The sequence below is a fragment of the Mesorhizobium sp. RCAM 06353 genome, assembly GCF_059683585.1.
This window is the reverse complement of sequence record NZ_CM185031.1, coordinates 570,308-800,993: the sequence shown is the minus strand read 5'-3', so window position 1 is coordinate 800,993 and position 230,686 is coordinate 570,308. Positions and strand designations below refer to the sequence as shown.

Below are 230,686 nucleotides of genomic sequence, written 5' to 3'. Positions count from 1 at the left end.
GAATATCAGCCATCAGCTCGAGCCGGTCTTGTTCTGCGCCCGCCGCAGCATTGCGAGCCGTGCCACCTCGAGATAGCCGCGGTCGCGGGCCGCATCGCGCCCGTAGGACAGGCTGCCCGGCCGGATGCGGCGCAGCGCCAGCGCTTCGTCCAGCATGTCGAGAGCAAGGCCCGCCTCGCGCGCCCTGGCGATCCAGTCGATCATTTCGCCACGGCCGCCCGGCGGATCGACGATGGGTCCAACCGTCCCGGCGACCTCGCGGCGGATCATCATCGTGGTCCGCGACCAGCCGGGCACGGCCGCGGCCTCGGGCATGTCGGGCCGGTCGTTGCGGAAATTCCGCCAGTGACAGAAAACCCCCGATGTCGCGGGACATCTCTCGAGATGCGCCAGCTGTTTCTCGATCTTGCTCGGCAGCCAGAGGTCGTCCGCATCGAGCGTCGCGATGAGCGGTGTCGACAGCGCCGCAATGCCCCTGGTCGTGGCGCTGCCAGGCCCGGCATTTGCCTGGCTGAGCAAGCGCACCGGCAGTTCCGTTCCGCCGATCGCTGAGGCCAGATCGTCTGTCGAACCATCGTCGACGATGATCACCAGCTCAGGCCGCACCGTCTGGGCGGCGACCGATAGCAGCGTCTCGGCGATGGTGCCGCTGGCGTTGAAGGCCGGGATGACGACGCCGTAGTTCCACATGCTACGTGAAACGCCAATTGGCGAGTTCCTTGACATCGAAGATGCCTTCGATCCCGCACAGTGAAGGGTCGGCCTTGCGCCGTTTCATCGATTTGTGGATGGCCCGCATGAACTCCCTAAGGGATGTGTCGGCCTGCTTCGTCATGTTGCCGGGGTGACGTCTGTAGTAAAGCGCAACGGTATCCGGCATGACGAATTTTGGGCCGCTTTCAAAGGTGCGCAGCAGGTAATCGGTGTCTTCGGCCTGGCTGAAGGCCTCGTCGAAGCCACCGATCCGGTCGACGAGCTTGCGCGAGAAAATCGCCGCCGACAGATGAATTCCCCGCACGGTCATGAAATGGCTGTCAGGCCCGGGTTCCAGCCTGTCGTCGTCGATGCCGTCGACCAGCATCATGAGGGAATAGGTGAGCTCGAGACCGGGGTCGGCCTGAAAGCAGGCGACATCGGCCTTGAATCGTCCGGCAGGCGAGACATCGTCCGAATCGAGGAACGACACGAGCTCCGTTTCCGGTTTGAGCAGCCTGAGACCGGCATTGCGGGTTCGGGTCACGCCCATATTCTCTTGCCGGAACAGGCGGATGCAGGGGTTCTCGGCCATCATCGAACGCACCGCCTCCGCCGACCCGTCGGTCGAGCCGTCGTCGACGACGATGATGTCGAGATCGGCGGCATCGCGCTGCCGCAGCAGTGAGCGCAAAGCCGAAACGACATAGCGTTCGCGGTTGTAGACGGGCATGATCACGCTCAGCTTCACGAAACAACTCGTGTTAGAAAATCCGCAACAGTGCCGGCAATCTCCTCGGGACGTGTTCCCAAGGACAGGCGGTAGCTTGGCAGCAGGCGGGTGAGATCGCCGAAGAAACGGAAGCCGCTTTCACGTTCCCCCGGCATCTGCATGATGCCCGACGGTGCCAGTGCTATCATGGCGTCTCGACGCGACACCGGCACGACCGTACTCGTCTCGCCACCGCCGATATGTGGCACCACCAGCGCAACGATGTCCAGCTCTGCTGGCACCGGCCGTGGCGCGATGTCGGCAATGTGAAACGTGTGCTTGCCTTGCCAGTTCAAGGGGCTGTCGATCCTCAGCCGCTGCTTCAGGCCCAGCCGCGCGAAACCTTGCGGGTCCTGCTTCAGCGTGGAAAACAGAGGCCGCGCGGTCACGCCGGCGCCGAGATCGATCAGCACATAGTCATCGCCGACGCTGTCCAGCCCGTTGAGCAGGCCGGCGGCGACGGTGCCGGATTTGCCGGCGCCGCCTGCACCCGCCAGCAGCACGCCCTTGCCTTTGGCCCCGAGCGTGCCGGCATGGGTCAGCCGCATGCCGCGCGCCGCATACTCCCAGTGCAGGAAGGCCCGCAGCGGGGCTGTCGGCTCCCAGGGCGGAAAGGCATCGGGCGAGGTCATCAGCTGGACGCCGACGCGGCGTTGCGGATCGTAGACCTGCCAGAAGTCCAGATCGTGAAAATAGTGGCCACGCAGCTCCGCTTCGGCGAGCCGTTCGGCAAAGCCGTATTCGGTGAAATGCGCGTCGCCCCACCGTGCCGGCTCAGGGATGCCGTCAATGCCGGGATGAACGGTGAAGATGCGGCATGTCGATGGCTCCGCCTGGTCATCCTCGGCCTCCACGAAGGCGTTGCCAAGCGCCTCCGCAAGCACACCGGTACCGACATGCGCGGTCAGCTCCAGCCGGGGCAGGCGGACCGTCCGCGTGGCCGGATAATGTGTGGCTTCAGCAGCGGTGATGAGATACCGGGCATAATCCGGCAAGGTTTCGAGCGTGACGCGCGGCATCCTGCGCCCCTATCTCTGACGCAGCCGGCTCGTCAGGATGCCTGCTTGACCGCCGGCCAGCCGAGGGGTTCCTCGACCTCGTGGATGGGATCCACGATGATCAGGTCGGCGAGGTCGTCGTGAATACTCACCTTGAGCGGCTCGTTCGTGGCGGCAAGCTCGGCAGCCAAATCGCCCGGCAGCGGTTGCGACGCTGCTTCCGAGCGCACCAGCAACCCCAGTTCGAGCAATTGCGAGATGAAGTGTGCGAGTTCAGCGGCGCCCAGTGTCGAACCGCCGGCGGTGAGCCCGGTCAGGGCCTGGGCATCGACCCCCGACGAGAGCGCCTGCCAGACCCTGCTGCCGGAATCGGAGAAGCCGAAATACTTGCCGTTCGCGAGGTTCAGCACCACGGCTTCGCCGTCGAAGGATTCGAAGACGATGTCCCTGCTCGCAACCGCATAGGCGTTGCTATCACGCATCATTATTGCCCCGCTTTGCAAATCCCGTCCCTCCAGCAGGATCGCTTCCACCGACAACGCCTGTAAACGCTCGGTTCTTCGTTGGCAAGGCAAGCGGTGCCGGCAAGACGTCGGCCATTTTTGGGGATCAGCTGGATCGCGAACCGTTCACGCTTCGATTTCGAGAGCCGACAACGGCTTCGAGCAACAGGCGAGGATGAAGCCGTCGTCGATTTCGTGATCGAGGATGCCGCCATTGTGGCTCATCTCGACCGCGCCGGAGACTTTCTTCACCTTGCAGGTCCCGCACAGGCCGAACTCGCAGGCCGCCGGGATCCGCACGCCCGAAGAGCGCGCGGTCTGCAGCACGGTCTGGCCGGCAACGCACTCGGCGTCGACGTTCGAAAGCGCGAAGCGGATCGGTGTTTTGGCTTCGACCGGAACGGCGTCACCGTCTCCAGCCGGCAATGCGAACGGTGCCGGGATTTCCTCCACCGCGGGCGCGGCAAAGCTCTCCTGGTGGTATTTCGTCATATCGAAGCCGGCGGCGTCCAGCATGCCGCGCACGGCGCGCATGAAGGGATCCGGACCGCAGCAGAAGATCTCGCGTTCGCGGAAATCGGGCGCCAGCAGCGGCAACCGGATGGCGTCGATGCGACCCATATGGCCGTACCAGCCCTCGCGGCTTGATCGCTCCTCGATCATGAAGCCGAGCGACAGGCCCGGCATATGGCCGCCGAGCAGCTCAAGTTCCTTGCGGAAGATGATCTCTTCGGCGCGCCGTGCGCAGTTGACGAAGCCGACATCGGTCCATGGCGCGCAGTCGTTCAGCCAGCGCAGCATCGACATCATCGGCGTCACGCCGGAACCGGCCGAAATGAACAGATATTTGGCCGCCGGGTGGCTGTGCAGCGAAAAGTCGCCCGCCGGCCCATAGGCCTTGACGTGCGAGCCGGGCTTCAGATGATCGAACATCCAGCGCGTGCCGATGCTGCCGGCCTGCGCCTTCACCGTCACGGCGATCGAGAATGGTCGCGACGGCGAGGACGACAGCGTATAGGTGCGCATCAGCGGCCCGTCCGACGTCGGCAGTTCCAGCGTCACGAACTGGCCCGGCTTGTAGCGGAACCAGGTCTGGTTGTCGGAGCGGAAGGTGAAGGTCTTGACGTCAGGCGCCTCGTCGCTGACGCCGATCACTTCCAGCACCTGCAGCCTGTCGTTCCAGGGCGCCATCTGGTCGAGATGGCGATAGAGGCCAAGATCAGTCATCGCGTTCATCCCTCAACCTCTCAGGCGACACTGCGCAGAGCCGGCCTGCCGTCTCCAGCAAGGCGCGGGCCGATGAAGCGCGCGTACCAGTCGACGAACTGGATCACGCCGCCCTCATGGAGTTCGGAATAGGGGCCGGGTTCATAGGCCGGCGACAGGATGCCGAAGGCGTTTTCCTCGACGATGCGGCGGTCCTGGTCGTTGGTCTCGGTCCAGACATGGGTGAGTTCGGCAAGATCGTAATCAACGCCCTCGACCGCATCCTTGTGAACCAGCCATTTGGTCGTCACTGCCGTTTCCGTGGCGCTGATCGGCAGCACGCGGAAGGTGACGGCATGGTCGATGAGGATATGGTTCCAGGTCGTCGGATAGTGATAGTGCATCAAGGTGCCGATACGGTCGGCGGAGACTGTGTCGGAGAGGTTCTTCTTCACCGCCCGCTTGCCGGTCATGGTGTAGCTGACGGCATCGCGCAGCAGCGGCGCGCGGGTGGCGCGGTATTGCCCGGCCGGGTCGATACGGAACTTGCTCGGCAGGCCGGCTGCCTCGCATTTCGCCCAATGCGCCAGCATCTCCGGGTCGCTGTCGGCGCCTTGCACACCGGTCACTGTCGGGGCTTCCGGGAAGGTCTTGCACAGCTCCGGATGATTGCCGGCGCAATGGTAGCACTCGCGGTTGTTTTCCCAGACCAGCTTCCAGTTGCCCTTTTCGACGATGGTGCTTTCGAAGGCTATCTTCGCTTCGCTGAGCCGGTGCGGCTTGAGATAGGGCTCGATCATCGCCCGCATCGGTGCGAAGTCGGCGGGCTCCTTGGCCAGGCAGATAAAGATATAGCCGGCCACGCTTTCGCAGGCGACCGGCTTCAGGCTGAACTGGCTCTTGTCGAAACCATCTGCCATCTGGCGGGCAAACAGCAGCCTTCCGTCCAGCTCATAGGTCCACTGGTGATAGGGACAGACCAGTTTGGCGGCCATGCCCTTGTCGGTGTTGCAGACGCGGCTGCCGCGATGGCGGCAGGAATTGTGAAAGGCGTTGATCTTGCCTTGCTGGTCGCGCACCAGCACGACCGGATAGTCGCCGATCTGTACGGTGATGAAGCTGCCGGGCTTCGGCAGTTCGCAATCATGGCCGATGAACAGCCAGTCGCGATACCAGATCAGCTCCATGTCCAGTTTGAAGAAATCGGGATCCGTGTAGAAGGGCTGCTCGAGCGAGAAGCCGTCCCTGCGGCTGTTCAAGAGCCTCAGCATGTCGTTGCGCGTATCCATGTCCTGTCCTCATACTTCAAGGACTGAACTGGTGGTGATTGAGGAAGGATTAGGCGCAGACCGGCGAAAGCCGACATGCGCCATCCGCCTCTTGACCGCCCACCGCGATCAGTCGAGTTCTAGAAATCTCGGGCTGGTTTCCGGGCTCTGGAGTGTCCTTGCGGACGATCGCGACACCTTCCCAGGCTTTCGCCCAGTGGTCTCCCGTTGCGACTTGAACTCCACCACCGTTGCGGGGGCAGCGCCGGATTCTGACCGGCTTCCCAATTCTCCGCTCCATCGTCACGAAGCGGCACCTGAGATGACGTGATCTAATCACGACAGCGCTTGCGACATCGGCATGAAAGCGACATCGCATCCATGTGGCGCGACACGCATGCACAATGATCGGGTCAAGAACCGCGGTCGCAAAATCGTCGCGGTGACGGCTGTACCGGCTATCAAAATCGATCCGGAACGGGGGAAAAAAGGTTAACGGTTTCGAAAAGTGACTATTAGCAGATTCTAAAATCGAACCGAACGGTTCGTTTCTGTTGACGGTGCGTGCAGGACGGTGTGAACGCTGAGCCTCCGATACAGTTGGTGATCGCAGCGCTGGTTTTGACTAACGGTTTGATATCAAAACGAAAAATGTTCGCCAAAGAGGGCCCTGGTACAATTTCAAGTGGTGGATACTTGGTCCACACGGAACAACTTCGTGATTGGAAACGGCCAGCTGGCTTTCCCACATCGGGGCTGTCCGAACGACGCGATTTTAATCCCAAGACACGCCGCTAGACGGACGGAAAAAATACTGGAGTACCCAAAATGAAAAAGATTGTTCTCACTGCCGCCGCCCTTCTGGCCATTTCCGGCAGCGCCTTCGCTGGTAGCGACCACTATGGTTCGAATGCCCCTGCAGCCACCGCTGCTGTCGACAGCTCATACACCGCTTCGGTCAAGAAGTCGGAACCGGCTGCTCAGACGCCTGTCCAGGGCGCCGACCGCAACCTCTTCGGCAACAACTAACAGCCGATCCCCAGCAGGCGGCGGGCTTGGTTCGCCGCCCTGGCGACACTTGAAGAATTCAGGAGACTTGAAATGAAGAAGATCATCCTTGCTGCCGCCGCCGTTCTGGCGATCTCCGGCAGCGCTTTCGCCGGCAGCGACAATTACGGCTCCAACGGCGCCAACCAGCCCGCCGCGACTTCGGTTGACAACTCGCGCACGGCTTCGATCCGTGAAAGCGGCTCGCCAGTCTACAAGCTGCTCAATTCGTCGGGCGACGCACAGAAGTCCGCGCCTCAGGGCAGCGACCGGAACCTCTTCGGCAACCACTAACAGCCGAAGCCAATTCCAAAAAGAGCGGCGGGCCATGCCCGCCGCTCTTTTTTGCGCCGTCGAGACGGGTTCTGTCTTAAGCCGCTTTTGCTTCCGGCTTCTGGAGTGCGAAGGAATGTCCGTCCGTGTCGAAGATATGCAGGTCTTCGCCATTGGCGCTCAGCCGCAACGTCGAGCCGCGCTTGACCTCGACGTTGCCAGGCAGCTTGGTCACCAGCGGCAGGTCGGCGCGGCCGATGTCGACATAGACCAGCTGAACCTCGCCGAGTTGCTCGACATAGTCGACTGTTCCCTCGAACAGATAATCCGCGCCGGTGGCGATGATCAGGTCCTCCGGCCGCACGCCGAAGCTTACCGCCGCACCCTTCGCCGAGGCAGGCGTGGCAATCGGCACCGTAGCCTTGCGCCCGCCGACATGGCTGACGACGGTCGGGTTGCCGGTCTTGTCGATTGTCGCCGGCAGGATGTTCATGGCTGGCGAGCCGATGAACTGGGCGACGAACAGATTGCCGGGCTTCTTGTAGAGATCCATCGGCGTACCGACTTGCTCGATATGGCCGTCCTTCAACACCACGATGCGGTCGGCGAGCGTCATCGCCTCGACCTGGTCGTGGGTGACGTAGATCATGGTTGTGTTGGGCATCGATTCCTTGAGCTTGGCGATCTCGATACGCGTGGCGACACGCAGCGCGGCATCAAGGTTCGACAGCGGCTCGTCGAACAGGAACACTTTCGGATTGCGCACGATGGCGCGGCCGATGGCGACGCGCTGACGCTGCCCGCCCGACATCGCCTTGGGCAGCCGGTCGAGATATTTGGTCAGCTGCAGGATTTCGGCGGCCTGCTTCACGCGCCGGTCGATCTCGGCCTTGTTCTCCTTGCCGATCTTCATCGAGAACGCCATGTTGTCGTAGACGGTCATGTGCGGATAGAGCGCGTAGGACTGGAACACCATGGCGATACCGCGCTTGGACGGCGGCACGTCATTGACCACTTCACCGTCGATCTTCAACTCGCCCGACGTGATTTCCTCGAGCCCGGCGATGGAGCGCAGCAAGGTCGACTTGCCGCAGCCCGACGGACCGACGAAGACGATGAATTCGCCCGATTTGATATCGAGGTCGATGCCATGGAGAATGTTGAGATTGCCGTAGGACTTCTTCACTTGTCTCAGATTGACATCGGCCATTGGTTTCCTCCCAGTGATTTCCTCAAAGATTTCCGTCGATGCGCCCGAACCAGGCGCCGTAGCCGCCAAGCCCGACCGAACCGGGGCTCGCCTGCCCGGAAAACCCGTGTCCCGGCAAAGGTTGCAGTGATCGGCTGCCAAGGTCAACCTTGGCCGGTTTGGCGCCGAGGTTGAAGACGCAGACGACCTGCTCGTTGCCCGCCCGGCGCGTGAAGGCGACGGTGTCGCCCTCGCTTTCGATGAAGGTGATATCGCCCTTGGCCAGTGCCGGATGGGCACGGCGGAAGGTGAGGAAGCGCCGATAGTGCTCGAGCAGCGAAGCCTGATCGCCCTGCTGGACATTGACCGCTTGCGCCAGATGCTTGGCCGGCACCGGCAGCCAGGGCTTTGCCTGGGAGAAGCCGCCATTCTTGGCGCTGCCATCCCACACCATGGGCGTGCGGCAGCCGTCGCGGCCCTTGAATTCCGGCCAGAAGCGGATGCCATACGGATCCTGCAAATCCTCGAAGCGCAGATCCGCCTCGCCAAGCCCGAGCTCTTCGCCCTGGTAGAGGCAGACCGAGCCGCGCAGCGACATCAGCAATGCCGAGATGACCTTGAGATAGGCGATCGGGTCGGCTTCGCTGGCGGCCCAGCGCGAGGCCGGGCGCATCACGTCATGGTTGGAAAAAGCCCAGCAAGACCAGCCGTCGCTGGCGACCCTGCCGAAGGCTTCCAGCACCGAGCGGACCTTGCCCGCGCTGATCTTTTCCGGCGCCAGGAAGTCGAAGGAATAGCACATGTGCACGCGCTTGCCGCCGGCGGTATAGGCCGCCACGACCTCCAGACCGCGCTGCGAATCGCCGACCTCGCCGACAGCGGCGGTTGCCGGATATTCGTCGAGCAGGGCGCGGAAGCGTTCGAGGAAGCCGAGGTTTTCCGGTCGGCTCTTGTCGTAGATATGGTCCTGGTAGTTGTAGGGATTGACCGCCGGCGCGGTCTGGTCGTTGCGCTCTTCCGGCGGCAGCGGCGGATTGTTCTCCAGGCCCTGGCTATGGAAGTAGAAATTGATCGTGTCGAGGCGGAAGCCGTCGACGCCGCGTTCCAGCCAGAAGCGGGTGACGTCGAGCAGCGCGTCCTGGACTTCGCGGTTGTGGAAGTTGAGATCGGGCTGCTCGGCCAGGAAATTGTGCAGATAATATTGCTGGCGGCTGGTGTCCCACTGCCAGGCCGACCCGCCGAAGATCGACAGCCAGTTGTTGGGCGGCGTGCCGTCGGGCCTGGCGTCCGCCCAGACATACCAGTCCGCCTTGGGATTGGTGCGGCTCGCCCGGCTCTCCTTGAACCATGGATGGCTGTCTGCCGTGTGCGACAGCACTTCGTCGATCATCACCTTGAGACCCAGCCGATGCGCCTCCGCCGTCAGCGCGTCGAAATCGGCCAGCGTGCCGAACATCGGGTCGACGTCGCAATAGTCCGAGACGTCGTAGCCGAAATCCTTCATCGGCGACTTGAAGAAGGGCGAGATCCAGATGGCGTCGGCGCCAAGCGAGGCGATGTAGGGCAACCGCCCGATAATGCCCTTGAGGTCGCCGATGCCGTCGCCATTCGAATCCTGATAGCTGCGCGGATAGATCTGATAGATCACCGCGCCTCGCCACCAGTCGCGGTCGACGGCGAGGTCAGGGTTCGAACTGGCCTTCAAAGCGGATTGCATCGTCTCAGCCTCCTTTCACCGAACCGGCAAGCAGTCCGCGGACGAAATAGCGCTGCAGCGAGAAGAACACGATCAGCGGCACGATGATGGTCACGAAGGCCGATGTCGTCAGGATCTCCCAATCGCCGCCGCGCGAGCCAAGCAGTGCGTTGAGCTTGGCCGTCAGCACGATCTGGTCTGCTTCCGTACCAAGGAAAACCATCGCCACCAAGAGATCGTTCCATACCCACAGGAACTGGAAGATGGCAAACGACGCCAGCACCGGGAAAGACAGCGGCAGCACGATCTTGACGAAGATCTCGAAATCGCTGGCGCCGTCGATGCGCGCCGATTCCATGATTTCGCGTGGCAGGCCGGCGATGTAGCTCCTGAGCAGGTAGATGGCGAAGGGCAGGCCGAAGCCGGTATGCGCCAGCCAGATGCCGAGATAGGTCTTCGACGGTACGCCGAAGAAAGTGCCGACGCCGTTGTAGAGCTTCAACAGCGGGATCAGCGACATCTGCAGCGGCACCACCAGGAGGCCGATAATGACCGCGATCAGCAGCGCGCGACCGGGAAAACGCATCCAGGCCAGTGCGTAGGCGGCAAAGGCAGCGATCAGGATCGGGATGACGGTCGCCGGAATGGTGACGGTCAGTGAGTTCATGAACGAGCGGCCGATGCCTTCGGAAAACAGCACGGTCTTGTAATTGTCGGTGGTGAATTTCGGCGGTGCCGACGAGGCATAGTAGACGCGCTGGCCGCGATCGCCTTCGAACGCCTTGGGCGATGCCATGACGAAGCTGCCATCGGCATTGAGCAGCAAGGTGACGCCGTCGCCGAGATCGGCTGTCGTGCCGGCGGGATATTGCGTCGGTGCCGCCGACTTGACGCCGAAGGCGCTGATGCTGCGCTTGGCGACGTCGCCGAAGATGTTGCCCTCGAGGACGAACTTGCCGTCCTTCTGGACTTGCGTCGAGGCGGCGGGCAGGCGGCCGGCTTCGGTCTGGGTGGAGCTGGAGAAGGAGTTCCACCAGCCTGAGGCGATGATCTGGTCCTTGACGCGCAGCGAGGAGACCAGGATGCCCAGCGTCGGAATGGTCCAGATCGTAACGAAGACCAGCACCGCAATGTGGACGCCGAAGCGGCTGGCAAAGGAGTTTCCGGTGGCGACGGCCATCTCAATGCCCTCCCGTTTCTTTATTGGCCTGGCGGATGTTCCAGACCATGATCGGAATGACCGCGATCATGATGATAATGGCGATTGTGGCGCCGCGGCCGAAATCACCGCCGCCGCGGAACATCCAGTCGAACATCAGATTGGCCAGCACCTGGCTGTTCCACTGGCCGTTGGTCATGGTCAGCACGATGTCGAACACTTTGAGCACCAGGATGGTGATCGTGGTCCAGACGACGGCGATGGTGCCCCAGATCTGCGGCACCATGATCTTCCAGAAGATCTGGAACGGGTTGGCGCCGTCGATCACGGCGGCTTCCAGCGTCTCTTCGGGAATACCGCGCAGCGCCGAGGACAGGATGACCATGGCAAAGCCGGTCTGGATCCAGATCAGGATGATCATCAGGAAGAAATTGTTCCAGAATGGCAACGATATCCAGACCTGCGGCTGGCCGCCGAAATGCTGGATGATGGCGTTGAGGATGCCGATCTGCGTCTGGCCGTCGCCGCGATACTCGTAGATGAATTTCCAGATCACGCTGGCGCCGACGAAGGAGATGGCCAGTGGCAGGAAGATCAGGCTCTTGGCGATCGTGCCCCACCAGATCTTGTCGGTGAGCACGGCGATGATCAGGCCAAGGAAGGTGCAGGCGGCGGGCACGACAGCCAGCCACAGCACGTTGTTGAGGATCGAGTTGCGGAACTCACGGTCGCCCAAGGCCCATTGATAGTTGGCCAGGCCGACGAAGTTGACGCCGCCGCGATCGAGGAAGGACAGCCGCAGCGTCTCGACCACGGGGTAGATGAGATAAATGGTCAGGATGATCATCGCAGGACCGACGAACAGCCAGGGCCGGACCAGGCCTTGCCGGCGCAGATTGTCGATGGCGGCAGCGCCGGCGACACCGCGCGATGGGAATATCAGGTCGACCAGCTTGTTGGCGCCCCAGAAATAGGCGACGCAGCCGCCGACGCCGACGATGATGACAAATATGGCCGAGAAAATCTGAGACGCCATGCATTCCTCCCCTGCGCATGATCGGGCGAGGCTGAAGTGACCTCGGGACCAGGCGCCGATTCAGTTGTTTGGAGCGCAATCGGCCGCGAAAAATATTTCACATGCGGATTGCGCTTCACGTCGATGCGCTCATGACGAAAAGTTGCGGCGCGGGCCGCCGTGGGATCCGGGCCGGTAAGGCCCGGATCCATGCGAGAACTGTGCTCGTCCCGAATTCGGCCAGCCGCCTACTTGATGGCGTCCCAGCTCTTCTGGATGTCGGTGGCGACATCCTGCGCGGACTTGCCGCCGACCAGGTCGATCATGCCGGTCCAGAACGCGCCGGCGCCGATCTTGCCCGGCATCAGGTCGGAACCGTCGAAGCGGAACGTCGAGGCATTGGCCAGGATTTCGCCCTGTTTGCGCAGCGCGTCACTGGCATAGGCATCCTTGTTGACCGACTTGAGCGGCGTCACGAAGCCGCCCTGGGCCATCCAGATCTCATGGGCGAGCGGCATCTTCAGGAATTCGATGAACGCGCGGGCACCCTTGCTATCCTTCGTTATCATGGCCAGCGTTCCGGCGCCCAGCACCGGCGTACCGAGTTCAGGCTTGGAGGCATAGGGCGGGAAATAGAAGAAGTCCGCATCCTGGCCAACCTTGGTGCCTTCCGGGAAGAAGGTCGGGATGAACGATGCCTGATGGTGCAGGTAGCATTTCGGCGGCACCGAGAAGAGGCCCTTCGGGCTGTCGCGGAAATCGGTCGCCGCGACCGCCTTGGCGCCGCCATCGACCATCTTGTCGTCGGTCGCGATCTTGCCGAAGATGTCGATGGCGTTGACCACTGCCGGATCGTTGAACGGAATCTCGTTCTTCACCCATTTGTCGTAGACTTCCGGCGGCTGCGTGCGCAGCATCAGGTCCTCGACCCAGTCGGTCGCCGGCCAGCCGGTGGCGCCACCCGAACCGAGCCCGATACACCATGGCGTGCCGCCATCGGCGATGATCTTCTTCTCGAGGTCGGCGAGTTCTTCCTGCGTCTTCGGAACAGTGTAGCCGGCTTCCTTGAAGTTATCCGGCGAGTACCAGACCAGCGATTTCACGTCGGCCTTGTAGGGGAAGGCGAAGAAGCCCGGCTTGCCGTCCTTGTCCTTGAAAGTGCCGAGGTCGACCCAGGACTGGCCTGCGCCGTAGTTGTCCTTGACCCATTTGGCGGTATCGTCGCCGAGCGGCGTCAACAGGCCCTTCGACGCCAGGTCCTGGATCAGGCCCGGCTGTGGCAGCACGGCGATGTTGGGCGGGCTGCCGGCCTGGGTGTCGATGACGATCTGCTGTTCGTAATTCTCCGACGAGGAGTATTTGATCTCGGCGCCGGTCGCTTCCTGGAAATATTCAAGAACCGTGCGGATCAGACCCTCGTCCTCGCCGCGCCATGGCCCGAAGATGGTCAGGGTCTCGCCCTTGAGATCGACTTTTTTGAGCTCTTCGTAATTTGCCCAGTTGAAGCGCTTGTCTTCACCCGGCTTGAACTTCAGTTCGGCATGCGCGGGCGCGTTCAGGGCGAACGTGGCAAACGCTGCACCCAGCAAAAGCATTTTCTTCATCGGTATTCCCTCCCAGTGGGTCACATACACCGGACGGAACCTCCATTCCGCCCGCCGACGCTGCAGGACTGTGACTCAGTCGCAAGGGAACCGCAACCTTTCGAAGAGTCTTCCAAAGCGCTTTGGCTTTTCCGATCACGCCATTGATTCACTCGAGAGTCAAGAGGGGGCAGCGGCTAATCGATTTAAGCTCGAGCATTTATAGGCAAAAAAGTGCGCCGCAACATGCTTTTGTCGCGGTGCAACAGTATTTTTTGTTTCAAACTCGCGCAAACCGCGCTTATGCTTGGTACTGGTATGACCACGCCCCTGTGGCGCTTGGGTCGATTCAACTTAAAAGCGCTTTGAGGGAATGGAGGCCTTTTGTGAACCTCAAGCAGCTCGCGCATATGCTGGCGCTTTCGCAGACCACGGTAAGCCGGGCGCTAAATGGCTATCCGGAGGTCAACGAGGAAACGCGCCGGCGCGTCATGGATGCCGCCAAGCGTCATGGCTATCGCCCCAATCCGAGCGCGCGGCGGCTGGCGACCGGCAAATCCGGCATGATCGGCTATGTCCTGCCGACGGGTGCGGCCGTCGACATCGATCCGCATTTCGTCGAGTTCCTGTCCGGCCTGGGCGACTATGCCCGCTCGCACGAGCTAGACCTGGTGCTGTCGCCGGCCGATGCCGACGACCAGGAGACGACCTACCGGCGCATCGTCGCCAACCGGCAGGTCGACGCCGTCTATATCTCTTCGCCGATGCCGCAGGACAGTCGGGTGGCGCTGGTCAGCACGCTCGGCATTCCCTTCCTCGTCCATGGCCGCAGCGAAGGCTTCGGTTTCGACTATCCCTATCTCGACATCGACAATGAGGGCGCCTTCCACGAGGCGGCGCGACTGCTGGTCCAACTCGGCCACCGGCGGCTGGCGCTGATCAATGGCGACGACCGCGAAACCTTCGCCATCCACCGCGAGCGCGGCGTGCGCCGGGCACTCGCGGCAAGCGGGCTGACCCTTGGCGAACGCCATGTCTGCTCCGTGGTCATGACCGAGGAGAACGGCTATCGCGCCACCAGGCGTCTGCTGGAGGAGAGCGACGCGCCGACGGCGATCGCCTGCTCCAGCCTGATCATGGCGCTGGGCGTCGTGCGCGCGGTGCGCGACCTTGGCCTCACCATTCCAGGCGACGTCTCGCTGATCGCCCATGACGACGTCTTTCCCTGGTTGAAGCCGGAGAATTTTTCCGTGCCGTTGTCGACGACACGCTCATCGATCCGTCTCGCCGGCGCCCGCGTCGCCGAACGGCTGGCAGCGCGGATTTCCGGCCTGGAAGAGGGCGCCCGCGGCGAAGTCTGGCCGGTCGACCTGGTGGTGCGGGGATCGGTCGCCGGCGCGCCGGCCTGAAGCGTGCTGATAGTGCGAGACTATTGCTTCGCCGCCTCTGCCGCCTTGAGGTCCAGCAGCCCATAGCCGAAATCATTGTCGCGCCCCTTGGGACCGAGATCCTTCGCCGTTGCCGCCAGCGCTTTCTCGATGTCGTCGGCCGAGCGGTGGGGGGCGGCATGGATGAGATTGGCGATGGCGCCGCTGACGATCGCCGCGGCAAACGAGGTCCCGGTAACGACGTCCGAGCCGGCGCCGCTCGGCGCCACCATCTCGACGCCGGGCGCCGAGATGAAGACATAGGCGCCACGATTGGCCTGCGGCATCAGCCCGTCCTTGGCGTCGGTCGCGGTCACCGCGATGACGCCGTCGAAAGCGGCCGGGTAGCCATAGGGCGCCTTCGGACCGTTATTGCCGGCGGCGGCCACCAGCACAATGCCGAGCGCGCGGGCATTGCGGCAGGCGGCGCCGAGCAAATCGTTCTTCGGCCCGACGAAGCTCATATTGATGATGCTGACATTCTGCTCTGCCGCCCAGTCGAGCGCCGACAGGATGACATCCATGGTCGACTTGCCGCCCTCGAAGGCGCGGGCGTGGTAGATTCTGGCGCCCGGCGCCATGCCTTCCAGCGCGCCGACGCCGGCGATCAGCCCGTCGATCGAAGTGCCATGGTCGCGCTTTTCGATAGGCACGTCCGGCATGGCGTCGAACTGCGCGGCGATGACGCCGGCCAGCGCCGGGTTGGTGTCGTCGATGCCGGTATCGATGACGGCGACACGAACGTTTTCGCCGCTGGCCTGTTTGGAGTCGAGCGCGATGCGGTCGAAGGCATAGTTGACGATGCCGGCGGCCTGCTGCAGCGAATAGATGTGGTTGGGCTCGCGCCGCTGCGTGCGGCCATCGGCGGCAAGCTGCGCCAGCACGACGCCGACGGGACGGCCATCGGGAATACCGAAGCGCACCAGCGTGGTGCCGAGCAGCCGGGACTGGCGCTGCGAGCGGACTTCGAGGCCGAAGGAGGCGGCGATCTGCTGCACGGCGCCGGCATCGCCATCAACGGTCACCAGCACCTCGTCGGGCACGAAATCGCCGGTCACGGCGCGCGGCGGCTGAACGGCGATGAGATCGGTCGGCGAGACGATCGGGCCGCCGGCCGGTGGGCCGGCCTGATTGTTGCCAGGCGGCGGCGCCGGTTCTGGCCGTGGTGTCGGCACCGGTGCCGGGGGCGCGACCGGATTGGGGAACAGGTCGACGATCAGGGCGGGAAGAACGACGGCGCCGGCCTCGGCTGCACCCGACCCGCCCTTGGTGTCGCCGCCGACCTTGGCGCAATCGGCTGCCGTGGCATTGGCCCCGTTTGTGCAATCGACTTTCGTCCGGTCGCTATTGGCGGCGTTGCTCTGCGCCGACGCGGGCATGGCGGCGATTGTCATCGCCGCCGCAAGGATCGCCGCAAATCGAAGGGCCGCCTCAGCCGCCATCAACCGGTTTCCTTCCCTCGATCACAGTCTCCGCGAAAGGCTGGGCGGCAATAAGGCCGAGCTGCTTCGTATAGTCGGCCGCGTTGGCGGCGGGGATGGCAAGCCGGAACACGCCGTCAGCGGTCGGTCCACCGATGATCTTCAGCCCGTTGCTGCCGAGGAATGCCGAAACATCCGACATCTTCGCATCCGGTTTGAACTTGACCAGCGCGAACGGCAGTTTCGCCAGATCGTCTTCCGCGCCGGCGATCTCGAAATCCTTGCCCTTGCCGCCGGGCTGCACCAGGGACTGCACCGCGATCAGCGCCAGCAGGACCGCGGCCGCTGCCCAGGCGACGCCGACCGGTACCGCCATGAAGCGGCCCCAGGCCTGCGCCAGCCAGGACGAGCCTGCGGGCTTGCGCGCAGGTCCGGCCTCGGCGTCGAACGCCCTAGCGAAACGGCTGAGCGCATCGGCGGGAGGGCGGATCGCTTCATTGGCGGCCGATGTGCCGGAGAATTCGGCCTCGGCCTCGCCAAGGGCTGCCATTGCCGCCGGATCGGTCGCCAGCCATTCCTCGACGGCTTCGAGGTCGGAGCCTTCCAGCGAGCCGTTCAGATAGAACGGCAGCAGCGTTTCCATTTCGTCGCGGCGCGACATCTTTTCAGCGGCGCTCATGGCCACCCCCTGTCGTAACCGGCGGCCTTGAGGGCCTCGCCGAGTTTCTTGCGGGCGTAGAACATCCTGGTCTTGACGGTCGCGACCGGGATGCCGAGCACCTCGCCGATCTCCGTCACCGATTGTCCGTGATAATAGGCAAGGTCGATCACCGTGCGGTGCTCTTCGGGCAAGGCGTCGATGAAGCGGCGCAAGGCGCCGGCCTTGTCCTCTTTCATCGTGACGACCTCCGGCGTGTCGGCGCCGTCGGGCACCGCGGCGGCGGCCTCGTCGTCGATCCAGTCTTCCTTTTTCTTGCGCAGCAGCGACAGCGCCTTGAACCGGGCGATGCCGAGCAGCCATGTCGAGACTTCGGAGCGTCCCTCGAAGCCCGGCGCCTGTCGCCACAGCTCGAGGAAAACTTCGTTCGCGATATCGTCAGCCATCATTTCCGATCCCGTCTGGCGCGCCACGAAGCGGTAGACCCGCGCGTGGTGACGCATGAACAGGAGCCGAACGGCGGCACGGTCGCCCTTCGCGACCCGGTCGACAAGCGCGCGATCGGTCTCCGTCGCTGCCGTCATGGCCGGTCGAGCCGCCTGGCTCCTGTCTGCTCTGTCGCTGATCGGTCCAAAAAGGTTCATCCTCCGCCAAGGAATTTGCGGAGGCTAACCGAAGAAAGGGGCGGTTGCCAGAGCTGAGCCTTTTTCCTTCTCCCCTTGTGGGAGAAGGTGGATCGGCGCGCCGAGACGGATGAGCAACTGTGTTTTCAGGCTTTGTCTGGATACCAGGGTTGGTTGTGTCGAAGCATTGCGCTGAGGATGGTCATAATCTTTCGGGCCACGGCGACGAGGGCGACCTTTGGTTGCTTGCCGTTTGCAATGAGACGCTGGTGGAAGGCTCTGAGTACGGGATTTGAGCGGCTGGCGGTGAGCGCTGCCATGTAAACCACCCTGCGCAGAGCATGGCGGCCGCCCCAGATGACGCGGCGACCTTTGAAGGTGCCGGTGTCGAAGTCGTAGGGCGCCAGACCGGTAAGCGCTGCAATCTCGCGTCGCGAGGCCTGCCCGATCTCCGGCGCCAGCGCCAGTATGGTATGGCTGAGGACTGGACCGGCACCGTGGAAGGACTGGATCAGGCGATCCTTGGCCGCGAGCGCCGGCTGGCTGGCGACGAGTTGGGCCATACGCTTGGCGAGCAGCGCGATATCGAGTTCGATACGACGCAGCCGCTGGGTGAAGATGCGCTTCACCATCGGCTCGCGTAGCTGCTCGAGTTGATTGGCGAGGCTGACCTTATCGTCGCTAAGCTGCCTGCGGGCCACGACCAGATCGGCCAGTTGCTCCGCAATTGGGTCGCAACGCACCGGCCGGGTCGGCAGTTCGGCGGTGTAGCGCGCAATCAGCAAGGCATCGATGCGATCATTCTTGGCCAATCGGCCAAGGGCGCGGGCATAGTGGCGCAATTTGTGCGGATTGACGTTCCTGGCCGGCAGGTCCGCGCTGCGCAGTGCCTTGGCCACGCCGCGCTCATAGCCGCCGCTCGGCTCCATGCCGATGGCGCGTACGGTGCGACCCCGCAGCCATCGGACCAGCTTGGCCCATCCATCCTTGTCGTTGTCGAAACGCGCTTGTTCCTGCGTTTGAAACACCGCCACGTCGAGCCAGCCTTTGGCAACATCGATGCCTATGTCCTGAACCGTTTGGGCTACCATCTCCTCGGTCCCTTCCTTGTGTGCGGGGGCTTGCCCCTTGCAACTGTTCGGGTTCACAAAAGAAGGCGGTCGGGCCTCAGCTCATCCACGGTTTAGGCCACCTGAGGGGCGACGGGCTCTCGACCGCCGCCACGGATCAGGCAAGCACCTGGTCCGTGGCACCCTCAACAATGCACGATTCCAAACACACAAGGGGTGCTCCAGCGGAGTGAGACGATGGCGTTCCCTGGAACACCCCTCATCCGTCGCCTTCGGCGACACCTTCTCCCAAAGGGGAGAAAGGGGGAGCTAAATCAAAAACGGCTTCGCCTTCATCGTCGCCGGCACCGGCACACCCAGCCGGCTCAATACAGTCGGCGCCAGCTGCAACTGGTCGAGCAGCACCTCGCCCTCGGGGCCTTTGCCGGACCCGAAATAGTAGAGCGCGAAATCCTGCATCTCGTCGTCGTGGCCGCCATGGTGGCCGCGATCGGTCTGGCCATGATCGGCGGCGACCATCACCTCGTAGCCGGCATCAATCCAGCCCGGCAGGAAGGCCGCCAGCATACCGTCCATCGCATAGACGGCATGGTCCATCTCGTGGCAGTCGTGGCCGAAGCGGTGGCCCATCGAATCCAGCGTGCAGGTGTGCAGGATGCCGTAGTCGATGCCGTGGCGTTTCGTCAGCATGGTCAGCGTCGCGAACAGATCGACATCGCTCGGCGTCATCTGGTTGCGCGCGTTATAGCCGGTCATGGTGTGGAAGCGGCCATGCGTGATCGGCCCGCCAGGCTCGTCATATTCCATGTCCTCGACCAGATCGAACGGATAGGACCGGAAGAATTCCGACCAGTAGGAATGCGTCACCGCGCCGGTCTTGCCGCCGGCTTTGCTGACTTCGGAGAAGATGTCTGGCTGCCCGACGCGAAAGCGGTTCTCATTGGAAAGGATGCCATGCACCTGTGGCGACACGCCAGTGTGGATGGAAGCATAACAGCAGGCCGAGGTCGACGGCAGCACCGACCGCATCTTCCAGACCTTCGCCTCGCCCGATTGCACCCAGCCTTCGAGATTGCCCATCAGCCGGCGCCAGTTGCGATAGGGCACGCCATCGAGGATGATCAGCAGAAGCTTGGATTTGAGCGCCATGGGCTGCTCCATGATGTCTAGCAGTTGAAACGGGAACGCCGCGTGCCGTTTCGGGCACACGGCGTTCTTACACGTGAATCAGGCGGGCACGTGAATCACACAGGCAGGGTTCGGCTAAGCGTTGAGCCAGCACTCGGCCAGCGCGTAGCCATCCATCATTTCGCCGATCGGGCTCTTGGCAAAACCGCCGATCTTGTTGGTGGCGGCGGCATCGATGAACTGGTTGAAGAACGGCACGATCAGGCCGCCCTCGTCGCGCATCAGCACAGCCATGTCGTGGTAGATCGCCTTGCGCTTGGCCTGGTCGAGTTCGCCGCGCGCCGCAAGCAGCATCTTGTCGAATTCCGGACGCTTGAAGCGCGTGTCGTTCCAGTCGGCGGTCGAGACGTAACCGGTGGAGTACATCTGGTCCTGCGTGGCGCGACCACCCCAGTAGGAGAGCGAGAAGGGCTTTTTGTTCCAGACTTCCGACCAGTAGCCGTCGCCCGGTTCGCGCTTGATCTCGATCTTGATGCCGGCCTTGGCGGCGCTCTGCTGGTAGAGCTGGGCGGCGTCGACCGCGCCGGGGAAGGCAACGTCGGAGGTGCGCAGCAGGATGGAGCCGCTGTGGCCCGACTTCTTGTAGAGAGCCGCAGCTTTGTCCGCATCGAATTTGCGCTGCTCGATGTCGGTCGAAAACAGCGGGTAGGCTTCGTTGATCGGGAAGTCGTTGCCGACCGAGCCATAACCACGCAGGATCTTCTCCAGCATCTCCTCGCGGTCCATGGCGAGTTTCAGCGCCATGCGCAGGTCGTTGTTGTCGAACGGCGCGGTGTCGCAGAACATGTTGAACGGGTAGTAGCCCTTGCCCGACACGTTCTCGATGGTGACGCCGGGGATGCGCTTGACCAGGTCGACGACCTTCGGCTCGACGCGGTTGATCATGTGCACCTGGCCGCCTTGAAGTGCTGCCAGCCGCGCCGTCGCGTCATTGATGACGACGATTTCGACCTGGTCGGCATGGCCGAGCTTGTCGCCCTGCCAATAATTGGCGAAGCGCTCGCCGCCATGGCGCACGCCCGGCTGGTTGACGGTGACCTTGTAGGGGCCGGCACTGATGCCGGCATTGGGGTTGTCCTTGCCGCCATTCGGCTGGATGACGAGGTGGTAGTCGGCCATCAGATAGGGGAAATCGGCGTCGGCATCGCCGAGCGTGACGATGACTTCTTTGCCGCTCGCCTTGACGGCCTTGATGTTCTTGAGGATGCCGAGCGCACCGGATTTGGACTTTTCGTCGGCGTGGCGCTCGATGGTGGCGGCGATGTCTTCGGCGGCAACAGTCTTGCCATTGTGGAACTCGATGCCATCGCGCACCTTGATCGTCCAGGTCTTGGCGTCCTTGGACGCGCCGATCTCCTGCGCGATCATATTGGTCAGGCTGTTGTCGGGCATCAGTCGGACCAGATATTCGCCCCACTGCTTGCCGAAGCTGTAGGTGACCTGGCTAAGGTTCAGCGCAGGGTCGAGGCTGTTGGTCGACTCGCCGCCCTGCAGGCCGGCCTTGATGACGCCGCCCTTGACCGGCGTCTGTGCGAAGGCTTTCCCGGCCAGCGTCGTTGCCAGCGCCGCCGACACACCCAGTGCCGCCGTGCGGCCAAGGAAGTCGCGGCGCGACATCCGGCCCTGGCCGGCGAGATCAGCGAGATGGTCGAGTTCAGTCTTCATGTCCTACCCCTTGTTGAAAACAACATCACGAGCGGCGCCCGTCCAGAAGGACGTGTGGCGCTTTCGTGTTGCATCTGGATGACGGCAGCCGCCCCAGGCTAACGGCTCGGGTTATTCCTTCGTCTGACGCAATTCCGGACGGTTCAGACCTTTCCTGGAATTACTTCAGTTCCCCGCGCTGGCCATGCGCCGTCCCTTGATCGCCTTTTCCAGCCAGCCGATCTCCATCTCCGGGACCGATGACAAGAGAAGGTCGGTGTAGTCATCGAAGGGGGGCGTCAGCACCTTGCTTTTCGCGCCATAGCGCACGACCTCGCCGCGATACATCACCGCAATCGAATCGGCGATCGATTTCACAGTCGCCAGATCGTGGGTGATGAACAGATAGGCGACATTCTCCTCCTTCTGCAGCTCAAGCAGCAGCTTCAGGATGCCGTGCGCCACCAGGGGGTCAAGCGCCGAGGTCACCTCGTCGCAAATAATCAGCTTGGGTTTTGCCGCGAGCGAGCGGGCGATGCAGACGCGCTGTTTCTGGCCGCCTGAAAGCTCGGCCGGATAGCGGTCGGAAAAGCCCTTGCCCATCTCGATCTTGTCGAGCAGTTCGGCGACGCGTTTGTCGCGCTCCTTGCCGCGTATGCCAAAATAGAATTCGAGCGGCCGGCCGATGATGGTGCCGACGGTCTGGCGTGGGTTCATCGCCACGTCGGCCATCTGGTAGATCATCTGCAACTGCCGCAGATCTTCTTTCGGCCGGTCGGCAAGCTTGTTGGCCAGCGGACGGCCGTCAAAGGTGACAGTGCCTTCTTCCGGCGGCAGCAAACCGGTGATGGCGCGCGCCAGCGTCGATTTGCCGGAGCCGGACTCGCCGACGACGGCCAGCGTCTGACCCGGATAAATGTCGACCGAGACGTTCTTCAGCACCTTGATATGGCTGCGGCCATAGGCGGCGGTGACGTTCTTGACCGACAGGAACGGCGTCGTGCCGGGCTTTTGCTCCGCATGCTCGATCTCGTGCACCGAGACAAGCGCGTTGGTGTACTCCTGGCGCGGTTCCTTGATGATCTGGCGCGTGCCGCCCCATTCGACCAGCCGGCCATGGCGCAGCACCATGATCTCGTCCGAGACCTGGGCGACGACGGCAAGATCGTGGGTGATGTAGAGCGCCGCCACATGGGTGTCGCGGATGGCGTCCTTGATCGCCGCCAGCACGTCGATCTGCGTCGTCACGTCGAGCGCTGTCGTCGGTTCGTCGAAGACGATCAGGTCCGGTTCGGAGCACAGCGCCATCGCCGTCATCACGCGCTGCAGCTGGCCGCCCGAGACCTGATGCGGGAAGCGTTCGCCGATGGTTTCGGGATTTGGCAGGCTGAGCTTCTTGAACAGCGCGACGGCGCGTTTCTCGGCCTCTGCCCGTGTCGCCGTGCCGTGCAGCAACGTGGCTTCCACCACCTGATCCATCAGCCTGTGCGCCGGGTTGAAGGCGGCGGCTGCCGATTGCGCGACGTAACAGACCTCGCGGCCGCGCAGCTTGCGAAAGCCCTCTTTGCCGCCCTTCAGAATGTCGCGACCGTTGAGGATCACCTCACCGCCCGTGATGCGCACGCCGCCGCGGCCATAACCCATCGACGACAGGCCGATGGTCGACTTGCCGGCGCCGGATTCGCCGATCAGGCCGAGCACTTTGCCCTTTTCCAGCGTCAGCGAGACGTCGTGCACCAGCACGATGTTCTTCGGCGCCTCGCCGGGCGGATAGACGGTAGCCTCGATGCGCAGATTGCGGATGTCGAGCAGCACGCCGGGTTTCGCTTTGGTATCAGCCATCACCCGCGTCCTCCCTTGAGGCTTGTCGTACGGTTGAGCACCCAGTCGGCGACCAGATTGACCGAAATCGCCAGCATGGCGATCGCCGCCGCCGGGATGAGTGCCGCGCCGATGCCGAAGACGATGCCATCCTTGTTTTCCTTGACCATGCCGCCCCAGTCGGCATCCGGAGGCTGCACGCCAAGGCCGAGGAAGGACAGTGTCGACAGGAACAGAACCGCGTAGATGAAGCGCAGCCCGAGTTCCGAGACCAGCGGCGACAGCGCATTGGGCAGGATCTCGCGGAAGATGATCCAGGCGCTGCCTTCGCCGCGTAGCTTTGCGGCTTCAACGTAATCCATGACGTTGATGTCGACGGCGACCGCGCGCGACAGACGGTAGACGCGCGTCGAGTCGAGAATGCCCATCACCAGGATCAGCGTCACCAGGTTGGTCGGCAGCACGGAGAGGACGACCAGGCCCATGATCAGCGTCGGGATCGACATCAAGAGATCGACCAGGCGCGACAGGATCGTGTCGAACCAGCCGCCGAACACCGCCGCCGAGAACCCCAGTATGGCGCCGAGCGAGAACGACAGCGCGGTGGCCAGCACCGCGATGAACAGAGTGATGCGGGCGCCGTAGATCATCCGCGACAGCAGATCGCGGCCGAGATTGTCGGTGCCCAGCCAATGCGCCGCCGACATCGGCTCCCAGACATCGCCGACGATCTCGGCATTGTCATGCGGTGAGATCCAGGGCGCGAAGATCGCCGCCAGCACGAACAGTGCCGTCAGGATTATGCCGATCAGCGCCGGGATGGGGATGCGTTTGATATCGAGCATGCCCGCCCCCTATTTCGGATGTCGAAGACGCGGATTGGCGATGATCGCCGCTATATCCGCGATGATGTTGAGACTGATGTAAACGGCGGCGAAGATCAGGCCGACGGCCTGCACCACCGGCACGTCGCGCTTGGTCACGTGATCGACGAGATATTGCCCCATGCCGGGATAGACGAAGATCACCTCGACCACGACGACGCCGACGATCAGATAGGCGAGGTTGAGCATCACCACATTGATGATTGGCGCAATGGCATTGGGGAAGGCGTGCTTGCGGATGACGTTAAACGCCGACAGGCCTTTCAGTTCCGCCGTCTCGACATAGGCCGACTGCATGACATTGAGGATCGCCGCGCGCGTCATGCGCATCATGTGGGCCAGCACCACCAGCGTCAGTGCCGTCGCCGGCAGCGCGATCGCCTGCATCCGCTCACCGAACGGCATGCCGTCATAGACAGTCGAGATGCCGGGAAAGATCTGCCACTTCACGGCGAAGAAATAGACCAGCACATAGCCGATGAAGAATTCCGGAAAGGAGGTCGAGGCGAGCGCCAGTCCGGAGATCAGCTTGTCGACCCAGCCATTGCGGTAACGCACCGCGATCAGGCCGAGGATGATCGCCAGCGGCACCGCCACGATTGCCGCCCAGAAGGCGAGGAACAGTGTGTTCCACAGCCGGCCCTTGATCGAGGTCGCGATGTCCTGGCCGCTCGACATGGCCGTGCCGAGGTCGCCGGTCAGCACGCCGCCGAGCCAGTGGAAATACCTGACATAGGCCGGATCATTGAGCCCGAGCTGCTCGCGCAGATTGGCGAGTGACTCCGGCGTCGCCGATTGTCCGAGAATGGCTTGCGCGACGTCGCCGGGCAGAATCTGGGTGCCGGCGAAGATCAGGACCGAAATGGCCAACAGAAGCAGGATGCCCAGCGCAATGCGCTGGGCGATTAGTTTCAGGATGGGTGAGGACATCTCTGCAAAGCCGGACTCAGGCCTGCAGCCAGCACTTCGCCAGGGCGTAACCGTTCATCAGTTCCTGATGCGGATCATCCACCCAGCCGTCGACCTTCGCGCCGGTCGCGTCGATGAACTGGTTGAACATCGGCAGGATCAGGCCGCCTTCGTCGCGCACCAGAACAGCCATGTCGTGGTACATCTGCTTGCGCTTGGCATCGTCGAGCTCGGCGCGCGCCGCCAGCACCATCTTGTCGAAGTCCGGGCGCTTGAAACGCGTGTCGTTCCAGTCGGCGGTCGACAGATAGGCGGTCGAATACATCTGGTCCTGCGTCGAGCGGCCGCCCCAGTAGGAAGCGCAGAAGGGCTGCTTGTTCCAGACCTCGTTCCAGTAACCGTCGCCGGGCTCGCGCTTGAGCTCGATCTTGATTCCGGCCTTGGCCGCGCTCTGCTGGAAGAGCTGCGAGGCATCGACCGCGCCCGGGAAGGCGACGTCCGAGGTCCGCAGCAGTACGGTGCCGTCGTGACCCGACTTCTTGTAGTGGAACTTGGCCTTGTCGGGATCGAACTTGCGCTGCTCGATCTCGGTGAACAGCGGATAGGATGCGTTGATCGGGAAGTCGTTGCCGAGCGAGCCATAGCCACGCAGCACCTTGGTCAGCATCTCCTCGCGATCTATCGCGAGCTTCAGCGCCATTCTGAGATCGTTGTTGTCGAACGGCGCCGTGTTGCAATGCATGATGAACACGTAATGGCCCGGACCCGCATGGTTGCGGATGGTCACGCCCGGCACGCGCTTGATCAGGTCGACGATCTTCGGCTCGACGCGGTTGATCATGTTGACCTGGCCGCCCTGCAGCGCCGCCGTGCGCGCCGTGGCGTCGTTGATGACGATGACTTCGATCTGGTCGGCATGACCCATCTTGTCGCCCTGCCAGTAGTTGGCGAAACGCTCGCCGCCATGGCGCACGCCGGGCTCGTTGGTCTTGACCACATACGGGCCGGCCGAGATGCCGGCGTCGGGCTTGTCCTTGCCGCCGTTCGGCTGGACGATCAGGTGATAGTCGCTGAGCAAATAGGGAAGGTCGGCGTTGGCCTCCTTCAGCGTCAGCACCACTTCCTTGCCGTTGGCCTTGATGGTCTCGATGCCCTTCATGTAGCCGAGCGCACCGGATTTCGACTTCTCGTCGGAATGGCGCTCGAGCGTGGCGGCAACGTCCTCGGCGGTCACGGTCTTGCCGTTGTGGAATTCGACGCCGTCGCGGATTTTCAGCGTCCAGACCTTGGCGTCCTTGGACGAGCCGATCTCCTCGGCGATGCGGTTCTCAAGCTTGCCCTCGGGCGACAGCTCGACGATCATTTCACCCCAGCACTTGCCGAAGGCGAACGGCACCTGCGTCATCATCAGCGCCGGATCGAGGCTGTTGGTGGATTCACCGCCGACCAGGCCGGCTTTGATGGTGCCGCCCTTGACCGGGCCTGCCGCGCGCGCCGCACTTGAAAGCAGCGAATTGGCGAAGGGTGCGGCAATGCCGAGCGCAGCCGCCCGGCCGAGAAAATCGCGACGGCTCAGCTTGCCCGCTGCAACACGCCGGCTAAGGAATTCGAGTTCATTAGACATTTTGAGTTCCTCACTCTGTTGGTTCGACTCTGCGGTCGATTTCTTTGTTAATTCTCCCTGAATAATGAGGGTAAGCTAATGCCGTAAGCAAGACCGAATGCGACATGCCGTGGCGTAAATCGTACGTCGCATTTGGACCAACGGCTTCAGCGTTCAGACCAGCGCGCGTGGAATCTTTTCCTCGAAAGTGCGTTCGAAGACGATTTTTTCGCCCTCATAGGCCTCGATTCTGGCGCTGACGATAAAGTTTTGCGCGTCCGATCGCATCTCGGCCCATGTCTCGGTGCGCACCGACCATCCATTTCGCGACAGCGTCTGCGTCCAGTGTGTTTTTCCCGAAGCGGACAATGGATTGTCAGGATGGATCGTCCAGGTCTCGCGGGCGATGCTGCCGTTGACCAGGCCGTGCTCGAGATCGCGCACCGCGCCGAAATCGTCCGCTATGGAAAGCGTGACGATTCCCGTTTTTTCGTCGCGATCGACATGGCGTTCGGAATTGGCGGGCCGAACCGTCTCGGTCGCCCAGGGCGTGGCGCCTTCCGGCTCGGCGAACGTCGTTTCGTTGCCTGCAGCCAGCGGGCGCAGCGGCAAGGCCAGTGTCGCTGCCGACAAGGTCAGTTGCACCGGCTCCGGCGAGGGCCAGATGGCCGGCCAATAGGCGTTTGACACGGCGATGCGCAGGTGATGGCCAGCCGGCACGCGGTAGGCGCACTGATCAAGCACCACGCGCGCCGACACGGTTTCATCAGGCACCAGCGCTTGCGGGAATTCGTGCGAGTCGCGGTGCGTCAGGTTGAGCACGCCATAGGAGATCAGCTCCGAAGCGCCGTCGGGATGCACGTCGCACAGGCGAACAGCGATGTTGGCCTGCGGGCGATCGGAAGAGAACGTGACCTGAACTTCCGGTGCACCGAGAATGTCGATCGTCTCGGCGAGTTCAGGCTGGTCGAAACACACCGACAGCGCATCGTCGGGACGCTGGTCGCCCGGCAGTTCCGGGCCAAAGGTGAACGGGAAATACTCGCCGCCGGCAAGGCCGCAGGTCTGCGGCGAGGCGACGATGGCCGGTTTGCTCCCCTTGGGGAGCAGATCGATCGCCTGGACCTTGATGGCGGGCGACGGCCATTGTTGCTCTGCCACCCAGCGGCCAGGCCGCTCCGGGTGCCAGCGGGCCGGGCGTACGCTGTCCATTACATAGGCGCGGTAGGCCGGATCGTCCTCGACGCCGGTCTCCTTGCCCTTCAGCCAACGGTCCCACCAGCGCAGCGCCTCCTGCAGGAAGCCGATGGCCGGTTGAGGTCCGGCATAATGCGGATATTTGTGGATCCAGGGGCCGACGATGCCCTTCACGGGCGCCTCGATGTTGGTGACCAGGTGCGAGATCGTGTTGCGGTAGCCGTCATGCCAGCCGCCGATCGACAGCACGGCGGCCTTCACCGCGGAAAAATCCTCGCAGATCGAGCCGCGTTTCCAGTAGGCATCACGGTGCTGGTGGCTGAGCCAGAGCGGCAAAAGGAAGGACTGGTTCTCCAGCCGGGTCAGCCACAGATCGCGCCAGTGGTTGTCGCCGGCGATCAGGGGGTCCGGCGGCCGCGACGAATAGGACAGCATCGTCGACGCCCAGCCGAAATTCTCGATCAGCAGGCAGCCGCCCTTGTAGTGGATGTCGTCGGCATAGCGGTCGACAGTCGAACACAGGCTGATCACCGCCTTCAACTCCGGCGGCTGCTTGGCCGCCACCTGCAGGCAATTGAAGCCGCCCCAGGAAATGCCCATCATGCCGACATTGCCGTTGCACCAGGGCTGGCTTGCCGCCCAGGCGATGACGTCGCAGGCGTCCTGCAATTCCTGCTCGGAATATTCGTCGTCCATCAGCCCTTCGGAATCGCCATTGCCGCGCATGTCCACGCGGATCGAGGCGTAGCCGTGGCCGGCGAAATACGGATGCGTCAGCTGATCGCGAAAAATGGTGCCGTCGCGCTTGCGGTAGGGCAGATGCTCGAGGATGACAGGCACCGGATCGTCGCCGGCATCCTCCGGCATCCACACCCGCGCCGACAGCCGGCAGCCATCCGGCATGACGATGCCCATATCAGGGAATTCGACGACCTTGCGGGGAAATTTGGTGATGGTTTTCATGGCAGGCATAACGCCCCGCGGCGCCGCAACTTTCAATCGCCATTCGCGACTGGAGCAGCGAATTATGCGACCTGTACCGCTACCGCAATTCGTCCAGCAGTTCGGGATGCTTTTCCAGCAGCGTCATCAATTGGATGGTCGGGCCACTCGGCTCAATCAGGCCCCTTTCATATTTGTCGAAAGCATTCTCGCCGACCTTGAATAGGGATCCTGCCTCGCGCTGTGACAGTTTGAGCTTTGTGCGCATACGGCGGATGGTTGCCGGAGCGGGAACGCCGTCGATCTTTTCCTTGAGGGCGCGAAGAGCAGCGTCGACAGCAATCATGTCGTCTCCAACATGCACCCCCTCGTCCCCGGAGGCCGGATAATAACCCGGAAGGTCGACAATCATGCTCTCGCCCTTATAGGTCACGGTGAATGGACGCGCCCCGCGCGTCAGGGTTTCCCCGGTTTCGGGGGAAATCATCGTCTCACTTCCTTCTCTTTTCGCCATGTCATTTCTCCTTGAACGACATGACCGTGAACTCGGTCACGACATCCGCCTGGAATTTTACATAGAGAAGCACGTCGCGCGCCGGCACGTGGTAGACATCCTGCCAGACCCGATGATCTGCGAAAGTCGTCATCGACTTCACAAACATCTTGCGTGTCATGCTGCCGATCACCTCGACAATGCCGGCGCGATCGAAACCAAGGCCGAGAGCGTCGCGCAACGCGGATGTTGTGATCGCCAGCGTGTCCACAGACCCCAACGCCGTCTTGATCGCGTCAAGATCGTAGGTGGGCTTGCGTTTCTCCATTTCTCAATATGCCACCATAAAGGTGGCAATTCAAGAAGGTCGATCGCAGGGGGCCGCAGGCTAGTTCAGCGGAATGTCGTTCTCGGCCTTGCTCGCCTGGTAGGCGCCGGACAGCTCGTCGTAGCGGGCCGAGATCCTGCCGATCCGTGTCTCCAGCCGTTGGCGTTCGGCCTCGGGCAGCGCCCGCACCAGCCTGCGGATGGAAAAGCTCTTCCAATAGGCGTTCTCGGCATTGTAGCCGCCGGGATCGAGGGTGAAGACCTCTTTCAGGATTTTCAGATCGTGCGGGATGGCGAAACTGTCGCGCGAATCCTCGTGGCTGAATAGATAGTAGAAATTGTCGAAGCCGGTCCAGGTGATCGCCGACAGGCAGAGCGAGCAGGGCTCGTGCGTGGCGATGAAGATGGCGTCCTTGGTGTCGACACGCTCGGCCCTGGGCATTTCGTAGAAACGCTTCAGGCAGTGCACTTCGCCATGCCAGAGCGGGTTTTCGATCTCGTTGTTGGTTTCGGCCAGCACCAGCGAGCGATCGTCCTTGCGCAGGATCGCCGCGCCGAACAGCTTGTTGCCGTGGGCGACGCCATCCGCCGTCTTCGGCACGATGTCGTGCTCGATGACGTCGAGCAGGCGGTCGATCAGAGAAATGTCGGTCATTGGAAAAGGGAATCCTTCAGGGAAGGTGGATCTCGTAGGCGTGCGAGAAGTGGAATTCTTCGAGGTTGGAGCCGTCGCCGCCACGGTCGACGATCAGGAAATCCTGAGCCTCGCCGAGCGGCGTCAGCACGCCATGCCAGAGATTGCGGGAATAGTTGATGCCTTGTCCGGGCGCGGTGATGAACGCATGCGGTTCGCCCGGCCCCTCATCACCGTCGTGGCAGACGACGACCAGGAATGGGCGCGGCGACAGCGGAATGAAAGCTTGGCTGCCGAAGGGGTGACGCTCGACCATGGTCAGTTTGAGCGGCAGTTCGTAAGGCGTACCGCGCACCATCGAGATCAGCACGCGGGCGTTCGGCCCTGCTGCTTCGGCGGTGGCGAGGTCGTGGTAGCGTTCGGCGCGCCCACCATTGATCGGGTAGTGGTTGTCGCCGCCCATGTCGATGACGTCGCCGAAAGCGGCAAAGGCCTCACGGGTTAGCGGCCGCGCGACGATTCGGGTCACGGCGCCCGCCTTGCAATGCCGGCACTGCCAAGCTTGGCGTGGCGGTTGACGTCCTTGTAGAGCAGATAGCGGAATTTTCCCGGGCCGCCGGCATAGCAGGCCTGCGGGCAGAAGGCGCGCAGCCACATATAGTCGCCGGCCTCGACCTCGACCCAGTCCTGGTTGAGGCGATAGACCCCCTTGCCCTCCAGCACATAGAGCCCATGCTCCATGACATGGGTCTCGGCGAAAGGAATGACGGCACCTGGCTCGAGCGTGACGATGGTTATGTGCATGTCGTGGCGCAAATCGGCCGGATCGACGAACCGTGTCGTCGCCCAGCGGCCCTCGGTGCCGGGCATCGGTGTCGGCGCGATCTCCTGTTCGTTGGTGAAGAAGGCCTCCGGCGTGTCGAGACCATCGACCGCCTCGTAAGCCTTGCGAATCCAATGGAAGCGGACTGCGGCCTTGCTTTCGTTGTGAACGGTCCAACCGCTGGCCGGCGGCAGGAAGGCAAAGCCGCCAGGCCGCAAGACATGCTTCTTGCCGGCGAGCAGAACCGTCAGTTCGCCTTCGACCACGAACAAGGCGCCCTCGGCGCCGGCATCGGGTTCCGGCCGCTCGCTGCCGCCGCCGGGCGCGACCTCGACGATGTATTGCGAGAATGTCTCGGCGAAGCCGGACAGCGGCCGCGACAGGATCCAGACCCGGGTCTTGTCCCAGAACGGCAAGGCACTGGTGACGATGTCCTGCATCACGCCCCTGGGGATGACGGCATAGGCCTCGGTGAAGACGGCGCGGCCGGTCAAAAGCTCGCTCTGGCCGGAATGGCCGCCATGCGGCGCATAATAGGTTCGCTCGGGCATCCTGATCGTATCCATGGGTTCAAACCTATTGCGGTAGCATGTCTTTGAGGCGGAGCAGCGCGATGCGCTCGACCTGTTTGCAGGCGGTCTCGAATTCAACGCCACGGCCGTTGCCGATGCGCGCCTCGAATTCGGCGAGGATCTCCTCCTTGGTCTTGCCCTTCACCGCGATGATGAAGGGGAAGCCGAAGGTGGTGACGTAGGCGGCGTTGAGCTTGGAGAACAGTTCGCGTTCCTTGTCGGTCAGCGCGTCGAGGCCGGCGGAGGCCTGTTCCCTTGTCGATTCCGCCGTCAGCCGCCTGGCCTTGGCCAGCTTGCCGGCAAGATCGGGATGGGCGTTGAGGACGCCCAGCCGCTCGGTCTCGCTGGCGGCGCGGAAAATGCGGCAGAGCGCATTGTGCAGGCCGCCTGCCGTGTCGTGTGCCGGGCCGAGTTCCAGCTCGTAGGCTCGCTCGGCGATCCAGGGCGAATGTTCGAACACGCCGCCGAAGGTGTGGACGAAGGTTTCGAATTCCATCTTCGACGGGCGCAGCGCCGCCGGCTTGTAGGGATGGTTCTCTTGCCAGTGCCTGGCGATGTCGATGCGCCGCGCCAGCCAGACCTTGTCGTGCGATCTGACATAGTCGACGAAGCGTTTCAGCGCTGCCACCCGGCCGGGACGACCGACAAGCCGGCAATGCAGGCCGATATTCATCATGCGCGGCCGGCCTGCCTGGCCCTCGGCATAGAGCGTGTCGAAACTGTCCTTGAGATAGGCGAAGAACTGGTCGCCCGAGTTGAAGCCTTGTGGCGTGGCGAAGCGCATGTCGTTGGCGTCGAGCGTATAGGGGATGATGAGCTGCGTGCCGCCACTGTGCTCGAACCAGTAGGGCAGTTCGTCATCATAGGTGTCGGAGACGTAGTCGAAGCCGCCTTCTTCGGCCACCAGCCGCACCGTGTTGACCGAGGTGCGGCCCGTATACCAGCCGGTCGGGCGCTGGCCGGTCACCTCGTAATGCAGCTTGATCGCTGCTTCAAGGTCACGGCGTTCATCTTCCGGGGCATGGTCGCGGTAATCGATCCACCGCAGCCCATGCGAGGCGATTTCCCAACCGGCATCCTGCATGGCCGCGACCTGGTCGGGTGAACGTGCAAGTGCTGAGGCAACGCCGTAGCAGGTCACCGGCACCTCGGCCTCGCTGAACAGGCGCAGCAGCCGCCAGAAGCCGGTCCGCGCGCCATATTCGTAGATCGATTCCATGTTCCAGTGGCGCTGACCCACCCAGGGTGCCGCGCCGACGATCTCGGACAGGAAAGCTTCCGAAGCCTTGTCGCCGTGAAGGACGCAATTCTCGCCGCCTTCTTCGTAATTGACGACGAACTGCACAGCGACATGCGCACCGCCAGGCCATTTCGGGTCCGGCGGGTTGGCTCCATAGCCGCGCATGTCTCTGATGTAACGCATTGTCCCTCCGGCCGGGCATCGCCCGAACTATGATCAGGATATCGAAAGGGTGCTTCTCGCATTCCCCCGAAAATTTTTGAAAGTGTTTTTGTCGCACTCCGCTCGACCGGGACTTATGCATCGCCTTTAATTGGCGCACAATTCATCACTAGTGTTCGATTGTACCAGCCAGTTCGTTCATACTGGAAAGGGAGGCGGCCAATGGCAGAAACGTCGAAAGCCGATGGCGGGCGCCTGACGACCCACGTGCTGGACACGGCGACCGGCAAGCCGGCGGCTGGATTGTCGATCGCGCTTTATCACCTTGAGGGCGACGCCCGGACACATCTGAAGACCGTCGTCACCAATGCCGACGGCCGTTGCGACGCACCATTGCTCGCCGGAGCGGAATTTCGCACCGGGCAATACGAACTGGTGTTCGCGGCCGGCGACTATCTGCGTGGCCAGGGCACAAAGCTGCCCGAGCCGGCCTTCCTCGACAGCGTGCCGATCCGCTTCGGCATGGCGGAAGCGGTGCACTATCATGTACCATTGCTGATCTCGCCCTACGGCTATTCGACCTACAGGGGGAGCTGAGGCATGGCCAAGATTTCCATCCGCAACGAGATCCGCTTCATCCTGAATGGCAGGGATGTCGTGCTGTCGTCGGTGGCGCCGGACGCGACCCTGCTCGACTGGCTGCGGCTCGACCGTTCGCTGCGCGGCACGAAGGAAGGCTGCGCCGAGGGCGATTGCGGCGCCTGCACCGTGCTGGTCGGCAAGCTTTCCGCTGGCGGCTTGGTCTATGAAAGCGTCAATGCCTGCATCCGCTTCCTCGGTTCGCTCGACGGCACTCATGTCGTGACCGTCGAGCATCTGCGGGGCGAGCCTGGCCAGTTGCACCCTGTGCAGCAGGCGATGGTCGATTTCCACGGCTCGCAATGCGGCTTCTGCACGCCGGGCTTCGTCATGTCGCTCTATGGCCTGTGGATGAAGTCGCCGGACCCATCGAACGCGGCGATCGAAAAGGCATTGCAAGGCAATCTCTGCCGCTGCACCGGCTACGAGGCGATCATGCGCGCCGCGCATGCCATCTCCAGCTACGGCAAGGTGGCGAAGGATCCGCTGGCGGTGGAGCGCAAGGCGATCACGGCCAGGCTAGAAGCCTTGCGGGACGGCGCACGGATCGAGATCGGTTCGGGCAAGGCGCGGCTGATCGTGCCGGCCAATGTCGACGATTTCGCCGCCGTGCTCGACAAGGAACCCGGCGCCACCATCGTTGCCGGTTCGACCGATGTCGGCCTGTGGGTGACCAAGCACATGCGCGACATCTCGCCGGTGGTCTTCATCGGCAATCTCGACGGGCTGTGCACCATCTCGGAAGACAAGGGCGTCATCTCGATCGGCGCCGGCGTCACCTACACCGAAGCCTTCTCGACGCTCGCCAAACGCATCCCGGCGCTGGGCCCGCTGTTCGACCGCATCGGCGGCGAACAGGTGCGCAACATGGGCACGATCGGCGGCAACATCGCCAACGGCTCGCCGATCGGCGACACGCCGCCGCCCTTGATCGCGCTCGGCGCGCGCCTGACGCTGCGCAAGGGCAAGAAGCGGCGCACGATCCCGCTGGAAACCTTCTTCATCGCCTATGGGAAGCAGGACCGGCAGCCGGGCGAGTTCGTCGAGGCAGTCCACGTCCCTATCCCGGCCAAGGACGCAAAGTTTGCCGTCTACAAAATTACCAAGCGCCGCGACGAGGACATCACCGCCGCACTCGGCGCCTTCTTCCTGACACTTGCCAAGGACGGCACGGTCGCCGACGCACGCATCGCCTATGGCGGCATGGCGGCGACGCCGAAACGGGCGTCATCTGTCGAAAAGGCACTGCTCGGCAAACCCTGGACCGAAGAGACGGTCGACACGGCGATGGCCGAATACGCCAGGGATTTCACCCCGCTCACCGACATGCGGGCGTCAGCCGAATACCGGGCTCTGGCGGCCAAGAACCTGTTGCTGCGCTTCTTCGTCGAAACCACCGGCACAAGGGCGCCCTTCCAGGTGTCCCGCAACGAGGCGGCATGATGAACAAGCACGCCACATCAGATACCAAGGCCGAGAAGGTCGTCGGCGGTGTCGCCACCGATCAGCGGCATGATTCCGCCCACAAGCATGTCAGCGGCAGCGCCGTCTACATCGACGACATGCCCGAACCCGCCGGCACGCTGCATGGCTGCCTCGGGCTCTCGGCCGCCGCGCATGCCACCATCACCCGCATGGACCTTTCGGCGGTGCGCGCCGCTCCCGGAGTCGTCGATGTGCTCACGGCAAAGGATGTGCCGGGTGAGAACGACATTTCGCCGACCGGTCGGCATGATGAGCCGGTGCTCGCCGACGGCAAGGTCGAGTTCTTCGGCCAGCCGGTCTTCTGCGTTATCGCCGAAACCCGCGAGCAGGCGCGCCGCGCCACCAGGCTGGCCAAGGTCGAGTACAAGCAATTGCCCTTCGTCACCGACATTGGCGAACTCGATCCAAGGAAGGATAAGCTCGTTACGCCGCCGCTTACCTTGAAGCGCGGCGACGCTGCGGCGGCAATCAAGGCGGCGCCGCGCCAGTTGAAGGGAAAGATGCGCGTCGGCGGCCAGGAGCATTTCTATCTTGAAGGCCATATTGCCATGGCCATTCCCGGCGAGGATCAGGACGTCACCATCTATTCCTCGACCCAGCATCCGAGCGAAGTCCAGCACATGGTGAGCCATGCGCTCGGCGTACCCAGCAATGCGATCACCGTGGAGATCCGCCGCATGGGTGGCGGGTTTGGCGGCAAGGAAACGCAAGGCAACCAGTTTGCCGCACTCGCCGCCATCGCCGCCAAAAGGCACCATCGCGCCGTCAAGATCCGGCCCGACCGCGACGACGACATGATCGTCACCGGCAAGCGCCACGATTTCCTCGTCGACTACGAAGTCGGCTTCGACGACGAGGGCAATATTCTCGGTGTCGACTTCATGTTCGCCGCGCGTTGCGGCTTTTCGTCGGACCTGTCAGGCCCGGTGACGGACCGCGCCCTGTTCCATTGCGACAACACCTATTTCTGGCCCGCCGTGCATGCGCAATCGGCGCCGCTCTACACCAACACCGTGTCGAACACGGCCTTCCGTGGCTTCGGCGGCCCGCAAGGCATGATTGGCGCCGAACGCGTCATCGACGAGGTTGCGTTCGCGGTCGGCAAGGATCCGCTCGAGATCCGCAAGAAGAATTTCTACGGCACCAGCGACCGCAACATCACGCCCTACCACCAGACGGTCGAGGACAACATCATCCAGCGCATCGTCGCCGAACTCGAGGAAAGCGCCAGCTATGCGCGGCGGCGGCGCGAAATATCGGCCTTCAACGCCAACAGCCGTTTCATCAAGCGCGGCCTGGCGCTGACGCCCGTCAAGTTCGGCATTTCCTTCACCGCCACCCACTACAACCAGGCCGGCGCGCTTGTGCATGTCTACACCGATGGTTCGGTGCATCTGAACCATGGCGGCACCGAGATGGGGCAGGGGCTTTACCTCAAAGTCGCGCAGGTGGTGGCGGAAGAATTCCAGATCGACCTCGACCAGGTGAAGATCACCGCGACCACCACCGGCAAGGTGCCCAACACCTCGGCCACAGCGGCATCGTCCGGTTCCGACCTCAACGGCATGGCCGCACAGAACGGCGCTCGCCAGATCAAGGACCGGCTGACCGATTTCGCCGCCGAGAAATACCAGGTGCCGCGCGATCAGGTGCTGTTCTTGCCCAACCGGGTGCGCATCGGCAACCAGGAGATCGCCTTCGCAGATCTCGTCAAGCAGGCCTACATGGGGCGCATTCAGCTCTCGGCGGCGGGTTTCTACAAGACGCCGAAAATCCACTGGAACCGCGACAAGGGCGAAGGCCGCCCCTTCTACTATTTCGCCTATGGCGCCTCCTGCTCGGAAGTCTCGGTCGACACGCTGACCGGCGAATATGTGGTCGAGCGCACCGACATCCTGCACGAGACCGGCCGTTCGCTGAACCGCGCCATCGACCTCGGCCAGATCGAGGGCGGCTTCATCCAGGGCATGGGCTGGCTGACGACCGAGGAACTGTGGTGGGACGACAAGGGACGGCTGCGCACCCACGCGCCGTCGACCTACAAGATCCCGCTGGCCTCCGATCGGCCGAAGATCTTCAACGTCACTTTGGCCGATTGGTCAGAAGCCGGAGAGCCGACGATCCATCGCTCCAAGGCGGTCGGCGAGCCGCCTTTCCCGCTCGGCATGTCCGTGCTGCATGCGCTGTCGGACGCGGTGGCAAGCGTGGTCGACCACAGGATCTGTCCGCGCCTTGACGCGCCGGCAACGCCGGAGCGCGTGCTGATGGCGATCGAGCGGCTGAAGAGAGAGGTCAAGGCAGGCGCCTGAACCTGGCGAACGTGCAAATTCAGGGCAAAAAGCCTATATTTCCCATTAGGGAATCTAAAAATGAACTCGAAAGTGCAAAGCCTGAAAGCTTTTCTCGCCAGCGCCGGCCGGGTCGCCCTGGTCGAGGTGGCCGGCACCAAGGGCTCGACGCCTCGCGAGAAGGGCGCGTTGATGCTCGTCTCACGGGAGGCGATTTTCGGCACGATTGGCGGCGGTCAGCTCGAATACATGGCCATAGACAAAGCCAGGCAGATGCTTTTCTCCCCCCTTGCGGGGGCGATGGCCGCAAAGCGGCCAGAGGGGGTCCTCTCAGAAGGCACCGCAAGGGCGTCGCGCACTGCCGCAACGACCCCACCCGACGGCTTCGCCGCCACCCTCCCCTCGAGGGGGAGGGGAACCCGCATCGAGGTCGATGAAGTCTGCGCCACGCTCGATGTGCCGCTCGGGCCGGAGATCGGCCAATGCTGCGGCGGGCGCGTCGAAGTCTTGATCCGCTTGGTTGATGCCGCGATTGCAGCCGAACTGGTTGCCACGGCGGAAGCTGAAGAGGCGCATCTGCCGCATGTCTACATCTTCGGCGGCGGCCATGTCGGCCAGGCGCTGGCGTCAACGATTGCGCTGCTTCCGGTGCACGGCGTCGTCATCGAGACCCGGGCCGAGGCACTGGAAGGCATGCCGGAAACCGTCGAGACGCGGCTGACGCCGATGCCCGAGGCCGAGGTGCGCAGCGCTCCCGCCGGCACCGCTTTCGCCATCCTCACCCATGACCATGCGCTGGATTTCCTGATCGTCACCGAAGCGCTGAAACGCGACGATGCCGCCTATGTCGGCATGATCGGCTCGAAGACCAAGAAAGCCACCTTCAGGAACTGGTTCCTGAAATCAGGAGACGGCACGGAAGCGGAATTTGCCCGCCTCGTCTCGCCGATCGGCGGCGATGCCGTCAAGGACAAGCGCCCGCCGGTGATTGCCGCACTTGCGGCAGCCGAGATCATGACGGCGCTGGTGGTTCACAACGCGGCGTCAAATGGCGACCATCAGGTCCAGCAGCACAAGGTGATGGCCGGATAGCCAAGACTGCCCGTCGGCCTGTCTGTTTTTCAATCGCAGGAAAGATGCATTTGCGGTATCCCCCGGCATTGCGGCATGAGGTGAGGATACATGAACGTTCTGAAAATCGCGGCTTTTTCGGATGGCAACACCGGCGGCAACCCTGCCGGGGTACTGATCGGCGATGTCTTGCCCGATGCGGCCGAAATGCAGCGTCTGGCGGCGGAGGTCGGCTTCTCTGAAACCGCCTTTGCCGCACCGGATGGCGACAACTGGCGGGTGCGCTATTTCTCGCCGGAATCCGAAGTACCTTTCTGCGGTCACGCCACCATCGCCTTGGGAACTGCCCTCGTCCGGCAGTTCGGCGATGGAATTTTCCCGCTGAAACTCAACCAGGCCAGCATCACCGTCGAAGGGTTCCGTGACGGCGCGACCGTTGCCGCCGCCTTGCAGTCGCCGCCGACACGCAGCACGCCTGCTCCTCCGCAGCTGATCGCCGAGGCGCTGGCGCTGTTTGGCTATGCCGCGACCGATCTCGATCCGGCCATTCCGCCGGCGCTGATCCATGGCGGCGCTGATCACCTGTTGCTGGCCCTCAAATCGCGCGAGGCACTGGCCGCCATGCGCTACGAGCTGAAAGCCGGGCAAGTGCTGATGCGGCGCGAAGGGCTGGTCACGATCCTGCTCGCTTATGCCGAAACGCCACGATTGTTCCACACGCGCAATCCCTTTGCCTCCGGCGGCGTCTATGAGGATTCGGCGACGGGTGCTTCGACGGCCGCCTTCGCCGGCTATCTGCATGACATTGGCTGGCCGCATGGCGGCGCGATCGATGTCGTGCAGGGCGAGGACATGGGTATGCGTTCGCGCCTGCACGCCGATATTGCGCCCGAGATCGGCAGCTCGATCAGGGTTTCGGGCACTGCCCGAATGATGAACGAAGCATAGAAGCTGCCAGCCTCAGGCCGGCCGTTTCAAGCCGAGGTGGTCGCGCAGCGTTCGGCCTTCGTAGTCCCGGCGGAACAGGCCGCGCCGCTGCAGCTCAGGCACAACCAGCGTCGCAAAGGCATCGAGCTCGCCGGGGAAGTAAGACGGCATGACATTGAAGCCGTCGGCAGCACCGCCTTCGAACCGCGCCTGCAACTCGTCGGCGACCTGCGCCGCCGTACCGACGATGCGCCAATGGCCGCGCGCGCCTGCAAAATGGCGGGCAAGCTGGCGGATGGAAAGGCCGTCGCGGCGCGATTGCTCGACGACCAGCGCCTGCCGGCTTTTCATCCCCTCGCTCTCCGGCAGTTCGGGCAGTGGCCCGTCGATCGGATAGCGTCCGAGATCGGAGATGCTGAGATAGCTGGACAGCAGCGCCACACCGACATCGTCGGGGATCAGCGCCTGCAACTCCTCATGCTTCTCTCGGGCTTCAGCCTCCGTTTTCGCCACCACGGGCGCGACGCCGGGCATGATCTTGATGTCGTCCGGTTCACGTCCATAGGCGGCCATGCGCCCCTTGAGGTCGTCGTAAAAGGCCTTCGCTTCCTCGAACGTTTGCGCCGCCGTGAACACCACGTCGGCAGTGCGGGCGGCAAGGTCACGGCCGACATCCGAGGCACCAGCCTGCACCATGACAGGCGCACCTTGGGGCGAGCGCGGCAGATCGAGCGGGTCGTGCACCGAAAAGCTTTGGCCGTCATGGCCGGGAGCCTTGCCGTGCCAAAGGCCGGTGACCACTTCGGCGAATTCGCGTGCCCGTTCATAGCGGTCGGCATGGGGCTTGAGCCCGGTCGCGCCGAAATTTGCGGCCTCGATGGGGCTGGCCGAGGTGACCAGGTTCCAGCCGCCCCGGCCGCCGCTCAGATGGTCGAGCGACAGGAAGGTCCGCGCAAGGCCATAGGGCTCGTTGTAGCTTGTCGACGCGGTCGAGACGAGGCCGATGCGGCTGGTCTGCACCGCCAGCGCCGACAGCAGGCTGATCGGCTCGAAGCCGATCGAACGCGATGTCTGGCTGGCGATGCCGACATTGGCCTCGCGCAGGCCGGCGGCGTCCTCGCAGAAGATCATGTCGAACTTCGCCGCTTCCGCCGTGCGCGCCAGCTGGATGTAATGGTCGATGTCGATGCCGGCGATCACATGCGCCTTGGGGTGGCGCCAGGCGGCGATGTGATGGCCGGTCGCCCAAAGGAAGGCGCCGAGCTTCATCTGGCGCGCGCTCATTCTGCGCCTCCGGTACCAAGCCCAAGATGTGCGCGCAGCGTTGCGCCTTGCTGACTCTGGCCGGCGATGCCATGGCGCCTGAGCTCTGGCAAAACGCGGTCGATGAAACTCTGAAGTCCCGGGACATCAGCTGGCAAAACAAAATTGAAGCCGTCACAGCCGCTCGATTCCAACAAGGCTTGGAGGCTGTCGACGCCCGGTTCGGATGTCGGGACCATCGTTGCCAGTACCTTCACTGTCTCCGGTTTGCGGCCGATAGCGGCGGCTCGGCGCTTCAGGTCGCCAACGGCAACTTTCAAGGCCTCAGACGGCTGTCCCTCGATCAGGACAACGTCAGCGGCGCCGCTTGCGAGATCGATATCTGCCTCTGCCGGGCCGGACATGATTAGCACCGGCCTGTCCTGCGGCGAGCGCGCGACATTGAGCGGCCCGCGCACCGAAAAGAATTCGCCGATGTGGTTCAGCGCGTGCATCTTGTCCGGATCGTGGAAGCGGCCCGCTGCCTTGTCGAACAGCAGCGCGTCGCGCTCCCAGCCAATCCACAACGCCCGTACGATGTTGATGAACTCCTTGGCGCGGCGGCGGAAATCATCATCGGAAAAACCTTCGGGCCGGCTGAAGTTTCCGGCTTCGTGCGGGTTCTGCCGCAGCGTGGCGTTCCATCCGACGCGGCCATGGCTGATGATGTCGAGCGAAGCAAACCGGCGCGCCAGATTGTAAGGCTGATGCGCGAGCGTAGAGGCGCTGGCGACGAGGCCGATCCTGTCGGTCACCGTCGCGAGAGCGGCTAGCAGCGTTGTCGCTTCAAACGGGCTGCTTGATGGCTTATCGGCGGAGTCGGAAATGATGACCATGTCCACGCCCGCCGCTTCCGCCTTGCGCACGAAGCTGCTGACCTGGCCGAAGTCCAGCACGGTCTCTCCGGTGGCGGCAGCGATGTTGAGCGAAATGGCGAGATGCATCGCACCAACCTAAGTTCGCCGCTGCGCAAGGCAAGCCCGGCGAATGGACCAGAAGGCCGGCACTTGCCGGCCAGTCCCGGTTGCCGCCGGCCCTACTTGCCGGCCAGAAGATCCTTGATTAGCCGCTGGCAGCGCTCGGCCATGAAGTCGAGCAGCAGCCGTACCTTGGGGTCCTGCAACTTCTTGTGCGGATAGACGGCGGCGAACTGCACCGGCGTCGGTGGCGTGTTGGCAAGGATCACCTGCAACCGCCGGTCGCGGATGAACGGCTCGACCTCGAAGCGCGGCTTGTTGATGATGCCGCGCCCGGACAGCGCCCAGCCGGTCAGCACGTCGCCATCGTCGGTGTCGTAGGGCCCGTGCACTTCGAATTTCTGCGGGCCGGTGGGGGTCTGCAGCGTCCAGACATATTCGCGCGCACCGGAATAGCGCAACATCAGGCAGTCATGCTTCTTGCCGATCAGTTCCTGCGGCTCCATCGGTTCGCCGCGCGCTTCCAGATATTTCGGCGCAGCCACCAGCACGCGCTCGCATTCCATGATTCCGCGCATCCTGAGGCTGGAATCCTCGATGATGCCGAGCTTGAAGGCGACGTCGATACCTTCCTTCATGATATCGATATTGTGGTCCGAGAGCCTGAGCCGCACCTCGATATCTGGATACTTGTCGTGGAAATCGGGAATGCCCGAAGCCACCAGCCGGCGCCCGAGGCCAAGCGGTGCGGTCACTTTGATAGTACCGCGCGGCTGGCCGGATAATGCCGAGACCGCGGCTTCCGCTTCGGTGATCGCCTCCAGCACCTGCTTGGCGCCGGAGTAGAACACTGTGCCATGCTCGGTCGGCATCAATTGCCGAGTGGTGCGGTTGAACAGCCGCACACCAAGGTGCTTCTCCAGCTCCTTGATGCGGTTGGAGGCCACCGCCGGCGAAATGCGCATGTCGCGGCCGGCCGCCGACAGATTGCCGAGTTCGACGACGCGGACGAAGACGGCGATGTTGTCGAGATAGGCCATACGGAGCACCTTCGCCGGTTTGCAGCGAACAACCTAGTATTTTCCATTTTTTTTGAAAGTCATCGTACACCTCGCCTCTTTCCGTTTGCGTGCGACACCGTAAAGTCGCGTCATCGGCAGGGACGATTTCAAATGATGGATTTCGCGATTTTCTGGGACTGGCTGAGCTTTGCCGTGCGCTGGCTGCATGTCATCACCGGCATCGCCTGGATCGGCTCGTCCTTCTATTTCGTCGCGCTCGATCTCGGCTTGCGACAGCGTCCCGGCATGCCGGTCGGCGCCTTCGGCGAGGAGTGGCAGGTGCATGGCGGCGGCTTCTACCACATCCAGAAATATCTGGTGGCGCCCGCCGAGATGCCCGAGCACCTGACCTGGTTCAAATGGGAATCCTACGCCACCTGGCTGTCCGGCTTCGCCATGCTGTGCGTGGTCTACTATGCCGGCGCCGATCTGTTCCTGATCGATCCCAACGTGCTGCCAATGTCGGTGCCGGTCGGCATCCTTTTGTCGATGGCGACGATCGGTGTCGGCTGGGTGGTCTATGATCTACTGTGCCGCTCGCCGCTTGGCAAAAGCGACACCGGCCTGATGCTGGTGCTCTATGGCGTGCTGGTGTTCATCGCCTGGGGTTTGACGCACCTGTTCACCGGCCGCGCCGCCTTCCTGCATCTGGGCGCCATTACGGCCACGATCATGTCGGCCAATGTCTTCATGGTCATCATTCCCAACCAGAAGATTGTCGTGGCCGATCTCATCGCCGGCCGCAAGCCCGATCCGAAATACGGCAAGATCGCCAAGCAGCGCTCGCTTCACAACAATTATCTGACGCTGCCGGTGCTGTTCCTGATGCTGTCGAACCACTATCCCCTGGCGTTCGGCACGCAGTTCAACTGGGTCATCGCCTCGCTGGTGTTCATCATCGGCGTGCTGATCCGGCACTATTTCAACACCGTGCACAAGCGCGCCGGAAACCCGCACTGGACCTGGCTTGGCGCCCTTGTCCTGTTCATCATCATCATCTGGCTGTCGACCGTGCCCAAGGTGCTGACCGGTGAGCCCAAGGCGTCCGCCTCGGCGGACATCTATATCGCCTCCGCCCATTTCCCGGCCGTGCGCGACACCGTGCTCGGCCGCTGCTCCATGTGCCACGCGGCAGAGCCGGTCTATGAAGGAATCTATCACGCACCCAAGGGCGTGATGTTGGACAGCGACGCGGCAATCGCCAACCACGCCCGTGAAATCTATCTGCAGGCCGGCCGCAGCCACGCCATGCCGCCAGCCAACGTCAGCCAAATCACCGACAAGGAGCGGGCGCTGCTGGTGGCCTGGTTCGAAGGCGCAGGGAAATAGCATGACCTCGACACTTCTGCGCGGCCGCACACTGTCCTTCGTGCGCTGGCCGCAAACCATCGACGACCACTCCGCCTGGCGCTACGAGGAGGATGGCGGCCTGCTGATCAGCGATGGCAGGATCGTTGCATCGGGCGCTTATAGCGATGTCGAGAAACAGGCCGGTGAGGGGACAAAAAAATCGATCACCGGCCGCATCTGCTGCTGCCGGGCTTCATCGATACCCACGTGCATTTCCCGCAGATGCAGATCATCGCTTCCTACGGCGCCGAACTGCTCGACTGGCTGAACACCTACACTTTTCCGGAAGAGACGAAGTTCGCCAACGCGCAGCATGGCCGCCGCATCGCGCGGCTCTTCCTCGACGAGATGGTGCGGCACGGCACCACCACGGTCACCGCCTACTGCTCCGTGCACAAGGCCTCGGCCGAAGCCTTTTTCGCCGAGTCGCATGACCGCAACATGCTCAACATCGCCGGCAAGGTGATGATGGACCGCAATGCGCCTGATGGCGTGCTCGACACGCCGCAATCCGGCTATGACGACACCAAGGCGCTGATTGCGGAGTGGCACGGCAAGGGCCGCCAGCATTACGCCATCACGCCGCGCTTCGCCATTACCTCCTCGCCGGAGCAGATGGAGATGGCCGGCGCGCTCTGCCGCGAACATCCCGACCTGCACATGCAGACGCATCTTTCGGAAAACCACGCCGAGATCGCCTTCACGCAACAGCTTTACCCGTGGTCGCGCGACTATACCGACGTCTATGAGCATTACGGGTTGCTGGGAAAAAAGAGCCTGTTCGGCCACTGCATCCATCTGTCGGAACGCGAGGCGGATGCGCTTTCGGACTCAGGCTCCGTGGCGGTGTTCTGCCCGACCTCGAACCTGTTCCTCGGCTCCGGCCTGTTCGACTACCAGCGCTTTCGCCGCCGCGACAAGCCGCTCAGGATCGCCGCCGCCACCGATGTCGGCGGTGGCACCAACTATTCGATGCTGCGCACCATGGATGAGGGCTACAAGGTGATCGCGCTGAACGGCGAGAAACTGAACCCTTTCCAGTCCTTCTGGCAGATCACGCGCGGCAATGCCGAGGCGCTGTCGGTGGCCGACAAGATCGGTACGCTGGAGCAAGGCACCGACGCCGACATCGTCGTGCTCGACGCCAGGACGACGCCGGCGATGCGGCTCAGGATGGAAACGGCGCAGACGCTGGCGCAGGAATTGTTTCTGCTCCAGACGCTTGGCGACGACCGCGCGGTGCGCGAGGTCTACGTCGCGGGGCGGGCGGCGAAGACGGACATGGCGAATTAGAACGCCAGCTGCGTTCATTGCTTGACCCGGCGGCAGCCATCGGTCAAAGCGTGCGGCGAAGTTGACAGGGGAACGACATGGCCGTTGCTGACGACATCGCTCTGATCAAGAGACAGGAAGAAACTCTTGTCTTTCCCGCCTTCGACGAGGCCGTCGCCTTCAAGATCGGTTCCGCCATCCGCGATCGCGCATTGGCTGAAAACATGCCTGTTATCGTCGATATCAGGCTGTGGGACCGGCCGCTGTTTTACGCCGCAATGCCGGGTTCGAACGCCTCCAATCCCGACTGGGCGCGGCGCAAGATCAATGTCGTCAGGCGGTTCCTCAGAAGCACCTATCGCATGGTGCTGGAACAGCAGCGCCCCGACCGCACTTTCAAGATCGGTGAGGGACTGGACATCTCGGACTATGTGCTCGCCGGCGGCGGCTTTCCGGTCACCGTCAAAGGTGCCGGCGTCATCGGTGTGATCGCCGTTTCCGGGCTGCCGGAACGTGAGGATCATGGCGTCGTGGTTGATGCACTCTGCGATCATCTGAGCATCGACAAGCGCGGGCTGGCGCTGTCGTCGGAAGCCGAATGACCGTGCTAGATCCCAAATCCTTCCTCATCTCCATCTTCGACGCCGCCGTGGCCGCCGCCGATCCGCAGCGGACCATCCGAGACCACCTGCCGGCCAGGCCTAAAGGCCGCACCATCGTCATCGGTGCGGGCAAGGGCTCGGCGCAGATGGCGGCAGCCTTCGAGAAGGTCTGGGACGGTCCGATCGAAGGGCTGGTCGTCACCCGCTACGGCTATGGCGCCAAATGCGAGCGCATCGAGATCATCGAGGCGGCGCATCCGGTGCCGGACGCCGCCGGGTTGGAAGCCTCGCGGCGCCTGCTGGCAAAAGTCCAGGGGCTGACGGCGGACGATCTGGTGGTGGCGTTGATTTCCGGTGGCGGCTCGGCGCTGCTGCCATCGCCCGCCGGTAGCCTGACGCTGGCCGACGAAATCGCCGTCAACGAGGCGCTGCTCGCCTCCGGCGCGCCGATCGCGGCGATGAACACCATCCGCAAGCATCTTTCCACCATCAAAGGTGGCCGGCTGGCCGCCGCCGCCTGGCCGGCCAAGGTGGTGTCGCTGGTTGTCTCAGACATTCCTGACGACAATCCGGCCCTTGTCGCCTCAGGGCCAACGGTTCCCGATACCGGCAGCCGCGGAGACGCGCTGGCGTCCATTGCAGCCTACGGCATGAAACTACCAGCCTCGGTGATGGCGCATATCAATTCGCCGGCCGCCGATGCGCCAGATCCCGACGATCAGCGCTTTTCGCGCAATGAGGTGCATCTGATCGCCTCGGCAGGCGTGTCGCTGGAAGCAGCAGCGGCGGAAGCGAAGAGGCAGGGGATCGAGGCCGTCATCCTCTCCGATGCCATCGAGGGTGAAGCGCGCGAGGTCGGCGGCGTCCATGCCGCAATCGCGCGCGAAGTCGCCACGCGCAACCGGCCGTTTCAAAAGCCGGTGCTGGTCCTGTCCGGCGGCGAAACCACCGTGACGCTGCGGGCAAAAGGCAAGGGCGGCCGCAATTCGGAATTCCTGCTCGCCTTCGCCATCGGCATCAACGGCGTACAAGGCATTCACGCTCTGGCTGCCGATACGGACGGCATCGACGGTTCGGAAAACAACGCCGGCGCTTTTGCCGATGGCTCGACCGTGTCGCGCATGCGCGCGGCGGGTGTGGATGCCAAGGCGATGCTGGCCGGCAACAATGCCTGGACGGCCTTTGATGCCGTTGGCGATCTGTTTGTGCCGGGTCCGACCGGGACGAATGTCAACGACCTCAGGGCGATTCTGATCCGCTAGGCAAACAACTCACACTGCCATCAGTCGCTTCACCTCTCTCATATCCTGCAAAAACCGCTCGCGTTCGGCTTCCTTGTCTGCGGGCTCATGGATGCGCAGGATGAAGGAGGGGTGGATGGTGATGAAGACGCGCAGTCCATCCTCGCGCTCGATCACCTGGCCGCGCATTTTCGTCACCGGGATCGCCTTGCCCAGCAAAGACAAGGCAGCCGTTGCGCCGAGCGCCACCGCAAGGTCCGGCTTGATCAACGCGAATTCCCTGTCGATCCACCAGCGGCAGGCCTGCACCTCGCCGGCATTCGGTTTGGAATGGATGCGGCGCTTGCCGCGCGGCTCGAATTTGAAGTGTTTCACCGCGTTGGTGACGTAGACCTTCTGCCGGTCGACGCCCGCGTCATCGAGGATGGCATCGAACACCTTGCCGGCCGGGCCGACGAAAGGTTTGCCGGCGAGGTCCTCCTGATCTCCAGGCTGTTCGCCGACGAAAATCACCTTGGCGTTATCAGGTCCTTCGCCGAACACGGTCTGCGTCGCATCGCGCCAAAGCGGGCAGCGGCGGCAGCCTTTCGCAGCTTCGCGCAACTCGGAAATGGTGCCTGCTTCGTCGTCTTCCGGTGCTTCGGTTAGCTCACGTTTCGGCCAATGCTTGGCCTGCACCTTGGCGTGGTGCGGCGCTGGCGTCGTCGGCATCTTCGCAATCATCTCCTTGGCGGCTTTGTCCGCTCCTGCGATCAGGTCTGGAATGAGCGAGGCCTCGGGAAGGTTCCGCCAATATTTCTTCGGCATCTCCTTTTGCATGGCCTTCACCTTCAGTCGTGCCGGGTTGAAAATGTTCTCGAAATAGGTGCGCCACAGCGCCTCGGTGTCGTCTTGATCAGGTGCATCGCCCTTGGCGGCACCCGGTCCGATCGCCAGTCTTTCGCCGTCCCAGTCGGCCGAAGCGTAAGGCGTCAGGATCGTCCAGCGCATGCCGGTGAAGCGCCTGACGAAGAAATCCGCGTTGCGCTCGACGATGAAATGATCGGGCTCGAACCAGGCGACGTAGCGCTCCTCGTCGCCGTCGCCTATCTTCCGGAAGCGCACGAAAGCATGCATCTTGTGGCTGTCGCGCCGCACCGCTTTTTCCATCGCCTCGAGCAGCCTGGTGTCGGGATCCGACGCGATCGCCAGCAGCTTGGGCTCGGCGCGTAGTCGCCACAGCAACCGGTAGAGAAAGGCGAACCTGCCGGGGTCGGAATGGCAGAAGGCGGTTTCAGCGTGCTCGATAAACTCGCGCGGCACCACGAGTTGCGCCCCCGCAGGCACGGCTGGCAAATCCCCAGGCAGTTGGCCGGAGCCGGCCGCGACATGCCAGCTGATGTCTTCGGGCTTGATCTCGTTCAACGCCAGCCGCCGTGCCGCGTCGCGCCAGCCCGAAAAGTCGGTCTCGCTGTCGAGCCGAACGCTGTATCGGGCAAGGTCGAGCTCGGCCGGCTGCATGGTCAAAACAGCGACAGTTGTTCGCAGGAGCGCACGATCTTGTCGCGCAGACCCTCCTTGTCGGTGAGCGCGCCCGGCGACCAGCCTTCAGCGATGATGAACGGCCTGAGCCTGGCGATCGACTGGCAAATCCGCCCGACATCTTCGAGCCGCATACGCCGGTGGCGGCGTGTCTCCAGGATTTTCGTCACCACCTTGGTGCCGAGACCAGGCACGCGCAGCAGCGATTCGCGGTCGGCGCGGTTGATGTCGACCGGAAACTGTCCCCTGTTGCGCAGCGCCCAGGCCAGCTTCGGGTCGATGGCAAGGTCGAGCATGCCGTCGCTGCTGCCGGCCAGGATCTCCGGCTGCGAGAAGCCGTAAAACCGCATCAGCCAGTCGGCTTGGTAAAGCCGGTGTTCGCGCATCAGCGGCGGCTTCTGCAGCGGCAGGGATGACGACGAGTCGGGGATCGGGCTGAAGGCGGAGTAGTAGACGCGCCGCAGATGATAGCTGCCATAGAGCCGGGCGCTGGTGTGCAATATGCCGTCGTCGGATGTCTTGTCCGCGCCGACGATCATCTGTGTCGACTGACCACCCGGCGCAAAGCGCTCGCGTTTTTTGGTCCTCAGCGTCGGCTCGGCTTTTTCTTCCATCTTCTGACGCAGCCTGGCCATGGAAAGGCGGATCGTTTCGGGCTTCTTTTGCGGCGCCAATTTCTTGACGCCCTCGTCGGTCGGCAGCTCGACATTGATCGACAGGCGGTCGGCGTAGAGCCCGGCCTTTTCGACCAGTTCCGCCGAACTTTCCGGAATGGTTTTCAGATGGATATAACCGGAGAACTTTTCTTCCAGCCGCAGCCGCCGCGCCACCTCGACCATCTCGCCCATGGTCTCGTCGGGTGAGCGGATGACGCCTGAAGACAGGAACAAGCCTTCGATGTAGTTGCGGCGGTAGAAATCCATGGTCAGCTTCACCACCTCGTCGATGCTGAAGCGGGCACGCTTCACATTCGAGGACGAGCGGTTGATGCAATAGCTGCAATCATAGATGCAGAAATTGGTGAGCAGTATTTTCAAGAGCGAAATGCAGCGGCCGTCCGGTGCATAGGAATGGCAGATGCCCATGCCTTCGGTGGAGCCGATGCCGCCGGATTTCAGTGAATCCTTTTTCGCTGAGCCTGACGAGGCGCAGGAAGCGTCATATTTGGCGGCGTCGGACAGGATTGCCAGCTTTTCACGGACGGTTAGAATGGTCATCCGTTCATGGTATGTTCTGTAGTGCTAGTTTGCTACCTCATTTGATGCAGGCGGCTAAAAAGTGATCGCCGCCCAGCATCAAGTCGTCACACCTCGTGCAGATAGAGATGATAGTCCAGTTCGCTGACCGTGCGTGCCACACGCAGATATTCGGACTGTTTGATCGCCACGAAGGTGCGGTGCAGGTCCTCGCCAAGCGCGCCTTTCAGGAAGCTTGACGCCTTGGCCGCTTCGATTGCCGCGCGCCAATCGGCCGGCATCGTCGTCCGCGTGACCGCAGCCTCATAGCCATTGCCGGTCGTTTCAGGGCCAGGATCGAGGCCTTCGTCGAGGCCCTTGATGATGCCGGCCAGCACCGTCGCGGCGATCAGATAGGGATTGGCGTCGACGCCGGACGGACGATGCTCGATGCGCCGGTTCTTGGCGTCGCCGGCCGGCACGCGCAGCGCCACCGAACGGTTGTTGACGCCCCAGGTCGGGGCCACCGGCGCATAGGATTGCGAGACGAAGCGTCGCCAGGAATTGGCGTGCGGCGCAAACACCAGCATCGATTCCGCCATCGTCTGGATCAGGCCGCCGAGCCCTTGAAGCAGTGGCAGTGACCAGCTCTCGCCACCGGCCTCGGCAAAGACGTTGCGACCGGCTCTGTCCTGCAGCGAGACGTGGAAATGCATGCCCGAGCCGGCATATTTCTCGATCGGCTTGGCCATGAAGCAGGCGGTCACGCCATGGCGGCGCGCCTGTGCCCGCACCAGCCGCTTCAGCATGACGAGGTCGTCGGCCGCCCGCATCACATCCTTGCGGTAGTTCAGCGTCAATTCGTACTGGCCGGGCGCGTATTCGGAAATCACCGTCTCGGCCGGAATGCCTTGCGCCTTGGCTGCGGCGTAGATGTCGGAGAATAGCGGTTCCATGCCGTGCAGATGGTCGACGGAATAGACCTCTGTCTTGCCCGAGACACGGCCATCGAGCACGGCACGCGCCGGCTGCACCTTGCCCTCGGCATCGCGCTCGTTGGCCAGCAGGAAAAATTCCAGCTCGAAGGCGCCGGCCGGGTAAAGACCCTTGGCCGCGAGGATATCGACCTGCCGGGCCAGCGCCAGCCGCGGATCCGACGACATCGGCTGGCCATCGAGATGGTACATCGCCATCAGCACCTGGCCGCGCGGCGGGTTGGTGCCATAGAGCGGCACCAGCGTGCCGGGGATCGGCCATGCCCTGAGATCGCCGTCGCCGGTCGTCCAGATCAGCCCGGTCTCGTGCACATCCTCGCCGGTGATGTCGAGGCCGAGGATCGAGATCGGCATATGCCGGCCACCCTCGAAAATGCTTTTCAGCTCATGCCGGCGCACGATCTTGCCGCGGCCGACGCCATTGGCGTCGGTCAGCACGATATCGAAGGCTTCGATCTCGGGATGGGCGTCGAGAAAGGCTTGCGCTTCGGTGGGCGAGGACCCCGAAGGTGAGGTCACGATGGCATTGTCCATGGCCGCTTGTCTCATGCCGCAAGCTTTGCCGCAACCGCGGCGAAGGCGCTGATCAGCCGGTTGACCTGCGCACCTGACGTCGCCGGCGAGATCAGCATCATATTGTGGAAGGGCGCGATCAGCACGCCGCGATTGACCAGCGCGACATGGATGGCGGCTTCCAGTTCCGGCGCATGCGCGGTCTCGGCTTCCGCGCCGTTGCGCAACGGGCCGGGCGCGCAGATGAACTCGACTCGGGCGCCGACGCGGGCGACATGCCAGGGCAGGCGGTAGCGGTCGATCACGCCGGTCAGTCCGGCATCCAGACGCCGTGCCAGATGGTCCATGCGGTCATAATTCTCCGCCGTCATCACCTCTTCCAGCGTGGCGCGCATGGTGGCGAATTGCAGCGGGTTGGCCGACAGCGTCGTGCCCATGCCGGAATAGCCGGGCTCCTTGGTCCTGTTGTAGTCGGCATAGCGCGAGGCGACTTCATCGCTCATGCCCCACACGCTCGCCGGCACGCCACCGGCGATCGGCTTGCCCAGCACGAACAAGTCCGGATCGAGCCCATATTTCCTGGTGTAGCCGCCGGGGCCGGTCGAGATCGTGTGCGTCTCGTCGATCAGGAGAAGCGTGCCGGTCTCGCGCGTCAGTCTGCGCAGCGCGTCGTGGAAGCCCGGGTCGGCCAGCACCATGCAGGAATTGGTCAGCACCGGCTCCGCGATGACGCAGGCCACATCCTTGTCCTTGAGCGCTGCTTCCACCGCCGGGATGTCGTTGAACTCGATCACCTTGGCCGTGCGGGTCAGGTCGCGGAATTCGCCCGCCAGTCCCGGCCGGTTGACGGGCTTGCCGTCGATCAGCCGCACCATCGTTTCGTCGACGGAGCCGTGATAGCAGCCGTTGAAGACCAGGATTTTTTCCCTGCCTGTGACGGCGCGGGCGACGCGCAGCGCGAAGCGGTTGGCGTCGGTCGCCGTCGTCGCGATCTGCCAGAACGGCAGGCCGAAGCGCTGCTGCAGCAACGGCCCGATGGCAAGTGCGTCTTCCGAAGGCAGCATATAGGTCAGGCCGCGTCCGGCCTGGCGGCGGATGGCGCGCGCCACCGGCGGCGGCGAATGGCCGAACATCGAGCCGGTGTCGCCGAGGCAGAAATCGTCGAGCCGGTTGCCGTCGATATCGGTGATCGCAGCGCCCTTGGCGCTGTCCACCAGGATCGGAAACGGCGTCGGCCAGTCGTTCATCCAGTGCATCGGCACGCCGCCGAAGAAGCCGGGCAGGCCGTTGCCGACCTTGGCTTGCGATTTTGGCCGTGCTGAGCGGAAGGCCGCCCCTTCGGTCTCGCGCAATTGCGCGATGCGGTCACGACCGATGCCGCCGATGGTCTTTGAACTGTCGCTGCTGTGCATGGAAACCCCTCTCGTGCGTACCTCTTACCCAATCCATGTCCGCAACCGCAATTGGCCGCGCGTCAGCCCTGCATTGGCTCAGCCTTTGGCGGCGGTGCTTGACCGTGCTGGCGAAGTCAGCGCCAATATGAGCGGGAATTGAGGTGGGGGGACAAAAATGCGGACAATCATCTGTGCGGCAATGCTGTTGTCGTCGGCCAGCACGGCCTTCGCCTCAGGCGGCATCTGGTGCAACGTCGACGACACGGCGGTGACATTCGACGTCGGCGCCGGCGTCACCACAGGCATGGGCGGTCCGACCTTCAACTTTCGCGGCGATCTCGAAATCAAGGCGAGGCCGGTTGGCGATGGATTGCGCAAGACGGTGTTCGAGGATTCCAACCTGACCCAATACTGGCTGGACGGCAAGGAACTGCGGCTGAACATCTACCGCGAATACGAGGCGGCAAACACCTTCAATTCAGTCGAACTGACGATCCTGACCAAGGCCAGCGACGAAGGCGTCTATGATGGGGACTACACGCTTGCCGTCTATGACAATGCCGCCGACACGGACAAGGACGGCAAGCCGGCAGAGTTGAAGGGCAAGGTGTCCTGCGGCGCCGAGTAGACCGATATTTTGAAACTACGCCGTGATGTCGATGACACCGCAGTCACCAGCGGCACTGCCGAAGGCGATACGGCGTTCTTCCTTGTCCCACATCATCGAGGTGATGGCGCCCTTGCCCTGTCGGCGCAGCAGCACTTCCTTGGCGTCGGCGAAGCGCGCGGCGATCACCATGCCGTCGTCATAACCGATCGCGACGACATCCTGGCTTGGGTGGCAAGCGACGCAGGTCACCATCGTATTACCGCGCGTGCCGAGTTCCAGCGGTGCCTTGCCCATCGGGCCGTCCTTGCCCGAGAATGGCCAGACGATCGCGGCCGGCGCGCCGGAACTCGCCAGCCATTTGCCTTTGACGCTCCATGACAGGCTTTTGACCTTGCCGGGATAGCCGGTCATGCGCATGTGCTTGCCGTCGGCCAGTTTCCAGCCATGCAGCGCGTTTTCCTGCATGGTGGTGACGAGGAAGGCGCCATCCGGCGAAAAGGTGATGCCGGTATGGGCGCCGGCCCATTCGAGCTCCACCGGCTTGCCCTCGGCAGCCGGGAAATGCAGCGTCGCGCCATTGTAGCGGGCGACACCGAAGCGCATGCCCTTGGGCGAAAACGCCAGCCCCTCGACCGAGCGCGGATGGACAAATTCCCTTGTCTTTCCATCGGCGAAGCGCACGAAGGCGGTCTTGCCCGTGGCATAGGCGATGGCGCCCTGCGGCCCGGCGGCCACGCTGGTGATCCATTTCTTGCCGGCGCTCGCCGTTTCAGTGGCTTCGCCGCCCGTTTTGACCGCAAACACCTTGCCGTCCTCGCCGCCGGTGATCAGCCGGTCGTTGGCCGCATCATGGAAGGCCGCGAGCAACCCGTCATTGGCCTGAACCGTCTTGTGGCCATTGTCGAGCCGATGGATGGCGCCATCGGCCAGCGCAAAATGCGGCACGTCGCCGAGGAAGACGGCGGCAACGCAATGGCCTTCGAGGTCTAGGGGGGCGACTGTGGGCATCAGAACCGTTCCAGTGAAATTCGTAGCCATCCCCAGGAGGCAGCCAGCGCGGCCAGGTGTGGCGCCAACCTTCTCCCCTTGTGGGAGAAGGTGGATCGGCGCGTAGCGCCGAGACGGATGAGGGGTGTGTGACGGATCGCCGTCTTTGCCAAGCTGGAACACCCCTCATCCGACCTCGCTTCGCGAGGCCACCTTCTCCCACAAGGGGAGAAGGAAAGAAGGGCAGCGCTAGCGTTATAAGGCTGGGAAATCAAGCCGCCTGGCAGGCGTCAAAACTCTTCTTCAGGCGTTCGGCGTCGAGCTCGCGGCCGATGAACACCAGCCGGCTCTCATGTTTTTCGCCGTCCTTCCAGGCACGCTGGTGGTCGCCCTCGATGATCATGTGCACGCCCTGGATGACATAGCGCTCGTCATCGCCCTTGAGCGCAATAATGCCTTTCAGCCGCAGGATGTTGGGCCCTTCCATCTGGGTGATCTTCTCGATCCACGGGAAGAATTTCTTCGGATCCATCTCGCCGCCGCGCAGCGACACCGACTGCACCGTCACATCATGGATATCGGAAGGGTGCGCGTGATGGTGATGATCGTGCCCGTCATGGTCATGGTGATCGTGGCCATCATGGTCGTGGCCGTCATGATCGTGGTCATGATGATGATGGTCGTCATGCGCCTCGAGGAAATGCGGATCGTTTTCCAGTGCCCGCGACAGGTCGAAGGCGCCGCGGTCGAGCACTTCCGACAGCGCAACACCGGCGCGCGTCGTGCGGTGGATCCTGGCCGCCGGGTTGATGGCGCGGATCGTCGCCTCGACCTTGGCCAGCTCTTCGGGGGTGACCAGATCGGTCTTGTTGAGCACGACGACGTCGGCGAAGGCGATCTGGTCCTCGGCTTCCTTGGAATCCTTGAGCCTGAGCGGCAGGTGCTTGGCGTCGACCAGCGCCACCACCGCATCGAGCTTGGTCTTGGAGCGCACGTCGTCGTCCATGAAGAAGGTCTGCGCCACCGGCACCGGATCGGCGAGACCGGTGGTCTCGACCACGATGGCGTCGAAACGGCCGGGCCGGCGCATCAGGCCTTCGACGACGCGGATCAGGTCGCCACGCACCGTGCAGCAGACGCAGCCATTGTTCATCTCGTAGATTTCCTCGTCGGATTCCACGATCAGGTCGTTGTCGATGCCGATTTCGCCGAATTCATTGACGATGACCGCGTAACGCTTGCCGTGGTTTTCCGACAGGATGCGGTTGAGCAGCGTCGTCTTGCCGGCGCCGAGATAGCCGGTGAGAACGGTTACGGGGATCTGCGTCTGTGCATCGCTCATGGTTGCCTCGAAAATGACCGGGCCGTGAAAATCCAGGCCGCGAAAAGGGATTGTCGGCTCCATATAGGATGTGTGCGGGGCTTTTGCACGGGGCAAACAGATGGTCCAAAGCGGTCGGTTTGGCTTGTCTATGGTTATTGTCGGCGGGAAGGGTCGCCTCTTCGGCGACGAAACGATAAAGAGGGTGTGTTCTCCGGGGCTGCCGATCGTCAGACCGCGCCTGCGTCGCGGTTGCTGTGAATCCGGTGCTTCCGAAACTCGTTTGTCATCTAACTGAAATAAACATCTGGCATCACCACGGCCGACACCGCAATGCTTGCCGGCAAAGCTGTTTGGAGCGCCGGAATCTTTTCGATCGTCGATTGCCAACCGGCCGGCTGCGTCTATGCTGCACGCACCGGTACGGCCGAAGAGGGATGACCATGGCCAAGGCGGACAAGACTGCAACAATGAGCCGGCTGCATTCAGCGGCAAGGCTGGCAAGAACCGCACTAGCGGCTCGGCTTCTGGCGCACGGCTTCTATGCCGGCCAGGACCAGATCATGCTGGCGCTCGACCGGGATGACGGCCAGACGCCCGGCAATCTTGCCGGCCGCCTCGGCGTGCGCCCGCCGACCATCACCAAGACCATCAACCGGCTGCAGGCGCAGGGTTTTCTGGAAAAACGCGCCTCGTCGGCCGACGCCCGTCAAGCTCATATTTTCCTTACCGACACTGGCCGCGATATCATCCACGCCATCGAGAAATCGGTGAAGAAGACCGAAAAGCAGGCGCTGAAGGGCCTCGACAAGAAGGACCAGAAGGCGCTGTTCAAACTGCTGGCCCGCATCGAGGCCAACCTCTCCAACGAGGAACTGGTGCTGATCGACGACGACGCCGAGTCGGACGACTGATCGCAACGATCAGGCTGCTGCCGGAGCCGAGTCCCGGATCAGCGAGGACCAGCGTCCGGGCGTCATGCCGAATGCTTTCTTGAACTGCCTGTTGAAGTGACTCTGGTCGGTGAAGCCGGCCTCGACCGCAATCTGCGCCAGCGGTTCGCCGGCGGTGATCATCCGCCGCGCACGCTGAAGCCGGCGCATTACCAGGAAACGATGCGGGCTCGTCGAGAAGGCGGCGCGGAAATGCCGCGACAAGGCGTAGCGGTCGAGCCCAGTGATGGCTTCCAGCTCGCCGGAGCGCACGGGGCGCATTGCGTTCTCCGTGAGATAGTCGCGCGCCAGCGCGGCCGCCCGCCACGCCGTCCTGGCCATCGGCTTTGCCGGCTGGCCGGCATGCCGCGTGAGGCTTTGCATCAGCTGCGCCAGGAAATCGTCGACGAACAGTTCATCGAGTTCCTGCTGCAGCGGCCCCAGCGCTGAAAGCAGCGTAGTGCAGAAAGCGTCGTCCCTAACCACGGCATCCCTGACGAAGGGCAGGGATGCGCCGCCAAGGCAGTCGAGCATCAGCGAGGGTTCGAGATAGAGCATCCTGTAGCGCAACCCGTCCTCGGTGCCTGCGCCGCCATCATGCAATTCGTCGGGATGCAGCACGATGATCTGGCCGGGCAGGCTTAGCCGCGTCGCGCCGCGATAGCGAAAGGTCTGCACGCCCTGCAGCGTCACCCCGATCGCGTAGGTGTCATGACGGTGCAGATCGAAGGCGCTGCCGTGGAACCGTGCCTCGATCCGCTCCATGCCCGCAGGATCGGGAGCCGAGATGATGCAGTTTTCAGCTGCATCGGCGCACAAACGTCCAAGACCCTCGAAGGCCTGGCTGCCTACATCGTGCGACATCGTCTCCTTCAGCCTCGCAATCGGGGCCTAACTTCGAATGGTCCATTTTCTCATGTTCGATACGAAATTTGCAATCGTGCTCAGGGAAGATCTGCCGGGCTGGCAGAAGCTCAACGTCACCGCCTTCCTGACCAGCGGCATCGTCGCGCAGTTTCCCGACATCATCGGCGAGCCCTATCGCGACCGTTCCGGCAATCTCTACAACCCGCTGTCGATACAGCCGGTCATCGTGCTCTCGGCCGACCAGGCGACGCTCGCCACGATCCACCGGCGCGCGCTGGAGCGCGGCGTGACGACCTCACTCTATGTCGAGGAGATGTTTTCCACCGGCTTCGACGCCGCCAATCGCGCCGTCTTTGCCGAGTTCGCGCCGGAAGACGCCAAGGTGGTCGGCATCGCGCTGCGTGCCGAGAAGAAGCTGGTGGACAAGATCACCAAAGGCGCCCGCATGCACGCATAGGGATACTCAGTCGGCAGGCTGCCCCCGGTCGAGGTGGGCGGCATACAGTGCCGCCAACAACGCGAGCGCCGCCGATATCAGCATCATGACGAACAGCGAAGGGATCGACCCTGCCAGGAACAGGCCGGCGACGGAGGCTATGAGTGCTCCGCCGCCGATCCGCATCGCGGCGGTCAGTCCTGCGGCGGTGCCAACCAGATCCGGTCGCACCGACAAGGCGCCGCTGTTGGCGGCAGGCATGGTCAATCCATTGCCGACGCCGATGACCAGGCAAGGTCCAAAGAAGGCCAGGACGTGAGTGATGCCAAAGCTTGTCAGCACCAGACCGGCCAGCAGGCCGGCGCAGGTCAGCAGGCGCGCAAAAACAAGTATGGCGCCGAGCGAGGTCTTCGAGGCGTAACGCCCGGCCAGATAGCTTCCGAGAATGAAGCCGGTAGGGACCAGTCCCATGTAAAGGCCGAGCTTCGCGCTTGACCCGCCGAGCGCGTCACCGACAACCAATGGGGCTCCGCCCAGGAACACGTAAAGCACTCCCATCGAGGCGGCCATGCACAGTGCGTAGGCCCAAAACCGCGCCGAACTCAGGAGCAGCCTGTAGGAGGCAGCGTAATTCCCATGCGCTCTCGACAATGGGGTTCTTCTGATCGCGCGCGCGGATAGGGCGTAGGCGGCCATACCGAGGATCGCGAAGACAACGAAGCTCGATCGCCATCCGAACAGTTCGTCCAGTGACCCGCCAAACAGGGGGCCGACCATGGGCGCGAGCGCCCACCCCATGGCGAGATAACCAAATTTGCTGGCGGTTTGGCGCTCGTCCGATGTCTCCTTGAGGATGACCAGAGCGACGGAATAGCAGGGGCCGATGCACGCCTGCATCGCTCGAAACAGCAGGAAAATGCCGATATTGGGAGCCAGAGCGCAGCCAATGGACGCGATGATGAAGGTCGAGAGAGATATCAAGACCACCGGCCTGCGCCCAAATCGGTCCGATAGTGCGCCTCCAATGGCCTCGATGATGGCAGTGATGATCGCAAAGCCGGCAACCGACAGATTGACCATTGCGAAATCAGCCTGGAACGTCGCGGCAATATTCGGCAGCGACGGCAAGATCATGTTCACCGGCAACACCGCAAGAGCCGAAAGTAGGATAAGGGTAATCAGTCGGGGTGGAGCAGCGGGTTCGGAGACTATCGCTCTCCCGGATAAGTCTGTGCCCGGACTCCGAATGGGGGTATCGCTCGTCATGATCTCGCTCGCCGTGTCGGTGGGATTGAAGTCTGACGAGGCCGCCCAAGTTCCGGGCATAAAAAAAGGCCCCGTCAGGAGCCTGCTTACCGCGCATGGGTGCTTCCGCCGGATGGTTACACCATCCTGCCCATGCGCTCCCTTACGACGATCAAAGCCATTGCGATCATGGCGTCAGAGCTAGGCGGAAAGCCGCATGTCGTCAAGGCAGCATGCTTTCGACGTCGATCGACAACAGAGACAGCCCATGTAGCCAGTCCTCACGCCTGGCCCGAGCGGGGGCAGCGGTTAGGGCCATCACTTGCGAGACGAGGGCTGGCTAAGCCTGCCGACGCGTCTTGCTGTGCCAGACGCTTTTGGCTTGCCGGCAAGCGACAATTCCCGCAAAGGTGGGCTCCAGCCCAGCTTTTCCCCGGCCTGCAAGTGAATGCTTCCCAAAAATATCTAGAAAGCGCGACGCCGCCGGTGGCGATCCTGTGCATGCTTTCCACCTATGTCTGCTTCACCTTCCTCGACACCTCAAGCAAATATCTTGTCCTTGCCGGCGTTTCCGCGCTGATCGTCGCCTGGGTGCGCTTTGCCGTGCATGTCGTTCTGGTCGGCACCCTCCTGCGCGGCTGGCGCGATCCGATGCGGTTTCGCCCGGTCAACCTGCCGGCGCATGTGCTGCGTGGTGTGTTCCTGTTCGGCTCGACCATGTGCAACATCCTGGCGCTGCGGTCCCTGCAGCTGGCCGAGACGACGTCGATCTATTTCTTCGGCCCGATGGTGATCACCGCGCTTGCCGGCCCGCTGCTCGGCGAATGGGCCGGCTGGCGGCGATGGCTGGCTATCCTGGCCGCCTTCGCCGGGGTCCTCATCATCACGAGGCCAGGTGTCGGCGTCTTCGGCATCGGCCATCTCTTCGCACTCGGCTCGATGCTGTCGAACTGCTTCTATGTCATCATGACGCGCCGCATGTCGTCGACCGAGACACCGGAAAGCCTGATCCTGTTTTCGGCGCTGGCGCCAACGGTGCTGCTTCTGCCCATGCTGCCGTTTTCCTTCTCGTTGCCGCATGATGGCTGGCACTGGTTCGTTTTGCTCATGCTTGGCGTCTTCGGCGGTGTCGGCCACTGGCTGCTGGTCCAGGCCTATCGGCTGGCGACAACCACGGCATTGGCGCCCTATCCCTATTCGCAGATGGTGTGGATGATCATTTCCGGCTGGATCGTCTTCAACCAGTTCCCCGATCGCTGGACGCTGGTCGGCGCCGCCATCATCGTCGCCAGCGGCCTCTACATCGTCCATCGCGAGCGCCGGCTTCGGCTGCAGAGCCGCGCGGCCTCCGATGTCGAGGCCGAGGCGCTGGCAAAAAAACTTTGATTTGCCCCCGATCGGTGGCATAACGCCGCCTTTAAACAGTTTAGGTCGGAATTCAGGTCGTTCGGGGAGCGCAAAGCGCTGGCACAAAAAATCAAGCTTTCGACGATCGCCGATGCACTCGGCGTGTCCACGGCCACTGTGTCGCTGGCGCTGCGCGACAGCCCGCTGGTTGCGGGCTCGACGCGCGACCGCATCAAGGAACATGCGCGCGCCATCGGCTACATCTACAACCGCCGCGCCGCCAGCCTGCGCACCTCGCGCTCGGGCATTGTCGGCGTCGTCGTCCACGACATCATGAACCCGTTCTTCGCCGAGATACTGCGTTCGATCGAGAGCGAGCTCGACCGCAGCCGGCAGACCTTCATCCTGTCCAACCACTACGATCAGCTCGAAAAGCAGCGCACCTTCATCGATACGCTGCTGCAGCTCGGCGCCGACGGCGTCATCATGTCGCCGGCCATCGGCACGCCGGCTTCCGACATCCTGATGGCCGAGGAGAATGGCCTGCCGGCCGTGCTGATCGCCCGCACCGTCGAGGGCGCCGACGTGCCGGTGTTTCGCGGCGATGATTCTTATGGAACAGGCCTCGCCACCAACCATCTGATCTCGCTTGGCCACAAGCGCATCGCCATGATCGGCGGCACCGACCAGACCTCGACCGGCCGCGACCGCTACCAGGGCTATGTCAACGCCATGGAAGCGGCCGGGCTTGAAGTCAGGCCGTCCTGGCGCATCGCCGGCCCGCGCACCAAGCAGGCCGGCTTCGAGGCCGCCGGGCAGTTCCTGGCGCTGAAGGACAGACCGACGGCGGCCTGCTGCTGGAACGATCTTGTCGCCATCGGCCTGATGAACGGCATTGCCCGTGCCGGCCTGGTGCCGGGCATTGACATCTCCGTCACCGGCTATGACGATCTGGAGGAGGCGGCGATCGCCACGCCGGCGCTGACCACCGTCTGGAACGGCCAGCGCGAGGTCGGCCGCCGCGCTGCCAGCGCGCTGCTCGACAAGCTCAACGGGCAGACGGTGCGGCCCTCGCAGGAATTGATCAAGCCGGAACTGCATGTGCGCCAGTCGACCGGCAAGCCGGTGGAGCGTGCATGACCAACGCCGAACAGCTGCAAGCCGTCGCCATTCTGGTGCCGGCGGACTTCAGCGACCATGCCGTCAGGCGGATCGACCGTACTTTCAACCAGGTCAGGATCGAACGCGCCGATCCCATTCTGGTCACCGACGAGATGCGCCGCACGGTGCGCGGCATTGCCTCCTTTGCCGGCATCAGCGCCGCGATGATGGATGCCTTGCCCAATCTCGAACTCATCGCCTCCTTCGGCGTCGGCTATGACTCGGTCGATGTCGGCCATGCGGCAGCGAAAAACATCATGGTCACCAACACGCCCGACGTGCTGACCGAGGAGGTCGCCGACACCGCGATCGGGCTGCTGATCAACACGATCCGTGACCTGCCGCGCGCCGAGACATGGCTGCGTGACGGCAGCTGGCTGCGCAAGGGCAACTATCCGTTGAGCCGGCTGACCTTGCGCGCGCGCCGCGTCGGGATTTTCGGCATGGGCCGCATCGGGCAGGCCATTGCTCGCCGGCTTGAGGCGTTCGGCCTGCCGGTCGCCTACCACAACCGGCGCCGTGTCGAAGGCCTTTCCTACCAGTACCACCCGACGCTGAAGAGCCTTGCCGAAGCGGTCGATACGCTGATTTCGGTGGCGCCTGGCGGTGCCTCGACGCAGAAGGCGGTCAATGCCGAGATCCTGTCGGCGCTCGGCGCCAACGGCGTCTTCGTCAACATCGGCCGCGGCAGCACGGTCGACGAGGCAGCGCTGGCGGCAGCGCTTGCCGACGGCACCATCGCCGCCGCCGGGCTCGATGTCTTCGCCGACGAACCGAACGTGCCCAAGGCGCTGCTCGATGCGCCCAACACCTCTCTGTTGCCGCATGTCGGCTCGGCCTCGGAGCACACGCGCCGCGCCATGGCCGATCTGTGTGTAGACAATCTGGTGTCATGGTTCACAGACCGCCGACCGCTTACGCCGGTGCCGGAGACGGTGCATGTGAAGGCGCGTGGCTGATCGGCAGTTGCCACATTTATTAACGCCAGCTTAACCCTTTGAAATCATTCTCCATCCTGCCCCGCTTGCATGGATGAAGAATGATGAAAGTGCTTTCCGCGTTGATCGCCGCCGCCGCCCTGTTTGGTGGCGTTCAACTGTTTCATGACGGCAATGGCGAAAGCGTCGCCAATGAAGCCGCGCCGTCCAACACCTACAGGCTGGTCGCCAATGGCGAGGCAGCCTGCGCGGTCAGCCGCGGGGCCGAACTTTCGGATGGCTTGTCCCTGCTTACCGTTGCTCCGACATGCCGTCGTCTGCTGCCCGGTATAGAACGGGCAAAGTTTTGGCGTGACCAGAATGACGGAACCGTCGCCTTCAGCGCCAACGGCATCGATCCGATTGTCACCTTCAGCGTCGCCGACGGAGATGGCTACGAGTCCTACGCCCCGGCCACGCCCTTGCTGTCACTGGCGAGCGATCGGAAGACTGACGACTGACTATTCCGCGGCAGCCCGCGAGCCAGCCTTTGCCGCCGCATGCAGGCGCACCGCACCCCCGAAGGCGCGGAAAATCTTGGCCGAATTGCTGTCCGATTTGACCCAGTATTCCGGATGCCACTGGACGCCGACGGCAAAGGCACGAGCGCCCTTGACCGAAACCGCTTCGACCGTGCCGTCCGTGGCAACTGCCTCGATCTCGAGCTTCGACCCCAGCCGGTCGATCGCCTGGCGATGCAAGGAATTGACCTTGATGTCACCGGCGCCGAACACGCCGGCCAGGCAACTGCCTGGCTTGATCGAAATGGTCTGGTGGATGGCGAAGCGTTCGTCCTGTTCGTCGCTCACCGGAGCGCGGTGGTCGAGCGAACCCTCGCGCTCCTGGATCTCGGTGCCCAGCGTGCCGCCGAGCGCGACGTTCAGCTCCTGGATACCACGGCAAATGGCGAGCAGCGGCACGCCGCGCTCGATCGCCCGGCGGATCAACGGCAGCGTGGTGGCGTCACGCGCCGGGTCGTAGGGGCCGTTGGCTTCGCTGGCATCACCACCATAGAGCGAGGGATGCACGTTGGATTTCGAGCCGGTGACCATGACGCCGTCGACCGAGGACAGAAGTTCGTCGAAGTCGAGCCTGTCGCCGAACGATGGCACCAGCAGCGGGAACACGCCGGCGCCGGTAATCGCTGCTTCCAGATATTGCTGTGGGGCGGCATGCCAAGTGTAGTTGTCGAACTGACGGACGTCGGTCGATATGGCGACGAGCGGTTGGTGCATTTTGGGTCTGTTTTCCATCGGGCAAGGGATGTCCTGCCTTCAAAATAGGCGATCTCCGGGCATTTTTCCATGCCAAGTTTCAGCGTGTCGCATGGGCCACGAAATCCCCTGTTAGACTATAGTTGCAAGGTCGCATGGCTTGGTTACCAAATCCGGCCGCCGTGCTGGACTAGACCTGTTGCCCGTGTATTGTTTCGGTCAACCGATGCGGGGAGCCGAGGATTTCCCGAAAATCGGTCTGTTGATCCAAAAGGGAGGAATTGCATGGATCGTCGTTCATTCATTCGCAAGGCCGGCGTGACCGGCGTCGGTGCCGCCGCCGCGGCGGCAACGCTCGCCGCTCCGGCAATCGCCCAGTCCAACCCCAAGGTGACATGGCGGCTGGCGTCGTCCTTCCCGAAATCGCTCGACACCATCTATGGCGGTGCCGAAGTGTTCTCCAAGATGCTGTCGGAAGCCACCGACGGCAATTTCCAGATCCAGGTGTTTGCCGCCGGCGAACTCGTGCCCGGCTTGCAGGCCGCGGACGCCACCACGGCCGGCACGGTCGAGGCCTGCCATACGGTGGCATATTATTACTGGGGCAAGGACCCGACCTGGGCGCTGGGTGCCGCGGTTCCCTTTTCGCTCAACGCGCGCGGCATGAATGCCTGGCATTACCATGGCGGCGGCATTGATCTGTTCAACGAGTTTCTTGCGACGCAAGGCCTTTTCGGCCTGCCGGGTGGCAATACCGGCGTGCAGATGGGCGGCTGGTTCCGCAAGGAGATCAACACGGTCGCCGATCTCTCGGGCCTCAAGATGCGCATTGGCGGCTTTGCCGGCAAGGTGGTGCAGAAGCTCGGCGTCGTGCCGCAGCAGATCGCCGGCGGCGACATTTATCCGGCGCTGGAAAAAGGCACGATCGACGCCGCCGAATGGGTCGGCCCCTATGACGACGAGAAGCTCGGCTTCTACAAGGTCGCGCCCTACTACTACTATCCCGGCTGGTGGGAAGGCGGCCCGACCGTCCATTTGATGTTCAACAAGGCGAAATACGACGAGCTTTCGCCGGCTTACAAATCGCTGTTGCGCACCGCCGCGCAGGCCGCCGATGCCAATATGCTGCAGAAATACGATTATCTGAATCCCGCGGCGGTGAAGCGGCTGGTCGCCGGTGGCGCCAAACTGCGTCCGTTCAGCCAGGACATCATGGCCGCCTGCTTCGAGAAGGCCAACGAAGTCTATGCCGAGATGGAAGCCTCCAACGCGCCGTTCAAGAAGATCTGGGAATCGATCAAGGGCTTCCGCAAGGAGCACTATCTCTGGGCACAGGTGGCCGAGTACAATTACGACACCTTCATGATGGTCCAGCAGCGCAACGGCAAGCTGTAAAAACCATCTCATCGCATTCGTTGAAAGACCCCGGGCGACACGCCTGGGGTCTTTCTTTTTCAGGTCGGCGAGGAACCGACCTCGACCAGAATTCCGCCCGGCGCAGCGCAATAGAAGGTCGTTGAGTTGAAGCCGCCGCGTGTCAGGTCCTCGACCTTGCCCGGCGCGAAGCCTGCCGCAGTCAGTTCGGCCTGTTTGGAGTGCACCAGGTCTGGTTCGCCGACGAAGAAGCCGACATGGGTAAGCGGCGGGTTCTCCCTTTCCTGGCATCATCAGGTTGAGGGCAAAGCCATCGGCTCCGCGCAGGATCGCGAAGGCTTGTCTGCCGCGCATGGCGACGAGTTCGAAGCCGAAATGGCTGGTGAAGAAGCCGGCAAGAGCCGCGACTTCTGATGTGATGAGGTTGAGGTGGTTCAGTTTCATGGTCTTTTGTCCTGTCACGGTTGAAACGCGGACAGGCTTGGCTGCAGACCGAGAACCGGCGGGACCGTGGCATCAGGAAATCCGGACATGACCCAACCGGCCCGCGGGCTTTCGCCTCGCTTGCCGGCCGCGGATTCTCCCGCACGTTCATGCAGCGAACAGGCATCCGCTGAGCATGATCCCGAAAAGTGGCGTCCGGTTTTCACGGACAAACGGCTTCCGTTTGTCCAGAGACCATGCTCGAAAAAAATAAAACGGAAGAGACCGGACTACCGAACCGGCCATGTCTTTTTCGGCGCCGGCTGAATAGCCGATCGCCGGCGTGGCAGCAAGCGGTCCCCTGCGCGGCTGGCTTTGACTCAGGCCCGGCCTGGCACCACCAGCACCTTGACCTCGCCGGGCGCCGGCGGATTGGCGATGACGTCAGCCGCCTCTTCGAGCGGCACCTGCCTGGAGATCAGCCGGTCGATCTCGATCGTGCCCGACGCGATAAGTTCGGCGGCGCGGCGATGCGTGTAGGGATTGAGGAACGAGCCAACCACCTTCAATTCCCTAAACAACAGGTCGAAGGGCTCGAATTCCGCCTTCACACCTTGCGGCGTCACGCCGACGATGACGACCGTGCCGCCGGCCCTTGCCAGCCGCATCGACTGCTCGACGGTCTCGCGCACGCCGGCGCATTCGAACACCACGTCGGCGCCGCCCGGCATCAAGCCCGCCGGTCCGGCGATGGCATCGATGACATCGCCAGCGGTGGGATCGACCGTCACGGTCGCGCCGAGCGCCTCTGCAAGCGTGCGTCGCGAAGCCTGCCTGGTCGACAGGATGATGGTGGTGGCGCCGGCTAGCCGCGCCAGCTGTACGGTAAGCAGGCCGATCACGCCGCCGCCCAGCACGACCACCGAGCTGCCCGGCCTGATTTCGGCAAGGTCGACGCCATGCAGGCAGCAGCCAAGCGGCTCGCAGAATGCACCATGCGTCGGCGGCAAGCCGGCAGGCAGGATGAAGGCCTGCTTCTGCGGCAGCACGACATACTCGGCAAAACCGCCATCGCGGTGGATGCCGACGGCGTTGAGATTGCGGCAGAGATTGACCCGGCCGGCATGGCAATGCGGGCATCGCCCGCAGGCGATGTTGGGATCGCCGGTGACACGGTCGCCGACGGCAAAGCCGGAAACGGCGTCGCCAACCGCCTCGATGATGCCGGAAAATTCATGTCCGGGCGTCACCGGTGGCCGGCACGGAAATTCGCCGTGGAAAAGATGCCGGTCGGTGCCGCAGACGCCGCAGGCCTCGATGCGCACCAGAATCTCGTCCGGGCCGGGGATGGGTTGGTCGACTTCACGCAACGCGATGCTGCCCACTGCTTCCAGCCGCACTGCTTTCATGGCGTTGCCCCCATCAGTTGAAGCTCGGCGGCTGCGAAAGGTCCGGCGTCGGTGTCGCCGGCTTGGCCGGCGGCGCATCGCCGAAACTCGGCGGTTGCGACAGGTCCGGCGTGCCGGGCGCTGCCGGTGCGGCACCGCCATTGGCAGGAGCTGTGCCACCAGCCGGCGGAGTACCCAGCGGCGATAGGCCTGGCACTTCCGGCACCTTGTAGTCGATCGTGCCCGGATCGGTCACTGTGCCCTTATAGCGCATCACCATTTGCGGGAAGGTGATGGTCAGTCCGATCATCACCACCTGGATCAGGACGAAGGGCACCGCGCCCCAATAGATCTGCCCGGTCGTCACCGGCGCGATCTGCTTGCCCGTAAGGCGGTCGAGATAGGGCACGCGGGCGGCCACCGAACGCAGGTAGAACAGCGCGAAGCCGAAGGGCGGGTGCATGAAGCTGGTCTGCATGTTGACGCCGAGCAGCACGCCGAACCAGATCAGGTCGATGCCGAGCTTGTCGGCTGCCGGCGCCAGCAGTGGCACGATGATGAAGGCCAGTTCGAAGAAGTCGAGGAAAAAGGCCAGGAAGAAGACGAGGATGTTGACGCCGATCAGGAAGCCGACTTCGCCGCCCGGCAGCGAGGTCAGCAAATGCTCGACCCAGATCTGGCCGTTGACGCCGTAGAAGGTGAGCGAGAACACGCGTGCGCCGATCAGGATGAAAAGCACGAAGGACGACAGCCGCGTCGTCGAGGCCAGCGCCTGCTTGATCACGTCCAGCGACAGTCGGCCTTTTGCCGCGGCCATTGCCAGTGCGCCGACCGCGCCCATGGCGCCGCCTTCCGTTGGCGTGGCGATGCCGAGGAAGATGGTGCCCAGCACCAGGAAGATCAGCGCCAGCGGCGGGATCAGCACGATGACGACCTGCTGCGCCAGCCGCGACATCATGTGGATGTTCAGCCTTCTGTCGGCGATCGCGACGACATAGATCAGGATCACACCGACGCAGGCGCCGAGAATGTCGGCATTGTCGCCATGCGCCGGTGCCAGGTAGCGGTACGCGGCATAGGAGATGGCCACCGACACCGCCAGCGCCACCAGCAGCGAAATCACGCCATGGCCGAGCGTGCGCGCTTCGAGCGGCAGCGCCGGCACCATTTTCGGCCGGAAGATCGAGACGATGAGAATGTAAAGCGCATAGAGACCGGTCAGGACCAGGCCCGGGATCAACGCGCCGGCATACATGTCGCCGACCGAGCGGCCGAGCTGGTCGGCGAGCACGATCAGCACCAGCGAAGGCGGGATGATCTGGGCGAGCGTACCGGAGGCGGCAATGACGCCGGACGCCAGCCGGCGGTCATAGCCGTAGCGCAGCATGATCGGCAGCGAGATCAGCCCCATGGCGATCACGGACGCCGCCACCACGCCGGTGGTAGCGGCCAACAATGCGCCGACGAAGATCACCGCATAGGCGAGGCCGCCACGGATTGGCCCGAACAGCTGGCCGATCGTGTCGAGCAGGTCCTCGGCCATGCCCGATCGTTCGAGCACGATGCCCATGAAGGTGAAGAACGGAATGGCCAGCAGCGTGTCGTTCGACATCACCCGGCTGCCGTAGAAATTGTCCGGAAGCGCATAGAGCAGCGGCCAGGCGAGGTTGATCGCACCGCCCGAATAGGGCGTCAAAAGCACGCCGATGAAGAAGAACATCAATCCGTTCGCGGCCAGCGAGAAGGCGACGGGATAGCCGATCAGCATGAACAGGATCAACGAGGCGAACATGATCGGCGCCATGTTTTGGGCGATGAATTCCATCACGAGCGCACCTCGTCTGCGAGCGCTTTGGCTTCGAGTTCAGCCTGTTCGTGCACGGAAATAAAGGGATTGGGATCGTCCATGAGGCCCCGCATGATGGCGATCTTCTTGATGATTTCGGAGATCCCCTGCAGTGCCAGCAGGAAAAACCCGACCAGCAGGATGGCCTTGGCCGGCCAGACGATCAGCCCGCCGGAATTGTTGGACATCTCGCCGCTGCGAATCGACAGCGACACATAGGGGACGAAATAGATGACCATCAGCGTCACGAACGGCATCAGGAAGAGGATATGGCCGAGAAGGTCGATCCAGTGCTGCACGCGGCGTGAAAACATACCGTAGACGATGTCGATGCGGATATGCTCGTTCTGCTTCAGCGTGTAGGCGGCCGCCAGCATGAAGGCGGCGCCGAACAGGTACCATTGCAGCTCCAGCCACGCGTTTGACGAAATATCGAAGATCTTGCGGATGATGGCATTGGCGGCGCTCACCAAGATCGCCAGCAGGATCAGCCAGGACACCGATTTGCCGATGAATTCGTTGAGGCGGTCGATACCCCGCGACAGAGCGAGCGGCCCTTCCATGCAGTCCTCCCTTGTACCGGAGGCGCGCAGGCTCCCCCTGCCGTCACGCCTCGTGGCCCAACGGTATGCCGCGCGTGGCTGGACGGGTCAACAAGGATGGAGGCAGCAAAACGGCATTGGATGAAGGGCGAGGCCGGAGACTGGCGGTCTGCCCCGGCGTCATGCAACCAAAGTCTGATCGGCTCAGACGACCTTGCCGGTGTCGCGGCCGGCGCCGATCAGGATCAGCATGGCCACCAGGAACAGGTACATCCAGGCATCGCGCCATTCGACCGGGAAATAGCCGGCCCACAGTGATTCGGCCATGCCGAAGGCGGCCGCGCCCAGGGCCGCCCGTGGTGGCGAGAGATAGCCGCCGACCGCCGTCACGAACAGGATCTTCAGACCGTAGACGAGGCCGGAACCAAAGCTGACATTGCCATAGTAGAGGCTGGCCATGACACCGGCCAGGGCGGCGCAGAAGCCACCGAGCAGCACGGCATGCCGGAACACGCGGCGCACATCGACGCCGCACAGCGCTGCGGCTCGTGGGTCGTCGGAGACAGCGCGCCAGGACCGGCCGAAGTTTGAGCGGGCAAACCCCCGGGTGGCGAGTGCGACTGCCGCCAGCACCACCGCGCAGTCGAGCACCTGGATCAGTGTCAGCGTCGCTTTGAAGCCGGCGCCTTCAGCGAAGACGATGGGCTGGGCAAGCATTGGCGGCAGCCACAGATCATGGGTATCGGCCGCGATGCGGCTTGATTCCGACAGGACGATCAGGATGCCCAGCGTCGTCACCACGATGGCATTGGGCGTGCGGTCGGCCAACGGTTCGAAGACGCTGCGCGACAGGACATGGCTGATCAGCGCGGCATAGAGCAATGCCGCGACGACGCCGAACAGCACCGATGCCAACAGCGTCAGCCACAGCACCTGGTAGCCGAAGGCGACGCTGAGGATCATGACCTGGCCGCAGAAGGCGAACAGCGCGCCATAGGCGAGGTTGGTGCGGTGCAGGATGCCGTTGGTCAGCACGTAGCCGAAGGCGAGCAACGCATAGAGCGCGCCCGAATGCAGCCCGTTCAGCATCTGCTGGAAGAAGTAGAGCATGCAAAACCCCAGGAGCATGTCGATCAAAACAGTGCGGCGGCTTTGGGACAACGACATGCGCAAGACAAAGGCTGCGGTGACCGCGCCCATGTGAAGGTTTGCATTGCTGAATCTAACTTGTCAAATGCGATTTATCGGTTAGATTTCTGGTATGACGGTATCCTGGACCCCACACCGCTTCACCGGCGGTATGCTTGCGCTCGACACGGCCAACACCGTCGTGCTGCGCGGCGATCCGGAGAAGACATTCGACCGCTTCGATGATCCGGCCGAGATTGCCCGCTTCGCTGATGCGGCCACCGGCTTTCGCGCCGCCGAGCTTGGCGACAGGCGGCTGGCGGTATCCTCGCCCACGGCAATCGCGCCCGTCGTGCTGTCGATCCGCGAGACGACCGACCGGCTGTTTCGCGGCGCGGTGTCGAAGGGCGCGGTCGCCACCGCTGACCTGCCAGACTTCCTGCGCGCCTGCGCCGAGGGCCTGGCCGACAGCCGGACCGAGATCGGTGCGGCGGGAAGGCCGTTCGGCGATCCCCTGACACCGATTGCCTTCGAGGCGGCGCTGGCGGTTTCGGCCCTGTCGCTGCTGCGCGACGACACCGTCGCGCGGCTCAGGATCTGCCCCAACTGCACCTGGCTGTTCGTCGACAGGAGCCGTAATTCCAGCCGCCTTTGGTGCGACATGGCGGTGTGCGGCAACCGTCAGAAGGCAAGTCGTCACTATCGCCGCCGCCGCTTGGCGGCCAATGAGGTCAAAGATGCTTAAGAGGTTTTCCCGTTCGATCGTTGTCGGCGCTGCATTGATTGCTGCCGCTGCGCTCGGCGCCTGCCGCGACACCGGCAAGGAAAGCGAAGGCAGGCTGTTCGAAATCTCCGGCAAGATATTCGTCTTCAACTACCGTCTCGCCAGGGCAACCTATGTCGTGACATTGCGGCCCCTGCAGCCGATGGGAGCGGGCCAGGTCGCGGTCGCCAGCTTCCAGGATCCCGCCGGCGGCGCGCCGCTGGTGGTCGAGCAGAAGGTCTGGCCGAAGCTCGACAAGGTGACCCTGGAAAGCCCGGCGCTGACCTGCGTCGTCAAGAACAAGCCTTATGCGATCGCCATCAGCATCAAGGGCTCCGACGGTGCGGTCCTGCAGAAGATCGACACCACATTGATGTCGACGGAGGATCAGTCGGTGTTGCCCGACCGGCCGCTGGTCATCGACCAGCTCTACACGGCCAATCCCGACCTGGTCGGCCATCCCGACGGCAAGCTGCCGGATGAGCCGAAGCCGGATTGCTCGAAAGCCATCTAGGCGCAGCGGCAACTGTTGAAATTTTCGTGCGTCGGGCAACGTCCGCGGGTCGGTTTCGTACCGGTTCGGGATGGCGGCGGACTGTTCGTTTCGCGTTGCCTGGCACCTGCGATTTTGTTTGACCTGCCTTGCAAGGGGAGAAAGGATGCGTCATCCGACTCCGACGTTGGCTGCCTGCCCCCGCGCGGCCTCCGCAGAGGAAATGCCTGATGACGCTGCATGATGTCGCGCTCGACGACAAGTTCAACCTTGGAAAGGAGCGCATCTTCCTGTCCGGCGCGCAGGCGGTCATCCGCATGCTCCTGATGCAGCGCGAGCGCGACCGGCGCGCTGGCCTGAACACGGCCGGTTTCGTCTCCGGCTATCGCGGCTCGCCGCTCGGCGGCCTCGACATGCAGCTGTGGAAGGCGAAGAAGCAGCTTGCCGGGGCCGACATCGTCTTCCAGCCCGGCCTCAACGAGGAGCTTGCCGCCACCGCCTGCTGGGGATCGCAGCAGACGGAATTGCTGGGCGAGGGTACCCATGATGGTGTCTTTTCGGTCTGGTACGGCAAGGGTCCGGGCGTCGATCGTTCAGGCGACGTGTTCCGCCACGCCAATCTCGCCGGCTCGTCGAAGCATGGCGGTGTGCTCGCCCTGATGGGTGACGACCATATGGCCGAATCCTCGACCAATGCGCATGCCACCGAATTCCTGTTCGTCGACACCATGGTGCCGATCCTCAACCCGGCCGGCGTCCAGGAGATCATCGACTACGGCCTCTACGGCTTTGCCATGTCGCGTTTCGCCGGCACCTGGGCGGCGATCAAATGCGTCAAGGACAACATCGAATCGACGGCGTCGGTCGATGCCTCGCTCGAACGGCTCAACATCGTTGTGCCGGAGTTCGACATGCCGCCGGGCGGCCTCAACATCCGCCACGAGATCGACATGCTGGGCCAGGAGGAGCGGCTGCATGAGTACAAGCGTGCCGCGGCCTCCGCCTTCATCCATGCCAACGGGCTGAACCACATCGTCTATTCGGGCGGCCGCAGCCCGAAGCTCGGCATCATCACGCTGGGCAAGAGCTATCTCGATGTCCGCCAGGCGCTGGAGGATATCGGCATCGACGAGGCGGCCGCCAACCGCATCGGCGTGCGGCTGTTCAAGGTCGGTTGCCCCTGGCCGCTCGACCTGCATCACATCGCCGACTTTGCCCGCGGCCTCGACACCATCGTCGTCGTCGAAGAGAAGCGCTCTCTAATCGAGGTGCAGCTGCGCGAAAGCCTCTACGGCACCGCCACGCAGCCGGTCATCGTCGGCAAGAAGGATGAGCGCGGCGATTGGCTGTTTCCAGCCAAGGGCGCGCTCGACCCCAACGAGATCGCTATTGCCCTTGGCGAAAGGATCGTCAAAACCATCGGCCCGTCAGAGGAGATTTCGGCGCGGGTGGGCAAGCTGCGCCAGTTCCAGGCGATGCTGGCGGATGCCACCGACATCGGTTCGCGTACGCCCTTCTTCTGTTCGGGTTGCCCGCACAATTCCTCGACCAAGGTGCCGGATGGCTCGATCGCCGCCGCTGGCATTGGCTGCCATTTCATGGCGCTTTGGATGGACCGCAACACGCTGGGCTTCACAGCCATGGGCGGCGAAGGCGCGCAATGGGTCGGCCAGGCGCCCTTCTCGAAGCGCGATCACATCTTCCAGAATCTGGGTGACGGCACCTACAACCATTCCGGCACGCTGGCGATCCGCTTCGCCCTGTCGAGTGATGCCAACATCACCTACAAGATCCTCTACAACGACGCCGTGGCGATGACCGGCGGCCAGCCGCATGAGGGCGGCCTGACGGTGGACATGATCGCCAGGCAGGTGCGGGCCGAGGGCGTCGACCGCATCGCCATCGTCACCGACGAACCGGACAAATATGCCGGCAAGGCCGAATTCCCGGCCGGCGCCACCATCCACCACCGCGACGACCTCGATCTCGTCCAGCGCGAGCTGCGCGACGTCAAGGGCGTCTCGGTCCTGCTCTACGACCAGACCTGTGCCGCCGAAAAACGTCGGCGCCGCAAGCGCGGCACCTTTCCCGATCCCGACAAGCGCGTCTTCATCAACGAACTGGTCTGCGAAGGCTGTGGCGATTGCGGCGTGCAGTCGAACTGTGTCTCCATCCAGCCGGTCGAGACCGAATTCGGCCGCAAGCGCAAGATCGACCAGTCGAGCTGCAACAAGGATTTCTCCTGCGTCAACGGCTTCTGCCCGTCCTTCGTCACCGTGCACGGCGCCAAGATCCGCAAGGCTGAAGGCCTGGCCGGCAAGACCGATCCGCTCGACGGCGTGCCGACGCCTGCCGAATTCCCGCTGGGCGAGCAAGGCTGGGCGGCGATCATCGATGGTGTCGGCGGCACTGGCGTCGTCACCGTCGGCGCCGTGCTCGGCATGGCGGCCCATCTCGAGGACAAGGGCTGCGGCATGATCGATATGGCCGGCCTTGCCCAGAAGGGCGGCTCGGTGTTCACCCATGTGCGCATTGCCCGCACGCCGGACGACATCCATGCCATCCGTGTTTCGGCGGGGAAGGCCGATCTCGTGCTTGGCTGCGACCTCGTCGTCTCGGGTGCCAAGAAGGTACTGACGGCAGTGCGCGAGGGCCACACCATCTTCCTCGCCAACACCGCCGAGATCATGCCCGGCGAGTTTGCCCGGTCGGCGGATTTCTCGTTGCCGATCGAACGCCTGAAGAAAGCGATCCGCACCGCCGCCGGCGACGACAAGGCGCATTTCTTCGACGCCACCCGCACCGCCACCGCGCTATTCGGCAATTCGCTCGGCGCCAACATGTTCATGCTCGGCTTTGCGTTCCAGCATGGCGGTCTGCCGTTGTCGGCGGAAGCCGTTGAAAAAGCTATCGAATTGAACGGCGAAGCGGTGGCGATGAACATCGCCGCCTTCCGTTGGGGCCGCCGTGCGGCGCACCAGCCGGATTTCGTGCGCGGCCTCGTCGCCCAGCCGGGCAAGGCGGGACAAACCGCCCCGGTCGCGCAGACGCTGGACGAAATCATTGCCCGCCGTGTCGTCTTCCTGACCGCTTACCAGAACGCCGCCTACGGCAAGCGCTATGCCGACCGGCTGGCGCTGCTGCGTGCCGCGGAAGCCAAGGCCGTGCCCGGCTCGACCGCCGTGACCGAGGCGGCGGCCAGGAACCTGTTCAAGCTGATGGCGATCAAGGACGAATACGAGGTGGCGCGGCTCTACACCGACGGCTCCTTTGCCGCCGAGCTGGGCAAGCAGTTCCAGAGCTACGAAAAACTCGAATTCCATCTCGCGCCGCCGATCATGGGACGTCGCGGCAATGACGGAAGCCCCCGGAAATCGAGCTTCGGGCCTTGGATGATGAAGGGTTTTCGCCTGCTGGCGGCGCTGAAGGGCCTGCGTGGCACCGCTTTCGACCTGTTCGGCTACACCGCCGAACGGCGCATGGAACGGCAGCTTTTGGCACAATATGAGGCGGATCTTGAACTCGTCGCCAAGTCGCTGGCGCCTGATAAGGCTGATGCGGCGGTCGCTCTCGTCTCGGTCCCCGCGCTCATCCGTGGTTATGGCCATGTCCGGCAGGCCAGTGCTGAAAAGGCCGCGGGGGAGCGCTCCCGATTGCTCCAGCGCCTCGCAAACGCACCGGCGGGGCCGGCACTTCAGGCCGCCGAGTGAAGGCCTTGTTTACCTGAAGCTTGATTTCCCGGCCGGTCCTGCCTTCGCGCGCCTTCGGCAACCGAGCCGAAACCACTGTTCTAAGCCTTTCTTAAGGCGGATGTGGGATGACGAGGCCTAGCGTTGGGCCGACGACATGGGCAGAACAAAGACCGAAAACATCCCGGCGGATGTTTACATCCAGTTTGTGCGGTCGTTGTTCGACAACGCCCACATGCTGGTGATTGGCGGCGTCTGCTACTGGATCCTCGGATTCATGATCTACTTCCGCACGCACAATCCATTGTTCCTGGCCTTCTCCTTTACTCTGCTGTCCATCAGCCTTTTCCGCTACTTCGGCATTCGTGACTTCCGAAAAGCGGGCGGTGTAATAAGCAATGTCCAAGAGGCGCAACGGTGGGAGCGCAACTACATCCTCAAGGGCAGCCTGCAGGGCCTCGGGTTGGGCGCGCTGTGCTTCATATCGATCTATGTTTATCCCGACCCCTTTGCCGAACTGGCCGCGACGTCGCTGGCCATCGCAACTTTGGTGACGGTTGTTGGCCGGAACTACGGGTCTCCGCTCATGGTGCGGATTTTTTCCGTGACCTTCATCGGCCCGGCAGCACTTGCACTCTTGCTGCGCATGGATGTCCCTTCGGTCGTCCTGGGCTTGATGATCATCCCGCTGACGTTCATCACGATCAACAGTGCCGACCACGTCCGCGACGTGCTTTTCTCGGCGGTCATTGGCCACAAGGAAGCGAGGAAGCTGGCGCACAGGTTCGATCGCGCCCTCAACACCATGTCGCACGGCCTTGTCATGCTCGGCCCCAACGGTCGCGTAGCGGTCGCCAATGCCGAAGCCGCCCATCTGATGTCGCTCAAGTCCGGGGATGCGTTGCTCGGACGATCGATCCACGGTCTTTTGATGCGTGGTGTCGCCGGCGGCATGCTGGCGCCGAAGGATTGCCGCTATATCGAGGCCCAGCTGACACGCGCCCTGCGCGAGGGCCGCGACCGCAAGGTGCTCGTTTCCCTCGCCAACGGCCAGCACTATGAATTCTCAGCCCGTGAAGGCAGCCAGGAACTGGGGGTCATCACCTTCGAGGACGTGACGGCGCGTGTCGAGGCGGAAGACAAGATCCGCTTCATGGCTCGCTACGACAATCTCACCGGCCTGCCCAATCGCGCCTATTTCCATGAACTCGTCGGCGAGGCGATGGCGTCCGGAGACCGCGACCGTCTCTGCGGTCTGGCCGTGCTCGACCTCGATGATTTCAAGAGCGTCAACGACACGCTCGGGCATCCGATCGGCGACGGGTTGATCTACGCGGTTGCCGAGCGTCTTGCCGGCGTTGCAGGGCAAGGCATCACTGTCAGCCGTTTCGGCGGCGACGAATTCATGGTCTTCTTCGACCGCATCGAGGATGAAAGCCATCTGACCACGCAGATCGACGAGATCTTTGCAGCATTGCAGGGCGAGGTGGACGTCGCCGGCCATGGGCTGCGCATCCAGGCCAGCGGCGGCGCGGTATTGGCACGGGTCAAGGACAGCGATGTCGACGCCATGATCGTCAAGGCGGATCTGGCGCTTTACAAGGCCAAGGAGCTTGGCAAGAACGGCTGGCGGCTGTTCGAGGCGGCAATGGACGCGGCGTTCCGCAACCGCCAGCTGATGAAGGCGGATCTGCGCAGCGCGGTGGAAAGCAAGAGCCTGCGGGTCGTCTATCAGCCTATCGTGTCGATGAGCACCATGCGCATCGCCAGCTGCGAGGCGCTGTGCCGCTGGGATCATCCCGATCTCGGGCCGATTTCGCCCGGCATCTTCATTCCGCTCGCCGAGGAAATGGGCATCATTTCCGAGATCAGCACCTTCGTGTTGCAGGCAGCCTGCACCGAATGCGCCAAATGGCCGGATCAGACCAGTGTCTCGGTCAACCTCTCAGCCAAGGATTTCCGCAACCGCGACGTCATCCAGAAGGTTCGCGACGCGCTGGCCAGTTCCGGTCTCGCCGCCGGCAGGCTGGAAATCGAGGTCACTGAAACCGCGCTGCTCGACGACAAGTCGCTGACGCGGCAGTACATCGAGGAGCTGAAGCAGATTGGCGTTCGCATCGCGCTTGACGATTTCGGCACCGGCTATTCGAGCCTGAGCTATCTGCACAAGCTGCCGCTCGACAAGATCAAGATCGACCGCTCGTTCCTGATAGATGTCACCCAGAACCCGCGTTCGCTGGAACTGCTCAAGGGCATCGTCAAGCTGTCGCGGCCACTGGGACTTTCCGTGACCGTCGAAGGCGTCGAGACCTTCGAGCAGCTCAAGATACTGGCCTTGCAGGTCAAGCCCGATCTCGTGCAAGGCTTCCTGTTCGGCGCCGCGCTCAGTGCATCGGGTATCGAAACGATGTCGAATGTCACCTGGCCATTCGCCGCTGACCTGCGTCCCACCGGCAAACGGACAGCCCAACTGGTGCCGTGATTTCAAGTACCGCCAGGCGCGGGCGCCAAGATCATCCTCAGCCCAGTGTGGCCTCGCTCACCCACCTGTTTGTTGATGGAGGTGCCATGTCCCGGAGGCTATGATCCCCATCCTTCTCCGGCGCATTGCTCACCAGGGACATTCTCAGATGGGCGCTTCGCCGTTAAGGTTAATAGAAGGTAAATCAACAACCTCTAAGTTTCTGCTTGTGTCTCATTTTGACTCGAATAGCCTATCCGCAGGCGGAATTTCGAGGACAGATAATGGATGCTGCAAGGGCTGCAACGAATGCGTCTGGCGTGGTCAGGGCAGCCGGGGATTCTGTGCTGAACCGATCGATGATGCAGCTTCTGGAGCATGTCGATTATCGCCTCATTACCGGAGGCGAGGATTTGGAGGCGATTTACCGGCTTCGTTACAAATCCTATCTGCGCTCAGGCATGTGCGGCCCAATCGCCAGCGGAATGTTCGAGGATCGCTGGGATAATCTACCCAATTCCTACCGGTTCGGTGTCTATTTCTACGGCGAATTGGTCAGCACGATCCGCTTCCACTACATTTCCGCCGAGCACCCGAATTCGCCCTCCGTCGATGCCTATCCGGAAATATTGCTCGAGCGACTTGCCCGCGGAGAAACCTTTATCGACGGAACCCGGTTTGCAACCGATCCCGACAGCGCGCCGGCGCCCGGAGTGCTGCCGTTCCTGACACTCAGGCTTGCTATGGTGGCCTCGCTCTATTTTGGCCAGAACTCGGTGCTGACGCCGGTCAAGGTCGAGCATTCCAATTTTTATTCTCGTTATTTCAATGCCGTGCAGAGGACCGAGGCTAAGGAATTTCCGGGCGTTCTTACCCGGATCGCCCTTTTCGAAATCCCTGCCGGCGAAAATATGCGCCGGACACTCGAACGGTTCCCGTTCTTCAGGTCGACGCCGACGGAGCAGCGGCTGATGTTTGCCAACCCGGCCATCAACCGGCTGACGCCCTTGTCCATCGTGCCGACAGCGAAATATTATCGCGCCGCCGCGTAGCGCCCCTATTTTTGCAAGGCGTCTGGAGCCTTCCGGCCAGATCCGCGTTCTGATGACGGCGGCGCGCCGCCGCTCAGTCTGTGTCATCCCAGCGGATCTGCCAGAAGGACCCCCGACATGCATATTTCCCAGCTCGCGCTGACGCCGCTTATCTCGCTGATCGCCGGCGTGCTGATCCTCATCATGCCACGGCTGCTGAACTACATCGTCGCGCTCTATCTGATCGTCGTTGGACTGCTGGGACTTTTCCCCCACCTCGCGGGCTGAGGGAACTCTCAGCCGGCGAAGAAGCGCAGCGCCGCGGCGACGATCGCCTCCGGCGCGTCTTCCTGCATCAGATGGCCGGAGCCCGGAATAAGCGTCAGGCCGCAATTCGGCAGCATGGCCGCGAGCTTTTGGCCGCTTTGCGGCGGTATCCAGCGGTCTTCCTCGCCCCACAGCAGCGCGACGGGGCAGCGGAATTCGCCGTAGAGCCGTTCGACCTCGTCGGTGAAGCGCTGATCCATCTGGGCGATCTGCCGGTAGAAAGCCGGCTGGCCAACGGGTCCGGTCCATGGCGTGACATAGGGTTCCAGATCGCTGTCCGACAAAGGGCTGGCGGCGGCGCCCGAGACATACGCTTTCAGGATCGCAACCTGTATGTAGTCCGGCATGCCGGCGAAGGCGGCCTCATGCTTACGGACGTGCTGGACAAAGGGCGAGCCCCACGGCCGCACCGCCACCGGGTCAATCAATAGCAACTTGTCATAGTCGCAGCCGTCGATCAGATGCGCGCGCAACGCCGTGGCGCCGCCGAAATCATGGGCGATTATCTTGGGCCGGTCGAGTTTCCAGAAGGCCAGCATCGCCGCCAGCGCCTTGTTCTGGATGCCCAGCGAAACGTCCTGGCCTTCCCGTTTGCCGGATCGCCCATATCCGGGAAGATCGTAAAAATACAGCGTGTGGTCGCGCGCCAGTTCCGGTACGACGCGATGCCAGACATGCGAGGAGAACGGCGTACCGTGCACGAGCACGATCGGCCGGCCTGAGCCGGCGGTTCCCCACGCGATGGTCGTGCCGTTCCAGTCAAATGTCTGTGTGGGTATGATCATGGCGATTCACCAAGCGGCTGTTCGTCCAGAGACGATAATCCCCCGCGATGTCGTCCAGAACCGCCAAATTCTCACAGCAGCTTCAACGGAACTCACGCAGATGCCGGGTGATCGCACCGCCAACAGGCCGGGATCGGCCGGCAGTTTCAATTTTCCCTTGAGGCAGTTGTCGGCCCCAATGCGGCAATAGCGCCATTGCTCTCGGCCCGGCTTTTCGGTATGTGCCTGACAGATGTCTTCGAAGGGGTATTCCTATGGCTGATCACTCGCCGACCGGTCCTGTCGAACTAGGCGCGAAGATGGACTATGCCGAGCATGACCGCACCTATGCGGGCTTTCTCGCGCTGGCCAAATACGGATCGCTTTTCTGCGGCGCGTTGCTCATCGCGATGGCCTTCGGCTTCTTTGCGGCCGGTTTCTTCTCGGCGCTTATCCTGTTCGTCCTGATACTGGCCGTCGGCGCCTTCATTCTGCGATAGACCTTCCAAAACCCCGTTGCCATTGACGGTGCCGGATATTCCGGCCGACACTTTGCGCAAACAGGTTCCAGCCGAAAGGATCATGCGGTGGGACAGACGGTTTTCATCCCTCGTGAGCTTGATGCGAACGAGCCGCGCGTCGCGGCCTCGCCCGATACGGTCAAGCGGCTGGCGGGGCTGGGCCTCGACGTGATTGTCGAAACCGGCGCCGGCACAAGGTCGCGCATCCCGGACGAAGAGTTCGCCAAGGCAGGTGCTGCCATCGGCAAGGCGTCCGATGTCGCCAGGGCCGATGTCGTGCTGAAGGTACGCCGGCCAACGGAAGCCGAGCTGAAGAGCTACAAATCCGGCGCGGCGGTGATCGCCATCATGGATCCCTACGGCAACGACGCCGCAGTAGCGGCTCTGGCCAAAGCCGGGGTCACTGCGTTCTCGATGGAATTCATGCCGCGCATCACCCGCGCGCAATCGATGGACGTGCTGTCCAGCCAGGCCAATCTTGCCGGCTATCAGGCGGTTATCGACGGCGCTTCGGAATATGATCGCGCGCTGCCGATGATGATGACGGCGGCGGGCACGGTGCCGGCGGCGAAGGTCTTCATCATGGGTGTCGGCGTTGCCGGCCTGCAGGCGATCGCCACGGCGCGTCGCCTTGGCGCGGTTGTCACCGCCACCGACGTGCGCCCCGCCGCCAAGGAACAGGTAGCCTCGCTCGGCGCAAAATTCCTGGCCGTAGAGGACGACGAGTTCAAGGCCGCCGAGACAGCCGGCGGCTATGCCAAGGAAATGTCGAAGGAATACCAGGCCAAGCAGGCGGCACTGACCGCCGAGCACATCGCCAAGCAGGACATCGTCATCACCACGGCGCTGATCCCCGGCCGGCCGGCGCCGAAGCTGGTATCTGCCGCCATGGTCGCTTCGATGAAGCCGGGTTCGGTGCTCGTCGACCTCGCGGTTGAACGCGGCGGTAATGTCGAAGGCGCCGAAGCGGGCAAGGTCGTCACCACGGCCAACAACGTCAAGATCGTCGGCCACCTCAATGTGCCCGGCCGCGTCGCCGCATCCGCCTCGCTGCTCTACGCGAAGAACCTGTTCGCTTTCCTCGAAACGCTGGTCGACAAGACCACCAAGACGCTCGCCATCAACCGCGATGATGATCTGGTCAAGGCGACGATGCTGACTGATGGCGGCAAGATCGTTCATCCGGCCTTCGCCAAGGCCGACCAGCAGCCGCATGTCGAACCGGCCGCGATCCCGGCCACGACCATGGTTGCTGATGCCTCTACTGCACCCAAGAAAGCTGCGACCAAGAAAACAGCCGCATCCAAGTCGCCCGCGTCCAAGTCGAAAGGCACAGCGTGATGGATCAGACCCTGCAGAAAGCCCTCGATCAGCTCGACCAGGCAAGCGCTGCCGTCAGGCTTGCGGTGCAGAACCTGGCCAACGCTCCAGGTGGTGCCGATGCGGCGGGTGACGCCGCGCACGCACTCTCCGGCGGCGCCATCGATCCTTTCGTCTTCCGTTTCGCCATCTTCATCCTGGCGATCTTCGTCGGCTACTACGTCGTCTGGTCGGTGACGCCGGCACTGCACACCCCGCTGATGGCGGTTACCAACGCCATCTCCTCGGTCATCGTCGTCGGCGCGCTGCTCGCGGTCGGTATCGCGGCTTCCGGTGTCGCCGCAGGCTTCGGCTTCGTGGCGTTGATGCTGGTCTCGGTCAACATTTTTGGTGGCTTCCTGGTCACCCAGCGCATGCTGGCGATGTACAAGAAGAAGGACAAGTAGAGCGCCATGAACGCCAACTTCGCGTCCTTCCTCTATCTGGTCTCCGGCGTCCTGTTCATCATGGCGCTGCGCGGCCTGTCGCATCCGACCACCAGCCGCCAGGGCAATATGTACGGCATGATCGGCATGGGCATCGCCATCGCCACCACGCTGGCGCTGGCGATCCCGTCTGTCCCGTCGGCCGGCCGCTACGGCCTGATCGTGCTTGGCCTCGCCATTGGCGGTAGCGTCGGTGCGGTCACCGCGCGCCGCATCGCCATGACCTCGATGCCGCAACTGGTTGCTGCCTTCCACAGCCTCGTCGGCCTCGCCGCCGTGATGGTGGCGGCCGCGGCCATCTACGCGCCGGAAAGTTTTGGTATCGGCACGGCGGGCGACATCCATGCCCAGGCGCTGATCGAGATGAGCCTTGGCGTCGCCATCGGCGCCATCACCTTCACCGGCTCGGTCATTGCCTTCTTGAAGCTCGACGGCCGCATGTCCGGCAAGCCGATCATGATCGGCGGCCGCCACGTCATCAACGCCGCCCTTGGTATCGCGCTCATCGTGCTGATCGTGCTGCTGGTCGGCACGGAATCGAAGCTGGTGTTCTGGCTGATCGTCGCCGCCTCGCTGGTGCTCGGCATCCTCTTGATCATCCCGATCGGCGGCGCCGACATGCCGGTCGTCGTCTCGATGCTCAACTCCTACTCGGGCTGGGCAGCGGCTGCCCTCGGCTTCACGCTCGGCAATCTGGCGCTGATCATCACCGGCGCGCTGGTCGGCTCATCCGGCGCGATCCTGTCCTACATCATGTGCAAGGGCATGAACCGCAGCTTTATCTCGGTCATCCTCGGCGGCTTTGGCGGTGAGACCGCTGCTGCGGCCGACGACGGCATCGAGCGCACGGTCAAGCAGGGCTCGGCCGACGATGCCGCCTACCTGATGATGAACGCGCAGAAGGTCATCATCGTGCCGGGGTACGGCATGGCGGTTGCCCAGGCGCAGCACGCGCTGCGCGAAATGGCCGACAAGCTCAAGGCCAACGGCGTCGACGTCAAATACGCCATCCACCCGGTCGCCGGCCGCATGCCCGGCCACATGAACGTGCTGCTGGCCGAAGCCAACGTGCCCTATGACGAAGTGTTCGAGCTCGAGGACATTAACTCCGAATTCGCGCAGGCCGATGTCGCCTATGTCATCGGTGCCAACGACGTCACCAACCCTTCGGCCCGCGACGACAAGTCCTCGCCGATCTACGGCATGCCGATCCTCGACGTCGACAAGGCCCGCACCTGCCTGTTCGTCAAGCGCTCGCTCGGCTCCGGCTACGCCGGCATCGACAACACGCTGTTCTACAAGGACGGCACCATGATGCTGCTCGGCGATGCCAAGAAGATGACAGAGGAAATCGTCAAGGCCATGGATCACTGATCCGGCCGCAACTCTCGCAAAAAAAGCCCGGCTTCGCGCCGGGCTTTTCTTTTAGAGCAATTCCAGGAAAAGTGTGTGCGGTTTTCCGTCCGGAATTGCGTCAAAACAAAGAGTTAGAGCAGTTCGCCGTTTCCGTGAAACGGTGAAATGATCTAGCGGTGTAGTCAGTGTCAGCGGGTGGTCAGGAACACCGCTTCCTCTTCGTCGCGCTGCCTGCCGCCGAGAGCTGCCGCGGCACTGGCGATGAAGGCACCGATGACCAGCGACAAGGCACCGAGCAAGGCAAAGGTCGCGCTGCCCTTTCTGGCGGTGTCGGCGGCCTGCTTGGCCTTGATCTTGGCGTCCTCGACCTTGGCCACCAGTGCATCGACACGCGCCTTGGCGTCGGCCTCGGACAGGCCGGTGCGGGCGGCAACCAGTTGCGAGAGATACGTCTTGTCGTCGGCTGAAATCTCGCCTGCCGCGGCACTGGCGACCAGGATGCGTGAGGCCTGCCCAACCGCTGCGGCATCACTGTCCGGATTGGCCGCTGCGAGCTTGCTCGGATCAGCCGGACGGAACAGTGAATCCGCCAGATAGGAGGTCGCATTGTCGGCCGATGCGCCGCCGGCATTTGCGGAGGCTCCGGCCGACGCACCCATGGCGGCGCCCGACGCTACGGTGGAGACAGCCTGCACGCCTGTACCAAGCGCTGCGGAAAGCGCTGAACCGAGGACGCCGACGACGAGCAGTGTAGCCAACGCCCAGGCAAGGAAGCCATGAGCGGTGTCACGGAAATACACCTCGTCAGTGTGGATGCCGACCCATTTGGTGCGCAGGCGTCCGGCAAGGTAGCCGCCGACGCCGGAGGACAGCCATTGCACGATGATCAGCCAGATGGCGGTGGACACTGCGAAGGTGGTGATCGTCGCGCCGGACCCTGACCATGGGGAAACCATGCTGAGCCCAAGCCCTGAGCCGAGCAGCATCAGGATAAAGGTCAGGGTAGAGGCCGCGAAAGCGCCGGCGATGATCGGCCCCCAGCTGACGGCTGTGGCGGATGATTCTTCTGAAGCGGACAGGTCGATAGCCGATACGGTGGACTGCATCAACGCCCCCTACCGTACGAAAAGCATGATGAGGATGATGATCGGAATCGGAATACCGAGCAACCAGAGCAAAATGCCACGTCCCATGAAAGGCCTCCTGTGAGAAATTGTGATCGATGTTGTCACAATGTCGTCGGAGGACTTCCGTTCCGGCGCGTTTTGAAATGATTTTGTTTGCCGGCGATGGAACAATTGGAGCGCCGCTTCGCGCCAATGTCTCAAGCGATCATGTTGTTGTGATTTGACCCATAGGTCGAGTCGGGCAAAAGCGGAAGTCCGGGCGTCGTCCCTGCCTGTTTGACTCACAAGTCTCGCTGGATCCGACCCGTCAGCCCTGCGAATTTTCTTCGAAGTGCCTTGCCGAGTAGGAAGACAAATGACTCCAAGGAAATTCCAGAAGAAGCAGAAAGCAAGAGCTCGGTGGATTTCGGTCCCAGCCGGCGGTTCGCGCTCAGCAATTTTCGCCGGCCTGGTCTTGCTCTCTGGTCTGTTCACAGGAGCCTTGACCCCGGCGGCTACAGCCGGTCCGACGATTGGTGCGACATCGGTCAGTCCAGTTGCTGAAGACCTCGCGCATTCCCCGGTGGGCTTTGAAGCCGTTCGCGTTCCCAATGGCGGCGAACCGCCATTGGCCGCCGGCATCTGGTACCCGACTTCAGCCGAGCCGCGCGATGTGCCGCTGGAATTCTTCAAGCAGCGCGTCGCGCCGTCCGGCCCGGTAAAAGGCCGTGCGCTGCCGCTCATCGTGATCTCGCATGGCGGCGGCGGATCCTATGCCGGTCATTATGATACGGCGATCGCCTTGGCGAAAGCCGGGTTCATCGTCGCCGCCGTCAGCCATGCCGGCGATACCTACGACGACCAGAGCAAGGTGTTGATGCTGTGGCGCCGGCCCGCCCAGCTGAGCCGGCTGATAGATTTCATGCTGACGGACTGGCAGGGGCATGCCGACATCGATCCGCAGCGCATCGGCGCCTTCGGATTCTCGAATGGGGGCTTCGCCGTACTCGTCGAGGCTGGTGGCATCCCCGATCTCGGCAGGATCGACCCATACTGCGCGGCAAATCCGCAGCACGATCTTTGCACCACGCTGGCGAAAGCGGGGGTTCATTCCGTTGCGCAAGCGGCCCAGCCACCTCCGGATGCCTGGAAGCCTGATCGGCGAATCCGCGCCATCGCAGCCGCCGCGCCCGCGTTCGGCTTCACCTTCGACCGCGCCGACCTCGCTTCGGTTCAAATCCCGGTGCTCCTGTGGCGCGCCGCCGCCGACCGGCATCAACCCGACCCCTGGTATGAAGAACACCTTCGTTCGGCGCTGCCCCGACCGCCGGAATATCATGTCGAGTCTCTGGCGGGCCACTATGCGTTCCTGCCGCCTTGCAGCACTCGCCTGCGCGCTATCGCGCCCATGGCTTGCGTTGACGCAGCCGGCTTCGACCGGGCAGCGTTTCATCAGCGCCTCAACGCCGCCCTGGCAGGCTTCTTCAGTTCAGCGCTGCGGTCTCAAAGCGCGTCGCGTTGAAACGGTTTCAGCCGTCGCGCTTTAAGCTCTTGTGCATCTCGTTTGCCCAAAACCGCTGCGCAGTTTTGGCCGGCCGGCATCAAATATCCAGATTGGCCACCGACAGCGCATTGTCCTGGATGAATTCGCGCCGTGGCTCGACCTCGTCGCCCATCAGCCGCGAGAACAGGCTGTCGGCGTCGGTCGCATCGTTGACCTTGACCTGCAGCAGCGACCGCACATTCGGGTCGAGCGTGGTTTCCCACAGCTGTTCGGCATTCATCTCGCCGAGACCCTTGTAGCGCTGCATGGTCAGCCCCTTGCGGCCGGTCGCAAAGACGGCGTTGAGCAGCGCCAGCGGCCCCGAAACGACTTCGGACACATCCTTGCGGCGCAACACCGGCGGCGTCCCGTAGACCTCGCTGAGGCGCTGTGCGTAGCGGTCGAGCTGGCGGGCGTCGGCCGAATTGATCAGCCCCATGTCGAGATGGGCGTATTCCTTGACGCTGCGCACGGTGCGCTCGAAGATATAACCGCCGCTGCCGTCATTCGAGGTCGACATGCGGCCGGTCCAGCCGCGCTCGGTGTCCTCGGCGATGATGTCGAGCCGTTGCGCAATCCGCTCCGCCATCGCGTTGGCGCTGCCAAGATCGTTGAAGACATCGGGGTTGAGCCCGCCGGCGATCGCCGCTTGCTCGACCACGCCTCTGTTGTAGCGCGTGTGCAGGCCGTTGATGAGCTGGCGCACAGCCAGCGCGTCTTCGACGGCGCCGCGCAGATCCTGTCCGATCCGCACTTCGCCCGAACCCAGCGTAAGCGAGGCTTCCTCCAACCCGGAATCGATCAGGAACTCCTCGAAGGCGCTTTCATTCTTGATGTATTGCGAGCTCTTGCCACGCGTCACTTTGTAGAGCGGCGGCTGGGCGATGTAGAGATGGCCGCGCTCGATCAGCTCCGGCATCTGCCGGAAGAAGAAGGTGAGCAGCAGGGTCCTGATGTGGGCGCCGTCGACGTCGGCGTCGGTCATCAGGATGATCTTGTGGTAGCGCAGCTTGTCGGCGTTGAATTCGTCCTTGCCGATCGAGGTGCCGAGCGCGGTGATCAGCGTGCCGATCATGTCGGAGCCGAGCATGCGGTCGAAGCGCGCCCGCTCGACATTGAGGATCTTGCCGCGCAGCGGCAAAATGGCCTGGTTCTGCCGCGAACGCCCGCCCTTGGCCGAGCCGCCGGCCGAGTCACCCTCGACGATGAAGATTTCCGATTTCGCCGGATCGCGCTCCTGGCAGTCGGCCAGCTTGCCGGGCAGCGAGGTAACGCCGAGCGAACTCTTGCGGGTGATGTCGCGCGCCTTGCGCGCCGCTTCACGCGCCGCCGCGGCCTGGATCACCTTGTCGATGACCACCTTGCCCTCGGTTGGGTGTTCTTCCAGCCATGTGCCGAGCGCCTCGTTGACCAGCCCCTCGACCACCGGACGCACTTCCGACGAAACCAGCTTGTCCTTGGTCTGCGAGGAGAATTTCGGGTCGGGAACCTTGACCGACAGCACGGCCGTCAGGCCTTCGCGGCAATCGTCGCCGATCAGCGAGACCTTTTCCTTCTTGGTCAGGCCTGAGGACTCGCCATAGCCGGTGATCTGGCGCGTCAGCGCGCCACGGAAACCGGCCAGATGGGTGCCGCCATCGCGCTGCGGGATGTTGTTGGTGAAGGCCAGCACGTTCTCGTGGTAGCTGTCGTTCCACCACATCGCCACTTCGACGGTGATGCCGTCGCGCTCGGCCTTGATGGCGATCGGCTTCTCGATCAGCGGTTTCTTGACCCGGTCGAGATATTTGACGAACTCTTCGAGGCCGCCATCATAGTGCAGCTCATGCCGCACGATGTCGGCGTGGCGGGCGTCGGTCAGAATGATACGGACGCCGGAATTGAGGAAGGCGAGCTCGCGCAGCCGGTGCTCCAGCGTGCCGAAGTCGAACTCGACCATGGTGAAGGTTTCGGATGACGGGAAGAAGGTGATCTGACTGCCGCTGCGGCCCTCATAGGTGCCTGGCTGCTTGTCCTGTTCGTAGCTGCCCGTCGCCTTCAACGGCGCATCGGCATTGCCGTGCGTGAAGCTCATCTCGAAGATCTGGCCGTTGCGGCGAATCTTGAGCTTCAGCCATGCCGAAAGGGCGTTGACCACCGAGACGCCGACGCCATGCAGACCGCCCGACACCTTGTAGGAGTTCTGGTCGAATTTGCCGCCGGCATGCAGCTGCGTCATAATCACTTCGGCCGCCGAAATGCCTTCGCCGGTGTGGATATCGGTCGGAATGCCACGGCCATTATCGATCACCGTCACCGAACCATCGGGGTTGAGCGTCACGGTGACGAGGTCGGCGTGACCGGCCAAGGCCTCGTCGATGGCGTTGTCGACCACCTCATAGACCATGTGATGCAGGCCCGAACCGTCGTCGGTGTCACCGATATACATGCCGGGGCGTTTGCGGACAGCGTCCAACCCCTTCAAAACCTTGATGGAATCGGCGCCGTATTCGGCTTCGGCGCCGTTGGTGTTCTCGGTCTGGTCGCTCATGAAAACCTGTTGTCTAGATGCCGTTTGTACAGCGCGAAAAATCGGCCCCGAATCGCGCGTCTGATATAGTACAGATATAGGCGCTAAAGGCGGTTTTTCCAAGGTTTGCGGGCATTTCCGGCCCAAATCCCGGGCCGGCAGCCGGCTATTTTTTCCGGCCGTTGAATTTGGCGAGAAGGCCGCGCAAATATTTGATCGTGGATTTGTCCCGGGGCGCCAGCCGGCCCGTGCGGTCGAGCTCCAGCGTCAGGTTCAGCGCCTTGGTCAGCACCGCCTTCGGATCCTTGGCCACATAGGCATAGTTGATGTAGGCCTGCACCAGATCGAATTGCCAGATCGCATTGTTCGGATCGAACTGGGCCAGTTTCTGGCGGATGCCGAGGCTGGCTTCGAAGGCCTTCTTGGAGCCCTCGAAATGGCGCTGCTTGGTCTCCAGCATGCCGATTTCCGACAGGGTGATAGACAGGTCCCGTTGCCAGTCGGAATTGGCGGGGTCGAGCTTCGCCAGCCGGTCGGCGATGGCAAGACTATCCTGGTAGTTTTGCAGTGCGTCGCCGACATTGCCCTGGGCATCAAGCACACCGGCAACCTTTTCCAGACAGACCGACAGGTCGCGCTGCCAGTCGGTGTTGCCGGGGTCAGCAGCGGCAAGCTCACGCGTCACGGCCAGCGCTTGCTGATAGGAGGCCAGGGCTGCCGGCCAGTTCTCCTGATCGTTGAGCGCGTTGCCGATCTTGGCGTAGCTGATCGACAGGTCGCGCTTCAAATCGGTGTCGTTGGGGTCACGGCGCACCAGGTCGTCGGCGATCTTCTGGCTTTTGGTGTAGGCCACGAGCGCACCGGCAGGGTCGCCGCGCAGGCGCAGGACGTCACCGATCCTGTCATGGCTGACTGAGACAGCGCGCTGACGCTCCGGGTCATCGGGTTTGTTTTCGGCTAGCACCAGCCGAATCCTCAGGCTCTCTTCAAAGGCCGTCTGGGCGCCATCCAACTGGCCAGCGGTACGGGCAAGGTCGCCGATCTCCTCATAGGTTATGGTCAGGTCGCGCAGCCGATAGGCGCTGTTCGGCTCGCCATCGGCCAATTTCTGCTTGATCGACAGGCTTTGCTGATAGGCCTGCGCCGCCGCAGCCACGTCGCCTTGCGTCGCCAGCACGTTGCCGATCTTGTCATTGGCCATGGCAAGATCACCGAGCCAGTCCTTCTTGTCCGGCATGCCTGCGGTCAGATCCTCCAGCATGCCCCTGGCCGCCTCATAGTTTTCCAGGGAGGTCGGCAGGTCGCCTTGCGCCATCTCAGTGTTGGCGAGCTTGATATGGCTGATGGCGAGATCGCGCTTGACGCTGGGATCGGTTTCCTGACGCGACCGCTGCTCGAGATTGGCCAACAGGGCGGTAAAGGCGCGGCCGGCCGCCTCGACATTACCGACCGTCGTATAGAGAATACCAAGTTCCTCCAGCGTGCGGCTCTGGCGGTCGGCCTGTTCCAGGTTGAGCGAGGTCTGCCCGGCCTCGCCATACAGCGCCAGCACGGTTTCATAGCCCTTGATGGCCGCCGCATAGTTGAGGTCGGCGCGCGCAGCGCCTGCCGACAGGAACAGCGTTGCGGCCTGCGACAGCGTGCGGTCGACGAAATTGACCTTCAGCGCCTTGCGCGACACCTCGTCGATATCGGCCGCTTCCGCAAGTTTCGCCTGTGCCGCGCCGAAGGCGCCCAGGGCGAGCTGCTCCTCGGCCTGGCGGCGCAGTTCAGTCACACGTGGATCGTCGGCAGCCAGCGTCTTCATCTCGGCGCGCACCTTGACGAAGGCTTCCGCCGCCTCACGCAGCCTTGTATTCAGGCTATCTGCTGAAAGATGGCTGGTGTCGGAACTGATCAACGCGCCATAGAGCGGCGCCAGTGGCATGTCGGCGTCGCTGGCGATCTGCTCGACCTTGCCGCGCATTTCCGGCGTCACATCGGCCATGGCGAGCAACAGCCGTTCGCGCTCCGGCAATTGCTCCTTGGCGGCAGCGGCAAAGAACAGTTTCGGCAGGCCGCTCTCGACATAGGGCAGTTGCTTGCCGCGGGAGAGGTCATAAACCTCCTGCTGCACCAAGGTCAGAACCGAGCGGATTTCCAGCCCGTCGGTTCCGAGATATTTGGTCAGCGCCGTCGTGAAAGGCGAGTTCTGGCCGGTGCCGTCAGCCGCCGTCTCGCCAGGTGCGGCCGAGAAAGCGAACAGGATGTTTTCCGCGCGCCCAATGCGGCCAAGGCCTGGCTTGACCTTATCGGCGACAGCCTTGGCCAGCGACGTCGCGCCGCGCCCTTGGCCACCACTCCCCGAGAACGGATCGCTGCGGCAGGCGTCGAGCACGATCAGCCCGACCTTGGCGGTGGCGGCCACCGCAGCGCGCACCTCTTCCAGCGGCAGGCTGGTCTTGTCCAGCGCACCAAGTGAGGAGGCGTCGGCATCGACCGGCAGCAGCCGGTTGTCACCTGAGATTTCGATGCCATGGCCGGAGAAATAGACCAGCGCCACGTCGGCGCCCTTGGCATCTTCGCGAAAATCGTCGAGCGCGCGCCGCATGCGCCGCAGATCCCGGTTGGTTTCGAGCACAACCTCGAAGCCAAGCTTCTTCAGCGCCGCTTCCATCGCCTCGCCGTCATGGATGGGATTGGCGAGTGGCCGCACCAGCCGGTAGTCGTCCTCCGCCATGACCAATGCCACGCGCCGTTCCGCCGCCGCCGTGGCGGTGGTCGCAATCATCAGCAGCAAGGCAAACAGCAAGCGCAAGTCGAACCGCCCCCGCTCAGTTCATTTGTCGACCATTCCACCTCTTTATGGCACGAGCAAGCCGGGGACTCGGCTAAAAACCGGCTCCTTCAGGCAGCGCGCATCGGTTTCAACGCCTGGCTCCAGCGCAACAGCTCGTCCAGCATGGTCCTAGCGCCGCCGGTCACCTGTTCGCTGGCGCTGAAGGCGCCGTTCTCGTCGAGCAGTTTCTGGTACATCGGCAGCGCGACGCCTTCCGAGATCGGCATGACACCCACCGCGGTCAGCAGCGGCTTCAGTGCCTGCGCCGCGCGCAGGCCGCCGGAGACACCGCCATAGCTGAAAATGGCGGCCGGCTTGTACTTCCATTCGCGTGCGAGATAGTCGATCGCGTTGACGATCGCGGGTGCAGCGAAATAGTTGTATTCCGGTGCGACGAAGACGAAGGCGTCGGCGGCGTCGATCGCTTTCGACCAGGCCTTGGTGTGGTCGTTCTGGTAGTTGCCAAGCCTTGGATGATGCGGCTCGTCCAGAACCGGCAGGTGGAACGCGGCGATGTCGGTCAGCACCGGCTCGAATTTTCCATGCTCGCGCGCGAATATCTCCAGCCACTCGGCAAAAACCGGACCGGCGCGGCCGGGCCGCGTGCTGCCGATGATGATGTTCAACTGGTGCTTCAAGGCCGGCTCCTTTGTCAGGCGGTATCTGTTGGTGACTGTCACTACGGCAGAGCGTCCCGGCGGACAAGGCAGGACGCCTGGCGGAGCGGTCACGATCGGATGAACAGACGGTCTGTCTTCGTGTGTTCTGCTGTCGTGGTTCGGTCTGCCGTTCGGCCACATGGACGTCCGGGGTGCCAGCCACTACATTGATGCAACAGCGGAGCACTTCATGGACATTCAGCCCGCCCCCTTTGTTCCTCCCGCACCGAAGCCGCGCACGACGCCGCCTTCGACGCTGGAGATGATCCGCATCGTCTACCGCAATCCGCTCGAACTATGGGGTGAGCATACCTATAACGAGCCGTGGATTTCTGCGAATGGCGTTGGTGGCCACCTGATCGTCGCCAACGATCCCGGCCTCATCCGCCATGTGCTGGTCGACAACGCCAAGAACTACAAGATGGCGACGGTGCGCCAGAAGATCCTGCGGCCGATCCTGCGCGACGGCCTGCTGACCGCCGAGGGCGAGGTGTGGAAGCGGTCGCGCAAGGCGATGGCGCCGGTGTTCACGCCGCGCCACATCTTCGGCTTCGCCCAGCCGATGCTGAAACGCACCAAGGAGTTCGTCACCCGCTACGAAGAGGGCGGCATATCCGACATCGCCCATGACATGACATTGCTCACCTATGACATCCTCGCCGAGACACTGTTCTCCGGCGAGATCGCGGGCGAGCCGGGCAGTTTCGCCAATGAGATCGACCGCTTGTTCGAGACCATGGGCCGTGTCGACCCGCTCGACCTGTTGCGCGCGCCCGACTGGCTGCCGCGGCTGACCCGCATCCGCGGCCGCAAGACCATGGCCTATTTCCGCAAGATCGTGACCGATACGGTCAAGATGCGCGAAGAGAAGGTCAGGCGTGACCCCGATGGCGTGCCGCAGGATTTCCTGACGCTGCTGCTCAAGGCCGAAGGTCCCGACGGGCTGACGCGCGCGGAAGTCGAGGACAACATCATCACCTTCATCGGCGCCGGCCATGAGACCACCGCGCGGGCACTCGGCTGGACGCTTTATTGCCTGGCCGAATCGCCATGGGAGCGCAACCGGGTCGAGCAGGAGATCGACCAGGTGCTGGCGCGCGAATCCGATCCGACGAAGTGGCTCGACGCCATGCCATTGACCCGCGCCGCTTTCGACGAGGCGCTCCGGCTCTATCCGCCGGCGCCGTCGATCAACCGCGAGCCGATCGAACCGGAGATGTGGAAGGATCTTTATATCCCCAAGCACGCCGCCGTGCTGGTCATGCCCTGGGTCGTCCATCGCCACAGGAAGCTATGGGACCGGCCGGATGCCTATCTGCCGGAACGGTTCCATCCGGGAAACCGTGAAAAGATCGACCGCTTCCAGTATCTGCCGTTCGGTGCGGGTCCACGCGTCTGCATCGGCGCCAGTTTCGCCATGCAGGAGGCGATCATCGCGCTCGCCATCCTGTTGTCGCGCTTCCGCTTCGATACGACCGCTGAAACGAAACCCTGGCCGGTGCAGAAACTGACCACACAGCCGCAAGGCGGGTTGCCGATGCAGGTCACGCCCCGCTAGGCGTGCTCTTCGAGCGTTTGTAGTGGATCAAGCCGCAGGCTTGCGCTGCTGGAACTGGCCGGCGGCGCGGAAGCGCCAGAGGTAGCTCGGCAGGATCGTCGCGATCGATTGCGGCTGGATGCCCAGCCCGGCGAGCGTCCGGTTGGCCTTGGTGGCGGCCTCCGAAACGATGTTGTGCTCGCGTAGCTGCATCACCTGGTCCTTGGTCAGCAGCGGATTGGGCAACAGGCCGAGGATCGAGGCCTGGATGTTGGCCACCCACCACGGCACCGGCACCAGCAGACGCTTGCGCTCGATGACAGTGAGCAGTTCCTCCATGCACTCCTTGAAGGTGAGCACGTTGGGGCCGCCAAGCTCGTAGGTCTGGCCGCCACCGATCTTGCCGTCGACCGATCGCGCCACCGCTTCGGCGACGTCGCCGACATAGACCGGCTGGAACTTGGTCTGGCCGCCGCCGATCAGCGGCAGCACCGGCGAATAGCGCGCCATGTTGGCGAAGCGGTTGAAGAAGCCGTCTTCGGGTCCGAAATTGATCGACGGCCGGAAGATCACCGCGTCGGCGATCGTCTCCAGCACGGCCTTCTCGCCAAGCGCCTTGGTGCGGGCGTAATCCGATTCGGAGTCCGCATCGGCACCTAGTGCCGAAATATGGGTGAGCCCGGCACCGACCGAACGCGCGGCCTCGGCAACAGCGCGGGCGCCGAATTCGTGAACGGTGTTGAATTTCTGCCGGCCGGTCTCATGCAGGATGGCAACGAGGTTGACGACATGGTCGGCGCCTTGCACGGCCCGGTCGACCGACCAGCGCACGCGCACATTGGCCTGCACCGGCTGGATCTGGCCGACATTGCCGAGCGGCTGCAAATGGCCGGCAAGATCGGGCCGCCGGCAGGCGACCCGGATGCGGTAGCCGCGCTTGGCCAGCGCGCGCACGACATGACGGCCGACAAAGCCTGACCCGCCAAAGACGACGACGAGCTTTGGGGTCTGCAAGATTTCGGTCATGGCTGGCTCCGGCGCACGTTCCAGATGGCTTGGCTGAAGCCGTTTCATAGTCGGTTTTGCGCCAAAGGCAAAGGGTGACGCGTCGTCGCTGCCACCCCTCTCGAAAGCTTGTTAGAATGCCTTGCCGATGCGGGCGTCGACCGAGTGCCGGTTGCCGCCGCGAATGACGAAGAAGAGCAGGATCGCCGCCCACAAAAGCGACTTTTCAGCGCCCGAAAAGCCCTGGCCCATCGTCACCCAATGGAACCAGACCGTCACCAGCAGCACGAACAGGCCGGCAAAAGCGGCCGGGCGCGTCAAAAACCCGATGGCGATCAGGATGCCGCCGAAAAACTCAGTGCAGGCCAGCAGCAGCGACCAGAAGGCGCCGGGATAGAAGCCGAGGCCTTCGACCATTTCGGCGGCGCCGAAAGGATTGGTGATCTTCTGCGAGCCATGGACGGTGAGCAACGCGCCGGCGACGACGCGCAGCACAGTTTCGCCGGCATCGTGCAGCGACGAATACAGGCGGCCAAGCGCCGGAATGATCAGTCTGCCGCGGGAAGCGTCGGTGGTTACGGACATCGTAGCTCCTGTTTGTGTGAACATTCCTGCAAACGCCCGATGGTTCCCATCAAGTCAAGTTAACAAAAGTTAACTATCATAATCATGTTTATCGTATGCGCGGGACGAAACGCAGAAAACCCCGCCGAAGCGGGGTTTTCCGGGTGAAGATCATGTCGAAACCAGGGTCCAACGAGGCGGCCTGACCTGAGACGGTATCAGCGTGGCGTGAGACGCCCGCCCCAGCCCTGGACGCATCCGACAGAAGACACCGACCGGGCAAACCCGACCCGGACAGCTATTCGTCGTCGTGACGCGCGGGAAGGTTCACCGAGGCGCGAAAAAAATCGCATCGTTGGACCATTGGTGCTGGATGCTGGATCGAGGTGATTGCGTTGGACGAACTCACCGGCCATCGTAGCGGGAAACGGCACCCGTGCGTCTGAGTGCCTGCGGTGGCTGGCCGAAGCTTCTCAGGAAAGCCCGGCGCATGCGCCCGGCGTCACCGAAGCCGCTGTCCTCCGCGATGCGATCTAGCGACGCGTTGCCGGTCTCCACCGCAATCCGCGCGGTCTCCAGGCGAAGCCGTTCAACGGCCTTGGCCGGCGTGGTGCCGGTCTCTGCCAGGAAGGCGCGCGCAAAATGCCGCGGGCTCATGGCGGCGCGATCGGCAAGGCGCTCCACGGTCAATGGTTGCGCCAGTGCGGTGCGCATCCATTCGATCAGCTCGACAAAGCGGCCGGTCCGTCCGCCGAGTTCGACAAGCGCGGAGAATTGCGACTGGCCTCCCGGGCGGCGTTGATGAACGACAAGCTGCTGTGCAACCCGACGCGCTACGGTCGGACCAAGATCATCTTCGATGAGTGCCAGCACCAGGTCGATGCCGGCCGAAATTCCAGCCGAGGTCCAAGTGCTGCCGTCCCTGATGAAGATGCGCTCCGCATCGACTTTCACCTTCGGATAGCGGCGCGCGAAGTCGTGCGTGCTCCACCAATGGGTTGTGGCTCGCCTACCATCGAGAAGTCCCGCCTCTGCCAGCAGATACGCGCCTGTGCACACGCTCGCCGTTCGCGGCACGCCCGCACGCTGGAGCCAGGTGACGATCTCCTGCGCCGCAGCCATCGAGCGAATGATTTCGCCGCCGGAGATGATTGCCGTGTCCAGCTGCTCATCCATCGACAAGGACCGGGCTGTAAGCCGCATACCGGACGAACTCTCGATCTCGCCGCCACCGGGCGCCAGCATTTCGAGCGTGTAGCTTCCGGGGCTGAAATGTTCCGCCAGCTCAAAGACCGCCGCCGGGCCAGCCGCATCCAACAATTGGAAGCCGGGGTGAATGATGATTCCGACCTTACGGCTCATGACCGTTTTTGCCCGATATATGTCATTTCAGACAAGTCTTAGTGGAGCTAGGTTGATGGTCAAGCGCCTTAATCTGGAGGACTGAGCCATGAATTTGCGTATCACGCTGTGGAGTGGTCTGAGCGTCGTGCTGATCCTCCTCGCGGTGGGTGGCGCATGGCTGCTGTCGCTGCCGGCGGGAGCCCTGGTCGCCGCTCAGCCGGCAATCGATGCCAAGGAGGCTGAGGCAACGCTCGCGGCATTGAAGCCGCCGAAGCGCCAGCGCCCCTTGATCGCGATCATCGGCATTAATGACGGCACCGAAACCACCGATTATCTCATGCCTTACGGCATCTTGCGGCGCGCCGATGTCGCCGATGTCGTAGCGCTCGCAACGCAGCCTGGACCGATGAAATTGCATCCGGCTTTGCAGGTTGAGCCCGATGCGACGACGGCAGCGTTCGACGCCGTGCACCCCGACGGCGCCGACTACGTCATCGTTCCGGCCATGATGCGCGACGATGACGCCGGCGTGCTGAAATGGATCAGAAGCCAGGCGACCAAGGGCGCTACGGTGATCGGCATCTGCGCCGGTGCCAAGGTGGTCGGCGCCAGCGGGCTGCTTGACCGCAAGCGGGCGACGACACATTGGTATTCCCTCAGCGAGCTCAGTGAAAAACATCCGACGATCCGCTATGTCGCCGACCGCCGCTTCGTCGTCGATCGGAGTGTTGCAACGACCACCGGGATCACCGCCTCGATGCCGATGATGCTGACCCTGATCGAGGCTATTGCCGGCCGGGACAAGGCCGAAGCCGTCAGTCGTGATCTGGGCCTGGCACAATGGGATGCGCGACATGACAGCAGCGCCTTCAAGTTCACCCGCTCCTTCGCACTGACGGCGATCGGCAACACGCTCGCTTTCCTGGATCACGAACAGCTCGGTATCCGGCTGACACCAGGCATGGATGAAGTGTCGCTGGCACTGGTCGCTGACGCCTGGTCACGGACCTATCGCTCCGGTGCGGTCACATTCGCGGGCAGGGAAGGCTCAGTCGTCAGCGGCGACGGGCTCCGTATCTTGCCTGATCAGATCGCCACCGACTGGCCGGCGCAGCGGCTGGTGCCGGTCATGGTCGACCCGCGGCCGGCGAAGGCGCTGGACCAGGCTCTTCAAGATATTTCAGCTCGCTATGGCGCGCGCACCACCGATTTCGTGGCCATGCAGCTCGAATATCCGCGGACTGGCCGGTGAACGGCACTGTCGCAAAGGCACAGCACCGCCCGGGTGTCCGTTCGCTGGAATTCAGGCCGAATAGCGCTCGGCAAATTCGGAAATACGCTGCACCACCGCCTTGGGCGCGGTGATGCCGCGTGCCTGCGCCTTCTCGGCGGCTTCGGCCCGAGCCCGGCCCGGCACGTGCACGCCGTAGCGGCGGCGCAGGCGATCGAGCTGGTCCTTCATCCGCTGTTCGAAATCCGGATCGAGCAGCTTGGGCTCGACGGCAAGCACGAACAGGCCGGTTCCGGGGCTGTCGGGGCCGCCGCTGAACCAGGGCGCGTCGAGCGACCATTTGGCACCCGACAGGCCGGCCGCCAGCACTTCGACCATCAGTGCGATGTTGGCGCCGCGCTGGCCGCCGAAGGCAAGCATGGCGCCCTTCATGGCGGCCGCCGGATCGGTGGTCGGGTTGCCGCTGGCGTCCAGCGCCCAGCCTTCGGGGATTTTCTTGCCGTCCTCGGCCGCCTTGCGGATGTTGACGAAGGCGGTGGCACTCGACGACTGATCGATGACCAGCGGCGCGCCGTCGGCGGCAGGCGCGGCAAACGACATCGGGTTGGTGCAATAAACCGGCTTGACCGAGCCCGAGCCAGCCAGCACGGCCGGACCGTTGGTCGCGGCGAACGACACCAGCCCCTGTGCCGCCAGCCTGCCGGTGAAATAGCCGAGCGCGCCGCACGTATAGGCATTCTTCTGCGAGAAGATGGCGACGCCGAACAGCTTTGCCGCCTTGGCAAGGTCGTCGATCGTCCGGTCGAAGCCGGTATGTGCCAGGCCGCCGCGTGCGTCGGAGAGATAGACGGCCAGCGCCGGCCTTGTGATCACCGGATCGGCATTGCCGTCGATGCGCCCGGCATCCAGCGCTTCGAGATAATCGATGAAATGCGACAGCCCGACGGTCGAAAGCCCTTCCGCCTCGGCTGCTATGATCGAGGCGGTCAGCGATTGCGCCGCTTCCTCATTGGCGCCGGCGCCGAGTGCCGCCATCCGGCAAAGTCCTTTTGCCTGGTCGAGACTGAGTTGCATCATGGCCGTCCTGCGATTGCTGTAATTGGTTGGTTGGGTCTAACAGCACATGAGGCGGCGTTTGTGTTGAAAATCGTCCGCGACTGCAAGAAAAACGGCGGACACGTCCGCTGTTGCAAGTCCACGGTACGGGCTTAGCGGCTCCAGGGCAATTCCAGGCCCTAGCCGATCTTGTTCGGGATCCGCGCCTCGATCCTGCTGAAGGCGAAGACCAGGATGCCGGTGATCGTCATGTAGATCAGCGCCAGCAGCAGCAAGGGTTCGTATGTGAGGTAGGTGTCCTGCCGCACCTTGGACGAGACGGCGAAGATGTCGATGACACTGATGGTCGCCACCAGCGGCGTCGACTTCAGCTGCAAGACGGTTTCGCCGGTCAGTGTCGGCAGCGCCCGGTAGATGGCTTGCGGCAGCCAGATGCGCCGGAATGCCTTCCAGCGGCTCATGCCGAACGCGCGCGCGGCCTCGAGTTGCCCTTTTGGCACGCCGGCAAAGGCGCCGCGCATCACCTCGCCCTCGTAACCGGCGAAGGACAGAGTGAGTGCCAGCACGCCATAAGGCCAGGCTTGCCTGAGATACGGCCACATCCAGGACTCGCGTATCCACGGATATTGCGGAAACAAGGAGCCCAGGCCGTAGTAAAGCAGCCACAACTGGATCAGCAGGGGTGTTCCCCGGATGACGGTACAGAAGACCTTGGCGGGTGCTGCGAACCAGAACGAGCCGGTCGCCTGCGCCAACCCCAAGGGCACGGCGAGCAGGAAGCCCAGCACGCAGGTGACGGCCAGGATCCATAGTGAGCGCCAGATGCCGAGCAGACCCATCTCGTAATATTGCGGCAGCCAGTCCCAACGCATGAAGAATATGGCGCCCAGAAACAGCCCTAGCGCGATCAGGATCAGCACGATGCGGTGCGGCTGCAGCCACAGCGACGTTCGCGCGACAACGTTGATGATGGCTGCCTCGTTGGCCATCAGCGCGCTTCCTTGAGCGAAGGCATGCCGCGCCGCGACCAGGCCTCGACACGGCCGATGAGGAAGTTGGAAAGCAGCGAAAGCAGCAGGTACAGCACACCCGCGGCGAAGAAGAAGGTGAAATAGGCTTTGGTCACACCCGCGGCCTGCCGTGTTGCCAGCGCCAGTTCATAGAAACCGACGACTGCCAGCAGGGCGGTGTCCTTGGTGGCGATCAGCCAGAGATTGGCAAGGCCCGGTATGGCAAACGGCAGCATGGCCGGCAGAGTTATGCGCCGCAGCATCAGGCCGGGGGACATGCCATAGGCACGGGCGGCTTCGATCTGGCCCTGCGGGATGGCCAGGATCGCGCCGCGTATGACTTCTGTCGAATAGGCGCCCTGGACGAAACCGAGCACGGCAATGCCGGCGGCAAGGCCGCTGATGTCGATACGCGGATAGCCCATTGCCGCCAGCGCCTGGTTGATCAGGTCGGTTCCGGCATAATAGAGCAGCAGGATCAGGACCAGTTCGGGGACGGCGCGCACGATGGTTGTGTAGACGGCCAGCAGATCGCGCACCACCGGGCCGCCATAGAGCTTGCCATAGGCGCCGCCGGTACCGATCAGGAGACCAAGGCAGGTCGCGCCGAGCGCAATTTCGATCGAGTGGAGCAGCCCGAGCAGCAGCGTTCCGCCCCAACCCGGCGGATAGGGCGAGAGAAGGTCGATGATGCCGGCCGCCGAGGCCGAAAGGAATGCGTCGATCAGCTTTGCCCCCGGATTGCTGGCGTCAGCCGCTGGCCATTTTCGTCAGCGAAAATGTGCGTGGAAAGGTTCAGGCGAAACCGCACGGCGCATGATGCGCCGCGCGGTCACAAGCCAAGGCTTGCCGATCAGTTCGACTGCGCGCCGCCGCCGCCGTAAATGTCGAAATCGAAGTATTTCTTCGAGATCTCGTCATATTTGCCGTTGGACCGGATGGCCTTGATGCCGGCGTTGATCTTTGCCTTCAGGTCGGTGTCTTCCTTGCGCACGCCGGCGCCGACACCCGGTCCAAGCACCTCGTCGTCCGGAGCCACCATGCCCTTCAGGTCGCAGCAGGCCTTGCCCTGGTCGGACTTGAGGAATTCGCCAAGCGCGATGGAGTCGGCCTGCACCGCGTCGAGGCGGCCGGCGGCAAGATCGTTGTTGGCTTCGTCCTGGGTCTGGTATTCCTTGATCTCGGAAGCCGTGGCGCCGAAGTGCTTCTTGGCGTAGACGGCGTGCACGGTCGACACCTGGACGCCGATGACCTTGCCCTTGAGGTCGTCGGGCCCGGGGCCGAATTTCTGGTCCTTCGGTCCGATGATCGCCGTCGGCGTGTTGTAATATTTGTCCGAGAAGTCGATCGTCTTCTCGCGTTCGGCAGTGATCGACATCGACGAGACGATGAGGTCGATCTTCTTGGTGGTCAGCGCCGGGATGATGCCGTCCCAGGCAACAGGCGTGATGACGCAGTCGAGTTTCTCCTCGGCGCACATGGCATCGATGAACTCGATTTCCCAGCCGACCCATTTGCCCGACGCGTCCGGCGAGGTGAAGGGCGGATAGGGTTCGGCCGCGACGCCGATCTTGACCGGATCGGCCTTGGCCACGCCCATGGCGGCGACGCCGAGCAGCAGCGCTGCGGCGAATGTCTTCAGAACAGTCTTCATTTCACGACTCCCAGTTTGTTGTTGGTTCCCGGTTCTCTTCCGTCCCGGCCTGTCCCTAGCCGATGTTGCGGATGAACTGCTTCAGCCTTTCGGATTTCGGCGCGCCGAAGATCTGCTCCGGCGGGCCCTCTTCCTCGACCAGCCCGTTATAGAGATAGACGACGTGGGTCGCGACCTCGCGGGCGAACTTCATTTCATGGGTGACCAGCACCATGGTGCGGCCCTCGCGCGCCAGATCACCGATCACCTTCAGCACCTCGCCGACCAGTTCCGGGTCGAGCGCCGAGGTCGGCTCGTCGAACAGCATGACGCGCGGATTGATGGCCAAGGCGCGTGCGATCGCGGCGCGCTGCTGCTGGCCGCCCGACAGATAGGCGGGATAGACGTCGCGCTTTTCGGCAAGCCCGACGCGCAGCAGCAGCTTTTCGGCTTCGCTGATCGCCACCTCGCGCTTGACGCCAAGCACATGCACCGGAACCTCGATGACGTTTTCGATCAGCGTCATATGGCTCCAGAGGTTGAAATTCTGGAACACCATGCCGAGCTTGGAGCGGATGCGCTCGATTTGCCTGCGGTCGGCGGGAATGGTGTGGCCGTGGCTATCGGCCTTCAGCTTGATCTCTTCGCCGTTGACGCGGATAATGCCGCTGGTCGGGTTTTCCAGGCAGTTGATGCAGCGCAGCAGCGTCGATTTGCCCGAGCCCGAGCCGCCGATGATGGCGATCACCTCGCCGTCGCGCGCCGACAGCGACACGCCCTTCAGCACATGCAGTTGGCCGAACTTCTTGTGCAGGTTTTCGACATGGATGGCTTCGGCGGCGCCGTCCTGCGCCGTGTGTTTCTGGACGGGTGCGGCGCCGTGCGCCATCATCCCTTCGACGCTCCGCGGAGCGGTCGAGCCCATCGCTGCTGGATTGTTTTACCCATTAACCGTCACTGGACAGAGTTCCCATTCTCAAGATGGACCGTTCCACTTGCCTCCGTCAACCGTGCTTTTTTGGACCATTGATCACGGCTTGCTGAGTGGCTATTGGCAGGGGACGGCTTTTCGGGAGAATTTAGTGGGCAAAGCTTACGGGTCGCAGTCGATGGCCGGGCCGCTGCGGCGGGTGCTGATGCGCTCCGCCGCCAGCGCCATGCGTCATGCCAAGGCGGAGGAATGGCACTATGGTCCGGGCTTCGACCCGCAAAAAGCCGACGCCCAGCATGAGCAGCTGACGAAGCTGGTCGCGGCTTCTGGTGCCGAGATCGAATGGCTGACGGATGCCGATGACGGGTTGGCCGATTCGGTCTTCACCCACGACCCGTCGCTTATGACCGATCACGGCGCCATCATCCTGTCCATGGGCAAGGCGTTGCGCCGGCCCGAGCCTGGCCTGCACGAGGCCGCGTACAAGCGCACCGGCATTCCGATCCTTGGCCGTATCGAGCATCCCGGCCAGGTCGAAGGCGGAGACTGCGTCTGGGTCGATGCAAACACCCTTGCTGTGGGCCGTGGCGTGCGCACCAACCAGGACGGCATACAGCAGCTCGCCAACCTCCTCTCGCCCAAGGGCATACAGGTCTATGGCTTCGACCTGCCGCTCTGGCATGGCGAGGAAGCCTGCCTGCACCTGATGTCGGTGATCAGCCCGCTCGCCGACGATCTGGCTTTGGTCTATTCGCCGCTGCTGCCCGCCGCCTTCTACCAGCTGCTGCGTGCGCGCGGGATCAAGCTGGTCGAGGGCGATGCTGAGGAATTCGCTGCCTCCAACGGACTGAGCCTCAACGTACTGCCGACCGCGCCCTATCAGGTGATTGCCGTCGCTGGCTTTCCCAAGACTGCGGCTGCAATGGAGGCGGCCGGCTGCACGGTCGCCACCTTCGAGGCCGACGCGTTGTGTATCGCCTGCGAGGGCGGCCCGACCTGCCTGACACGCCCGGTGCTGCGCCAATGACCACTGTGACAACACTTGGGCCAACCATCGGCGAAGCCCTCATCACGCTGCTCGAAGCCCATGGCGTCGACACCGTCTTCGGCATTCCGGGCGTGCACACTGTCGAGCTTTACCGTGGTCTGGCGCGCTCGAAAATCCGCCATGTTACGCCGCGCCACGAACAGGGCGCCGGCTTCATGGCCGACGGTTATGCCCGCGCCAGCGGCAAGCCCGGCGTCGCCTTCGTCATCACCGGGCCGGGGCTGACCAACACCATCACCGCCATGGGCCAGGCGCGCGCCGATTCGGTGCCGATGCTGGTGATATCGGGCGTCAACGCCATGCCGACGCTGGGCAAGGGGCTGGGCTTCCTGCACGAGCTGCCGGATCAGCGCGGCATGATGGAGAAGGTGGCGCTGTTGTCGCAGCGCGTCACCGAGGCCAGCGAATTGCCTGGCGCATTGGCACAGGCCTTCGCCTTGTTTTCATCCTCGCGGCCCGGCCCGATGCATATCGAGATCCCGACCGATGTCATGGTCAAGCCGGCTGATGGCATCGTTGCGCTGCTGAACAATGCGGCACCGCCGGCGCCGGACGGCGCGGCAATTGCCGGCGCCGCCAAACTCATCGCCACTGCCCTCCGGCCGCTGATCCTGGCCGGCGGCGGAGCTAAGCGTGCCGAATCGTCCTTGCGGCGCCTGGCCGAGAGATTGGGCGCGCCGGTCGTCGAGACCACCAATGCGCGCGGCCTGCTGCACCGCCACCCGCTCTGCGTGCCGGCAAGTCCCAGCCTGAAGGCGGTTCGCGCGCTGATGGCCGAGGCCGATCTGGTGATTGCCGCCGGCACCGAATTCGGCCCGACCGACTATGACGGCTATGGCGACGGTGGCTTTGTGCTGCCTTCCAACCTGATCCGCATCGACATCGGCGCCGACCAGATCGTGCGCCGCCCGGTGACCGTTGGCATCCAGGCCGACTGCGCCGAGGCAATCGAATCCCTGCTCGCCGCCATCGGCTCCGCTCATGTGGCCGCGCCAGACGGCGAGGCGCGCGCCGCTGCAGCACGCAAGGCGGCGGTCGCCGAGCTGAGCCCGGCCTATCTGGCACAGGTGCATGCCGTGGAAATGATCCGCGACACGCTGCCGGGCGCGATCATCGTCGGCGACTCGACGCAGCCGATCTACGCCGCCAACCTCTACTACGATCACGACCGGCCGGCCGGCTGGTTCAACGCCGCCACCGGCTTCGGTGCGCTTGGCTATGGCCCGCCGGCGGCGATCGGCGCCGCCCTTGCCATGCCCGACGTGCCGGTCGTCTGCCTGACCGGCGACGGCGGCTTCCAGTTCACATTGCCGGAACTGGGTGTCGCACTTGATTCCGACGCACCGGTCATTTTCGTGGTCTGGAACAACAGGGGCTATCGCGAGATCGAAACCTCGATGCTCGATGTCGGCGTCGAACCTGTCGGGGTCTCGCCGGCGCCGCCGGATTTCTGCAAGCTGGCCGAAGCCTATGGCATTGGCGCTGAACGGCTGGCCGATATCGGCGCCTTGCCACAGGCGCTGAAGCGCGCCCGGGCAACCGGATTGCCCTGCGTCATCGAAATCACGGTCGATTGAAGCCTTCAGGCCGGCGTTGATTTTCCAACCGCATCGGACCTTTTGCCGGCTCGGCTGTTGTACCGCAACAGCGCATGGCTGGCGGCATTGCCACTATATGCGTCCCGACGCATGCAAAGACGTGACGGCTGCCATGTCGAGATATCAGTTGAGTGATCGCCCGAAAGGCGCGACGCTTCGCGTCGGCGCGGCGCAACAAGCGACAAAATCATAAAAATACGACAGGAGCGGTCCAGGATGACGGAAATACTTCAAGGCAGGCATATCGTTGTGACCGGTGGAACCGGCGCGCTCGGCGGTGCGGTGGTTGGCCGGCTGCTGGAACAGGGCGCGATCTGCCACGTGCCGAACGCGCACGCCGCGGCACCCCAGCATTTTCCTTTCACCGCGCATGAGAACGTCAAGCTGGCGCACAATGTCGACCTGTCGGACTCCGCCAAGGTTGAAGGCTTCTATGCTCAGGTTCCCGCCTTGTGGGGATCGATCCATCTCGCCGGCGGTTTTGCCATGGCGCCGGTGGAAAAGATCGAATCGGCATCCTTCGCCGAGATGATGGATACCAATGCCCGCACCACCTTCCTGTGCAGCCGCGCGGCGATCCGCTCGATGCTGGCGTCGGGCACATCAGGCCGCATCGTCAATGTCACCGCGCGCGCCGGGCTCGACCCCAGGCGCGGCGCCGGCATGGTCGCCTACACGGCCAGCAAGGCGGCGGTGGCGGCCATGACGGTGGCGATGGCCGAAGAGCTCAAGGCCAAGGGCATCCTGGTCAATGCCGTGGCCCCGTCGACGCTCGACACCCCGGCAAACCGCGCCGACATGCCGGATGCCGATTTCACCAAATGGGTCAGCCTCGAAGCGGCGGCCGAGGCCATCGCCTATCTCGCCTCGCCCGCCAACCAGGCGGTGAGCGGAACGCTGGTGCCGCTCTACGGCCGGGCCTGAGTCATAGGCGCAATTCTTCAGTTTCAGAACTAGGGCAATTCCGGGAAAAGTGTGAAACGGTTTTCCGTCCGGAATTGTGTCAAAACAAACAGTTAGAGCAGTTCGCGGTTTTCCGTGAAACGGTAAACTGCTCTAGCCAAAGAAAAACCCCGCCGGATCGCTCCGGCGGGGTTTTGTTTAGAGCTTGCGAAGGACTTAGCTGCCCTGCTTCTTCAGCGCGGCACCCAGGATATCGCCCAGCGAAGCGCCGGAGTCGGTCGAGCCGTACTGAGCGACGGCTTCCTTCTCTTCGGCGATTTCCAGCGCCTTGATCGAGACCTGCAGCTTGCGGGTCTTCTTGTCGAAGGCGATGACGCGGGCATCGACCTTTTGGCCGACGGTGAAGCGCTCGGGGCGCTGCTCGTCGCGGTCACGGCTGAGGTCGGAGCGCTTGATGAAGGTCTCGATGCCGCTGTCGACCAGCCGCACTTCCAGACCACCATCCTTAACGCCGATGACTTCACAGGTGACGACGGCGTTCTTGCGCAGTTCGCCGCTGTTGGCTGCTTCGCCGACCGTATCCTTGGCCAGCTGTTTGATGCCGAGCGAGATGCGCTCCTTCTCGATGTCGACGTCGAGCACCTGCGCCTTGACCATGTCGCCGCGATTGTACTCTTCGATGACCTGCTCGCCCGGACGGGTCCAGTCGAGGTCGGAGAGGTGCACCATGCCGTCCACGTCGCCTTCGAGGCCGATGAACAGGCCGAACTCGGTCTTGTTCTTGACCTCGCCCTCGACCTGGCTGCCGACCGGATGGCTGCGCGCGAACGCTTCCCATGGATTCTCAAGCGTCTGCTTGAGGCCGAGCGAGATGCGGCGCTTGGCCGGATCGACCTCGAGCACGACAACGTCGACTTCCTGCGTCGTCGACAGGATCTTGCCGGGATGCACGTTCTTCTTGGTCCACGACATTTCCGAAACGTGGATAAGGCCTTCGATGCCCGGCTCCAGCTCGACGAACGCGCCGTAGTCGGTGATGTTGGTGACGGTACCCTTGATCTTCTTGCCGATCGGGAACTTGGTGCCGATCTCCGACCACGGATCGCTCTCGAGCTGCTTCATGCCGAGCGAGATACGGTGGGTTTCCTGGTTGATGCGGATGATCTGCACCTTGACCGTCTGACCGATGTTGAGGATTTCGGTCGGATGGTTGACGCGGCGCCAGGCCATGTCGGTGACATGCAGCAGGCCGTCGATGCCGCCGAGGTCGACGAACGCACCGTAATCGGTGATGTTCTTGACGACGCCTTCGACAACCTGGCCTTCTTCGAGATTCTGCACGATTTCCGAACGCTGTTCGGCGCGGCTCTCCTCGAGCACGGTGCGGCGCGACACCACGATGTTGCCGCGACGGCGATCCATCTTGAGGATCTCGAAGGGCTGCGGGTTGTGCATCAGCGGGGAGACGTCGCGGATCGGGCGGATATCGACCTGGCTGCGCGGCAGGAAGGCCACGGCGCCGTCGAGGTCGACGGTGAAGCCGCCCTTGACCTGGTTGAAGATGACGCCTTCGACGCGCTCACCCTTGGTGAACTTCTCTTCGAGACGGACCCAGCTCTCTTCGCGGCGGGCCTTTTCACGGGAAAGCATCGCTTCGCCAAGCGCGTTCTCGATGCGCTCGACATAGACTTCGACGGTGTCACCGACCTTGAGGGTGGTGTCCTTGCCCTTGACGCCGAATTCCTTCAGCGGCACGCGGCCTTCGACCTTGAGGCCGACGTCGATGATGGCCATGTCTTTTTCAATGGCGGTGATGATGCCCTTGACGACCTGACCTTCGCCGGAATGGCCGGCGGTAAAAGATTCTTCGAGCAGGCTCGCGAAATCATCGCGAGTGGGATTTGCAGCTGACATATTTTCTCCTGGAGTGCCCCGCATCTCTGAGCGGGACGGGCGCCGTGGGTTAGCGTTGCGTTGGCCTGCCGGCGTTCCGGGCTTTAAAAAGCCCTGGGCCGCTTTCTAAGCGGCAATTCCGGCGCATGAAGAATGCTGGCAGGCTGGTTCGTGCCCGATATGGGTATTTTCTGCGCTTCCGGCAACGGAAACACGGGAGAAAACCCGGATCAGGCCTTGTTTCTCCTGGCCAGCGCGTCGTCGATGATCGCCATGGCCGCTAGAAACGCGGCTTCTATAGCCATTTCGCTGGTATCAAGCAAGTGCGCGTCGGCGGCCGGCTTCAGCGGTGAGTCGGCGCGGCCCATGTCGCGCTCGTCCCGGCGCGCGATATCGGCGAGGATTTCAGCAAAGTTGGCGGTGCCGCCGATGCTTTCGATCTCGGCCAGCCGGCGCCTTGCCCGTACCTCCGCGCTCGCCGTCACATAGAGTTTGATGTCGGCATCGGGGCAGACGACAGTGCCGATGTCGCGCCCGTCCAGCACCGCGCCCGGCGGCGTCTTGGCGAAGTCGCGCTGCTTTTCGACCAGGATGCGCCGCACGGTCGGGTAAACCGCAACCTTCGAGGCGGCCTCGCCGACGGCATGTGCCGACAGCACCGCGCGGTCGAGCCTTGCCAGATCGACCTGGCGCGCGGCGGTCTCGGCCGCCGAGACATTGTCGAGCGGCAGCGCGTGCTGGATGAGCGCATAGGCGACCGCCCGGTAGGTGAGGCCGGTGTCGAGCAGGTTCAGCCGGTAATGGTCGGCAAGCCGCCGGGCCAGCGTGCCCTTTCCGGCACCGGCGGGGCCGTCGATGGCGATGGTGAAGGTTGGGGTCATTCGAAACCTCGATGCAAGTGCCTCACTCCACCGGCGCTCGAAGTCAACCGCCGTGACCTCCAAGGCCTCGAACTAACTATCCGAATTGATCTCTTCGCGATCAGGAAAGCCTTCTACGGAATTTCTGGTTCCCCCGACTTCGATATCCTTCGACCCGTCGGAGGCGGCGCCGCGAATGGCAAAGCCCACGGAGCCATCGGCATAAAACTCTATGGTCCGGTTCTGAAAATTGCCATCGGCGACTTCATACCAGAGATGGGACGGCTCCTCGGGTATGTCATGTTTCCAATGAACGTAAACGTATCTCACTCGATCTCCGCGCCCAGCCCCGTCATCAACCCCATGAACTCCGGAAAGCTCGTCGCGATCATGGCGGCGTCGTCGATAGTCACCGGCTTTTCCGTCGCCAGCCCCATGACCAGAAAACTCATGGCAATGCGATGGTCGAGATGGGTCTGCACGGTCGTGTCCTGGCCGTTCGGATGCCCGCCTAGCCCCTTGCCGCCGGGCTTGCCGCGCACGGCAAGCGACGCTTCGCCCTCGGTGCAATCGACGCCGTTGAGCTTCAGCCCGCTGGCAACGGCCGACAGCCGGTCGGATTCTTTCACGCGCAGTTCTTCCAGCCCCTGCATCAGCGTCTCGCCCTCGGCGAAGCTCGCGGCAACAGCCAGCACCGGGTACTCGTCGATCATCGACGGTGCCCGCTCCGGCGGCACGGTGACGCCCTTGAGCTCGGAATAGCGCACGCGCAGATCGGCGACATCCTCGCCGCCGGCATTGCGCGGGTTCAAGATGTCGATCTGGCCGCCCATTTCCTGCAGCGTCAGCAAAAGTCCGGTGCGGGTCGGGTTCATCAGCACGTTTTCGATGACAATGTCGGAACCCGGCACGATCAGCGCTGCGACCAGCGGGAAGCCCGCCGAGGACGGGTCGCCGGGCACGGCGATCGTCTGGCCGGTCAGCTTGCCCTGGCCTTCGATGAAGATGTGGCGCACGCCACGCTCGTCGGTCTCGACCGACAAATTGGCGCCGAAGCCTTTCAGCATCTTTTCGGTGTGGTCGCGCGTCATCACCGGTTCGATGACGGTGGTGATGCCCGGCGTGTTGAGGCCGGCAAGCAGCACCGCCGATTTCACCTGCGCCGAGGCCATCGGCACGCGGTAGGTGATCGGGGCGGCATGCTTGGGGCCATGCAGGGTGATCGGCATGCGGTCGCCGGGCGTCGCCTTCAGCACCTGCACGCCCATCTGGCGCAGCGGCTCGAGCACGCGGCCCATCGGCCGGCCGGACAGCGAGGCGTCGCCGATGAAGGTGGTTTCCATGTCATAGGTGCCGACGAGCCCCATGGTCAGCCGCGAGCCGGTGCCGGCATTGCCGAAATCGAGCGGGCCTTCCGGCTGCAAGAGTGCGCCGTTCCCGGTGCCGCGGATCACCCACTCGGCGCCGTGCTTCTCGATCTGCGCGCCCATCGCCTTCATGGCGGCAGCCGTGCGCATCACGTCCTCGCCTTCGAGCAGGCCGGTGACGCGGGTTTCGCCGGAGGCCAGTCCGCCGAACATCATCGAGCGGTGTGAGATCGACTTGTCGCCCGGCACGCGTGCCGTGCCGGAAAGGGCTGACGATTTGCGAGCGGTGGCCGGCTTGGCAGCGGCGGCGTGAGACATGGAATTTCCTTGGACGGATGCCGGCGGGCCGGCGCTTTTCATTTGTTGCGGCGGTCTCGTATCACGGCGGGTCGAAATGGTCATCCCCTATGGTCGTCACTTGCCGCGAGGCCTTTCAGGACTTGGGTTTTGTGACGCCGGCTTTTCGCTTTGACAGCGCTGCAAACTGTGGTTAAGGGGACCACTCTTTTATTGACGAGGCTTGCCGTGGCAAAAAACGAACTTGGCACAAAGCGTATCGACCCTGAGACGGGTCGAAAATTCTACGACCTGAACAAGGACCCGATCGTCTCGCCCTACACCGGCAAGACCTATCCGCGTTCCTATTTCGAGGAAGGCAAGATTGCCGCCCTCGAGGAGGAAGAGGAAGTGGCCGAGAAGGAAGTGGACGCCGAGGAAGAGGAAGGCGTTGAGGTCGTCTCGCTCGAAGAGGCCGACGAGGACGTCAAGGGTGACGACTTGCCGGATCTCGGCGATGACGAGGAAGTCGACCTCGGCGACGACGAGGATGACACTTTCCTTGCCGACGAAGAGGAAGAAGACGACGACGTTGCCGACATGATCGGCGTCGGCGACGACGACGATGAGGTCTGATCGACCCGAGGCACAAGCGTTTGCAGGCTTTCTCGGCCTGTGAACAAAAAGCCGGTATTGAAGGCTTGATATTGACGAAGGGCGGGGTTAGAAGCCGCCTGCACTAACGGCGCGGTGTTCCAACCCGCGCTGATCTCTTCGCCGGAAACGGCGCCGGCTGACTGCCGGAAGTGGGGCCATAGCTCAGTTGGGAGAGCGCTTGAATGGCATTCAAGAGGTCGTCGGTTCGATCCCGATTGGCTCCACCAAACAGTCTTCGACATTTGCAACTAGGTCAGCGGGTCCCAGAGGCGGGCTAGGTCGCGTGGCTGGAGCAGTTCGGAGGGTGTGAAACGGTTTTCGGGCCGGAATTGCATCAGCGCACGGTAAACCACCCACTTGCACGGGCTGTGTCGAAACAGACTTTGCTAGGACGGGGGCCTTTTAACGCGGCTCTAAAAGCGGCATAGCCACGGTTATATTCGCTTGTACCTTGGTACTTGAAAAAGTTCGGCATAGAGGAATAAGCTAACGCATTCGGGCACCAAAAATAGGCAGCCATTACATAGCCGATTTCATAGGCCTCCGACTTGGCTTGCGCTTCGGGCGATATAAGCGAGCTGGCAGTAAGTGCCAGTGCCGGAACAAGGCCTCGAATAACGCAGCTGATTCTCACCGATCCCTCCCTTTGCTTTGGATCGAGATCTATTTCCATTGGGAATGCTGGTCAATGTTTGTGCTTTACCCCTAGCTGGAAGCCGCCTGCTCGAATGGCGCGGTGTTCCACCGGCCGGTTCATTTCGTCTCGCTTCCCGACCTATTCCACGGCACGACGCCGGTATCCTGCATGGCCTTGAACGGCGCCCAGCCACCTTCGTAGACATCGTCGAGAACCTTGATGCCTTTCTCGGTACCGAACGGCTTGAAGTAGATGTCGCGTTTGGCGTCCTGGACAGCACCTCCCCAAGCCGTCAGGCGGAAGTCCCGCGCCTGCGCCAAGCCTTGCTGCGCTACCACTCGGCGAAGGAGCCGTCCTTGTGGCGCCAGATCGGGTTGCGCCAGCGGTGGCCTTCCTTGGCCCGCTCCTTGACATACTCCTCGTCGATCTCGACACCCAGGCCTGGACCATCGGGGATGGCGACATAGCCATCCTCGTAGCGAAAGACGTCCTTGTTGGCGGCGTAGTCGAGCAGGTCGTTGGCGGCGTTGTAGTGGATGCCGAGGCTCTGCTCCTGGATGAAGCAATTGTAGCTGACCGCATCGAGCTGCAGGCAGGCGGCGAGCGCGATCGGTCCGAGCGGGCAGTGCGGCGCGACGGCCACGTCATAGGCTTCCGCCATCGCCGCGATCTTGCGGCATTCGGTGATGCCGCCGGCATGCGACAGATCGGGCTGGATGATGTCGACGACGCCTTGCTCGAACACTGACTTGAAGTCCCAGCGGCTGTAGAGCCGTTCGCCGAGCGCGATCGGCGTCGAGCCGAGGGCGGCGATCTCCTTCAGCGCCTCGCGGTTTTCGCTCAGCACCGGCTCCTCGATGAACATCAGCCGGTAGGGTTCGAGCTCCTTGACCAGGATGCGCGCCATCGGCCGGTGCACGCGGCCGTGGAAATCGACGGCGATGCCGATATCGGGACCGACCGCCTCGCGCACCATCGCGACACGCTCGATCGCGGCATCTATTCTGTCGTGGCTGTCGACGATCTGCAGCTCCTCGGTGCCGTTCATCTTGAGCGCCAGGAAGCCTCGCGAAACCACTTCCTTGGCGCCCGCCGCCACTTCCGCCGGCCGGTCGCCGCCGATCCAGGAATAGACCTTGATCGTGTCGCGCAGCTTTCCGCCAAGCAATTCGTGCACGGGCACGCCGAGCGCCTTGCCCTTGATGTCCCACAGCGCCTGGTCGATGCCGGCGATGGCGCTCATCAGGATCGGCCCGCCGCGGTAGAAGCCGCCGCGATGCATCACCGTCCAGTGGTCCTCGATCAGGCGAGGGTCCTTGCCGATGAGATAATCGCCAAGCTCCTTGACCGCTGCCTCGACGGTCAGCGCCCGACCTTCCACCACCGGCTCGCCCCAGCCGGTGACGCCGGCATCGGTCTCGATCTTCAGGAACAGCCAGCGCGGCGGCACGATGTAGGTGGTGAGCGAGATGATTTTCATGCTGGTCTCAGTTGTTCTTGAGTTTCTTGGCGCTGACGAGGTCGCGCGCCGCAAGGTCGAGGATCCGGTTTGCCGCACCTCGCGCCGCCTCGGCGTCGCGCATGCGCAACGCCTCGACCACCTCGCGGTGCGCCGCCACGGCTTCCAAGCGCCGGTCGAGTGAGATCACCGCTGTTGCCTCCAGCGAGAATTTCAGCCCGGTGTCGATCAGATTGCCGATCTGGCGAAAGATCGGGTTGTGGCTCGCGGCATAGACGATCTGGTGAAAAGCGATGTCGCTGCGCGAGAAGGCGGCGAGATCCTCACCGGCACCGGCCATCCCACGCCACGCCGCTTCGAGATTAGCGATCTCCTGCAATGTTGCTCTTGTGGCGGCAAGCTCGGCGACCAGCGGCTCGATGGCGCGGCGCGTTTCGAGGATGGCGTCGAACAGCTTGTCGTCGAGCGCATGCGGCGCGTGCCAGGCCAGCACCTGTGGGTCGATGATGTTCCAGTCGTCCTCATTGCAGACGATGGTGCCGACACGTGGCCGCGACAGCACCAGCCCTTTGGCCGCCAGCACCTTCAGCGCCTCGCGGATGACGGTGCGGCTGACGCCATACTCGACACCGAGTTCGTTTTCGGTCGGCAAGGAGGAGCCGGCCGGGTAGCGGCCGGAAAAGATGTCGGAGGCGATTGCCTTGGTCACATCGGGCATGACGCGCGGGCGGCGGGTGGCCGTGTCGCCTGAAGCCTTCTTAGAAGTTTCGGTCACCTCAGCCCTCCTCCAAGGCGGCGAACCCGCTGATTTCGCACAACCGGCCCGGCCTTACCGGATGCGGATGATTTGCGCCAGCGATCCCTGGTCAGAGCATGTATCTTAATTATCATACCAGATCAATTGACGAGTATGATAAAAGCGAATACAGACTCCGGCATCCGGGCTGAGCGCCCGGCCATCGCTGGGAGGTAATCATGCGACTTTTGAAGACCGCGCTCGTCGCGGGCGCGCTTGCCGTGCTGTCCGTCACGACCATCGCTGCATATGCTCAGGACACCAAGATCGGCTTCATCGTCAAACAGCCCGAGGAGCCGTGGTTCCAGGACGAATGGAAGTTCGCCGACCAGGCCGCCAAGGAAAAGGGTTTTACCCTGGTCAAGATCGGCGCCGAGGACGGTGAGAAGCTGATGTCGGCGATCGACAATCTCGGCGCGCAGGGCGCCCAGGGCTTCATCGTCTGCACCCCGGACGTCAAGCTCGGCCCCGGCATCGTCGCCAAGGCCGCCGCCAACAATCTCAAGCTGATGACCGTCGACGACCGCCTGGTCGGTGCCGACGGCAAGGCGCTGGAAGACGTGCCGCATATGGGCATTTCGGCGACCAAGATCGGCGAGGCCGTCGGCCGAGGCCATCGTCGACGAAATGAAGGCGCGCGGCTGGAAGGCCGACGAAGTTGGCGCCATCCGCGTCTCCTACGACCAGCTGCCGACCGCCGTCGACCGTGTCGAAGGCGCCATCTCGGTGCTCAAGGCGAACGGCTTCAAGGCCGAGAACATTTTTGACGCGCCGCAGGCCAAGACCGACACCGAAGCCGCGCTCAATGCCGCAACGGTTGTGCTCAACGCCCATGCCGACATTAAGAAGTGGGTGTCCTTCGGCCTCAATGATGAGGCCGTGCTCGGCGCCGTGCGCGCTTCCGAAAGCGTTGGCATTCCGGCTGACGGCATGATCGGCGTCGGCATTGGCGGCGCGGACTCGGCGATCAACGAGTTCAAGAAGCCGACCGCCACCGGCTTTGTCGGCACCGTGATCATCTCGCCGAAGCGCCATGGCTACGAGACGGCGCTCAACATGTATGACTGGGTTGCCAACAACAAGGAACCGGAGAAGCTGATCCTGACCTCCGGTGCGCTGGCCAAGCGCGACGACTACCAGAAGGTCCGCCAGGGCCTCGGCATCGAATAATCCTCCCTGTACAACAGGCGGCGGCTCATCCCGCCGCCTGTTTGTCGTGACACAGAAGGATCGACGCCCGTGTCCTTTCTCGACTTCTCGCACATCACCAAGACCTATCCGGGCGTCAAGGCGCTGTCGGACGTCTCGTTCGGCGTCGACAAGGGCGCCGTGCATGGCCTGATGGGCGAGAACGGCGCCGGCAAATCCACCCTGATCAAGATCCTGTCCGGCGACCAGCATGCCGATGAGGGCGAAATCCGCATCGACGGCAAGGTCCAGGCCTATTCGTCGACCAGGGATGCCTTCGACAATGGTGTCATCGTCATCCACCAGGAACTGCAGCTCGTCCCCGAGCTCACCGTGGCCGAAAACCTCAGCCTTGGCCGCTTTCCCGCCAGCGCTGGCATCATCGCCGGCCGCCGGATGCTGGACGATGTCGGCGCCAAGCTGAAATCGGCGGGCATCGACATCGACATGCGCCGCAAGGTCAAGACGCTGTCCATCGGCGAGCGCCAGATGGTCGAGATCGCCAAGGCGATCATGCTCGACGCGCGTGTCATCGCACTGGATGAGCCGACCTCGTCGCTGTCCTCACGCGAAAGCGAAATCCTGTTCGCCCTGATCGATCGCCTGCGCGGCGAGGGCAAGGTCATCATCTATGTCTCGCATCGGCTGGATGAGGTGTTCCGGCTCTGCGACAGCCTGACCGTGCTGCGCGATGGCAAGCTCGCGGCGCACCACGCATCGCTGAGCGGTGTCACCCGCGACCAGGTCGTCGCCGAAATGGTCGGCCGCGAAATCTCCGACATCTGGGGTTTTCGCCCACGCAAATCAGGCGATGTCAGGCTGAAGGTCGAAGGCCTCTCCGGCGCAAAGCTGAAGACGCCGGCCAGCTTCGAGGCGAGGGCAGGCGAGATCGTCGGCTTCTTCGGCCTGATCGGCGCCGGGCGCTCGGAATTGATGCGGCTGGTCTTCGGTGCCGACCCGCGCGCGGGTGGCTCCATCACCGTCGACGGCAAGCTAGTCCGCGCCACCGATCCGCATGACGCGATCCGCGCCGGCATCGTGCTGTGCTCGGAAGACCGCAAGCATGACGGCATCATCCAGGGGCGCTCGATCGAGGAGAACATCAACATCTCGTCGCGGCGCCATCACACGCGCTTCGGTGTGCTCAACCGCGCCAGCGAGATCGCCACCGCCGAGACCTTCATCAAGAAGCTCAAGGTGCGCACGCCGTCGCGCAAGCAGGACATCATCAACCTGTCCGGCGGTAACCAGCAGAAGGTCATCCTTGGTCGCTGGCTCTCGGAGCAGGGCGTGCGGGTGCTCGTCGTCGACGAGCCGACGCGCGGCATCGACGTCGGCGCCAAAGCGGAAATCTACGAACTGCTCTACCAGCTTGCCGAAGACGGCATGGCGATCGTCGTCGTCTCGTCCGAACTGCCGGAAGTGATGGGCATCTGCGACCGCGTCCTGGTGATGTGCGGCGGACGCGTCAGCGCCGAATTCGACCGCGACCAGTTCGCCGAAAAGGCCATCCTGGCCGCAGCTCTTCCCGACACGAAAACCCCCGACGCGATCGCATCCTGAGGATCTTGCCATGACCGATCAGTTGAAGAAGCTCCTGCTCGGCGAACAGGGTCTCGTCGTCATCTTCATCGTCGCCTTCGCCCTGGTGTCGCTGTTGGTGCCGAACTTCCTCACTGACCGCAACATGCTTGGCCTGCTGCAGTCGGTGGTCACCGTCGGCATCGTCGCCTGCACCATGATGTTCTGCCTCGCCGCGCGCGACTTCGACCTGTCGGTCGGCTCGATCGTCGCTTTCGCCGGCATGGTCGCGGTGATGGCGTCGAATTATACCGGTTCGATCCTGCTCGGGCTGCTGGCGGCGATCGCTTGCGGTGCTTTCGTCGGCTTCATCAACGGCGTCGTCATCGCCAAATTCCGCATCAACGCGCTGATCACGACGCTCGCCACCATGCAGATCGTGCGCGGCCTGGCGCTGATTGCATCCGACGGCCGCGCCGTCGGTATCAACAGCCCGGATTTCTACCAACTGGCGCTGTCGAAATTGCTCGGAATCCCGACGCCGATCTGGGTGCTGGCCGTTCTGTTCGGCATCTTCGGTTTTGTGCTCAACCGCACCGTCTTCGGCAAGAACACACTGGCCATCGGTGGCAATCCGGAGGCATCGCGGCTGGCCGGCGTCAATGTCGACTGGACGCGCATCTGGATCTTCGCGCTGCAGGGCGTCGTCTGCGGCATCGCCGGCATCCTTTTGGCCTCCCGCATCACATCGGGTCAGCCCAATGCCGCCGTCGGGCTCGAGCTTTCGGTCATCTCGGCCTGCGTGCTCGGCGGCGTTTCGCTCGCCGGCGGCCGCGCCACCATGTCGGGCGTCATCGTCGGCGTGCTGATCATGGGCATTGCCGAAAACGCCATGAACCTGCTCAACATCCCGGCCTTCTATCAGTACATCGTGCGCGGCGTGATCTTGCTGCTCGCCGTGCTGCTCGACAATCTGCGCTCGTCGGCACTCGGCCGGCGTTGATCCGTCTCCAAGGGAGTGACCGCGATGGCTGAGCGTCTGTCCGGCAAACGCATCTTTCTGACCGGTGCCGCGCAAGGCATCGGGCTGGCCATCGCCGAGGCCTGTCTGGCGGAAGGGGCAAGGCTGTTTCTGGTTGATCGCGACGGCACGTTGCTGGACAAGACCGTCGCTGGACTTGCGGCTTCGCACGGACCTATCGGGCATGTTGCCGCCGACATCAGCGATGGTTCGGCAATCACCGAAACGGTTGGGCGGGCAACCGCCGAGATCGGCCCGATCAACGCACTGATCAACAATGCCGGGATGAATGTGTTCTCGACGCCGCTCGAGGCGACCGAGGAGGAGTGGAACCGCAATTTCGACGTCAACGTCAAGGGCGCCTGGAACTGCAGCAAGGCGGTGTTGCCGGGCATGATCGCCAGCGGCGGTGGCGCCATCCTCAATATCGCCTCGACGCACAGCTTCACCATCATCCCGCACACCTTTCCCTATCCCGTCGCCAAGCACGCACTGCTCGGGCTGACCAAATCGCTGGCGCTCGAATATGCGGCGCAAGGCGTGCGCGTGAACGCACTGGCGCCCGGCTATGTCGAGACGCAGAAGGCGATCGACTATTGGAACAGTTTTCCTGATCCGGCCGTGGCGCGGACCAACACTCTGGCGCTGCATCCAGGCGGCCGCATCGCCTCAGCGCGCGAGATTGCGCTCGCCGCTGTCTTCATGATTTCCGACGAGTGCCCTTTCATGAACGCGGCCACCCTCGTCGTTGATGGCGGGCTGAGCCAGCTTCAGCACCCCGCCTGAACGTCGGAAAAGTCATGACCAAGAGACGATCGCAACACTGGTTCGGCGGGTTGGGCAAGGATGCCTTCATCCACCGCAGCTGGATGAAGAACAACGGCTTGCCCGACGACGCTTTCGATGGCCGCCCGGTGATCGGCATCTGCAACACCTTTTCCGAATTCACGCCGTGCCATGTCCATTTTCGCGGCCTGATCGAGCACATCAAGGCGGGCGTGCTGGAGGCTGGCGGCCTGCCACTGGAATTTCCGGTCTTCTCCTGCGGCGAATCCAATCTGCGTCCGACGGCGATGCTGTTCCGCAACCTCGCTTCGATGGATGTCGAGGAAGCGATCCGCGGCAACCCGATGGATGGCGTCGTGCTGATGGCCGGCTGCGACAAGACCACGCCTTCGCTGGTCATGGGTGCTGCCTCGTGCGACCTGCCGTCTATCGTCATCTCCGGCGGGCCGATGCTCAATGGCCGCTTCCAGGGCCGTGCCATCGGCTCGGGCACCGACGTCTGGAAATTCTCCGAGGATGTCCGCGCCGGTGTGATGAGCGAGCAGGATTTTGCCAATGCCGAAAGCGCCATGTCGCGCTCGCCCGGCCACTGCATGACCATGGGCACGGCCTCGACCATGGCTTCCATGGTCGAGGCGCTCGGCCTGGCACTGCCCGGCAATGCGGCCTATCCGGCGGTCGACGCGCGCCGCAGCCGCATCGCCCGCATGACGGGGCGGCGCATCGTCGAAATGGTCAACGAGAATCTCTGCCCATCGGCCATCCTGACGAGACAGGCCTTCGCCAACGCCATCCGCGTCAATGGCGCCATCGGCGGCTCGACCAATGCGGTGGTGCATCTGCTGGCAATCGCCGGCCGCGTCGGCACCGAACTGACATTGGATGACTGGGACCAGTATGGCCGCGACGTGCCGACCATCCTCGACCTGATGCCGTCAGGCCGCTTCCTGATGGAGGATTTCTGCTACGCCGGCGGCATTCCGGCCGTCATGAAAGAGATCGCCGACATGCTCGATCTCGATGCGCTGACCGTTACCGGCAAGAGCGTGCGCGAGAACATCGCCGATGCCCAGAACTACAATCCTGAGGTGATCCGCCCGCGCGACAACGCACTGACGCCGCATGGCGGCATCGCCGTGCTGCGCGGCAATCTGGCGCCTGATGGCGCCATCATCAAACCGTCGGCCGCCTCACCAGGCTTGATGAAGCATCGCGGCCGCGCCGTCGTCTTCGAGGACATCGACGACTACAAGGCGCGCGTCGACGATCCCGCCCTGGACATCGACGAGACCTCGATCATGGTGCTGAAGAATTGCGGCCCCAGGGGCTATCCCGGGATGGCCGAGGTCGGCAACATGGCGTTGCCGCAAAAGCTCCTGAAGCAGGGCGTGCGCGACATGATCCGCATCTCCGACGCCCGCATGTCCGGCACCGCCTTCGGCACGGTCGTGCTGCATGCCGCACCCGAAGCCGCTGTCGGTGGTCCGCTGGCGCTGGTCAAAAGCGGCGATATCATCGAACTCGATGTCGAGGTGCGGAGGCTGCATCTCGACGTATCTGAGCAGGAACTCGCGAAACGGCGGACGTCCTGGGTTGCGCCGGAGCCGGTGATGCGCGGTGGCTATCAGGGTCTTTACACCGAGCATGTGCTGCAGGCCGACCGTGGTGCCGACCTCGATTTCCTCGTCGGCAGCCGCGGCCACGCCATTCCGCGCGAAAGCCATTGAGCGAACGGGATGCCAAAGTTCCGGCCCGATGATTTCCACGGCATCCACGCCATCCTCTACGCGCTGTTCGACGGCCAGGAAAAACTCGACCGCGCGGCGATGCGCAGGCAGGCCGAGATCTGCCTGGCGAACGGCGTGCATGGCATGGCGGCACTCGGCCTCGCGACGGAAGTTGCCAAGCTGACCGAGGCCGAGCGCCGAACAATCATGGACTGGACGGCTGAAGACACCGCCGGGAGAGTGCCGCTCGCCTTCACCATCTTTGGGTCTTCGGTTGCCGAGCAGATCGCGCAGGTGCGCCACGCCGAAAGCGTCGGCGCCGACTGGGTGATCCTGCAGCCACCGCCTGGGGGATCCTACGGGGCGCCGGAGTACATACGCTTCTTTGGCCGTGTCGCCGATACGACGGACTTGCCCGTGGCGATCCAGAATGCGCCGGCCTTCTTCGGCCGTGGCCTGACATCGGACGAAATCCGCGACCTCGTTACGCTTCACCCCAACATCAGGCTGATCAAGGGTGAAGGTCCGGTCACCGACATTGCCGGCCTGATCGAGCGCACCGAAGGCCGGCTTCCCGTCTTCAACGGGCGCGGCGGGCTGGAACTGATCGACAATTTCCGCATCGGTTGCCGGGGCATGATCCTGGCGCCGGACTGCATTGACCATGCCGTGCGCGCCTATGAGGCGTTTCGCGCCGGAGACGAAGCAGCAGCCGAGGCCGCGTATGCCAGAATGCTGCCGGCCGCGGTCTTCGTCATGCAAGGCATCGAGAATCTGATCTGCCACGGCAAGCGGCTGTTCGGCGCCCGCGCCGGCATCGCCATACAGGACCGGGCACCGGCGATGCGGCCCAATGAGACTGGCCTCGCAATGGTCCAGCGCTTCGCCGACAGTCTGGGGCAATTGCGGGGATAGGGCCGGGTCTTGACGCGGACGTCACCACCTCACTGCCGCGCCGACCGCATCGAACAGGTTCTTGCCCATTACGGCGAACTGTGATCCCTGTCCCGGAAACATGAAGACGCGCGTCGCACTCCTCCGCTCCTGGATCGTCATCGGGCCGCGATCGGCGCGGCGGATTTGCCTGGAACAATCGTGATGTCGTCACCCGCGCCAGGCCGGCTCCAGCCATGAAAGAAGGCGATCCACGACGCGGCCCGGTCGATCTGTGGTACGTGCCGCTCGACGACTTCGGCGTGGATGATCAGGCCGCCTGCCTGCGGCTGTTGAGCGAACCCGAACGCGATCGGCACGACGCCTTCAAGTCCGAACCGGCCCGGCTTCAGCATCTCGCGGTTCGCGGCCTGGTCAGGACCACCCTGTCGCGCTATCGCGCTGTCGCCCCGGAACACTGGCGCTTTGACACCAACCCGTATGGCCGCCCGTTCATCGACGACAGCCTGGGCGTCAGCGGCCTCCATTTCAGCCTGTCTCACACCCATGGCCTGGTGACCTGCGCGGTTGCCACTTTCGCGGAGATCGGCGTCGACGTCGAGCCCCGCGACCGCGATGTCGGTCTCGGCGAACTGGCGCCGGCGGTCTTTTCGCCCCGGGAACGCGCGCGCTTCGAGGCGATGAGCGGGCAGGCGAGACAGGATTTCTTTTTCACTCTGTGGACGCTCAAGGAAGCCTATGTGAAAGCGCGCGGCATTGGGCTCTCCTTGCCGGTGAAGAAGGTTGAGCTGGACCTGCAGGTCTCTCCGCCCATTGCCCATTTCAGCGACGAGATCGATGACGATGCCTCGCGTTGGGCGTTCCGCAGCCTGCATCTGACGGACCGGCACATTGTCGGCATCGCGGCCGTCGTGCCCGATGGCGAACTCGAGATCGTGCCGAGGCGGACACGCGCCATCAATCCGCCTTTGCATGTCTGATCGATCCAGTGCGGCCGGCTTCAGCCGAGAAGCTCCGCGGCGACTTCGAGTGTGTTGCGGAACGACGTTTCGAGATGGTGCTCCATCGCCTGCGCGGCGCCCTCGGCGTCGTTGCGCCTCAGCGCATCGAGAATGGCCCCGTGCTGCTCGATCGTCTGTTCGCCATAGCCGGGCTTCGGGATGACGAGGGTCCGGCCCCGATCCATCTGCGCCTTGGAGATGTCGACGGCGCGCCAGATTCCCGGCAGGCCGCAGATCTCGGCGATGGTGCGGTGGAAGACGTCGTCGAGCTGGATCGCGGTGGCATATCTGCCGCGCGATATGGCGAGCCGGTGCGCCGCCATGTTGTCCTCCAGAAGTTCGCCGGCTGATGGCGTGAATTTGACGGCCGCGCGCCTGGCGCTTTCCATTTCCAGGGCGCGGCGGATGACATAGGCTTCCTCCAAGTCGACGCGGTTGATCGGGGCGACATAGGTGCCGGTCTGCGCCAGGATCGTGACGAGGCCCTCGTCACTGATGCGCTTGACCGCTTCGCGGACCGGTGTGCGCGAGACACCGAGGGCTTCGGCGATGGCCACCTCATTGATGACTTCCCCCGGCTTCATCTGGCCGACGACGATCAGGTTGCGGATCTGATGATAAATCTGATCGCGCAACGGAAGCGTCCGATTGAGCGTCGAAGGATCCAGGTCCATGGCAAATCCACGTCTTCGTTCAGCAGAAGTGGTCAGCTTATATTGGAATGCCGCGTGTTCGATAGGCCGGCGCGAAGGCGGCCGAACTGCGCTTGATCTGGCCGCATTGGGGCCGCCGACAGGATTGCCGCGGGAACCTTCAGGAGAAGTCGAGCTGGACCTTCAGGGTCCGCTGCGGTTCCCTTTCAATCAGGTCGAAGGCCGCCTTGGCGTCCGCCGCGGCAAAGACCTGAGTGATCATCGCCTCCGGCTCGAGGCGCTTCGCCGCCAGCCATTCCACCACCTTGGGCAGCAATTGCCGGTTAAGACGCGAGCCGACAACAGTCAGTTCCTTGCGTACCACCTCTTGCTGGCTGAGGCTGGACGGTGTTGCAGAGAACCCAAGCAGACCGATGCGGCCGGCCGGGCTGGCGATGCGGCATGCCTCATCGAGCAGCGCCGGCACGCCGGCGCCGTCGATGATCACTGTCGGGCCAAGGCCGTCATTTTCGTCCCTCACGGCGTCCGCGACCGGCTGGCTTGGCGAATGGATGACCGCGTCCGCGCCAAAGCCCGATGCGCGCTCGAGGCGGGCCTCGTCGATATCGGCAACGATGCAGCGCGCGCCAAGCAGCTTGGCCACCTGCAGCACGGTGACGCCGACGGTCCCGGCGCCGTAGACCAGCACCGTGTCCTGCGGCCCGCAGCCGGTTCTGTCCAGCACATTGGCGGCGATCGAGAACGGTTCGGCGAGCGCCGCGAGGCCGAACGGCATATCGGCGGGAACGGCAACGACATTGCGGGCCGGCACGGCGACGAGATCGCGGAAGCCGCCGTCACGGTGAACGCCCATGACCTCGAGATTGGCGCAGACATTCGGCCGCCCGACGCGGCAGGGATAGCAATGGCCGCATGAGACGACGGGATCGACCACGACATTGTCGCCCGCGCGCACCGAGGAAACACCCACGCCGAGCGCGGTGACGACGCCGGCAAACTCATGGCCGATGATGCGCGGATAGACGGCAAACGGGTTCGATCCGTGCAGGATATGCATGTCCGAGCCGCAGATGCCGGCGCGCTGCACGCGCACGACCACTTCTCCGGGTTCAGGCCACGGCTCCGTGCCTGCCTGAACGGCGAGTGCCCCCGGTTTGCGGACGACGATATCAACCACGGCAGCTCACCTTTTTCAGGACTTTGAGACGAGGGCGACGGCGCGCAGGGGCGATCCCGATCCGCCTTCGATCGCCAGCGGCAAGGTGACCAGGGTGCAGACAGGCGGCAGCAGGCCGAGATTGGCGAAATTCTCGCCGACCAGGATGTCCGCGCCGAGCAGGATATTGTGGGCGGGGAAATCGCTAGAGCCGAAGCGGTCGATCGACAGGCAGTCGGTGCCGACGATGCGGACGCCACGTTCGACCAGCAGCAGGCTGGTCTCGCGCGACAGCCCCGGCCAATCCTCGAGCACCCGGTGGCCTTGCTGCGGATCGCTCCAGAACCGGTCCCAGCCGAAATGGAAGAACACGGCGTCGCCCGGCGCGATCGCGCCGTGCCGGTCTTCGAAGTCGCGGATTGCCTCCGGCCCGAGCGCCGTGGCCGGCGGTATGTCGCGGGCGTCGATCGTCACCATGCGGCCGAAGAACCGCTCGACCGGGACGTCGGCGATCGAGCGTCCGCCGGGGACGAAATGCAGCGGCGCGTCGAAATGCGTGCCGGTATGCTCGCTCATGCAAAGCGCGTGATTACAGGCGACGTCGCCGCGATCGAACGATTCGACCACTTCCTGGCAGTAATGCGGATGCGTCGGCCAGACCGGCATGCCTGCGCGCATGCGGTGGGTGAGGTCTATATAATCGAGGTCATCGTCAAACAGCATTGTAATCCATCCATCCTCAGGCGGCGCTTCGCCGCGGCACGATCGCCACGATGAGGATGATCAGCACGCCAGTCAAAAGAAAGCGCACACCGGCCTCGATGCGAAACGTGTTCAGCATCGTGGCCATCAGATTGAAGAACAGCGCCGCGCCCCAGATGCCGATCGCATTGGCCTGCCCGCCGGCGACGCTGGTGCCGCCGAGCACCACGACGGCGATCGATTCCATCAGATAGGCATCGCCCATGTTGAGGGCGGCGCCGCCGGTGAAGCCGGACAGCAGGAACCCGGCCAGCGCCGCTGCCGTGCCGCACAGCACATAGGCCGCCAACCGCACCCGCCCGACCTCGATGCCCGCCAGCTTCGCGGCCGGTTCGCTCTGTCCGCTGGCCAGCAGGTGGCGGCCCCAGACGCTGCGTTGCAGGATGAGTGCGGTCAACAGCGTCAGCACCATGACCGCGATTGGCATAAACTGGATGCCGGCGACCCGCCACGAGGTGAACCAGGACAGCATCGCCGGCGGCTTCAGGGTGGCCTCGCCGCCGAGATTGAAGGCGAACGATTGGAAGACGAAGCTCCAGGCCAGCGTGGCGATGATCGGCGGCAGCCGCAACGCCTTGATGGCGAGGAAATTGAGCGCGCCGGCGGTCGCGCCGACGCCGAGCGCCACCAGCAAGCCGGGCAGGATCATCGCATTGTTGCCGTTCATCACCGCCATCGAGACATAGGCCGCGAGCGTCAGCACCGACGGTACGGAAAGATCGATGTTGCCTGGCCCCGAGGCCACCACCAGCATCTGTCCGGTGCCGACGACGACGCTGAAGGCGCCAAAGGCCAGCGCCGCCGAAATCGTGGCGCCGGCACTGCCCCAGCCGGAATAGGCGGTGGTTGCCAGCCACATCGCCAGTGCGACGATGAAGCCGTAGGTCCAGGGTGCGAGGAAGAGCCGGCGCTGGATCATGAAATCCGCTCCGCCAGCAGGACGCGTCCGGCCAGCACCAGGAACAGGATCACGCCTTGCGCGCCGATCTGCCAGGTCGGTGGCACGGCGAGAAAGGAGAGCAGCGATCCCGCCAGCGAGAGCGTAAGCGCGCCGACGACAGCTCCCACCGGCGACACGATACCGCCGGTGAAGGTACCGCCGCCGAGGATGACCGCGCCGACACCCAGCAGCGTGTAGGCAGGCGCGACATTGGGATCGCCGGAGGTGGTAAGGCCGGTCAGCGCAATTCCGGCCAGGCAAGCGAGAAGCCCGGCGCCGGCATAGGTGGCGACGCGAAGGCCGACAACGGACCATCCGGCGCGCTCGACCGCGCGCGGGTTGGCGCCGGCGCCGCGCAGCACCGCGCCATAGGATGAGCGCGTGATGACAAGATGTCCGATAGCTGCGGCGAAGGCAGCCAGCCACACCGGAAGCGGGAGCAAAGGCGGCTGCCAGCTCATGAAGCCGATGAGCCAGTCCGGCGCTGCGCCGCCAGGCGCCGGAAGCAGCAGGATCGCGGTACCCAGCCAGATGAAGGACATGCCGAGGGTCACGATGATCGAAGGCAGCTGCCTGACATGGATCAGCAGGCCGAAGCCGGCATAGGCGGCGATCGTCACCAGGTAGATCAGCACCGCGAGCGCCGGGAAATCCCCGAGATAGAGCGCGGTGACGCAGGTGATCAGGCCGACGAAGGCGCCGTTGGACAGGTCGATGTCGCCCAGCATGATCACCATCATCTGCGCCAAGGCGGCGAACACCAGCGGCACGGCGAGCTTGAACAGCAGCGTGAAGCCGAAATAGCTCATCGCCGCCGGGCGGATCCAGAAGATGACGGCCAGCATCACCAGCAGCGCCACCGCCGGCAGGCCGATCTGCACGGCGCCGCCAAGCCATGCCGGCCGGGCAGGGCGGCGCGACGGGAGGGCCGCGTCAGCCATGCGCGCCTCCGAAGGAGGCCTGCAGGATGCGGGAGGGCTCGATGTCGTTGCCGTCGAGCTGCACCTCCGCCCGGCCCTCGCGAAAGACGTAGAGACGGTCGCAATTGCTCAGCTCTTCGAGTTCGGTCGTGTACCAGACAAAGCAGCGCCCGTTCTCGGCCTCGCTTCGGATCAGCTGGTAGACCTCATGCTTGGTGCCGACATCGACGCCGCGCATCGGATCGTCGAGGAAGATCACTTGCGCGTCGGACGCCAGCGCGCGGGCGAACAGCACTTTCTGCTGGTTGCCGCCGCTCAGGCTGAGGATCGGCGTGTCGATGGAAGGCGCCTTGACCTTCAGGCGCGTCGACCATGTCTGCGCCAGGTCGTGGGCGGCCCGGGTCGAGATCAGCCCGTTTCGCCGCAATGCCTTCAGGCTGCGGATGGTCAGGTTTTCCGCGATCGACCACAGCGTGAAGACACCCTCGCCCTGCCGGTCGCCGGCCACATAGGCAACGGGCGTGGCCGAGTTGCTCCCGTGGCTCTGGTTGCGCGCGGCGAAAAACAGCGCCCGCAGCCGCTCGCGCTGGCCGTGGCCGTCAAGGCCGGCAAAGCCGATGATCTCGCCCGCCGCCGCCTGGATCGCCAGGTCATCGCCACCGTTCCCGGGGTGGTCCACCACCAGCGGCTTTCCCGACGCGGCGACGGTGCGGCTGGAGCGGTCGCGTGGCGCCTCGATGCTGCCCATCAATTCGACCAAAGCCGCGCGCGTCAGCCCGGCCGTCGGCCGTGCGGCCACCACTTTGCCGTCGACCATGACCACGGCCCGGTCGCAGACCGCGAGAATCTCGTTGAGGCGGTGGGTGATCAGGATGCAGGCGATGCCGCGCGCCGCCGCGCGGCGGATATGGTCGAGCAGCTGCTGTGTGGCTTCATGGCCGAGCGCCGATGTCGGTTCGTCGAGGATGGCGCAGCGCACCGGCGTATCGGTTTCCGAGAAGGCGCGCGCGATCTCCACCATCTGCCTTGGGCCGATCGCCAGGTCAGCCAGCCGGGTCTCGGGATCGATGCCGTGGCCCGGGAAAATCTCGTCCAATGTTTTCCGGATCACCGCACGGGCGCGCTTTCGCCAGCCGGGGCCGCGCAAGGGGCGGTGGACGATGCGCGTGTTCTCGGCCAGCGAAAGATTGGCGCAGAGCGACAATTCCTGGAAGACGCAGCGCAGCCCGGCGGTCTGGGCGGCGAATGCGCTCCACTTGCCGACCGACACGCCGTCGAGGTCGAAGGCGCCGCTGCTTCGCTCGACGGTGCCGGCAAGCACGTTCATCAGCGTCGATTTGCCGGCTCCATTATGGCCGACGAGGCCGACGACCTCGCCGGGCAAGATGCTAAAATCGACGCCGCCCAGGGCATGCACCGCGCCGTAGCTCTTACGGACGTCACGCACCGCCAGATAGGGGCGCGCGGCGTCCGCCGAGGCGACAGGCGTGTCGGACGTCGCGGCGCTGTTCAAGGATCAGGCTCTCATTTGGGGGCGGGAACGCCCGGCAGCGGCTTCTTGTTCACATTGGCGTCGATGATATCCGCCACCAGGCCCTGCGGATACTCGGCATTCACCACGCCGCCTTTCGGCACGGTGGCCAGCCATGCGCCGAGGTCGGGCTGGTTGATCTGCAGAAGCGGCACCTCGACGAATTTCGGCACCTCCTTGCCGGCCAGGATCTGCTGCGCCACCCAGAAGGCCACTTGCGATACGCTGGGCGTGGCGCCGAGCGAGAAGGTCTCGTAGCCATTGGCGTCGTGCTCCTGCTTCCAGAGCCCAAGTTCGTCCTCGCGATTGCCCATGATGATGATCGGCAGCTTGCGGCCGGCATCCTTGAAGGCCATGGCGGCGCCGTAGCCGTCGCCGCCCTGGGTCAGCACCGCGTCGATCTGCGGCAGCGACGGCAGCACGCCCGACACTTCCTTCTGCGCAACCGTGGCCGTCCACTGGCCATAGACCTCGCCGACGGCCTTGTAGCTCGGATGCGCCTTCATCGCTTTTTCGACGCCTTCGTGAAGCCGCTTATCGAAGCCGTCGCCGGCCATGCCACGGATCTCGAAGACGTTTGCCGGCTTGTCGCCGAGCTTGCTCTGGATGTAGTCGAGTTCCGCCTTGGCGTAGGAATCGAGATCATAGTCGACCCGGTAGGCGCAAGGCTCGGTGACGCCGCTGGCGAAGGCGACGACGACGATGCCGGCGTTGCAGGCATCCTTCACCGCACCGTTGAGCGCCGTGTCGGAGCCGGCCAGCACGATGATGGCGTTGTAGCCCTGCAGGATCAGGTTCTGGATCTGGGCTGCCTGTTCGGTGACCGAATTGTTCGAGCTGACCGCCGTGACGCCTGCGACCAATCCGTCCTTGACGGCTTGCGCGCCCATGGTCTCGAAGCTCTTGATCATCACCTGCCGAAAGGAATTTCCGGCATAGGAATTGCTGAACGCGATCTTCTTGCCGCTTGTGTCCCCCTTGGCGATGCCGTCCTGCGCCCAGGCGCCGGTGCAAGCTAGCATCGCCGACGTGGCGAGCATGGCGCCCAGCATTGTTTTTCCAGCTCGATTTTTCAGTGTCATTTCCGTCTCCTCCGGTTGACTGTCCCGCGGTCACTCCACCGCACGGTTCATGCACGCATAAGGCTCATTTCCCGCCGGTCTCCGGCACGATGCTGACAGAGTGGTCGGCGAAATCCGAATTGGGCAGCAGCGGATACCAGCCCGGCCGGCCGGGATCCCGGTCATAGGGGTAGCCGCCGAGCGAGCGGTAGAGCTCGGCATAGGTCTGCAATTTGTCACGGTCGAGCGTCACCCCGAGCCCGGGGCCATCCGGCACGGCGATGCAGCCCTTGGCGTAGCGCATCTTGCCGCCGACGATGACGTCGTCGACAAGATGGTGGTAATGCGCGTCCGCGGTGAAGGTCAGGTTGGGCAGCACGGCGCCCAGATGCAGCATGGTGGCGAGCTGGATGCCGAGCTCGCCGGAAGAATGCACCGCAACGCCCAGCCCGAACGTGTCGCAGATCTGCGCCGCCTTCACGCAGGCCCGGATGCCGCCCCAGAAAGTGGTGTCGAGCAGGATGACGTCGACGGCCGGATCGCGCACATTTGTCGCCAGTTGCTCGAAGTCGATGACGATGGTGTTGGTAGCGAGCGGCATGGCGAGCTTTTCCCGCAGCCGGCGCATCCCCGCAAATCCCCAGGTCGGGTCCTCGAAATAGTCGTTGCGCAGATCCGAGATGGCCTGTCCGAAACGCAGCGCCTGTTCTACCGACAGCGCGGCATTGGGATCGTAGCGCAGCGTATCGTCGGGAAAGGCGGCCGCCAGCGCGCGGTAGCATTCGAGCTCGTAGTCGGGATGGAACACGCCGGCTTTCAGCTTATGGGCGGTGAAGCCGTGCTCGGCTTTCAGTGCCCTGGCATGCGCGACCAGCTGGTCGATGGTGCGGACTTCACCCTGGCGCGTCCACGCATCGGCATAGCGGAAGAACAGATAACTCGCGAAGCCGACCTCGTCGCGGACCTTGCCGCCGAGCAGCTGGTAGACCGGCACATTGAGTTTCTTGCCGATAATGTCGAGACAGGCGAATTCCAGCGCGGCATGGAGCTGGGTGCGGTTGTTGTAGAGCGACGCCGTCGGATTGCAGATCGCATACCGCATGCGGTTGAGGTCGAAGGGGTCGTGGCCGACCAGATAGGCCTTCAGCCCGGCGAAGGCGAGCGCGGCACTTTCGCCGCCGCCACCCATTTCGCCAAGGCCGACGATCCCCTCGTCGGTCTCCACTTCGACGACCGTCCTGACGAATCGCCCCCAATGGGCGCCGTTGCTGTGCCTGAGCGGCGCCTGCAGCGGCACCGTCACCGTGGTGGCGCGGATATCCGTTATCTTCACCGCGCAGCCTCCCGAAGCACGAAACCGGCGCGCGATCATCGGCGCCGACAGTCGATCTACAACTGGTATGGTACCATGTCAATTGCATTTGCGTGCATGCGTGCTAGGCGTTACAACGAAACGAATCCCTGGGAGAGGCCGAGGCTCTTGAACACCGAAGCGAAGTCCCGCGGTGCTGAGCTGCGTGAACCGGCGAAGCTTCTCGGCTCCGTCAACAACCGGCTGCCGATCTCGCCGCAGATCTACGAATTGCTGCGGCGCGCCATCACTACGCTTACGATATTGCCGTCGGAGGGGCTGAGCGAAAAGGACCTCGCCCAACAGCTTGGCGTCAGCCGCACGCCGGTCCGGGAAGCCTTGATCCGTCTTGCCGACGAGGGCTTGATCGACATCCTGCCGCAGCGCGGAAGCTTCGTCGCCCCGATCCGGCTCGAGGACGTGGAAGAAGCGCAGTTCATCCGTGAAGCCCTCGAGGTCTCCGTCGTATCTCGCCTGGCGAACAAGCCTTCGCCCGGTTTCCTCGAGACCGGACGGGCAAACCTCGCCCGCCAGAAACTGGCGGTGGCCGCAAAGGACCGGGAGCTGTTCCTGGAGCTTGATGAGGCGTTTCATCGCAATTTCTGCGAGGCGGCCGGTTTGCCGAAGAGCTGGCGCGTCATCCAGGTGGTCAAGCTGCAGATGGATCGCGTACGCTATCTCAGCCTGCCGGAGCAGGGCCACCTTGAAACACTTCTGGCGCAGCACACCGCCATTCTCGATGCCGTCGAACAGGGCCTGTCCGACGAGGCTGGCGCGCATATGGCCACCCATCTGCAGGAAGTGCTGCGCACCGTCCGGCGGCTGAGCGTCGAACGGCCCGATCTTTTCAGGAGTTGACCGCGACCCGCATCGGTTCAAGAGGGCGGAGAGAATTTCCAATTTCAGCGGTGGATTTGGAATAAACTAACTCTACAGAGTTTATAGAATAAGCAAAGTGCACTGGCGATCTGGTTTTCCCGGACAGGACTCCGCTATGCCCGCCACTTTGTGCCCGCTTTCAACCCTGTCAGGCCGCCGCCGCGTGGCGGGAGGCCGGCCATGACCAAGGACATTCCCGAGCGCATCAAGGTTCTCTGGTTCCTGCCGACGCATGGCGACAGCCGCTATCTCGGCACCACCGAAGGCGGCAGGGCCGTCGACCTGCCCTATCTGACGCAGGTGGCAAAGGCCGCCGACACGCTGGGCTATTACGGCGTGTTGTTGCCGACCGGCCGGGCCTGCGAGGATTCCTGGGTGATCGCCTCGGCGCTGGCGCCGCTCACCGAACGGCTGCGTTTCCTCGTCGCCGTCCGGCCCGGCCTGCAGTCGCCGACGCTCGCCGCGCGCATGACAGCGACGCTCGACCGCATCTCCAATGGCCGCCTGCTGATCAATGTCGTCACCGGCGGCGATCCCTTGGAGAACAAGGGCGACGGCATCTTCCTCTCGCATGCCGAGCGCTACGAGGTGACGCAGGAATTCCTGCAGATCTACAAGCGCGTGCTGAGCGGCGAGACGGTCGAGCACCAGGGCAAGCATTTCCACATCGAGGACGGCAGGCTGCTGTTCCCGCCGGTGCAGACGCCCTATCCGCCGCTCTATTTCGGTGGCTCGTCCGATGCCGGATCGGTCGTGGCGGCGCAGGAGATCGACAAATACCTGACCTGGGGCGAACCGCCCGCCGATGTCGAGCGCAAGCTGGACGCCGTGCGTGAACTGGCCGAGAAAGCCGGCCGCAAACTCTCTTTCGGCATTCGCCTGCATGTCATCGCGCGCGAAACCACCGAACAGGCCTGGGCCGCGGCCGACAGTCTGATCAGCCGGCTCGACGACGCGACGATCGCCTCGGCCCAGAAAGTCTTTGCCCGCATGGACTCGGTTGGCCAGGCGCGCATGAGCGCGCTGCATGGCGGCAGCCGCGACAAGCTCGAGATCGCACCCAATCTCTGGGCCGGCGTCGGCCTGGTGCGCGGCGGCGCTGGCACGGCCCTCGTCGGCGATCCCGACACGGTCGCGGAGCGCATCGACGAATACCGCCGCCTCGGCATCGACACCTTCATCCTGTCCGGCTACCCGCATCTGGAAGAAGCCTATCGTTTCGGCGAACTCGTGCTGCCGAAATTGCCGACCGATCATCCGGTCAAGGCCGCCGGCGCGTCGGTCAACACCGGACCGTTCGGCGAGACCATCGCCGGCGACCACCGGCCGAAGTCGCTCGCCAGCGCCTCGTGAACGCGCTGCCTCCGGCCCGCCGCTTGCGCGTCGCCATCATCGGCGGCGGCTTTTCCGGCGCTGCCCTAGCCTGGCACCTGGCGCAGGCGCATCGGCCGGAGCGCCTGTCGGTTTCCGTGATAGAGCCGCGCCCGGCGCTCGGCGGCGGGCTGGCCTATTCCAGCGAGGAACCATCGCACCGGGTCAATGTCCCGGCTGTCAGAATGAGCATGGCTCCCGACGACCCGCAGCATTTTGCGCGCTGGTTGGCCGGCAGCGGTGAATTCGAACGCGACCCGGATGCGCTCTGGAAGAATGGCGACGCCTATCCGCGCCGGCGCGTGTTCGGCCGCTACGTCGCCGAGCAACTCGCGCCCCATCTCGACTCGGGGGCTGTCCGCCACGTCGAAGGCCAGGCCACGCGGGTGATACGCGAAGCCAATGGCGCCGGCTGGACCGTGCAGACGTCGGCCAGACCCGTCGCCGCCGACATCGTCGTCCTCGCCGCAACGCATCCTGCGCCCGCAATCCCGACAGCGCTTGCCTCCCTGGCCGAAGCGCCGAGCTTCATCGCCGATCCCTACGCCGCATCGGCACTTGCCGGTATCGGGCCGGACGCCTCGGTGCTGATCGTCGGCTCCGGGCTGACTTCGGCCGACATGGTCTCCGAGCTTGATCGCCGTGGCCATCGCGGCCGCATCCTGGCGCTGTCGCGCCGCGGGCTGCGCTCGCGCGGTCATCCCGATGTCAGAGGCGAGCCCTTCGGCGACTTTGCATCATCGCCTGCCAGATCGGCGCTTGGCCTGCTGAAGACCATCCGTGGCACGCTCGCCGCGGCGCGCGAGGCCAACGTCAACTGGCAGTCCGTCTTCGACCAGTTGCGCCTGCAGGGTCCGGTGTTGTGGGCTGCGCTCGCTCCATCAGAACGGGCAAGGCTGGTCCGCCAGCTGCGCGTGTTCTGGGATGTGCATCGCTTCAGGATCGCACCGCAAATTGCTGCCGTGCTCGAACGCCGCCAGAGCGCCGGAACGTTCGACACCATCGCCGCGAGGCTTGTCGCGTCGAATGATGAGGGCGAGAGCCTCGCGGTCAGCTTTCAGCGGCGCGGCCAGACACGGATCGAGACAGCCCGCTTCGATGCCGTCATCAACACGACAGGGCCGGCTCACGGGCAAGCCCTCCAGCTCAATCCGGCGCTGCGTTCCCTGGCTGAAGCCGGGCTGATCAAGGTCGACGCCTACGGGCTCGGCATCGCGACCAGTCTGGATAGCCGTGCCATCGGCCGCGACGACAGGTCGGTCGCCGGGCTTTTCGTCGCCGGGCCGCTGGGGCGAGGCACCTTTGGCGAACTCATGGGCCTGCCGGAGGTTGCTCGTCATGCCCAAACTGTCGCGGCCGAGATCGCAAGGCTGGTCGACAAGCTCCCGTCCGCCGAGGTGGTTGGCGCCGATGCCGGAGACGTTGCGGTCGCGGGCTGACAAGCGAAAGCCGGCTTGGCCGGCCAAAATTGGTATTTCCGACCCAAGAGGGTGCTAAAAACGGAAAATCCTACTTTGTATATATAATCAGTAGACATAATAAATGTTGGCGAAATCCGGCCACGCCGGACCGATCAACGACACGGCCTGAATGGGAGACAATTCATGGCACACGCAGAAACCGACGCGGTCAAGTTCGCCTACTGGGTGCCGAATGTTTCGGGCGGCCTGGTGATTTCCGGCATCGAGCAGCGCACCAACCATTCGGCCGAGTACAATCGCAAGCTGGCGCAGATCGCCGAGAAGGCCGGCTTCGACTACGCGCTGAGCCAGATCCGTTTCACCGCCGGCTACGGCGCCGACGAGCAGCATGAATCGGTGGCCTTCAGCCATGATCTGCTGGCGGCCACCACGACGCTCAAGGTGATCGCCGCGATCCTGCCCGGCCCGTGGAATCCGGCGCTGGCGGCCAAGCAGCTCGCCACCATCAGCTATCTGACCAATGGCCGCGTCGCCATCAACCTCGTCTCCGGCTGGTTCCGTGGCGAGTTCCACGCCATCGGCGAGCACTGGCTCGACCATGACGAGCGCTACCGCCGCTCGGAGGAATTCATCCGTGCGCTGCGCGGAATCTGGACGGAAGACAGCTTCACCTTCCGCGGCGATTTCTACCGCTTCAACGAGTACTCTTTGAAGCCGAAACCGCCGCAGCTGCCCGAAATCTTCCAGGGCGGTTCCTCGCGCGCCGCACGCGACATGGCCTCGCGCGTTTCGGACTGGTACTTCACCAACGGCAACACGCCGGCCGAGATCGCCAAGCAGGTCGACGACCTCAAGTCCAAAGCCAAGGCCAACCGCCATTCGGTCAAGGTCGGCGTCAACGCCTTCGCCATCGTCCGCGAGACCGAGGAAGAGGCCAAGGCGGTGCTTGCCGAAATCATCGGCAAGGCCAACCCCGAGGCCGTCAACGCTTTCGGCCACGAAGTCAAGAACGCCGGCAAGGCTTCGCCCGAAGGCGAGGGCAACTGGGCGAAATCCTCCTTCGAGGATCTGGTCCAGTACAATGACGGCTTCCGCTCCAACCTGATCGGCACGCCGAGGCAGGTCGCCGAGCGCATCGTCGACCTGAAGCGTGCCGGCGCCGATCTCATCCTGCTCGGCTTCCTGCATTTCCAGGAAGAGGTCGAATATTTCGGCAAGCACGTCATCCCGCTCGTTCGCGAGCTGGAAGACGCCGAGCAGGCGGCGTCACTGGCAGCGGAATAGCCATTTCCAAAAAAAAGGCAGGCCGGGCAGTCCGGCCTGCAACCGATGAAGGTTCCAGGCGCTCGATCCATCGAGCGTCAACGAGGATTTGTGCGCCTGCTGAGGCAATCGAGGACGATTGGAATGCCGTTGGCCAGTTATGCCCTTGGAATGATGGAGGCTTCGGTCTACGCGCCGGAAATCTTCGCGCGCGGCCTGCCGTCGGCAGTCCGTCCAGCGCAGTCGTCCGAAGGCCAGGCCGAGCCCACGGGGGCGGTCACGGCCGCCGCTGCTCCGCTGCTCGCGCTGCAAGCTATCGGCCTGTCGTTTGGCGGCGTCGTCGCACTGGCCGATATCGACCTGTCGGTGAACCCTGGCGAAATCCGCGCCATCATCGGCCCGAACGGCGCCGGCAAGAGTTCGCTGATCAACGTCATCAGCGGCGTCTACCGGCCGGATCGGGGCCATGTCCAACTCGACGGCATCAGCTATGCCCAGGTGCCGACGCAGCGGCTGGCGCATCTCGGCGTTGCCAGGACCTTTCAGAACCTTGCTCTGTTCAAGGGCCTCAGCGTCCTCGACAATGTCGCGTCGGGCCTCGCCTACAAGGTCCGCTCCAATTTCGCCGGCCAGATCCTCGGCATCGGCCGCTCTCGCGGCGAGCAGCGCGACTCGCTGAGCCGCGCCGATCAGACACTCGAATTCCTCGATCTCACCGCCGTTCGCGATCGTCTTGTCGGCACGCTGCCCTATGGACTGCAAAAGCGCGTCGAATTGGCTCGCGCGCTCGTCGCGCAACCGCGCCTGCTTCTGCTCGATGAACCGATGGCCGGCATGACCGCCGGCGAGAAAAGCGAGATGGCTGACTTCGTGCGTGCCGCTCGCGACCGTTTCGCCACCACCGTCGTTTTGATCGAGCACGATGTCGGCGTCGTCATGGGCCTGTCCGACCGCATCGCCGTTCTCGACTATGGCCGCAAGATCGCCGACGCCACACCAGACGAAGTCCGCAACGACCAGCGCGTCATCGATGCCTATCTCGGCGTCGCCTCCGACAACGAGGACGGGGCAGGCATATGATCGCCGATTTCGACTACCAGTTCTTCATCGAAGTGCTCGTCGGCGGTCTGCTCTCCGGCGTCATGTACTCGCTGGTCGCGATCGGCTTCGTGCTGATCTACAAGACCTCCGGCGTGCTCAATTTCGCGCAGGGCGCGATGCTGCTGTTCGCCGCGCTCACCTTCGTCAGCCTTGTCGAGCGGGGCATCCCGTTCGCGCTGGCGCTGGTCATCACCTTCGCCATCATGGTGGCGATGGGTGTCGCCATCGAGCGCACGGTGCTCAGGCCGCTCACCAACAAGCCGCCGATCACTTTGTTCATGGCGACGCTCGGCCTGTCCTACATCATCGAGGGCGCCGCCCAGCTGATCTGGGGCACACAGGTCCATGGCCTCGACCTCGGCATCGAGGACGTGCCGCTCGAAGTCGGCGGCGTGCTGATCAGCCAGTTCGACATTTTCGCCGCGGTGGTCGCCGCCGGCATGGTTCTGCTGCTGTCGCTGTTCTTCCGCTACACCCGCATCGGCCTCTCCTTCCGCGCCGTTGCCGACGATCAGTTCGCCGCACTCGCGGTTGGCCTCAGGCTGCCGCTGATCTGGGGTACCGTCTGGGCCGCCGCCGGGCTCGTCGCCCTTGTCGCCGGGCTGCTCTGGGGCGCGCGCCTCGGCGTGCAGTTCTCGCTGTCGCTGGTGGTGCTCAAGGCGCTGCCGGTACTGGTGCTTGGCGGCTTCGATTCCATCCTTGGCGCCATTGTCGGCGGGCTCTTGATCGGCGCCAGCGAGAAGCTCGCAGAGGTCTATATCGGCGACTATTTCGGCGGCGGCATCGAGAGCTGGTTCGCCTATGTCGTAGCCCTCGTCTTCCTCTTGATCCGTCCCTCCGGCCTGTTCGGCCAGAAGCTCGTGGAAAGGGTCTGAGCCATGGCCGCGATCACAAGCGATTTCTCCTCCGCGCCGGCCCTGCCGAAATGGATCGTGCCCGTGCTGCTGCTCGCCTTTGCCTATGGCGTCGTGCCGCTGATCGGCTCGAGCTATCTGTTCGAGGCCATCCTGCTGCCGTTCCTGGCGCTCAGCCTTGCCGGCGTGGGCTTGAACATCTTGACCGGCTATGCAGGCCAGGTTTCTCTGGGCAGCGCCGCCTTCATGGCGGCAGGCGCCTTCGCCGCGTACAACTTCAACCTGCGCGTTGAAGGCTTGCCGCTGATCGGCAGCATCTTTCTGGCGGGCATCGTCGCCGCCGCGATCGGCATCGTCTTCGGCCTGCCCAGCCTGCGGCTGAAGGGTTTTTATCTCGCGGTGTCGACGCTTGCCGCGCAGTTCTTCGTGCAATGGGCGCTGACCAAATTCAGCTGGTTCTCCAACGACTCGGCGTCCGGCGTTATCGACGCGCCAAAACTCTCGATAGCTGGCTTCGCTTTCGATGGCGCCGTCGGCCGATATCTCTTCGCGCTGACCGTCGTCAGCGTCCTCACCTTCCTCGCCTATCGGCTGGTCTCATCGCAGACCGGGCGCAACTTCATCGCCATTCGTGACAATGAAACCGCCGCCCGCATCATCGGCATTCCGGTGCTGAAGACCAAGCTGCTGGCCTTCGCCATCTCGTCCTTCATCATCGGCGTCGCCGGCGTCATCTGGGCCTTCGCCTATCTGCGGACCGTCGAGCCGGCCGGCTTCGATCTAGACCGGTCCTTCCAGATCCTGTTCATCATCATCATCGGCGGCCTGGCCTCGATCCGTGGCGCCTTCTTCGGCGCCGCCTTGATCGTTGTGTTTCCGCTCGCGCTGTCTCGCCTCGGCGGCTTCCTGCTCGGCGATGTCTTCGACTCGGGCGTGCTCGATATGAGCCAGCGCATCGTGCTCGGCGCCCTCATCATCCTGTTTCTGATCCTTGAACCCGACGGGCTGGTTGCCCTGTGGGACAGGGTCCGAAGACGGCTCCTGTTCGCCTGGCAGTCGACCTGAGCCCCGCACTCGCATTTGAAAATGAACCAGAGGCCGAACCAAGACGGCCCATACCGGGAGTACCCTGACAATGACCTTCCTCAGCACCATCAAGGCGGCGGCGCTGTCCGCGGCGATGATCGTGTCGGTGGCCTTGCCCGCCGCCCACGCCGACGAACAATATTTCCCGCTGCAGAGCTACCGCGTCGGCCCCTATGCGGCCGGCGGCACCGGCTTCTTCGGCGGCTTCATCGACTATCTCAACCTCATCAACATCCGTGACGGCGGCGTCAACGGCGTCAAGTTGACCTGGGACGAGTGCGAGACCCAGTACGAGGTCGAGCGTGGCGTCGAATGCTACGAGCGCCAGAAGAGCCATGCCGGCGCCGCCGCCTGGAACCCGCTCTCGGTCGGCATCGCCTATGCGATGATCGACCGCATCACCGCCGACAAGGTGCCGCTGATCACCGTCAACCACGGCCGCACCGATTCCACTGACGGACGCGTCTTCCCGTACGTCTTCCCGCTGCTGCTCAACCCCTACAGCGAGACATCGGGCATCGTGAACTACATCGCCGCCAAGGAAGGCGGCATCGACAAGCTCAAGGGCAAGAAGATCGTCGTGCTCTATCACGGCTCGCCCTATGGCAAGGAGACCATCCCGATCTATGAATTGCTGGCGCAGAAATACGGCTTCACCGTGCAGCAGATCGAGGTGCCGCATCCCGGCAACGAGCAGCAGTCGCAGTGGCTGGCCATCCGCCGCGCCAAGCCGGACTTCGTCGTCCTGCGCGGCTGGGGCGTGATGAACCCGGTGGCGCTGAAGACGGCGGTCAAGGTCGGCTATCCTGTCGACCACATCGTCGGCAATGTCTGGTCGAATTCGGAAGAGGATGTCATCCCGGCCGGCGACGCCGCCAAGGGTTACACCGCCATCACCACCCAGGCCTCGGGCAACACCTATCCGGTGGTGCAGGAGATCGTGAAGACCGTCTATGGCGCCGGCAAGGGCAACCTTGAAGACAAGTCGCGCATCGGCTCGGTCTATCACAATCTCGGCATCGTCAACGGCATCCTCAATGTCGAGGCGATCCGCGTCGCGCAGGAGAAGTTCGGCCATCGCACGCTGACCGGTGACGAAGTCCGCTGGGGCTTCGAGCACCTGAAGCTTGATCCGGCCAAGGTCGAGGCGCTCGGCGCCAAGGACCTGTTCCACTCGATCAACGTCAGCTGGGACAATCACGAAGGCGAGGGCTACGTGACCTTCCAGCAGTGGGACGGCAAGAAGTGGAACGTCGTGTCCGACTGGATCGCGCCGGACTGGGCGCTGCTGCGGCCGATCATCGAGAAGTCCGCAGAGGCCTATGCCGCCGAGAAGGGCATCAAGCTACGCACCGCCGACGATGCCAACGCCGTGACCACCAACTGATCAGCCAATGCCTGGCGCCACGGAGAGCTTTCCGTGGCGCCTAGCCCTTGACGGTTCCTCGAACCGCGGAAGCAGAGCCCATGTCGGACAATGACGTCATCCTTGCGGTGGACACGATCCATGCCACCTACAATCACGCCATCACGGCGCTGCATGGCGTCTCCTTCGAGATCCGGCGCGGCGAGATCCTGGCGCTGCTCGGCGCCAATGGCGCTGGCAAAACCACCACGCTGAAGGCCGTCTCCAACCTGCTGCCGGCCGAGCGCGGTCAGGTCAACGCCGGCACCATCCGCTATGATGGCTCGGATGTCTCGCGCCGCAAGCCCGGCGATCTCGTGCGCGCCGGCCTGGTTCCGGTGCTGGAAGGCCGTCACTGCTTCAAGAGCCTCACCGTCGAGGAGAACCTGGTCGCCGGTGGCATCGGTCGCAGCGGCCGCCGCGCCGAGATCAACGCGGATCTTGAGCGGATCTACGGCTATTTCCCTCGGCTCAGGGAAAAGCGCCGGACATTGTCCGGCCTGACCTCCGGCGGCGAACAGCAGATGACGGCGATCGGCCGGGCGCTGATGTCGCGGCCGCGCCTGCTGGTCCTCGACGAACCGTCGATGGGGCTTGCCCCGCTCGTCGTCCAGGACATTTTCCAGACGCTGAGAAAGCTCAACCGCGAGACCGGCCTGTCGATCCTGGTTGCTGAGCAGAACTCGGCGGTCGCGCTTCGTTATGCCGACCACGCCACGGTGCTCGAAAACGGCGTCTCCGTTCTCTCCGGCGCGGCTGCCGATCTTCGCCAGCGCGAGGACGTGCGCGCCTTCTATCTCGGTCAATCGACCACCGGCCAACAGCCATCGCCGGCTACCAAACCAGCCCATCTCCACGCCGTTGCCTGAAACGAAATTCGAAGGAGCAGTGAAATGACCGTCTCGACCGTCAAGACAGACCATGCCTCCGCCGCCGTGCCGCCCGTCGCAAGGCCGTCGGCGCCGGCACACATCATCAAGGACGACGCCGAGGCGATCGCGGTCGCCCATGCGCTCGCCGCCGAATTCGTCAAGGATTCCTCCAGGCGCGATCGAGAGCGCATCTGGCCGGTTGCCGAACTCGACGCCTTTTCGCAAAGCGGCCTGTGGTCGATCAATGTGTCCAAGGCATTCGGCGGGCCGGAAGTGTCCTACGTCACGCTGGCCAAGGTGATCGAGATCATTTCGGCCGCGGATTCCTCGATCGGCCAGATCGCCCAGAACCATCTCGGCGTCATTGCCGCGATCCGCACCGTTTCGGACCCGGAACAACAGAAGTTGCTGTTCGCCGAAGCGTTGAAAGGCACGCGGTTCGGCAATGCCTTTTCCGAGTTCGGTTCCAAGCGCGCCGCCGATTTCGAGACCCGCTTCACCGATGACGGCGACCATGTCGTCGTCAATGGCCGCAAATTCTATTCGTCCGGCGCGCTGCTCGCGCATCTGGTGCCGATCGTGGCGCTCGATGACGAGGGCCGCGCCTGGTATGCGATCGCCGACCGTGGCGCGCCGGGCCTGACCGTCATCGACGACTGGTCGAGCTTCGGCCAGCGCACGACTTTGTCCGGCACCGTCATCATCGACAACGTCAAGGTGCCGAAGACGCATCTGGTGCCCGGCTACAAGGGCTATGACAAGCCGACCGCCGATGGCGCCATCTTCCAGATCATCCAGGTGGCCGTGGACACCGGCATTGCCCAGGCCGCCATCGACGAAACGGTCAACTTCGTCAGGACCAGGAGCCGCGCCTGGATCGACAGCGGCGTCGACAATGCCTGGGACGATCCCTACACCATCCAGGCGGTCGGCGACCTGACGCTGCGCCTGCACGCCGCGCAGGCGCTGCTCGAAAAGGCAGGCCTGGCAATCGACAAAGCGGTGGCCGAGCCGACGGCGGAGACGGTGGCGCATGCGCAGATCGTCACCGCCGAGGCGAAAATCCTGTCGACCGAGATCGCCATCGCCGCGACCAACAAGCTGTTCGAACTGGCTGGCACGCGCTCGACTCTGGCCGAGCACAATCTCGACAGGCATTGGCGCAATGCCCGCACCCACACGCTGCACGATCCGGTACGCTGGAAGTACTCGATCCTCGGCAAATACTTCCTCAACGGCGAAAACCCGCCGCTGCACGCCTGGAGCTGATTTCCCACCGGTGGGCGGATGGCCCGCCCTTCAAGATTTCGACCATCATGACCAAAGAGAGCCCAGTCACCATGTCAAATCCAACAGTCGTCGGCTTTTCCGGCAACATCACCCGACCGTCAAAGACGCGCGCCTTCGTCGATCTCGTCACCAGGGACATCGCCGCCAGCCATGGCCTGTCGGCTGTTACCTACGACATCGAGGATGTCGGCCCGTCGCTCGGCACGGCAAGGTGGGCGCGCGACCTCGACAGCCAGGCGCAACCGATCCTGGCCCAGATCCTCGCCGCGGATGTGCTGGTGGTCGGCTCGCCAACCTACAAGGGCAGCTATACCGGCCTGTTCAAGCACTTCTTTGACCTGATCGATCCGGCAGCACTGCGGGGCAAGCCCATCCTTTTGACCGCGACCGGCGGCGGCGAGCGTCACGCCCTGATCGTCGAGCATCAGCTGCGGCCGCTGTTCGGCTTCTTCGAGGCTTTCACGCTGCCGACCGCCGTCTACGCCACCGACAAGGATTTCACCGACGGCGTGCTGCGCTCCGAAGCGATCCTGAAGCGTGCGGCGCAGGCGGTAGACGAGGTCGGCTTCGTGCTGGCCAACCGATCGGCAGGCAGGGTCGCGGCCGAGTAGCAGCCCAACAGCGGATTTCGCCGATCGAAATTCGGGGGGTAGCTCCCTCGCTTACGTGCAATTTACGACCGCCCGCTACAAAGTTCCTGTCTGATTCGTCCGAGACAGGAACACCATGAGCAAAGCCCTCACGACCTTCGCACTCGTCGCGGTGCTGACCGCCTTGCTGATGGCGCTGAGCCTTGCTGTGGCGAGGCACGGCTATCCCTATGGCGCGATCGGCGTCAGGCGGCTCGACGGCATCGCCGACGCCGGAACCTTCATTCCGCTCGCGGCGGTCTTTTTCTTCAGCGCGCTGTTGATGATGATCCTGCCGATCCGCGCGGCCAGCATCGTCCTCACCCATGCCGCCGACGCGATCTTCTGGACCGTGATCGTGCTGTTTGCCACTATCGTCGGCGGTCTTGTCGCCCGATGGGCCTTCGGTCAGAGCGGTGTTTTGGCAGCGCTGCTGAACTGGCGGTTCCTGTTTGCCGTGGCGGTCGTCGGCTGTCACTTCGTCATGAACGAACTGCGCCGCAACGTCCTGTTGCGCAGCCTGTTCTTCGTGATCTTTGCCGCCGCGACGCTCGCCTGCCTGTTCTGGTCGTTCACGCTCTGAGCGTGCTGGCTAAACTCTTTGTTTAACGCAATTCCGGACGGAAAACCGTTCACACTTTTCCTGGAATTGCTCTACCGGCCGCGATGTGACCGGCAGCCTGCTCCATCCACGTCCAGAGATAGGCTGCAAGGCCGCGGTCGACATGGATGCGCAGCTTGCTTTCGTGGCGATAGACGATGGCGCTGATGCCGGCGAAGGAAAGTGCGGCACTGGGGCTCGGCTGTCTGGAATCAAGCGTTGTTCCACGTGCGATAAAAGCATCGAGCGCGGGGCTTTCGACCTCGAACACCTGTAGCCCGGCGCTGATCTCCGTCACCGCAAAACCCTCCGCGTGCCAGCCTGCAGCAATCGTCAGCGGAGTGTTCGACACGATGAGCAGCCGGTCTCGCGCCAGTCTCGCGGCATAGCGGTCGCCCTGCGCCACGCCAAAAGCGCCCACGCTGTCGCCGCCCATGCCCGATGTCTTCGACCAGGCAGCGAGGTCGCCACTGACCAACATCTGGCTGAGGCCAGGGACGGTGCGCACCGCAAGGCCTGATGTCGTGATCTTGGCAGCCCGCCAGTCCGATGCAACCGACCATTTTTCCGCGAGATCACGCATGCAGCCGGTCTCCTGCCAGGTCGAAGGCGCAAGGCGTGGCAATTGTCGCCTTGCTGACCTTGCCGAGGTGCTGGATCTCGATCGTTTCGCCATGGCGCGAAGCACCACGCTCGATCAGGCCGAGTGCGATAGGGCGGCCTAGCGTCGGGCTCTGGTAGCTCGAGGTGACAAAACCCTGGCTGCGCAGCCTGCCATCGCTGCGCCGGATGCCATGCGCCCCAGTTGGCAGCGGCGCTTCGCCTTGCGGCACCGTCAGCCCGACAAGGTGCAGGCGGTTGTTTCGCGACGCCTCCTCGGTGAACAGCGACCGGCGGCCGACATATTCGGTCTGGCGTTTGGCGCGGGGCCCTTCACTGCCGAGGTCGTGCGGCAGCGTGGTGCCGTCCGTGTCCTTGCCGATGACGATGAAGCCCTTTTCGGCGCGCAGGATCATCAGCGCTTCGAGGCCGATGATGACGGCATCGAACGCCTGGCCGGCCTGACGCAGATGCGCCCATAGTGGCTCGGCACGGTCAGCCCGGATCGAAATTTCATAGCTCCTGTCGCCGGTGAAGCTGACGCGGGTCACGCGCACTTCGTCGCCGGCGTACCTGCCATGGTCGATCGCCATATGCGGCAGGTCGGCATCGTCGAGTGAGAGGCCGAGATCGACTGTTTCGAGCAGTTTTCGGGCATTCGGCCCGGAGACGGTCAGCGTGGCCATGTCCGCTGTGGCATTGTGGATATAGACGGCGTCACGACCAAAACGGTCCTGGCGCCATTCCTCCAGTCGGGCGTGCACCGCGGCAACATGCGAGGACGAGCACGAGACGACGAAGCGATGCTCGTCCAGCCGCACCAGCACACCGTCATCGAAGACCACGCCGTTCTCCGACAGCATGAAGCCGTAGCGGCAACGGCCCGGCTTCAGCGTCGACATGGTGTTGTAGTAGAGGAAATCGACGAATTCGGCCGCCTTCGGCCCGACCACCTCGATCTTGCCGAGCGTCGAACCGTCGAACAGCGCGACAGATTGGCGCGCGCGCAACGCTTCGTCCTGGATGGCGCGATCCGCATCGGCGCCGTGACCGCCATAGTGGGCAGGCCGTAGCCAGCCGCCATATTCCTGGAAGACCGCGCCGCTGGCACGGTGGATAGTCTCCAGCGGCAGCCGGCGCACCGGCGCCATCAATTCGCCGACGCGCGCGCCGGCAAAGCTCGCCAGCGGCACCGGCGTGAAGGGCGGGCGGTATGTGGTGGTGCCGACCTCCGGCACCGTGCGTCCGGTAATTCCTGCCATCAGCGCCAGGCCGGGCAGGTTGGAGGTCTTGCCCTGATCGGTCGCCATACCGAGCGTGGTGTAGCGTTTGAGATGTTCGACCGAAACGAAGTTTTCGCGCGCCGCCAACTCGACGTCCTTCACCGTCACGTCGTTCTGGTAGTCAATCCAGATGCGCCCTTTCGAACCGGGCACCGGCCACGCCGCCGTTATGCCGCCTGTCGCCTCCGGCCCGGTGCTGCGCGGCATCGCCGCTTTCGTTTGCCCCAAAGATGCAACGGCGTTGCCGGCACCTGCGAACACCTCCGACAAGGAAACCGCGCCTGCGGCGGCGCCAGCCACGGCAATGCCATCCACCGGATCGCCCGGCAGGAAGGCGGCGCGTGCCTCGCTCCAAGCAAGCTTGCCCTTGGCCTGGCCGAAGAGATGAATGGTCGGCGTCCAGCCGCCCGAGACCAACACGCAATCGGCGTCGAGCTTGGCGCCGTCATCCAGCGTCACGCCCTCGACGCGCAGTCTGCCGCTGGCGGAAGCAAGCGCGCGCCCTTTGACCAGTCGTATGTTGGCCGGAGTAGCGGGCATGCCATCGCGCCTGATATCGACAAGCGTGACATCGGCACCTGCCTCCGTGAGCGCGCCAGCAACCTCATAGGCGCTGTCATTGTTGGTCGCGACGACGACTCGGCGGCCGACCAGCACTGCATGGCGCCTGAGATAGAGGAGCGCCGCATCCGCCGACAGGATGCCGGGCAGGTCGTTGTTGGCGAAGGGCAGCGGCCGCTCGATGGCGCCGGTCGCCAGCACGATCTGGCGCGGCCTGACCCGCCACAGCGTGTCGCGCCGGCCATCGAAATGACGCTGGTTCAGCCCGACCAGATTGTGGTCGTAGATGCCGAAGGCGGTGGTCGAAGGCAGGATCAGGTGACCGCCCGTGCTAAGCTCCGCAACCGTCTCCTCGATCCAGACGGCCGCTGGCTTGCCGTCGATCTCGCCGGCGCGGTGGCCGAGCGATCCGCCCGGCTTCTGCTGGTCATCGATCAGCGTGACGGAGAGACCCGCGCTAGCAGCCAGTTTTGCTGCCGCCAGCCCGGTCGGGCCGGCGCCTATCACCAGTACGTCGCAATGGTGGTTGATCTGGTCCGATGTGCCCGGCGAGGTCCAGTCGGCATCGACCTTGCCCAGCCCGGCCATGGCGCGGATGCGTGGCTCGAACATGTGCCAGTCCGGCCACATGAAGGTCTTGTAGTAGAACGCCGCCGGAATGAAGCGCGAGAAGCGGTTGAGGAAGGCGTTGCGGTCGGCCAGCGCATTGGGCGTCGCATTGACGCTTTTCGCCATCAGCCCGTCGCGTGCCGGCTCGGTCGTGGCGCGCGTGTTCGGCGTCGCCTGGGGGCCGCCGACATCGACCAGCGCGTTCGGCTCCTCGACGCCCGCGCCCCATATGCCGCGCGGCCGGTGGTATTTGAAGCTGCGGCCGACTATCGCGACATCGTTGGCCAGCAGCGCCGAAGCGATGGTGTCGCCGGCAAAGCCGTCCACGGTCGTTCCGTCGAAACTGAAGCGGATCGGCCGTGAGCGGTCGATGGCGCTGCCGCCAGCGGTGAGACGCGAGGCGGTCACGCCGCGTGCTCCCCGCCAAGGGCGGTCGAGGACAGCACCTTGTGCGTGACGGTGTCACGCTCCATGACGAAGAACTCGCCGCAGTTCATGTGCACCCAGATTTCGCGCGCCGTGCCCTGCGGATTGCCGCGCAGATAGAGATATCCGGCCCAGCGCTCGATCGGCACATCGGCGCCGTCCGGTCTGGCGTTGCCGGCATCGCCGCCATAGTGGAATTCGGTCTCGTCGCGCGGGCCGCAGAACGGGCAAGGAAAAAGCTGCATTGGAACCTCTAATGCGCGATACCGGAGCCGGCCGCTTCGTCGATCAGCCGCCCACTGGCGAAGCGATCCAAATCGAAAGGCCGGCTGATGTCGTTGTGTTTGCCGGTGGCCAGCAGGTTCGCCAGCAACGTGCCGCCGGCGGGAATGGCCTTGAAGCCGCCCGTGCCCCAGCCGCAATTGAGGAACAAATTGGGCAGTGGCGATGGGCCGATGATCGGTGAGGAATCCGGCACGACATCGACAATGCCGGCCCACTGCCGCATCAGCTTGAGCTGGCCGAAGATCGGGAACATTTCCAGCAGGCCGGCGATCACCGTTTCCAGCGTCGGCAGATTGCCGCGCTGTGCATAGGACGGGATGCGGTCGAGCCCGCCGCCGATGACGATCTCGCCCTTGTCCGACTGGCTGACATAGACGCCGCAGCCGGGCGACAGCACCACCGTGTCGAGGATCGGCTTCACCGGCTCGGAAACGCAGGCCTGCAGCGCATAGGAGTTGATCGGCAGCCGGAAACCAGCCTTGGCCGCCAGCACCGAGGAATGTCCGGCCACCGCCATGCCGATGCGGTCCGCGCGGATGGCGCCACGGCTCGTCTGGACGCCACGGCAACGGCCGCCCTCGATGATGAAATCGGTGATCTCGCAGTTCTGGATAATGTCGACGCCGAGCCGGCTCGACGCCCGCGCATAGCCCCAGGCGACCGCGTCGTGGCGTGCCGTGCCGGCGCGGCCCTGCCAGATGCCACCAAACACCGGGAAGCGCGCGTCAGGCGAAAAATTGTAGATCGGCGCCACACGCCGCACGTCGTCCGGCGAAAACAACTCGGCATCGATGCCGTTGATTTGCATGGCATTGACGGTGCGCGCGCCGATCTCCATTTCGGCGGTCGAGTGGCAGAGATTGACCATGCCGCGCTGCGACAGCATGACGTTGTAGTTCAAATCTTTCGACAGCCCTTCGTAGAGCCGGTGCGCCAGCCCATAGAGCTCGACGCTTTCCGGGTAATAATAGTTGGAGCGCACCACGGTGGTGTTGCGGCCGGTGTTGCCGCCGCCGATCCAGCCTTTTTCCAGCACCGCCACCCTGGTGATGCCATGGTTTTTCGCCAGATAGTAGGCCGTCGCCAGCCCATGGCCGCCGCCGCCGATGACGATCGCGTCGTAAGATGGCTTCGGCTCGGGCGAGCGCCAGGCCTGCTTCCAGCCGCTCTGGCCCGCCAGGCCCTCCTTGAACAGCGACAGGGCGGAATAGCGTCGGGTCATCGCATGTCTTCCGCAGGGATGGCAGCGCTTCTTTCGGTCATGCCCGCATCGCCTTGCCAAGTGGATCGTAGGGCGACGAAGCGATGACGCGCGCTCCTCTTTCGACGCCGACGATGTGGGTTGTCAACTCAGTATCGATACCGGCCGCTTCGCGATCGACAAGCGCCATGGCGAGGCTCTTGCCGACCGTATGGCCATAGCCGCCCGAGGTGACGAAGCCGGCAAGCTTGCCTCTGCTCCAGACCGGTTCGTAGCCGCTGGCATCGGCATCCGCCGCCTCGATTTCGAGCGTCACCAGCGTTCGCCTGGGACCAGCCTTCTGCTCCTTCAGCGCCGCTTCGCGTCCGATGAAGTCGCCCTTGTCGAAAGCGATCCAGCGGCCCATGTCGGTTTCATCAGGCGTGTAATCCTGGGTGAACTCGCGCGACCAGATGCCAAAACTCTTTTCGAGCCGCAGCGAATTGACTGCGCCAAAACCGTATTCGGTAACACCGAGGTCGCTGCCCGCCGCGAGCAGCGCGCGGCGCAGCCCAGCATGCTCGTTGGCTTGGCAATGGATCTCGTAGCCGAGTTCGCCGATGACCGAGAGCCGACCAACCCTGGCCTGTACAAGGCCGACATCCAGCGTCTTGCAGGCGAGGAAGCCGAAGGCCTGGTGCGAGACATCCTGGTGCGTCAGCCGTTCGAGCAGACGGCGTGCATTGGGGCCGGCCAACGAAAAGCCGACGACCGCGTCCGAAATGTCGCGCACCGTGACGCCGTCAGCGAGGTGCTGTTCGAACCAGCGCATGTGCCATTGGCGGAGGTGGTAGGATCCCATGATCCACCAGCGGCCGTCGCCCCAGTTGAAGACGGTGAGGTCACCCTTGAGCTTGCCGTTCTCGCCCAGCATCGGCGCGAGTTTTGCTCGGCCGGGTTTGGGCAGCGCGCAGGCAAGCAAGCGGTCGAGCCAGGCTTCCGCTTGTGGCCCAGTGATCTCGTAGCGTGAGAAGGCGGTGATATCGAGCAGGCCGACGCCTTCGCGCACCTTGCGGCATTCCTGGGCGACGATGTCGAAGGCGTTGGAGCGCTTCAGCGTCGGCGTTTCGACAAATCCTTGCGGCGCGAAATAGAGTGGCACTTCCATGCCCCAGGAATTGCCCCAGCGCGCCCCGGCTGCACCCATGGCGTCATGCGCGCCAGCCGTCTTCAACGGCCGCCCCGCCGGCAGCTGTTCGTTGGGGTAGCTCATGACGAAGCGGCGCGAATAGAATTGCCCGGTCGTCTGCTTGATGTATTCGCGGTTGGAGGCGAAATCGCCGTAGCGGGCGATGTCCATGCCGTATACGTCCGCTTCCGGCTCGCCATGGATCATCCACTCGGCAAGCGACTTGCCGACGCCGCCGCCTTGCAGGAAGCCGGCCATGACGCCGCAGGCCACCCAGTAATTGGGCACGCCGCGCACCGGGCCGACCAACGGATTGCCGTCGGGCGAGAAGGTGAAGGCGCCGTTCACCCAGCGCTTGATGCCGGCGGTCTCCAGGCAGGGGTAACGGCTGAAGCCAAGCGCCAGCTCGTTGGCGATGCGGTCGGTGTCCTCCTGGATAAGCTCGATGCCGTAGTTCCACGGCGCGCCGTCCATATTCCAGTGCTTGTGGTTGATCTCGTAGATGCCGAGCAGCAGGCCCTTCTGCTCTTGGCGCATATAGGTGAAACCTTCGAGGTCGACGACCAGCGGCAATTCCCGGTCGAGCGCCTGGATCTCGGGCAGCGCCTCGGTGACGAGGTAATGATGCTCCATCGGCGAAACGGGCAGGTCGATGCCGGCCATCCGGCCGACCTGCTTGGCCCACAGGCCGCCGGCATTGACGACGTGCTCGGCAATAACCGTGCCTCTCTCGGTGACCACGTCCCAGCTGCCGTCGGCACGCCGGTTGAGCTCCAACACACGGTTGTGCTCGATGATCTCCGCGCCGCGCTTCCTTGCCGCCTTGGCATAGGCATGGACGACGCCCGAGGGGTCGATATGACCTTCGCGCGCCGCATAGAGGCCGCCCAGCATGCCGTCGGTGTTGAGGATCGGGCAGCGCTGCTTGATCTCGTCGACGCCGACCAGATGGACATCGTCTATGCCCATGGTCTGAAAAATGCGGTAGGAGGCCTTGAGCCATTCCCAGCGCTCCGGCGCCGACGCGACCGAGATGCCGCCGGTCATGTGCATGCCGATGTTCTGGCCCGATTCCTTCTCGACCTCCGACAAAAGGTCGATCGTATAAGCCTGCAGCGCGGCGATGTTGGGGTCGGCGTTCAGCGCATGGAAGCCGCCGGCCGCGTGCCAGCTCGACCCCGCGGTCAGCACCTCGCGTTCGATCAGCGCGACATCGCTCCATCCGAACTTCGCCAGGTGATAGAGCACCGACGCTCCAACCACGCCGCCGCCGATAACGATCGCCCTGTATTGCGATTTCATCCTATCACGCTCCACCCGGTCTTGGCGGCACATGCTACCGGCATTGTACATATGTGTCTAGTGCGTTGCGCGTTGACCCCGGAGCAGGCTGGCGTGCTGGTTAGGGACTGAACGCCCTACCTATGTCGTTAGGAAAGCTTTTGGGCTAAGCGGCCGATGACGCGTCTACCGGTTGCCGGAAAGCGTCTTCTCGACATAGCGGGCGAAGTCCTCGACATCTTCTGTCGGAGGCTCCTGGCCGGTGAAGCTGCGCAGATAGGAGGCGACCTGAGCCAGGCGGGTGCTCATCGGCTCGTTGAGCTCGAGCGAATAATAGCCGATCTGCATGAAATAGAGCACGCGGGCGCGCACGAATGCGTCCTCTTCCTCATAGCCATGGCGCATGTACATGTCGCGTATGGCATTGACGCGCTCTTCGTCGGCCTCGTCGAGTGCGCGCCGGATGGCGGGAGAGCGGCGGGCCCAGGCCCTGATCGCGAAATCCAGCCGGGGATCGAAAAGCCTTTCGTCGACCCAGCATTCGAAAATGCTCATCACGCCCCGAATGACCGTGGCGGAGGGCCGCGAGGCGCGTTCGACGATGAACCTGGTGTTGGTTTGCCGCCAATAGTCCAGCAACTGGTCGAGCAGATCCTGGCGGCTCTTGAAATACCAGTAGAAGCTGGAGCGCGAGACGTCGAGCTGCTGGCCGAGCGTCAGCACGCGGACGCGTTCGACACCATCCGAGATCAGTGTTTCAAGCGCCAGCTTCAGCCAGTCTTCACGAGTGGCCTTGATGTTGCCGGTGGCGCCGGCGCGCTGAATCGTCGTTTCGAGAGCTGCCATCAGCACGACGCATGACACGCCGCACCGGGCAAATCAAGGCTATGGACATATCTGTCCAGGGCAATTCGTCTGGGCCTGAACGGCGCCCCGCGAATATTAGCCGGGTTGCTGTCGGCCAGGCGCTGGCACCGTCGCACGATTGGCACACGGGCAGGCCCGGGGATTTTTGTCGCGGCTGCTCGACCAGTGTTTGCTTTCCCGCAAGGCATTTGTCTGGCAAATACCAATTCAGACAGATGCCGCCGCGCGGCCAACCAGCAGGAAAGACCAGGACATGGCGCAGTTTCGAAAAAACCTCATCGATGGCGAATGGGTCGGCGACGCCGGGTCCCGCAACATCAACCCCTCGGATACCGGCGACGTCGTCGGCGAATATGCCTCGGCGGGCGTGGAACAGGCCAAGCAGGCGATCGCGGCGGCCAAGGCGGCGTTTCCGGCATGGTCACGCTCCGGTCCGCTGGCACGCCATGCGGTGCTGAAGAAGGCGTCCGACGAGATCATGGCGCGCAAGGAGGAGATCGGCCGCAATCTGGCGCGTGAGGAAGGCAAGACACTGGCCGAAGGCATCGGCGAAACCATTCGCGCCGCCCAGATATTCGATTTCTTTGCCGGCGAGACATTGCGTCTGACCGGAGAGATGGTGCCAAGCGTGCGGCCGGGCGTCGGCGTCGAGATCACGCGCGAGGCGGTCGGCGTGGTCGGCATCATCACGCCATGGAATTTCCCCATCGCCATTCCGGCCTGGAAGATCGCGCCGGCACTGGCCCATGGCAACACCATCGTCTTCAAGCCGGCGGAACTCGTCCCCGAAAGCGCCTGGTCGATCGTCGACATCCTGCATCGCGCCGGCCTGCCCAAGGGCGTGCTCAATCTGGTCATGGGCAAGGGCTCGGTTGTCGGCCAGGCGATGCTCGACAGCCCCGATGTCAATGCCATCACCTTCACCGGTTCGGTCGGCACGGGAAAACGCGTCGCCGCCGCAAGTGTGGAACACATGCGCAAGTTCCAGCTCGAAATGGGCGGCAAGAACCCGCTGGTCGTGCTCGACGATGCCGATCTTGCGGTCGCCGTCGATTGTGCGCTCAACGGCGCTTTCTTCTCGACCGGCCAGCGTTGCACGGCCTCGTCCAGGCTGATCGTGGCCGAAGGTATCCACGACCGTTTCGTCGACGCGCTGAAGGACCGCATGGGCAAGCTGGTGATCGGCGATGCGCTTGACGCGCAGACCCAGATCGGTCCGGTCGTCGACGCGACACAGCTGAAGCAGGACGAGGACTATATCGCCATCGGCGTCAGGGAAGGCGCCACGCTTGCCTTCGGCGGTGAAAGGCTAGACCGCAAGACACCGGGCTTCTACCTCAGCCCGGCGCTGCTGACCGAGGCCACCAATGCCATGCGCAGCTCGCGCGAGGAGATTTTTGGGCCGGTCGCCAGCGTCATCCGAGTCAAGGATTATGACGAGGCGCTTGCCGTCGCCAACGACACACCCTTCGGGCTGACCTCGGGCATCTGCACATCGAGCCTGAAGCACGCCACCCACTTCAAGCGCAATTCGGAGGCCGGCATGGTGATGGTCAACCTGCCGACGGCGGGCGTCGACTTCCACGTCCCCTTCGGCGGCCGCAAAGGCTCGAGCTACGGCCCGCGCGAACAGGGCCGCTATGCCGCGGAGTTCTACACCACAGTCAAGACCGCCTATACATTCGCAGGTTGATCGGGCGCCGGCTCATCGGCCGGCGAGCTTTCACTGCGGAATCGGCACGAGGCAATGGCATTGCAGGACCTGACCTGGCTCAACCCGCCGCCGCATCACGCCGTCGACGGCGATGCCGTCCACGTGCGCACCGGCAGGGAGACCGATTTCTGGCGCGAGACCTTCTACGGTTTCTGGCGCGACAACGGCCACTTTCTGCATCTGCCGGTCGAGGGCGACTTCACCGCCGAAGTCACTGTCAAGGGCGACTACAAGGTGCTCTATGATCAGGCCGGGCTGATGATCCGGTTGAGCGAGACGCATTGGATCAAGGCCGGCATCGAATACACTGACGGCCTTGCCTATTTCTCCGTCGTCGTCACCAACGACACATCAGACTGGTCGCTGGTCGCCATTCATGCCGATCCGAATGGCGTCAGCATTCGCCTGACCCGCCATGGCGAGGCGATCCGCGTCCAGTATCTCGATGCTTCGGATGGCCATTGGAAGCCGGTGCGGCTTGCCTATTTCCCGGTCTCGAAGACGGTCGATGTCGGCATGATGTGCTGCTCGCCGCAGCGCGAGGGTTTCGAGGTCACATTCTCCGGATTTTCGGTCGGCTCGCCGATTTCGCGGGAGTTGCACGACTGACGCCTGCTGCGCTCGACTGAATTCAAGCAGCACGGCCTGTACGGCAGGCCGCGTCACCAGGGGACGTGTAGGATCTCCAGCTTCGGCAGGCCGACCGGCCTGATACCGAGATCGTTGGCGAGCATGCCAAAGGCTTCGGTCTCGATCAGGTCGCGGTAGGGGATTTCGGGGAAGCGAAGGCCGCCGCGATGCAGAGCGGCATCGACCAGCAGCATGGTCCCGCCGACCGCATCGAGGCCGATGATGTCGAGATGCCTGACATCGCTGAGATGATACCGGTTTGGCGTTTGCGCGGGAGGCTGGTGGAGACCGCCGCGTATGTCCCGATAGTAGCGATAATCCTTGATCTGTCGTCTGATCACGAAGCTGTTGAGGTCGAAGCTGCCGCCGCCGGCGATCTTCACGCAGTTCGGCACCGCGATGCGATGCCCCGTCGCGATCAGGCGATTCAGGGCATCGCTGGGGAAGCGCCAGACGTCGATATCGATCCACAGCGCCCAGTCGTCGTCTTCCTTCAACCCGTGATCGATCAGGTAATTGCGCACCTTGGCAATCGCACCGCGCCTTGCGCGTTGCATGCGAGGCTTTGCCCGTTTTGCCCTGTCGAGCCGGGTGCCGACCTGTCTTTGCAGCAGCACAATGTCGCGATATTTGCCGGCTAACTGCGTTGTAGAAGCCTGCAGCCGCTCCCAGCTTCCATCCAGGCTGTCGCCTTCGCAGAAGACCAGCTTGATCCTGTCCTTGGGATAATCGAGCCCATCCAGCGCATCGAGAAAGGGTTGGATGAGGTCGGCGGCGTCGCGAAGCGGCACCAGAACGGCAATGTTTTGGCCTGAAGGCGGTGGGGCCGCCAGAACCGCCTTGTCGACACCGGCTTTCGCCACGGCCTCGTCCAGAAACGCGCCGCGCGTCAGGTGGTACCGGAGCCGGTAGGCTCGGTTGCGCAGTTTGGTCGTCCATTTCGGCGGTGGCTCCGGGGTCCACCATGTGCCGGCCCAGTGATGGACGGAAAGCGCAGCCGTAGCGTCGCCGGCCTCGCGCTCCGTACTGCCGGCCGAGGTCACCGGCGCGAACAGGCCGGAAGGGTGAATGGCGAAGGCCGCCTGATCGCTGTAACCGCGCTGCGCGGAGGTGAAAAGGCAAGGACCGGTGGCATCGAGCACGTCCTTGGCGCCGGCGAGCCCCGGCATCATGGACAGGAGGTGCAGCCAGAATGGATGGCGGGGCGGGCTCGCGATTGTTCCGTTGAACAGCAGATAGGGCAGGCCCCGGAAATCCGCCTGGACGGCCGCATGCGAAGCCGGCTCCTTGCACAGCACGACACGGGTCTCGCCCATGATCGGATCGAAGGGGGCGACGCATTCGCAATCGATGTCGGCGTAGATCCCGCCAAAATGATGCAGCAGCATATAGCGCGCAGCATCCGACCGCTGCACGCCATTCGTGTAGCTGCAGAACATCGGCAGGAAATCCGGGTAGTGCTCGGCCACGAATTCGAGCAGCATCCTGTCGCTCCAGAACATCACCGTCCAGTGCGGATTATGCCGCTTCCAGCTGTCGGCATAGGCCTGGAAGCGTGCGGGAAGGGTGTCGCTCTTCCATGTCTGGTGCAGGATTGCTGGAATCATCCGGTGGAACCGCTCAGTCCAAGCCCGTCACGAACGGCGTCGCGGATCGCTTGCGGGCCAAACCTTGCCCATACCGCCTGATGCGCGCGAAGCCGTTGCCGCGCCCTGCGTTCGGGATCGAGACAGAGCGCGATGGCCATCTCGGCAAGCGTTTCGTCGGAGGGAGACAGCAGCACCTCGTCATTTTCGACCAGGTCCAGGCCTTCGGCTGCGATCGGCGTCGCGATCACCGGCACGCCAGCGGCCATTGCTTCGAGGATCTTGATGCGTGTGCCGCCGCCCGCCGTCAGCGGGACGATGGTGAGATGCGCGCTGGACAAGAGCGGCGCCACATCCACGGGATCTTCGATGAGCTCCACACCGGGCAATCCAGCCAATGCCCGCACTTCCGGTGTCGGGGTGCGTCCCGCCACGACGAGCCTGGCATCCGGCAGGGCGTTGCGGATACGGGGCAATATGACAGTGGCCAATCGCTGCGCGGCATCAACGTTTGGCGGATAGGCGAGATGGCCGATGAACACGATCACCGGAAAGCCGTTGCCGGTCGACGGCTCGGCAGGCAGGGGCGCGGGACCATCCCCGGCTTGCGGAATTCCGTTCGGAACGACGTCGATCGGGATCTTGTGTCGGGAGAGCGTCATCAGCTTCTGGCGATCCAGGTTCGAGCAGACCCAGACCCTGTCGACAAGGGACAGTGCCTTCCTCTCGAGGAGCCTGACGCCGAACGCCGCCGCGGATCGCTTGGCACTGAGACGCCTGATCTGTCCGGCCAGATCGGACTCGACATTGTGCATGTCGAGAATGAGCTGCTCGGCCAGCGGCCGCAGGGGCCGCAGCAGCTTGAACAGGCCGACACCCTCGACAATGATGGTGTCCGGGCGGAATTCACGGGCGAGCGCCTCGAGCCGCGTCAGGGCAGAACGCGGTATGCGGTTCTCCACCCTTGAGCGCCACCAGCCGATCGAGGCCGTGCGGGGCTCTCCCGCGATCGACAGACCCTCGACGCGGATTGACGGACCGGGAGCATTCGCTGCTATCTTCGGCTTCACCGAAACCAGGCAGACCGGTCCGAACCTGGTAGCCGCTTCGGCGTTGCGGTAGTTTCTCAGATCCGAACCCGAAGCCGGCGGAAAGCCGGGGTCGTGCGACACGACCAGCGTGCGTTTCTGGGCCGCGCGCGCGGAAATGGACGCCGGCGGCGTCGTGTCAGGCAGGGGACCCAATTCAGATGGCATTTCAGAACGATTCCGTGACCACAGGCATCGGCGCCACCTTGTTTAGCTGAACAAGGCTTTCGTCAAGCACTGCATATTTTGAATGCTGCCGTCCAAAGCCCTCGGCGAGCCGGCGAAGTTATCGCCTGGACCAGGCCAGCCAGCGCGCCGCCAGACGCCTACGCAAGGAGGTGAACCGGGTTCGCCTGTAGGCGTCGCCGGCCATCTTGATTCCTTGCGCCTGCGTCGGGAAGGGATGGATGACATCGGCCAGGGCACGCAATCCCATGCCCGACCGGATGGCGAGCGTCACCGCATTGATCATCTCGCCGGCATGGCTGGCGACGACCGTCGCCCCGAGGATACGGTCGGATCCCTCCCGGACATGGATCTTGACGAACCCTTCCTCCTCGCCGTCCATCACGGCACGGGCGACATCATGCATCAGCACCGTATAGGTCTTGACCGGAATGCCGTTGCGCCGCGCCTCGATCGGATAGAGCCCGACATGGGCGATTTCCGGGTCGGTATAAGTGCACCAGGGAACGATCAGTTCGCTGAGCCTTTCGCGCCCGCGAAACAGGGCATTGCGCACGACAATGCGCGCCGTTGCCTCGGCGGTATGGGTGAATTTGTATTCGAGACAGACATCGCCCGCCGCGTAGATATGCGGATTTGTGGTTCTCAAATGATCGTCCACCTTGATGCCGTTGGCGTCATACGCCACCCCGGCATCTTCCAGGCCGAGGCCATCGACATTGGGCGAACGGCCGACGCCGGTGATGATCTCATCGACGGAAATCGTCGTCGTGTCGCCGTCCCGCATCAGGTCGGCGAGCTTCTTGCCGCCCTCCATCCGCACCGCCACCACCTCGGTGTTGAGGCGCACCTCGACCCCCTCGCGCGCCAGCGCGTCCGAAAGGATCTGCGCGGCGTCGCGTTCCTCGCCAGGCAGGAACATCGGATCGTTCTGCGCCAGGATCACTTTCGCGCCGAGCAGGCAGAAGGCCTGCGCCGTCTCGCAGCCAAGCGGCCCGCCGCCGATGACCAGGAGCCGCTCAGGGCATTTTGTGAGATTGAACATGCTCTCATTGTCGAGGTAGCCGGCCTCGGCAAGTCCCGGGATCGCCGGCCCGCTCGGATGCGCGCCCGTCGCAACCAGGGCCTTCTTGAAATGCAGCGTCTTGCCGGCGACCACCACGGTGTCCGGTCCGGCAAAGCGGGCCTCGCCGAAATAGAGGTCGATGCCTTCCGAAGCGATGGCGGCGGCCGAATCGGCGCGGCTGAGCCGCTGCCGGATCTGCCGCATGCGCATCATGCCCCGTTCGAAGTCGACGCGAAGACGCTCCGGCGTGTCGCCGCCGAAATTCTCGGCATCGCGCATGTCGGCATAGAGCCTGGCCGTGCGGATGATCGACTTCGACGGCACGCCGCCGACATTGACGCAGGCGCCGCCGATCAGCCAGCGCTCGATCAGCGCGACCTTGGCGCCAAGGCCAGCGGCGTCGCGCGCCGCGGTCAGCCCGGCCGGCCCGGCGCCGATGACGACGAGATTGTACGGACCGTCGGGGGTAGGGTTCTTCCAGCGCGGCGGATGCGCGGCCCGGATCAGTTCGACGTCGTTGCGGTCGACAGGGAAGGCCTTTGTCCGTTCACGCGCCATCGCGGCCCCCTGAAGCGGGGCCTGCCGGCTGCGACAGCCAGCCGCCGCTGAAGCCGGCCTTCCCCAGGCCGCGGCGGATGTGAGGATTGGAGCGCATCAGATCCCAGATCAGGCGCGAGCGGTGGTTCTCGATCATCATCACCACGATGCCCTGGTCCAGCCCGTAATGGCCTTCCGACACCCAGCCATTGCGGCCGAATTTTCGCCGGTTGGCCAAGGTCGGATTGAAGCCGCTCGGCAGCCGGAAATTGTCGATCACCTCCGGATAACGCTCACCGAGATGGCGCATGGCGGCGAGGCAGATGTCAGGCGCGAAAGGCAGCGACGCCGGATAGGACCATGGCGCGATCGTCCCGTCATCCGGCCCGAACGGCGCGCCGCGCGCGGCATAGCCGGAAAAACGGTGCCGCCGTCGCTCGACACTGGCGCGGAAGCCGCCTGGTCCGTCGCCGGCGGAGAGCCCCCACAGGTTCTCGCCATAGCCGTCGAAGCCATAGGGGTTATGGCGGGCATAGTCGCGCTGCAGATAGGTCGAGCGGCGGCTGTTTTCGAAATAGTCCGAATTCTTCTCGCGCATGAAGGCGTCGCGGATGCCGGCGAAATCGATCCAGGCATGCGAGAACTGGTGCATGAACAGCGGGCCGCCATAGAGCACGTCATGGCCGTAGATGTTTTCCCACTGGTAGGTCGCCGTCCAGGCTTCATAACTGTCGTCGGAGGTCGGGCGCTCGGGCGAGGCCATCGACAGCACGTAGAGGATGGTCGCCTCGTTGTAGCCCTCCCAGCCATAGTGCAGAAAACCGCTCTTCGGCTTCCAGCCTTGCCGCAAGGTCGGTGTGCTGCCTTGCGCCCATCGCCAGTCGACGCGCCGATAGAGTGCTTCGGCCAGTTGTCGGATTTCGGCTTCCTTCTCGTCCTCGCCGGAGAAATAGGCGGCGGCCACCAGTATGCCGGCCATCAGCAAGGCGGTGTCCACCATCGACAGTTCGCAGCGCCAGACGCGCAGGCCTGTCCGCATGTCGAGGAAATGGTAGTAGAAACCCTTATGGCCGGTGACCTCTTCGCCGCTGCCTTGCGGGCTGGCAGAGAAGAAACGCAACGCGGCAAGGGTCAGATCCACCGCCGCCCTGCGCGTCATCCAGCCGCGCTCGACGCCGACCGGATAACAGGAGAGCGCGAAACCGACGACCGCAATGCTGGCCGGCGAATTCGGCCGCGACGTATCGGCGACCAGACCGTTTTCGGGGTTCACAGTCTCGAGGAAATAATCGAAGGCCGCGCACTGGTAGCGGTCCAGAAGCTCGTCATCGGACAGTGCGGCAGGATGTGCTTCAGGCAAACGATGCAAACTCCAGCATGGTGGCCGCGGGCCCGGTCGATTGTATGGCGACGGTACGGCGGCCATGGGTCATCGCCCTTGCAAGGCTGTCGCGTTGTGTCATGGCTTTCCCGCAAATCCTGTTGTGTCACCGCCCATTCAGACGTCAGCCACTATAAGCCTGTCCAGTTCCGATCGTTGCCTCGTCACGCGGAATTGTAGTCGCATACTTCGATGTGGGGATGTCTCGACCGGGCTCAATAGGTAGCGCGGCCGCCGGAAACGTCAAAGACGGCGGCCGTCGTGAACGAGCATTCTTCCGAGGCGATCCAGCAGATCAGCGCCGCCACCTCTTCGACCTCGCCGAAGCGCGCCATCGGTATCTTGGACAGCATGAAGTCGATGTGCTCCCGGTTCATCTGCTTGAAGATCGCGGTGCGCACGGCCGCCGGCGTCACGCAATTCACCGTCACCTTGGTCTTGGCCAGTTCCTTGCCGAGCGACTTGGTCAGGCCGATCACCGCAGCCTTGGACGTGCTGTAAGCGGAGGCATTGGGATTGCCTTCCTTGCCCGCGATCGAGGCGATGTTGACGATGCGGCCATAATTGCGCTCGAGCATGTGCGGCACCAGCGCCTTGTTGCAGTAGAAAACCCCGTTGATGTTGATGTCGATGACCTTCTGCCAATCCTCGGTCGAATAGGCCCATGTCGTCATGTTCGGCCCGGTGATCGCCGCGCTGGTGACCAGGATATCGACGCCGCCAAGGGCTTCGATCGTCCGTGCGGCGGCGCCTTCAACGCCGGCGGCATCGGCGACGTCGATGGCAACACCGTGCAGGCCAGGGACGATAGCCTTTGCCTGTTCGATCTGGGCCGGATCGCGATCCCAGACGCTGACACGCCCGCCTTCCTCGACGATCCTCTGCGCGACCGCCAGGCCGATGCCCGAGGCGCCGCCAGTGATGACCGCCGACCGGCCGGCAAAGCGTCCCGCGAAGTTCATCGGCATCTGATTCTCCCCCCTGTCCATCTTGGCTGAAGCCGCCATTGGCGGAGACTGTGAGGTCATGGCCGGGCAAGTTCAAGCCGGCATGCAGGCCGATCGTCTGGGCCAATGCCTGGCTCGGATCAGTCGGGATTGCCCTCGAGCTCTCGGCGCAGGGCCTCTACCATCGCCACCAGCGCGGGGCCAATCTCGGCATGCGCGCGTTGCTCGGTGATAATCTCGCCGATGCCGCCGCAGGTGATGGCGACCAGCGGCGAGCCGTCGCGCGGGCGGAACGGCACGCCGACCGCGTGAATGTAGCTGTGCCAGGCGCCGAACGAGGTGACATAGCCGCGCCGCTCGTACTGGGCGATTGCGTCCTCGATGGCAGCAGTGATCATCGCCGCCTTGTCGGGCTCTGCCTCTTGCAGTGTTCGCACAAGACTGGCGCGTTCTTCCGGCAGAAGTCCCGCCGCATAGGCCAGCCCCATCGAGGTCTTCCAGATCGGCAAATAGGAGCCCGGATTGAGCCGCAGCGTCACCAGGCTCTCCGATCGGCAATTGGCGAGATAGACCATGTTGAGGCTGTCGCGCGTGCCGATCGCCACCGCCGCCCCGGTCAAATCGGCCAACGGCTGCATCAGCGGCCTTGCGATATGAACCACCGCGCTGGAACTGAGCGCCGAATAGCCGAGCGCCACCGTTGCCGGCCCCAGGCTGTAGCGGCCGAGGTCCTTGTCGTAGAGCAGATAGCCGAGCGCACTCAGCGTATAGGTGATGCGCGAAACCGTGGCCTTGGGGAGGCCGGTGCGGGCGATGATGTCCTGGTTGCCGAGCGAGGCGTCGCCCGGTCGGAAGGCACGCAGTATGCCGAGCCCGCGCACCAGCGACGACGAAAGCTGCGCGCCGTCGCCGTCAAGCTCCGTCTCGTCCCTTGTCGCTCGCTTGCGCACGCTGGCGGTCTTTCTGGCGGAGTTGTCCACCTGTCGGGCCGGTCTCGCCGGCGCTGTGCATTCAAAAATGAAATTAAATTCCATTTATATTGACAGCGGCTTTTGCAGCCTGTCAATATGTCCCCTTGATGGCATCTGTCAGCGCCTTGTGCCATCTTACGAAGCCCGTCCTTGTGAAGGTAGCCACGTGTCCCGCTATATTTTGCGCCGGCTTATCGCGATGCCGTTCCTGGTGCTCGGCATCGTCACCATCGCCTTCCTGATCACCACGGTCACCAAGGGCGATCCGCTGACGGCGATCGTCGCCGAGCAGCAGATGAGCAATCCCGAAGTGGTCGCCGCCGCCAAGGCCCGCTGGGGTTTGGATCGTCCGCTGCCGGAGCGCTATATGATATATCTTGGCAATCTGCTGAGCGGCGACCTCGGCACTTCGTTCATCACCAAGCGCAATGTCGGCACCGACATTCTCTATCGCTTGCCGGCCACGCTCGAACTGGTCTTTGCCGCGATGATCTTCGGCACCACGCTCGGCATCGTGCTCGGCGTTCTGGCCGCCTATTTCCGCAACAGCCTGATCGACCATGGCGCGCGGCTCTTCGCTTTGTTCGGCTCGTCGCTGCCGGTGTTCTGGTCGGGCCTCGGCCTGCTGTTCATCTTCTCCGTCATGCTGAACTGGCTGCCGGGGCCAGGCAGGCTCGATGCCCGGCTTGCGCTGCCGCCCGGCATCACCGGATTCCTGACCATCGATTCGCTGCTGGCCGGCGATCTCACCGTCTTCAAGGATGCGCTCTGGCACCTGCTACTGCCGGCATTCGTGCTCGGCTGGACGGTGTCGGGAACCATATCGCGGCTGGTGCGCGCCAACATGCTGGATGTGATGAGCCGCGAATTCGTGCTCACCGCGCGCGCCAAGGGCGCGAGCGAATTCCGCGTCGTCATTGTGCATGCGCTGCGCAACACCATGGTACCGACGCTGACCGTCATCGGCTATTCCTTCGCCTATCTGATCACCGGCGCGGTGCTGACCGAGACCATCTTTTCCTGGCCGGGCATGGGCTCCTATGCGGTCGAAGCGGCGCGCGCCCTCGACTTCCCGGCGATCATCGGCGTCACCATCGTCGGCGGCCTCGCCTTCCTGGTCACCAACCTGATCACCGACATCCTCTATGTCGTTGCCAATCCGCGCGTGAGACTGAGCTGATGTCGGCCGTCGTCGCCAAATCCCGTTCCGCCGCCATCCCCGAATGGCTGACCGCGCCGCTCGTCATCGGCACGGTCGTCATCCTGTTCTGGCTGTTCATGACCGTGTTCGCCAATCTGGTCGTGCAGTTCGATCCGCTGGAAATGGTTGCGCGCCGCCTGCAGCCGCCGAGCTGGGCGCATTGGCTGGGCACCGACGCACTCGGCCGCGACGTGCTGGCCCGCACCTTGCACGGTGCGGCGCATTCGTTGCCGATCGCGGTCCTGGTCGTCGTTTCGGCCGTCGTCATCGGCTCGCTGCTCGGCGCCATCTCCGGCTTCGTTGGCGGCCTGACCGGTGCGGCGATCATGCGGCTGGTCGACATCACCTTGTCCTTCCCGCCGATGCTTTTGGCCATGGCCGTCGCCGCCTCGCTTGGGCCCGGCCTCGGCAATGCCGCCATCGCCATGGTGCTGGTCTGGTGGCCGGTCTACGCCCGGCTGATGCGGGCGCAGGTGCTGGAAGTGAAGGAGCGCGAGCATGTCGAGGCGGCGATCGCCGCCGGCGCCAGGCCAAGCCGTGTCCTGTTCACGCACATATTGCCGCTCTGCTGGACCCCGGTGCTGATCAGCGCCACCATGGATCTCGGCCAGGTCGTGCTGCTCGCCGCGTCTCTGAGCTTCATCGGCCTCGGCGCCACGCCGCCGACACCCGAATGGGGCTCGATGATCTCCGACGGCGCCGTGCATTTCTATCAATGGTGGATCGCCTTCGGTCCCGGCGTCGCCATCCTCACCATCGTGCTCGGCTTCAACTTCATCGGCGACGGCCTGCGCGACATTCTCGATCCAAGGTCCGACTAGGCGATGAGCGCACAGCTAACTTCAGCGCGCTCCGGCGCGCTCGACAAGCCAGGCGAGCGCGAGCCGCTGCTGTCCGTACGCGGCCTGAGGGTCGGGTTCCGCAAGGCCGGCAGCCAGTTCGAGGCGGTGCGCGGCATCGACCTCGACGTTGCCAAGGGCGAGGTTGTCGGCATCGTCGGCGAGTCCGGATCGGGCAAGTCGGTCGGCATGCTTGCTGCTCTGGGCCTGACATCGAAAAACGCGGTGGTCACCGGCTCGGTCCGCTTCAAGGGCGAGGAACTGGTCGGCAAATCGTCACGCGAAATGCGCAAGATCAGGGGCGCGCGCATCGCCATGATCTTTCAGGATCCGCTGTCCTCGCTCAACCCGGTGATGACCGTCGGCGCCCAGATCGCCGAGGCGGTCAGGCTGCATCAGCGCGTCACCCGCAAGCAAGCCATGGCGCGCGCGGTCGAACTGCTCGCCCTGGTGGCGATCCCGCAGCCGGAGCGGCGGGTCAGCCAGTACCCGCACGAATTCTCCGGCGGCATGCGCCAGCGCGCGGTGATCGCCATGGCCGTTGCCAATGATCCCGACCTGTTGATCGCCGACGAACCGACCACGGCGCTCGACGTGACGGTGCAGGCGCAGATCCTGACCGTGCTGCGCTCGCTGCAAGAGCGGCTCGGCCTCGGCCTGGTGCTGATCACCCATGATCTTGGCGTCGTCGCCGGCCATGCCGACCGCGTCGCCGTCGTCTATTCCGGCCGTGTCGTCGAGCAGGCCACGGTGTCGGACCTCTTCGCCGACCCGCGCCATCCCTATACGCGCGGCCTCATCGCCTCGATCCCCAATCTGGAGGAGAGCCGCGAGCGGCTGTTCTCTATCGATGGTTCGCCGCCCGCACTCGGCCGTCTGCCGGGCGGCTGCGCTTTCCATCCGCGTTGCATCCATGCCGAGGCACGCTGCCGGGTTGACGACCCGCCGCTGCATGACATTGGCGGCCGCTTCTCGGCCTGCCATTTCGCGACGACCTTGCCACCGTTCCACAGCGCCGCGCTGGCGGCGGCAAGTCTGGAGACTGAAGGCGTGGTCCCATGAGCGCAGCAGCGGAGCAAATTCAAGCCGAAACCAGGCCAGCATCGGAAGCCGCGCTGTCGGTTCGTCATCTGGTCAAGGATTTTCCGGTTCGCGGCGGCCTCGTCTTCGACCGCGCGGTTGCCCACGTCCGTGCTGTCGCCGATGTCTCCTTCGACGTGGCACCAGGCGAGACGCTTGGCCTTGTCGGTGAATCCGGTTGCGGCAAGTCGACCCTCGGGCGCTGCCTGATGCGGTTGATCGAGCCGACCAGCGGCGAGAGCTGGTTTCGTGGCCAGAACCTGCTGGCGCTGAACCACGAGGATATGCGCCTGATGCGGCGCTACATCCAGCTCGTCTTCCAGGATCCCTACGGCTCGCTGCATCCGCGCATGCGCATCGCCGACAACATCGCCGAGCCGCTGCGCATGAGCGACATGTCGAAGGCCGACCGCCGCGCCCGCGTCGCTGAACTGCTCGAACTGGTGCGGCTCAATCCCGAGCATGGCAAGCGCTATCCGCACGAACTGTCCGGCGGCCAGCGCCAGCGCGTCGTCATCGCCCGGGCGCTCGCGCTCAACCCGCAAGTGGTGATCCTCGACGAGCCTGTCTCGGCGCTCGACGTCTCTGTGCAGGCAGGCGTGCTCAATTTGCTCAAGGACATCCAGCAATCCTTCGGCACATCCTACCTGTTCATCGCCCATGATCTCTCTGTCGTGCGCCACATCTCGCATCATGTCGCGGTCATGTATCTCGGCAAGATCGTCGAGATCGCGCCGGCGGCCGAGCTCTATTCCAGGGCGTTGCATCCCTACACGCAGGCGCTTCTGTCGGCCGTGCCGCTGGCCAATCCCGAGAAGGAACGCAAGCGCGAGCGGATCGTGCTGACCGGCGACGTGCCAAGCCCGCTCAACCCGCCGTCGGGCTGCCGCTTCCGCACGCGCTGCTTCAAGGCGCAGGCGATCTGCGCCTCGGTCGAGCCGCCGCTCGGCCCGTCCGGGGAAAAGCATCGCGTCGCCTGTCATTTCCCGGAACCGGTCAACACCTTCAGGACCGTCTGACAGATCGGCCAGGCAGCTGCCGAACTACCCGAAGGATTGCGATGTGACTGAAGCCCAAACCAACCATGCCGGCATAATGGGTCGGGCGCGCCTGCCGCTCGAAGGCATCAAGGTGCTCGACCTCTCGCGGGTGCTCGCCGGTCCATGGGCGACGATGAGCCTGGCCGATCTCGGCGCCGAGGTCTGGAAGATCGAGAACATCGATGGCGGCGATGACACCCGCGCCTGGTCTGTGCCGAGCTACAAGGGCGTCTCGACCTATTATCTCTGCGCCAATCGCGGCAAGCAGAGCATCGCGCTCGACATGAAGAGCCCGCAAGGCCTGGCAATCGTGCGCGAACTGGCAGCCAAGGCCGACATCGTCGTCGAGAATTTCCGCTCCGGCACCGCCGATCGTCTCGGCGTCGGCTTCAATGACCTCAGTGCTTCCAATCCGGGACTGATCTACTGTTCCATCTCCGGCTATGGCCAGACCGGCCCCGATGCCGGCCGGCCCGGCTATGATTTCGTCATGCAGGCCGAAAGCGGCCTGATGGCCATCACCGGCGAGAGCGACGGCGAGCCGATGCGTGTCGGCGTCGCCATTACCGATATCGTCTGCGGCATGGTTGCGACGCAGTCGATCCTGGCCGCGCTTTTCGAACGCGCAACCACCGGCAAGGGCCAGTTCCTCGATTTGTCGCTGATCGACTGTGCGCTCAGCCTCTTGATCAATGTCGGCAGCGGCTATCTCAACACCGGCCGCGAGGTCGCTCGTTACGGCAACGCCCATCCGACGGTTGTTCCCTATCAAATATTCGAAGCCGCTGATGGCGGCTTTGCTTTGGCGGTCGGCAATGACCGCCAGTTCGCGGCGCTCTGCGAGCAGGTGGTTGATCTTCCACACCTGGCGAAGGACCCGCGCTTCATCAAGGCAGGCGCGCGCGCTACCAACCGCGAGGCGCTGATCCCGCAGCTTGCCGCCGTCTTCCGGACGCAGACGCGGGACCACTGGATGGCGGTCTGTGCTGCGGCCAGCGTGCCTGCCGGCACGGTGAAATCGATCCCGGAAGTCTTCGATAGCCCGAATGTGCGCGAGCGCGGCCTCGTCCACACCTTGCCGCATCCGCATCTCGGTTCCGTCGCCATGGTGCGTCCGGCGCAAGGGCTGGCCGCGCAGCTGACAGCCGACTTCACCGCCCCGCCCATGCTCGGCCAGGACACGGGGTCCGTACTCACTGATATCCTCGGCTACAGCCCCGAGACCATCGACCAACTGATCGGCGCTGGCGCCATCGGCATTTACACGCCTGCCGCCGAGCCTGTTCCCGCCTGACTTCTTACGGAGCCTCACATGTATCCCGACGTCCATCTGCACATCGACGGCTCGTGGCGGCCCGCGCGGAGCGGACGCACACTGGCGATCGTCAATCCGGCCACGGAGGCCGTCCTCGGCTCGCTGGCCCATGCCGGCATCGACGATCTTGATGAAGCGCTCGCCGCTGCCGCGCGAGGCTTCGAGACCTGGCGGCGCGTCTCCCCTTTGATCGCTCCAAACTGATGCGCAAGGCGGCCAACATCCTGCGCGAGCGCAACGAGCATATCGCGACGCTGATGACGCTGGAGCAGGGCAAGCCGATCGCCGAATCGCGCATGGAGGCCTTCGCTGCTGCCGACATCATCGACTGGTTCGCCGAGGAGGGGCGCCGCGCCTATGGCCGCATCGTGCCGGCGCGGCTTGAGAGCGCCAGCCAGTCTGTGATCAAGGAACCCGTCGGTCCGGTCGCCGCCTTCACACCTTGGAATTTCCCGCTCAACCAGGCGGTGCGCAAACTGTCGGCGGCGCTTGCAGCCGGCTGCTCGATCATCATCAAGGGGCCGGAGGAAACGCCGGCTTCACCCGCCGAACTGGTGCGAGCCTTCATCGATGCTGGCCTGCCCGATGGTGTCTTGAACCTGGTCTATGGCACGCCGTCGGAAATCTCGGCCTATCTCATTCCGCATCCGGTGATCCGTAAGATCTCGTTCACCGGCTCGACGCCGGTCGGCAAGCAACTGGCGTCGCTCGCCGGCCTGCACATGAAACGCGCGACGATGGAATTGGGCGGCCATGCGCCGGTCATCGTTCTGCCGGACGCCGATCTCGACCGCGCCGCGCGTTCGATGATGGCGTCGAAATTCCGCAATGCCGGCCAAATCTGCGTCGCGCCGACGCGTTTTCTCATCGACCATGCCGTCTATGATGATTTCGTTGGCCGCTTCGCCGAAGCGACAAGCCAGATCAAGGTCGGCGATGGCCTTGCCGAAGGCACGACCATGGGTCCGCTCGCCAACCCGCGCCGCGTGCAGGCAATGGAGGAGCTGGTCCACGATGCCGTGCAGAAAGGCGCCGCACTCGTTACCGGCGGCAAGCGCATCGGCAATTCCGGCTATTTCTTCGAGCCGACCATCCTGTCGGGTGTAGGCAGCGATGCCCGTGCGATGAATGAGGAGCCGTTCGGGCCGCTGGCATTGATGACGCCGGTGAATGGCCTCGACGAAGCCCTCGCGGAAGCCAACCGGCTGAACTATGGGCTGGCTGCCTATGGCTTCACCCGCTCGGCGGCCAGTGCCGCAAGAATGTCGTCCGGCATCGCCAGCGGCATGGTGTCGATCAACCATTATGGCCTGGCGCTGCCGGAGGTGCCGTTCGGTGGCATCAACGATTCCGGCAATGGCACCGAGGGCGGCGCCGACGCGCTGGAGAGCTATCTCAACTCGAAGTTCGTCTCGCATCTGCAGGTCGACTGAACCGACGCCTGTCTGAGTCAAACTTCGGCCAGTTATTTCTGCTGGCCGTAGCTCTTGTAGCGCCCGCGAATGGCGGCGAGCTCGCTGCCCTCGATCAGCACCGGCGTGCCGGCGCTGCGTGCGAGCAGATATTGCCGCGCCAGGGTTTCGAGCTTGATGGTGCGGATGAGCGCCGTATCCAGATCGCCGCCGAAAGCGATCATGCCGTGATTGGCGAGCAGGCAGGCCGTGCGGTCCTTGAGCGCCACCACCGCCACCTTGGCCAGGTCGCTCGAGGCAAACAGCGCATAGTCCGAGCAGCGCACATCGTCGCCGCCGAAGCCGGCCACCATGTAGTGGAACAGCGGCAGCCCTTCCCGCAGGCAAGACAGCGCCACGCAATGGTCGGGATGGGCATGCACCACGGCGCCGGCCTCCGGGAATGCCTTGTAGATTTCGGCATGCATTTCCCATTCGCTCGATGGCTTGAATGCGCCGTCCCAGGATCCGTCGAGCTGCATCGCCACCATCTGCTCCGGCCGCAGCGCGCTCGTGGCTATTCCCGTCGGCGTGATCAACATGCCATCTGCCGTGCGCACGCTGATGTTGCCTGTCGTGCCGACATTCATGCCGCTGGCGTCCAGCGTCTCTGTCGCGGCTATCAGACTGGCGCGTGCGATGTCGGTATCCATTACGGTGCTTTCCCTGGGGTTTGCCCTGTGGTTGTCGGCGGCCATGTCTCGATTGCCGGCGCGATGGTGGTTGCCCGCGTCATGTCTTGCAGTACGTCGGCGAAAATATTCGGGCCGCCGAGTTTTCCGGATTTCAGCATCAGCGCCAGCGGATCGTTGGGCAGGCCGGGCAGGTGGGCGATGGCACGCGACAGGCCGGGTCCCTCATAGGCGCCCATGGCAATCCCTGTGATGCCAAGCGCCTTGACCACCGAGCCGGCGGTCTCGCCACCGGCGACGAGCAGCCGCCGCACACTGAGATCGCGCACCAGGATTTGCGCAATTTTGGCCAGTATCTCTTCCGCCCTTGCCGCCACAGCGTCACGGCCATGCGCCTGCTGCAGTGCCTCGACCGTGGCCTGCGGTGCAGTCGTCGCTATGGCGATCATTGCGTCGGGCAAATGTCGCTCGGCAAAGGCGCGCGCTTCGGCGATGACATCCTTGCCGGCGAAGGCATCGGCGAGATCGATCGTCTGGAGCCGATTGTTCTGCGAGAAGCGCTCAAGCTGTTCGATGGTGCGGTCGGCGACGCTGCCGGCCAGCACCGCCGCCGGGCCGTCCACGGCCGGCAGGCTGGCGGGAACGAGATCGTTTGCCTTCACCAACCCATGCACCAGCCAGGCCGGTGGCAGATGCGCCACGACAGAGGAATTGCCGGTCATCAGCGGCAGGTCGAAGGCGGCTTCCGCGATCGCCGCCAGGTCACGCTCGCGCAGCGTGTCGGTGACCAGCAGCGTCTCGCCACGCGCGCTTTTCTCTCGCACGGCGGCGCGGATCGCTTCCCGACCGGCATCGACGGTGAGCCAGGGCACCAGCCCGGCTCTGCCCTTGCTTTGCGCCTGCAGCACGCGGACCAGATTGGAATCGGTCATCGGCGTCAGCGGATCGAAGCGCTTGGGCGATTCGGCCAGCAGTTGCGAGCCGCCGAACATATGCCCCTGATAGACGGTGCGGCCGGTCTCGCACAGCGCCGGCGTGAACAGGGTCACACCGCCGCCAAGCCGCTCGAGCAGCGCTTCCGCGCAAGGGCCGATATTGCCGGCGGGCGTCGAATCGAAGGTGGCGCAGTATTTGAAGAAGATCTGCCGCGCACCAGCCTCGATCAACCGGTCGGCTGCCTCGAGCACTTGTCGCACCGCCTCGTCGGCGGCGATCACCCGGGTCTTCAGCAGGATCACGTGCGCAAGAATGCCTGAGGGGATCGGCGCCTCCACCCCGACCGTGCATCCCGTCGCAATGCCGCGCGCGACCAGCATCGACGCCAGTTCGGTGCCGCCGGTCAGATCATCGGCAATGGCGCCGAACAGAAGGGAAGGCCTCGACGCGGTCATGCGGCTCGTTCCCCTGATTTTTTGGTTTCGATGGCGTGTCCGATGCCGATGGCCAGGCCCATCGTGATATCATATACACAGCCCGCTCGACTCAGGCGACGCCGGCGCCACCGCAAGGACGGAGACTGGATGTGACTGCTTCCATCGCGCCGATCGCGCGCGACAATCTGACGACCCGCGTCTACGAAGAGCTGCGCCGCGCCATGATGGAAGGCCGCTTCTGGCCGGGCCATCGCTTCAAGATCCGCGACCTCGCCGCCAGCCTTCAGGTTTCCGAAACGCCGGTGCGTGAGGCGCTGATGCAGCTGGTGCGCGAAAAGGGCCTGGAGATGGAGGCGGGGCGCTCGATCACCGTCGCCCAGCTGTCGCTCGCCCAGTATCTGGAACTGCGCAGCATCCGCCTGCATCTCGAAGGCATGGCGGGTGCCGCGGCGACGACGCGTATCGAGCCTCGCGAGATCGATCGTCTTGCGGCGGTGCATGAGAGACTGATCGCCGACGAGGACAATGGCCGCTGGTTCGAAGCTGTCCGCGACAATTGGGAATTCCATCACTCTATCTACCAGGCGGCTGGCATGCCCGAGCTGCTCGCCATCATCGAGGGCATCTGGCTGCGCAACGGTCCGCTGGTGAACTACCAGTATCCGAATGCCAGGCCGACCTATGATGGCCGCCACCGCCATCTCGACATCCTCGACGCACTGCGCGCCCGCGACGAGAACGGCGTGCGCAAGGGCATCCAGCAGGACATGATCGAAGGCGGCCGGCTGCTGGTCAAGGTTCTGGAAAGGCTGAACGACGGGTCGGTCACGCCCGAGGAACTGCGCCGCGCAGCACAGAACGGCCGCCTGGTGTCGGCGGCCAGCTGAGTCTTTTCTACTCCGGCGCAGCATAGTGCCTGCTCACGCCACCTGCGCCGCCGCGGCCATGCCGGCATCGGCGGCCTGCAGCGCCAAGTCCACGTCCTTCGCGGTGTGCGCAGCGCTCAGGAACATGTTGTGCCGGGGGTGGAAATAGGCGCCCTCGCGTAAGGCGGCCGAGCAGAAGGCAGCGGCCTTCTTGAACTCGGCATCGTAGTCGAACAGCACCATCGGCATCGACACTGGCCCGGTCTGGCGAAGCGAAAGGCCATGCTTCTTCGCCGCCGCATCGAGCCCCAAGCGCAACCTCTCACCGGCCGCATTCATGCTGGCGATCGCATTGGTGTCGCGCAGCGTCTTCATGGTGGCGATCGCGGCGGCCATGGCAACGGCACCATACCAGAACGAGCCCGTCACATAGACCTTGGTCGCGGCTTCGCGAAACCGGTCGGTGCCGGTGATGGCGGCAAGCGGATAGCCATTGGCGATCGCCTTCGAGAAAGCGGAGAGATCCGGCCGTACCCCGAGCGGCTCCCAACTGCCGCCGAGGTCGATGCGGAAGCCGGCCCGCACATCGTCGACGATGAGTGCTGCGTCGGCAGCGGTTGTGAGTTCGCGCGCGCGTTTGGCAAAAGCCGCTGTCGGCAGTTCCTGGTCGCGGGCAATGTCGTGGCGGAAGGCGGTGACGACGACAGCGGCAAGGTCGTTGCCGGCCTGCTCGACGGCCGCCTCCAGGCTGGCGACGTCATTATAGTCGAAATGGATCAGATGGGCGCGATCCTCGGCGGTGACGCCGGCAAGCGAGGGCGTGCACCACGGCACCGCGCCATGATAGGAGCCGCGCGCCACCAGCACCTTGCGCCGGCCGGTACCGGCGCGTGCGATGGTCACGCAGGCCGTGGTGGCGTCGGTGCCGTTCTTCTGCAGCATCGCCCAGTCGGCATGGGCGACGGTCTTGACCAGCAGTTCGGCCAGTTCGACCAGCACTTCGCCCGGACCGTTCATCGCATCACCGAGACTGCGCTGCCGCGCCGCCGCTGCTTCGACCGCCTGATGGTGATGGCCGAGGATGTTCGGCCCCCAGCTGCACATCAGGTCGATATATTCGCGGCCGTCGACATCCCAGACCCGGCAGCCATCGGCACGTTCGAAGAATTGGGGATAGGCGGAGCCGAGATAGCGCGTGGCCATATGCCCCCACATGCCGCCCGGAATGACCGACGCTGCGCGATCTCTCAGCAATTGGTCCTTGGAGTTGATCAGGGCAGGCATGGCGAAGTCTCCACAGTGATATATCATATATTAGTTTTGAATGCTGGAAGAGCGGGATTTTCCGATAGTCCAAAATGGGAGAAACGGGAGGCGGTTGGCCGCCTCCCGCAATCTGTTGGCTCAGTGGCTGAGTTCGGCCAGCGGCAGGTTGCAGCAGGCGCTGTAGCGCACGCCCTTGACGTCGGACTTGTAGGCCAGGATCAGGTTCGGGCTGACCAGCGGCAGGATGATCCTGTCCTTGATCATTTCCTGACCGGCCTGGTGCCACAGCTTGGCGGCCTCGTCACCGCTCGCCGCAAGGGCCGCCTTGTAGATCTCGGCCTCCTTCGGGTTGAGCACCGAAGGGTCGCGCTCCGCGCCGGCACGGCGCGACCAAGGGCTGCCCTTGGACATGGCGAAATAATCGACGTACTGCGAGGTGCCGTAATAGTCCGGCGCATAGAACACCGCCGTCATCGGGATGCCGTCGCCGTTGACGCGCTCGCGCCAGTTGGCGAAGGGGATCGGCTGCAGGTCGAGCTTGATGTTGGCCTTGGCCAGATCCTGCTGGACCTTCTGCATCAGCAGCGACAGATCAACGCCGTAGACATTCATGCCCGGAAAGGCCGCTTCCATCTCGAAGCCGTCGGCATGGCCGGCCTTGGCCAGCAACTCCTTCGCCTTGGCGAGATCATAGGGCTGCGCCTCGAAACCCGAACCGCCGGGGAAACCGAGCGGGATCGGCGCGCTGATCAACTGGCCCTCGGAGCCGATGGTGAAGTCGAGGATGCTTGGGCGGTCGAGCGCAAGCGAGATCGCCTCGCGCACCTCAGGCGTCAGCGGCACCTTGTTGGCCTTGGCGCCGGGCGACAGCGCGACATAGATGAAGTTGTAGGACGGCACGGTCTCGATCTTGACGTCGCTGCCGGTCATCGTCTTGGCCGTATCCGGGTCGATCTGCATGGCGATGTCGGCGGTGCCGCTCTGCAGCATCTGCGCTTGCGCCACCGCGTCCTTGGTCTGGCGGATGACGACTTCGTTCAGTGCCGGCGCGGTGCGCCAGTATTTGTCATTGCGCACCAGGCGCAGCTCCGAATTCGGCTCATAGGATTTCAGCACGAACGGCGCGCTGCCGGCCGAATGCGCCAGGAACCAGGCCTCGGCATTGTCGGCGGTCGAGGCGTCCGCACCGGCCTTGGCGCCGGCTTCGGAAGCGACCTTGCTGTTGACGACAGCCGTATAGGGCGCTGCCGCGATGTTGAGGAATTCCGAGCTCGGCGCCACCATCTTGACGACGACCGTATGCGCGTCCGGGGTTTCGATCGAGGCGACATTGTCCATCAGGAAGGATGCGCTGCCCTTGAGGTTCTTCAGCCGCTCCCACGACCATTTCACGTCCTTGGCTTCGACCGGCGAGCCGTCGGAGAATTTGGCGGCCGGGTCGAGCGTGAAGGTGAAGCTGGTCTGGTCGGCATTGCCTTCCCACTTGGAAGCCAAGAGCGGGATCAGCTTGTTGTCCTTGTCCAGCGTCAGCAGTGATTCATAGACGCTGGAATTGTAGATCTGGCAGGTGTCGCAGAAGGCGCGGTGCGGATCGAGCGAGTTGAGGTCGATGTTGCGCGCGATGACCAGCGGCTTCACGTCCTGCGCGAAGGTCGACGGTGCCCAGAAGGCGCTGGTGGCCATAAGCACGGCCGCCAGCATCGTCGCTCTGGTCTTGTTTCTTGGTAGGATCGTCATGTTCATTCTCCCATTTTCTTGTCGGATCTTTGTGGCAATGCGTTCGCTTTACCCGCTCACGCCGGTGAGGGATCGAAGCGCGGCCTTGAGCTTGTCAGCGCCGCCCAGTGCGGCCCGGTTGAGCGGGGCCGATACGACGGGAGCCGAGAGGCTTCCCGTCACATGCAGGATCTCGTGATCGAGATAGTCGAACACGCGGTCCTGAATCTCCTGCGTCAGCCGTGCGCCGAGCGACAGCCCGCGCTGTACCTGCTCGACGACGGCGACCCGGTTGGTCTTGCGGATCGAGGCTTCCACCAATGGCCAGTCGAGCCCGGTCGGGTCGAGGCTGCGCAGATCGATGATCTCGGCATCGGCGCCGGTCTCCTCGGCCACTTGCCTCGCAACGGACACCATGCTGGCGCTGGTGAGCAGCGTGCAGGCACTGCCTGGCCTGACGATCCTGGCCTTGCCGAGCCGCACGCAATAGTCACGATCTTCGGCCGGAACGGGGCCTTCGCTCGCAAACAATTCTACATGCTCGATGACGACGACCGGATCGTCGCATTTCAAGGCCGAATTCATCAGGCCGACATAGTCGAAGGGCGTCGTCGGCGCGACGATGCGCCAGCCGGGATAGAGCGCAAACAGGCCGGACGGATCGCCCGAATGCTGCGAGCCGTAGCCGGTGTGCGGCGAGACACGCACCCGCAGCACGATCGGCACCGGAAAGCCGCCGCCGAACATGTGGCGCACCTTGCTCACCGCATTGAACAACTGGTCGGCCGCGACTAGGCAGAAGTCGCCGAACATGATCTCGACGATCGGCCGCAGGCCGCAGAGTGCCGCGCCCAGTGCCACGCCGACAAAGCCGTTCTCGGCAATCGGCATGGCCAGCACGCGCTCGGGCCAGCGTTCCAGAGCGCCCTTGGTGGCGCCGGAAACGCCGCCGCGCAGCCGGTGCACGTCCTCGCCCATGATGATGATGCGCGGGTCCTGTTCCATGGCGCGCGCGATCACTTCGGATGCGGCAACCATGAACTTGACCGGCCTGGTCTCGGCCGGCGGCACATCCTCGATTTCGAGGAAGCGCTGATCCCTGAGTTCCGACAGGTCGCCACGGATCTGGTTGTCGACGTCGTCAGGGCTTGGCCACAGATGGTCGGGAATGCGCAGCGCGTTGCCGCTCATCTCGGTCAGCGAGTCCGCGGCGGTGTTGACCACCTCCATGACGCGTTGGTCGAGCGTGGCGAGATCGGACATATCGAGGATGCCCATCGTCTTAAGCCGTGCCGCCATCGTGGTGAGCGGGTCGCGTGCCTTCCAGGCATCCTCCTCGGCCCGTGTGCGGTAGCCGAATTCGCTGCCAGGGCGCGCGCCGCTCTGATGCAGGAAGCGGTAGCAGAGCGCTTCGACCAGAACCGGGCCACCTTCCTCTTCGATCACCCGACGCGCCTCGCGCATGGCGTGGTGTACCGCCACAACATCCATGCCGTCGCATTCGATGCCGCGAAAACCCAGCATCGGTCCACGCGAGGCGAGCCGCGTCTCGCGCGTCTGTTCGTTGACATGGGTGGAGACGGCATAAAAATTGTTTTCGGCAAAGAAGATCACCGGCAGCCGGTAGAGTGCTGCGATGTTCATCGCCTCATAGGCCGGCCCCGCCATCATCGTGCCGTCGCCGAAGAAGGCGACCGAGATGTTGCCGGTTCCAAGCAATTTGTCGGCCAGCGCATAGCCGGCCGCATGCGGCAGGTTGCCACCGATTATGGCGCTGGTGCCGGGAATGCCGGAGGCGTCGTCGCGCATGTGCATCGAGCCGCCACGGCCGCCGCAATAGCCGGCATTGAGCCCCATGATCTCGGCCATCAGGCCGCGCACCGACCCTTGCATGTCCGGATTGAAAGCGTCGTGCAGCGGATCGAACTTTTCAGGCGTCTGCGCGTTGACCAGCTTGGCCAGAACCTGGTGGTGGGCGCGGTGCGTGCCGTTGATGCGGTCGCCGGTGCGCAGCATCGACATGGCGCCGACCGCCGTCGCCTCCTGGCCGATACTGGCGTGCGCAGGCCCGTGCACCAGCCCGGCATTGGCGAGGTCGAGCACCTTTTCCTCGAACCGGCGGATCAGCAGCATCTGGTGATACCAGCGCATGAGGCTCGACACCTCGGCAGCGTTCCAGTCCGAATCGTCGACGTCGAGCCGCAACCAGGGCGCTGATGGCTGGATCGATGTCTGGCGGACCATTCAGGCTAGTTCCATTCTGGTAGATGATATATCAAATATTTTCTCAGTCGATTGTGTCAGGCAATTTTATGGGCATGACACTGGCTTGCGGGGTTCGGCAACAAATGGAATTAAATTTCATTTTATGCGCGAGGCCGAGACTAAGCTGGGACGGCGCGGTTCCGCAAGAGGAATTTTTGAGGCGCGCGATGGGATCGTCCGGCAGAACCGCACGCCAATCTGCTACAGGCATTGGAGACCAGCTATCGATCGGCCCGATGCTGGAAAAACTGCAGGAACAGCTCCCGCTCGGTGGTGATGTCGAGCTTTTCATAGATACGCCGGCGGTGGTTCTTGACCGTGCCGACGGTGATGCCGAGGCGCTCGGCGATGTTTGCCGTCGGATGGCCGGCAAGGATCAACTGGACTAGCTCGCGCTCGCGCAGCGACAGTTCCGGCCACAGGCTCATCGGGATGGTCGGCTCCTGCCGCGGCGAAGCGCCGGGGCCGGTCGGCGCTGTCGTGCGGAAGAACTCGCGTCCGCGCGCCTGGATGTCGAGCGCGTGCAGCGCCTCGAACACGGGCAGCCGCTCGTCCAGCAGGGCGATCTCGCTGTCCTTGAACGCATTGGTCGAGCGGTCGAGGAAGATGCCCAGGCACCAGTCGCCACCATCGGCCAGCATGATGCCGACCTCGTCGCAGATCTCCGATTGCGCCAGGAAGCCGGCTATGTACTGGCCGCGCTTGGCCTCGTCGTCGGCGAGGCGCTTCAGCGGCATGATGCCGAGCCTTCGCTCGCGCCGCCATGAGGCGTAGAACGGGTCGAAGACATAGTAGTTGTCGAGATAGAGCCGAACCATCTCATCCGAGAAGCGCCGGTGTTTGACGAATTCCGGTGTCTGCGTCGCCGAATAGCGCGTCACCGTGACAAGGTCGTGCTCAATGTCCGCGCCGATCAGGTCGATCAGGCAATCGACATGCCTGTCCGTGCCGGTGGCGGCGATCGCCCTGGCGAGCGGCGCCCAGATGGTCCCCATGCGCATGCCCTCTTCTCGGCGATCCCGGCCCGACCGTCATTGTGTCTTTAGGCATATGGCGCAAGGCCGCCCCTCGAATCTAGCCTTGCGTCATCCTAGACCCAATCTCGAGGCGACCGTGACCCAACCCCATCCCTCTGCCCCGATAATCGGCAACCCGATCGTCATTGGTATCGACGCCGGCGGCACCATGACCGACACGATCCTTGTCGATCAGGACGGCCACTTCAAGATCGGCAAGTCGGCGACCACGCCGAAGAACGAGGCCGAGGGCTTCCTGGCGTCGGCCGAGGACGCGGCGGACGCTTGGGGCATCTCGCTGGAGCAGCTGTTCTCCGGCGTCAATGTCGTGCTCTATTCCGGCACCGGCATGCTCAACACGCTGTTGTCGCGCACCGGCCGCCGCCTCGGCCTGATCACCACCAAGGGCCTCGAGGACATGATCCTGATGGGCCGTGGGCTGCAAGCCTGGGCCGACTATTCCTATGCCGACCGGCTGCATGCGGTCACCCATCACCATCCTGATCCGCTGGTGCCGCGCCGCCGCACCCATGGCGTCACCGAGCGCATCGACCAGTTCGGCGACATCGTGCTGCCGCTCTACGAGCATGAAGTCGCGGCCGCCGCGAAAAAACTGATCGCCGACAAGGTCGAGGCGATCTGCATCATGACCATTTTCTCGCACGTCAATCCCGTGCACGAGAAGCGCATCGCCGAGATCTGCCGCGAGGAGATCGCCAAGGCCGGCGCCGATATCCTCATCTACACCAGCCACGAGGTTCGCCCGGTCATTCGCGAACAGTCGCGGCTGAACTCGGTGCTGATCGAGGCCTACGCCACCTCGCGTGGCCGCAAGCAGCTTAGGGGTATCGAGGACGTCTCGAAGAAATACGGCTTCAAATATGGCGTGCAGACGCTGCTTTCCTTCGGCGGCCTGACCTCGATCAACCATCCACGCCTGCACGAAACGATGATCTCCGGCCCGATCGGCGGCATCCTAGGGGCGGCTTATGTCGGCAAGCTGATCGGCAACGATTCGCTGATCTGCTCGGACATGGGCGGCACCTCCTTCGACATGGGCGTCATCTCGCGCGGCCAGACCCGGATTGAGAACGAGCCGCTGATGGACCGCTTTAAGCTCAACGTGCCCACGCTGCATCTCGACACGATCGGTGCCGGCGCCGGCATGATCCTCAAGGTCGATCCGCTGACCAAGAAGGTCTCGCTCGGGCCGGAAAGTGCAGGCTCCGATCCCGGCCCGATCTGCTTCGCCAAGGGCGGCACCGAACCCACCATCGCCGATTGCGACGCCATCCTCGGCCGCCTCAACCCGTATTATTTCCTCGGCGGCAAGGTGGTGCTGCAGGTCGAGAAGGCGCGCAAGGCGTTCGAGGAAAAGTGCTCCAGCATCCTTGGCGTCGGCGTCGAGGAGGCCGCCGAAGGCATGATCGACATGTTGGAGGCCGATGCCAACAACGCATTGCGCCGCGTCATTTCCGGCCAGGGCATCCACCCTTCGGAATTTACGCTGCTTTCCTATGGCGGCTCCGGTCCGCTGCATCTTGCCGGTTGCTCCAGAGGCATCGGCTTCAAGGACATCATCACCTTCCAGTTCGCCGCCGCCTTCTCGGCCTTCGGCTGCACCACGGCCGATTTCATGCGCCGTCATTCGGTGTCGACGCAGCACGACATCGGCGCACGCGCCAGCGATGACGAACTGCTCGCCTTCGGCAAAAAGGTCACCACGGTGTGGGACGACCTGACCAAGGCAGCGGTCGACGAGATGATCACCGACGGCCATATCAGAGACAAGATCAAGACGGTGCCGTTCCTGATGATGCGCTACACCGGCCAGCTCGAGGACGTCGAAGTCATGGCGCCGCTTGCCGAGGTCAATTCGGCCGACGACATGCGCAGGGTTATCCAGGAGTTCGAGGCGGTCTACGCCAAGGTCAACCACCGCGTGTCGCGCTATGGCGAGGCCGGTTTCACCATCACCGAACTCGGACTGATCGCCACCGCCGACAAGGTCAAGCCAGTGCTGTTGAAGCGTCCGCTTGGCACCTCCAATCCGGCCGCCGCCCACAAGGGCGTGCGCGAGGCCTATATTGGCGGCCGCTGGCACAAGGCCAACCTCTACGAGATGGATCTCCTGCAGCCCGGCCATGAAGTGATCGGCCCGGCCATCATCGAACATCCCGCCACCACGCTCGTCGTTCATCCGCAGGACCGTGTCCATGTCGATGAATGGACGCTGCTGCACTACACCCACGCTTGAGAGGGCGATCGCCATGTTGGACAAACCTGCTTCGGCCTTACGCCTTCGCGAAAGACTGCTCGATTCCGAGCGGCTGATGGAAGAGACCGGCTGCTATGACGGCATCACCGAACTCACGCTGCGCAACCAGGACCCGCTGAAATTCGAGACGCTGCACACCAAGCTGCGCGCCTATTGCGTCTCGGCGCGCGAAATGGCCCGCCGCATTTCCGCCTCGCCCGGCGTGCGCGAGGTCGGCGAAATGGTGGTCGCCATCTACACGCCCGAGGGTGATGCCATCGCGCTGTCCAACGGCATCATGGTCCATGTCCACACGATGAGCCGCTTCATCAAATGGATGATCAAGAACAACTACGAGGAAAACCCGAAGATCCGCGAAGGTGACATCTTCGCCAACAACGATGCTTTCATTGGTACCGTGCAGGTGCCTGATGTCATGGACGTGGTGCCGATCTTCCATGAAGGCACGCTGGTCGGCTGGGCAGGGGCTGTCTGCCACGAGCTGGAAGCCGGCGGCATCACCCCTGGCGGCGACGTCTGCCTGGCGCAGGAGCGCTTCACCGAGGGCCTGTTCGTCTGCGCCGAAAAGATCGGCGAGAACGACGAGATCCGCCGCGACTATGTCATCCGCTGCGAGCGCAATCTGCGCATGCCGATCTACTGGGTGCTGGATGAGAAGGCCAAGGTCGCCTCCTGCATCGACATGCGCGAAAGCGTCAAGCAGCTGATCTCCGAGATCGGTTTGGACTACTGGATGAAGGTGTCGAAGGAGTTCATCGAGGAGGGCCGCCGCGCCCAGCTCGCCCGCACCCGCCAGCTCACCGTGCCCGGCATCTATCGCGGGCACACCTTCTATGGCCACGTCACGGCGGGCAAGCCCGGCTTCCAGCTGCTCGGCGATCCCGACTGGCTCTACAACATCCCGATCGAGATGGAGATCACCACCGACGGAAAGATCACCATGGACTTCGAGGGTACCCAGCCCTGGGGCTACCATTCGATGAACTGCACGCCGGCCGGCATGGATGGCGGCATGTTCGTCACCTTGACCCAGCACATGAATTTCGAAGGCCTGGTCAATGACGGCGCCTGGATGGCGACCGAACTGAAACTGCCGCACGGCACCTGGACCAACCCAGACAACGAGATGGTGGCCACCGCCACCTCATGGGCGCTGCTGCTGCCGGCCTATGGCGTCTTCCAGCGGCTTTTGTCGCGCGGCTTCGTTGCGCGCGGTTTCGTCGAGGAAGCCTTTGTCGGCCAGGTCAACAGCCCGATGATCGAGATGGGCGGCGAGAGCCAGTACGGCACGCCGTTCGGCATGGCGCATTTCGAATGCGCCGCCGCCGGCTCCGGTGCGCTGGCCATCGCCGACGGTCTCGACACCGCCTATGTCGGCTGGAATCCGGAATCCGACATGGGCAACATCGAGGTCTGGGAGCAGTCGATGCCGATGGTCTATATCGGCCGCTCGATCGTCCCCAATTCGGGCGGCGCCGGCAAATATCGCGGCGGCTGTTCCTTCGTCTCGACCTGGCTGATCAACAAGACCTCGCATCTGCGGCTCCATACCTCCGAGCACTCCTCACGCGTGTTCGACAATGGCGGCATGTGCGGCGGCTATCCGGCGCCGACTTGCCAGAAGCATCGCGCCGTGCGGAACTCCAACATCCACGAACTGGCGGCCAAAGGCGAACCACTGGCGCATGCGCCCGGCATCGACCCGCATGTCTCGGATTATGAGCGCAACATCGGCGGCGACCATGTCGTCGTCGAAGGCCCCTACATCACCTCGCCGCATAAATCCGGCGACATCTTCAGCCATTCCTACAATGGCGGCGGCGGTTACGGTGACGTGCTGGAGCGCGATCCGATCAAGACCGCTTGGGATGTCGAGAACGGCTACCTCACCCGCGAAGCGGCGATCCAGATTTTCGGCATCGCTCTGAAGGACGACGCCGACGGCTACCCGGTTGCCGATATCGACGCCACGGTCGAACGCCGTGCCGCCATGCGCAAGGAACGGCTGGCAAAGGCAATTCCCGTTTCGGACTGGATCGCCGCCGAGCGTGGCCGCGTCGAGAAGGCCGACTTCGCCCCCGAGGTGAAGAAAATGTACGCCAGCGCGATCAAGCTTTCCTCGCGCTTCACCAGGGATTTCAGCGATTTCTGGAACGTCGACGCCAAATCGATCTTCATGCCGGGAGCAAAGCCATGACCGCGTACAGCAAGGGAGTCCTTGCCGATCTGGCCGCCGGCCAGCTGCCTTGGCCGCAGACAAAGCGCATCATGAGCGCCTACAAGGACGATGACCGCTTCTTCAAGATGGTCGCCGTCTACCAGGACCGTGTCGCCTGGAAGGACCCGATCCTGCTGCCGGTCTCCGATCATCTGTTCATCTGCCAGAGCGGCGACGAGCGGATCACCCGCTGCGAATGCGGTCATTCCTTCGGCGACTACCGCAAGAACTGGAAGCTAAAGGCCGCGATCATCGTGCGCAACAGCGAGGAAGCGCTGCGCGAAATCTATCCGAACAGCGACATTCCCGATCCGCAATGGATGGAGATCCGCGAATTCATCTGCCCGCAATGCGGCACCATGCACGAGGTCGAAGCGGCAGCCCCCGGCTATCCCATCGTCCATGATTTCGAACCTGATCTCGAAGGCTTCTATCGCGAATGGCTGGGCAAACCACTTTAGCGAACTGATTTTGTGAACCGCGTCGCCGGCAAGGTAGCGTTCTTTGCCGGCCCCGGCCTATGAATAGCGTGTCGGGCGTTGGCATCGGAGACTGGCCACATGACGAATCTTTCCGGCCGCAGCGCGATCGTCACCGGCGGGTTTTCCGGCATGGGCTTTGCTATTGCCACGGCCTTGGCTGAGGCCGGCGCCAATGTAACCGTCGGTTCCTACATTGCCCCCGCCGGAGCCGACAGATCCGATGCCGCCTACTACCCTGGCGCCGACGAGATCGAGCGCGTGCGCTCGGCCCTCGCAGCCCATGGCACCAGGGTTCATGCGGCGCATCTCGATGTCCGTGACAGTGAAATCACCAACCGTTTCGTGGCCGAAGCCGAAGCCGCCGTCGGTCCTGCCGACATACTGGTCAACGCCGCCGGGACCACCGCCGAGCAGCCGGTCTGCGGCCATTCCGATGCGCTGTGGGACAAGATCGTCGACACCAACCTGACCGGCGCCTTTCGCGCCACCCGCGCCGTGCTTCCCGGCATGATCGAGCGCGGCTGGGGGCGCATCGTCAACATCGGCTCGACCGCCGCTTCCGTCGGCTGGAAGGATAATCCCGCCTATTGCGCTTCCAAGGCCGGACTTCTCGGCTTCACCCGCTGCGTGGCTCTGGAAGGGGCTGCACACGGCATCACCTGCGTCATGATCAGCCCGACCTGGGTCGAGACCGAACTGATGCGCCGCAATGTCGCGCAAGTCGTCGAGCGCGAGGGCAAGGGGCGGACGGCAGAAGAAGCAATGGCCGAGATTGCCAGGGGCAACCCGCAGCAGCGCATGCTGCAGCCGCGGGAGATAGCCGCTCTGGCGGTGTTCCTGTGCTCGGATCTCGCCAAAGGCATCACCATGGAAAACATACAGATCACCGGCGGAGCCCTGTGGTAGCGTTCTTCTCGCCTGATCCGGGCGGGCGTGCTGGGTGGGCTACCGGCCGACCTCTCCCCGTTCGCCAGAGCAATTCCAGGAAAAGTGTGAACGGTTTTTCCACAGGAATTATGTCAAAACAAGGAGTTAGAGCGGTTCGCCGTTTCCGTAAAACGGTGAACCGCTCTGATGTAAGACAAGGTGACCGGATTTGCCATTGAGCATGCGGTGCGATAGGTTATATTGCACTGCACAATGGAGATGCCGTTTATTGCACGCCCCTGTTTGCGGATATGCCGGCCGGCTTACGGCCTGCCTGGCTTGCGCGTCCTGGGTCGCGTCGACGGGACTCTGAGATGAAAATTCCAAAGTCCCTGCTGGTCGATCCGGAGAAGAACTCGGTCTATGGCGCCTTTGCCGTAGCCGTGTCGATCTGGGCGTTCTCCTATTCCGTCATTTTCGGCCAGGTGCTGATCCTGGCCTATTATGCCGTCTGGCTTCCGCTTATCCTGGTCGACTACCGGCGCTTCCTGCGTCAGCTCTCCAGCGCCTGGCTGCCGCTGCTGTTCGCGGCCTATATCTGCTTCTCCGTCTTCTGGTCGCAGGCACCCGGCGTCACCGCCAGAACGGCGGTCCAGTACCTTTCCCACATCGCCTGCGCCTATGTCGCGGCGCGCACCGTCAGCGTGCGGACCCTGACGCTGGGCGCGCTGATCGGAATCTTCTTCGTCCTGCTCTATTCGCTCAAGGTCGGCGCCTATTCCGAGGACGTCCTCGACGGCACCTACAATTTCGTCGGCGCCTTTGCCTCCAAGAACCAGATCGGCTTCGTCGGCTCGCTCGGCATCTATTTCTCCGCGGTGTTCCTCGCTTTCCTGCGGCGTGGCCGGCTGAGCTTCATCCTGACCGTGCCTGTGGTGCTGTTGTCAGCCTATGTGCTGGTCGTCTCGCATTCCGCCACCTCGATGGCCTCGATACCGGCGGTGCTGGCGCTGATTGCGCTTCTTGCCATGACCAAGCTTTTGTCGCGGCGCTATCGCAGGGTGATCTTCGTGGTCGGCGCCGGCCTGATTGTCGTGGTGGCCTTTGTCGCCCTCAATCTCGGGCTCATGGATTTCGTGCTTGGCCTCTTCGGCAAGGATTCGACGCTCACGGGGCGGACCTATCTGTGGGAGCAGGGCTGGAACGCCGCGCAGCGCTCGCCCATCCTCGGCGTCGGCTATGCCGCCTATTGGGTGCAGGGTTTTGCCGAGGCCGAGCGGCTGTGGAACGAATTCTACATCACCACCCGCACCGGCTTCCATTTCCACAACACCTATGTCGAGGCGCTTGTCGAACTCGGCTTCACCGGAGCGGTGATGATCTCGCTGATCATGCTGCGCACGCTCTACGGCCATGTCTCGACGGTGATATTCAAGGCATGGCAGGCCGAATCGGTGGTGCTCTTCGGCGTGATGGTGCTGCTGCTCATCCGCTCCTTCGTCGAGGTCGAGATCCTCAACCCCTACATCATGGGCTCGTTCCTGATGTATTTCAGCTATTTCAAGCTGGCGCGGCTGCCGGTCACCCGCACGCGGTGGTCGCCGGCCCTCGAGCCGGCGGATGCGACAAGGGGCGATCCACCTTGGCCCCGGCATATCGGCCGTCCGGCGGCCGCCGACCAATCGTGAGCCGATTCCCATCGCCCAAAAGTGCATAGCGGCTTTGGCGCAACACCATTCGGATGGGGTTCCTTCGAGGCAGTGCGCTTTGTCTCTCTTCGTGGCCTGAATCGCATCAAGCAAAAACCTCCGCCGGGCAAAGCCTGACGGAGGTTGGAATTCTCTGCGCTATGTTTCGAAAGCGCTGGGTCGCGCCGAAGCCCGAGGCCTATTGGCTGGCCAGCGGCGCCAGCTTGACCTTGATCACGTCGCCGGGCAACACCGGCGTCTCTTCCTTGGCGGCGATTTCGCTGGTCTTGCCGTCGACATTGCGCACCAGCGCGTAGAGCAGGGTGGGCTGCTGGTCGCTGGTGATGGCGGCAGTCGTTGCGGGATCGCTGGCCTGGGCGATCAGGCCTTTCTGCATATTAACCTTCAGCGCGGCCTCGTTCAGGTCGGCTTCGGTCTGCTGGCGGTCGGCGGCGAGGGTCGAGCTCAACGTGTTCTGGGCATCGATGGCGTCCTGCGTCGCCTTGCTGATCGCCTGCTTGGCGGTGAGGATGGCTGTCTCATAGTCCAGAATCTTGCCCTGCAGGTCGGTGACGGACTGCTGCGAATCCAGCAACCGCGAATTGGCGACCAGGCCCTTCTGCGCCAGCGGACCGATGCTGGCGAGCTGCTGCTGCGCCAGGTCGACCTGCTTCTGCTGGTTGACGATTTTCTTCTGCAGCGATTCGATTTCCGCCTGCAGGACACCCTTGAGGTCGTCGAGCGCCTCGAGCTTCAGCTTCAGTGCCTTCTGGTCCGCCGTCAGGATCGTCATCTCGTCGGCGACGATGGTCGGCAGCCTCGGATCGCCCTCGACCTCCTGCGGCGCCTCGAAGCTCGCCTTACCGGCCAGATCGGCATCGATGCGGGCGCGCCTGACGATCAACCGGACGCGCTGATCGTCGGAGATATCGAAATTGCCCTTGGCGGTAACCAGGTCCTTGCCGAGCTGGGGGCCGTAGTCGGTGTTGCGCCTGACGCCGCCGGCGACGCTGATCGCTTTCAGCACCGTCAGATCGGGCACATAGGGAAACTGGCCGGGGTTCTGCACTTCGCCCGAAATGTAGAAGGGCCGGAACTGGGCCATCTCGACCGAGGCTTCGGGCTTGTCCGACAACGCGAGTTTGCGCTGCAGCGCCTCGCTGATCGCCGCCGCGACTTCCGCCGTGGTCTTGCCGGCCGCCGGCAGCTCGCCGACGAAAGGCACCGACAGCGTTCCGCCCGGGCCGACCGTGTATTGGCCATTGACCGCCGTCCAGTCCCTGAACGTGCCTTCGACGGTCTGCCATTCGGCGATGCGGATGGTGAGCTTGTCCTGCGAGCCGAGATGGTATTCATCGGCCGTTGCGAGCTGGGGAAGAAAAGCGAGCGACACCGCAAGGCATGTGGCCATGCGCCGAGAGCGGCCGGAAAAGCGGCCGCTGCCAAAGGCTTCTAACATGTCTGTTTTCAACTGAACGTTCCGATCCGTGTTAGCCCCATCGCCCGATGAGCTTGCCGCCGGATGCCGGCGGCCGGTCAGTAAGAGCCGCGTGACATCCAGACGGCCGGCACGGTCTTGATGATGATCCGTACGTCGCCGAAGAGCGACCAGTTCTCGACATAGTGGCGGTCGAAGGCGACACGGCTGTCGTAGGAGACGTCGTTGCGGCCGCTGACCTGCCACAGGCCGGTCAGGCCGGGCCGCGACTTCAGATAGTAGACGGCGGCGCTGCCGTAGATTTCCAGCTCATCGCGCACCACCGGGCGAGGCCCGACAAGGCTCATATCGCCCTGCAGGATGTTGATGATCTGCGGCAGTTCGTCGAGGCTGAGCTTCCGCAACACCGCGCCGACACGGGTGACGCGCGGATCGTTCTTCAGCTTGCGGGTCGCTATCCATTCCGCATTGGCGTCCGGATTGGTTGCGAGATAGGCGGCCAGCACCTTGTCGCCGTCCGGAACCATGGTGCGGAATTTCAGGCACGGAAAAATCCGTCCGCCGCGACCGATTCGCCGATGACCGTAGAAAATCGATCCACCGTCGGAAAATTTGACCAGCAGCGCTATCATGACAAACAGCGGGCTGAGAGCGAGCAGACCAACCAGTGAACCGGCAATATCGAAGCTGCGCTTGATGAGGCCGCCGATCGGCGGCGGAAAGTCGGTGTCAGGCTGCGAAAAGTCCGCCGTGGCCGACTTGGCAATATCCCTCATGCGGAAACTCCATGCGTTGAACGAATGGTTCACCACAAAGATACCAAAAAAATGCTGCAGCGCAACACACAATTTCCCGGACCCTTGAAATAGTCGCGTCATGAATTGACTAAATTATAAGCTAGCGATGCACATTTTTCGGGATGTTTAGCACATTTGTGACAATAAATGGGCAAGTGGAAAAAAATAAGGATCTTTTTGGGGTGACTTTGGGGCAAGCCGTTCTCGGCGGTCCGGAATGGTACATTTTAGTGCTTTAGGAAGGTGCGAAGTTCGCGACTATTAACATAAAATACTACTTAATATTGTGGATTGTACTGAAAAAACATAGCCGCTTCAGGTTGAGTGAATTGTGGTAGTGTGCATTGCAGCATGGGAGAGTCGATCGCGTAAGCTCAATCAAAAATATGTGCGGTTGCCCTTGCCGCCCTCTGCTCGCCTTAATAGAATTGCAAATTATACCTGTCAGAGTGGCGACAGGTTGAAAGGCCGGAAGCAACCGGTCGATAGCGGGCATCCTTACAAGCCCGCGTAACAAGGGACGGCGCTCGGGTGGGGCTATCGTTGGATATAACCCGAGCCGGTTTATGGGCTGTTGGGTATGTCGCTTCCAAAATTCATTGTTGGGATGGTTTTCGCTCTTGCGATCGTCGTCGCCTGGTCCTGGCTTGGCGGCGCTTCGCTCGGCACGACGCTGCTGCGCGTCATCATCTGCGCCGTGGTTATCCAGGCCGGCTACTTCGTCCTGGTCTACGCCATGATCGCCAGGAGCGCGCCGACGCCGGCCGACAGGCAGCGCGAAGCTGAAAGAAAGCTGAGCTCGCCCGACGTGACCGAGGGCGAGAAGTTGGGTAATGCCCGGCGCAGCCTGCATTAGGTCCCACCCTCAGCGGATTTGACCTTAGGCCACATTGGCGGGTTCGGTTTCCGATTGTTCCCCCGACAGCATCCTGGACAGCCGGCTCGCGGGCTTTGCCTTCAGCCGCTGATACTGCCCGACTTCCACGACACGGCCGTCTTCCATCGCCACCACCCAGTCGGCGAAGGCGATCATCGATGGCCGGTGCGCGATGGTCAGGATGGTCATCGCGCCGCGCAATCCGTCGATTGACCTGGCAATCAGCGACTGGTTCTGCCAGTCGAGCGCGCTGGTCGCTTCGTCGAGGATGAGCAGCGACGGCTTGCGCAACAGCGCGCGCGCCAGCGCGATGCGCTGACGCTCGCCGCCTGAGAGGCGCACGCCGCGATCGCCGACGATCGTGTCGAGCCGCTGATCGAGCCGATCGACGAACTCCCCGGCATGCGCGGCGCGCAATGCGGTCCACAACTCGTCGTCGCTGGCCTGCGGCGCGGCCAGACGCAGGTTCGCCGCGATCGTGTCATGCAGCAGGAACACGTCCTGCGGCACATAGGCCACCTGATCGCGCCAGCGTCGGCGATTGCCGGCATCGATCTCGACGCCGTCGACGAGGATCTTGCCGGAAGTCGGTTCGAGCAGGCCAAGCAGCATATCGGCGATGGTGCTTTTGCCCGATCCCGAGGGGCCGATCAGGGCGGTGACCTTGCCGGCCGGAAGCCCGAAGGTGATGTCGCTCACCACCGCCTTGCCGGTGCCGTCGTCGTAGCCGAAGGAGACACCACGAATGTTCAGCCCGGTATCGAGCGACAGTTTTTCGGCATCCCCAGCGTCGGCATGGCCCGGCTCGCGCTCGGCATCGAAGCGGGCTTGCAGGCTGCGCATGGCCGTATAGGCGGGCAGATTGATCAGCACCTGCTGGGCCTGCGTCTGCATATCCATAAAGCGCGGCGCGATGCGCATGAAAACCAGCAGCAGCACGACGATCTCGGCCAGCGACAGGTTGAAGCGGACCAGCGCCACATAGATGAACAGGCTCAGGCCGACGACGCTCGCCACCTGGAACACGGCGGTGCCGATCGAGCTGTTGCGTACATAGTCGATATTGTCGGCCTTCATCTTTTCCAGCGTCGACTGCAATTGCGCGAAATAGCTGGCCTCGACATTCAGGCTCTTGGCCACCTTGATGCCGCCGAGGAATTCCGAGACCGTCCGGTACTGATCCTGGCGATTGCTGGTCAGGACGCGCCCAAAGGCGGTGGCGTGCGCCCGAAACGGCTGCAGCGCTATAAACATCACGATGCCGATGACGATCGCAAACGCCGTCATAACCGGCGAGATGAACATCGAGATCACGAGATAGCCCACCAAAAGCACAGCGATCTGCACCAGCATCAGCAACGAGAAGGCGGCGCCCTGGACGCGATCGATGTCGCCAGTCAGGGCATGGTCGAGATCGGAACTGCGCATGCGTGCGAACACCCCCCAGCGCGCCTTGCCGATGCTCTCGAACAGGTTCATGCGCAAACGGTTGATGAAATCGAACAGAAGCCTGGCCATGTAGACCGACTTGAAGCGGTTGAACGCAGCCTGCACCGCAACGAGCCCGACCAGCGCGCACAGCACCGTCGTCAGCTGCAGCGTTCCGTCCGGCACTAGCCAGCGCACGAAATCATTGTTCGGCAACCGCACCGCGAAATCCTGGTCGGCGCGGCCGACCAGGTGCAGCAGCGGCACAAGCAGCAGGATCGAGATGCCTTCCGTCAGGCTGCCGAGGATCAGGAACAGCAGCGCCGTCCAGGTCCGCCGGCCGCCGATCTGGGCGATGACGGCGCCGAACGCGGCGACATCGCGAAACAGTGACAGGCGCAGGATTGAGGACTTCGACATGTTTGCGCTCACCGCTGCCGACGGCCAGCCGTCAGGTCCCCGGCCGCCAGATCGGTTTCGATCAGATCCACGGCCTCGCCAATCCTGTCGAGGCCGGTCGGAACTTCCAGCCGGAACACGCCAACATGGTTAGCGATTGCTGAACACTGGCGAAAATGCAGCGCCGCGAAATCGCCGGAGAGCGCCGCGCGGCCGAAACGCGTCACGTAGGAGAATTTGATGATGGCCGGCAAGGCGGCGATGCCGGGCAAGGCCGTGACCGCGGCCCTTTGGCCGCGCTCGAGGACATAGACCCTGGTTGCGGGCACCGTGCCGCCGGAGAAGGCGCCGTGCAGGCGATGCTGCATCTTCTCGATCGCTGGATGGACTTGCGGCCGCACCTCCGCTCGGCCGAGCGAGATCGCGGCCGCGGCGTCGGCGGCAAGCTTGATCTGGGGAAAACCCGGAATGATCATCGGCGCATCCGGATTGGTGAAATCGAGCGCCACGACATCGTCGGTGAGCAATTCGTGACCGGCGCGGATCAGCGCGCTTGCCGTCGTCGATTTGCCGGCGCCCTTGTCGCCCATGAAGATGGCGCCCTTGCCTGCCACCGCGATGGCGCTGGCATGCAGCACGAGCAGGCCGCGCCGGTGCAGCAGCAGCGCCATCACCGGCCCGAGCAGCGGGAAGGCAAGCAACGCGTCGTCGACGCCGGGCGCCGGCTCGATGTCGATGCGGCTGAAATCGCTGATCAGGAAGGCGCCGACGGCATGCCACGCCAGATATTGCCGGTCCGGCTCGAAGCGGAAGATCGTCGCGGCCTCGGGCGAAGGCTTCGGCATGTCGATCGTGCCGATGGCGATCAGGATATCCGCCGCCCCCGGCTCCGCCGGTTCCAGCTCGGGCAACGCCACGTCGGATGCGATGGTCAGGCCATAGGTCCGGTAGTAACGTCGCTCCCGCACCGTCCCGCCATGGGAAGGAGGATCACCAAGGTATGGGGCCAGCGGCTGGTTGCGCGGCATCATGCGGGGCTCCCGCTGTTCTGGACCTGCCGAAGCCAGAGCGACAGCGAGGCCGAGCGCCAGACATACTGGACATCGAGCGGTGCTGCCTGGTCGGGCTGGCGCAGCAGCCGTGCATAGGCGGCACTCACTTGTGGCAGGTTGACGTAGGGTGCGATGCGGCCGGCATCCGAGACCAGCAATTGCTCCAGGAGGTCGCGGTGGTTGCGCACCATGCCGTTGACGAGATTGGCGGTGAAATCGATCTTGGTGCGTCGCCACTGAACCGCCGCCGGCAGGATGCCTTCCATGGCGCGGCGCAACACATAGCGGCCAAAGCCGTGGCTGAGTTTTTCCTCACCCGGTAGCGCCAGGCAGAATTCGACCAGCGGCTTGTCCCAGAAGGGATAACGCGGCTCGATGCCGAAATTGGCAGCCGCCTTGTCGAGCACCTCGAAAGAGTGAGGCACGTAGCCGTTGGACAGGATCCAGCGATGGCTGAGCGCGTCGCTGGCCTGGACACCGGGCGGCATATAGCCGGCCCGATGGAAGCGGTCGATAAGTTCGGTCCGCTTGGCCAGATCCGGATTGATCAGGTCGCGCCAGCTGCGGCCGCGCTGTATGTGCGCGGGCTTGCGTATCCTGTTGAGGGCCCGGGTCGCCATCTGTCTCGCCTTGGCGATCCGCCAGGCCGGCCCGTAAAGGGTCAGGAACTGGAAATAGAGGCCAAACGTGCTGTCGCCATAGGTGTTGGAGGCGCTGCGGACCTCGCGCCAAAGGTCCAGCCACCTGCCGCCATTGGCAAGCTCGTGCAAATGGCCATGGCCCTGTGAAACCACCTCGTCGCCGCCATGGCCGTCGAGCAGCACCTTGATGCCCTTGGCGCCCGCCGTCCGGTAAATGCCGCGGGTCAGCGTCAGGCCCGGCGCCAGGAAGGTGCCTTCCTGCTCCTCCAGCACCCGTTCGAATTCAGCAAAGGGCGCATAATTGCCGACGGGGATCAGCGTCGGATCGCTCTTCTGCTGATCGAGCACGGCATCGATGAAGGGCCGCTCGTCCATCGACGAGCCCTTCTCGAAAATCAGCGAAAAGGTCGGCAGCTTCGGCTTCCGCGCGGCGGCGTTCTGCAGGCCGGCGACACAGGCGATCGACGAGGAATCGAGGCCACCGCTCAGCATCGCGCCGATCGGCTGACTTCCGCGCATGCGGTTGCGCACCGATTGCGAAAACAGATGGGCGAATTCCTCCGCCGCATCCGACCGTAGCGGTCGCGCCGACGGCTCGATCTGCCAGTATCGGCGCAGCACCACCTGTTGCGCGGTGACGGTTAGGCTGTGGCGCGCCGGCAGGCTGAAGATATCGCTGTAGGGGGTTGATTGCGGATCGTCGGGAAGTCCGGCCAGGAAACCCGAAATGCTGCGCTCGCTGATGCGTGCACCGACCCCGTCGAGGCCAAGCATCGGCCCGATCTCGGAGGCAAAGGCAAAACGCCGGTCCGCGGCGTGGTAGTAGAATGGCTTGACCCCGAAATGGTCGCGCGCGCAGAACAAAAGCTGCCGCTCGGCGTCCCAGATGGCAAAGGCGAAATCGCCTTGCAGATGCACGGGGCTGGCTTCGCCCCAGCGCAGATAGGCCCGCATCAGCAATGTTGCGTCCGCGACCGACCTGTCGCGTATGCCGAGCCGCGCCATCAGCTCGTCGCGATTATCCAGCCGGCAATCGGCGGTGATGGCGAGTTTGCCGCCGGCCATGGTCAGCGCGCCGGGGCCGGCTTCGTCCGTGGTGTTGAGCCAGGCGTGGCCAAGGGCTACGCCGCTGTCCAGCCACCATGAATTTCCGTCGGGGCCGCGATGGCGCATGCGGGCCAGCATCTGCTGGATGTCGGCCGCCGCGTCCGCCGGCGCGGGGCCTCGGACCGCTACTGCGTGTCCCTGTCGCTGCAGAATTCCGGCCACGCCGCTCATCGGCTGCCGTGGTCGACCAGATGTGCGAACCCATCGACGGAGCCGCCAAGCACGACATGGTTGTCGCTGACCAGCCAGGCATGCGCCTTCAACTGCTCGCCCGTGCCACGTTCGATGCCGATGCGGATGTTGGAGGCGTTGCCCTGGCGCGCGAGAATGTATTGGCCCGAAAGCGCCTGGGTAAGGCAAGAGGCGCGCGGCACGAACCGCGCAGCCGCTGCAACCCCCCAGGCGACGAGCCGTAGCTCGCCCATGCTGGCGCACTGGTGGGCGTTGAGCCGGGTCACCATGCCCCGAACGCGATTGTACGAGAAAAATGTCAGCCCCAGCCGAATGGAAGCGACCACCAGCAGGCAGTGGCAGAGGAAAAGCGCTTCCGAGCCACTCAGGGAAAGAACGCGGGCCAAGCTCCGGCTGGGCCGACGTTTCGCTGGCCTCGGTCTTTGTTCCGTCGCAGGTCTTTGCCGCGAGATCATGGCCTTTTGCGAAACCTGCCTAGACGAGTGCCTCATGCTGCAGCCTCGCTAGTCCGTTTTCGGCCATGCCTTTCAGCAAGGCGTCGACGTCGGCCTTGCAGCGCTCGGCGTCGACATTGTAGCGCTCGAGCACGGCGCCGCGGATATCGGCGATCGACTTCGGCTCCTGGATCAGCTCCCAGATGAACGCGCCGACGCCATTGAGGCTGTAATAAATATTGGATTTCAGGTTGAGAAGCGCGAGGCCATCACCGAATTCGCAAGCCACGGCATCCTTCGTGGCGTTTACGGTATCGTGCTCGGATGGGTTCCAGTTCATCCCAAAACCTCGTTTGCAACACACGGTCTACGCGTCGTCAGTTCAAAAAGGGAAAGTCGGGGATTTTCATCCCCGGCTCCATTCACGGTCTTCAATCCTGGAGGCCCAACGTCACTCCTCCAGAACCAGGCTAGTCTCAGGAGAACGTCAGATCGCCAATCGGGGTATGCGCCGGAAACGACGCGTCGATTGCCGTGCTGCCGCCACCGCCCTGGGTGATGGTTTCGATCGAACCATGTACCGTCAGGCTGGGCGTTTCGTACTCGTGCTTTTCAACATTCTGTTCCATTTTACTCTCCAATGAGGACTGGAAACGGCCTGTCGAGTGCCGTCAGCACTTTCATGCTGCGCTGCAATAGCTGCATGGCAACATTTATGAGTCAAGCCTGATTTACCTCTGGTTAATCAATTACGGGTTGCGGACGTCACCATGTGTGTGCGCAATGCTCAAAATTCCGCCTCTATTGGGCTTAAACCAGATGCAGTCAGGTCTAGCGACTGGCGATTCTTTAAGCAATTGATTTTGCTTGCATAAAAAGTACATAGCGCCGGCGCTTTTTTAGGCAAGGCTAAAAAGATGGATTTTTGTTAGCCGGCCGGTGTCGATGGATGGCTGAAGTGCCTCGATCGGATCGGAATTTCAGCCTTATGTTGCGCCATCTTCAGAAAGGTCGGCAAACGCTCTGGTTGCAAAATTTCGCACTGCGAAAGGAAAGACTTTACGTCGCCGAGGTTTTTGAGGATGCTTTGCTTCGCACTTGCAGCATAAGCGTCGCGCAAACCGCATTTTGGAGACCATGCGCTCAATGGCCTTGCCGGAAAGTTCCTATGAACGACTGCGCGCCGCCGACTGCGCCGACGAGATCGCCTATGTGCAGGCCTGCCTGCGGTTGTATTTCGCCGGGCCGACGGCGCTGGCCGGCGATGTGTCGCCGCCGAACCTTTCCGCCGCCGCCATCGGCGACATCGCCAGGCTGAACAAGGTCGCCACCTTCGTTCTGAAGGCGCTGTCGCGCGATCCGGCGGGTGACAGGCCGGCTGAGCTTTTCCAATGGCTCGACACTTATCGCCGGCGGACGGTTTCGATGAACGCCGCTTGCCTCATGGATTCGATGGAGATTCACCAGGCGCTGCGCGACAGGCAGATCGATTTCGTCTTTCTCAAAGGCCCGTTCCAGCAGCATCTGCTCTATGACGACCATTTCATGAAGCCTTCGGGCGATGTCGACATCCTGGTTTCCCCTGCCGGGTTCGCAAAAGCGCGCGATGCGTTGCGTTCGATCGGCTACGAGGTCGCTGGCAAGTCGCGCTCGGTCTGGTGGGTTCGCTTCCTTGGCGAACAGCACATGATCCGCGGCAACGGGCCGAAATCGTCGACGGTCGACCTTCACTATCGCCTGCAGCAGCCCGGCTCGCCCAGTCCGCGCGATGCCGACGGCTTCCTGCGGCGCAAACGGCTGGTCGAGATCACCGGCACCGAAGTGCCGTTCACGTCGGTCGCCGACACGCTGATGCTGTCCTGCATCAGCGTCGCCAAGGCACTGTTCAACCGCGAACCCTGCGCCGGCTATGTCTGTGACATCAGGGCCAGCGCCAACCGTCTCGACGAGGCCGATCAGCAGCGAGTGCTCGATGCGGCGGTGGGCCAGGGGCTGGACGATACGCTGCTGCTTGGCCTGCGCGCCGCCGATGTGCTGCTCGGCGGCACCGGCACGCTCTTGTCGGAGCGGGCCAAGCCGATCCTGTCGCGCATCGGCAATGAGGACCTGCTCAACATGGTCATCGCACCATGGCTGTCGTCCTTGCGATGGCCGCAGCGGCGAACGGTGTTGTGGGAATTGTGCGGCAAGGCTCCCGTCCGCTACCTGGCCGAGGCCGGCTGGGCAGCATCGGCGGACATCAGCCGCCGCATCTTCGAGCGGCCGGCCAGTCCGTGATGGCGGTGGCGTCGCACTACGTGCAGGGCGAGGGCATATCGGAACCTGTGCAAGAGGCAAAAACCATGTCGATGACGAAATCCGAGGTCTGCGTGATCATCGCGGCCAAAAATGCGGGGCGCACGATTGCGGTCGCCATCGCATCCGCGTTGCGCGAACCGGAGGTGGCCGAGGTCGTCGTCGTCGACGACGGCTCCACCGACAACACGGCCGAGGTCGCCCGCTCCGCCGACGATGGCAGCGACCGGCTCAAGGTCATGCGCCTCGACGTCAATCGCGGCCCGTCCTTCGCCCGCAATGCCGCCATCGCCGGTTCAAAAGCGCCGTTCATCAGCATTCTGGATGCCGACGATTTTTTCCTTGAGGGCCGGTTCCGCACCCTGTTTGCCGCCGCCGACTGGGATTTCGTGGCCGACAACATCATGCTCATCAGGGATGACGCGACGAGTGACGCAACGAAAATCGTCGCCCCGGATTTCGCCGCCGATCCGGAATTCCTCGACTTCGAGCGCTTCGTCGAAGGCAACATCTCCAGGCGTCGCGTGCAGAGAGGCGAGCTTGGCTTCCTGAAGCCGGTGATCAGCCGGGCCTTCCTCGACCGGCACCGATTGCGCTACGACGAGAGCCTGCGGCTGGGCGAGGATTACGAACTCTACGCCCGCGCGGTCGCCCACGGGGCACGGTTCAAGGTCATCCGCTCCTGCGGCTACGGCGCGATCGTGCGCGCCGATTCGCTCAGTGGCCGCCACAAGACGCAGGACCTGAAGCGGCTGGCGGACGCCGATCTGGCGCTGCTGGCGATCGACAGCCTGCCGGAAGGCTCCAAGGCGGTGCTGCGGCGGCACGAACGGCATGTGCGCGACAAATACCGGCTGCGCAATTTCCTCGACGTGAAGGCCGAGCGCGGCCTGGCTTCGGCCGCGGCCTATGCTTTTGCCAGTCAATCCAACCTTGTCCCCATCGTCCAGGGCGTGGCTTCCGACAAGCTCGAGGCGCTGTTTCGGCGCGTTGGCCTTGTCTCCGGGCAAAAGCATGTGCCGCCGCTGCGTTTCCTGATGGCCGGGACCAGCGCGGGCAAGGAGCGGTAAGGCGCGGGAAATGCGCCGTTTTGCCCGCCAACGGCACGCTTGCTATGCAAAGCATTTCCACCGGATTTATGAGTTTACGAATTGGGTGGTTGCCTCCCGGCTCCGGGAATGGCAGTCTATGTTGCGTTGCAGCAAATTGAACGACCAACCGAACTGGCCCCCGATCGGATTGGTCCGAAGTCTCTCCCATCGGTGGAGTTGGACGATGCGGTACGAGTTTTTCAGCCCCGCTTGCGGGGATCGGCCAGGTTCCCGGCATGCAAGCCGGCGATGACAGGAATGTAAGCCCATGGCCTCGATATTCGGCTTCAGATCAAGGGATCCTGCCCGCGACCGGCAGGCCGACATAGCGCGCCTCGACCGGCTGGCGAAACTGTTCGAGCAGATCGCAGCCGAGATCGAGGCCGAGAAAACCGGCCTGGAGAGCCGCTACCGCAAGACGGCGACAAACGCGGCCTTTCTCGTCGAAGCCATGGAAAACGGATCCGCCACCGACCGCCGCTCATCCGAAGTCAGCGCGCTGACGGAGTCGATCCTGAATTGCGAGCGCCGCATCGCGGCGCTGTCACGCCAGAACGGCCTGATGAGGGCGCTCCGTCATTCGCTGGATACGGTCTTCGACGAGAATGGCGCGTCCGATTCGGCCGCCGCGGTTGATTTCGCCAGGCCCACGGGCGCCGGCCGGGCGTGACCCATGAAGGCGCGCTGCAAGGATGCAAGACAGGAGAGGGATTTCGGGAGGGTCAAAGAGGAGGTCAAGGTTGGCCCGTTTGGAAGCAGTTCAAACGTCGACTTTGGGTTGGGGACGCACAGCACAAAGGTGAGTTTGGTATGAATTCGAATCCGAAAACCACGTCCACGACAGCAATTGATGCACCGCCCTTCGCGCACCTGACCCGGCAAACCGGCCTGCGGCGATTGGGTTTGATCGGTGCGCTATTGCTGGCCGCTCTTGGCAGCCTCTCGGCTGTCCCTGCTCATGCACAGGATATCCAGTCCGCTCCCTCTTTCGTCGATGATTTCAAGAGCTTCGATCGGTCGCGCTGGTATGTGTCCGACGGCTGGAACAACGGCAGTCATCAAAATTGCACCTGGTCGAAGGGGCTGGTCGCGCTTTCCGACGGGGTGCTGTCGCTTGGCTTCGAAAAGCAGAAGCTGAAGGATCGCGAGTTCGCCTGTGGCGAGATCCAGACCAAGCAGCGCTTCGGCTACGGCACCTATGAGGCGCGGCTGAAGACCGACACCGGTTCCGGCCTCAACGCGGCGTTCTTTTCCTATATCGGCCCATCCGACAAGCAGCCCTGGGACGAGATCGACTTCGAGATCCTGACCAAGGACACCTCCAAGGTGCAGGTCAACGCCTATATCGACGGCAAGGGCAAGAACGAGAAGCTCGTCGAGGTGCCGGGCGGCACCGACAAGGCCTTCAACGATTACGCCTTCGTCTGGGAGAAGGACAGTTTGCGCTGGTACCTCAACGGCCAGCTGGTGAACACCATCACCGACCCGACCAAGCTGCCCAGCCATGCGCAGAAGATATTCTTCAGCCTTTGGGGCAGCGACACCATGAAGGGCTGGATGGGCGCGTTCGCCGATCCGGTCCGCAAGCTTTCGCTGCAGATCGAGCGCGTTGCCTTCACCGCACTCGGCGAGCCATGCCAGTTTCCCGAATCGCTCGTATGCAGCGTAAAAGAGTTGGGAAAGACCAATTGAACCGGCCGGACCGAAAACGGTTCTCGGCCATGGATGGGAATGAAACCGAATGAACTTGACGGTGTTTGGAATTGGTTATGTCGGCCTTGTGCAGGCGGCGGTGCTTGCCGAGGTTGGCCACCAGGTTGTTTGCGTCGACATCGACGCAAACAAGGTGGAGCGGCTCAACCAGGGCTTCGTCCCGATCTTCGAACCAGGCCTCGAAAGCATCGTCAGGGAGAATCACGCCGCCGGCCGCATCCAATTCACCACCGATGCCGCCGCCGCCGTCCGGCACGGTGAAATCCAGATGATCGCGGTCGGCACGCCGCCCGGCGAGGACGGTTCGGCCGACCTGAAATATGTGCTTGCGGTCGCCGAGACCATCGGCCGCGAGATGGATAGCGCCAAGATCGTCGTCGGCAAATCGACCGTGCCGGTTGGCACCTGCGAGAAGGTGAAGGCCAGGATCGCGGAGACGCTGAAGAAAAGAGGGCGCGAGGATTTGAGCTTCGACGTCGCCTCCAATCCCGAATTCCTCAAGGAAGGCTCGGCCGTCGCCGACTGCATGAAGCCGGACCGCATCATCGTCGGCACCTCGAGCGAAGAGACCGAGGCGGTGATGCGCGAGCTCTATGCGCCCTTCAACCGCAACCACGAGAAGATGATCGTGATGGACGTGCGCAGCGCCGAATTCACGAAATACGCCGCCAACTGCATGCTGGCGACCAAGATCAGCTTCATGAACGAGATGGCCAATCTGGCCGAACAGCTCGGCGCCGATATCGAGGAGGTGCGCAAGGGCATCGGCAGCGACCCGCGCATCGGCTACCACTTCATCTATCCGGGTCTTGGCTATGGCGGCTCGTGCTTTCCCAAGGACGTCCGCGCTCTGATCAAGACCGCCGAGGGCGTCAAGTTCGACGCCAAGCTGCTGCGTGCCGTCGAGGAGCGCAACAACGACCAGAAATCCGTGCTGTTTGACAAGGTGAACCGCTATTTCAAGGGCAGTCTCAAGGGCAAGACCTTTGCGCTGTGGGGTCTGGCCTTCAAGCCAAACACCGACGACATGCGCGAGGCTCCGGCGCGTGTCCTGATGGAGGCGCTCTGGAACGCCGGCGCGACCGTGCAGGCCTATGACCCCGAGGCGATGCAGGAATGCCAGGCTATCTATGGCCTGCGCGACGATCTGCTTCTGTGCGGCACCAAGGAAGCGGCCTTGCGCGGCGCCGATGCGCTGCTCATCGCCACCGAATGGAAGAGTTTTCGCGCCCCGTCCTTCGATGCGCTGAAGGACGCGCTGACCACGCCGGTCATCTTCGACGGCCGCAACCTCTATGACCCCAAGGTCGTGGCGCGCCACGGCATCGAATACCACTCGATCGGCAGAATGGCGGCGTGAGACCAGGCTTGGAGAGCCGGGAACAGAATTTGACGGGTGCGCCCGGTATGGAAAGGAGTTGTGGCTGATGGTGCTGGACGTAAAGCCCGAGCAAGTCACCAGGGATCATTTCGATGTTGTCGCGATCGGCTCCGGCTTCGGTTCGGCCTTCTTCCTGCATGAGTTCGCCAAGCGGCGTAAGGCGCGCATCCTGGTGCTGGAATGGGGCCGCCACAACACGCATGAATGGCAGCTCGACCAGAACGCCAACACCGACATCGACGACGAGACGACCTACAAGACTGACAATGCCGACAAGCCGTGGAATTACACGATCGGGCTGGGTGGCGGGACCAACTGCTGGTTCGCGCAGACGCCGAGGTTCCATCCCAACGACTTCAGGCTGAAGAGCACCTACGGCATCGGCAATGACTGGCCGATCAGCTATGACGATGTCGAGCCGTTCTACTGCGATGCCGAAGAGATCATGTCGATCTCGGGTGATCCCGACATGGCGGCGATGCTGCCGCGCTCGAAACCGTTTCCGCAACCGCCGCATCGCATGTCGACGCCGGACAAGCTGATGAAGGCGGCCCAGCCCGACCAGCATTTCGTCATGCCGACCGCCCGCGCCCGCGTGCCGACCGCGCAGCGTAGCTCGTGCTGCGCCAATCTGCGCTGCTGGCTGTGTCCGGCCGACGCCAAATTCACCGTCAACAACGGCCTGATGCATGTCTTCGAGCATCCTGACGTTTCGGTCTGCCTCGGTGCTGAAGTGCGCAGGCTTGACCATGTCGGCGGCACGGTCCGTTCGGTCACCTTCGTCCATGACGGCAAGGAATATCAGGTCAGCGGCGATCTCTTCATCCTCGGCGCCAATGCCATCCAGAGCGCTGCAATCATGCTGCGATCGGGCCTCGGAGACGAATTCGTCGGGCGCGGCCTGCACGAATCCTACGGCTGGAATTTCGAGGTCTATCTCGACGGCGTCGACAATTTCGACGGCAGCACCATCACCACTGGCCTGAATTTCGGCCTCTATGACGGCCCGCACCGGTCCGAGCACGCGGCGGCACTGGTCTATTTCGAAAACCGCTGGCAGCACGGGATGCGTGCCGAGAAGGGGCGGTTGCGCCAGACGCTGCCGCTTGTTGTGGTCACGGAAAACCTGCTCGACCACGAGAATTTCGTCACCCTCGACGAGGACGACAATGCCTTTGTCAGCTTCAAGGCACCGTCGGACTATGCGGTCAAGGGCATGGCACGGGCTCTGGATAAATTGCCAGGGTTGCTTGCCCCGCTGCCGGTCGAACGGCTCTTCGACCGCGGCATCCGGCCAACGGAATCGCATGTCCAGGGCACGCTGAGGATGGGCACCGGCCCGGCCGATTCTGTGATCGACAGCAATATGATCCATCACCGGTTGAGAAACCTGGTTGTCGTCGGCACCAGCACCTATCCGAGCTGCTCCTGCGCCAACCCGAGCCTGACCGCGGCGGCTTTGTCCCTGCGGGCGGCGAGCCGGATCGCATGAGAGGAGCAGGCCGATGATCGAAGTCACACGGCGCTCGGCCCTGGCGATCCTGGCAGGCGGTGTTGCGTCGACGGGCGTTGCCTATGCGGCCGTCTCGTCGTTTTCGGATGAGGATCTGGTTCGCGTCACGCTGGAAAAATATCTCGGCAGGCTGAACATGCGCATCGAGCATCTGCAGCAGTTCGTGCTCGAGTTCCGCAATCGCAACCCGTGGATATTTCCAAGTGATAGGCTGGGCGATGCCATCACCTTGCTCGAAACGACGAAGCTCGGGCAGGCACGCGGGTTGTTGCCGAGGGAGAAGCGGCGCGATCTCAGGCATTTCGATCGCTGGGCCGTGGCCGAGTTCCATATGCTGACCGACTACGCCTGGCGCAGTTCACCCGATGATCCGATCCGATTCACCGGATGGCACTCATGCACCAACCCGTTCGCGACGCTTGACCCGCCACAGAGCGCCTGAGGCGCCTTCGACGCGGCTGTTCATCGGCCGCTTGACTGAAATGCGAAAAGACCAGGAGCCGGTTCCATGAAAGTCCTCTTTGCCAGCGGCAACGGCTATCCACCCGAGTTCGGCGGTGGCGTCCAGTCCAGCACGCATCATCTGGCGCAGCAGCTGATCGAACACGGCCATGAAGCATCGGTGCTCGCCGCTCTGTTTGGCGACGGCATGTTCGGCCTCAAGGCGCGCGCCAAGATGAAGCTCTTGCGGCAACCCGCGGTCGTTGACAGCTTTCCCGGTTACCCGGTGATAAGGACATGGTTTCCCTGGGAAGCAGCAGGCTTTGCCGTCCAGAAACTGAAGCCTGACGTGACGGTGGTGCAGTGCCACAAATCGGTTCCGCTCGGCAAAGCGTTGCAGGCCGAGGGCGTACCGCTGGTCGTCTATCTCAGGAATGTCGAGTTCCACGAGCTGGGCGGCGACCTGCGCGAATTGGGTTCTGCCCTCTACATCGCCAATTCGGAATTCACCGCACGCACCTACGCCAGAGAGTTCGGCATCGAGGCGACGGTGATCCCGCCGACCATCAACCCGACGCAGTACGCCACGCCGACCACGGGCCAATTCGTCACCCTGATCAACCCCTATGAGGAAAAGGGCTTCGAGCTGGCGGTGCGCCTTGCTGGCGCCTGCCCCGAAATCCCGTTCCTGTTCGTCGAGAGCTGGAAGCTGGAGGATGACCATCGCGCGCGCATCGAAGAGACGATCGCACCGCTTGGCAATGTCACGCTGGAGAGCCGCACCAACGACATGAAGACGATCTATGGCCGCACCAGGATCCTGCTTGCGCCCTCGAAATGGGAGGAGGCCTGGGGCCGGGTCGCGTCAGAGGCCCATTGCAGCGGCATTCCGGTTGTCGGCTCGCGGCGCGGCGGCCTGCCCGAAGCAATCGGCCCCGGCGGCACGGTGCTCGACTACGACGCTCCGCTCATCGATTGGGTCGCGGCTGTCAGGCAGCTGTGGAACGACAACAAGGAATACGAGCGGGTTTCCAGCCTCGCGCGCGGTTTCGCGGCGCGCCCGGAGCTCGATCCCGACCGCCAGTTCGTCACCTTCTTCTCGATACTGGACAGGGCGGTGCAGCAACGCGCGCGTCAAGCGGCGTAGCGCTGCCGAATGATGTTGATCAGGCCGGGCGCTTGACCCGGCTCTTCAGCGTCTCGTAGCCACGCGCACCGAGCAGGGCGCGGGCAAGGGCCTTGGCGGCGCCTTTGCGGCCTTCCTGCGAGTTGATCTGCCGCAGCCTCGCCGGCAGGTTGCGCGCCGCCTGGCCGAGCGCCGGCAGCGACAGCGTGTCGGGAAAGCTCACGATGTGCGTTTCGACGCACAGCACCGGCTTACCTGACAGTTCGGTGATCCTCAGCGCCTGTGGATGCTCGCTTTCGATGAACAGGATGGCGTTGGATTTGCGGTAGAAATCGGCCTTGAAACTGCCATGCGCGCCAAGCCGCTGGCGCTCCGCCTTGCTCGGCAGGTCGAGCATGATCAACTGGTCGTACTGGATCCCATGCTTGGCCAGCCATGCCTCGGTCAGCGCACGGTATTTCTCCAGCCGGCTGGTGACCAGCCAGCCGATCTTGTGCGTCGGGGCATGAAGCGGCCGCGCTTCGCTGAGGAATTTCTCATAGGCCGGGCCGTCGTCGTTTTCCGCTTCGGTCGGATCGAGGCACAGCACGCCGTCTATGTCGACGCAGCATTGCGCCAGGAATTTGTGATGCATGAAATTCCACTGGAACATGCGCGGATGCGGCACGACCTCGAAGACGACATCGATCTCCTGATGCTGCGGCTGCAGGCCGAACACGGCGGCAAAGGTGAAATCGGCCTCGATGCCGGCAGCTTGAATGCGGGCGCGGGCGTCGCGCATGGCATTGCCGCCGGCAACGCTGTCGTCGATCACCAGCACCTTGCGCATGTCCGAGACCTTGCGGTCGAGCGCGGCGCGGCGCTTGGTGATGCCTGACGTGTAGACCCGGCCTTCCAGGAAGCTATCCAGGTCGGTCATCGGAATGTTGGCCGCAAGGCTGACCAGCGTCGCCGCCAGCACGCCGCTTCTTGGAACGCCGACCACCAGGTCGATATCGCGCGGCAGCCGGTGAAGGTTGCTGACGATCGTGTCGTTCATGTCGGAGATCGATCGGTAGTGCATGAATCAGACCTGATGCTCGTGTGGATGTGGGTGGCTCAAAAAGGCGCCGAAATTATTGCGCCTCGCGCGGCGTTGCCGCCGGCTGTCTTGCCGGCAGCATTTTTACGGCTTCGCGCAAGGCCTCGCGGCCGGATGCGAAGGCCAGCGCGATGACGATGGTGATGAGATAGGCAAGGATGGCGCCGCTGGCCAAGGCGATGACATGCTGCTGCGGCAGCAGCGGCTTGATCAGCCAGACCGCCGCCAGCGCCAGATGCGCGCCGAGCACGAACGGCGTTGCGGCGCGCAGCACATGGCTGGCCTGCAGCGGTCCGCTCTTGCCGACATAGAGCCACAGGAACGGTGTGCGCAGATATTCGCTGACCGCATAGGCGATCGCCACGCCGAGCGCGCCATAGGGCAGGCCGATCGCGAAGGCGAGCACGGACGTCACGGCGGTGATGATGCCCCAGCGCATGAAGTCACCGGAGCGGCCCTGGCTAACGAAAAGCCAGCCCGCCGGGTTGTTCAACGGCTGCAGCAGGCCGGCGAAACCGAGCGCCAGGAAGATCGAGGCGCTGGCGCGCCACTGCTCGCCGAGCACGAAGGGGATCAGCACATCCGACATCGCGGTGGCGAAGGCGACACCGGGCAGCGCCACCAACAGGATCAGCGGCATGACGCGCAGATAGGCGCTGCGGTAGCGGTCCGGCTCGTCCTTCAGCCTGGACAGCGCCGGCACCATGACCTTCGACAGCGGATTGGTGATCTGGCTGAGCGGGAACAGAAGCAGCTTGTAGGCGCGGTCGTAAAGGCCGAGTTGCTGCTCGCCCCAATATTTGCCGATCAGCACATTGTCGAGATTGCGGGCGAAGAAATTGGCGAAGTTGAAACCAGTGATGCCGGCGCCGAAATTGATCAGTTCGCCGATGCCGGCGACCTTGCGCGGCATGCCCGGCCGCCAGCGCGAGCTCGCCCAGTAGCATAGCGTCGGCAGCACGGCGCCGGTCAGCGTACCGGCAAACAATGCCCAGTAGGAACGGTCGATGAAGGTCCAGGCAATCGATACCGCCAGCCCGGCAACCGCGCTGGCGACATCGATGATCGCCAGGCGTCCGAACTGCATGCGCCGCGTCAACAGCGCCAGATGTTGGGCACCAAGCCCATAGGCCATGATCTGCAGGCCGAACGCGGCCACTAGGCCGGTCACGCGTGGTTCGCCATAGAAGGCGGCGACCAGCGGTGCGGCACCTGCAAGCACGCAAGCCAGGATCGCGCTGACCGCGACATTGATCCAGAAGAGGTAGTTCACCTCATCATGCCGGATTCCTGTTTTCTGGATCGTCGCCTGGGTCAGGCCGAAATCCTGGAACAGCGCGATGAAGGCCAGCACCGGCGCGCACATCGCCACGACACCGAAATCCTGAGGCGACAGGAGCCGCGACAGCACGATGACGGATATGATCTGTGTCGCGACCCGCACCGATTGCGACATGGCCGTCACCACCGCGCCACGGCCGACCGATTTGCGCAACGAGCCTTCTGGCGGATCGAATGGATTGGCTTCCAAATTCAGGATTCCTGATTTTTGCGCGGATTCCCGAACCTTGAAAATCCACGACCGCCGCCAACGCCAAACTACGGCAATAATTTTGCAGTGCAACAGAAAATGTCCATCGGCGCGCCAAAAATGTTGCGATGCAGCAAGAGCTGTACTAGCATCCCTGTGGGTGGGGTCAAACAGCGGTCGAGTTTTTATGCTGCATGTCTTGTACCTGGTGCACGATGTTTCCGATCCGGCGGTTCGCCGGCGGATCACAATGCTCAGGACGGGCGGCGCCCGGGTTACTCTGGCGGGCTTCCGCCGCACCGAAACCCCGATTGCCGACATAGAAGGATTGCGCCCGATCGACCTTGGTGCGACGCGCGACGGCCGATTCGCCCAGCGCCTGGCGGCCGTGGCGAAAGCTGCGATTTCAATCGGTTCAAAGCTCGCGGCCACGCCGCGGCCCGATCTCATCATCGCGCGCAATCTCGAAATGCTGGCACTGGCCCGTCGCGCCAAATCGGCCTTCGGCACTACGGTGCCGATCGTCTATGAATGCCTCGACATCCACCGCCTGGTGCTCCGCGACGATGTCCTCGGCAAGGCGCTGCGCGCCACTGAGCGCCATCTGGCGCGCGACGTGAAGCTGCTGGTGACCAGTTCGCCCGCCTTCATCGCCAATTATTTCAAGCCTTTCCGCCAGGTCGCCGCACCCGTCGAGCTGGTCGAGAACAAATATTTCGAGGCAGCAGCGATCTTGCCCGCCGAACGTGAGGCCGTGGAAGCACCTGCCGCTCCGCCATGGCGAATCGGCTGGTTCGGGGCGCTGCGCTGCCGCCGCTCGCTCAAGCTGCTGGCCGATTTCACGCGCCGCATGGATGGACGTTTCGAAGTCGTGCTGCGCGGCCGTCCGGCGCTCTCCGAATTCCCGGATTTCCATGCCTTCGTCGATGCCGAGCCTTACCTGTCGTTTCGCGGACCCTACCGCAATCCGGAGGACATGGCGGCGATCTACCAGGACGTCCATTTCTCCTGGGCGATCGATTTCTTCGAAGAGGGGCAGAATTCGGAATGGCTGCTGCCCAACCGCCTCTATGAAGGCTGCCGCTTCGGGGCGGTGCCGATCTCGATGGGCCATACCGAAACCGGTCGGTTCCTCAGCCAGCAGGACATCGGCGTCCTGTTGCCGCAGGCTTCATCAGACGCGCTCGAAACCGCACTCGGCAAGATGGAGGAGCACCGCTTCGGCAGGCTGAGGGCGCGCGTGCTTGCCCACAATCCGAGGACGTGGAGCTACGACCGCAGCGATTGCAGGGCGCTGGTCGAAAAACTGCGCCGCCTGACCACCGTGCGCGAACCCCTCGCGGCCGAGGCCCTGGCATAAGGATGAACATCGCCCGATGACGCAAGCGCTTCCCTCCAGCCTGATCGTGATCCCCTGCCTGAACGAGGCAGCCCATATCGGTACGCTGCTCGATCAATTGCGGCCCGCTGCTGAAAGGCTTGGCGCCAGGATTATCGTCGCCGATGGCGGCAGCACCGACGGCACGCTGGCCATTGTCGAGCAGATCGCCGCCAAGGATGAGCGTGTCATGCTGCTGCACAACAAGCGGCGCATCCAGAGTGCGGCGATCAATCTCGCCGTCGGCACGTTTGGCGAAGGCGCGCAGTATCTTATCCGCATCGACGCGCATGGCGGCTATCCCGACGATTATTGCGATCGGCTGATCGAGGAAGCAATGGCCACATCAGCGGATTCGGTCGTGGTTTCAATGCTGACCAGCGGCAGCGGTGCCGTGCAGAAATCGGTTGCGGCGGCGCAGAATTCGAAACTCGGCACCGGTGGCTCCAAGCATCGTCACCTCTCCGCCGGAGAATGGGTCGACCACGGCCATCACGCGCTGATGCGGATATCGGCCTTCGGCGCTGTCGGCGGGTATGACGAGACCTTCAGCCACAATGAGGATGCCGAACTCGACTACCGGCTGCGGCAGGCCGGCTACAAGATCTGGATGAGTGGCAAGACGCAGATGGTCTACTATCCGCGCGCCTCGCTCAAAGGCCTCTATTTCCAGTATCTCGGCTATGGCCGCGGCCGCGCCAAGAATGTGCTGAAGCACCGCGTCATCCCGAAGGTCCGGCAGATGGTGCCGCTGGCAGTCTTCCCGGTGGTCCTTCTGGCGGCCTTCTCCTTCGTGCACTGGATCGCGGCGGTGCCGCTGCTGATCTGGGCTGCGGTATGCCTGGGCTACGGCGTGGTGACGGCCATTCGCCAGCGCAATGCCGACATCGCCCTGGCAGGGGTCTCGGCGATGGTCATGCATTTCGGCTGGTCCGTCGGCTTCTGGCTGCAGCTTCTCGGCCTCGGCGCGCGACGAGGGGTGGCGTGATGGCGGTTCAGACCAAGAACCGCAGCATCGACATCGGTGTCTGCACGTTCCGGCGGCCGGAACTTGCCGACACGTTGCGCTCGCTTGCTGCCATGGAGATGCCGGCAGGGTTTGAAATCAGCGTCATTGTCGCCGACAATGACGACACGCCAAGCGCACAGGCCCTGGTGACGGCGCTGTCGCAGGATTTGAAATTGCCAGTCCGCTATCGGCATGCCCCTGCGCGGAACATCTCGGTCGCCCGCAACGCTTGCCTCGACGCCAGCGAGGCGGATTTCCTCGCCTTCATTGACGATGATGAGACGGCCTCTCCCCGTTGGCTGGCCGAGCTGGTGGCGACGGCCGAGGACAATGGTGCAACAGCCGTGCTCGGCCCGGTGCAGGCGCTTTACCGCCCGGATGCGCCCGACTGGATGCGGCGCGGCGATTTCCACTCGACCTTGCCGGTCTGGGTGCGCGGCGAGATCCGCACCGGCTACACCTGCAACGTCCTGCTCAGGATGGGATCGGACAGCCTGCGCGGCCGCCGCTTCAGCTTGGCGCGCGGCCAGACCGGTGGCGAAGACACCGAGTTCTTCGACCAGATGGTCAAGGCCGGCGGCCGCATCGCGTTTTCTCGAGAGGCTTGGGTGGACGAGGTGGTGCCGCGCTCAAGGGCCGCGTTCGACTGGCTCGGCCGTCGCCGTTTTCGCGTCGGTCAGACGCACGGCCACCTTCTCGGCACCAATGCGCGAGGCATCGGGCTGATCAAGCATGTTGGCCTGGCCTCCGCAAAGGCAGCCTTTTGTTTCGCCGCAGCCCTTCCCGTCGTCGCCAGCCCGGTGCGCAGGAACCGCAGCGTGCTGCGCGCCATCATGCATGTCGGCGTCGTCAGCGGCCTTGTCGGCATCCGCGAAATCCGCCTCTACGGCCAATCCTCACCTGGGGAAGGAGGCAAGCGTGCAGCCTGACGTTTCCCCAACCCCCGATGTTTCCTTTGTCATCGCCGCCTACAATGCCGAGGCAACGCTCGACCGGGCGATTGCCAGCGCCATCGCGCAGAAGGATGTCAACGTCGAGATCATCGTCGTCGACGACCAGTCACGCGATGCCACGCTCGATGTGGCGCGGGCCTATCCCGGGGACATTGTGCGCGTCGTCGCCCTGGCCAAAAATCGTGGTCCGGGCGGCGCCAGGAATGCCGGGCTCGACGTCGCCCGCGGCAGGTGGATCGCGGTTCTCGATTCCGACGACGCCGTCTTTCCTGGCCGTATCGCCGCCATGATCGACCGTGCCGAGAGGGCAGATGCGCAAATCGCCGTCGACAATCTCCAGGTCATCCGCGAGGACGGGGTGGTCGAAGATGCGATGTTCCCGCGCCGGTATCTGGAAAGCCTGCACGAGATTTCGCTGGCCACCTACATCGCCGGCAACATCGTCTTCGAATCGAAGTTCAACCTCGGCTACCTCAAGCCGATCTTCCAGCGCCGGTTCCTGGACGAGAACCGGCTTCGCTATGACGAGAAATTGAGGATCGGCGAGGACTACATCCTGTTTGCCGAGGCTCTGGCCAAGGGCGGCCGATGCGTGGTCGAGCCTGAGATCGGCTATGCCTATCATATCCGCAGCGGCTCCATCTCGCGTGTGCTCGAGCTTCACCATGTCGAAGCCATGCGCAAGGCGGATGCTGTATTCGCTCAAACCCATCGGATGGACGAGGCAGCCCAGGCGGCTTTCGCCCGGCGCGGCCGCAGCCTGCGCAAGGCGGCCTCCTTCCTGGCGATGGTCCAGCACATCAAGGCGCGGTCCCCGCTCAAGGCGATCCGGACGGCGCTAAGCGACCCGGCGGCGGTCAGGCATATGGGCATGCCGATCGCCGTGCGGTTGCGACGAGTAGCGGCACAGTTTGCCGTGGGGGTGGGGAGGTGAAGATGCAGGCACATGGAGGGATTTTTCGTGGCCTGTGAAGGAACTGCAGTCGATCTCCTCAGAAGGAATTTGCGATGAAGAAAATCAGGAAGGCCGTGATACCGGTGGCGGGGCTTGGAACACGGTTCCTGCCGGCGACCAAGTCGATGCCGAAGGAAATGCTTCCCGTCGTCGACAGGCCTGTCGTGCAATATGCGGTGGACGAGGCCTTCGAAGCCGGCATCGAGCACATCGTGTTCGTGACCGGCCGCAACAAGGCGGTCATCGAGGACTATTTCGACCTGCATCCGGAATTGATCGGAACGCTGGAGCAGACCGGCAAGAAGACCCAGCTGGAAGCGCTCGAAAGCATGCTGCCGGTGGCCGGCGCCACCTCCTTCATCCGCCAGCAGTCGCCGCAGGGCCTCGGCCACGCCGTCTGGTGCGCCCGCGAGGTCATCGGCAACGAGCCCTTCGCCCTGCTTTTGCCTGACATGGTGTCCTTCGGCGGGCGCGGATGCCTCGCCGAAACCGTCGACCTTTATGAGCGCACCGGCGGCAACGTCATCGCCGTGGAGCGTTGCGATCCGAGCGAGACCAACAAATACGGCATTGTCGGCCGCGGCGCCGATATCGGCGGCGGGTTCGAGGTCTCGGCCATGGTCGAAAAGCCGGCCCCGGCCAACGCGCCGTCGAACTTTTACATCAACGGCCGCTACATCCTGCAGCCCGAGATCTTCGCGCTGCTGGGCAATCAGCAGCGTGGTGCCGGCAACGAGATCCAGCTGACCGATGCCATGGTCCGCCTGTCGAAGGATCAGCCGTTCTTTGCCCAGCCTTTCCTCGGTCGCATGTTCGATTGCGGCTCCAAGGAAGGCTTCATCCAGGCCAACATCGCCTTTGCGCTGGCGCGCAACGACATGAAGGGCCCGGTTTTCGAGATGCTTCAGGAGTTCGTCCGGTCGCATGAACGTCAGGAAGAAGCCGCATAATGCCCATCTTTCGGGAGTATTGCCGGATGGCTGGCGGCGCGGGGCCGACAGGCCCCCGCCGTCTGGCATGAAGCTTGCGTTGCCTTTGGCGATGCTCCCGATCCTTCGAGGCGCCTGTAAGCTAGAATTGGACTGAAGATGAATTATGCCAACTTTCCTCTCGACAAGAGGATGCCATTGCCGAATTCGGACGCAGGAAACGGCGAAGACTTCATCGATATCGAGCGGCTGCTTGGCATGGCTGCGCGGCAGGCCAAGGTGGTCGCCGTTTGCGCCGCCATCGGTCTTTTCCTCGGCATGCTCTATCTCCAGACAACGCCGCCCAAATATGTGTCGATCTCGAGCGTGCTGATCGACGAGGGCCTGAACAAGATCGTCGACGACATTTCGGCGGCGTCGACGACCATGCAGACCGATTCCGCCATTCTGAGCCAGATCGAGATCCTGACCTCGACGCGGCTCGCCGCGGTGGTCGTCGACAAGCTCAAGCTCGACCAGAGCGATGCGTTCATGAACCCGCCTCAGTCGGCGCTTGCCCAGGGTGTCGGCCTGATCCGCGGCCTGATGCAGTATGTCCACCCCAGTGCGCCCGTGCCGGGCGTCGGTGACATCAGCAAGCTCGACCCGGCTACCCGCGATGCGATGATTGCCGCGTCGCGCCGCGACTACGCCATCCTCAAGCTGCAAAACGAGATCCGGGCGGAGCGCGTCGGACGAAGCTACGTCATCGCGCTTGGTTATCAGGCGACGGATCCGGGACTGGCGAAAGCGATCACCAAGGCCTATGCCGACGCCTATCTCGCCGATCAGCTCGATGCCAGCTTCGACGCCACCGAGCGCGCGGCGGTCTGGCTGCAAGGCCGGCTGACGGAACTGCGCGAGAGCTCGCAGCAGGCGTCGCTGGCGGTCGAGAAATTCAGGGCCGAACACGGCCTGTCCGCCAACAGCGATGGCCAGCTGATGAGCGACAAGCAGCTTGCCGACCTCAACGCCCAGCTCATCGTGGCGCAGGCGGATACCGCGCGCGCCAGCGCCCGCTACCAGCAGTACAAGGCGATTATCGACAGCGGCTCCGACAACGCTTTCAATGACGCCGCCATATCAAGCGACCAGCCAAGCAGCTCGGTTATCGCAGCGCTCAAGACCCGCTATCTCACGGTCGCCAAGCGGCTGCAGGACATCGAAGCGAATTTCGGCCCCCAGCATCCGCAAGCCTTGGCGCTGGCCAAGGAGAAGGCCGACATATCAACCCAGATTTTCGGCGAGTTGAAGCAGCTCACCGAAAGCTATCGCAACGAATATGAGGTGGCGCTGGCGCGCGAGACCGCGCTCAGGGCCAATGTCGCCGCCGCACAGGGCAAGAGCTCCATCGACAACCAGTCGCAGGTCCAGTTGCGCGACCTCGACCAGAAGGCGACGGCGCTTACCACGCTCTATCAAACATTCCTCGGCCGTTACGAGGAAGCCGCGCAGCAGCAATCCTTCCCGGTCGGCAAGATCCGCATCATCTCGGACGCCTCGACGCCGATGTCCGCCTCGAGCCCGCGCTCCATCATCGTGCTCGGATTGTCGCTCGTGCTCGGCGTGCTGATGGGCGCCGGCTTCGGCGGCCTCAACGAATTCAACGAGCGGTTCTTCCGGACCGGCGAGGAGGTGCGCGACCGCGTCGGCCTCAAATTCCTCGGCTATTTGCCGACCATCGGCAGCAAACCAGCCAGGGAGGACAAGCAGGCCGAGGCTCAGCCGGATGCCAAGGCCGCCAGGTCGCCGGCCGCGCTTGAAAAGCGCGCACGAATGCGGGTGAGCATCGACGCTCCGGCATCAATGTTCTCCGAAACGCTGCGCAGCGCCAAGATCGCCTTCGATGTCGTGATGGAAGGACAAGGCAGCCGCGTCGTCGGCGTCATCTCGGTGCTTCCCGGCGAAGGCAAGTCTACCGTCGCGGCCAATCTTGCCGGGCTGCTTGCCGCCAACGGGGCCAAGACGCTGCTCATCGACGGTGACTTGCGCAATCCTGGCCTCAGCCGCAGCCTCGGCATGGAGGCTGAGCAAGGCCTGATGGAAGCCGTGGTCAACGGCCAGACCTGGCAATCCGTCGGCAAGATCGACAGGCAGACCAAGCTCGCCATCATCCCCGCCGTGCTGCGCGGCAACTTCTCGCACACCAGCGAACTACTGTCCTCGGCCGGCATGCGGCGCTTCATCGAGAATGCCAAGGAGACGTTCGAGTACATCGTCGTCGATCTGCCGCCGCTCGGTCCGGTGGTCGACGCCAAGGCCTTCGCGCCGTTGGTCGACGGCTTCGTGCTGGTCACCGAATGGGGCCGCACGCCGCGCGCCATGGTGCGGTCGATGCTGGAATCCGAACCCTATGTCGCCAACAAGATCGTCGGCGCGGTGTTGAATAAGGTCGACCTGAAGAAGCTCGCCAAATACGGATCGTTCGGCGCGTCGGAGAAATTCTTCGACAAATATTCGAGCTACTATCTCGACAAGTCGGAAGTGCGCACCAAGGCGGCGGTCTAGAGCAATTCCAGGAAAAGTGTGAACGGTTTTCCCGGGAAAAGCGCGTAGCGTTTTCCCTTGGGAATTGCGTCGAAAACAAAGAGTTAGAGCGGCTCGCCGTTTCCGTGAAACGGTGAAATGCTCTAGGCAGCGGCTACCTGGATTTCCGCCTTGACGGAATTGGCGATCAAGCACCGTTCATGCGCCAAGGTTGGAATCCCGGCGACCTGCCGCGCGTCAGTCGCGCGATAGGGACAGTCCCGCGAGAAGGGGCGCGTACGCGGCGAGCCTGCGGGATACGAACTCGGTGAAGAGCCGGACGCGCTTCGTCTTGCGTGTCTCGCCCTGTGTGAGAAGCCAAACCGTTCCGTACATGTGCAGGTCAGTGCCCGGCACCCGCACCAGCAGGGGGTCGGCATCGCCAATGAAGCACGGCAGTGTTGTCATCCCGAGCCCTTGCCGGACAGCAACGATCTGCGCCTCGCCGTCCGTGGTCCTGAATGGAACCGCCGTGGTGCGAACCTCACCCTCGCTGGCCCATTGCGGAATTCCATGACTGCTTATGACGATCCAGCGGATGGGATCAGGCGCGCCCGCACGCCACGCGGCTAGTCGATCCCGGGACATGTAGACGCCGCCGAACAGCTCCGCTCCCTTCAGGCCGTGAAGATTGAGCGGCAGGGTTTTGCGGTCGTAGACGACGCGGACAGCGACGTCGGCGTCTCGGTTGGTCAGATTTGCCAGCTCGCCGGACGACAAGATTTCCATCTCGATGTCCGGATGCAGCCGCGCGAAGTCGGCGAAGTCCGGCATGAGCAGGTGTGTCGCGAGGGTCGGAGCCAGCGTCACCCGCAGAAGCCCGCGCACGCTCTGGTCGCGACCGAAGACGCGTGTCTCCAACTGGTGCGACGACGCTTCCATCCGCTCCGCGAGCTCGAGGACCTCCTCGCCCGCTGCCGTAAGGCGGTAGCCCGAAGGAAGCTTTTCGAACATCTGCGCTCCAAGGCGGTCCTCGAGCTGGGCGATGCGTCGCAGCACGGTCGCGTGGTTGACGCCGAGGCGCTTGGCGGCGGCCCGCACCGAGCCTCCGCGTGCGACGGCAAGAAAGTAGCGAACGTCATCCCAGTCGATCATGGTGCAATCTCGCACCGCGCGGTGCGCCTTCCAAAGCTCTGACTATCGTACAACAGTACAGGGCGGCCATCATAACACTTGTCGACGAGCGGGGCCCAATTCCGAACGGCGGAACCTTATCGTCGCGGCTGCCGTTGATAGCCGTACCGGATCGATTTCGCACCACCGATGTGCGCGCTTCCTCACTCAATGCCTGACCTCGGCAGACCCATCTTCAGGTCTCGGGGCTTTCCCGAACGACCAAGGCGGAAGCCTGGAAGGATGCACGTCATGACCAGATTGAATGGAAAGACCGCCGTCATCACCGGCGGCGCCACCGGCATCGGCCGCGCCGCAGCAAAGCGCTTCATCGAGGAGGGCGCCTTCGTCTTCATCTTCGGCCGCCGGCAGGAAGCGCTCGACGCCGCTGTGGCGGACCTCGGGCCCAATGCCCGCGCGGTGAAAGGCTCGGTCTCGGATGAGGCCGACCTCGACCGGCTCTACGCGGCTGTGAAGGCCGAGCGCCGAAGCCTCGACATCGTCTTCGCCAATGCGGGGGCCGGAGGCCCGCTTCCGCTCGGCCAGATCACCGCCGAGCACATTGACGAGACCTTCGACACCAATGTGAAGGGCACGATTTTCACGGTCCAGAAGGCGTTGCCGCTGATGGGCCCGGGCGCTTCGATCATCCTGACCGGATCGAGCGCCGGCACCACGGGCGCCCCGGGTTTCACTGCCTACAGCGCGAGCAAGGCGGCCGTGCGCAATCTCGCGCGGACCTGGGCGGAGGACCTGAAGGGCACCGGCATCCGGGTCAACGTGTTGTCGCCCGGGGCGACGGCGACCGAACTCGCGAAGGAAGCTCTGGGCGAGGAGGGCCAGAAGGCCTACGGCGCGATGACTCCGCTCCAGCGCATGGCCGATCCCGCGGAGATCGCGGCGGTGGCTGCCTTTCTCGCGTCGTCGGACAGCAGCTTCATGACCGCCAGCGAGGTCGCCGTCGACGGCGGCCTGGCACAACTCTGACCCCGATGCGGGCCACGCTTCTCAAGCTTTACGAAAAACCAAAACACACGACCAAAGGCGAAAGATTATGAAAAAACTCGAAGCTAAGGTTGCAGTCATCACAGGCGGAAGCAGCGGTATTGGCTTGGCGACGGCCAAGCGTTTTGTGGAAGAAGGTGCGCAGGTCGTGATCGTTGGACGACGCGAGAAAACCTTACAAGAGGCCGCGACCCTTATCGGGAGAAACGTGACAACAGTCGTGGGCGACGTCTCGCGCTTGGAAGATCTGGACCGGCTCTACGCCACCGTCAAAGAGAAACATGGTCACATCGACATTCTCTTCGCAAACGCGGGCGCAGGGACAGTCGCGCCGCTCGCGGCAGCTACTGAGGCCCATTTTGACCAGACCTTCGATGTGAACGTGAAGGGGTTGTTCTTTACGGTGCAGAAGGCCCTTCCCCTCTTCAAAGACGGTGGATCGATCATTCTGAACTCTTCGGTCTCGAATGTGATGGGGCTGCCAGCGTTCAGCGCCTACGCAGCAAGTAAGGCAGCTGTTCGCAGCTTCTCGCGGTCTTGGACACTGGAACTGAAGGACCGCAATATTCGCGTCAATACGATGAGCCCCGGCGCGATCGAGACTCCCGCCTTGGCGACAACGACCGGCCTTAACGCTGAGCAAGCCGAGCAGGCGGTCGCCCAGTTTGCTGCACAGATCCCAATGGGTCGCAGGGGCAAGCCAGAGGAAATCGCGGCTGCCCTCACGTTCCTCGCCTCGGATGAAAGCTCCTACATCACCGGTATAGATCTCGCGGTCGATGGTGGGTGGGCGCAGGTCTGAGCCCGGCGCGGTCCTGTGGCTGGCCCTTCAGCCCCGCCAGTAGTGATCCCGCTTCTCAAACTTTAGTTCCAACGCAAGATTAGGAGAAACATTGTGAGCTACGCAATTATCGGCTTCGGCAATATCGGCAAGGCCCTGGCCAAGGCGTTTGCCCGCAAGGGCATCGACGTGTCCGTCGCAACCACGCGCGAGCCGGAAAGCTTTGCAGCCGATGCGGCCGCGATCGGACCCACGATCATTCCCAAGAAGTTGGCGGACGCGGTCAAGGCGGACATCATCTTTCTGGCTGTCCGTTTCGAGTCGCACCCGGATGTCGCGAAGGCGCTCGCCACCTGGCAGGGAAAGACCATCGTCGATGTGACCAATGCCTACGGCGTGCCTCCTGAAAAACTGGGGGGAAAGCCTTCTTCCAAGTTCGTTGCACAGGCATTTTCTGGTGCAAAACTAGTCAAGGGCTTCAACCATCTGTTCGCTGCCGTCCTTGATCAGGACCCGGCCCTACATGGTGGCAGAAGAGCCGTATTCCTCGCGAGCGACGATGACGCTGCCGCAGCGGAGATTGGTGCGCTCGCGGAAAAGCTCGGTTTCGCGCCGATCAAACTTGGCGGGCTTTCGGAAGGCGGATTGCTGGTCCAGGCGCGCGGAAATAGCTGGGGTCATCTGATCTTTAAGGATCTGGTCAAGTTCGACGGATGAGCACGACGTGCCAACAGGCAGGCCCACGATGCACGGATCGGGTCGAGCACGATCCGACCCAAGCGAAATGGAGAAATTCCCATGAGTATCGAGAAGAACATCCAGACCGTGAAGGACTTCTTCGCCGCGATCGGCAGCGGTGACAAGGAGGCTCTGCTGGCGCTGGTCGCCGAAGACATCGAGTGGATCATCCCCGGCAAAGACTGGCCGCTAGCCGGAACGCGCCACGGACACGCGGGGCTAACGGATTTGCTTGAGACGGCATCCAAGTCGATAGAAACGTCCACGGAACCCCGGGAGTTCGTCGCGCAAGGAGACCGTGTCCTGGTCGTCGGCTTCGCCAGGGGGAAGATCAAAGCCACGAACAAGACGTTCGAGGACGACTGGATCTTCGCCATCACGGTCCGGGACGGCAGATTGACCAACATCCGAGAGTACGTCGACACGCAAGCGCTGGCCCGGGCCTCGCGGATGAACGTGTCCGGAACTGCGTAGCGCTTGCGCTCTGCAGCCATCGGCCCGTGGATTGCCCCATTGTACGCCGCGCGCTCGTCTAATGCCCAACCGTAAAGGAGATTCCTATGTACGACCAATCCAAGCTATCTGAGTTGACCCGGTTCGCACGTGTAGATGCGGGCTCCACTGTCATTGACGTCTATCCAGGCGACGGCGATTGGACGCGCCTGTTCTCCGATGTCGTGGGACCCGAAGGTCGGGTCTACAGCTTCGTGCCGGCCGAAGTCGCCGACTTCAAGAACGATCCGGTTGGCCGCATGCGGACGCTTGCGAAGGAGCCGGGCCGAGAGAATGTCGAAGCCGTCTCGGCGGACCTCGTCGCGATGCCGGAGGTCACGCAGCCAGTGGATGTGCTGTGGCTGCACCTGTTTTACCACGATCTTCACACCGCGCTGATCCAGAAGAAGGGTGCGACGGCGGCCGACTTCAATCGAGCTGTCTACAAGCGGCTGAAGCCCGGTGGGTCCTACGTCATCGTCGACCACGCCGCCGCCGCTGGGTCGGGCACGAGCGACACCCAGGCGCTGCATCGGATCGACCCTGCGTCCGTCCGCGAGGAGGTGGAGGCGGCCGGCTTCGTACTGGACGCGGAAAGCACAATGCTCGCGAACAAGGACGATCCGCACTCGGTCAAGGTCTTCGATCCCTCGATCAAAGGCGAGACCGATCGCTTCGCCTATCGGTTCGTGAAGCCCTGACAGGTCCCGGCGCCGACTTCATGTCGACCCCCGACGGGTGCAAACAAGCCCATCGAAGACATCGAGGCAACCCTGCTTGCCGCCACGAAGTCGGCTTTGGATGAGCTCGTCTGATGGGACCACGCGACGATGGCGTCTAAGCGGCCTTGAGCCGGTAGCGGAAAACGGTGTGGTCGAGCAGCAGCCGGATGCGCGGTTCGGCTTCTGTCGCCACCAGCCAGCTTGCCGCGATCATGGTGGCGCCGACGAACGCCATCGACAGAAGATAGGGCAACCCCGCGCGGACCAGCGCCCCGAGCATTGCCGCGCCGACGACGTCGTGGATCAGGTAGAGCGGATAGGTCATCAGGCCGATCCGGCGCCAGCCGCTCCAACTGAGGTCGAGCCGCAGCGACCATGCCATCAAGGCAATCGCGACGAGGAAGATCAGGATTGGCGGTGCATAGGGCATCACCGCATTGACCTTGATGCTGTGGACGTCGACGGAACTGGCGATCTGCAGAACGCCGCCGCCAAGGAACAGCAGGCAGAAGGCAAGGCGCGAGGGCGTCAGCGCCTTGAACCGCATCAGCCACAGCAGCACGCCGACCGAGAAGAAGCAGCCATGATGCACCAGGGTGAGCTGTAGCCAGCGCGTCTCGGCGAAGTCGGCCCATCCGAGCGGATAATAGAGGCACCAGAACAGCGTGCTGAGCAAGCCGATGGCGATGGCGACCGCCTCCATCAGATGGAAGCGGCCAAGCTGCAGCAGGACCCAGACGATGGCGTAGAAGGCGATCTCGATGCCGAGGGTCCAGTAGACGCTGTCCACCCACGGACCATAGGGCGCGAACAGGCCGGTGCGAACGAGCCGGACCACCGCATCTGTCGGCCAGCTCAGGTCGATCAGCAGCAACAGCACGGCGGTGATGGGCGCGCAGATCCAGACCGCCGGCGCCAGCCGCTTGACCCTGGCCTCGAAAAACCGCAACGGGGTCGACTTTTCGGCGCTGAAGGCGATGACGAAGCCACTGATGACGAAAAAGATTTCAACGCCGACCCAGCCTGACCCGACCCAGGCGCCTATAACAGGTTGCGGGGGAACACCGCCCGTGGCCTGCGCCGAGATGCCATCGGGATAGGCCCACACCCAGAAGCCGTAGTGGTAGACCATGACCAAAACGGCGGCGAGAAACCGCAGGATGTCGACGCCGCCAAACGTAATTTTCTGCTGAGCCATACCGCACCGCCGGATGGCTCCCCGCCAGCCACTGTAGGGTGGCTTGCTGCATTGCACAATAAAAGTATTGCTTACCGATCAGGATAAAGCTGTCGGCAGAGAAGGCTGCGCGGGATCGCTCCCGCGTCAGCCTCAAATCCCGATCCCGCGCGCCTTCATCGCAGCGGTGATCTCGTCGAGGATCGCCGGGTCGTCGATGGTCGCCGGCATCGTCCACGCCTCCTTGTCGGCGATCTTCTGCATGGTGCCGCGCAGGATCTTTCCCGACCGCGTCTTGGGCAGGCGCTTGATCGTCACCACGGTCTTGAACGCGGCGACCGGGCCGATGCGCTCGCGCACCAGCGCGACGACCTCTTTCTCGATGGCGCCACCGTCACGCGCGACACCAGCGTTGAGCACCACGAAACCGAGCGGAATTTGCCCCTTCATCGCGTCGGCGATGCCGACGACGGCGCATTCGGCGACATCGGGATGGGCGGCCAGCACTTCTTCCATGGCGCCGGTCGACAGCCGGTGACCGGCGACATTGATGATGTCGTCGGTGCGGGCCATCACGTAGAGATAACCGTCCTCGTCGATCATGCCGGCATCGGCGGTCTTGTAGAAGCCGGGAAACTCGTCGAGATAGGCTTGGCGGAAGCGCTGGTCGGCGTTCCACAGCGTCGGCAGGCAGCCGGCCGGCAGCGGCAGCTTGACCACCACATTGCCCAGCGTCCCACGCGGCACCTCGTGGCCGGCATCGTCGAGCACGCGGATGTCGTAGCCGGGCATCGGCACGCCCGGCGAGCCATATTTCACCGGCAACAGGCCGAGGCCAGCCGGATTGATGGTCATCGGCGAGCCGGTCTCGGTCTGCCACCAATGGTCGACCACCGGCACGCTGAGCTTCTGCTCCGCCCATTTGATGGTTTCGGGGTCGGCGCGCTCTCCGGCGAGGAACAGCGTGCGGAATTTCGACAGATCGTATCTGGGGACGAATTCGCCCTTGGGATCCTGCCCCTTGATCGCCCGGAACGCCGTCGGCGCGGTGAACAGCGCGACGACGCCATGGTCCGAGATGACCCGCCAGTAGGTGCCGGCATCCGGCGTGCCGATCGGCTTGCCTTCGAACAGGATGCTGGTGCAGCCATGCAGCAGCGGGCCGTAGACGATGTAGGAATGGCCGACCACCCAGCCGACATCGGACGCCGCCCAGAACACTTCGCCCGGCTTGACGCCGAACTCGTTTTCCATCGTCCATTTCAGCGCGACCATGTGGCCGCCATTGTCCCGCACGATGCCCTTGGGTTGGCCGGTCGTGCCTGACGTGTAGATGATGTAGAGCGGATCGGTGGCGAGCACCGGCACGCAATCGACATTGGCGCCAGCCGCGCGCTCGCGCGCAACGGCATCGGCATAGTCGATGTCGAAATGGTCCTTCAGGTCGCAGCGCAGCTGGTCGCGCTGCAGGATCAGGCAGGCGTCCGGCTTGTGGCGGGACATCTCGATCGCTTTGTCGAGCAACGGCTTGTAGGCGACGATCCGGCCCGGCTCCAGGCCGCAGGAGGCCGAGATGATCAGCTTCGGCTTGGCGTCATCGATGCGGGTGGCCAATTCATGCGAGGCAAAGCCGCCGAAGACGACCGAATGCACCGCGCCGATGCGGGCGCAGGCGAGCATGGCGATGGCCGCCTCCGCCACCATCGGCATGTAGATGATGACGCGGTCACCCTTGCGGATGCCCCGGTTCTTCAGCACCGAGGTCAGCGCCACCACCTCGCGTTTCAGTTCGGCATAGGTGAACTTTTTCACCGTTCCGGTGATGGCGCTGTCATGGATCAGCGCGATCTGGTCGGCGCGCCCGCCGGCGACATGCCGGTCGATGGCGTTGTAGCAGGTGTTGCAGGTCGCGCCGGTGAACCAGCGGCCGTAGACGCCGGCAGCGGCATCGAACACCTTGTCCCAGGGCGAATACCAGTCGATGGCGCCGGCCGCGTCCGCCCAGAATTGTTCCGGGTCGCGTTTCCAGCCGTCATAGACCTCGTGATAGCGTGAAGCCATCCGTAACCTCCCCAGAAACCATTTGCCGTCTTTGCCAACAGCCTATGCTGTTTTTTCCCGCGCTGTCTTCCCTGATTTTCGTCTGAACCGGTCCCGGCTTGACCCCTGGCAAGGCGCTCGGCTTCCGGCTGACGCTGCAGGGACAGGACGGCAAGCCGTTCAAGACCCTGCATGAAGACACGGCCGTGCCGGGCTCGAGAAACTGCCCGACCTCCTACAGCCTGTCGGAATCCTACGAATACACGCCTGCCGGCAAACCGGCGGTGATTGTCGTGCTGGTGCAGCGCTTCAGCCAGGGCTTTGAAGGGCGCGACCGCCGCTTCATTGCCGTTACCGGACAACCCCGCTGAGACCGGCCGATAGCCGTCTAACGAACGGTATTCATTGGACAAATGTCGACGGCACTAGATCGGCAGGGCTACAAGCATGAGGCCTACGCCGCCGAAGATCAAAATGGCTGCCGCCAGGGCTTTTCGATGACGTTCGAAAGTCGTCGGAGCCCGCTCCCAATTGTAACGCATACGCTATCTCCCCAAACCCCGTGGAGTCCTTACCTTACTTAGGGGAAGAAAAGCAACGGTCCGTCCGGTCAACGCACTCACCCATGGCGTCATGGTGACGACTATTTCTGGGATGATTTCGGCTGGAGACAGGTGGCCGCTCATTTTGTGATCCGCAGGAATCTGTCGTAGACGCAAGGCAGCATGGGCCATCTCCCCCGGCCGGCCGATAGACAGCGCCGCACCACCGCGCTATCTCATTTCGGGGTTTCTTGCAGGCTTGTTGGGGGTACGGGATGGAAATTGCCTCTGGAACGGTTTTACGACTGGCGGACGACGCCTCGGTCCAGCATGTCGGCGATGGTGCCGTCGTGCTTCTGGCGCGCAGCGGCCAGCTCTACACCTGCAACGGCACGACCGAAGCCTTTCTCGACAAGGTCGATGGTGCGCGTAGCCTCGATCAGATCGTCGGCCTGCTTTGCGCGGAGTTCGAGGTCGACAAGGATACGCTCGACGAGGACATGGCGGCATTGGCAGCCGATCTGGTCTCGGAAGGTATCCTCGCGGCCCCAGGTGCTTGATGGCTGAGGGTCGCGCTTGATGGCTGACGGTCCGCTCCTGCGTGCCCTGTTTCGCGGCCATCTCTGGGCCAGCGCGCGGCTGATGCCGGCCTTGATTGCCGGGCGGAGCTTCGAAGACGTGCTGAAATGGGCTCCGCTCGCCTCCTCGACGCCCTATCGCGGCCTGCCGGCCACCTACATCGTCGCCCGCGTCAACCGCACCGTGCGCCGTCCCTGGCTGATGCGCGACCGCAGATGCCTGCGCGAAGGCCTGCTCGGCCATCGTTTCCTGCGCCTCGCCGGCTTCGATCCGGAACTGCGTTTCGGCGTCGATCCGAAGTCGCTGCAGAAACCCCGCGTCTCGGCGCATTGCTGGGTCTGCCTCGACGGCAGGCCGGTGGTCAGTGACAGCCTTCCCGGCATGGTCGAGATTTATCGCCACCACGCCGATGCCTAAAAGGTGCGCTCCGCTTGACTAGGCCTTCAGCATGTTATGACCTCAACGGCCAGGTCCTCGGCATATCGGCCGAGCGCCCCGAGCTATGGCAGGAGTTCGACAGGATGCTGGGCATCCTGCGCATCCAAGGTGCCGTCGAGCCGGGCTTTCGCCTTGATATCAACGAGGCGGATGTCCTGGACGAGGCGCCCGGCGGAGCGCTCGTCTTCGACGGCGAGATACCCGAGGACGGCTACTGCCGGATGCTCGCCGACGGCGGCACCATCCATATTGTCTTTCCCGAGCGCCAGACCGTTGCGATCAATGACGTGGAAGGTTGGGCTGAACTCAGGGTTCGCCCCGGCGCGAAAGCGGCCTGGACGCCGTCGATGCTGGTGCTGGACGCGGCACTCGACGCCGGCGGCCAGCATATGTTGCACACGGCCGGGCTGACGCTGCCTGGCCACGATGCTCTCGTGCTGATCCACGCGCCGAGCGGCACCGGCAAGACCACGACATCGCTGGCGCTGGCGACGCAAGGTTTTGGTCTCTGCTCCGACGATGCCATGATCCTGGATTTGGCTGCGGACAAGCCCCTGGCCTGGGGTCTGCCGCGCCACGTCAAGATTCACCAGAAGACCGCTCAGATGATCCCGCAAGTGGCGCCATGCCTTGGCCCGTCGTGGGACCGCAACGGCGAACAGGCCGTCTCGCTGGAGCGGTTGAGCGAGATCGTCCGCATCGAAAGCCCGACTGCCAGGCCGGTTGCTGCCCTGCTGCACCTCGCGCGCTCCGCCGACAGCGAAACCCGGCTCGTGCCCATGGCTCGGACCGACGCGATGGTGGCGCTGGCGATAGACAATGTCCGCACCGGCTTGACCGGCCTGCTGCCGTCGCAGAAGCGCCGGCTGGCGACGATCGGCAGACTGGTGTCGTCGGTGCCGACTTTCACGCTGGAGGTGGGCGCACGCCCTGCCGACGCGGCAGCGCTGATCATCGCCACACTGGGGAAGCAAGACTGAAGGCTTGTTCAGGCGACGTTTGGCCTGGCCTTGGCCAGCCGCTGGATCCAGCGGAAGGCGTCGCGGCGCAGGCGCGAGCCGATCTTCTCCCTGGAATTCACCCTGAGCAGCGTATTCGTCGTGATCAGCCGTTTGGCCAGCCGTATCGAGAGGTCGGGCTTGATCCGTCCGGCGAGTTCAAGCGCTCGCCGCTCACCGAACAACTGGCCGGTCACATTGAGCACGATCGCCAGTTCGAGCTCGATGCCGGTCATTCGCGCCGCGCCGAGCAGGCGCGCTTCCGCTTCGGCCGATTGCAGCGCCCGCACCCCTTGCAGCACGTCGACGCAAAGCTGCAGCCGGTGGAATTTGTGGCCGCCGGCGGCGTGCACGATGGCGATCGTCAAAAGCGCCGCCGGGGTGTCCGTTGCGTCGCCGTCGATAATGCCCAGTTCGCGGAATCCCAGCGACAGGCGCCGGCGCATGCCGGTGTCGTGCACCAGGTCGCCATGCAGTTCGACCAGCAGGCTGGAATTCTCCTTTTCCAGCCATTTGAACTCCTGCAACTGGTAGGATTCGGCCTCATTGCTGCCGAGCTCGAAGCCGCATGCCGCGATCACCTGGTTTGCGCGCGCAAGGTTGGCGGGTTCGACGAGGATGTCGATGTCGGTGAATGGCCTGTCGGATACGTTGCGGTAGAGCTTGCGCGCGAAGACCGGTCCCTTGACGATCCGCGCCGGAATGCTTGCTGCCGCCATCCCTTTCATGATGCGGACGCCGTGATATTGCAGCAGCATCGATTGACCGGTGGCGATCGTCGCCTTATCGCGCAAATCGTCCAGCTTCTCCCGCACGCCGGCGTCCGGCGGCAGACGCGCGTCGCCACGCTCCTGCAATTTGCGCAGCATGATCGGCAGGATGCCGTGGAATTCGGCATTGTCGAGCAGCGCCGACAGGGCCTTTGCCGACAATTCTTCGCCGACTGCCGCAGCCTCCGGATCGGCAAAGCGCAGCAGCAGTCTTTCTTCAGCGGAGGTGAGGGATGGCAGCATCAACCGGACAAATGTTGCGTGAATTGTCCGGAATGGTTGCAGAAAAGCGCAGCTGAAGCCAGCGCTGCAGTCGTTTTTGCGCAATTCCGGACGGAAAACCGCTGCACACTTTTCCTGGAATTGCTACATGCCCCACCGCAATGCCGCCGTGTGTACAGGCGCATCCCACCAGCCGGTCATCTCGTCATCCAGCATGGTCAGCGTGATCGAGCAGCCGGCCATGTCGAGGGAAGTGACATAGCTGCCGACCAGCGAGCGGACTATCGTCACGCCGCGCTTCTCGAAAATTTTTCGCGCGCTGTTGTACATCAGATAGAGCTCCATCAGCGGCGTGCCGCCGAAGCCGTTGACGAACAGCAGCGCCGGGCCTTTCGCTTTGTCACCGAGATCGCCCAGGATCGAGGCACAGATCTCCTCGGCGATCGCATCAGCGCTCTTCAGCCTGTCGCGGCGGCGGCCAGGTTCGCCATGGATGCCGACGCCGAATTCCATCTCGCCGTCGCCGATGTCGAAGGTCGGTTTGCCGGCGGCCGGCACCGTGCCACTGGTCAGCGCCACACCCATCGAGCGGGTCGCGGCATTGACGCGCTCGCCTAGCACCTTCAACGGCTTGAGGGCCAGGCCATGCTCGGCCGCCGCCCCGACGATCTTTTCCACCACCAGCGTGCCGGCGACGCCACGCCGGCCGGTCGTATAGGACGAATTCTCGACGGCGACGTCGTCATTGGTCACCACCTGCAGGATGCCTTCCGACATCTCCGCCGCCATGTCGAAGTTCATCACATCGCCCTCGTAATTCTTGACGATGAACAGACAGCCGGCGCCGCTGTCAACGGCCTGCGCCGCCGCGAGCATCTGGTCCGGCGTCGGCGAGGTGAACACCTGGCCGGGGCAGGCGGCGTCCAGCATGCCGTGGCCGACAAAGCCGCCATGCAGCGGCTCATGGCCCGAGCCGCCGCCGGAGATCAACGCCACCTTGCCCGGCCGCAAGGTCCTGCGGCGGATGAATTTGTGCTCGTCGCCAAGCGTCAATATGTCGGCATGGGCGGCGACAAACCCGTCGAGGCTCTCGGTCAGCACCGTGTCCACCGCGTTCATAAATTTCTTCATGGCGTCCTCCCAAACAGCCCGGCAAGAGATGTCAGCCGCCACCCTTGCCGGCGATGCTGGTGATCTTCTGGATGAATTCGTTGATCGCCCGGTCGAGCGCCGCGTTCTGCTTGTCGTCGCCGAAATCCGGCACGACAAGCGACACATGCCGCGTCTTGCGCATGCCGGCAGCAATCGACATTTTTCCCGGATGCGCCTGATGATAGGCGGCGAGGAACTGATCCCGCTCGGCCGGGCTGAAATGGCAGACGGAAAAGATCGAAGGCAGATGTTTCGAGGGGATAGGGATCGTATAGGCCGGGCTGGAAATCTGCGTGACGAAGCTGCGGTGCTTGCCAAGCGCGTCGGCAAGGCGTTGCCGCATGCCGGACGGGCGCTGGTCGATGACCTGCGACAGGATCGTCTTGTAGGCGCGGATCGCCTCTTCGGAACCGGGTTCGGGTGTCTTGCCAGCCATGCCTAGACCGAGACATCCGCGATGGCCGCCTTGGCCATGGCAAGTTGTGCCGGCGCGACGGAAAGATCGCGCAAGCCGGCCTCGAGCAGCGCCGGGATCGAGACGGGATCGCCACCGGCATCGCCGCACAGGCTGACAGGAATCCCGTTCTCCCGTCCAAAGGCTGTGACCGAGCCGATCAGCCTCAGCACCGCTGGATGGCGGACCGAATTTAAATGGGCGACACTAGCGTTGTCCCGCGCGGCCGCCATCACATATTGCGTCAAGTCGTTGGAGCCGATCGAGAAGAAGGCGACACCGGCGAACGCCTCAGGCGCAATCGCCGCCGACGGCACCTCGACCATGATGCCGAGCGGCGGCATCTTCTGCGCGACACCGCGCGCCACAAGCGCCGTCTGCTCCTCCGCAAACAATGCGGCGGCGCTTTCATACTCCTCGGCAACGGCGATCATCGGAAACATGACCTTGAGATTGCCGTGTGGCGCGGCGCGCAGCAATGCCCGGATCTGTACGCGAAAAATGTCGAGCCGGGCCAGCGACAGCCTGATGCCGCGCAGGCCGAGGAACGGATTGCCTTCCTCGACGGTGAAGCCCGGCACCGGCTTGTCGCCGCCGGCATCGACGGTGCGGATCGTCACCGGTTTTTCCCTGGCCCATTCCAGCACCTTGCGATAGGCGCGATACTGCGTCTCCTCATCCGGCAATGTCTTGCCGAACAGGAATTCGGTGCGCATCAGTCCAACACCGTCGCAGGTTGCGATGTCGATGCTGTCGACATCGGACGGGTCGGCAATGTTGACCTGCACGCGCACCGTCGTTCCAGACTTGGTCACCGCCGGCCGCGCCAGAAAAGTTCGCGCCTTGCCCTGGCGGGCGGCGAAGGAAGAGGACGACTGCCGGAACGAGCCGATCTCCGCCGGCGAGGGCGCCAGAACGATGCTGCCGTGCTCGGCGTCGAGCAGTGCGACACCTGCGAGATCGGCAGGCGGTTCGCGCAGCCCCACGACCATCGGCACGCCACGCGAGCGCGCCAGCATGGCGACGTGGCTGGCGGTGCTGCCCGCCTTCAGCGCGATGCCGCCGCCATTACTCCAGTCGGTTTCGAGAAAGCGCGTCGGCGCGATGTCTTCGCCGCAGAGGATGGCACCGGCAGGCGCCGTGCTGCCACCGTCCTCGGTCAGGGCGCGCAGCACCTGGTCCCTGATATCGCGCAAATCCGTGGCGCGGGCGCGGAAATAGTCCTGGTCCGAGGCCTCGTAGCCGGCGATTTCGGCATCGAGTGCCTCGCGCCAGGCGACGTCTGCGGTCTTTCCGGAAGCGATCGACGCGAAGGCCGGGCCGCTCAGCGCGTCGTCCTCCAGCATGGCGATGTGGAATTCGAGTATGCCGGCGGCGTCGCTGTCGGCGGTTTCGACCATTGCTGAAAGCCGGTTCACCGCCTTGCCGATCGCGGCTTGCAGCGATGTCTTCTCTTCCGCTGATGTGGCTTTGCCCGCATAGACGGCCGACGGCCGGTCGAGGTCGAACAGCGGTCCCTCGGCATAGCCGGCCGAGGCAGGAACACCCTCAATCCGCATGGCCCGCATTCCTTGCGGGCCGGCGAAGAAGCGCGCCAGCGTCACGCCGACCGGACATGACCGGCGTCCTCGTCGAAATCACGCTGCACCAGGTCGATCAGCGCGCGCACGGCGTCATCGGCGCCATTGCCGCTGGCCCTGATGTGCAGCACCGTGCCCTTCGGCGCCTTGGCTGCCATCACCTTGACGATGCTCTTGGCGTCGAACCACGGCCCGTTGGCGGCAAGCGCTATTTCCACGTCGGCGGCAAAGGTCTTGGCCAGCTTGGTGAACTTCACCGAAGGACGCGCGTGCAGGCCCACATCGTGGGTGATCAGGACGGTTGCTTCGGCGGCTGCGGACATTCTAGGTATCCTGTTCACTCACGACGGCGACAATTCGTGCGCCGTCGCCACCACTTCCTTCAGCGAGGCGCCGCCGGAGGATTCGGTCGCGGCCATCACCGCGCCCTCGACGATCGGCGCGTTGCAGACGATGATCTTCTGCGAGCGCGGCTCGCCGATCATCTCCACGGCCATTTCGCTGTTCGTCTCGGCGCCGCCGAGATCGACGAGGATGGCGACACCGGCTTCTGACCAGGCCTTGTCGATGGCACCCATGATCGCCTCGACATTGGTGCCGAGCCCGCCATGGCCGTTTCCGCCGCACCATGCAAGCGGCACTTCGTCGCCCACCATCTGGCGTACCATGTCGGCCGTGCCCTCCGCGACCAGCGGCGAATGCGACACGATCACGATCCCGACATTGCTCATGCGTCGTCTCCGATCGCTTGCCCCAGCGTCCGCACCAGCAGTGCGGTCGAGCGCGCGCCGGCATCCATATGGCCGATCGAGCGGTCGCCGAGGAACGAGGCGCGGCCGCGCAGCGCCTTCATCGGCACAGTCGCTTCTGCCGCAGCGTCGGCAATGTCGGCTATCTCCGCCGCCGTCTTGCCCCCGGCAAGCGCGTCATGCACCGGCTGCAGCACATCGAGCATGGTCTTCTGGCCGACTTGCGATTTGCCGCGCGCGGCCACCGCCTCGATCGCTTTGCCGAAAGCAGCGGTCAAATTGGCACGGTCGGGGTCCGCCGAAATCTCCTTGCCGAGCGCCATGAACAGAGTGCCGAACAGCGGGCCGGAAGCACCGCCCACGGTCATCACCAGCTTGGTGCCGATCGCCTTCAGGGCGTCGGGCAGTGGCTTGGCAGTGAACGCGTCGGCCTCGGCCCGCACGGCTTCGAAGCCGCGCTTCATGTTCAGCCCATGGTCGCCGTCGCCGATCGCCTGGTCGAGCGCCGTCAATTCCTCGGCGTGCGCGGCAATCGTATCGGCGGCGGCCGCGATCAGCCTGGCAAGGTTCAACGCCGCCATGTCGCCCAAAGTCCCGATTTCCAGTCTGCCGGCAGTAGCGAAAGAATGGTCATTCGACAACTGGTGCATGCGTCAGGCCGACACAAGCAGCGTGGCGGCGGCCGCGAACACCTCGGCCACCGCATGGGCGCCGGGGTCGACGACGCCCTGCAATTTGGTGCCGACATAGGCCGACCGTCCGGCCTGCGCCTTCGCCATGGCGGCCGTGGCCTCGGCGCCGCGCCGGGCGGCCGCCGCTGCTTCTTCCAGCCCGCTGGCGTCGAGCGCTTTCAGAGCCGGCTCCAGAGCATCGACCATCGTGCGATCGCCAATTTTTGCGCCGCCGTAGAAAGTCATCCGCTCGAGGCCGGCAAGCAGCGCCTTGGCCACATCAGCACCGCTACCCAAGGCCTGCGCCGCGGCGGTGAAGAAGATCGACAGCAGCACCCCGCTGGAACCGCCCATCGAGGCGCTCAGTATGTCGCCTATTGCGCCGAGCGTCGCCGTGGGGCTGGCCAGCGGCAGCGTGTCGAGCCGCTCGAGGATGCTGCGCGCACCGGTCGCCACCGTCGAGCCGGTGTCGCCGTCGCCGGCCTTGGCGTCGAGCCCGTTCAACGTCGCTTCGAGCGAGATCAGTCTTTCGCAGACCGTGACGATCAAGCGCCCGGTGCCGGCATCCTGGCTGGCCTTGTGTGCCGCGATTTGTCCGGCTGCTTTCGCCATCGGCACGACGGCAGGCGCCG

204 protein-coding genes, 1 tRNA gene, 3 pseudogenes and 1 riboswitch (2 of these 209 cut by a window edge) are annotated in these 230,686 nt (G+C 63.6%); of the genes and pseudogenes, 96 read left to right on the top strand and 112 right to left on the bottom strand.

Features of this window, described 5'->3' with window-relative positions:
* The 7 genes from AC56QX_RS03560 to AC56QX_RS03530 form a co-directional block, all read right to left on the bottom strand.
* Positions 1-13 carry the 5' end (the start) of a nucleotidyltransferase family protein gene (locus AC56QX_RS03560; RefSeq protein ID WP_497113742.1) on the bottom strand. It extends 1,457 nt beyond the left edge of the window, so only the first 13 of its 1,470 coding nucleotides appear in the window; its start codon is at positions 11-13; its stop codon lies beyond the left edge, outside the window.
* Entirely contained in the window at positions 13-690 is a 678-nt protein-coding gene (locus tag AC56QX_RS03555) for a glycosyltransferase family 2 protein (RefSeq protein ID WP_497113741.1), read from the bottom strand. The genes AC56QX_RS03560 and AC56QX_RS03555 overlap by 1 nt, the downstream gene beginning before the upstream one ends.
* A gap of 1 nt (position 691) precedes the next feature.
* Complete coding sequence (locus AC56QX_RS03550) at positions 692-1,444, bottom strand: glycosyltransferase family 2 protein (protein ID WP_497113740.1); 753 nt, start codon at positions 1,442-1,444, stop codon at positions 692-694.
* The gene (locus tag AC56QX_RS03545) at positions 1,441-2,484 is read right to left on the bottom strand and encodes a serine kinase (RefSeq protein ID WP_497113739.1); all 1,044 of its coding nucleotides are present in this window, start codon (positions 2,482-2,484) and stop codon (positions 1,441-1,443) included. Before AC56QX_RS03545 ends, AC56QX_RS03550 begins: the two co-directional genes overlap by 4 nt.
* Before the next feature lie 32 nt (positions 2,485-2,516).
* Complete coding sequence (locus tag AC56QX_RS03540) at positions 2,517-2,996, bottom strand: PqqD family protein (protein ID WP_497113738.1); 480 nt, start codon at positions 2,994-2,996, stop codon at positions 2,517-2,519.
* A 96-nt stretch (positions 2,997-3,092) separates the two neighbouring features.
* Positions 3,093-4,193 carry an FAD-binding oxidoreductase gene (locus AC56QX_RS03535; protein WP_497113737.1) on the bottom strand — a complete coding sequence of 367 codons (1,101 nt, stop codon included), beginning with the start codon at positions 4,191-4,193 and terminating at the stop codon, positions 3,093-3,095.
* A gap of 20 nt (positions 4,194-4,213) precedes the next feature.
* Positions 4,214-5,461: an aromatic ring-hydroxylating oxygenase subunit alpha gene (locus tag AC56QX_RS03530; RefSeq protein ID WP_497113736.1), complete on the bottom strand. Its 1,248-nt coding sequence runs from the start codon at positions 5,459-5,461 to the stop codon at positions 4,214-4,216.
* A gap of 114 nt (positions 5,462-5,575) precedes the next feature.
* Positions 5,576-5,776: riboswitch (cobalamin riboswitch) on the bottom strand.
* 492 nt (positions 5,777-6,268) lie between these two features.
* On the opposite strand from AC56QX_RS03530, the gene AC56QX_RS03525 reads away from it, so the two are divergent.
* Entirely contained in the window at positions 6,269-6,469 is a 201-nt protein-coding gene (locus AC56QX_RS03525; RefSeq protein WP_497113735.1) for a DUF680 domain-containing protein, read from the top strand.
* 72 nt (positions 6,470-6,541) lie between these two features.
* Entirely contained in the window at positions 6,542-6,781 is a 240-nt protein-coding gene (locus AC56QX_RS03520) for a DUF680 domain-containing protein (protein WP_497113734.1), read from the top strand.
* 76 nt (positions 6,782-6,857) lie between these two features.
* Here the strand turns inward: AC56QX_RS03520 and AC56QX_RS03515 are convergent, their stop codons facing one another.
* The 5 genes from AC56QX_RS03515 to AC56QX_RS03495 all read right to left on the bottom strand — a co-directional run bounded on the left by AC56QX_RS03515 (position 6,858) and on the right by AC56QX_RS03495 (position 13,423).
* The gene (locus AC56QX_RS03515; RefSeq protein ID WP_497113733.1) at positions 6,858-7,970 is read right to left on the bottom strand and encodes an ABC transporter ATP-binding protein; all 1,113 of its coding nucleotides are present in this window, start codon (positions 7,968-7,970) and stop codon (positions 6,858-6,860) included.
* Positions 7,971-7,992: 22 nt separating this feature from the next.
* Entirely contained in the window at positions 7,993-9,666 is a 1,674-nt protein-coding gene (gene bglA / locus AC56QX_RS03510; protein ID WP_497113732.1) for a beta-galactosidase BglA, read from the bottom strand.
* A 4-nt stretch (positions 9,667-9,670) separates the two neighbouring features.
* Entirely contained in the window at positions 9,671-10,825 is a 1,155-nt protein-coding gene (locus AC56QX_RS03505; protein WP_497113731.1) for a carbohydrate ABC transporter permease, read from the bottom strand.
* Between the two features lies 1 nt (position 10,826).
* Positions 10,827-11,840, bottom strand: a complete 1,014-nt coding sequence (locus AC56QX_RS03500) for a carbohydrate ABC transporter permease (protein ID WP_497113730.1) — start codon at positions 11,838-11,840, stop codon at positions 10,827-10,829.
* Between the two features lie 227 nt (positions 11,841-12,067).
* Complete coding sequence (locus tag AC56QX_RS03495) at positions 12,068-13,423, bottom strand: ABC transporter substrate-binding protein (protein WP_497113729.1); 1,356 nt, start codon at positions 13,421-13,423, stop codon at positions 12,068-12,070.
* A gap of 365 nt (positions 13,424-13,788) precedes the next feature.
* Between AC56QX_RS03495 and AC56QX_RS03490 the strand changes: the two genes are divergently transcribed.
* Positions 13,789-14,811, top strand: coding sequence for a substrate-binding domain-containing protein (locus AC56QX_RS03490; RefSeq protein ID WP_497113728.1), 1,023 nt, complete (start codon positions 13,789-13,791; stop codon positions 14,809-14,811).
* A 20-nt stretch (positions 14,812-14,831) separates the two neighbouring features.
* Here AC56QX_RS03490 and AC56QX_RS03485 read toward each other — a convergent pair whose 3' ends face one another.
* The 17 genes from AC56QX_RS03485 to puuE form a co-directional block, all read right to left on the bottom strand.
* Positions 14,832-16,271 carry a S8 family serine peptidase gene (locus AC56QX_RS03485; protein ID WP_497113727.1) on the bottom strand — a complete coding sequence of 480 codons (1,440 nt, stop codon included), beginning with the start codon at positions 16,269-16,271 and terminating at the stop codon, positions 14,832-14,834.
* The gene (locus AC56QX_RS03480) at positions 16,261-16,929 is read right to left on the bottom strand and encodes an anti-sigma factor (protein ID WP_497113726.1); all 669 of its coding nucleotides are present in this window, start codon (positions 16,927-16,929) and stop codon (positions 16,261-16,263) included. The genes AC56QX_RS03485 and AC56QX_RS03480 overlap by 11 nt, the downstream gene beginning before the upstream one ends.
* A complete protein-coding gene (locus AC56QX_RS03475) occupies positions 16,926-17,492 on the bottom strand; it encodes a sigma-70 family RNA polymerase sigma factor (RefSeq protein ID WP_497113725.1) in 567 nt (188 codons plus the stop codon). Before AC56QX_RS03475 ends, AC56QX_RS03480 begins: the two co-directional genes overlap by 4 nt.
* Before the next feature lie 185 nt (positions 17,493-17,677).
* On the bottom strand, positions 17,678-18,622 hold the full coding sequence (locus tag AC56QX_RS03470; protein ID WP_497113352.1) for an IS110 family RNA-guided transposase: 945 nt from the start codon (positions 18,620-18,622) through the stop codon (positions 17,678-17,680).
* 288 nt (positions 18,623-18,910) lie between these two features.
* Positions 18,911-19,750, bottom strand: coding sequence for an alkaline phosphatase family protein (locus AC56QX_RS03465; RefSeq protein ID WP_497113724.1), 840 nt, complete (start codon positions 19,748-19,750; stop codon positions 18,911-18,913).
* Positions 19,751-19,864: 114 nt separating this feature from the next.
* Entirely contained in the window at positions 19,865-21,454 is a 1,590-nt protein-coding gene (locus AC56QX_RS03460) for an ABC transporter substrate-binding protein (protein WP_497113723.1), read from the bottom strand.
* A gap of 165 nt (positions 21,455-21,619) precedes the next feature.
* Positions 21,620-23,275, bottom strand: a complete 1,656-nt coding sequence (locus AC56QX_RS03455) for an ABC transporter ATP-binding protein (protein WP_497113722.1) — start codon at positions 23,273-23,275, stop codon at positions 21,620-21,622.
* On the bottom strand, positions 23,275-24,099 hold the full coding sequence (locus AC56QX_RS03450; RefSeq protein WP_477218581.1) for an ABC transporter permease: 825 nt from the start codon (positions 24,097-24,099) through the stop codon (positions 23,275-23,277). Before AC56QX_RS03450 ends, AC56QX_RS03455 begins: the two co-directional genes overlap by 1 nt.
* A 9-nt stretch (positions 24,100-24,108) precedes the next feature.
* A complete protein-coding gene (locus AC56QX_RS03445; protein ID WP_475454415.1) occupies positions 24,109-25,068 on the bottom strand; it encodes an ABC transporter permease in 960 nt (319 codons plus the stop codon).
* A 16-nt stretch (positions 25,069-25,084) separates the two neighbouring features.
* A complete protein-coding gene (locus AC56QX_RS03440) occupies positions 25,085-26,671 on the bottom strand; it encodes an ABC transporter substrate-binding protein (RefSeq protein ID WP_497113721.1) in 1,587 nt (528 codons plus the stop codon).
* 153 nt (positions 26,672-26,824) lie between these two features.
* On the bottom strand, positions 26,825-28,810 hold the full coding sequence (locus AC56QX_RS03435) for a CocE/NonD family hydrolase (RefSeq protein ID WP_497113720.1): 1,986 nt from the start codon (positions 28,808-28,810) through the stop codon (positions 26,825-26,827).
* Between the two features lie 79 nt (positions 28,811-28,889).
* A complete protein-coding gene (locus tag AC56QX_RS03430) occupies positions 28,890-29,303 on the bottom strand; it encodes a type II toxin-antitoxin system MqsA family antitoxin (RefSeq protein ID WP_497113719.1) in 414 nt (137 codons plus the stop codon).
* A gap of 1 nt (position 29,304) precedes the next feature.
* Positions 29,305-29,610 (bottom strand): type II toxin-antitoxin system MqsR family toxin, encoded by a 306-nt coding sequence (locus tag AC56QX_RS03425; protein ID WP_497113717.1) that lies wholly within the window; start codon positions 29,608-29,610, stop codon positions 29,305-29,307.
* A gap of 60 nt (positions 29,611-29,670) precedes the next feature.
* The gene (locus AC56QX_RS03420; protein ID WP_497113716.1) at positions 29,671-30,264 is read right to left on the bottom strand and encodes a nucleoside deaminase; all 594 of its coding nucleotides are present in this window, start codon (positions 30,262-30,264) and stop codon (positions 29,671-29,673) included.
* A 16-nt stretch (positions 30,265-30,280) separates the two neighbouring features.
* The gene (locus tag AC56QX_RS03415) at positions 30,281-30,772 is read right to left on the bottom strand and encodes an ureidoglycolate lyase (protein ID WP_497113715.1); all 492 of its coding nucleotides are present in this window, start codon (positions 30,770-30,772) and stop codon (positions 30,281-30,283) included.
* Positions 30,769-31,632: a bifunctional allantoicase/(S)-ureidoglycine aminohydrolase gene (locus AC56QX_RS03410; RefSeq protein ID WP_497113714.1), complete on the bottom strand. Its 864-nt coding sequence runs from the start codon at positions 31,630-31,632 to the stop codon at positions 30,769-30,771. The genes AC56QX_RS03415 and AC56QX_RS03410 overlap by 4 nt, the downstream gene beginning before the upstream one ends.
* 10 nt (positions 31,633-31,642) lie before the next feature.
* Positions 31,643-33,061, bottom strand: a complete 1,419-nt coding sequence (puuE, locus tag AC56QX_RS03405; protein ID WP_497113713.1) for an allantoinase PuuE — start codon at positions 33,059-33,061, stop codon at positions 31,643-31,645.
* A 201-nt stretch (positions 33,062-33,262) separates the two neighbouring features.
* On the opposite strand from puuE, the gene uraH reads away from it, so the two are divergent.
* The 5 genes from uraH (at position 33,263) to AC56QX_RS03380 (ending at position 39,471) form a co-directional block, all read left to right on the top strand.
* A complete protein-coding gene (gene uraH / locus AC56QX_RS03400; RefSeq protein WP_497113712.1) occupies positions 33,263-33,637 on the top strand; it encodes a hydroxyisourate hydrolase in 375 nt (124 codons plus the stop codon).
* 3 nt (positions 33,638-33,640) lie between these two features.
* The gene (gene xdhA / locus AC56QX_RS03395; RefSeq protein WP_497113711.1) at positions 33,641-35,122 is read left to right on the top strand and encodes a xanthine dehydrogenase small subunit; all 1,482 of its coding nucleotides are present in this window, start codon (positions 33,641-33,643) and stop codon (positions 35,120-35,122) included.
* The gene (gene xdhB, locus AC56QX_RS03390) at positions 35,122-37,473 is read left to right on the top strand and encodes a xanthine dehydrogenase molybdopterin binding subunit (protein ID WP_497117672.1); all 2,352 of its coding nucleotides are present in this window, start codon (positions 35,122-35,124) and stop codon (positions 37,471-37,473) included. The genes xdhA and xdhB overlap by 1 nt, the downstream gene beginning before the upstream one ends.
* Before the next feature lie 60 nt (positions 37,474-37,533).
* Positions 37,534-38,544, top strand: a complete 1,011-nt coding sequence (gene xdhC / locus AC56QX_RS03385; protein WP_497113710.1) for a xanthine dehydrogenase accessory protein XdhC — start codon at positions 37,534-37,536, stop codon at positions 38,542-38,544.
* Positions 38,545-38,634: 90 nt separating this feature from the next.
* A complete protein-coding gene (locus AC56QX_RS03380; protein ID WP_497113709.1) occupies positions 38,635-39,471 on the top strand; it encodes a PhzF family phenazine biosynthesis protein in 837 nt (278 codons plus the stop codon).
* 12 nt (positions 39,472-39,483) lie between these two features.
* Here the strand turns inward: AC56QX_RS03380 and AC56QX_RS03375 are convergent, their stop codons facing one another.
* The 3 genes from AC56QX_RS03375 to AC56QX_RS03365 all read right to left on the bottom strand — a co-directional run bounded on the left by AC56QX_RS03375 (position 39,484) and on the right by AC56QX_RS03365 (position 42,709).
* Complete coding sequence (locus tag AC56QX_RS03375) at positions 39,484-40,734, bottom strand: LLM class flavin-dependent oxidoreductase (RefSeq protein WP_497113708.1); 1,251 nt, start codon at positions 40,732-40,734, stop codon at positions 39,484-39,486.
* A complete protein-coding gene (locus AC56QX_RS03370) occupies positions 40,731-41,696 on the bottom strand; it encodes an LLM class flavin-dependent oxidoreductase (protein WP_497113707.1) in 966 nt (321 codons plus the stop codon). Before AC56QX_RS03370 ends, AC56QX_RS03375 begins: the two co-directional genes overlap by 4 nt.
* 92 nt (positions 41,697-41,788) lie before the next feature.
* Positions 41,789-42,709, bottom strand: coding sequence for a LysR family transcriptional regulator (locus AC56QX_RS03365; protein WP_497113706.1), 921 nt, complete (start codon positions 42,707-42,709; stop codon positions 41,789-41,791).
* A 132-nt stretch (positions 42,710-42,841) separates the two neighbouring features.
* Between AC56QX_RS03365 and AC56QX_RS03360 the strand changes: the two genes are divergently transcribed.
* The 4 genes and pseudogenes from AC56QX_RS03360 to AC56QX_RS03345 all read left to right on the top strand — a co-directional run bounded on the left by AC56QX_RS03360 (position 42,842) and on the right by AC56QX_RS03345 (position 47,216).
* Positions 42,842-44,059, top strand: a complete 1,218-nt coding sequence (locus AC56QX_RS03360; RefSeq protein WP_497113705.1) for a urate hydroxylase PuuD — start codon at positions 42,842-42,844, stop codon at positions 44,057-44,059.
* A 1-nt stretch (position 44,060) separates the two neighbouring features.
* Positions 44,061-45,373, top strand: a pseudogene (gene guaD, locus AC56QX_RS03355) (guanine deaminase).
* Between the two features lie 77 nt (positions 45,374-45,450).
* Positions 45,451-45,954, top strand: coding sequence for a heme-degrading domain-containing protein (locus AC56QX_RS03350; protein WP_497113704.1), 504 nt, complete (start codon positions 45,451-45,453; stop codon positions 45,952-45,954).
* On the top strand, positions 45,951-47,216 hold the full coding sequence (locus tag AC56QX_RS03345; RefSeq protein WP_497113703.1) for a glycerate kinase type-2 family protein: 1,266 nt from the start codon (positions 45,951-45,953) through the stop codon (positions 47,214-47,216). The genes AC56QX_RS03350 and AC56QX_RS03345 overlap by 4 nt, the downstream gene beginning before the upstream one ends.
* A 9-nt stretch (positions 47,217-47,225) precedes the next feature.
* Here AC56QX_RS03345 and AC56QX_RS03340 read toward each other — a convergent pair whose 3' ends face one another.
* The 4 genes from AC56QX_RS03340 to AC56QX_RS03325 all read right to left on the bottom strand — a co-directional run bounded on the left by AC56QX_RS03340 (position 47,226) and on the right by AC56QX_RS03325 (position 52,811).
* Positions 47,226-48,695 (bottom strand): UdgX family uracil-DNA binding protein, encoded by a 1,470-nt coding sequence (locus AC56QX_RS03340; RefSeq protein WP_497113702.1) that lies wholly within the window; start codon positions 48,693-48,695, stop codon positions 47,226-47,228.
* A gap of 2 nt (positions 48,696-48,697) precedes the next feature.
* Positions 48,698-49,933 (bottom strand): putative DNA modification/repair radical SAM protein, encoded by a 1,236-nt coding sequence (locus AC56QX_RS03335; RefSeq protein ID WP_497113701.1) that lies wholly within the window; start codon positions 49,931-49,933, stop codon positions 48,698-48,700.
* 86 nt (positions 49,934-50,019) lie between these two features.
* Entirely contained in the window at positions 50,020-51,420 is a 1,401-nt protein-coding gene (locus tag AC56QX_RS03330) for a glutamine synthetase family protein (RefSeq protein ID WP_497113700.1), read from the bottom strand.
* Positions 51,421-51,431: 11 nt separating this feature from the next.
* On the bottom strand, positions 51,432-52,811 hold the full coding sequence (locus AC56QX_RS03325) for an aspartate aminotransferase family protein (protein WP_497113699.1): 1,380 nt from the start codon (positions 52,809-52,811) through the stop codon (positions 51,432-51,434).
* 157 nt (positions 52,812-52,968) lie between these two features.
* Here AC56QX_RS03325 and AC56QX_RS03320 point away from each other — a divergent pair, with 157 nt between their 5' ends.
* Positions 52,969-53,421 (top strand): hypothetical protein, encoded by a 453-nt coding sequence (locus AC56QX_RS03320; protein WP_497113698.1) that lies wholly within the window; start codon positions 52,969-52,971, stop codon positions 53,419-53,421.
* 15 nt (positions 53,422-53,436) lie between these two features.
* Here AC56QX_RS03320 and AC56QX_RS03315 read toward each other — a convergent pair whose 3' ends face one another.
* Together AC56QX_RS03315 and AC56QX_RS03310 are read right to left on the bottom strand one after the other, a co-directional pair.
* Positions 53,437-54,411, bottom strand: coding sequence for a WD40 repeat domain-containing protein (locus AC56QX_RS03315; protein ID WP_497113697.1), 975 nt, complete (start codon positions 54,409-54,411; stop codon positions 53,437-53,439).
* 250 nt (positions 54,412-54,661) lie between these two features.
* Positions 54,662-55,732: a CobW family GTP-binding protein gene (locus tag AC56QX_RS03310; protein WP_497113696.1), complete on the bottom strand. Its 1,071-nt coding sequence runs from the start codon at positions 55,730-55,732 to the stop codon at positions 54,662-54,664.
* A 422-nt stretch (positions 55,733-56,154) separates the two neighbouring features.
* Here AC56QX_RS03310 and AC56QX_RS03305 point away from each other — a divergent pair, with 422 nt between their 5' ends.
* Positions 56,155-56,625 carry a MarR family winged helix-turn-helix transcriptional regulator gene (locus tag AC56QX_RS03305; RefSeq protein WP_497113695.1) on the top strand — a complete coding sequence of 157 codons (471 nt, stop codon included), beginning with the start codon at positions 56,155-56,157 and terminating at the stop codon, positions 56,623-56,625.
* A gap of 9 nt (positions 56,626-56,634) precedes the next feature.
* Here the strand turns inward: AC56QX_RS03305 and AC56QX_RS03300 are convergent, their stop codons facing one another.
* Positions 56,635-57,507: an AraC family transcriptional regulator gene (locus AC56QX_RS03300; protein WP_497113694.1), complete on the bottom strand. Its 873-nt coding sequence runs from the start codon at positions 57,505-57,507 to the stop codon at positions 56,635-56,637.
* Between the two features lie 52 nt (positions 57,508-57,559).
* Between AC56QX_RS03300 and AC56QX_RS03295 the strand changes: the two genes are divergently transcribed.
* Positions 57,560-57,967: a DUF2000 family protein gene (locus tag AC56QX_RS03295; RefSeq protein ID WP_497117670.1), complete on the top strand. Its 408-nt coding sequence runs from the start codon at positions 57,560-57,562 to the stop codon at positions 57,965-57,967.
* 6 nt (positions 57,968-57,973) lie between these two features.
* On the opposite strand, the gene AC56QX_RS03290 is transcribed toward AC56QX_RS03295, so the two are convergent.
* A complete protein-coding gene (locus tag AC56QX_RS03290) occupies positions 57,974-59,212 on the bottom strand; it encodes an MFS transporter (protein WP_497113693.1) in 1,239 nt (412 codons plus the stop codon).
* 480 nt (positions 59,213-59,692) lie between these two features.
* Between AC56QX_RS03290 and AC56QX_RS03285 the strand changes: the two genes are divergently transcribed.
* From AC56QX_RS03285 to AC56QX_RS03270, 4 genes are all read left to right on the top strand, one after another.
* Positions 59,693-60,577 carry a DMT family transporter gene (locus AC56QX_RS03285; protein WP_497113692.1) on the top strand — a complete coding sequence of 295 codons (885 nt, stop codon included), beginning with the start codon at positions 59,693-59,695 and terminating at the stop codon, positions 60,575-60,577.
* A 78-nt stretch (positions 60,578-60,655) separates the two neighbouring features.
* Positions 60,656-61,678, top strand: coding sequence for a LacI family DNA-binding transcriptional regulator (locus AC56QX_RS03280; RefSeq protein ID WP_202353617.1), 1,023 nt, complete (start codon positions 60,656-60,658; stop codon positions 61,676-61,678).
* Positions 61,675-62,658 carry a 2-hydroxyacid dehydrogenase gene (locus AC56QX_RS03275; RefSeq protein ID WP_497113691.1) on the top strand — a complete coding sequence of 328 codons (984 nt, stop codon included), beginning with the start codon at positions 61,675-61,677 and terminating at the stop codon, positions 62,656-62,658. The genes AC56QX_RS03280 and AC56QX_RS03275 overlap by 4 nt, the downstream gene beginning before the upstream one ends.
* Before the next feature lie 83 nt (positions 62,659-62,741).
* Positions 62,742-63,137 carry a hypothetical protein gene (locus AC56QX_RS03270; protein WP_497113690.1) on the top strand — a complete coding sequence of 132 codons (396 nt, stop codon included), beginning with the start codon at positions 62,742-62,744 and terminating at the stop codon, positions 63,135-63,137.
* On the opposite strand, the gene AC56QX_RS03265 is transcribed toward AC56QX_RS03270, so the two are convergent.
* On the bottom strand, positions 63,138-63,911 hold the full coding sequence (locus AC56QX_RS03265; protein WP_497113689.1) for a gamma-glutamyl-gamma-aminobutyrate hydrolase family protein: 774 nt from the start codon (positions 63,909-63,911) through the stop codon (positions 63,138-63,140).
* 264 nt (positions 63,912-64,175) lie between these two features.
* Between AC56QX_RS03265 and AC56QX_RS03260 the strand changes: the two genes are divergently transcribed.
* Entirely contained in the window at positions 64,176-65,285 is a 1,110-nt protein-coding gene (locus AC56QX_RS03260; protein ID WP_497113688.1) for a TRAP transporter substrate-binding protein, read from the top strand.
* A gap of 126 nt (positions 65,286-65,411) precedes the next feature.
* A complete protein-coding gene (locus tag AC56QX_RS03255; protein ID WP_497113687.1) occupies positions 65,412-65,678 on the top strand; it encodes a hypothetical protein in 267 nt (88 codons plus the stop codon).
* A 389-nt stretch (positions 65,679-66,067) separates the two neighbouring features.
* Here the strand turns inward: AC56QX_RS03255 and AC56QX_RS03250 are convergent, their stop codons facing one another.
* The 4 genes from AC56QX_RS03250 to AC56QX_RS03235 form a co-directional block, all read right to left on the bottom strand.
* On the bottom strand, positions 66,068-67,096 hold the full coding sequence (locus AC56QX_RS03250; RefSeq protein WP_497113686.1) for a zinc-dependent alcohol dehydrogenase family protein: 1,029 nt from the start codon (positions 67,094-67,096) through the stop codon (positions 66,068-66,070).
* Positions 67,097-67,109: 13 nt separating this feature from the next.
* Positions 67,110-68,900 (bottom strand): TRAP transporter large permease, encoded by a 1,791-nt coding sequence (locus tag AC56QX_RS03245; RefSeq protein ID WP_497113685.1) that lies wholly within the window; start codon positions 68,898-68,900, stop codon positions 67,110-67,112.
* Positions 68,900-69,484: a TRAP transporter small permease subunit gene (locus tag AC56QX_RS03240; protein ID WP_497113684.1), complete on the bottom strand. Its 585-nt coding sequence runs from the start codon at positions 69,482-69,484 to the stop codon at positions 68,900-68,902. The genes AC56QX_RS03245 and AC56QX_RS03240 overlap by 1 nt, the downstream gene beginning before the upstream one ends.
* A 183-nt stretch (positions 69,485-69,667) precedes the next feature.
* Entirely contained in the window at positions 69,668-70,573 is a 906-nt protein-coding gene (locus tag AC56QX_RS03235) for a branched-chain amino acid ABC transporter permease (RefSeq protein ID WP_497113683.1), read from the bottom strand.
* A 151-nt stretch (positions 70,574-70,724) separates the two neighbouring features.
* Here AC56QX_RS03235 and AC56QX_RS03230 point away from each other — a divergent pair, with 151 nt between their 5' ends.
* From AC56QX_RS03230 to AC56QX_RS03205, 6 genes are all read left to right on the top strand, one after another.
* Complete coding sequence (locus tag AC56QX_RS03230; RefSeq protein WP_497113682.1) at positions 70,725-71,336, top strand: CGNR zinc finger domain-containing protein; 612 nt, start codon at positions 70,725-70,727, stop codon at positions 71,334-71,336.
* Positions 71,329-71,868 (top strand): hypothetical protein, encoded by a 540-nt coding sequence (locus AC56QX_RS03225; RefSeq protein ID WP_497113681.1) that lies wholly within the window; start codon positions 71,329-71,331, stop codon positions 71,866-71,868. The genes AC56QX_RS03230 and AC56QX_RS03225 overlap by 8 nt, the downstream gene beginning before the upstream one ends.
* A 209-nt stretch (positions 71,869-72,077) precedes the next feature.
* Positions 72,078-75,557, top strand: coding sequence for an indolepyruvate ferredoxin oxidoreductase family protein (locus tag AC56QX_RS03220; RefSeq protein ID WP_497113680.1), 3,480 nt, complete (start codon positions 72,078-72,080; stop codon positions 75,555-75,557).
* Between the two features lie 136 nt (positions 75,558-75,693).
* Complete coding sequence (locus tag AC56QX_RS03215; RefSeq protein WP_497113679.1) at positions 75,694-78,018, top strand: putative bifunctional diguanylate cyclase/phosphodiesterase; 2,325 nt, start codon at positions 75,694-75,696, stop codon at positions 78,016-78,018.
* A 338-nt stretch (positions 78,019-78,356) separates the two neighbouring features.
* Complete coding sequence (locus tag AC56QX_RS03210; protein ID WP_497113678.1) at positions 78,357-79,049, top strand: N-acyl amino acid synthase FeeM domain-containing protein; 693 nt, start codon at positions 78,357-78,359, stop codon at positions 79,047-79,049.
* Positions 79,050-79,166: 117 nt separating this feature from the next.
* The gene (locus AC56QX_RS03205; RefSeq protein ID WP_019862764.1) at positions 79,167-79,316 is read left to right on the top strand and encodes a DUF3096 domain-containing protein; all 150 of its coding nucleotides are present in this window, start codon (positions 79,167-79,169) and stop codon (positions 79,314-79,316) included.
* Between the two features lie 8 nt (positions 79,317-79,324).
* Here the strand turns inward: AC56QX_RS03205 and AC56QX_RS03200 are convergent, their stop codons facing one another.
* Positions 79,325-80,140, bottom strand: coding sequence for an alpha/beta fold hydrolase (locus tag AC56QX_RS03200; protein WP_497113677.1), 816 nt, complete (start codon positions 80,138-80,140; stop codon positions 79,325-79,327).
* A 254-nt stretch (positions 80,141-80,394) separates the two neighbouring features.
* Here AC56QX_RS03200 and AC56QX_RS03195 point away from each other — a divergent pair, with 254 nt between their 5' ends.
* From AC56QX_RS03195 to AC56QX_RS03180, 4 genes are all read left to right on the top strand, one after another.
* Positions 80,395-80,619 (top strand): aa3-type cytochrome c oxidase subunit IV, encoded by a 225-nt coding sequence (locus tag AC56QX_RS03195; protein ID WP_172220556.1) that lies wholly within the window; start codon positions 80,395-80,397, stop codon positions 80,617-80,619.
* Between the two features lie 87 nt (positions 80,620-80,706).
* Positions 80,707-81,981, top strand: coding sequence for a Re/Si-specific NAD(P)(+) transhydrogenase subunit alpha (locus AC56QX_RS03190; protein ID WP_497113676.1), 1,275 nt, complete (start codon positions 80,707-80,709; stop codon positions 81,979-81,981).
* Positions 81,981-82,406, top strand: coding sequence for an NAD(P) transhydrogenase subunit alpha part 2 (locus AC56QX_RS03185; protein WP_140660057.1), 426 nt, complete (start codon positions 81,981-81,983; stop codon positions 82,404-82,406). The genes AC56QX_RS03190 and AC56QX_RS03185 overlap by 1 nt, the downstream gene beginning before the upstream one ends.
* 6 nt (positions 82,407-82,412) lie before the next feature.
* The gene (locus AC56QX_RS03180) at positions 82,413-83,819 is read left to right on the top strand and encodes an NAD(P)(+) transhydrogenase (Re/Si-specific) subunit beta (RefSeq protein ID WP_497113675.1); all 1,407 of its coding nucleotides are present in this window, start codon (positions 82,413-82,415) and stop codon (positions 83,817-83,819) included.
* Positions 83,820-83,989: 170 nt separating this feature from the next.
* Here the strand turns inward: AC56QX_RS03180 and AC56QX_RS03175 are convergent, their stop codons facing one another.
* Positions 83,990-84,907, bottom strand: a complete 918-nt coding sequence (locus AC56QX_RS03175) for a hypothetical protein (RefSeq protein WP_497113674.1) — start codon at positions 84,905-84,907, stop codon at positions 83,990-83,992.
* 583 nt (positions 84,908-85,490) lie between these two features.
* Here AC56QX_RS03175 and AC56QX_RS03170 point away from each other — a divergent pair.
* Positions 85,491-86,429, top strand: coding sequence for an alpha/beta hydrolase family protein (locus tag AC56QX_RS03170; protein WP_497113673.1), 939 nt, complete (start codon positions 85,491-85,493; stop codon positions 86,427-86,429).
* A 79-nt stretch (positions 86,430-86,508) separates the two neighbouring features.
* Here AC56QX_RS03170 and gyrB read toward each other — a convergent pair whose 3' ends face one another.
* The 3 genes from gyrB to AC56QX_RS03155 form a co-directional block, all read right to left on the bottom strand.
* Positions 86,509-88,980 (bottom strand): DNA topoisomerase (ATP-hydrolyzing) subunit B, encoded by a 2,472-nt coding sequence (gene gyrB / locus AC56QX_RS03165; RefSeq protein WP_497113672.1) that lies wholly within the window; start codon positions 88,978-88,980, stop codon positions 86,509-86,511.
* Positions 88,981-89,125: 145 nt separating this feature from the next.
* A complete protein-coding gene (locus tag AC56QX_RS03160) occupies positions 89,126-91,756 on the bottom strand; it encodes a caspase family protein (RefSeq protein WP_497113671.1) in 2,631 nt (876 codons plus the stop codon).
* An 89-nt stretch (positions 91,757-91,845) separates the two neighbouring features.
* Positions 91,846-92,415: an NADPH-dependent FMN reductase gene (locus AC56QX_RS03155; RefSeq protein WP_497113670.1), complete on the bottom strand. Its 570-nt coding sequence runs from the start codon at positions 92,413-92,415 to the stop codon at positions 91,846-91,848.
* Between the two features lie 211 nt (positions 92,416-92,626).
* Between AC56QX_RS03155 and AC56QX_RS03150 the strand changes: the two genes are divergently transcribed.
* Positions 92,627-93,994, top strand: coding sequence for a cytochrome P450 (locus tag AC56QX_RS03150; RefSeq protein WP_497113669.1), 1,368 nt, complete (start codon positions 92,627-92,629; stop codon positions 93,992-93,994).
* A gap of 27 nt (positions 93,995-94,021) precedes the next feature.
* Here the strand turns inward: AC56QX_RS03150 and AC56QX_RS03145 are convergent, their stop codons facing one another.
* The 3 genes from AC56QX_RS03145 to AC56QX_RS03135 all read right to left on the bottom strand — a co-directional run bounded on the left by AC56QX_RS03145 (position 94,022) and on the right by AC56QX_RS03135 (position 96,904).
* A complete protein-coding gene (locus tag AC56QX_RS03145; protein ID WP_497113668.1) occupies positions 94,022-94,999 on the bottom strand; it encodes a complex I NDUFA9 subunit family protein in 978 nt (325 codons plus the stop codon).
* A gap of 111 nt (positions 95,000-95,110) precedes the next feature.
* A complete protein-coding gene (locus AC56QX_RS03140; RefSeq protein WP_497113667.1) occupies positions 95,111-95,563 on the bottom strand; it encodes a DoxX family protein in 453 nt (150 codons plus the stop codon).
* A 384-nt stretch (positions 95,564-95,947) separates the two neighbouring features.
* Positions 95,948-96,904 carry a GlxA family transcriptional regulator gene (locus tag AC56QX_RS03135; RefSeq protein WP_497113666.1) on the bottom strand — a complete coding sequence of 319 codons (957 nt, stop codon included), beginning with the start codon at positions 96,902-96,904 and terminating at the stop codon, positions 95,948-95,950.
* Positions 96,905-96,992: 88 nt separating this feature from the next.
* On the opposite strand from AC56QX_RS03135, the gene AC56QX_RS03130 reads away from it, so the two are divergent.
* Positions 96,993-98,138 carry a DJ-1/PfpI family protein gene (locus tag AC56QX_RS03130; protein WP_497113665.1) on the top strand — a complete coding sequence of 382 codons (1,146 nt, stop codon included), beginning with the start codon at positions 96,993-96,995 and terminating at the stop codon, positions 98,136-98,138.
* A 51-nt stretch (positions 98,139-98,189) separates the two neighbouring features.
* On the opposite strand, the gene AC56QX_RS03125 is transcribed toward AC56QX_RS03130, so the two are convergent.
* From AC56QX_RS03125 to AC56QX_RS03105, 5 genes are all read right to left on the bottom strand, one after another.
* A complete protein-coding gene (locus AC56QX_RS03125) occupies positions 98,190-99,191 on the bottom strand; it encodes an Ldh family oxidoreductase (protein WP_497117668.1) in 1,002 nt (333 codons plus the stop codon).
* Between the two features lie 161 nt (positions 99,192-99,352).
* Positions 99,353-100,162 (bottom strand): ABC transporter permease, encoded by an 810-nt coding sequence (locus tag AC56QX_RS03120; RefSeq protein WP_497113664.1) that lies wholly within the window; start codon positions 100,160-100,162, stop codon positions 99,353-99,355.
* Positions 100,162-100,875 (bottom strand): ABC transporter permease, encoded by a 714-nt coding sequence (locus AC56QX_RS03115; protein ID WP_497117666.1) that lies wholly within the window; start codon positions 100,873-100,875, stop codon positions 100,162-100,164. The genes AC56QX_RS03120 and AC56QX_RS03115 overlap by 1 nt, the downstream gene beginning before the upstream one ends.
* A 161-nt stretch (positions 100,876-101,036) precedes the next feature.
* Positions 101,037-101,837, bottom strand: coding sequence for a transporter substrate-binding domain-containing protein (locus AC56QX_RS03110; RefSeq protein WP_497113663.1), 801 nt, complete (start codon positions 101,835-101,837; stop codon positions 101,037-101,039).
* A 55-nt stretch (positions 101,838-101,892) separates the two neighbouring features.
* Positions 101,893-102,708, bottom strand: coding sequence for an ABC transporter ATP-binding protein (locus AC56QX_RS03105; RefSeq protein WP_497113662.1), 816 nt, complete (start codon positions 102,706-102,708; stop codon positions 101,893-101,895).
* Between the two features lie 217 nt (positions 102,709-102,925).
* Between AC56QX_RS03105 and AC56QX_RS03100 the strand changes: the two genes are divergently transcribed.
* The 3 genes from AC56QX_RS03100 to AC56QX_RS03090 all read left to right on the top strand — a co-directional run bounded on the left by AC56QX_RS03100 (position 102,926) and on the right by AC56QX_RS03090 (position 106,317).
* On the top strand, positions 102,926-103,774 hold the full coding sequence (locus AC56QX_RS03100; protein WP_497117664.1) for a dimethylarginine dimethylaminohydrolase family protein: 849 nt from the start codon (positions 102,926-102,928) through the stop codon (positions 103,772-103,774).
* Entirely contained in the window at positions 103,771-105,372 is a 1,602-nt protein-coding gene (locus tag AC56QX_RS03095) for a 5-guanidino-2-oxopentanoate decarboxylase (RefSeq protein ID WP_497113661.1), read from the top strand. The genes AC56QX_RS03100 and AC56QX_RS03095 overlap by 4 nt, the downstream gene beginning before the upstream one ends.
* 237 nt (positions 105,373-105,609) lie before the next feature.
* Positions 105,610-106,317, top strand: coding sequence for an SDR family NAD(P)-dependent oxidoreductase (locus tag AC56QX_RS03090; RefSeq protein WP_497113660.1), 708 nt, complete (start codon positions 105,610-105,612; stop codon positions 106,315-106,317).
* A 195-nt stretch (positions 106,318-106,512) separates the two neighbouring features.
* Here the strand turns inward: AC56QX_RS03090 and rpsA are convergent, their stop codons facing one another.
* The 4 genes from rpsA to aroA form a co-directional block, all read right to left on the bottom strand.
* Entirely contained in the window at positions 106,513-108,210 is a 1,698-nt protein-coding gene (gene rpsA, locus AC56QX_RS03085) for a 30S ribosomal protein S1 (RefSeq protein WP_027040545.1), read from the bottom strand.
* A gap of 209 nt (positions 108,211-108,419) precedes the next feature.
* Entirely contained in the window at positions 108,420-109,070 is a 651-nt protein-coding gene (gene cmk / locus AC56QX_RS03080) for a (d)CMP kinase (protein ID WP_497113659.1), read from the bottom strand.
* Between the two features lie 72 nt (positions 109,071-109,142).
* The gene (locus AC56QX_RS03075) at positions 109,143-109,379 is read right to left on the bottom strand and encodes a DUF6881 domain-containing protein (RefSeq protein WP_497113658.1); all 237 of its coding nucleotides are present in this window, start codon (positions 109,377-109,379) and stop codon (positions 109,143-109,145) included.
* Positions 109,376-110,734, bottom strand: a complete 1,359-nt coding sequence (aroA, locus tag AC56QX_RS03070; RefSeq protein WP_497113657.1) for a 3-phosphoshikimate 1-carboxyvinyltransferase — start codon at positions 110,732-110,734, stop codon at positions 109,376-109,378. Before aroA ends, AC56QX_RS03075 begins: the two co-directional genes overlap by 4 nt.
* Positions 110,735-110,941: 207 nt before the next feature.
* Here aroA and AC56QX_RS03065 point away from each other — a divergent pair, with 207 nt between their 5' ends.
* Both AC56QX_RS03065 and AC56QX_RS03060 read left to right on the top strand, forming a co-directional pair.
* Positions 110,942-111,328 (top strand): TIGR02300 family protein, encoded by a 387-nt coding sequence (locus tag AC56QX_RS03065; RefSeq protein ID WP_497113656.1) that lies wholly within the window; start codon positions 110,942-110,944, stop codon positions 111,326-111,328.
* A 172-nt stretch (positions 111,329-111,500) separates the two neighbouring features.
* Positions 111,501-111,576 (top strand) — tRNA-Ala (locus AC56QX_RS03060).
* A 526-nt stretch (positions 111,577-112,102) separates the two neighbouring features.
* Here AC56QX_RS03060 and AC56QX_RS03055 read toward each other — a convergent pair.
* The 3 genes from AC56QX_RS03055 to AC56QX_RS03045 are packed head-to-tail and all read right to left on the bottom strand — an operon-like array spanning position 112,103 to position 114,163.
* A complete protein-coding gene (locus tag AC56QX_RS03055) occupies positions 112,103-112,306 on the bottom strand; it encodes a hypothetical protein (RefSeq protein ID WP_497113655.1) in 204 nt (67 codons plus the stop codon).
* An 11-nt stretch (positions 112,307-112,317) separates the two neighbouring features.
* Positions 112,318-113,466 (bottom strand): galactonate dehydratase, encoded by a 1,149-nt coding sequence (dgoD, locus tag AC56QX_RS03050; RefSeq protein WP_497113654.1) that lies wholly within the window; start codon positions 113,464-113,466, stop codon positions 112,318-112,320.
* A gap of 7 nt (positions 113,467-113,473) precedes the next feature.
* Positions 113,474-114,163 carry a FadR/GntR family transcriptional regulator gene (locus tag AC56QX_RS03045; protein ID WP_497117662.1) on the bottom strand — a complete coding sequence of 230 codons (690 nt, stop codon included), beginning with the start codon at positions 114,161-114,163 and terminating at the stop codon, positions 113,474-113,476.
* 257 nt (positions 114,164-114,420) lie between these two features.
* Between AC56QX_RS03045 and AC56QX_RS03040 the strand changes: the two are divergent.
* The 7 genes and pseudogenes from AC56QX_RS03040 to AC56QX_RS03010 all read left to right on the top strand — a co-directional run bounded on the left by AC56QX_RS03040 (position 114,421) and on the right by AC56QX_RS03010 (position 122,358).
* A pseudogene (locus AC56QX_RS03040) lies at positions 114,421-115,411 on the top strand (arabinose ABC transporter substrate-binding protein).
* Positions 115,412-115,480: 69 nt separating this feature from the next.
* Complete coding sequence (gene araG / locus AC56QX_RS03035) at positions 115,481-116,992, top strand: L-arabinose ABC transporter ATP-binding protein AraG (RefSeq protein ID WP_497113653.1); 1,512 nt, start codon at positions 115,481-115,483, stop codon at positions 116,990-116,992.
* 10 nt (positions 116,993-117,002) lie between these two features.
* Positions 117,003-117,953, top strand: coding sequence for an L-arabinose ABC transporter permease AraH (gene araH / locus AC56QX_RS03030; RefSeq protein ID WP_477441262.1), 951 nt, complete (start codon positions 117,003-117,005; stop codon positions 117,951-117,953).
* Between the two features lie 24 nt (positions 117,954-117,977).
* Positions 117,978-118,757: an SDR family oxidoreductase gene (locus tag AC56QX_RS03025; protein ID WP_497113652.1), complete on the top strand. Its 780-nt coding sequence runs from the start codon at positions 117,978-117,980 to the stop codon at positions 118,755-118,757.
* 14 nt (positions 118,758-118,771) lie between these two features.
* On the top strand, positions 118,772-120,484 hold the full coding sequence (gene araD / locus AC56QX_RS03020; RefSeq protein ID WP_497113651.1) for an L-arabinonate dehydratase: 1,713 nt from the start codon (positions 118,772-118,774) through the stop codon (positions 120,482-120,484).
* A gap of 9 nt (positions 120,485-120,493) precedes the next feature.
* Positions 120,494-121,399: a dihydrodipicolinate synthase family protein gene (locus AC56QX_RS03015; RefSeq protein ID WP_497113650.1), complete on the top strand. Its 906-nt coding sequence runs from the start codon at positions 120,494-120,496 to the stop codon at positions 121,397-121,399.
* Between the two features lie 215 nt (positions 121,400-121,614).
* Positions 121,615-122,358, top strand: coding sequence for a 4'-phosphopantetheinyl transferase family protein (locus tag AC56QX_RS03010; protein WP_497113648.1), 744 nt, complete (start codon positions 121,615-121,617; stop codon positions 122,356-122,358).
* A 20-nt stretch (positions 122,359-122,378) separates the two neighbouring features.
* On the opposite strand, the gene AC56QX_RS03005 is transcribed toward AC56QX_RS03010, so the two are convergent.
* The 8 genes from AC56QX_RS03005 to AC56QX_RS02970 all read right to left on the bottom strand — a co-directional run bounded on the left by AC56QX_RS03005 (position 122,379) and on the right by AC56QX_RS02970 (position 130,735).
* Positions 122,379-123,053, bottom strand: a complete 675-nt coding sequence (locus AC56QX_RS03005; RefSeq protein ID WP_497113647.1) for a GntR family transcriptional regulator — start codon at positions 123,051-123,053, stop codon at positions 122,379-122,381.
* Between the two features lie 139 nt (positions 123,054-123,192).
* Entirely contained in the window at positions 123,193-124,209 is a 1,017-nt protein-coding gene (locus AC56QX_RS03000; protein WP_497113646.1) for a Zn-dependent oxidoreductase, read from the bottom strand.
* Between the two features lie 15 nt (positions 124,210-124,224).
* Positions 124,225-124,911, bottom strand: a complete 687-nt coding sequence (locus AC56QX_RS02995; RefSeq protein WP_497113645.1) for a cyclase family protein — start codon at positions 124,909-124,911, stop codon at positions 124,225-124,227.
* A gap of 16 nt (positions 124,912-124,927) precedes the next feature.
* Positions 124,928-125,869 carry an ABC transporter permease gene (locus AC56QX_RS02990; RefSeq protein WP_497113644.1) on the bottom strand — a complete coding sequence of 314 codons (942 nt, stop codon included), beginning with the start codon at positions 125,867-125,869 and terminating at the stop codon, positions 124,928-124,930.
* On the bottom strand, positions 125,866-126,831 hold the full coding sequence (locus tag AC56QX_RS02985; protein ID WP_497113643.1) for an ABC transporter permease: 966 nt from the start codon (positions 126,829-126,831) through the stop codon (positions 125,866-125,868). The genes AC56QX_RS02990 and AC56QX_RS02985 overlap by 4 nt, the downstream gene beginning before the upstream one ends.
* Positions 126,824-128,323, bottom strand: a complete 1,500-nt coding sequence (locus AC56QX_RS02980; protein WP_497113642.1) for a sugar ABC transporter ATP-binding protein — start codon at positions 128,321-128,323, stop codon at positions 126,824-126,826. Before AC56QX_RS02980 ends, AC56QX_RS02985 begins: the two co-directional genes overlap by 8 nt.
* Positions 128,324-128,334: 11 nt before the next feature.
* Entirely contained in the window at positions 128,335-129,423 is a 1,089-nt protein-coding gene (locus AC56QX_RS02975; RefSeq protein WP_497113641.1) for an ABC transporter substrate-binding protein, read from the bottom strand.
* 64 nt (positions 129,424-129,487) lie between these two features.
* Positions 129,488-130,735 (bottom strand): enolase C-terminal domain-like protein, encoded by a 1,248-nt coding sequence (locus AC56QX_RS02970; RefSeq protein ID WP_497113640.1) that lies wholly within the window; start codon positions 130,733-130,735, stop codon positions 129,488-129,490.
* 147 nt (positions 130,736-130,882) lie between these two features.
* On the opposite strand from AC56QX_RS02970, the gene AC56QX_RS02965 reads away from it, so the two are divergent.
* The 12 genes from AC56QX_RS02965 (at position 130,883) to AC56QX_RS02910 (ending at position 143,507) form a co-directional block, all read left to right on the top strand.
* Entirely contained in the window at positions 130,883-131,611 is a 729-nt protein-coding gene (locus tag AC56QX_RS02965) for a GntR family transcriptional regulator (protein WP_497113639.1), read from the top strand.
* Between the two features lie 201 nt (positions 131,612-131,812).
* Positions 131,813-132,985, top strand: coding sequence for an FMNH2-dependent alkanesulfonate monooxygenase (gene ssuD / locus AC56QX_RS02960; RefSeq protein ID WP_497113638.1), 1,173 nt, complete (start codon positions 131,813-131,815; stop codon positions 132,983-132,985).
* Positions 132,982-134,442 (top strand): FAD/NAD(P)-binding protein, encoded by a 1,461-nt coding sequence (locus AC56QX_RS02955; RefSeq protein ID WP_497113637.1) that lies wholly within the window; start codon positions 132,982-132,984, stop codon positions 134,440-134,442. The genes ssuD and AC56QX_RS02955 overlap by 4 nt, the downstream gene beginning before the upstream one ends.
* Before the next feature lie 165 nt (positions 134,443-134,607).
* The gene (gene sfnG, locus AC56QX_RS02950) at positions 134,608-135,708 is read left to right on the top strand and encodes a dimethylsulfone monooxygenase SfnG (protein ID WP_497113636.1); all 1,101 of its coding nucleotides are present in this window, start codon (positions 134,608-134,610) and stop codon (positions 135,706-135,708) included.
* A 123-nt stretch (positions 135,709-135,831) separates the two neighbouring features.
* On the top strand, positions 135,832-136,767 hold the full coding sequence (locus tag AC56QX_RS02945) for an ABC transporter ATP-binding protein (RefSeq protein ID WP_497113635.1): 936 nt from the start codon (positions 135,832-135,834) through the stop codon (positions 136,765-136,767).
* On the top strand, positions 136,764-137,663 hold the full coding sequence (locus tag AC56QX_RS02940) for a branched-chain amino acid ABC transporter permease (RefSeq protein WP_497113634.1): 900 nt from the start codon (positions 136,764-136,766) through the stop codon (positions 137,661-137,663). Before AC56QX_RS02945 ends, AC56QX_RS02940 begins: the two co-directional genes overlap by 4 nt.
* A 3-nt stretch (positions 137,664-137,666) precedes the next feature.
* Complete coding sequence (locus AC56QX_RS02935; RefSeq protein ID WP_497113633.1) at positions 137,667-138,707, top strand: branched-chain amino acid ABC transporter permease; 1,041 nt, start codon at positions 137,667-137,669, stop codon at positions 138,705-138,707.
* Between the two features lie 70 nt (positions 138,708-138,777).
* A complete protein-coding gene (locus AC56QX_RS02930; RefSeq protein WP_497113632.1) occupies positions 138,778-140,115 on the top strand; it encodes an ABC transporter substrate-binding protein in 1,338 nt (445 codons plus the stop codon).
* A gap of 80 nt (positions 140,116-140,195) precedes the next feature.
* Complete coding sequence (locus AC56QX_RS02925) at positions 140,196-141,002, top strand: ABC transporter ATP-binding protein (RefSeq protein WP_497113631.1); 807 nt, start codon at positions 140,196-140,198, stop codon at positions 141,000-141,002.
* Between the two features lie 24 nt (positions 141,003-141,026).
* A complete protein-coding gene (locus AC56QX_RS02920) occupies positions 141,027-142,274 on the top strand; it encodes an SfnB family sulfur acquisition oxidoreductase (RefSeq protein ID WP_497113630.1) in 1,248 nt (415 codons plus the stop codon).
* 71 nt (positions 142,275-142,345) lie between these two features.
* Complete coding sequence (gene msuE / locus AC56QX_RS02915; protein ID WP_497113629.1) at positions 142,346-142,906, top strand: FMN reductase; 561 nt, start codon at positions 142,346-142,348, stop codon at positions 142,904-142,906.
* A 115-nt stretch (positions 142,907-143,021) separates the two neighbouring features.
* Positions 143,022-143,507, top strand: a complete 486-nt coding sequence (locus tag AC56QX_RS02910; RefSeq protein WP_497113628.1) for a hypothetical protein — start codon at positions 143,022-143,024, stop codon at positions 143,505-143,507.
* A 49-nt stretch (positions 143,508-143,556) separates the two neighbouring features.
* Here AC56QX_RS02910 and AC56QX_RS02905 read toward each other — a convergent pair whose 3' ends face one another.
* The 6 genes from AC56QX_RS02905 to AC56QX_RS02880 form a co-directional block, all read right to left on the bottom strand.
* A complete protein-coding gene (locus AC56QX_RS02905; protein ID WP_497113627.1) occupies positions 143,557-144,108 on the bottom strand; it encodes a hypothetical protein in 552 nt (183 codons plus the stop codon).
* Complete coding sequence (locus AC56QX_RS02900; protein WP_497113626.1) at positions 144,101-146,986, bottom strand: sarcosine oxidase subunit alpha family protein; 2,886 nt, start codon at positions 146,984-146,986, stop codon at positions 144,101-144,103. Before AC56QX_RS02900 ends, AC56QX_RS02905 begins: the two co-directional genes overlap by 8 nt.
* On the bottom strand, positions 146,983-147,249 hold the full coding sequence (locus AC56QX_RS02895; RefSeq protein WP_497113625.1) for a sarcosine oxidase subunit delta: 267 nt from the start codon (positions 147,247-147,249) through the stop codon (positions 146,983-146,985). Before AC56QX_RS02895 ends, AC56QX_RS02900 begins: the two co-directional genes overlap by 4 nt.
* 8 nt (positions 147,250-147,257) lie before the next feature.
* Positions 147,258-148,511 carry a sarcosine oxidase subunit beta gene (locus AC56QX_RS02890; RefSeq protein WP_497113624.1) on the bottom strand — a complete coding sequence of 418 codons (1,254 nt, stop codon included), beginning with the start codon at positions 148,509-148,511 and terminating at the stop codon, positions 147,258-147,260.
* 37 nt (positions 148,512-148,548) lie between these two features.
* Positions 148,549-150,960 (bottom strand): GcvT family protein, encoded by a 2,412-nt coding sequence (locus AC56QX_RS02885; protein ID WP_497113623.1) that lies wholly within the window; start codon positions 150,958-150,960, stop codon positions 148,549-148,551.
* 165 nt (positions 150,961-151,125) lie between these two features.
* On the bottom strand, positions 151,126-151,785 hold the full coding sequence (locus tag AC56QX_RS02880) for a TetR/AcrR family transcriptional regulator (RefSeq protein ID WP_497113622.1): 660 nt from the start codon (positions 151,783-151,785) through the stop codon (positions 151,126-151,128).
* A 274-nt stretch (positions 151,786-152,059) separates the two neighbouring features.
* Between AC56QX_RS02880 and AC56QX_RS02875 the strand changes: the two genes are divergently transcribed.
* Both AC56QX_RS02875 and AC56QX_RS02870 read left to right on the top strand, forming a co-directional pair.
* Positions 152,060-153,499: an aldehyde dehydrogenase family protein gene (locus AC56QX_RS02875; protein ID WP_497113621.1), complete on the top strand. Its 1,440-nt coding sequence runs from the start codon at positions 152,060-152,062 to the stop codon at positions 153,497-153,499.
* Between the two features lie 54 nt (positions 153,500-153,553).
* Complete coding sequence (locus AC56QX_RS02870) at positions 153,554-154,129, top strand: DUF1349 domain-containing protein (RefSeq protein ID WP_497113619.1); 576 nt, start codon at positions 153,554-153,556, stop codon at positions 154,127-154,129.
* 53 nt (positions 154,130-154,182) lie between these two features.
* Here the strand turns inward: AC56QX_RS02870 and AC56QX_RS02865 are convergent, their stop codons facing one another.
* The 6 genes from AC56QX_RS02865 to AC56QX_RS02840 all read right to left on the bottom strand — a co-directional run bounded on the left by AC56QX_RS02865 (position 154,183) and on the right by AC56QX_RS02840 (position 161,891).
* The gene (locus AC56QX_RS02865; RefSeq protein WP_497113617.1) at positions 154,183-155,757 is read right to left on the bottom strand and encodes a glycosyltransferase; all 1,575 of its coding nucleotides are present in this window, start codon (positions 155,755-155,757) and stop codon (positions 154,183-154,185) included.
* Entirely contained in the window at positions 155,754-156,992 is a 1,239-nt protein-coding gene (locus tag AC56QX_RS02860; protein ID WP_497113615.1) for a glycosyltransferase family 4 protein, read from the bottom strand. Before AC56QX_RS02860 ends, AC56QX_RS02865 begins: the two co-directional genes overlap by 4 nt.
* Before the next feature lie 118 nt (positions 156,993-157,110).
* Positions 157,111-158,634 carry a mercuric reductase gene (locus tag AC56QX_RS02855; protein ID WP_497113614.1) on the bottom strand — a complete coding sequence of 508 codons (1,524 nt, stop codon included), beginning with the start codon at positions 158,632-158,634 and terminating at the stop codon, positions 157,111-157,113.
* Entirely contained in the window at positions 158,624-159,973 is a 1,350-nt protein-coding gene (locus AC56QX_RS02850; protein ID WP_497113613.1) for a glucoamylase family protein, read from the bottom strand. Before AC56QX_RS02850 ends, AC56QX_RS02855 begins: the two co-directional genes overlap by 11 nt.
* A gap of 236 nt (positions 159,974-160,209) precedes the next feature.
* On the bottom strand, positions 160,210-160,962 hold the full coding sequence (locus AC56QX_RS02845; protein WP_497113612.1) for an SDR family NAD(P)-dependent oxidoreductase: 753 nt from the start codon (positions 160,960-160,962) through the stop codon (positions 160,210-160,212).
* 119 nt (positions 160,963-161,081) lie between these two features.
* Entirely contained in the window at positions 161,082-161,891 is an 810-nt protein-coding gene (locus AC56QX_RS02840; protein ID WP_497117660.1) for an IclR family transcriptional regulator, read from the bottom strand.
* A gap of 220 nt (positions 161,892-162,111) precedes the next feature.
* Between AC56QX_RS02840 and AC56QX_RS02835 the strand changes: the two genes are divergently transcribed.
* The 6 genes and pseudogenes from AC56QX_RS02835 to AC56QX_RS02810 all read left to right on the top strand — a co-directional run bounded on the left by AC56QX_RS02835 (position 162,112) and on the right by AC56QX_RS02810 (position 168,820).
* The gene (locus tag AC56QX_RS02835; protein WP_497117658.1) at positions 162,112-163,092 is read left to right on the top strand and encodes an ABC transporter permease; all 981 of its coding nucleotides are present in this window, start codon (positions 162,112-162,114) and stop codon (positions 163,090-163,092) included.
* Complete coding sequence (locus tag AC56QX_RS02830) at positions 163,092-163,934, top strand: ABC transporter permease (protein WP_497113611.1); 843 nt, start codon at positions 163,092-163,094, stop codon at positions 163,932-163,934. The genes AC56QX_RS02835 and AC56QX_RS02830 overlap by 1 nt, the downstream gene beginning before the upstream one ends.
* A gap of 3 nt (positions 163,935-163,937) precedes the next feature.
* Complete coding sequence (locus AC56QX_RS02825) at positions 163,938-165,014, top strand: ABC transporter ATP-binding protein (RefSeq protein ID WP_497113610.1); 1,077 nt, start codon at positions 163,938-163,940, stop codon at positions 165,012-165,014.
* Positions 165,011-166,051 (top strand): ABC transporter ATP-binding protein, encoded by a 1,041-nt coding sequence (locus AC56QX_RS02820; RefSeq protein WP_497113609.1) that lies wholly within the window; start codon positions 165,011-165,013, stop codon positions 166,049-166,051. Before AC56QX_RS02825 ends, AC56QX_RS02820 begins: the two co-directional genes overlap by 4 nt.
* Before the next feature lie 76 nt (positions 166,052-166,127).
* A complete protein-coding gene (locus AC56QX_RS02815; protein WP_497117656.1) occupies positions 166,128-167,366 on the top strand; it encodes a CaiB/BaiF CoA transferase family protein in 1,239 nt (412 codons plus the stop codon).
* Between the two features lie 18 nt (positions 167,367-167,384).
* Positions 167,385-168,820, top strand: a pseudogene (locus tag AC56QX_RS02810) (NAD-dependent succinate-semialdehyde dehydrogenase).
* 32 nt (positions 168,821-168,852) lie between these two features.
* Here AC56QX_RS02810 and AC56QX_RS02805 read toward each other — a convergent pair.
* A complete protein-coding gene (locus AC56QX_RS02805; RefSeq protein WP_497113608.1) occupies positions 168,853-169,491 on the bottom strand; it encodes a class II aldolase/adducin family protein in 639 nt (212 codons plus the stop codon).
* Complete coding sequence (gene otnK / locus AC56QX_RS02800) at positions 169,491-170,861, bottom strand: 3-oxo-tetronate kinase (protein WP_497113607.1); 1,371 nt, start codon at positions 170,859-170,861, stop codon at positions 169,491-169,493. Before otnK ends, AC56QX_RS02805 begins: the two co-directional genes overlap by 1 nt.
* A gap of 131 nt (positions 170,862-170,992) precedes the next feature.
* Between otnK and AC56QX_RS02795 the strand changes: the two genes are divergently transcribed.
* Positions 170,993-171,730, top strand: a complete 738-nt coding sequence (locus AC56QX_RS02795) for a GntR family transcriptional regulator (protein WP_258587757.1) — start codon at positions 170,993-170,995, stop codon at positions 171,728-171,730.
* Positions 171,731-171,763: 33 nt separating this feature from the next.
* Here the strand turns inward: AC56QX_RS02795 and AC56QX_RS02790 are convergent, their stop codons facing one another.
* The 4 genes from AC56QX_RS02790 to AC56QX_RS02775 form a co-directional block, all read right to left on the bottom strand.
* On the bottom strand, positions 171,764-172,993 hold the full coding sequence (locus AC56QX_RS02790; RefSeq protein ID WP_497113605.1) for an aminotransferase class III-fold pyridoxal phosphate-dependent enzyme: 1,230 nt from the start codon (positions 172,991-172,993) through the stop codon (positions 171,764-171,766).
* Between the two features lie 120 nt (positions 172,994-173,113).
* Complete coding sequence (locus tag AC56QX_RS02785; RefSeq protein WP_497117654.1) at positions 173,114-174,676, bottom strand: ABC transporter substrate-binding protein; 1,563 nt, start codon at positions 174,674-174,676, stop codon at positions 173,114-173,116.
* An 84-nt stretch (positions 174,677-174,760) separates the two neighbouring features.
* Positions 174,761-176,935, bottom strand: a complete 2,175-nt coding sequence (locus AC56QX_RS02780) for a dehydrogenase E1 component subunit alpha/beta (protein WP_497113603.1) — start codon at positions 176,933-176,935, stop codon at positions 174,761-174,763.
* Between the two features lie 242 nt (positions 176,936-177,177).
* On the bottom strand, positions 177,178-177,957 hold the full coding sequence (locus AC56QX_RS02775) for a helix-turn-helix transcriptional regulator (protein WP_497113602.1): 780 nt from the start codon (positions 177,955-177,957) through the stop codon (positions 177,178-177,180).
* A 142-nt stretch (positions 177,958-178,099) separates the two neighbouring features.
* Here AC56QX_RS02775 and AC56QX_RS02770 point away from each other — a divergent pair, with 142 nt between their 5' ends.
* The 5 genes from AC56QX_RS02770 to AC56QX_RS02750 all read left to right on the top strand — a co-directional run bounded on the left by AC56QX_RS02770 (position 178,100) and on the right by AC56QX_RS02750 (position 185,505).
* On the top strand, positions 178,100-180,229 hold the full coding sequence (locus tag AC56QX_RS02770; protein WP_497117653.1) for a hydantoinase/oxoprolinase family protein: 2,130 nt from the start codon (positions 178,100-178,102) through the stop codon (positions 180,227-180,229).
* A gap of 13 nt (positions 180,230-180,242) precedes the next feature.
* Entirely contained in the window at positions 180,243-182,447 is a 2,205-nt protein-coding gene (locus tag AC56QX_RS02765) for a hydantoinase B/oxoprolinase family protein (RefSeq protein ID WP_497113601.1), read from the top strand.
* Positions 182,444-182,929 carry an acetone carboxylase subunit gamma gene (locus AC56QX_RS02760; protein WP_497113600.1) on the top strand — a complete coding sequence of 162 codons (486 nt, stop codon included), beginning with the start codon at positions 182,444-182,446 and terminating at the stop codon, positions 182,927-182,929. The genes AC56QX_RS02765 and AC56QX_RS02760 overlap by 4 nt, the downstream gene beginning before the upstream one ends.
* Before the next feature lie 99 nt (positions 182,930-183,028).
* Complete coding sequence (locus AC56QX_RS02755) at positions 183,029-183,856, top strand: SDR family NAD(P)-dependent oxidoreductase (RefSeq protein ID WP_497113599.1); 828 nt, start codon at positions 183,029-183,031, stop codon at positions 183,854-183,856.
* 335 nt (positions 183,857-184,191) lie between these two features.
* Positions 184,192-185,505 carry an O-antigen ligase family protein gene (locus AC56QX_RS02750; protein WP_497113597.1) on the top strand — a complete coding sequence of 438 codons (1,314 nt, stop codon included), beginning with the start codon at positions 184,192-184,194 and terminating at the stop codon, positions 185,503-185,505.
* A 199-nt stretch (positions 185,506-185,704) separates the two neighbouring features.
* On the opposite strand, the gene AC56QX_RS02745 is transcribed toward AC56QX_RS02750, so the two are convergent.
* Both AC56QX_RS02745 and AC56QX_RS02740 read right to left on the bottom strand, forming a co-directional pair.
* Positions 185,705-186,964, bottom strand: a complete 1,260-nt coding sequence (locus AC56QX_RS02745; RefSeq protein ID WP_497113596.1) for a polysaccharide biosynthesis/export family protein — start codon at positions 186,962-186,964, stop codon at positions 185,705-185,707.
* Positions 186,965-187,041: 77 nt separating this feature from the next.
* Positions 187,042-187,719, bottom strand: coding sequence for a sugar transferase (locus AC56QX_RS02740; RefSeq protein ID WP_475454119.1), 678 nt, complete (start codon positions 187,717-187,719; stop codon positions 187,042-187,044).
* A gap of 601 nt (positions 187,720-188,320) precedes the next feature.
* Between AC56QX_RS02740 and AC56QX_RS02735 the strand changes: the two genes are divergently transcribed.
* Entirely contained in the window at positions 188,321-188,596 is a 276-nt protein-coding gene (locus AC56QX_RS02735; protein WP_497113595.1) for an exopolysaccharide production repressor protein, read from the top strand.
* A gap of 24 nt (positions 188,597-188,620) precedes the next feature.
* Here the strand turns inward: AC56QX_RS02735 and AC56QX_RS02730 are convergent, their stop codons facing one another.
* The 6 genes from AC56QX_RS02730 to AC56QX_RS02705 form a co-directional block, all read right to left on the bottom strand.
* Entirely contained in the window at positions 188,621-190,465 is a 1,845-nt protein-coding gene (locus tag AC56QX_RS02730) for an ABC transporter ATP-binding protein (RefSeq protein ID WP_497113594.1), read from the bottom strand.
* 8 nt (positions 190,466-190,473) lie between these two features.
* Positions 190,474-191,475, bottom strand: a complete 1,002-nt coding sequence (locus AC56QX_RS02725; protein ID WP_497113593.1) for a phosphoenolpyruvate carboxykinase (ATP) — start codon at positions 191,473-191,475, stop codon at positions 190,474-190,476.
* A complete protein-coding gene (locus AC56QX_RS02720) occupies positions 191,472-193,415 on the bottom strand; it encodes a lasso peptide isopeptide bond-forming cyclase (RefSeq protein WP_497113592.1) in 1,944 nt (647 codons plus the stop codon). The genes AC56QX_RS02725 and AC56QX_RS02720 overlap by 4 nt, the downstream gene beginning before the upstream one ends.
* Positions 193,412-193,822 carry a lasso peptide biosynthesis B2 protein gene (locus AC56QX_RS02715; RefSeq protein WP_497113591.1) on the bottom strand — a complete coding sequence of 137 codons (411 nt, stop codon included), beginning with the start codon at positions 193,820-193,822 and terminating at the stop codon, positions 193,412-193,414. The genes AC56QX_RS02720 and AC56QX_RS02715 overlap by 4 nt, the downstream gene beginning before the upstream one ends.
* Before the next feature lie 88 nt (positions 193,823-193,910).
* On the bottom strand, positions 193,911-194,210 hold the full coding sequence (locus AC56QX_RS02710) for a PqqD family protein (protein ID WP_497113590.1): 300 nt from the start codon (positions 194,208-194,210) through the stop codon (positions 193,911-193,913).
* A 136-nt stretch (positions 194,211-194,346) separates the two neighbouring features.
* Positions 194,347-194,499 (bottom strand): lasso peptide, encoded by a 153-nt coding sequence (locus AC56QX_RS02705; protein WP_010913078.1) that lies wholly within the window; start codon positions 194,497-194,499, stop codon positions 194,347-194,349.
* A 517-nt stretch (positions 194,500-195,016) separates the two neighbouring features.
* Here AC56QX_RS02705 and AC56QX_RS02700 point away from each other — a divergent pair.
* The 8 genes from AC56QX_RS02700 (at position 195,017) to AC56QX_RS02665 (ending at position 203,451) form a co-directional block, all read left to right on the top strand.
* Entirely contained in the window at positions 195,017-196,147 is a 1,131-nt protein-coding gene (locus AC56QX_RS02700; RefSeq protein WP_497113589.1) for a nucleotidyltransferase family protein, read from the top strand.
* Between the two features lie 65 nt (positions 196,148-196,212).
* Positions 196,213-197,235 carry a glycosyltransferase family 2 protein gene (locus AC56QX_RS02695; RefSeq protein WP_497113588.1) on the top strand — a complete coding sequence of 341 codons (1,023 nt, stop codon included), beginning with the start codon at positions 196,213-196,215 and terminating at the stop codon, positions 197,233-197,235.
* Between the two features lie 289 nt (positions 197,236-197,524).
* Positions 197,525-197,926, top strand: a complete 402-nt coding sequence (locus AC56QX_RS02690; protein WP_497113587.1) for a hypothetical protein — start codon at positions 197,525-197,527, stop codon at positions 197,924-197,926.
* 140 nt (positions 197,927-198,066) lie between these two features.
* Positions 198,067-198,948 carry an endo-1,3-1,4-beta-glycanase ExoK gene (gene exoK / locus AC56QX_RS02685; protein WP_497117651.1) on the top strand — a complete coding sequence of 294 codons (882 nt, stop codon included), beginning with the start codon at positions 198,067-198,069 and terminating at the stop codon, positions 198,946-198,948.
* Between the two features lie 49 nt (positions 198,949-198,997).
* The gene (locus AC56QX_RS02680) at positions 198,998-200,329 is read left to right on the top strand and encodes a UDP-glucose dehydrogenase family protein (protein WP_497113586.1); all 1,332 of its coding nucleotides are present in this window, start codon (positions 198,998-199,000) and stop codon (positions 200,327-200,329) included.
* Between the two features lie 67 nt (positions 200,330-200,396).
* Complete coding sequence (locus AC56QX_RS02675; protein ID WP_497113585.1) at positions 200,397-201,842, top strand: GMC oxidoreductase; 1,446 nt, start codon at positions 200,397-200,399, stop codon at positions 201,840-201,842.
* A gap of 13 nt (positions 201,843-201,855) precedes the next feature.
* Positions 201,856-202,305 (top strand): hypothetical protein, encoded by a 450-nt coding sequence (locus AC56QX_RS02670; RefSeq protein ID WP_497113584.1) that lies wholly within the window; start codon positions 201,856-201,858, stop codon positions 202,303-202,305.
* A 66-nt stretch (positions 202,306-202,371) separates the two neighbouring features.
* Entirely contained in the window at positions 202,372-203,451 is a 1,080-nt protein-coding gene (locus tag AC56QX_RS02665; protein ID WP_497113583.1) for a glycosyltransferase, read from the top strand.
* A gap of 19 nt (positions 203,452-203,470) precedes the next feature.
* Here AC56QX_RS02665 and AC56QX_RS02660 read toward each other — a convergent pair whose 3' ends face one another.
* Positions 203,471-204,493, bottom strand: coding sequence for a phosphoribosyltransferase family protein (locus AC56QX_RS02660; protein ID WP_497113581.1), 1,023 nt, complete (start codon positions 204,491-204,493; stop codon positions 203,471-203,473).
* 52 nt (positions 204,494-204,545) lie between these two features.
* Entirely contained in the window at positions 204,546-206,042 is a 1,497-nt protein-coding gene (locus AC56QX_RS02655; protein ID WP_497113580.1) for a lipopolysaccharide biosynthesis protein, read from the bottom strand.
* A 187-nt stretch (positions 206,043-206,229) separates the two neighbouring features.
* Between AC56QX_RS02655 and AC56QX_RS02650 the strand changes: the two genes are divergently transcribed.
* The 6 genes from AC56QX_RS02650 to AC56QX_RS02625 all read left to right on the top strand — a co-directional run bounded on the left by AC56QX_RS02650 (position 206,230) and on the right by AC56QX_RS02625 (position 213,813).
* Positions 206,230-207,402 carry a glycosyltransferase family protein gene (locus AC56QX_RS02650; protein ID WP_497113579.1) on the top strand — a complete coding sequence of 391 codons (1,173 nt, stop codon included), beginning with the start codon at positions 206,230-206,232 and terminating at the stop codon, positions 207,400-207,402.
* Positions 207,403-207,418: 16 nt separating this feature from the next.
* On the top strand, positions 207,419-208,408 hold the full coding sequence (locus AC56QX_RS02645) for a glycosyltransferase family 2 protein (RefSeq protein ID WP_497113578.1): 990 nt from the start codon (positions 207,419-207,421) through the stop codon (positions 208,406-208,408).
* The gene (locus AC56QX_RS02640; protein WP_497113577.1) at positions 208,408-209,358 is read left to right on the top strand and encodes a glycosyltransferase family 2 protein; all 951 of its coding nucleotides are present in this window, start codon (positions 208,408-208,410) and stop codon (positions 209,356-209,358) included. The genes AC56QX_RS02645 and AC56QX_RS02640 overlap by 1 nt, the downstream gene beginning before the upstream one ends.
* Complete coding sequence (locus tag AC56QX_RS02635) at positions 209,348-210,316, top strand: glycosyltransferase family 2 protein (protein ID WP_497113576.1); 969 nt, start codon at positions 209,348-209,350, stop codon at positions 210,314-210,316. The genes AC56QX_RS02640 and AC56QX_RS02635 overlap by 11 nt, the downstream gene beginning before the upstream one ends.
* 74 nt (positions 210,317-210,390) lie before the next feature.
* Positions 210,391-211,287 carry a UTP--glucose-1-phosphate uridylyltransferase gene (locus tag AC56QX_RS02630; protein ID WP_115141152.1) on the top strand — a complete coding sequence of 299 codons (897 nt, stop codon included), beginning with the start codon at positions 210,391-210,393 and terminating at the stop codon, positions 211,285-211,287.
* Between the two features lie 138 nt (positions 211,288-211,425).
* Positions 211,426-213,813, top strand: a complete 2,388-nt coding sequence (locus AC56QX_RS02625; RefSeq protein WP_497113575.1) for a polysaccharide biosynthesis tyrosine autokinase — start codon at positions 211,426-211,428, stop codon at positions 213,811-213,813.
* Positions 213,814-214,029: 216 nt separating this feature from the next.
* Here the strand turns inward: AC56QX_RS02625 and AC56QX_RS02620 are convergent, their stop codons facing one another.
* Complete coding sequence (locus AC56QX_RS02620) at positions 214,030-214,926, bottom strand: LysR family transcriptional regulator (RefSeq protein ID WP_497113574.1); 897 nt, start codon at positions 214,924-214,926, stop codon at positions 214,030-214,032.
* A 270-nt stretch (positions 214,927-215,196) separates the two neighbouring features.
* Here AC56QX_RS02620 and AC56QX_RS02615 point away from each other — a divergent pair, with 270 nt between their 5' ends.
* The 5 genes from AC56QX_RS02615 to AC56QX_RS02595 all read left to right on the top strand — a co-directional run bounded on the left by AC56QX_RS02615 (position 215,197) and on the right by AC56QX_RS02595 (position 218,661).
* Complete coding sequence (locus AC56QX_RS02615; RefSeq protein WP_497117649.1) at positions 215,197-215,931, top strand: SDR family NAD(P)-dependent oxidoreductase; 735 nt, start codon at positions 215,197-215,199, stop codon at positions 215,929-215,931.
* A 67-nt stretch (positions 215,932-215,998) separates the two neighbouring features.
* Positions 215,999-216,751 (top strand): SDR family NAD(P)-dependent oxidoreductase, encoded by a 753-nt coding sequence (locus AC56QX_RS02610; RefSeq protein WP_497113573.1) that lies wholly within the window; start codon positions 215,999-216,001, stop codon positions 216,749-216,751.
* Positions 216,752-216,844: 93 nt separating this feature from the next.
* A complete protein-coding gene (locus AC56QX_RS02605; RefSeq protein WP_497113572.1) occupies positions 216,845-217,447 on the top strand; it encodes an NADPH-dependent F420 reductase in 603 nt (200 codons plus the stop codon).
* A gap of 81 nt (positions 217,448-217,528) precedes the next feature.
* Positions 217,529-217,942: a nuclear transport factor 2 family protein gene (locus tag AC56QX_RS02600; protein WP_497113571.1), complete on the top strand. Its 414-nt coding sequence runs from the start codon at positions 217,529-217,531 to the stop codon at positions 217,940-217,942.
* 86 nt (positions 217,943-218,028) lie between these two features.
* Positions 218,029-218,661, top strand: a complete 633-nt coding sequence (locus AC56QX_RS02595) for a class I SAM-dependent methyltransferase (RefSeq protein WP_497113570.1) — start codon at positions 218,029-218,031, stop codon at positions 218,659-218,661.
* Between the two features lie 136 nt (positions 218,662-218,797).
* On the opposite strand, the gene AC56QX_RS02590 is transcribed toward AC56QX_RS02595, so the two are convergent.
* The gene (locus tag AC56QX_RS02590; RefSeq protein WP_497113569.1) at positions 218,798-219,880 is read right to left on the bottom strand and encodes an acyltransferase family protein; all 1,083 of its coding nucleotides are present in this window, start codon (positions 219,878-219,880) and stop codon (positions 218,798-218,800) included.
* A gap of 132 nt (positions 219,881-220,012) precedes the next feature.
* A complete protein-coding gene (locus tag AC56QX_RS02585; protein ID WP_497113568.1) occupies positions 220,013-221,920 on the bottom strand; it encodes a propionyl-CoA synthetase in 1,908 nt (635 codons plus the stop codon).
* 98 nt (positions 221,921-222,018) lie between these two features.
* On the opposite strand from AC56QX_RS02585, the gene AC56QX_RS02580 reads away from it, so the two are divergent.
* The 4 genes from AC56QX_RS02580 (at position 222,019) to AC56QX_RS02565 (ending at position 224,438) form a co-directional block, all read left to right on the top strand.
* Positions 222,019-222,270, top strand: coding sequence for a DUF2259 domain-containing protein (locus tag AC56QX_RS02580; protein WP_497113567.1), 252 nt, complete (start codon positions 222,019-222,021; stop codon positions 222,268-222,270).
* Positions 222,271-222,716: 446 nt separating this feature from the next.
* Positions 222,717-223,001 (top strand): PqqD family protein, encoded by a 285-nt coding sequence (locus AC56QX_RS02575; RefSeq protein ID WP_475454056.1) that lies wholly within the window; start codon positions 222,717-222,719, stop codon positions 222,999-223,001.
* Positions 223,002-223,020: 19 nt separating this feature from the next.
* Complete coding sequence (locus tag AC56QX_RS02570) at positions 223,021-223,437, top strand: lasso peptide biosynthesis B2 protein (protein WP_497113566.1); 417 nt, start codon at positions 223,021-223,023, stop codon at positions 223,435-223,437.
* Between the two features lie 14 nt (positions 223,438-223,451).
* A complete protein-coding gene (locus AC56QX_RS02565; protein ID WP_497113565.1) occupies positions 223,452-224,438 on the top strand; it encodes a serine kinase in 987 nt (328 codons plus the stop codon).
* Between the two features lie 8 nt (positions 224,439-224,446).
* On the opposite strand, the gene AC56QX_RS02560 is transcribed toward AC56QX_RS02565, so the two are convergent.
* The 8 genes from AC56QX_RS02560 to AC56QX_RS02525 all read right to left on the bottom strand — a co-directional run.
* Positions 224,447-225,469: a nucleotidyltransferase family protein gene (locus tag AC56QX_RS02560; protein WP_497113564.1), complete on the bottom strand. Its 1,023-nt coding sequence runs from the start codon at positions 225,467-225,469 to the stop codon at positions 224,447-224,449.
* Positions 225,470-225,592: 123 nt separating this feature from the next.
* On the bottom strand, positions 225,593-226,579 hold the full coding sequence (gene dhaK / locus AC56QX_RS02555; RefSeq protein WP_497113563.1) for a dihydroxyacetone kinase subunit DhaK: 987 nt from the start codon (positions 226,577-226,579) through the stop codon (positions 225,593-225,595).
* Between the two features lie 31 nt (positions 226,580-226,610).
* On the bottom strand, positions 226,611-227,036 hold the full coding sequence (locus AC56QX_RS02550; RefSeq protein ID WP_497113562.1) for a hypothetical protein: 426 nt from the start codon (positions 227,034-227,036) through the stop codon (positions 226,611-226,613).
* Positions 227,037-227,038: 2 nt separating this feature from the next.
* Positions 227,039-228,613, bottom strand: a complete 1,575-nt coding sequence (ptsP, locus tag AC56QX_RS02545) for a phosphoenolpyruvate--protein phosphotransferase (protein WP_497113561.1) — start codon at positions 228,611-228,613, stop codon at positions 227,039-227,041.
* 41 nt (positions 228,614-228,654) lie between these two features.
* Positions 228,655-228,957: an HPr family phosphocarrier protein gene (locus tag AC56QX_RS02540; RefSeq protein ID WP_183455737.1), complete on the bottom strand. Its 303-nt coding sequence runs from the start codon at positions 228,955-228,957 to the stop codon at positions 228,655-228,657.
* 18 nt (positions 228,958-228,975) lie between these two features.
* Positions 228,976-229,365 carry a dihydroxyacetone kinase phosphoryl donor subunit DhaM gene (gene dhaM, locus AC56QX_RS02535; protein ID WP_497113560.1) on the bottom strand — a complete coding sequence of 130 codons (390 nt, stop codon included), beginning with the start codon at positions 229,363-229,365 and terminating at the stop codon, positions 228,976-228,978.
* Positions 229,362-229,964 (bottom strand): dihydroxyacetone kinase subunit DhaL, encoded by a 603-nt coding sequence (gene dhaL, locus AC56QX_RS02530; protein WP_497113559.1) that lies wholly within the window; start codon positions 229,962-229,964, stop codon positions 229,362-229,364. The genes dhaM and dhaL overlap by 4 nt, the downstream gene beginning before the upstream one ends.
* A gap of 72 nt (positions 229,965-230,036) precedes the next feature.
* Positions 230,037-230,686: the 3' portion of a dihydroxyacetone kinase subunit DhaK gene (locus AC56QX_RS02525; protein WP_497113558.1), read on the bottom strand. 994 nt of this gene lie beyond the right edge of the window; 650 of the gene's 1,644 nt are visible here — the last part of the coding sequence; its start codon lies off the right edge, out of view; it ends in the stop codon at positions 230,037-230,039.

Bases quoted from the DNA above. Each gene is read 5' to 3' on its own strand.
- AC56QX_RS03500 (WP_497113730.1), bottom strand. From the start codon at position 11,840: ATGGCGTCTCAGATTTTCTCGGCCATATTTGTCATCATCGTCGGCGTC.
- AC56QX_RS02575 (WP_475454056.1), top strand. From the start codon at position 222,717: ATGGAAATTGCCTCTGGAACGGTTTTACGACTGGCGGACGACGCCTCG.
- dhaM (WP_497113560.1), bottom strand. From the start codon at position 229,365: ATGAGCAATGTCGGGATCGTGATCGTGTCGCATTCGCCGCTGGTCGCG.
- AC56QX_RS02645 (WP_497113578.1), top strand. From the start codon at position 207,419: ATGACGCAAGCGCTTCCCTCCAGCCTGATCGTGATCCCCTGCCTGAAC.
- AC56QX_RS03325 (WP_497113699.1), bottom strand. From the start codon at position 52,811: ATGCACAGCAGCGACAGTTCAAAGACCATCGGCGGCATCGGTCGTGAC.
- AC56QX_RS02855 (WP_497113614.1), bottom strand. From the start codon at position 158,634: ATGGCGCGTGAACGGACAAAGGCCTTCCCTGTCGACCGCAACGACGTC.
- AC56QX_RS03250 (WP_497113686.1), bottom strand. From the start codon at position 67,096: ATGAAAGCAGTGCGGCTGGAAGCAGTGGGCAGCATCGCGTTGCGTGAA.
- puuE (WP_497113713.1), bottom strand. From the start codon at position 33,061: ATGCGTTACATCAGAGACATGCGCGGCTATGGAGCCAACCCGCCGGAC.
- AC56QX_RS03235 (WP_497113683.1), bottom strand. From the start codon at position 70,573: ATGCTCTACTTCTTCCAGCAGATGCTGAACGGGCTGCATTCGGGCGCG.
- cmk (WP_497113659.1), bottom strand. From the start codon at position 109,070: ATGACCCCAACCTTCACCATCGCCATCGACGGCCCCGCCGGTGCCGGA.
- AC56QX_RS03315 (WP_497113697.1), bottom strand. From the start codon at position 54,411: ATGCCCACAGTCGCCCCCCTAGACCTCGAAGGCCATTGCGTTGCCGCC.
- AC56QX_RS02790 (WP_497113605.1), bottom strand. From the start codon at position 172,993: ATGCCTGCCCTGATCAACTCCAAGGACCAATTGCTGAGAGATCGCGCA.
- araH (WP_477441262.1), top strand. From the start codon at position 117,003: ATGACCGATCAGTTGAAGAAGCTCCTGCTCGGCGAACAGGGTCTCGTC.
- AC56QX_RS02600 (WP_497113571.1), top strand. From the start codon at position 217,529: ATGAGTATCGAGAAGAACATCCAGACCGTGAAGGACTTCTTCGCCGCG.
- AC56QX_RS03105 (WP_497113662.1), bottom strand. From the start codon at position 102,708: ATGATGGCGCACGGCGCCGCACCCGTCCAGAAACACACGGCGCAGGAC.
- AC56QX_RS03455 (WP_497113722.1), bottom strand. From the start codon at position 23,275: ATGGCTGATACCAAAGCGAAACCCGGCGTGCTGCTCGACATCCGCAAT.
- AC56QX_RS02940 (WP_497113634.1), top strand. From the start codon at position 136,764: ATGATCGCCGATTTCGACTACCAGTTCTTCATCGAAGTGCTCGTCGGC.
- AC56QX_RS03495 (WP_497113729.1), bottom strand. From the start codon at position 13,423: ATGAAGAAAATGCTTTTGCTGGGTGCAGCGTTTGCCACGTTCGCCCTG.
- xdhC (WP_497113710.1), top strand. From the start codon at position 37,534: ATGAACTCGAAAGTGCAAAGCCTGAAAGCTTTTCTCGCCAGCGCCGGC.
- AC56QX_RS03515 (WP_497113733.1), bottom strand. From the start codon at position 7,970: ATGGCCGATGTCAATCTGAGACAAGTGAAGAAGTCCTACGGCAATCTC.
- AC56QX_RS02725 (WP_497113593.1), bottom strand. From the start codon at position 191,475: ATGATGCCGCGCAACCAGCCGCTGGCCCCATACCTTGGTGATCCTCCT.
- AC56QX_RS02560 (WP_497113564.1), bottom strand. From the start codon at position 225,469: ATGCTGCCATCCCTCACCTCCGCTGAAGAAAGACTGCTGCTGCGCTTT.
- AC56QX_RS03290 (WP_497113693.1), bottom strand. From the start codon at position 59,212: ATGACGAGCGATACCCCCATTCGGAGTCCGGGCACAGACTTATCCGGG.
- AC56QX_RS03380 (WP_497113709.1), top strand. From the start codon at position 38,635: ATGAACGTTCTGAAAATCGCGGCTTTTTCGGATGGCAACACCGGCGGC.
- AC56QX_RS03120 (WP_497113664.1), bottom strand. From the start codon at position 100,162: ATGGCCAACGAGGCAGCCATCATCAACGTTGTCGCGCGAACGTCGCTG.
- AC56QX_RS03350 (WP_497113704.1), top strand. From the start codon at position 45,451: ATGGCCGTTGCTGACGACATCGCTCTGATCAAGAGACAGGAAGAAACT.
- AC56QX_RS03440 (WP_497113721.1), bottom strand. From the start codon at position 26,671: ATGTCTAATGAACTCGAATTCCTTAGCCGGCGTGTTGCAGCGGGCAAG.
- AC56QX_RS03195 (WP_172220556.1), top strand. From the start codon at position 80,395: ATGGCTGATCACTCGCCGACCGGTCCTGTCGAACTAGGCGCGAAGATG.
- AC56QX_RS02985 (WP_497113643.1), bottom strand. From the start codon at position 126,831: ATGGCTGACGCGGCCCTCCCGTCGCGCCGCCCTGCCCGGCCGGCATGG.
- AC56QX_RS03525 (WP_497113735.1), top strand. From the start codon at position 6,269: ATGAAAAAGATTGTTCTCACTGCCGCCGCCCTTCTGGCCATTTCCGGC.
- sfnG (WP_497113636.1), top strand. From the start codon at position 134,608: ATGGCACACGCAGAAACCGACGCGGTCAAGTTCGCCTACTGGGTGCCG.
- AC56QX_RS03465 (WP_497113724.1), bottom strand. From the start codon at position 19,750: ATGGCGCTCAAATCCAAGCTTCTGCTGATCATCCTCGATGGCGTGCCC.
- AC56QX_RS02910 (WP_497113628.1), top strand. From the start codon at position 143,022: ATGAGCAAAGCCCTCACGACCTTCGCACTCGTCGCGGTGCTGACCGCC.
- AC56QX_RS02820 (WP_497113609.1), top strand. From the start codon at position 165,011: ATGAGCGCAGCAGCGGAGCAAATTCAAGCCGAAACCAGGCCAGCATCG.
- AC56QX_RS02750 (WP_497113597.1), top strand. From the start codon at position 184,192: ATGAAAATTCCAAAGTCCCTGCTGGTCGATCCGGAGAAGAACTCGGTC.
- AC56QX_RS03185 (WP_140660057.1), top strand. From the start codon at position 81,981: ATGGATCAGACCCTGCAGAAAGCCCTCGATCAGCTCGACCAGGCAAGC.
- AC56QX_RS02625 (WP_497113575.1), top strand. From the start codon at position 211,426: ATGAATTATGCCAACTTTCCTCTCGACAAGAGGATGCCATTGCCGAAT.
- AC56QX_RS03375 (WP_497113708.1), bottom strand. From the start codon at position 40,734: ATGAGCGCGCGCCAGATGAAGCTCGGCGCCTTCCTTTGGGCGACCGGC.
- gyrB (WP_497113672.1), bottom strand. From the start codon at position 88,980: ATGAGCGACCAGACCGAGAACACCAACGGCGCCGAAGCCGAATACGGC.
- AC56QX_RS02945 (WP_497113635.1), top strand. From the start codon at position 135,832: ATGCCGTTGGCCAGTTATGCCCTTGGAATGATGGAGGCTTCGGTCTAC.
- AC56QX_RS02740 (WP_475454119.1), bottom strand. From the start codon at position 187,719: ATGAGGGATATTGCCAAGTCGGCCACGGCGGACTTTTCGCAGCCTGAC.
- AC56QX_RS03275 (WP_497113691.1), top strand. From the start codon at position 61,675: ATGACCAACGCCGAACAGCTGCAAGCCGTCGCCATTCTGGTGCCGGCG.
- AC56QX_RS03460 (WP_497113723.1), bottom strand. From the start codon at position 21,454: ATGAAGACTGAACTCGACCATCTCGCTGATCTCGCCGGCCAGGGCCGG.
- AC56QX_RS02760 (WP_497113600.1), top strand. From the start codon at position 182,444: ATGACCGCGTACAGCAAGGGAGTCCTTGCCGATCTGGCCGCCGGCCAG.
- AC56QX_RS02815 (WP_497117656.1), top strand. From the start codon at position 166,128: ATGGGTCGGGCGCGCCTGCCGCTCGAAGGCATCAAGGTGCTCGACCTC.
- AC56QX_RS03365 (WP_497113706.1), bottom strand. From the start codon at position 42,709: ATGGCCTATCTCGACAACATCGCCGTCTTCGTCCGCGTCGTCGAACTC.
- AC56QX_RS02835 (WP_497117658.1), top strand. From the start codon at position 162,112: ATGCCGTTCCTGGTGCTCGGCATCGTCACCATCGCCTTCCTGATCACC.
- AC56QX_RS02620 (WP_497113574.1), bottom strand. From the start codon at position 214,926: ATGATCGACTGGGATGACGTTCGCTACTTTCTTGCCGTCGCACGCGGA.
- AC56QX_RS03330 (WP_497113700.1), bottom strand. From the start codon at position 51,420: ATGGACAATGCCATCGTGACCTCACCTTCGGGGTCCTCGCCCACCGAA.
- AC56QX_RS02925 (WP_497113631.1), top strand. From the start codon at position 140,196: ATGTCGGACAATGACGTCATCCTTGCGGTGGACACGATCCATGCCACC.
- AC56QX_RS02930 (WP_497113632.1), top strand. From the start codon at position 138,778: ATGACCTTCCTCAGCACCATCAAGGCGGCGGCGCTGTCCGCGGCGATG.
- otnK (WP_497113607.1), bottom strand. From the start codon at position 170,861: ATGACCGCGTCGAGGCCTTCCCTTCTGTTCGGCGCCATTGCCGATGAT.
- aroA (WP_497113657.1), bottom strand. From the start codon at position 110,734: ATGTCTCACGCCGCCGCTGCCAAGCCGGCCACCGCTCGCAAATCGTCA.
- AC56QX_RS03285 (WP_497113692.1), top strand. From the start codon at position 59,693: ATGCTTTCCACCTATGTCTGCTTCACCTTCCTCGACACCTCAAGCAAA.
- AC56QX_RS03260 (WP_497113688.1), top strand. From the start codon at position 64,176: ATGGATCGTCGTTCATTCATTCGCAAGGCCGGCGTGACCGGCGTCGGT.
- AC56QX_RS02935 (WP_497113633.1), top strand. From the start codon at position 137,667: ATGGCCGCGATCACAAGCGATTTCTCCTCCGCGCCGGCCCTGCCGAAA.
- AC56QX_RS02585 (WP_497113568.1), bottom strand. From the start codon at position 221,920: ATGGCTTCACGCTATCACGAGGTCTATGACGGCTGGAAACGCGACCCG.
- msuE (WP_497113629.1), top strand. From the start codon at position 142,346: ATGTCAAATCCAACAGTCGTCGGCTTTTCCGGCAACATCACCCGACCG.
- AC56QX_RS02640 (WP_497113577.1), top strand. From the start codon at position 208,408: ATGGCGGTTCAGACCAAGAACCGCAGCATCGACATCGGTGTCTGCACG.
- AC56QX_RS03135 (WP_497113666.1), bottom strand. From the start codon at position 96,904: ATGAGCCGTAAGGTCGGAATCATCATTCACCCCGGCTTCCAATTGTTG.
- AC56QX_RS03470 (WP_497113352.1), bottom strand. From the start codon at position 18,622: ATGGTAGCCCAAACGGTTCAGGACATAGGCATCGATGTTGCCAAAGGC.
- AC56QX_RS02650 (WP_497113579.1), top strand. From the start codon at position 206,230: ATGCTGCATGTCTTGTACCTGGTGCACGATGTTTCCGATCCGGCGGTT.
- AC56QX_RS02720 (WP_497113592.1), bottom strand. From the start codon at position 193,415: ATGAGCGGCGTGGCCGGAATTCTGCAGCGACAGGGACACGCAGTAGCG.
- exoK (WP_497117651.1), top strand. From the start codon at position 198,067: ATGAATTCGAATCCGAAAACCACGTCCACGACAGCAATTGATGCACCG.
- AC56QX_RS03410 (WP_497113714.1), bottom strand. From the start codon at position 31,632: ATGGATACGATCAGGATGCCCGAGCGAACCTATTATGCGCCGCATGGC.
- AC56QX_RS03555 (WP_497113741.1), bottom strand. From the start codon at position 690: ATGTGGAACTACGGCGTCGTCATCCCGGCCTTCAACGCCAGCGGCACC.
- AC56QX_RS02695 (WP_497113588.1), top strand. From the start codon at position 196,213: ATGTCGATGACGAAATCCGAGGTCTGCGTGATCATCGCGGCCAAAAAT.
- AC56QX_RS03110 (WP_497113663.1), bottom strand. From the start codon at position 101,837: ATGAAGACTGTTCTGAAGACATTCGCCGCAGCGCTGCTGCTCGGCGTC.
- AC56QX_RS03530 (WP_497113736.1), bottom strand. From the start codon at position 5,461: ATGGATACGCGCAACGACATGCTGAGGCTCTTGAACAGCCGCAGGGAC.
- AC56QX_RS03445 (WP_475454415.1), bottom strand. From the start codon at position 25,068: ATGTCCTCACCCATCCTGAAACTAATCGCCCAGCGCATTGCGCTGGGC.
- AC56QX_RS02675 (WP_497113585.1), top strand. From the start codon at position 200,397: ATGGTGCTGGACGTAAAGCCCGAGCAAGTCACCAGGGATCATTTCGAT.
- ssuD (WP_497113638.1), top strand. From the start codon at position 131,813: ATGACCAAGGACATTCCCGAGCGCATCAAGGTTCTCTGGTTCCTGCCG.
- AC56QX_RS03305 (WP_497113695.1), top strand. From the start codon at position 56,155: ATGGCCAAGGCGGACAAGACTGCAACAATGAGCCGGCTGCATTCAGCG.
- AC56QX_RS03420 (WP_497113716.1), bottom strand. From the start codon at position 30,264: ATGACCGACATTTCTCTGATCGACCGCCTGCTCGACGTCATCGAGCAC.
- AC56QX_RS03545 (WP_497113739.1), bottom strand. From the start codon at position 2,484: ATGCCGCGCGTCACGCTCGAAACCTTGCCGGATTATGCCCGGTATCTC.
- AC56QX_RS03010 (WP_497113648.1), top strand. From the start codon at position 121,615: ATGAAAGAAGGCGATCCACGACGCGGCCCGGTCGATCTGTGGTACGTG.
- AC56QX_RS03485 (WP_497113727.1), bottom strand. From the start codon at position 16,271: ATGGCGGCTGAGGCGGCCCTTCGATTTGCGGCGATCCTTGCGGCGGCG.
- AC56QX_RS02615 (WP_497117649.1), top strand. From the start codon at position 215,197: ATGACCAGATTGAATGGAAAGACCGCCGTCATCACCGGCGGCGCCACC.
- AC56QX_RS02865 (WP_497113617.1), bottom strand. From the start codon at position 155,757: ATGATTCCAGCAATCCTGCACCAGACATGGAAGAGCGACACCCTTCCC.
- AC56QX_RS02710 (WP_497113590.1), bottom strand. From the start codon at position 194,210: ATGAACTGGAACCCATCCGAGCACGATACCGTAAACGCCACGAAGGAT.
- AC56QX_RS02780 (WP_497113603.1), bottom strand. From the start codon at position 176,935: ATGGTCCGCCAGACATCGATCCAGCCATCAGCGCCCTGGTTGCGGCTC.
- AC56QX_RS03300 (WP_497113694.1), bottom strand. From the start codon at position 57,507: ATGTCGCACGATGTAGGCAGCCAGGCCTTCGAGGGTCTTGGACGTTTG.
- AC56QX_RS03225 (WP_497113681.1), top strand. From the start codon at position 71,329: ATGCTTAAGAGGTTTTCCCGTTCGATCGTTGTCGGCGCTGCATTGATT.
- AC56QX_RS03200 (WP_497113677.1), bottom strand. From the start codon at position 80,140: ATGATCATACCCACACAGACATTTGACTGGAACGGCACGACCATCGCG.
- rpsA (WP_027040545.1), bottom strand. From the start codon at position 108,210: ATGTCAGCTGCAAATCCCACTCGCGATGATTTCGCGAGCCTGCTCGAA.
- AC56QX_RS02805 (WP_497113608.1), bottom strand. From the start codon at position 169,491: ATGGATACCGACATCGCACGCGCCAGTCTGATAGCCGCGACAGAGACG.
- AC56QX_RS02890 (WP_497113624.1), bottom strand. From the start codon at position 148,511: ATGACCCGACGCTATTCCGCCCTGTCGCTGTTCAAGGAGGGCCTGGCG.
- AC56QX_RS03240 (WP_497113684.1), bottom strand. From the start codon at position 69,484: ATGGAAGGGCCGCTCGCTCTGTCGCGGGGTATCGACCGCCTCAACGAA.
- AC56QX_RS02735 (WP_497113595.1), top strand. From the start codon at position 188,321: ATGTCGCTTCCAAAATTCATTGTTGGGATGGTTTTCGCTCTTGCGATC.
- AC56QX_RS03320 (WP_497113698.1), top strand. From the start codon at position 52,969: ATGCGGACAATCATCTGTGCGGCAATGCTGTTGTCGTCGGCCAGCACG.
- AC56QX_RS03090 (WP_497113660.1), top strand. From the start codon at position 105,610: ATGACGGAAATACTTCAAGGCAGGCATATCGTTGTGACCGGTGGAACC.
- dhaL (WP_497113559.1), bottom strand. From the start codon at position 229,964: ATGGCGGCGTTGAACCTTGCCAGGCTGATCGCGGCCGCCGCCGATACG.
- AC56QX_RS02895 (WP_497113625.1), bottom strand. From the start codon at position 147,249: ATGCAGCTTTTTCCTTGCCCGTTCTGCGGCCCGCGCGACGAGACCGAA.
- AC56QX_RS03150 (WP_497113669.1), top strand. From the start codon at position 92,627: ATGGACATTCAGCCCGCCCCCTTTGTTCCTCCCGCACCGAAGCCGCGC.
- AC56QX_RS02590 (WP_497113569.1), bottom strand. From the start codon at position 219,880: ATGGCTCAGCAGAAAATTACGTTTGGCGGCGTCGACATCCTGCGGTTT.
- AC56QX_RS03015 (WP_497113650.1), top strand. From the start codon at position 120,494: ATGCCAAAGTTCCGGCCCGATGATTTCCACGGCATCCACGCCATCCTC.
- AC56QX_RS03425 (WP_497113717.1), bottom strand. From the start codon at position 29,610: ATGGAGAAACGCAAGCCCACCTACGATCTTGACGCGATCAAGACGGCG.
- AC56QX_RS02610 (WP_497113573.1), top strand. From the start codon at position 215,999: ATGAAAAAACTCGAAGCTAAGGTTGCAGTCATCACAGGCGGAAGCAGC.
- AC56QX_RS02595 (WP_497113570.1), top strand. From the start codon at position 218,029: ATGTACGACCAATCCAAGCTATCTGAGTTGACCCGGTTCGCACGTGTA.
- AC56QX_RS03520 (WP_497113734.1), top strand. From the start codon at position 6,542: ATGAAGAAGATCATCCTTGCTGCCGCCGCCGTTCTGGCGATCTCCGGC.
- AC56QX_RS03450 (WP_477218581.1), bottom strand. From the start codon at position 24,099: ATGCTCGATATCAAACGCATCCCCATCCCGGCGCTGATCGGCATAATC.
- AC56QX_RS02785 (WP_497117654.1), bottom strand. From the start codon at position 174,676: ATGCTGGCGGCCGTGCTTATGGCCACCAGCGCCTTCTGGGCACCGTCG.
- AC56QX_RS02670 (WP_497113584.1), top strand. From the start codon at position 201,856: ATGATCGAAGTCACACGGCGCTCGGCCCTGGCGATCCTGGCAGGCGGT.
- AC56QX_RS03145 (WP_497113668.1), bottom strand. From the start codon at position 94,999: ATGACCGAAATCTTGCAGACCCCAAAGCTCGTCGTCGTCTTTGGCGGG.
- AC56QX_RS02885 (WP_497113623.1), bottom strand. From the start codon at position 150,960: ATGAAATCGCAATACAGGGCGATCGTTATCGGCGGCGGCGTGGTTGGA.
- dgoD (WP_497113654.1), bottom strand. From the start codon at position 113,466: ATGAAAATCATCTCGCTCACCACCTACATCGTGCCGCCGCGCTGGCTG.
- bglA (WP_497113732.1), bottom strand. From the start codon at position 9,666: ATGCAATCCGCTTTGAAGGCCAGTTCGAACCCTGACCTCGCCGTCGAC.
- AC56QX_RS03245 (WP_497113685.1), bottom strand. From the start codon at position 68,900: ATGGAATTCATCGCCCAAAACATGGCGCCGATCATGTTCGCCTCGTTG.
- AC56QX_RS03265 (WP_497113689.1), bottom strand. From the start codon at position 63,911: ATGCACCAACCGCTCGTCGCCATATCGACCGACGTCCGTCAGTTCGAC.
- AC56QX_RS03140 (WP_497113667.1), bottom strand. From the start codon at position 95,563: ATGTCCGTAACCACCGACGCTTCCCGCGGCAGACTGATCATTCCGGCG.
- AC56QX_RS03360 (WP_497113705.1), top strand. From the start codon at position 42,842: ATGATGGATTTCGCGATTTTCTGGGACTGGCTGAGCTTTGCCGTGCGC.
- AC56QX_RS02550 (WP_497113562.1), bottom strand. From the start codon at position 227,036: ATGGCTGGCAAGACACCCGAACCCGGTTCCGAAGAGGCGATCCGCGCC.
- AC56QX_RS03095 (WP_497113661.1), top strand. From the start codon at position 103,771: ATGACCACTGTGACAACACTTGGGCCAACCATCGGCGAAGCCCTCATC.
- AC56QX_RS03335 (WP_497113701.1), bottom strand. From the start codon at position 49,933: ATGACCATTCTAACCGTCCGTGAAAAGCTGGCAATCCTGTCCGACGCC.
- AC56QX_RS03310 (WP_497113696.1), bottom strand. From the start codon at position 55,732: ATGAGCGATGCACAGACGCAGATCCCCGTAACCGTTCTCACCGGCTAT.
- AC56QX_RS03480 (WP_497113726.1), bottom strand. From the start codon at position 16,929: ATGAGCGCCGCTGAAAAGATGTCGCGCCGCGACGAAATGGAAACGCTG.
- AC56QX_RS03100 (WP_497117664.1), top strand. From the start codon at position 102,926: ATGGCCGGGCCGCTGCGGCGGGTGCTGATGCGCTCCGCCGCCAGCGCC.
- AC56QX_RS02680 (WP_497113586.1), top strand. From the start codon at position 198,998: ATGAACTTGACGGTGTTTGGAATTGGTTATGTCGGCCTTGTGCAGGCG.
- AC56QX_RS03475 (WP_497113725.1), bottom strand. From the start codon at position 17,492: ATGACGGCAGCGACGGAGACCGATCGCGCGCTTGTCGACCGGGTCGCG.
- AC56QX_RS03215 (WP_497113679.1), top strand. From the start codon at position 75,694: ATGGGCAGAACAAAGACCGAAAACATCCCGGCGGATGTTTACATCCAG.
- AC56QX_RS02570 (WP_497113566.1), top strand. From the start codon at position 223,021: ATGGCTGACGGTCCGCTCCTGCGTGCCCTGTTTCGCGGCCATCTCTGG.
- AC56QX_RS03125 (WP_497117668.1), bottom strand. From the start codon at position 99,191: ATGCAACTCAGTCTCGACCAGGCAAAAGGACTTTGCCGGATGGCGGCA.
- AC56QX_RS03370 (WP_497113707.1), bottom strand. From the start codon at position 41,696: ATGCATCTCGCCATTTCGCTCAACATCGCTGCCGCCACCGGAGAGACC.
- xdhB (WP_497117672.1), top strand. From the start codon at position 35,122: ATGAACAAGCACGCCACATCAGATACCAAGGCCGAGAAGGTCGTCGGC.
- AC56QX_RS03535 (WP_497113737.1), bottom strand. From the start codon at position 4,193: ATGACTGATCTTGGCCTCTATCGCCATCTCGACCAGATGGCGCCCTGG.
- AC56QX_RS02995 (WP_497113645.1), bottom strand. From the start codon at position 124,911: ATGCTGTTTGACGATGACCTCGATTATATAGACCTCACCCACCGCATG.
- AC56QX_RS03130 (WP_497113665.1), top strand. From the start codon at position 96,993: ATGAATTTGCGTATCACGCTGTGGAGTGGTCTGAGCGTCGTGCTGATC.
- AC56QX_RS02540 (WP_183455737.1), bottom strand. From the start codon at position 228,957: ATGTCCGCAGCCGCCGAAGCAACCGTCCTGATCACCCACGATGTGGGC.
- AC56QX_RS02905 (WP_497113627.1), bottom strand. From the start codon at position 144,108: ATGCGTGATCTCGCGGAAAAATGGTCGGTTGCATCGGACTGGCGGGCT.
- AC56QX_RS02880 (WP_497113622.1), bottom strand. From the start codon at position 151,785: ATGGCAGCTCTCGAAACGACGATTCAGCGCGCCGGCGCCACCGGCAAC.
- dhaK (WP_497113563.1), bottom strand. From the start codon at position 226,579: ATGAAGAAATTTATGAACGCGGTGGACACGGTGCTGACCGAGAGCCTC.
- AC56QX_RS03210 (WP_497113678.1), top strand. From the start codon at position 78,357: ATGATGCAGCTTCTGGAGCATGTCGATTATCGCCTCATTACCGGAGGC.
- AC56QX_RS03230 (WP_497113682.1), top strand. From the start codon at position 70,725: ATGACGGTATCCTGGACCCCACACCGCTTCACCGGCGGTATGCTTGCG.
- AC56QX_RS03505 (WP_497113731.1), bottom strand. From the start codon at position 10,825: ATGGCCGTCGCCACCGGAAACTCCTTTGCCAGCCGCTTCGGCGTCCAC.
- AC56QX_RS03430 (WP_497113719.1), bottom strand. From the start codon at position 29,303: ATGGCGAAAAGAGAAGGAAGTGAGACGATGATTTCCCCCGAAACCGGG.
- AC56QX_RS03005 (WP_497113647.1), bottom strand. From the start codon at position 123,053: ATGGACCTGGATCCTTCGACGCTCAATCGGACGCTTCCGTTGCGCGAT.
- AC56QX_RS02775 (WP_497113602.1), bottom strand. From the start codon at position 177,957: ATGCGCATGGGGACCATCTGGGCGCCGCTCGCCAGGGCGATCGCCGCC.
- AC56QX_RS02825 (WP_497113610.1), top strand. From the start codon at position 163,938: ATGAGCGCACAGCTAACTTCAGCGCGCTCCGGCGCGCTCGACAAGCCA.
- AC56QX_RS03295 (WP_497117670.1), top strand. From the start codon at position 57,560: ATGTTCGATACGAAATTTGCAATCGTGCTCAGGGAAGATCTGCCGGGC.
- AC56QX_RS03045 (WP_497117662.1), bottom strand. From the start codon at position 114,163: ATGCCCGATGTGACCAAGGCAATCGCCTCCGACATCTTTTCCGGCCGC.
- AC56QX_RS03025 (WP_497113652.1), top strand. From the start codon at position 117,978: ATGGCTGAGCGTCTGTCCGGCAAACGCATCTTTCTGACCGGTGCCGCG.
- AC56QX_RS03180 (WP_497113675.1), top strand. From the start codon at position 82,413: ATGAACGCCAACTTCGCGTCCTTCCTCTATCTGGTCTCCGGCGTCCTG.
- AC56QX_RS02875 (WP_497113621.1), top strand. From the start codon at position 152,060: ATGGCGCAGTTTCGAAAAAACCTCATCGATGGCGAATGGGTCGGCGAC.
- ptsP (WP_497113561.1), bottom strand. From the start codon at position 228,613: ATGCGGATTGAGGGTGTTCCTGCCTCGGCCGGCTATGCCGAGGGACCG.
- AC56QX_RS02730 (WP_497113594.1), bottom strand. From the start codon at position 190,465: ATGTCGAAGTCCTCAATCCTGCGCCTGTCACTGTTTCGCGATGTCGCC.
- AC56QX_RS02860 (WP_497113615.1), bottom strand. From the start codon at position 156,992: ATGCCATCTGAATTGGGTCCCCTGCCTGACACGACGCCGCCGGCGTCC.
- AC56QX_RS02700 (WP_497113589.1), top strand. From the start codon at position 195,017: ATGGCCTTGCCGGAAAGTTCCTATGAACGACTGCGCGCCGCCGACTGC.
- AC56QX_RS02690 (WP_497113587.1), top strand. From the start codon at position 197,525: ATGGCCTCGATATTCGGCTTCAGATCAAGGGATCCTGCCCGCGACCGG.
- AC56QX_RS02705 (WP_010913078.1), bottom strand. From the start codon at position 194,499: ATGGAACAGAATGTTGAAAAGCACGAGTACGAAACGCCCAGCCTGACG.
- AC56QX_RS03270 (WP_497113690.1), top strand. From the start codon at position 62,742: ATGAAAGTGCTTTCCGCGTTGATCGCCGCCGCCGCCCTGTTTGGTGGC.
- AC56QX_RS02755 (WP_497113599.1), top strand. From the start codon at position 183,029: ATGACGAATCTTTCCGGCCGCAGCGCGATCGTCACCGGCGGGTTTTCC.
- AC56QX_RS03175 (WP_497113674.1), bottom strand. From the start codon at position 84,907: ATGCAGTCCACCGTATCGGCTATCGACCTGTCCGCTTCAGAAGAATCA.
- AC56QX_RS03205 (WP_019862764.1), top strand. From the start codon at position 79,167: ATGCATATTTCCCAGCTCGCGCTGACGCCGCTTATCTCGCTGATCGCC.
- AC56QX_RS02765 (WP_497113601.1), top strand. From the start codon at position 180,243: ATGTTGGACAAACCTGCTTCGGCCTTACGCCTTCGCGAAAGACTGCTC.
- AC56QX_RS02630 (WP_115141152.1), top strand. From the start codon at position 210,391: ATGAAGAAAATCAGGAAGGCCGTGATACCGGTGGCGGGGCTTGGAACA.
- xdhA (WP_497113711.1), top strand. From the start codon at position 33,641: ATGGCCAAGATTTCCATCCGCAACGAGATCCGCTTCATCCTGAATGGC.
- uraH (WP_497113712.1), top strand. From the start codon at position 33,263: ATGGCAGAAACGTCGAAAGCCGATGGCGGGCGCCTGACGACCCACGTG.
- AC56QX_RS03340 (WP_497113702.1), bottom strand. From the start codon at position 48,695: ATGCAGCCGGCCGAGCTCGACCTTGCCCGATACAGCGTTCGGCTCGAC.
- AC56QX_RS02745 (WP_497113596.1), bottom strand. From the start codon at position 186,964: ATGTTAGAAGCCTTTGGCAGCGGCCGCTTTTCCGGCCGCTCTCGGCGC.
- AC56QX_RS02845 (WP_497113612.1), bottom strand. From the start codon at position 160,962: ATGCCGATGAACTTCGCGGGACGCTTTGCCGGCCGGTCGGCGGTCATC.
- AC56QX_RS02920 (WP_497113630.1), top strand. From the start codon at position 141,027: ATGACCGTCTCGACCGTCAAGACAGACCATGCCTCCGCCGCCGTGCCG.
- AC56QX_RS02975 (WP_497113641.1), bottom strand. From the start codon at position 129,423: ATGACACTGAAAAATCGAGCTGGAAAAACAATGCTGGGCGCCATGCTC.
- AC56QX_RS03435 (WP_497113720.1), bottom strand. From the start codon at position 28,810: ATGAAAACCATCACCAAATTTCCCCGCAAGGTCGTCGAATTCCCTGAT.
- AC56QX_RS02990 (WP_497113644.1), bottom strand. From the start codon at position 125,869: ATGATCCAGCGCCGGCTCTTCCTCGCACCCTGGACCTACGGCTTCATC.
- araD (WP_497113651.1), top strand. From the start codon at position 118,772: ATGACCAAGAGACGATCGCAACACTGGTTCGGCGGGTTGGGCAAGGAT.
- AC56QX_RS03220 (WP_497113680.1), top strand. From the start codon at position 72,078: ATGACGCTGCATGATGTCGCGCTCGACGACAAGTTCAACCTTGGAAAG.
- AC56QX_RS02660 (WP_497113581.1), bottom strand. From the start codon at position 204,493: ATGCACTACCGATCGATCTCCGACATGAACGACACGATCGTCAGCAAC.
- AC56QX_RS02830 (WP_497113611.1), top strand. From the start codon at position 163,092: ATGTCGGCCGTCGTCGCCAAATCCCGTTCCGCCGCCATCCCCGAATGG.
- AC56QX_RS02665 (WP_497113583.1), top strand. From the start codon at position 202,372: ATGAAAGTCCTCTTTGCCAGCGGCAACGGCTATCCACCCGAGTTCGGC.
- AC56QX_RS02870 (WP_497113619.1), top strand. From the start codon at position 153,554: ATGGCATTGCAGGACCTGACCTGGCTCAACCCGCCGCCGCATCACGCC.
- AC56QX_RS03345 (WP_497113703.1), top strand. From the start codon at position 45,951: ATGACCGTGCTAGATCCCAAATCCTTCCTCATCTCCATCTTCGACGCC.